Origin of the sequence: Amycolatopsis sp. NPDC048633 (genome assembly GCF_040650695.1) — a bacterium.
Taxonomy (GTDB): domain Bacteria; phylum Actinomycetota; class Actinomycetes; order Mycobacteriales; family Pseudonocardiaceae; genus Amycolatopsis.
The window spans coordinates 1-218,407 of sequence record NZ_JBEZHS010000015.1 but is presented as its reverse complement, the minus strand read 5'-3'; the positions used below and the strand labels follow the sequence as shown (position 1 = coordinate 218,407).

General features: G+C 70.8%; 189 protein-coding genes, 1 tRNA gene and 1 riboswitch. Of the genes, 115 read left to right on the top strand and 75 right to left on the bottom strand.

All coding sequences use genetic code 11. From position 1 onward, the window contains the following. Nucleotides 1-138 precede the first annotated feature (138 nt). The 13 genes from AB0C38_RS26320 (at nucleotide 139) to AB0C38_RS26260 (ending at nucleotide 16,378) form a co-directional block, all read left to right on the top strand. Nucleotides 139-1,092 carry a Ppx/GppA phosphatase family protein gene (locus AB0C38_RS26320; RefSeq protein ID WP_360677949.1) on the top strand — a complete coding sequence of 318 codons (954 nt, stop codon included), beginning with the start codon at nucleotides 139-141 and terminating at the stop codon, nucleotides 1,090-1,092. A 342-nt stretch (nucleotides 1,093-1,434) separates the two neighbouring features. Then, the gene (locus AB0C38_RS26315; RefSeq protein WP_360677947.1) at nucleotides 1,435-3,060 is read left to right on the top strand and encodes an ABC transporter substrate-binding protein; all 1,626 of its coding nucleotides are present in this window, start codon (nucleotides 1,435-1,437) and stop codon (nucleotides 3,058-3,060) included. A 91-nt stretch (nucleotides 3,061-3,151) separates the two neighbouring features. Continuing rightward, a complete protein-coding gene (locus tag AB0C38_RS26310) occupies nucleotides 3,152-4,081 on the top strand; it encodes an ABC transporter permease (RefSeq protein ID WP_360677945.1) in 930 nt (309 codons plus the stop codon). Continuing rightward, nucleotides 4,074-5,027, top strand: coding sequence for an ABC transporter permease (locus AB0C38_RS26305; protein WP_360677943.1), 954 nt, complete (start codon nucleotides 4,074-4,076; stop codon nucleotides 5,025-5,027). Before AB0C38_RS26310 ends, AB0C38_RS26305 begins: the two co-directional genes overlap by 8 nt. Nucleotides 5,028-5,033: 6 nt before the next feature. Then, nucleotides 5,034-6,029: an ABC transporter ATP-binding protein gene (locus AB0C38_RS26300; RefSeq protein WP_360677941.1), complete on the top strand. Its 996-nt coding sequence runs from the start codon at nucleotides 5,034-5,036 to the stop codon at nucleotides 6,027-6,029. Continuing rightward, nucleotides 6,022-7,020, top strand: a complete 999-nt coding sequence (locus AB0C38_RS26295; RefSeq protein ID WP_360677939.1) for a dipeptide ABC transporter ATP-binding protein — start codon at nucleotides 6,022-6,024, stop codon at nucleotides 7,018-7,020. The genes AB0C38_RS26300 and AB0C38_RS26295 overlap by 8 nt, the downstream gene beginning before the upstream one ends. Before the next feature lie 103 nt (nucleotides 7,021-7,123). Next, the gene (locus AB0C38_RS26290; protein ID WP_360677967.1) at nucleotides 7,124-8,815 is read left to right on the top strand and encodes a S8 family serine peptidase; all 1,692 of its coding nucleotides are present in this window, start codon (nucleotides 7,124-7,126) and stop codon (nucleotides 8,813-8,815) included. 154 nt (nucleotides 8,816-8,969) lie between these two features. Next, a complete protein-coding gene (locus tag AB0C38_RS26285; RefSeq protein WP_360677937.1) occupies nucleotides 8,970-9,362 on the top strand; it encodes a hypothetical protein in 393 nt (130 codons plus the stop codon). A gap of 67 nt (nucleotides 9,363-9,429) precedes the next feature. Beyond that, complete coding sequence (locus tag AB0C38_RS26280; RefSeq protein WP_360677935.1) at nucleotides 9,430-10,221, top strand: hypothetical protein; 792 nt, start codon at nucleotides 9,430-9,432, stop codon at nucleotides 10,219-10,221. 61 nt (nucleotides 10,222-10,282) lie between these two features. Continuing rightward, the gene (locus AB0C38_RS26275; RefSeq protein ID WP_360677934.1) at nucleotides 10,283-11,071 is read left to right on the top strand and encodes a hypothetical protein; all 789 of its coding nucleotides are present in this window, start codon (nucleotides 10,283-10,285) and stop codon (nucleotides 11,069-11,071) included. Continuing rightward, on the top strand, nucleotides 11,068-11,850 hold the full coding sequence (locus AB0C38_RS26270; protein WP_360677932.1) for a hypothetical protein: 783 nt from the start codon (nucleotides 11,068-11,070) through the stop codon (nucleotides 11,848-11,850). The genes AB0C38_RS26275 and AB0C38_RS26270 overlap by 4 nt, the downstream gene beginning before the upstream one ends. Nucleotides 11,851-12,036: 186 nt before the next feature. Beyond that, on the top strand, nucleotides 12,037-16,104 hold the full coding sequence (locus tag AB0C38_RS26265) for a polymorphic toxin-type HINT domain-containing protein (RefSeq protein WP_360677930.1): 4,068 nt from the start codon (nucleotides 12,037-12,039) through the stop codon (nucleotides 16,102-16,104). A gap of 13 nt (nucleotides 16,105-16,117) precedes the next feature. After that, the gene (locus AB0C38_RS26260; protein WP_360677928.1) at nucleotides 16,118-16,378 is read left to right on the top strand and encodes a hypothetical protein; all 261 of its coding nucleotides are present in this window, start codon (nucleotides 16,118-16,120) and stop codon (nucleotides 16,376-16,378) included. A gap of 38 nt (nucleotides 16,379-16,416) precedes the next feature. Here the strand turns inward: AB0C38_RS26260 and AB0C38_RS26255 are convergent, their stop codons facing one another. Next, nucleotides 16,417-17,910, bottom strand: a complete 1,494-nt coding sequence (locus AB0C38_RS26255) for a peptidase S10 (RefSeq protein ID WP_360677926.1) — start codon at nucleotides 17,908-17,910, stop codon at nucleotides 16,417-16,419. Between the two features lie 31 nt (nucleotides 17,911-17,941). Here AB0C38_RS26255 and AB0C38_RS26250 point away from each other — a divergent pair, with 31 nt between their 5' ends. From AB0C38_RS26250 to AB0C38_RS26230, 5 genes are all read left to right on the top strand, one after another. After that, nucleotides 17,942-18,601, top strand: a complete 660-nt coding sequence (locus tag AB0C38_RS26250; protein WP_360677924.1) for an endonuclease V — start codon at nucleotides 17,942-17,944, stop codon at nucleotides 18,599-18,601. Further along, entirely contained in the window at nucleotides 18,598-19,281 is a 684-nt protein-coding gene (locus AB0C38_RS26245; RefSeq protein ID WP_360677922.1) for a uracil-DNA glycosylase, read from the top strand. Before AB0C38_RS26250 ends, AB0C38_RS26245 begins: the two co-directional genes overlap by 4 nt. Nucleotides 19,282-19,365: 84 nt before the next feature. Next, nucleotides 19,366-20,700: an NAD(P)/FAD-dependent oxidoreductase gene (locus AB0C38_RS26240; protein WP_284749028.1), complete on the top strand. Its 1,335-nt coding sequence runs from the start codon at nucleotides 19,366-19,368 to the stop codon at nucleotides 20,698-20,700. 242 nt (nucleotides 20,701-20,942) lie between these two features. Beyond that, on the top strand, nucleotides 20,943-22,247 hold the full coding sequence (locus AB0C38_RS26235; RefSeq protein WP_360677919.1) for a ricin-type beta-trefoil lectin domain protein: 1,305 nt from the start codon (nucleotides 20,943-20,945) through the stop codon (nucleotides 22,245-22,247). Nucleotides 22,248-22,271: 24 nt separating this feature from the next. Beyond that, nucleotides 22,272-22,348 (top strand) — tRNA-Leu (locus AB0C38_RS26230). Nucleotides 22,349-22,394: 46 nt separating this feature from the next. Here AB0C38_RS26230 and AB0C38_RS26225 read toward each other — a convergent pair. The 4 genes from AB0C38_RS26225 to AB0C38_RS26210 all read right to left on the bottom strand — a co-directional run bounded on the left by AB0C38_RS26225 (nucleotide 22,395) and on the right by AB0C38_RS26210 (nucleotide 24,196). After that, nucleotides 22,395-22,736 carry a hypothetical protein gene (locus AB0C38_RS26225; RefSeq protein ID WP_360677917.1) on the bottom strand — a complete coding sequence of 114 codons (342 nt, stop codon included), beginning with the start codon at nucleotides 22,734-22,736 and terminating at the stop codon, nucleotides 22,395-22,397. Nucleotides 22,737-22,958: 222 nt separating this feature from the next. Next, on the bottom strand, nucleotides 22,959-23,261 hold the full coding sequence (locus AB0C38_RS26220) for a hypothetical protein (protein WP_360677915.1): 303 nt from the start codon (nucleotides 23,259-23,261) through the stop codon (nucleotides 22,959-22,961). Nucleotides 23,262-23,540: 279 nt separating this feature from the next. After that, nucleotides 23,541-23,675, bottom strand: coding sequence for a helix-turn-helix domain-containing protein (locus AB0C38_RS26215; RefSeq protein ID WP_360677913.1), 135 nt, complete (start codon nucleotides 23,673-23,675; stop codon nucleotides 23,541-23,543). Nucleotides 23,676-24,064: 389 nt separating this feature from the next. Continuing rightward, nucleotides 24,065-24,196 (bottom strand): hypothetical protein, encoded by a 132-nt coding sequence (locus AB0C38_RS26210; RefSeq protein WP_360677911.1) that lies wholly within the window; start codon nucleotides 24,194-24,196, stop codon nucleotides 24,065-24,067. 193 nt (nucleotides 24,197-24,389) lie between these two features. Here AB0C38_RS26210 and AB0C38_RS26205 point away from each other — a divergent pair, with 193 nt between their 5' ends. From AB0C38_RS26205 to AB0C38_RS26190, 4 genes are all read left to right on the top strand, one after another. Continuing rightward, nucleotides 24,390-24,512 carry a hypothetical protein gene (locus AB0C38_RS26205; protein ID WP_360677909.1) on the top strand — a complete coding sequence of 41 codons (123 nt, stop codon included), beginning with the start codon at nucleotides 24,390-24,392 and terminating at the stop codon, nucleotides 24,510-24,512. Between the two features lie 607 nt (nucleotides 24,513-25,119). Next, the gene (locus tag AB0C38_RS26200; protein WP_360677907.1) at nucleotides 25,120-25,404 is read left to right on the top strand and encodes a hypothetical protein; all 285 of its coding nucleotides are present in this window, start codon (nucleotides 25,120-25,122) and stop codon (nucleotides 25,402-25,404) included. A gap of 49 nt (nucleotides 25,405-25,453) precedes the next feature. Continuing rightward, nucleotides 25,454-25,603 carry a hypothetical protein gene (locus AB0C38_RS26195; RefSeq protein ID WP_360677905.1) on the top strand — a complete coding sequence of 50 codons (150 nt, stop codon included), beginning with the start codon at nucleotides 25,454-25,456 and terminating at the stop codon, nucleotides 25,601-25,603. Nucleotides 25,604-25,735: 132 nt separating this feature from the next. Then, nucleotides 25,736-26,899: a DNA cytosine methyltransferase gene (locus tag AB0C38_RS26190; protein ID WP_360677903.1), complete on the top strand. Its 1,164-nt coding sequence runs from the start codon at nucleotides 25,736-25,738 to the stop codon at nucleotides 26,897-26,899. A gap of 792 nt (nucleotides 26,900-27,691) precedes the next feature. Here AB0C38_RS26190 and AB0C38_RS26185 read toward each other — a convergent pair. After that, entirely contained in the window at nucleotides 27,692-28,348 is a 657-nt protein-coding gene (locus AB0C38_RS26185) for a hypothetical protein (protein WP_360677901.1), read from the bottom strand. Between the two features lie 305 nt (nucleotides 28,349-28,653). On the opposite strand from AB0C38_RS26185, the gene AB0C38_RS26180 reads away from it, so the two are divergent. The 6 genes from AB0C38_RS26180 (at nucleotide 28,654) to AB0C38_RS26155 (ending at nucleotide 43,175) form a co-directional block, all read left to right on the top strand. Continuing rightward, nucleotides 28,654-33,315: a DEAD/DEAH box helicase family protein gene (locus AB0C38_RS26180; RefSeq protein WP_360677899.1), complete on the top strand. Its 4,662-nt coding sequence runs from the start codon at nucleotides 28,654-28,656 to the stop codon at nucleotides 33,313-33,315. Next, on the top strand, nucleotides 33,312-34,892 hold the full coding sequence (locus AB0C38_RS26175) for an NERD domain-containing protein (RefSeq protein WP_360677897.1): 1,581 nt from the start codon (nucleotides 33,312-33,314) through the stop codon (nucleotides 34,890-34,892). The genes AB0C38_RS26180 and AB0C38_RS26175 overlap by 4 nt, the downstream gene beginning before the upstream one ends. Further along, nucleotides 34,889-38,041 carry a helicase-related protein gene (locus AB0C38_RS26170; protein WP_360677895.1) on the top strand — a complete coding sequence of 1,051 codons (3,153 nt, stop codon included), beginning with the start codon at nucleotides 34,889-34,891 and terminating at the stop codon, nucleotides 38,039-38,041. Before AB0C38_RS26175 ends, AB0C38_RS26170 begins: the two co-directional genes overlap by 4 nt. Then, nucleotides 38,038-39,855, top strand: coding sequence for a DUF1998 domain-containing protein (locus AB0C38_RS26165; RefSeq protein ID WP_360677893.1), 1,818 nt, complete (start codon nucleotides 38,038-38,040; stop codon nucleotides 39,853-39,855). Before AB0C38_RS26170 ends, AB0C38_RS26165 begins: the two co-directional genes overlap by 4 nt. Nucleotides 39,856-40,510: 655 nt before the next feature. Continuing rightward, nucleotides 40,511-41,698 carry an integrase core domain-containing protein gene (locus AB0C38_RS26160; RefSeq protein WP_360677891.1) on the top strand — a complete coding sequence of 396 codons (1,188 nt, stop codon included), beginning with the start codon at nucleotides 40,511-40,513 and terminating at the stop codon, nucleotides 41,696-41,698. Nucleotides 41,699-41,840: 142 nt separating this feature from the next. Further along, nucleotides 41,841-43,175 carry a tetratricopeptide repeat protein gene (locus AB0C38_RS26155; RefSeq protein WP_360677889.1) on the top strand — a complete coding sequence of 445 codons (1,335 nt, stop codon included), beginning with the start codon at nucleotides 41,841-41,843 and terminating at the stop codon, nucleotides 43,173-43,175. An 11-nt stretch (nucleotides 43,176-43,186) separates the two neighbouring features. On the opposite strand, the gene AB0C38_RS26150 is transcribed toward AB0C38_RS26155, so the two are convergent. After that, nucleotides 43,187-44,401, bottom strand: a complete 1,215-nt coding sequence (locus AB0C38_RS26150) for a cytochrome P450 (protein ID WP_360677887.1) — start codon at nucleotides 44,399-44,401, stop codon at nucleotides 43,187-43,189. A gap of 59 nt (nucleotides 44,402-44,460) precedes the next feature. Here AB0C38_RS26150 and AB0C38_RS26145 point away from each other — a divergent pair, with 59 nt between their 5' ends. From AB0C38_RS26145 to AB0C38_RS26125, 5 genes are all read left to right on the top strand, one after another. Further along, nucleotides 44,461-45,084, top strand: coding sequence for a TetR family transcriptional regulator (locus AB0C38_RS26145; RefSeq protein WP_360677885.1), 624 nt, complete (start codon nucleotides 44,461-44,463; stop codon nucleotides 45,082-45,084). 214 nt (nucleotides 45,085-45,298) lie between these two features. Beyond that, nucleotides 45,299-46,459, top strand: a complete 1,161-nt coding sequence (locus AB0C38_RS26140) for a thioester domain-containing protein (RefSeq protein ID WP_360677883.1) — start codon at nucleotides 45,299-45,301, stop codon at nucleotides 46,457-46,459. Between the two features lie 160 nt (nucleotides 46,460-46,619). Next, nucleotides 46,620-47,501, top strand: coding sequence for an AraC family transcriptional regulator (locus tag AB0C38_RS26135; RefSeq protein WP_360677881.1), 882 nt, complete (start codon nucleotides 46,620-46,622; stop codon nucleotides 47,499-47,501). Nucleotides 47,502-47,578: 77 nt separating this feature from the next. Beyond that, complete coding sequence (locus AB0C38_RS26130; RefSeq protein ID WP_360677879.1) at nucleotides 47,579-48,421, top strand: carbohydrate-binding protein; 843 nt, start codon at nucleotides 47,579-47,581, stop codon at nucleotides 48,419-48,421. 104 nt (nucleotides 48,422-48,525) lie between these two features. Further along, nucleotides 48,526-49,287 carry an alpha/beta fold hydrolase gene (locus AB0C38_RS26125; RefSeq protein WP_360677877.1) on the top strand — a complete coding sequence of 254 codons (762 nt, stop codon included), beginning with the start codon at nucleotides 48,526-48,528 and terminating at the stop codon, nucleotides 49,285-49,287. On the opposite strand, the gene AB0C38_RS26120 is transcribed toward AB0C38_RS26125, so the two are convergent. From AB0C38_RS26120 to AB0C38_RS26110, 3 genes are all read right to left on the bottom strand, one after another. Further along, nucleotides 49,278-50,297: a chitinase gene (locus tag AB0C38_RS26120; protein ID WP_360677965.1), complete on the bottom strand. Its 1,020-nt coding sequence runs from the start codon at nucleotides 50,295-50,297 to the stop codon at nucleotides 49,278-49,280. The genes AB0C38_RS26125 and AB0C38_RS26120 overlap by 10 nt on opposite strands. 352 nt (nucleotides 50,298-50,649) lie before the next feature. Next, complete coding sequence (locus tag AB0C38_RS26115; protein WP_360677875.1) at nucleotides 50,650-51,297, bottom strand: methyltransferase domain-containing protein; 648 nt, start codon at nucleotides 51,295-51,297, stop codon at nucleotides 50,650-50,652. A 45-nt stretch (nucleotides 51,298-51,342) separates the two neighbouring features. Next, nucleotides 51,343-51,519 (bottom strand): zf-HC2 domain-containing protein, encoded by a 177-nt coding sequence (locus AB0C38_RS26110; protein WP_360677873.1) that lies wholly within the window; start codon nucleotides 51,517-51,519, stop codon nucleotides 51,343-51,345. Nucleotides 51,520-51,837: 318 nt separating this feature from the next. Between AB0C38_RS26110 and AB0C38_RS26105 the strand changes: the two genes are divergently transcribed. Continuing rightward, nucleotides 51,838-52,092 carry a hypothetical protein gene (locus tag AB0C38_RS26105; protein WP_360677871.1) on the top strand — a complete coding sequence of 85 codons (255 nt, stop codon included), beginning with the start codon at nucleotides 51,838-51,840 and terminating at the stop codon, nucleotides 52,090-52,092. Here the strand turns inward: AB0C38_RS26105 and AB0C38_RS26100 are convergent. Next, entirely contained in the window at nucleotides 52,070-53,017 is a 948-nt protein-coding gene (locus AB0C38_RS26100; protein ID WP_360677869.1) for an AsnC family transcriptional regulator, read from the bottom strand. The two genes, AB0C38_RS26105 and AB0C38_RS26100, sit on opposite strands and share 23 nt — an antisense overlap. Nucleotides 53,018-53,127: 110 nt before the next feature. Between AB0C38_RS26100 and AB0C38_RS26095 the strand changes: the two genes are divergently transcribed. After that, nucleotides 53,128-54,432: an MFS transporter gene (locus AB0C38_RS26095; RefSeq protein WP_360677867.1), complete on the top strand. Its 1,305-nt coding sequence runs from the start codon at nucleotides 53,128-53,130 to the stop codon at nucleotides 54,430-54,432. On the opposite strand, the gene AB0C38_RS26090 is transcribed toward AB0C38_RS26095, so the two are convergent. Genes AB0C38_RS26090 through AB0C38_RS26080 form a run of 3 tightly spaced genes read right to left on the bottom strand, consistent with a single transcriptional unit; the run spans nucleotide 54,410 to nucleotide 56,920 of the window. After that, a complete protein-coding gene (locus AB0C38_RS26090) occupies nucleotides 54,410-54,817 on the bottom strand; it encodes a hypothetical protein (protein WP_360677865.1) in 408 nt (135 codons plus the stop codon). The two genes, AB0C38_RS26095 and AB0C38_RS26090, sit on opposite strands and share 23 nt — an antisense overlap. Beyond that, entirely contained in the window at nucleotides 54,817-55,686 is an 870-nt protein-coding gene (locus tag AB0C38_RS26085; protein WP_360677863.1) for an oxidoreductase, read from the bottom strand. Before AB0C38_RS26085 ends, AB0C38_RS26090 begins: the two co-directional genes overlap by 1 nt. Nucleotides 55,687-55,732: 46 nt before the next feature. After that, nucleotides 55,733-56,920, bottom strand: a complete 1,188-nt coding sequence (locus AB0C38_RS26080; RefSeq protein ID WP_360677861.1) for a glycoside hydrolase family 3 N-terminal domain-containing protein — start codon at nucleotides 56,918-56,920, stop codon at nucleotides 55,733-55,735. Nucleotides 56,921-57,069: 149 nt separating this feature from the next. Between AB0C38_RS26080 and AB0C38_RS26075 the strand changes: the two genes are divergently transcribed. The 5 genes from AB0C38_RS26075 to AB0C38_RS26055 are packed head-to-tail and all read left to right on the top strand — an operon-like array spanning nucleotide 57,070 to nucleotide 62,002. Further along, a complete protein-coding gene (locus AB0C38_RS26075; RefSeq protein ID WP_360677859.1) occupies nucleotides 57,070-57,648 on the top strand; it encodes a LuxR C-terminal-related transcriptional regulator in 579 nt (192 codons plus the stop codon). A 9-nt stretch (nucleotides 57,649-57,657) separates the two neighbouring features. Further along, on the top strand, nucleotides 57,658-58,914 hold the full coding sequence (locus tag AB0C38_RS26070) for an extracellular solute-binding protein (RefSeq protein WP_360677857.1): 1,257 nt from the start codon (nucleotides 57,658-57,660) through the stop codon (nucleotides 58,912-58,914). Between the two features lie 6 nt (nucleotides 58,915-58,920). Then, complete coding sequence (locus AB0C38_RS26065) at nucleotides 58,921-59,826, top strand: sugar ABC transporter permease (protein WP_360677855.1); 906 nt, start codon at nucleotides 58,921-58,923, stop codon at nucleotides 59,824-59,826. Next, nucleotides 59,823-60,638: a carbohydrate ABC transporter permease gene (locus AB0C38_RS26060; RefSeq protein WP_360677853.1), complete on the top strand. Its 816-nt coding sequence runs from the start codon at nucleotides 59,823-59,825 to the stop codon at nucleotides 60,636-60,638. The genes AB0C38_RS26065 and AB0C38_RS26060 overlap by 4 nt, the downstream gene beginning before the upstream one ends. Continuing rightward, nucleotides 60,635-62,002, top strand: coding sequence for a GH1 family beta-glucosidase (locus AB0C38_RS26055; RefSeq protein WP_360677851.1), 1,368 nt, complete (start codon nucleotides 60,635-60,637; stop codon nucleotides 62,000-62,002). Before AB0C38_RS26060 ends, AB0C38_RS26055 begins: the two co-directional genes overlap by 4 nt. A gap of 179 nt (nucleotides 62,003-62,181) precedes the next feature. Here the strand turns inward: AB0C38_RS26055 and AB0C38_RS26050 are convergent, their stop codons facing one another. After that, a complete protein-coding gene (locus tag AB0C38_RS26050) occupies nucleotides 62,182-65,805 on the bottom strand; it encodes a BTAD domain-containing putative transcriptional regulator (protein ID WP_360677849.1) in 3,624 nt (1,207 codons plus the stop codon). A gap of 322 nt (nucleotides 65,806-66,127) precedes the next feature. After that, on the bottom strand, nucleotides 66,128-69,376 hold the full coding sequence (locus tag AB0C38_RS26045; protein WP_360677847.1) for a BTAD domain-containing putative transcriptional regulator: 3,249 nt from the start codon (nucleotides 69,374-69,376) through the stop codon (nucleotides 66,128-66,130). Nucleotides 69,377-69,555: 179 nt separating this feature from the next. On the opposite strand from AB0C38_RS26045, the gene AB0C38_RS26040 reads away from it, so the two are divergent. The 4 genes from AB0C38_RS26040 (at nucleotide 69,556) to AB0C38_RS26025 (ending at nucleotide 72,104) form a co-directional block, all read left to right on the top strand. Further along, entirely contained in the window at nucleotides 69,556-69,813 is a 258-nt protein-coding gene (locus tag AB0C38_RS26040; RefSeq protein WP_360677845.1) for a WXG100 family type VII secretion target, read from the top strand. Then, nucleotides 69,810-70,064, top strand: a complete 255-nt coding sequence (locus AB0C38_RS26035) for a WXG100 family type VII secretion target (RefSeq protein ID WP_360677843.1) — start codon at nucleotides 69,810-69,812, stop codon at nucleotides 70,062-70,064. The genes AB0C38_RS26040 and AB0C38_RS26035 overlap by 4 nt, the downstream gene beginning before the upstream one ends. Before the next feature lie 63 nt (nucleotides 70,065-70,127). After that, on the top strand, nucleotides 70,128-70,730 hold the full coding sequence (locus tag AB0C38_RS26030) for a response regulator transcription factor (RefSeq protein WP_360677841.1): 603 nt from the start codon (nucleotides 70,128-70,130) through the stop codon (nucleotides 70,728-70,730). Nucleotides 70,731-70,778: 48 nt separating this feature from the next. Beyond that, complete coding sequence (locus AB0C38_RS26025) at nucleotides 70,779-72,104, top strand: amidase family protein (RefSeq protein WP_360677839.1); 1,326 nt, start codon at nucleotides 70,779-70,781, stop codon at nucleotides 72,102-72,104. Nucleotides 72,105-72,426: 322 nt separating this feature from the next. Here AB0C38_RS26025 and AB0C38_RS26020 read toward each other — a convergent pair whose 3' ends face one another. The 4 genes from AB0C38_RS26020 to AB0C38_RS26005 form a co-directional block, all read right to left on the bottom strand. Continuing rightward, the gene (locus tag AB0C38_RS26020; protein WP_360677837.1) at nucleotides 72,427-73,596 is read right to left on the bottom strand and encodes a cell division protein DivIVA; all 1,170 of its coding nucleotides are present in this window, start codon (nucleotides 73,594-73,596) and stop codon (nucleotides 72,427-72,429) included. Nucleotides 73,597-73,712: 116 nt separating this feature from the next. Continuing rightward, complete coding sequence (locus tag AB0C38_RS26015) at nucleotides 73,713-75,707, bottom strand: SDR family oxidoreductase (RefSeq protein ID WP_360677835.1); 1,995 nt, start codon at nucleotides 75,705-75,707, stop codon at nucleotides 73,713-73,715. 100 nt (nucleotides 75,708-75,807) lie between these two features. Beyond that, nucleotides 75,808-76,647 carry a class F sortase gene (locus tag AB0C38_RS26010; RefSeq protein ID WP_360677833.1) on the bottom strand — a complete coding sequence of 280 codons (840 nt, stop codon included), beginning with the start codon at nucleotides 76,645-76,647 and terminating at the stop codon, nucleotides 75,808-75,810. A gap of 5 nt (nucleotides 76,648-76,652) precedes the next feature. Further along, nucleotides 76,653-78,104 carry a hypothetical protein gene (locus AB0C38_RS26005; protein ID WP_360677831.1) on the bottom strand — a complete coding sequence of 484 codons (1,452 nt, stop codon included), beginning with the start codon at nucleotides 78,102-78,104 and terminating at the stop codon, nucleotides 76,653-76,655. A 319-nt stretch (nucleotides 78,105-78,423) separates the two neighbouring features. Between AB0C38_RS26005 and AB0C38_RS26000 the strand changes: the two genes are divergently transcribed. The 4 genes from AB0C38_RS26000 to AB0C38_RS25985 all read left to right on the top strand — a co-directional run bounded on the left by AB0C38_RS26000 (nucleotide 78,424) and on the right by AB0C38_RS25985 (nucleotide 83,204). Further along, nucleotides 78,424-79,257: a Bax inhibitor-1/YccA family protein gene (locus tag AB0C38_RS26000; RefSeq protein ID WP_360677829.1), complete on the top strand. Its 834-nt coding sequence runs from the start codon at nucleotides 78,424-78,426 to the stop codon at nucleotides 79,255-79,257. A gap of 155 nt (nucleotides 79,258-79,412) precedes the next feature. After that, complete coding sequence (locus AB0C38_RS25995) at nucleotides 79,413-80,153, top strand: hypothetical protein (RefSeq protein ID WP_360677827.1); 741 nt, start codon at nucleotides 79,413-79,415, stop codon at nucleotides 80,151-80,153. A 179-nt stretch (nucleotides 80,154-80,332) separates the two neighbouring features. Then, nucleotides 80,333-81,601 carry a YeeE/YedE family protein gene (locus tag AB0C38_RS25990; RefSeq protein WP_360677825.1) on the top strand — a complete coding sequence of 423 codons (1,269 nt, stop codon included), beginning with the start codon at nucleotides 80,333-80,335 and terminating at the stop codon, nucleotides 81,599-81,601. Nucleotides 81,602-81,668: 67 nt separating this feature from the next. Beyond that, the gene (locus tag AB0C38_RS25985) at nucleotides 81,669-83,204 is read left to right on the top strand and encodes a DHA2 family efflux MFS transporter permease subunit (RefSeq protein WP_360677823.1); all 1,536 of its coding nucleotides are present in this window, start codon (nucleotides 81,669-81,671) and stop codon (nucleotides 83,202-83,204) included. 102 nt (nucleotides 83,205-83,306) lie between these two features. On the opposite strand, the gene AB0C38_RS25980 is transcribed toward AB0C38_RS25985, so the two are convergent. The 3 genes from AB0C38_RS25980 to AB0C38_RS25970 all read right to left on the bottom strand — a co-directional run bounded on the left by AB0C38_RS25980 (nucleotide 83,307) and on the right by AB0C38_RS25970 (nucleotide 86,211). Beyond that, nucleotides 83,307-84,527 (bottom strand): acetyl-CoA C-acetyltransferase, encoded by a 1,221-nt coding sequence (locus AB0C38_RS25980; protein ID WP_360677821.1) that lies wholly within the window; start codon nucleotides 84,525-84,527, stop codon nucleotides 83,307-83,309. Nucleotides 84,528-84,635: 108 nt separating this feature from the next. Beyond that, the gene (locus tag AB0C38_RS25975) at nucleotides 84,636-85,604 is read right to left on the bottom strand and encodes an RICIN domain-containing protein (protein WP_360677819.1); all 969 of its coding nucleotides are present in this window, start codon (nucleotides 85,602-85,604) and stop codon (nucleotides 84,636-84,638) included. A gap of 364 nt (nucleotides 85,605-85,968) precedes the next feature. Next, nucleotides 85,969-86,211 (bottom strand): hypothetical protein, encoded by a 243-nt coding sequence (locus AB0C38_RS25970; protein ID WP_360677817.1) that lies wholly within the window; start codon nucleotides 86,209-86,211, stop codon nucleotides 85,969-85,971. Between AB0C38_RS25970 and AB0C38_RS25965 the strand changes: the two genes are divergently transcribed. The 8 genes from AB0C38_RS25965 to AB0C38_RS25930 all read left to right on the top strand — a co-directional run bounded on the left by AB0C38_RS25965 (nucleotide 86,186) and on the right by AB0C38_RS25930 (nucleotide 94,790). Beyond that, the gene (locus AB0C38_RS25965) at nucleotides 86,186-86,686 is read left to right on the top strand and encodes a hypothetical protein (protein ID WP_360677815.1); all 501 of its coding nucleotides are present in this window, start codon (nucleotides 86,186-86,188) and stop codon (nucleotides 86,684-86,686) included. The genes AB0C38_RS25970 and AB0C38_RS25965 overlap by 26 nt on opposite strands. 192 nt (nucleotides 86,687-86,878) lie before the next feature. Continuing rightward, nucleotides 86,879-87,913: a hypothetical protein gene (locus tag AB0C38_RS25960; protein WP_360677813.1), complete on the top strand. Its 1,035-nt coding sequence runs from the start codon at nucleotides 86,879-86,881 to the stop codon at nucleotides 87,911-87,913. A gap of 73 nt (nucleotides 87,914-87,986) precedes the next feature. Next, nucleotides 87,987-88,922: a pentapeptide repeat-containing protein gene (locus AB0C38_RS25955; protein WP_360677811.1), complete on the top strand. Its 936-nt coding sequence runs from the start codon at nucleotides 87,987-87,989 to the stop codon at nucleotides 88,920-88,922. A 343-nt stretch (nucleotides 88,923-89,265) separates the two neighbouring features. Continuing rightward, nucleotides 89,266-90,636, top strand: a complete 1,371-nt coding sequence (locus tag AB0C38_RS25950) for a cystathionine beta-synthase (RefSeq protein ID WP_360677809.1) — start codon at nucleotides 89,266-89,268, stop codon at nucleotides 90,634-90,636. A 128-nt stretch (nucleotides 90,637-90,764) separates the two neighbouring features. After that, the gene (locus tag AB0C38_RS25945; protein ID WP_360677807.1) at nucleotides 90,765-92,309 is read left to right on the top strand and encodes a hypothetical protein; all 1,545 of its coding nucleotides are present in this window, start codon (nucleotides 90,765-90,767) and stop codon (nucleotides 92,307-92,309) included. Nucleotides 92,310-92,720: 411 nt separating this feature from the next. Continuing rightward, a complete protein-coding gene (locus tag AB0C38_RS25940; protein ID WP_360677805.1) occupies nucleotides 92,721-93,119 on the top strand; it encodes a hypothetical protein in 399 nt (132 codons plus the stop codon). Nucleotides 93,120-93,163: 44 nt separating this feature from the next. Beyond that, nucleotides 93,164-93,598 carry a hypothetical protein gene (locus AB0C38_RS25935; RefSeq protein WP_360677803.1) on the top strand — a complete coding sequence of 145 codons (435 nt, stop codon included), beginning with the start codon at nucleotides 93,164-93,166 and terminating at the stop codon, nucleotides 93,596-93,598. Between the two features lie 34 nt (nucleotides 93,599-93,632). Further along, a complete protein-coding gene (locus AB0C38_RS25930) occupies nucleotides 93,633-94,790 on the top strand; it encodes a cystathionine gamma-synthase (RefSeq protein ID WP_360677801.1) in 1,158 nt (385 codons plus the stop codon). A 61-nt stretch (nucleotides 94,791-94,851) separates the two neighbouring features. On the opposite strand, the gene AB0C38_RS25925 is transcribed toward AB0C38_RS25930, so the two are convergent. After that, nucleotides 94,852-95,115 carry a hypothetical protein gene (locus tag AB0C38_RS25925; protein WP_360677799.1) on the bottom strand — a complete coding sequence of 88 codons (264 nt, stop codon included), beginning with the start codon at nucleotides 95,113-95,115 and terminating at the stop codon, nucleotides 94,852-94,854. 96 nt (nucleotides 95,116-95,211) lie between these two features. Between AB0C38_RS25925 and ilvA the strand changes: the two genes are divergently transcribed. Beyond that, nucleotides 95,212-96,414, top strand: a complete 1,203-nt coding sequence (gene ilvA / locus AB0C38_RS25920; protein ID WP_360677797.1) for a threonine ammonia-lyase — start codon at nucleotides 95,212-95,214, stop codon at nucleotides 96,412-96,414. A 58-nt stretch (nucleotides 96,415-96,472) separates the two neighbouring features. Here the strand turns inward: ilvA and AB0C38_RS25915 are convergent, their stop codons facing one another. From AB0C38_RS25915 to hppD, 6 genes are all read right to left on the bottom strand, one after another. Then, nucleotides 96,473-97,306, bottom strand: a complete 834-nt coding sequence (locus tag AB0C38_RS25915; RefSeq protein ID WP_360677795.1) for a ferredoxin — start codon at nucleotides 97,304-97,306, stop codon at nucleotides 96,473-96,475. Next, nucleotides 97,303-98,880, bottom strand: a complete 1,578-nt coding sequence (locus tag AB0C38_RS25910) for a TNT domain-containing protein (protein WP_360677793.1) — start codon at nucleotides 98,878-98,880, stop codon at nucleotides 97,303-97,305. Before AB0C38_RS25910 ends, AB0C38_RS25915 begins: the two co-directional genes overlap by 4 nt. A gap of 36 nt (nucleotides 98,881-98,916) precedes the next feature. Further along, nucleotides 98,917-103,440, bottom strand: coding sequence for a DNA/RNA non-specific endonuclease (locus AB0C38_RS25905; RefSeq protein WP_360677791.1), 4,524 nt, complete (start codon nucleotides 103,438-103,440; stop codon nucleotides 98,917-98,919). After that, a complete protein-coding gene (locus AB0C38_RS25900; protein WP_360677789.1) occupies nucleotides 103,440-103,748 on the bottom strand; it encodes a type VII secretion target in 309 nt (102 codons plus the stop codon). The genes AB0C38_RS25905 and AB0C38_RS25900 overlap by 1 nt, the downstream gene beginning before the upstream one ends. Before the next feature lie 10 nt (nucleotides 103,749-103,758). Then, nucleotides 103,759-104,319, bottom strand: coding sequence for a YbaB/EbfC family nucleoid-associated protein (locus AB0C38_RS25895; RefSeq protein ID WP_360677787.1), 561 nt, complete (start codon nucleotides 104,317-104,319; stop codon nucleotides 103,759-103,761). Between the two features lie 122 nt (nucleotides 104,320-104,441). Next, a complete protein-coding gene (hppD, locus tag AB0C38_RS25890) occupies nucleotides 104,442-105,641 on the bottom strand; it encodes a 4-hydroxyphenylpyruvate dioxygenase (protein WP_360677785.1) in 1,200 nt (399 codons plus the stop codon). A gap of 122 nt (nucleotides 105,642-105,763) precedes the next feature. Between hppD and AB0C38_RS25885 the strand changes: the two genes are divergently transcribed. Then, entirely contained in the window at nucleotides 105,764-106,237 is a 474-nt protein-coding gene (locus tag AB0C38_RS25885) for an Lrp/AsnC family transcriptional regulator (RefSeq protein ID WP_360677783.1), read from the top strand. A gap of 85 nt (nucleotides 106,238-106,322) precedes the next feature. Here AB0C38_RS25885 and AB0C38_RS25880 read toward each other — a convergent pair whose 3' ends face one another. From AB0C38_RS25880 to AB0C38_RS25870, 3 genes are all read right to left on the bottom strand, one after another. Beyond that, nucleotides 106,323-107,135, bottom strand: coding sequence for an MBL fold metallo-hydrolase (locus tag AB0C38_RS25880; RefSeq protein ID WP_360677781.1), 813 nt, complete (start codon nucleotides 107,133-107,135; stop codon nucleotides 106,323-106,325). A gap of 152 nt (nucleotides 107,136-107,287) precedes the next feature. After that, nucleotides 107,288-107,791: a transcription elongation factor GreA gene (greA, locus tag AB0C38_RS25875; protein ID WP_360677779.1), complete on the bottom strand. Its 504-nt coding sequence runs from the start codon at nucleotides 107,789-107,791 to the stop codon at nucleotides 107,288-107,290. A 195-nt stretch (nucleotides 107,792-107,986) separates the two neighbouring features. Further along, nucleotides 107,987-108,430, bottom strand: coding sequence for a DUF4307 domain-containing protein (locus AB0C38_RS25870; protein WP_360677777.1), 444 nt, complete (start codon nucleotides 108,428-108,430; stop codon nucleotides 107,987-107,989). A 136-nt stretch (nucleotides 108,431-108,566) separates the two neighbouring features. Here AB0C38_RS25870 and mca point away from each other — a divergent pair, with 136 nt between their 5' ends. After that, nucleotides 108,567-109,478 carry a mycothiol conjugate amidase Mca gene (gene mca / locus AB0C38_RS25865; protein ID WP_360677775.1) on the top strand — a complete coding sequence of 304 codons (912 nt, stop codon included), beginning with the start codon at nucleotides 108,567-108,569 and terminating at the stop codon, nucleotides 109,476-109,478. Then, on the top strand, nucleotides 109,475-109,816 hold the full coding sequence (locus AB0C38_RS25860; protein WP_360677773.1) for a hypothetical protein: 342 nt from the start codon (nucleotides 109,475-109,477) through the stop codon (nucleotides 109,814-109,816). The genes mca and AB0C38_RS25860 overlap by 4 nt, the downstream gene beginning before the upstream one ends. Nucleotides 109,817-109,820: 4 nt before the next feature. On the opposite strand, the gene AB0C38_RS25855 is transcribed toward AB0C38_RS25860, so the two are convergent. Together AB0C38_RS25855 and AB0C38_RS25850 are read right to left on the bottom strand one after the other, a co-directional pair. Continuing rightward, nucleotides 109,821-112,313: a polynucleotide kinase-phosphatase gene (locus AB0C38_RS25855; RefSeq protein WP_360677771.1), complete on the bottom strand. Its 2,493-nt coding sequence runs from the start codon at nucleotides 112,311-112,313 to the stop codon at nucleotides 109,821-109,823. After that, on the bottom strand, nucleotides 112,310-113,677 hold the full coding sequence (locus tag AB0C38_RS25850; protein WP_360677769.1) for a 3' terminal RNA ribose 2'-O-methyltransferase Hen1: 1,368 nt from the start codon (nucleotides 113,675-113,677) through the stop codon (nucleotides 112,310-112,312). The genes AB0C38_RS25855 and AB0C38_RS25850 overlap by 4 nt, the downstream gene beginning before the upstream one ends. 176 nt (nucleotides 113,678-113,853) lie before the next feature. Between AB0C38_RS25850 and AB0C38_RS25845 the strand changes: the two genes are divergently transcribed. Both AB0C38_RS25845 and AB0C38_RS25840 read left to right on the top strand, forming a co-directional pair. Continuing rightward, a complete protein-coding gene (locus AB0C38_RS25845; RefSeq protein ID WP_360677767.1) occupies nucleotides 113,854-115,821 on the top strand; it encodes a thioredoxin domain-containing protein in 1,968 nt (655 codons plus the stop codon). A gap of 86 nt (nucleotides 115,822-115,907) precedes the next feature. After that, on the top strand, nucleotides 115,908-116,465 hold the full coding sequence (locus tag AB0C38_RS25840; RefSeq protein WP_360677765.1) for a hypothetical protein: 558 nt from the start codon (nucleotides 115,908-115,910) through the stop codon (nucleotides 116,463-116,465). 217 nt (nucleotides 116,466-116,682) lie between these two features. Here the strand turns inward: AB0C38_RS25840 and AB0C38_RS25835 are convergent, their stop codons facing one another. Both AB0C38_RS25835 and AB0C38_RS25830 read right to left on the bottom strand, forming a co-directional pair. Next, complete coding sequence (locus tag AB0C38_RS25835) at nucleotides 116,683-117,126, bottom strand: hypothetical protein (protein ID WP_360677763.1); 444 nt, start codon at nucleotides 117,124-117,126, stop codon at nucleotides 116,683-116,685. Between the two features lie 18 nt (nucleotides 117,127-117,144). Next, on the bottom strand, nucleotides 117,145-118,293 hold the full coding sequence (locus AB0C38_RS25830; RefSeq protein ID WP_360677761.1) for a DUF6745 domain-containing protein: 1,149 nt from the start codon (nucleotides 118,291-118,293) through the stop codon (nucleotides 117,145-117,147). Between the two features lie 213 nt (nucleotides 118,294-118,506). Here AB0C38_RS25830 and AB0C38_RS25825 point away from each other — a divergent pair, with 213 nt between their 5' ends. Further along, nucleotides 118,507-120,396, top strand: a complete 1,890-nt coding sequence (locus tag AB0C38_RS25825) for an acyl-CoA dehydrogenase (RefSeq protein ID WP_360677759.1) — start codon at nucleotides 118,507-118,509, stop codon at nucleotides 120,394-120,396. Between the two features lie 50 nt (nucleotides 120,397-120,446). Here the strand turns inward: AB0C38_RS25825 and AB0C38_RS25820 are convergent, their stop codons facing one another. After that, a complete protein-coding gene (locus tag AB0C38_RS25820) occupies nucleotides 120,447-121,310 on the bottom strand; it encodes a PRC and DUF2382 domain-containing protein (protein WP_360677757.1) in 864 nt (287 codons plus the stop codon). 304 nt (nucleotides 121,311-121,614) lie between these two features. Here AB0C38_RS25820 and AB0C38_RS25815 point away from each other — a divergent pair, with 304 nt between their 5' ends. Next, nucleotides 121,615-122,088, top strand: coding sequence for a carboxymuconolactone decarboxylase family protein (locus tag AB0C38_RS25815; RefSeq protein WP_360677755.1), 474 nt, complete (start codon nucleotides 121,615-121,617; stop codon nucleotides 122,086-122,088). Between the two features lie 158 nt (nucleotides 122,089-122,246). Here the strand turns inward: AB0C38_RS25815 and AB0C38_RS25810 are convergent, their stop codons facing one another. After that, nucleotides 122,247-122,921, bottom strand: coding sequence for a hemolysin III family protein (locus AB0C38_RS25810; protein WP_360677753.1), 675 nt, complete (start codon nucleotides 122,919-122,921; stop codon nucleotides 122,247-122,249). 80 nt (nucleotides 122,922-123,001) lie between these two features. On the opposite strand from AB0C38_RS25810, the gene AB0C38_RS25805 reads away from it, so the two are divergent. Then, nucleotides 123,002-123,778: an isoprenyl transferase gene (locus tag AB0C38_RS25805; protein WP_360677751.1), complete on the top strand. Its 777-nt coding sequence runs from the start codon at nucleotides 123,002-123,004 to the stop codon at nucleotides 123,776-123,778. 49 nt (nucleotides 123,779-123,827) lie between these two features. Here AB0C38_RS25805 and AB0C38_RS25800 read toward each other — a convergent pair whose 3' ends face one another. Further along, nucleotides 123,828-124,076: a hypothetical protein gene (locus AB0C38_RS25800; protein ID WP_360677749.1), complete on the bottom strand. Its 249-nt coding sequence runs from the start codon at nucleotides 124,074-124,076 to the stop codon at nucleotides 123,828-123,830. A 723-nt stretch (nucleotides 124,077-124,799) separates the two neighbouring features. On the opposite strand from AB0C38_RS25800, the gene AB0C38_RS25795 reads away from it, so the two are divergent. Then, complete coding sequence (locus tag AB0C38_RS25795; protein ID WP_360677747.1) at nucleotides 124,800-126,092, top strand: PhoH family protein; 1,293 nt, start codon at nucleotides 124,800-124,802, stop codon at nucleotides 126,090-126,092. Nucleotides 126,093-126,154: 62 nt separating this feature from the next. Here the strand turns inward: AB0C38_RS25795 and AB0C38_RS25790 are convergent, their stop codons facing one another. Next, the gene (locus AB0C38_RS25790) at nucleotides 126,155-127,594 is read right to left on the bottom strand and encodes a GuaB1 family IMP dehydrogenase-related protein (RefSeq protein ID WP_360677745.1); all 1,440 of its coding nucleotides are present in this window, start codon (nucleotides 127,592-127,594) and stop codon (nucleotides 126,155-126,157) included. A 67-nt stretch (nucleotides 127,595-127,661) separates the two neighbouring features. Between AB0C38_RS25790 and AB0C38_RS25785 the strand changes: the two genes are divergently transcribed. Further along, nucleotides 127,662-128,129: a DUF309 domain-containing protein gene (locus AB0C38_RS25785; protein WP_360677743.1), complete on the top strand. Its 468-nt coding sequence runs from the start codon at nucleotides 127,662-127,664 to the stop codon at nucleotides 128,127-128,129. After that, the gene (locus AB0C38_RS25780) at nucleotides 128,123-128,617 is read left to right on the top strand and encodes a hypothetical protein (RefSeq protein ID WP_360677741.1); all 495 of its coding nucleotides are present in this window, start codon (nucleotides 128,123-128,125) and stop codon (nucleotides 128,615-128,617) included. Before AB0C38_RS25785 ends, AB0C38_RS25780 begins: the two co-directional genes overlap by 7 nt. On the opposite strand, the gene AB0C38_RS25775 is transcribed toward AB0C38_RS25780, so the two are convergent. From AB0C38_RS25775 to AB0C38_RS25765, 3 genes are read right to left on the bottom strand one after another with little or no spacing between them, the layout of a single operon-like run. Next, nucleotides 128,614-129,237, bottom strand: coding sequence for an MBL fold metallo-hydrolase (locus tag AB0C38_RS25775; RefSeq protein ID WP_360677739.1), 624 nt, complete (start codon nucleotides 129,235-129,237; stop codon nucleotides 128,614-128,616). The genes AB0C38_RS25780 and AB0C38_RS25775 overlap by 4 nt on opposite strands. Next, nucleotides 129,234-130,931 (bottom strand): tannase/feruloyl esterase family alpha/beta hydrolase, encoded by a 1,698-nt coding sequence (locus AB0C38_RS25770; protein ID WP_360677737.1) that lies wholly within the window; start codon nucleotides 130,929-130,931, stop codon nucleotides 129,234-129,236. The genes AB0C38_RS25775 and AB0C38_RS25770 overlap by 4 nt, the downstream gene beginning before the upstream one ends. 43 nt (nucleotides 130,932-130,974) lie before the next feature. Then, nucleotides 130,975-131,607, bottom strand: a complete 633-nt coding sequence (locus AB0C38_RS25765; protein ID WP_360677735.1) for a Pr6Pr family membrane protein — start codon at nucleotides 131,605-131,607, stop codon at nucleotides 130,975-130,977. Between the two features lie 78 nt (nucleotides 131,608-131,685). Here AB0C38_RS25765 and AB0C38_RS25760 point away from each other — a divergent pair, with 78 nt between their 5' ends. Together AB0C38_RS25760 and AB0C38_RS25755 are read left to right on the top strand one after the other, a co-directional pair. Next, nucleotides 131,686-132,738 (top strand): NBR1-Ig-like domain-containing protein, encoded by a 1,053-nt coding sequence (locus AB0C38_RS25760; protein ID WP_360677733.1) that lies wholly within the window; start codon nucleotides 131,686-131,688, stop codon nucleotides 132,736-132,738. 421 nt (nucleotides 132,739-133,159) lie between these two features. Then, the gene (locus AB0C38_RS25755) at nucleotides 133,160-133,531 is read left to right on the top strand and encodes a hypothetical protein (RefSeq protein ID WP_360677731.1); all 372 of its coding nucleotides are present in this window, start codon (nucleotides 133,160-133,162) and stop codon (nucleotides 133,529-133,531) included. A 42-nt stretch (nucleotides 133,532-133,573) separates the two neighbouring features. Here AB0C38_RS25755 and AB0C38_RS25750 read toward each other — a convergent pair whose 3' ends face one another. From AB0C38_RS25750 to AB0C38_RS25730, 5 genes are all read right to left on the bottom strand, one after another. Beyond that, on the bottom strand, nucleotides 133,574-133,933 hold the full coding sequence (locus tag AB0C38_RS25750) for a hypothetical protein (protein ID WP_360677729.1): 360 nt from the start codon (nucleotides 133,931-133,933) through the stop codon (nucleotides 133,574-133,576). A gap of 118 nt (nucleotides 133,934-134,051) precedes the next feature. Further along, complete coding sequence (locus AB0C38_RS25745) at nucleotides 134,052-135,344, bottom strand: S53 family peptidase (RefSeq protein ID WP_360677728.1); 1,293 nt, start codon at nucleotides 135,342-135,344, stop codon at nucleotides 134,052-134,054. A 292-nt stretch (nucleotides 135,345-135,636) separates the two neighbouring features. Beyond that, the gene (locus tag AB0C38_RS25740; RefSeq protein WP_360677726.1) at nucleotides 135,637-137,169 is read right to left on the bottom strand and encodes an ATP-dependent DNA ligase; all 1,533 of its coding nucleotides are present in this window, start codon (nucleotides 137,167-137,169) and stop codon (nucleotides 135,637-135,639) included. A gap of 40 nt (nucleotides 137,170-137,209) precedes the next feature. Beyond that, nucleotides 137,210-138,895, bottom strand: a complete 1,686-nt coding sequence (locus tag AB0C38_RS25735; protein WP_360677724.1) for a substrate-binding domain-containing protein — start codon at nucleotides 138,893-138,895, stop codon at nucleotides 137,210-137,212. A 51-nt stretch (nucleotides 138,896-138,946) separates the two neighbouring features. Further along, the gene (locus tag AB0C38_RS25730) at nucleotides 138,947-139,810 is read right to left on the bottom strand and encodes a helix-turn-helix transcriptional regulator (RefSeq protein ID WP_360677722.1); all 864 of its coding nucleotides are present in this window, start codon (nucleotides 139,808-139,810) and stop codon (nucleotides 138,947-138,949) included. 99 nt (nucleotides 139,811-139,909) lie between these two features. On the opposite strand from AB0C38_RS25730, the gene AB0C38_RS25725 reads away from it, so the two are divergent. Then, nucleotides 139,910-140,935, top strand: a complete 1,026-nt coding sequence (locus AB0C38_RS25725; RefSeq protein ID WP_360677720.1) for an aldo/keto reductase — start codon at nucleotides 139,910-139,912, stop codon at nucleotides 140,933-140,935. 4 nt (nucleotides 140,936-140,939) lie between these two features. Here AB0C38_RS25725 and AB0C38_RS25720 read toward each other — a convergent pair whose 3' ends face one another. Further along, nucleotides 140,940-142,337, bottom strand: a complete 1,398-nt coding sequence (locus tag AB0C38_RS25720) for a class II fumarate hydratase (protein ID WP_360677718.1) — start codon at nucleotides 142,335-142,337, stop codon at nucleotides 140,940-140,942. A 122-nt stretch (nucleotides 142,338-142,459) separates the two neighbouring features. On the opposite strand from AB0C38_RS25720, the gene AB0C38_RS25715 reads away from it, so the two are divergent. Beyond that, nucleotides 142,460-143,449, top strand: a complete 990-nt coding sequence (locus AB0C38_RS25715) for an NAD(P)/FAD-dependent oxidoreductase (RefSeq protein WP_360677716.1) — start codon at nucleotides 142,460-142,462, stop codon at nucleotides 143,447-143,449. A gap of 1 nt (nucleotide 143,450) precedes the next feature. Here AB0C38_RS25715 and AB0C38_RS25710 read toward each other — a convergent pair whose 3' ends face one another. From AB0C38_RS25710 to AB0C38_RS25685, 6 genes are all read right to left on the bottom strand, one after another. Further along, nucleotides 143,451-144,167 carry a serine protease gene (locus AB0C38_RS25710; protein WP_360677963.1) on the bottom strand — a complete coding sequence of 239 codons (717 nt, stop codon included), beginning with the start codon at nucleotides 144,165-144,167 and terminating at the stop codon, nucleotides 143,451-143,453. A 41-nt stretch (nucleotides 144,168-144,208) separates the two neighbouring features. Then, entirely contained in the window at nucleotides 144,209-145,258 is a 1,050-nt protein-coding gene (glpX, locus tag AB0C38_RS25705) for a class II fructose-bisphosphatase (protein WP_360677714.1), read from the bottom strand. 85 nt (nucleotides 145,259-145,343) lie between these two features. Then, complete coding sequence (locus AB0C38_RS25700) at nucleotides 145,344-145,571, bottom strand: exodeoxyribonuclease VII small subunit (protein WP_257926454.1); 228 nt, start codon at nucleotides 145,569-145,571, stop codon at nucleotides 145,344-145,346. Further along, the gene (locus AB0C38_RS25695; RefSeq protein WP_360677961.1) at nucleotides 145,568-145,936 is read right to left on the bottom strand and encodes a hypothetical protein; all 369 of its coding nucleotides are present in this window, start codon (nucleotides 145,934-145,936) and stop codon (nucleotides 145,568-145,570) included. The genes AB0C38_RS25700 and AB0C38_RS25695 overlap by 4 nt, the downstream gene beginning before the upstream one ends. Nucleotides 145,937-145,968: 32 nt before the next feature. After that, a complete protein-coding gene (xseA, locus tag AB0C38_RS25690) occupies nucleotides 145,969-147,216 on the bottom strand; it encodes an exodeoxyribonuclease VII large subunit (RefSeq protein WP_360677711.1) in 1,248 nt (415 codons plus the stop codon). Beyond that, nucleotides 147,213-147,962 carry a lipid droplet-associated protein gene (locus AB0C38_RS25685; protein ID WP_360677709.1) on the bottom strand — a complete coding sequence of 250 codons (750 nt, stop codon included), beginning with the start codon at nucleotides 147,960-147,962 and terminating at the stop codon, nucleotides 147,213-147,215. The genes xseA and AB0C38_RS25685 overlap by 4 nt, the downstream gene beginning before the upstream one ends. Nucleotides 147,963-148,113: 151 nt before the next feature. On the opposite strand from AB0C38_RS25685, the gene AB0C38_RS25680 reads away from it, so the two are divergent. Next, a complete protein-coding gene (locus AB0C38_RS25680) occupies nucleotides 148,114-149,109 on the top strand; it encodes a 4-hydroxy-3-methylbut-2-enyl diphosphate reductase (protein WP_360677707.1) in 996 nt (331 codons plus the stop codon). 425 nt (nucleotides 149,110-149,534) lie between these two features. Here AB0C38_RS25680 and AB0C38_RS25675 read toward each other — a convergent pair whose 3' ends face one another. After that, nucleotides 149,535-150,455, bottom strand: coding sequence for a DUF6542 domain-containing protein (locus AB0C38_RS25675; RefSeq protein ID WP_360677705.1), 921 nt, complete (start codon nucleotides 150,453-150,455; stop codon nucleotides 149,535-149,537). 402 nt (nucleotides 150,456-150,857) lie between these two features. After that, complete coding sequence (locus AB0C38_RS25670; RefSeq protein WP_360677703.1) at nucleotides 150,858-151,772, bottom strand: DNA recombination protein RmuC; 915 nt, start codon at nucleotides 151,770-151,772, stop codon at nucleotides 150,858-150,860. 199 nt (nucleotides 151,773-151,971) lie between these two features. Here AB0C38_RS25670 and AB0C38_RS25665 point away from each other — a divergent pair, with 199 nt between their 5' ends. The 4 genes from AB0C38_RS25665 (at nucleotide 151,972) to AB0C38_RS25650 (ending at nucleotide 157,152) form a co-directional block, all read left to right on the top strand. Next, on the top strand, nucleotides 151,972-152,763 hold the full coding sequence (locus tag AB0C38_RS25665) for a TIGR03619 family F420-dependent LLM class oxidoreductase (RefSeq protein WP_360677701.1): 792 nt from the start codon (nucleotides 151,972-151,974) through the stop codon (nucleotides 152,761-152,763). 76 nt (nucleotides 152,764-152,839) lie between these two features. Continuing rightward, nucleotides 152,840-153,991, top strand: coding sequence for an exonuclease SbcCD subunit D (locus tag AB0C38_RS25660; RefSeq protein WP_360677699.1), 1,152 nt, complete (start codon nucleotides 152,840-152,842; stop codon nucleotides 153,989-153,991). Next, nucleotides 153,988-156,939, top strand: coding sequence for an SMC family ATPase (locus tag AB0C38_RS25655; protein ID WP_360677696.1), 2,952 nt, complete (start codon nucleotides 153,988-153,990; stop codon nucleotides 156,937-156,939). The genes AB0C38_RS25660 and AB0C38_RS25655 overlap by 4 nt, the downstream gene beginning before the upstream one ends. A gap of 21 nt (nucleotides 156,940-156,960) precedes the next feature. Continuing rightward, a complete protein-coding gene (locus tag AB0C38_RS25650) occupies nucleotides 156,961-157,152 on the top strand; it encodes a DUF1737 domain-containing protein (protein ID WP_360677694.1) in 192 nt (63 codons plus the stop codon). Nucleotides 157,153-157,159: 7 nt separating this feature from the next. On the opposite strand, the gene AB0C38_RS25645 is transcribed toward AB0C38_RS25650, so the two are convergent. Then, nucleotides 157,160-158,566: an AlkA N-terminal domain-containing protein gene (locus AB0C38_RS25645; protein WP_360677692.1), complete on the bottom strand. Its 1,407-nt coding sequence runs from the start codon at nucleotides 158,564-158,566 to the stop codon at nucleotides 157,160-157,162. Between the two features lie 102 nt (nucleotides 158,567-158,668). Between AB0C38_RS25645 and ychF the strand changes: the two genes are divergently transcribed. Then, a complete protein-coding gene (gene ychF, locus AB0C38_RS25640; RefSeq protein ID WP_360677690.1) occupies nucleotides 158,669-159,751 on the top strand; it encodes a redox-regulated ATPase YchF in 1,083 nt (360 codons plus the stop codon). Nucleotides 159,752-159,806: 55 nt separating this feature from the next. Beyond that, nucleotides 159,807-160,217 carry a DUF1330 domain-containing protein gene (locus tag AB0C38_RS25635; protein ID WP_360677688.1) on the top strand — a complete coding sequence of 137 codons (411 nt, stop codon included), beginning with the start codon at nucleotides 159,807-159,809 and terminating at the stop codon, nucleotides 160,215-160,217. Nucleotides 160,218-160,482: 265 nt separating this feature from the next. Here AB0C38_RS25635 and AB0C38_RS25630 read toward each other — a convergent pair whose 3' ends face one another. Beyond that, a complete protein-coding gene (locus AB0C38_RS25630; RefSeq protein WP_360677686.1) occupies nucleotides 160,483-160,767 on the bottom strand; it encodes a 4a-hydroxytetrahydrobiopterin dehydratase in 285 nt (94 codons plus the stop codon). A 32-nt stretch (nucleotides 160,768-160,799) separates the two neighbouring features. Continuing rightward, nucleotides 160,800-160,907, top strand: a riboswitch (TPP riboswitch). 23 nt (nucleotides 160,908-160,930) lie between these two features. Between AB0C38_RS25630 and AB0C38_RS25625 the strand changes: the two genes are divergently transcribed. From AB0C38_RS25625 to AB0C38_RS25615, 3 genes are read left to right on the top strand one after another with little or no spacing between them, the layout of a single operon-like run. Next, complete coding sequence (locus tag AB0C38_RS25625) at nucleotides 160,931-161,983, top strand: thiamine ABC transporter substrate-binding protein (RefSeq protein ID WP_360677684.1); 1,053 nt, start codon at nucleotides 160,931-160,933, stop codon at nucleotides 161,981-161,983. A 44-nt stretch (nucleotides 161,984-162,027) separates the two neighbouring features. After that, the gene (locus AB0C38_RS25620) at nucleotides 162,028-163,590 is read left to right on the top strand and encodes an iron ABC transporter permease (protein ID WP_360677959.1); all 1,563 of its coding nucleotides are present in this window, start codon (nucleotides 162,028-162,030) and stop codon (nucleotides 163,588-163,590) included. Beyond that, entirely contained in the window at nucleotides 163,590-164,603 is a 1,014-nt protein-coding gene (locus AB0C38_RS25615) for an ABC transporter ATP-binding protein (RefSeq protein WP_360677682.1), read from the top strand. The genes AB0C38_RS25620 and AB0C38_RS25615 overlap by 1 nt, the downstream gene beginning before the upstream one ends. Before the next feature lie 43 nt (nucleotides 164,604-164,646). Here AB0C38_RS25615 and AB0C38_RS25610 read toward each other — a convergent pair whose 3' ends face one another. Genes AB0C38_RS25610 through AB0C38_RS25600 form a run of 3 tightly spaced genes read right to left on the bottom strand, consistent with a single transcriptional unit; the run spans nucleotide 164,647 to nucleotide 167,596 of the window. Continuing rightward, the gene (locus tag AB0C38_RS25610) at nucleotides 164,647-165,525 is read right to left on the bottom strand and encodes an ABC transporter permease subunit (RefSeq protein ID WP_360677680.1); all 879 of its coding nucleotides are present in this window, start codon (nucleotides 165,523-165,525) and stop codon (nucleotides 164,647-164,649) included. Next, entirely contained in the window at nucleotides 165,522-166,508 is a 987-nt protein-coding gene (locus AB0C38_RS25605) for an ABC transporter ATP-binding protein (protein WP_360677678.1), read from the bottom strand. The genes AB0C38_RS25610 and AB0C38_RS25605 overlap by 4 nt, the downstream gene beginning before the upstream one ends. After that, nucleotides 166,505-167,596 carry an outer membrane lipoprotein carrier protein LolA gene (locus AB0C38_RS25600; protein WP_360677676.1) on the bottom strand — a complete coding sequence of 364 codons (1,092 nt, stop codon included), beginning with the start codon at nucleotides 167,594-167,596 and terminating at the stop codon, nucleotides 166,505-166,507. Before AB0C38_RS25600 ends, AB0C38_RS25605 begins: the two co-directional genes overlap by 4 nt. Before the next feature lie 147 nt (nucleotides 167,597-167,743). On the opposite strand from AB0C38_RS25600, the gene AB0C38_RS25595 reads away from it, so the two are divergent. The 3 genes from AB0C38_RS25595 to AB0C38_RS25585 all read left to right on the top strand — a co-directional run bounded on the left by AB0C38_RS25595 (nucleotide 167,744) and on the right by AB0C38_RS25585 (nucleotide 170,395). Next, nucleotides 167,744-168,460, top strand: coding sequence for a response regulator transcription factor (locus AB0C38_RS25595; RefSeq protein WP_360677674.1), 717 nt, complete (start codon nucleotides 167,744-167,746; stop codon nucleotides 168,458-168,460). Continuing rightward, nucleotides 168,457-169,776: an ATP-binding protein gene (locus AB0C38_RS25590; RefSeq protein ID WP_360677672.1), complete on the top strand. Its 1,320-nt coding sequence runs from the start codon at nucleotides 168,457-168,459 to the stop codon at nucleotides 169,774-169,776. Before AB0C38_RS25595 ends, AB0C38_RS25590 begins: the two co-directional genes overlap by 4 nt. Before the next feature lie 229 nt (nucleotides 169,777-170,005). Further along, nucleotides 170,006-170,395 carry an NUDIX domain-containing protein gene (locus AB0C38_RS25585; RefSeq protein ID WP_360677670.1) on the top strand — a complete coding sequence of 130 codons (390 nt, stop codon included), beginning with the start codon at nucleotides 170,006-170,008 and terminating at the stop codon, nucleotides 170,393-170,395. Nucleotides 170,396-170,402: 7 nt separating this feature from the next. Here AB0C38_RS25585 and trpS read toward each other — a convergent pair whose 3' ends face one another. Continuing rightward, nucleotides 170,403-171,368 (bottom strand): tryptophan--tRNA ligase, encoded by a 966-nt coding sequence (gene trpS, locus AB0C38_RS25580; RefSeq protein ID WP_360677668.1) that lies wholly within the window; start codon nucleotides 171,366-171,368, stop codon nucleotides 170,403-170,405. A gap of 214 nt (nucleotides 171,369-171,582) precedes the next feature. Here trpS and AB0C38_RS25575 point away from each other — a divergent pair, with 214 nt between their 5' ends. Further along, nucleotides 171,583-171,882: a YciI family protein gene (locus AB0C38_RS25575; RefSeq protein ID WP_360677666.1), complete on the top strand. Its 300-nt coding sequence runs from the start codon at nucleotides 171,583-171,585 to the stop codon at nucleotides 171,880-171,882. A 3-nt stretch (nucleotides 171,883-171,885) separates the two neighbouring features. On the opposite strand, the gene AB0C38_RS25570 is transcribed toward AB0C38_RS25575, so the two are convergent. Then, complete coding sequence (locus AB0C38_RS25570) at nucleotides 171,886-172,035, bottom strand: hypothetical protein (protein WP_360677664.1); 150 nt, start codon at nucleotides 172,033-172,035, stop codon at nucleotides 171,886-171,888. A 191-nt stretch (nucleotides 172,036-172,226) separates the two neighbouring features. Between AB0C38_RS25570 and typA the strand changes: the two genes are divergently transcribed. From typA to AB0C38_RS25540, 6 genes are all read left to right on the top strand, one after another. After that, nucleotides 172,227-174,152, top strand: a complete 1,926-nt coding sequence (typA, locus tag AB0C38_RS25565; RefSeq protein WP_360677662.1) for a translational GTPase TypA — start codon at nucleotides 172,227-172,229, stop codon at nucleotides 174,150-174,152. A 381-nt stretch (nucleotides 174,153-174,533) separates the two neighbouring features. Continuing rightward, nucleotides 174,534-176,270, top strand: a complete 1,737-nt coding sequence (locus AB0C38_RS25560) for an ABC transporter family substrate-binding protein (RefSeq protein WP_360677660.1) — start codon at nucleotides 174,534-174,536, stop codon at nucleotides 176,268-176,270. 285 nt (nucleotides 176,271-176,555) lie between these two features. After that, entirely contained in the window at nucleotides 176,556-178,364 is a 1,809-nt protein-coding gene (locus AB0C38_RS25555; RefSeq protein ID WP_360677658.1) for an ABC transporter family substrate-binding protein, read from the top strand. A gap of 189 nt (nucleotides 178,365-178,553) precedes the next feature. Beyond that, nucleotides 178,554-179,570, top strand: coding sequence for an ABC transporter permease (locus AB0C38_RS25550; RefSeq protein ID WP_360677656.1), 1,017 nt, complete (start codon nucleotides 178,554-178,556; stop codon nucleotides 179,568-179,570). 1 nt (nucleotide 179,571) lies between these two features. Next, nucleotides 179,572-180,492, top strand: coding sequence for an ABC transporter permease (locus AB0C38_RS25545; protein ID WP_360677957.1), 921 nt, complete (start codon nucleotides 179,572-179,574; stop codon nucleotides 180,490-180,492). Nucleotides 180,493-180,572: 80 nt separating this feature from the next. Then, nucleotides 180,573-181,589 (top strand): ABC transporter permease, encoded by a 1,017-nt coding sequence (locus AB0C38_RS25540; RefSeq protein ID WP_360677654.1) that lies wholly within the window; start codon nucleotides 180,573-180,575, stop codon nucleotides 181,587-181,589. A gap of 85 nt (nucleotides 181,590-181,674) precedes the next feature. On the opposite strand, the gene AB0C38_RS25535 is transcribed toward AB0C38_RS25540, so the two are convergent. After that, nucleotides 181,675-183,456, bottom strand: a complete 1,782-nt coding sequence (locus AB0C38_RS25535) for an ABC transporter ATP-binding protein (RefSeq protein ID WP_360677652.1) — start codon at nucleotides 183,454-183,456, stop codon at nucleotides 181,675-181,677. Between the two features lie 113 nt (nucleotides 183,457-183,569). Here AB0C38_RS25535 and mshB point away from each other — a divergent pair, with 113 nt between their 5' ends. Genes mshB through AB0C38_RS25520 form a run of 3 tightly spaced genes read left to right on the top strand, consistent with a single transcriptional unit; the run spans nucleotide 183,570 to nucleotide 185,585 of the window. Further along, nucleotides 183,570-184,412, top strand: coding sequence for an N-acetyl-1-D-myo-inositol-2-amino-2-deoxy-alpha-D-glucopyranoside deacetylase (mshB, locus tag AB0C38_RS25530; RefSeq protein WP_360677650.1), 843 nt, complete (start codon nucleotides 183,570-183,572; stop codon nucleotides 184,410-184,412). Beyond that, nucleotides 184,409-184,801 carry a hypothetical protein gene (locus tag AB0C38_RS25525; RefSeq protein WP_360677648.1) on the top strand — a complete coding sequence of 131 codons (393 nt, stop codon included), beginning with the start codon at nucleotides 184,409-184,411 and terminating at the stop codon, nucleotides 184,799-184,801. Before mshB ends, AB0C38_RS25525 begins: the two co-directional genes overlap by 4 nt. Beyond that, nucleotides 184,794-185,585, top strand: a complete 792-nt coding sequence (locus tag AB0C38_RS25520) for a hypothetical protein (RefSeq protein ID WP_360677646.1) — start codon at nucleotides 184,794-184,796, stop codon at nucleotides 185,583-185,585. The genes AB0C38_RS25525 and AB0C38_RS25520 overlap by 8 nt, the downstream gene beginning before the upstream one ends. Before the next feature lie 270 nt (nucleotides 185,586-185,855). On the opposite strand, the gene AB0C38_RS25515 is transcribed toward AB0C38_RS25520, so the two are convergent. Next, nucleotides 185,856-186,617, bottom strand: a complete 762-nt coding sequence (locus tag AB0C38_RS25515) for a site-2 protease family protein (protein WP_360677955.1) — start codon at nucleotides 186,615-186,617, stop codon at nucleotides 185,856-185,858. A gap of 261 nt (nucleotides 186,618-186,878) precedes the next feature. Here AB0C38_RS25515 and AB0C38_RS25510 point away from each other — a divergent pair, with 261 nt between their 5' ends. Then, nucleotides 186,879-187,166, top strand: coding sequence for a WhiB family transcriptional regulator (locus AB0C38_RS25510; RefSeq protein ID WP_230862597.1), 288 nt, complete (start codon nucleotides 186,879-186,881; stop codon nucleotides 187,164-187,166). A gap of 133 nt (nucleotides 187,167-187,299) precedes the next feature. Beyond that, nucleotides 187,300-190,572: a glycosyltransferase family 2 protein gene (locus AB0C38_RS25505; protein ID WP_360677644.1), complete on the top strand. Its 3,273-nt coding sequence runs from the start codon at nucleotides 187,300-187,302 to the stop codon at nucleotides 190,570-190,572. Nucleotides 190,573-190,669: 97 nt separating this feature from the next. On the opposite strand, the gene AB0C38_RS25500 is transcribed toward AB0C38_RS25505, so the two are convergent. Beyond that, complete coding sequence (locus AB0C38_RS25500; protein WP_360677642.1) at nucleotides 190,670-191,134, bottom strand: metallopeptidase family protein; 465 nt, start codon at nucleotides 191,132-191,134, stop codon at nucleotides 190,670-190,672. A 79-nt stretch (nucleotides 191,135-191,213) separates the two neighbouring features. On the opposite strand from AB0C38_RS25500, the gene AB0C38_RS25495 reads away from it, so the two are divergent. The 6 genes from AB0C38_RS25495 to AB0C38_RS25470 all read left to right on the top strand — a co-directional run bounded on the left by AB0C38_RS25495 (nucleotide 191,214) and on the right by AB0C38_RS25470 (nucleotide 196,337). Continuing rightward, complete coding sequence (locus AB0C38_RS25495; RefSeq protein WP_026468546.1) at nucleotides 191,214-191,567, top strand: DUF3499 domain-containing protein; 354 nt, start codon at nucleotides 191,214-191,216, stop codon at nucleotides 191,565-191,567. An 80-nt stretch (nucleotides 191,568-191,647) separates the two neighbouring features. Beyond that, a complete protein-coding gene (locus AB0C38_RS25490; protein WP_360677640.1) occupies nucleotides 191,648-193,003 on the top strand; it encodes a phosphomannomutase/phosphoglucomutase in 1,356 nt (451 codons plus the stop codon). Nucleotides 193,004-193,091: 88 nt separating this feature from the next. Continuing rightward, the gene (locus tag AB0C38_RS25485) at nucleotides 193,092-193,313 is read left to right on the top strand and encodes a Trm112 family protein (protein ID WP_360677638.1); all 222 of its coding nucleotides are present in this window, start codon (nucleotides 193,092-193,094) and stop codon (nucleotides 193,311-193,313) included. Continuing rightward, nucleotides 193,297-194,391: a hypothetical protein gene (locus AB0C38_RS25480; protein WP_360677636.1), complete on the top strand. Its 1,095-nt coding sequence runs from the start codon at nucleotides 193,297-193,299 to the stop codon at nucleotides 194,389-194,391. The genes AB0C38_RS25485 and AB0C38_RS25480 overlap by 17 nt, the downstream gene beginning before the upstream one ends. A gap of 54 nt (nucleotides 194,392-194,445) precedes the next feature. Further along, nucleotides 194,446-195,675 carry a mannose-6-phosphate isomerase, class I gene (manA, locus tag AB0C38_RS25475; RefSeq protein ID WP_360677953.1) on the top strand — a complete coding sequence of 410 codons (1,230 nt, stop codon included), beginning with the start codon at nucleotides 194,446-194,448 and terminating at the stop codon, nucleotides 195,673-195,675. Nucleotides 195,676-195,785: 110 nt separating this feature from the next. After that, complete coding sequence (locus AB0C38_RS25470) at nucleotides 195,786-196,337, top strand: hypothetical protein (protein WP_360677634.1); 552 nt, start codon at nucleotides 195,786-195,788, stop codon at nucleotides 196,335-196,337. 223 nt (nucleotides 196,338-196,560) lie between these two features. On the opposite strand, the gene AB0C38_RS25465 is transcribed toward AB0C38_RS25470, so the two are convergent. Next, nucleotides 196,561-199,509, bottom strand: a complete 2,949-nt coding sequence (locus tag AB0C38_RS25465) for a BTAD domain-containing putative transcriptional regulator (RefSeq protein ID WP_360677632.1) — start codon at nucleotides 199,507-199,509, stop codon at nucleotides 196,561-196,563. 233 nt (nucleotides 199,510-199,742) lie between these two features. Between AB0C38_RS25465 and AB0C38_RS25460 the strand changes: the two genes are divergently transcribed. The 3 genes from AB0C38_RS25460 to AB0C38_RS25450 all read left to right on the top strand — a co-directional run bounded on the left by AB0C38_RS25460 (nucleotide 199,743) and on the right by AB0C38_RS25450 (nucleotide 203,213). Next, on the top strand, nucleotides 199,743-200,660 hold the full coding sequence (locus AB0C38_RS25460; RefSeq protein ID WP_360677630.1) for a cation diffusion facilitator family transporter: 918 nt from the start codon (nucleotides 199,743-199,745) through the stop codon (nucleotides 200,658-200,660). A gap of 86 nt (nucleotides 200,661-200,746) precedes the next feature. Further along, the gene (locus AB0C38_RS25455; RefSeq protein WP_360677628.1) at nucleotides 200,747-202,273 is read left to right on the top strand and encodes an amino acid permease; all 1,527 of its coding nucleotides are present in this window, start codon (nucleotides 200,747-200,749) and stop codon (nucleotides 202,271-202,273) included. Between the two features lie 265 nt (nucleotides 202,274-202,538). Beyond that, nucleotides 202,539-203,213 carry an LPXTG cell wall anchor domain-containing protein gene (locus AB0C38_RS25450; RefSeq protein ID WP_360677626.1) on the top strand — a complete coding sequence of 225 codons (675 nt, stop codon included), beginning with the start codon at nucleotides 202,539-202,541 and terminating at the stop codon, nucleotides 203,211-203,213. Between the two features lie 48 nt (nucleotides 203,214-203,261). Here the strand turns inward: AB0C38_RS25450 and AB0C38_RS25445 are convergent, their stop codons facing one another. Then, a complete protein-coding gene (locus tag AB0C38_RS25445) occupies nucleotides 203,262-205,520 on the bottom strand; it encodes a hypothetical protein (RefSeq protein WP_360677951.1) in 2,259 nt (752 codons plus the stop codon). Nucleotides 205,521-205,613: 93 nt separating this feature from the next. Between AB0C38_RS25445 and ahcY the strand changes: the two genes are divergently transcribed. From ahcY to AB0C38_RS25425, 4 genes are all read left to right on the top strand, one after another. After that, nucleotides 205,614-207,086 carry an adenosylhomocysteinase gene (gene ahcY, locus AB0C38_RS25440; protein ID WP_360677624.1) on the top strand — a complete coding sequence of 491 codons (1,473 nt, stop codon included), beginning with the start codon at nucleotides 205,614-205,616 and terminating at the stop codon, nucleotides 207,084-207,086. 114 nt (nucleotides 207,087-207,200) lie between these two features. Next, nucleotides 207,201-207,395: a hypothetical protein gene (locus tag AB0C38_RS25435; protein WP_360677622.1), complete on the top strand. Its 195-nt coding sequence runs from the start codon at nucleotides 207,201-207,203 to the stop codon at nucleotides 207,393-207,395. Continuing rightward, complete coding sequence (locus AB0C38_RS25430) at nucleotides 207,392-207,811, top strand: type II toxin-antitoxin system VapC family toxin (protein WP_360677620.1); 420 nt, start codon at nucleotides 207,392-207,394, stop codon at nucleotides 207,809-207,811. Before AB0C38_RS25435 ends, AB0C38_RS25430 begins: the two co-directional genes overlap by 4 nt. Next, nucleotides 207,808-208,149 (top strand): VOC family protein, encoded by a 342-nt coding sequence (locus tag AB0C38_RS25425; RefSeq protein WP_360677618.1) that lies wholly within the window; start codon nucleotides 207,808-207,810, stop codon nucleotides 208,147-208,149. Before AB0C38_RS25430 ends, AB0C38_RS25425 begins: the two co-directional genes overlap by 4 nt. Here AB0C38_RS25425 and AB0C38_RS25420 read toward each other — a convergent pair whose 3' ends face one another. After that, nucleotides 208,150-209,598, bottom strand: a complete 1,449-nt coding sequence (locus AB0C38_RS25420; RefSeq protein ID WP_360677616.1) for an MFS transporter — start codon at nucleotides 209,596-209,598, stop codon at nucleotides 208,150-208,152. A 49-nt stretch (nucleotides 209,599-209,647) separates the two neighbouring features. Here AB0C38_RS25420 and AB0C38_RS25415 point away from each other — a divergent pair, with 49 nt between their 5' ends. Beyond that, nucleotides 209,648-210,253 carry a TetR/AcrR family transcriptional regulator gene (locus AB0C38_RS25415; RefSeq protein ID WP_360677614.1) on the top strand — a complete coding sequence of 202 codons (606 nt, stop codon included), beginning with the start codon at nucleotides 209,648-209,650 and terminating at the stop codon, nucleotides 210,251-210,253. Here AB0C38_RS25415 and AB0C38_RS25410 read toward each other — a convergent pair whose 3' ends face one another. Then, on the bottom strand, nucleotides 210,254-211,252 hold the full coding sequence (locus AB0C38_RS25410; protein WP_360677612.1) for a hypothetical protein: 999 nt from the start codon (nucleotides 211,250-211,252) through the stop codon (nucleotides 210,254-210,256). Between the two features lie 247 nt (nucleotides 211,253-211,499). Here AB0C38_RS25410 and AB0C38_RS25405 point away from each other — a divergent pair, with 247 nt between their 5' ends. From AB0C38_RS25405 to AB0C38_RS25395, 3 genes are all read left to right on the top strand, one after another. Next, nucleotides 211,500-212,078, top strand: coding sequence for a papain-like cysteine protease family protein (locus AB0C38_RS25405; protein ID WP_360677610.1), 579 nt, complete (start codon nucleotides 211,500-211,502; stop codon nucleotides 212,076-212,078). Beyond that, nucleotides 212,075-212,833: a hypothetical protein gene (locus AB0C38_RS25400; protein ID WP_360677608.1), complete on the top strand. Its 759-nt coding sequence runs from the start codon at nucleotides 212,075-212,077 to the stop codon at nucleotides 212,831-212,833. The genes AB0C38_RS25405 and AB0C38_RS25400 overlap by 4 nt, the downstream gene beginning before the upstream one ends. A gap of 64 nt (nucleotides 212,834-212,897) precedes the next feature. Then, on the top strand, nucleotides 212,898-213,551 hold the full coding sequence (locus tag AB0C38_RS25395) for a dTMP kinase (RefSeq protein ID WP_360677606.1): 654 nt from the start codon (nucleotides 212,898-212,900) through the stop codon (nucleotides 213,549-213,551). On the opposite strand, the gene solA is transcribed toward AB0C38_RS25395, so the two are convergent. From solA to AB0C38_RS25380, 3 genes are all read right to left on the bottom strand, one after another. Further along, nucleotides 213,540-214,670: an N-methyl-L-tryptophan oxidase gene (solA, locus tag AB0C38_RS25390; RefSeq protein WP_360677604.1), complete on the bottom strand. Its 1,131-nt coding sequence runs from the start codon at nucleotides 214,668-214,670 to the stop codon at nucleotides 213,540-213,542. The genes AB0C38_RS25395 and solA overlap by 12 nt on opposite strands. Continuing rightward, on the bottom strand, nucleotides 214,667-216,727 hold the full coding sequence (locus tag AB0C38_RS25385) for an FAD-dependent oxidoreductase (RefSeq protein ID WP_360677602.1): 2,061 nt from the start codon (nucleotides 216,725-216,727) through the stop codon (nucleotides 214,667-214,669). The genes solA and AB0C38_RS25385 overlap by 4 nt, the downstream gene beginning before the upstream one ends. Nucleotides 216,728-216,813: 86 nt before the next feature. Further along, the gene (locus AB0C38_RS25380) at nucleotides 216,814-217,263 is read right to left on the bottom strand and encodes a hypothetical protein (RefSeq protein ID WP_360677600.1); all 450 of its coding nucleotides are present in this window, start codon (nucleotides 217,261-217,263) and stop codon (nucleotides 216,814-216,816) included. Between the two features lie 64 nt (nucleotides 217,264-217,327). On the opposite strand from AB0C38_RS25380, the gene AB0C38_RS25375 reads away from it, so the two are divergent. Further along, entirely contained in the window at nucleotides 217,328-218,296 is a 969-nt protein-coding gene (locus tag AB0C38_RS25375) for a WYL domain-containing protein (protein WP_360677598.1), read from the top strand. The last annotated feature ends 111 nt before the right edge of the window (nucleotides 218,297-218,407 follow it).

The following is a 218,407-nucleotide window of genomic DNA, read 5'->3' as shown; positions in this document are numbered from 1 at the left end:
GCCCCCCCCCCGGTGAGCTCGCGCCCGGGGGCGCCCCCTATTACCTCGTGGGGGCGCGGCTCACCCCCGAATGAGTCATTCGCGACCCTCCGCCGGGAGGCGAGCCGGTGCCGCCGATCCGCCGGTTAGGGTGATCGCATGCCTCGTGTTGCCGCGATCGACTGTGGGACCAACTCCATCCGCCTGCTCGTCGCCGAGCTGACGCCGCGTCACGACGGCACGGTCGACCTGCGCGACCTGCACCGCGAGATGCGGATCGTCCGGCTCGGCCAGGGCGTCGACGCCACCGGCGAGCTGGCCCCCGAGGCGCTGGAGCGGACCAAAGCCGCGCTCGCCGACTACACGGTCGCCGCCCGGCGCAAGGGCGTCGAGAAGGTGCGCATGGTCGCCACCTCCGCCACCCGCGACGCGAAGAACCGCGACGACTTCTTCCGCATGACGCGCGAGACCCTCGGCGTCGAGGCCGAGGTGATCACCGGCGACGAGGAGGCCCGGCTCAGCTTCACCGGCGCGGTCGGCGAGCAGGACCCGGACGACGGCCCGTTCGTCGTGGCCGACGTCGGCGGCGGCTCGACCGAGCTCGTCCTGGGCACGTGGGACGGCCGCAAGGCCGAGGTGATCGCGGCGAAGTCGGTCGACATCGGCTGCGTCCGGATCACCGAGCGCGCGCTGAAGAGCGACCCGCCGACCGCCGAAGAGATCGCCGCCGCCCGCGACCTGGCCGGCAAGGTCCTCACCGACGCGTTCGACGTCGTCGACGTCGCCCGCGCTCGCACGTGGATGGGCGTCGCCGGGACGGTGACCACGCTTTCGGCGATCGCGCTCGGGCTGCCGGAGTACGACAGCGACCGCGTCCACCTGTCGAAGCTCGGTCCGGCCGACATCGACCGGCTCGCGACGAAGCTGCTGGCCGAGAGCCACGCCACCCGCGCGGCGAACCCGGTGATCCACCCGGGCCGCGTCGACGTGATCGCCGGCGGCGCCGTGGTGGTCCAGACCCTCGCCGAGCAGCTCGCGGCCCGCGGCGGCCCGACCGAGCTGGTGGTCAGCGAGCACGACATCCTGGACGGGATCGCCCTGTCGCTCGCCTGATCCATCTTGGACGGGCACCGCACCCCGGTCCCGGCGGTGCGCCCGATCGCGCGCGTCCGGTTCTGGCCACCGCGGGCCCTTGACAAGCTCTCCACCGGCCCTTTCGGACATCCGAAAGGGCTTGTGCCGCAACGGGAATCCATCGCCAACCCTCGGTGAGCGGGTGATGACCACGCGTCCGCGCTAGGCCGTCCGGAGTACCCGAATTCCTACCTTGGTTGTGCTCCAACCAGGTGGTCCTGACGGTCGTCACTGATTTGCAACACCGCAGTCCTGTGATCGCCTTCACCGCCCCCGATAGCGTGCGTCTCACCTTTCGGACAGACGGAGATGGAGGGGATCATGCGTCGTTCGCGCAGGTTCTGGGGACCCACGGTGGTGATGACCTCGCTGGCGCTCGTGCTGGCCGCATGCGGCGGCGGTTCGGGCAGCTCCACGGGTGCCGGCGAGACGAACCCTGACGGCGCCGTCAGCGTCTACGGCACCGAGCCGCAGAACGCGCTGGTCCCGACGAACATCAACGACCTCGGCGGCACCAAGGCCATTCAGGTCATGTTCGCGACGCTGGTCGGCTTCAAGGGTGCGGACGCCAAGCCGTTCAACCTGATGGCCGACTCGATCACGACGACCGACTCCAAGGTCTACGACATCAAGATCAAGCAGGGCTGGAAGTTCCACGACGGCACCGAGGTGAAGGCGCACAACTTCATCGACGCCTGGAACTACGGCGCCTACGCCCCGAACGGGCAGCTCAACACCGACTTCTACTCGAACATCCAGGGGTACAAGGACGTCCACCCCGCGGACGAGAACGCCAAGCCGACCACGGACAAGATGTCCGGCCTGGTGCAGAAGGGCGACTACGAGTTCCAGGTCACCCTCGACACGCCGTTCTCGGTGTTCGACATCAAGGTCGGCTACCAGGCGTTCGCGCCGCTGCCCGACGTGTTCTTCAAGGACCCCAAGGGCTTCGAGCAGCACCCGGTCGGCAACGGCCCGATGAAGTTCGTCTCGCGGACGCCGAACCAGGACATCAAGCTCACCCGCAACGACGACTACAAGGGTGACGACAAGGTCCACTTCAAGGACCTCGACATCAAGATCTACTCCAGCCAGGAGACGGCCTACCAGGACCTGCTGAGCGGGCGGCTCGACTTCATGGAGGCGCTGCCGCCGTCGGCCGTCGCGGGCGGCAAGTACAAGGCCGACCTCGGCGACCGCCTGGTCACCGGCCACCTGCTCGGGATCAGCACCATCGCCCTGCCGTACTACGTGCCGGGCTACGACAACCTCGAGCTGCGCAAGGCCATCTCGATGTCGATCGACCGGGCGCAGATCACCAAGACCGTCATGAACGACACGTACGTGCCGGCCGACGGCTACATCTCGCAGGGCATCCCCGGTGCCCGGCCGGGCGTCTGCGAGTTCTGCAAGTTCGACCCGGCGGCGGCCAAGGAGGCCTTCGCGAAGTCCGGCTACAAGGGCAAGCTGACCATCGCGTCCAACGCGGACGGTGGCCGCAAGGAACCGCTGGTCGCGGCGTGCAACAGCATCAAGAACACCCTCGGCGTCGAGTGCGACTTCGTGCCGGCCACCGACTTCGGCCAGTGGCGCAGCATCGTCACCGGGCACAAGCTCACCGGCATGGGCCGGTCGGACTGGTCGGCGGACTACCCGTCCATCGAGGACTTCCTCAACCCGATCTACAAGACCGGCGGCTCCTCGAACGACTCGACGTACTCGAACCCGAAGGTCGACGCGCTCCTCGCCCAGGCGGACGCCACCGCCGACAAGGACGCCGCGGTCAAGCTGTACCAGCAGGCCGAGGACCTGATCGCGAAGGACCTGCCGTCGATCCCGACGTGGGACGAGAAGGGCGTCGCGGCGAAGTCGAAGAACCTGAAGTCCGCGGCGCTGGACTTCCGCCGCATGCCGGACTTCCCGTCCATCGAGGTCCTGAAGAAGTAGTGACGCGCTGATCTGCCGTTACCACCACCACGGCGTCGTGGGCGGGAGCACCTTCCCGCCCACGACGCCCGGCGCGCACTAGGAACCCGTCATGATCCGCTATGTCCTCCGGCGGCTGCTCCAGCTGATCCCGGTGTTCTTCGGCACCACCTTCCTCATCTACGTCCTGGTCTGGGCCGTGCCCGGCGACCCGTTCTCCGGCAAGTGCGGCCAGACCGCCTGCCCGCCGGCCTACATCGCCCAGATGACCGAGAAGTTCCACCTGGACGACAACCTCTTCGTGCAGTACTTCAAGTACCTCGGGAGCCTGTTCACCGGCGACTGGGGCGAGACCTTCAACGGCACCTCGGTCGGCGAGCTGATCGCCACGTCGTACCCGATCACGCTGCGCCTGGCCGTGATCGCGGTGGTCATCGAGGCCCTCATCGGGCTCACCGCCGGCGTGCTGACCGGCCTGCGCGGCAAGGGTTTCCTCGACAACCTCGTGCTGGTCTCGACCACGTTCCTGATCTCGCTGCCGGTGTTCGTCACCGCGATCGTGCTGCAGCTCGCGCTGGGCAGCAACGGCCTCGGCCTGATCGAGGCGAGCGTGTCCGACAACCCCAGCGTCGGCGAGCTCATCGTGCCCGGCATCGCGCTCGGCAGCCTGTCGATGGCCTACGTGGCGCGGCTGGCGAGAACGAGCATCGCCGAAAACCGCCGCGCCGACTACGTGCGCACGGCGATCGCGAAAGGCCAGCCGAACAGCCGCGTCGTCGGCGTCCACCTGCTCCGCAACTCGGTGATCCCGGTGCTCACCTTCCTCGGTACCGACCTGGGCGCACTGATGGGCGGCGCGATCGTCACCGAGGGCGTGTTCAACATCAACGGCCTGGGCGGGCTCATCTTCCGCGGCATCCAGAACCGGGAGAGCGCGACCGTCGTCGGCGTGGTCGTCCTGCTGGTGCTGGTGTACCTGCTGATGAGCCTGATCGTCGACCTGCTCTACGCCGTTCTCGACCCGAGGATCCGCTATGACTGACCCGAACCTGGTGGGTGGCGGCGGGGCCGACGCGGCCGAGCTGTCCCGCGTCGACGACTCCGCGACCAGCCCGCAGAAACCCCGCAGCCTCTGGAGTGACGCGTGGCGCCAGCTGCGGCGCAAGCCCGCGGTCGTCGCCTCCGCCGTGATCATCCTGCTGATCGTCCTGATCGCCGTCGCGCCCGGCCTGTTCAGCTCGCGCGACGCGGGCTTCAGCGACCTGGGGCACGCCAACGAAGGCCCGTCCGCGGAGGCCTGGTTCGGCTACGACAACCAGGGTGCCGACGTGTACGCCCGCACGATCTACGGGACGCGCGCGTCCTTGCTGGTCGGGGTGTTCTCGACGCTGCTGACCGTCCTGTTCGGCTCGCTGGTGGGCATCATCGCCGGCTACTACGGGCGGTTCATCGACAGCCTGCTGTCGCGCTTCGGCGACATCTTCGCCGGCCTGCCGTTCGTGCTCGGCGCGATCGTCATCCTGACGACGTTCAACGCGCCCGGCACCAGCCCCGGCGCGGTCACGATCATCGTCCAGGTCGTCTGCTCCATCGCGGTGCTGAGCTGGCCGGTGGCGATGCGGATCATGCGCTCGGCGACGCTGGTGGCCAAGCAGCTCGACTACGTCAAGGCCGCGCGCGGCCTCGGCGCGAGCACGCCGCGGATCATCTTCCGGCACCTGCTGCCCAACACGATCGCGCCGGTGCTCGTGTACGCCACCATCGCGCTCGGCGCGTTCATCGGCGCCGAGGCGACGCTGGCCTACCTCGGCATCGGCGTGCGCGCGCCGGTGATCTCGTGGGGCGTGATGATCAGCGACTCGCGGGACTACTTCCGCAGTGACCCGCACATGCTGCTGTTCCCCGGTGCCTTCGTCACCCTGACCGTGCTGGCCTTCGTGATGCTGGGTGACGGCATCCGCGACGCGCTCGATCCGAAGTCGAGGTAGATCCCCTTGTCCGACAACGAACTCCTGCTCGAAGTAGAGGATCTGCACGTCGAGTTCCGCACCTCCGACGGCGTCGCCAACGTGCTCAACGGCGTCGGCTATTCGGTGCACGCCGGGGAGACCCTGGCAGTGCTCGGCGAGTCCGGCTCCGGCAAGAGCGTCACGGCGCAGACCGTGATGGGCATCCTCGACATGCCGCCCGGGGTGATCACCGGCGGCGCCGTGCGCTGGCGCGGCGAAGACCTGCTGACGGCGTCCGAGGACCGGCGTCGCGAGGTGCGCGGCAGCGAGATCGCGATGATCTTCCAGGACGCGCTGTCCGCGCTGAACCCGGTGTTCACCGTCGGCTTCCAGATCGAAGAGCAGCTCACCGTGCGGCTCGGGATGTCCAAGAAGGACGCCCGCAAACGCGCGATCGAGCTGCTCGACATCGTGCGCATCCCGGCCGCGGCCCGGCGGATCAAGGACTACCCGCACCAGTTCTCCGGCGGCATGCGCCAGCGCGCGATGATCGCGATGTCCCTCGCGCTGGACCCGGACCTGCTCATCGCCGACGAGCCGACCACCGCCCTCGACGTCACCGTGCAGGCCCAGATCATGGACCTGCTGGCGGAAATCCAGGCGGAACGGAAGATGGGGCTCGTGCTCATCACCCACGACCTGGCGGTGGTGGCCGAAGTCGCCGACCGGATCGCGGTGATGTACGCGGGCCGGATCGTCGAACAGGCCGACGTCGTCGAGCTGTTCCGCGCGCCGGGCCACCCCTACACCGCCGCGCTGATGGACTCCCTGCCCCGGCTCGACCTCAAAGGACAGACGCTGGAAACCATCAAGGGCCTGCCGCCGAGCCTGCTCGACATCCCGCCGGGCTGCGCGTTCCACCCCCGGTGCAAGCGGGCCGAAGCCAAGTGCAGCGTGGACGTCCCGCCACCGCTCGGGATCGGCTTCGGCCGGACCAGCGCGTGCCACTTCGCCGAAGAGGTGGTGAACTCCCGTGCCTGAACCCATTCTCTCGGTCAGTGACCTGAAGAAGTACTTCCCGGTCCGCACCGGCATCCTGTTCAAGCGCACGATCGGCCAGGTCAAGGCGGTCGACGGCGTCTCGTTCGACCTGATGCCCGGCGAGACGCTCGGCGTGGTCGGCGAGTCCGGCTGCGGCAAGTCGACCCTCGCCCAGGTGCTGATGCGGCTGGAGGAGCCGACCGGCGGCAGCGCGAAGTTCGAGGGCCGCGACATCTTTTCCATGCGCGGCACCGAACTGCGGAAACTGCGGCGCGAGATCCAGATCGTGCTGCAGGACCCGTACACCTCGCTGAACCCGCGGATGACCGTCGGCGACATCGTCGGCGAGCCGTTCGAGATCCACTCCGACGTCGCGCCGAAGGGCTCGCGGGCGAAGAAGGTGCAGGAGCTGCTGGAGGTGGTCGGGCTCAACCCCGAGCACCTCAACCGCTACCCGCACCAGTTCTCCGGCGGGCAGCGCCAGCGCATCGGCATCGCGCGGGCGCTCGCGCTGCGGCCCAAGGTGATCATCTGCGACGAGCCGGTGTCCGCGTTGGACGTCTCGATCCAGGCGCAGGTGATGAACCTCCTCGGCGACCTGCAGGGCGAGTTCGGACTGTCCTACGTGTTCATCGCGCACGACCTTTCCGTGGTGCGCCACCTGTCCAACCGGGTCGCGGTGATGTACCTCGGCAAGATCGTGGAGATCGGCACCGACGAGGAGATCTACGAGCGACCGTCCCACCCGTACACCCAGGCGCTGCTGTCCGCGGTGCCGGTGGCGGACCCGGCCGTGCGCGGGCAGCGGCAGATCATCCGGCTCGAAGGCGACGTCCCGAGTCCCCTGGATCCCCCGTCCGGCTGCCGGTTCCGCACCCGGTGCTGGAAGGCGCAGGACATCTGCGCTTCGGAGGTGCCGGAGCTGGTGCCGCGGACGGACGGCCACTTGTCAGCTTGTCACTTCGCGGAGCAGAAGTCGGTTGTTCCGTAACGTACGTTTGGCCGTTGTAACCACAATGTCCGATCTATACGGTGCAGGAACCGCTTTCCCGAGGAGGAGAATCGTGAAGAGACCCAGGCTTCTCGCCGCGGCCATGGCCGTCCCGCTGTTCGGGGCGATCTCGGCCGTCGCGGTCCCGGTCGCGTCGGCGCAGCCCGCGCTGTCCGGCCCGGCCACCGAATTCACCGTGCTCGCCAAGGACACCCAGAGCATCGGCACCGCCCAGCAGGCGATCCGCGCCGCGGGTGGCACGGTGCTGGAGACGAACACCGCCGTCGGTCTCATCAAGGCCAGCGCCCCGGCCACCGGGTTCGGCGAGCGCGTCTCGACGAACCGGGCCGTGTTCGGCGCGGCCAAGGCCCAGGTCATCGGCTCGGTGCCGAAGGACGGCAAGAAGGCCAAGAACAACACCGTCGAAAAGGAAGGCCGCGGCACGGCCAAGGGGAACGCCGCCGCGAAGAAGGCCGCCGGACTGGACCCGCTGGACGACCAGCTCTGGGGCCTCAAGTCCGTCCGTTCGGACCTTTCCCGCACCAAGCAGCCGGGCAGCAAGCAGGTCAAGGTCGGCGTCATCGACACCGGCGTCGACGGCACCCACCCGGACATCGCGCCGAACTTCGACGCGGCCGACTCGCGCAACTTCGTCAAGGACATCCCGTTCGACGTCAACGGCGTCGAGGTCGACGGCCCGTGCGAGTTCCGCGGCTGCGTCGACCCGGCCAACCACGACGACGGCGGGCACGGCACGCACGTCGCCGGCACCATCGCCGCCGCGGCCAACGGCTTCGGCGTCTCCGGTGTCGCGCCGAACGTGACGCTGGTGAACATCCGCGCCGGCCAGGACTCGGGCTACTTCTTCCTGCAGCCGACGGTCGACGCGCTGACCTACGCCGGCGACGCGGGCATCGACGTGGTCAACATGAGCTTCTACACGGACCCGTGGCTGTACAACTGTGCCGCGAACCCGGCCGACTCGGCCGCGGAACAGGCCGAGCAGCGCACGATCATCGAGGCGACCCAGCGCGCGCTGAACTACGCGCACCGCAAGGGCGTCACGATGGTGGTCGCGCTGGGCAACCAGCACACCGACCTCGGTGCGCCGCAGCCCGACACGACCAGCCCGGACTACCCGGCCAACACGACGCACCCGCGTCAGGTCGACAACAACTCCTGCCTGAACCTGCCGGTCGAGGGCAACCACACGATCGGCGTCGGGGCTTTCGGCCCGTCGCAGGCGAAGGCGGACTACTCGAACTACGGCACCGAGCAGATCTCGGTTTCCGCGCCGGGCGGCTACTTCCGCGACGGTTTCGGCACGCCGTGGTTCCGCACGGTCGAGAACGAGATCCTCTCGACGTACCCGAAGAACGTGGGTGTGGCCGAAGGCACCATCGACGCGGCGGGCAACGTGACGCCGGCGGGTGTCGACCTGGGCGTCCAGAAGGCGACGGCGGCCGACGGCCGGGTCGGCTACTACCAGTGGCTGCAGGGCACGTCGATGGCGTCGCCGCACGCGACCGGCGTCTCGGCGCTGATCGTTTCGCAGTACGGCAAGAAGTCGGGTGCCGGCTTCGGCCTGGACCCGGACAAGGTCCAGCGCGTGCTCGAGGGCACGGCGTCGGACATCGCCTGCCCGGTGCCGCGGACGGTGGACTACGTGGACGAAGGCCGCGGGCCGGAGTTCACGGCCACCTGCGAAGGTGGCCCGTCGTTCAACGGCTTCTACGGCAACGGCGCGGTCGACGCCTACGCCGCGGTGACCCGCGGATCGCAGTACCTGAAGTAGGTTTTCCGGAAACGGCCCACCTCCGCCAGCCGGGGGTGGGCCGTTTTCCGATTGTCGGGGGACGGATGGCCCCGGATGGGCTCCGCAAGACCGCGCCGCACGCGCTGAACGGCATCCACGCGCCGATGATGGCCGACGACCTCGCCATGGTGCTGTGGAGTACCGGGACGGCGAGGCCAACGACGAGTTCCTCACGCGGTCCGACTGGCCGATGCGGGCCAGGGTCGTCCGCGAAGTGCTGTCGGAGAGCCAGGAACTGTGGATGCTCAAGCGGTTCTTGTCGATGAGGTTCGAGAAGAGCCCGCCTTCGCCGCACCTCGACCGGCTGCACGAGCGGATCCACGACCTGAGCGTCCACCTGCCGCCGGAGCGGATCGCCGAGAAGAGGGCCGACCGCGAGCAGCCCGGCGAGCCGGAGATCCGGTGGGAGATCGCCGAGGACCGGCACGGGGCGCTGGTGGGCCAGGAGCGGATCGCGCAGGTCGGCGCGATCGGTGTGCTGGAAGCGCTTTCGCTGCCCGAGCGGTACTTCGGGCGGCACAAGTAACTTCGGCGGAGGAGCCAACCTCCCCCGGGCTTTCCGCGTGTACGACGGGACGAGGGGGAGGTTTCGGGTGGACGTGCACGAACCGGCGTTGCCGGTGGATCCGCGGTTGCCGGGCGAGCCGACGGTCGCGGAGGTGGGCGCCGCGCGGATGTGGCTGGGCCGCCGCGGGGTGTCGGTCTGGCTCCCGACCCGTCTGCTGGCCCTGCGCATCGGTTCCCGGGAGTGGGCCACCCGGACGTTGCCGTGGTTCGTGGTCGCCTTCGGCGCGGCGACCGCGGCGAGCTCCGCGTTCCGGCAGGTGCCCGGCCGGCTGGGGGCGGTCTTCGTCGTCGCCGCCGTCCTGCAGGTGGTCCGCTGGCGCGAGGTCCACCGCCGCGAAGACGTCGCCGAGCGCCTGGCGGGCACCGGCGCCCCGCCCGCACTGCGGGAAGCGGCGCGGCAGGTGGGCTGGTGGTACCTGGCCGCCACGACGATCACGTTCGGCGGGGGAGCGGCGTTGTGCGCGACCACGATCGTCGTCGCGCCGTCCTTCGACGCCTTCGCGCAGACGTTCGCGCTGGCCGTCGGGGCCGGAGCCACCGCAGCCGTCCTCGGCCGCATCCTGCGCGCCCCGGTCATCGCCGAGGACCCGACGTCGTACGCCGTTGACGGCCTGCTCCGGGGGCAGGACGCCTACCGCTACGCGCCGCCGGCGTTGTTCGCCATGGTGGCGATGCCCCTGGCCGCGGTCGACTGGCTCTCCCCGGGCCTGCTGGGGTGGTCGGCGTCGGCGTACTTGGCGCTCGCGGGTGGTGCGCACCTGATCGGCTGGCTGGTGGCGCGGCGCCGGAAACTGCCGGCGGGTTTCTACGGCCGGTAAACCCTTTCGGCGCTTCGGGCGTGTAGGTCGGGGGAGGGTCCCGCGTGTCGGAGGTGACCGGATGATCGTGTTGTCGGCGGAAGAGCGGGCCGCGGTCAAATGGCTCGGCGGCCGCGGTGTCCGGGTGGCCGAGCCGGCCACGTCGCTGACCGCGCGGCTCAGCGTCCGCGGCGGGAAGCGGGCGCCCGAGGCCTTCACCGCAGTCTTCCTCGTGAACGCGGTGATCTTCATCGGCATCGCCGGCTACCAGTTCCTGCGGCTCCTGCCCGGAGTGGACCGGAGCAGCGACCTGCCGGACGGCGGGTGGTGGTCCTTGATCGCCGCCTCGGTGCTGCTCACGGCATGGCTCCACCTCCGTGCCGGCGACCGGCGGGCGGCCGTGCAGCTGGGGGACCGGCGCCTGGACCGGCCGCGGCCGCCGTGGCGGGAGGTCGTGAACGGCTGGTACCTGACGACGTTGCTGATCACCTTCGGCGGGGGAGCCGCGCTCGGGATCGCGCTGGCGGCGACGGGCTCGGTCTGGGCGCTGTTCTGGCTCGGCCTGCTCGCGCTGGGCGCCGTCGTGGACGCGGTGATCCTGACCGGCGTGGTCCGGCGGCCTGTGCTCGCCGAGGACGAAGGTTCGCTGGCCGTCGACGCCGTGACGCGGCTGGAAGACGTCCAGCTCGCCATGCCGTCGCTCTTCGCGGTGCCGGTGGTCGCCGACCTCGTGTTCCGGGACGCGCCGGCCTGGCCGTGGCTGACCGGCTACGTGGTGCTCGCGGTGGCCACGCACGTCGTCGTGTGGTTCGCCCAGCGGCGCCGGGTGCCCGCGTTGCCCGCGGACGCCTGCTACGAGGAGGCGGCATGAGCACCACGGCCGAGCAGCGGATGGGGCTGCGCTGGCTGGCGAGCCGCGGTCGACGCGTGGCGACGCCGACGCCGTACATCGACGCGCTGCTGGTCACCCGCAACGCCGTCACGATCCGCAGCGTGCCGTGGTTCCTGCTGTTCGGCGTGCTCGCGCTCGTCGGCGCGGTCGGTCACGTGCGGCTCTTCGGGGCGGCCGTGAGCACGCCCGCGTACTTCGGCTGCTTCGTCGTCCAGCTGACGATCTGGCGGGGCGTCCGGTCCCGGCAACGGCAGCTGGCGAAGCACACGCGCCCGTGGCCCGGCGCGGTGACGAAACCGCTCAGCGGCTGGTTCATCGCGGCCGGCGTGCTGGCCTACGGCGGCGGCGCGGCTCTCGCGCTCTCGATGCTTTCCGCGGCACCGGCCTACGCCGCCGGCTGGCTGACCCTGCTCGGGGTGAGCCTGCTCTGCGGCGGCGGGATCCTGATCAGCTTCGTGCGCGCCCCGGTGCTCGCCGAGGACGAGTCCTCGTTCGCGGTGTACCGCCGGCTGCTGGCGGAGAACCTCCACGGGGCGTCGCCGTCCTTCGCGGCGGTTCCGCCGATCCTGGACGTCGTCACCCACCGGCTGCCGCCGGGGTACGGGCCGCTGCTGGTCGCGTACGCCGGTTTGGTCGTCGTTGCGGAGCTGATCGCCTACGTCCGGGGCCGCCGGCCCCTGCCGCCCGGCCACTACGGCGTCCCGCTCCCGGACCAGTCCACTGTGGACCTCTCGCCCCCGGAAAGCGGTTTGGCCTGATTTCGCCGAATGCTTCCGGAATCGGTGTTTTGCCTGGTGAGAGCGTGATCGTTGCGCCATCCGGTCGTTGACAGCCGAGGCTTCGATCGGGAAATCTTCGACCTGAGGAAAAACGGTCGGGGACCCGGATTCCGTTCGAGGGGGACATTCACCGTGCGCACCGCGCTGAGACGATTTCGTGCTGCCTTGATCACGACGGCGGTCGTCGCCGTGACGGCCGGAGCGGTCGCCGTGCCGGCCGCCGTCGCCGACGACGCCCCGCCCGCTTCGGCACCGTCGGTCCCGCCGACGGACCGGGCGAAGGTCGCGTTCATCTGGAAGTTCGGCGGGCCGGTGAGCCGGGCCGACGCGGCCGTGGCGCTGGCCGGCACCGACGCCGACGTCGCCCGGTTCCTCACCACGCAGCTGGCGCGGGACAGCGGGATCGACCACGACGTCCACGTCAACCAGATCATGGCCGCCGGGGACTCGGCGACGCGGAGCGCGGGGCAGCGGGCCCTGGACGCGGGCACCGACACCGCGCTGACCGACTTCCTGGACACCGGCTGGGAGGCGGCCTACGGCGTCGACCTGCGGGTGCGCGTCAACCAGGTGCTCGCGGCCGGGGGTTCGCAGGTCAAGGCCGCGGCCCAGCGGGCGCTGGACGACGGCAGCACCGACGCGCTGGCGCAGTTCCTGGCGGCCGGCTGGCGCTCGGCGTTCGAGATGGACCAGCGGCTGCGCGTCAACCAGGCCATGTCCGCCGGCGGACCCGAGGTACAGGCGGTCGCCCAGCAGGCGCTCGACGACGGCAGCGTGGACGCCTACACCCGGTTCCTCGGTATCGACCTTCCCGTCGCGCAGGCCCGTGACGCCGAGACGGCCGACATCACGCAGCTCGCCGCCACCGCCTCGAACGCCGCTTCGCAGGCCGCCACCGAAACCCAGGCGGCGAAGGAGGCTTCGGATCGCGCGGTCGCGGAAGCGGCGGCGGCGCAGGCCGCGGCCCAGGCGGCCAAGGACGCCGCGGCCGCCGCCCAGGGACATTCGGAGCAGGCGACCGACGCGGCCGGCCGGGCGGCGTTCGCCGCGCAGCAGGCGGCCGCCACCGCGCGGCAGGCCATCGGGGCCGCCAATGCGGCGTCCGCCGCCGCGAACACCGCCGCCGCGGCGGCTTCCCGGGCCGCCGCGGCCGCGGCGGCCGCCGGGCGGGCCGCGTCCAACGCCTACGACGCCGCCGCGCTGGCGGTCGGGGACAAGAAGAAGGCCGCGGACGCGAAGTTCGCGGCCCAGGTGGCTCGCGACGCGGCCAACGCCGCGTCGACCGCGGCGAACGCCGCCGACTGGGCGCGAACCGCGTCGCAGCAGGCCGGGATCGCCGGCAGCGCCGCCGGAGACGCGGCCAGCCGGTCTGTCGCGGCCGCGAACGCCGCGACCGAGGCGGCCGACAACGCCGCGGCCGCCGGAGCCGACGCGAGCGCGGCCAGGGCCGCCGCGGCGCGAGCGCGGGCCGAGGCGGCGCGCGCCGTCGCCGCGGCGAACGCCAGCCGGTCCTGGGCGAACCAGGCGGCCGACCAGGCCGGTATCGCGGCGGTGGCCGCCCGGGCCGCCGGTACGGACGCGACCAACGCGGCCAACGCCGCCGAAGACGCGGCCGCGCACGCCGGCGAGGCCGCGGACGCCGCTCAGAAGGCGACCGAGCACGCGAACGCCGCGTCGGCCGCGGCGACAGCGGCGGTCAACGCCACCAACCAGGCGACGCAGATCGCCACCGCAGCCCGGCAAGCCGACGCCGACCGGATCGCGCTGGCCGGCCAGCAGGCCGACGACGCCGCCCGCGAAGCCGTCGGGGTCGCGGCCTCGATCCCCGCGAAGCCGCGGTGGGACGCGGACCAGGCAAGCACCTGGGACGCCGAAACGAACCGGATGATCGCCGAGGCGGCCGCCCCGGGCACCGACCGCGGCACCGCCGTCGCCGACGCCCGCAAGGTCGCCATGAAGCTTGGCGAGGGGGCCGGCCCGTGGACGCAGGCCGCCGCGATCGGGGCCCTCGGCCAGCCGGACGACCAGGCCCTCGAGTTCGTCCGCCACGGCCTGGCCGTAGCCGCCGGCCAGGACGACCGGACGATCCTGGACGACCTGGTCACGACCGGGACGAGCGCGTTCAAGACGGCCGGTACCGCGGCCCTCGCCGGGTCCGACGCCGAGGTCCTCGCCTTCCTCCGCGGCCGGGACTACCCCGGGCGCGAGCAGGACGACCGCATCCAGGTGGACCAGGTGATGGCCACCGCCCGCGCCGCTGGGCGGACCACCGTGGTGACCGACGGGCAGCGCGCCCTCGACGCCGGCGGCGACACCCCGCTGCGGCAGTTCCTCGAAGCCGAGCAGTACACGGCGGCGGCCAGCGACGACCGTGTCCGGGCCAACCAGATCCTGGCCGCGGCGACGAGCTCGGGTTCGCGGGAGCTCGCGGCCACGGCGCAGGCCGCGCTCGACGGCCCGGCCCAGCTGCTGCAGCAGTTCCTCTCGGTCGGGCAGTTCACCGCGGCCCGCCGGGACCAGAACACCGCCGCGCACTACGCGGCGATCGACAGCCTGCTGGCGCAAGCGGCCAAGGCCGCGGCCGACGCCACGCACGACGCCGACGACGCGCAGGCGGCGGCCGCGCGGGCCCGGAACGCGGCGCAGGAGGCCGCCGACTACGCGAATCAGGCCGCCACCGCGGCCAGCCAGGCGGCCGGGTACGCCAACCAGGCTCAGGCCGCGGCGGCTCAGGCCGCGAACTCGGCCCAGCAGGCCCAGCACTCCGCGGCGACCGCCGCGCAGGCCGCCGCCTCGGCGGTCGCCTCGGCCGATCGGGCCGGCCGGTCGGCGTTGTCCGCGGAGCACTCCGCCCAGCTCGCCGCCGGCTACGCGCAGCAGGCGAGTTCGTCCGCGCGGATCGCGTTCGACGCCGCCGTCCAGGCGGGCAAGGACGCCGGCGACGCGGCGGAAGCCGCTCGTCAGGCGTGGCAAACCGTGGTGACGAAGGCCAACACGGAGAAGCAGAAGGTCATCGACGACCGCACCACGGCCTGTCAGAACCGGCCGCAGAGCGGCTCGATCATGCTCAGCACGCCGGACTGCATCCTGCTGGTCACGGGCACGGACGCCGACCGTGAACGCATCTTCGGGAAGATGCAGGACGTCTGCCGCCGGCTCAACGAGGGCGACGACGACCTGATCAACCGGTGCCTGGACCCGAACAACATGTGGGACCCGAACTTCAACCCGCTGCCCGACCCGGCCGCGGCGATGGCGGCCCACACGATGATCGGCCCGCCCGGGGAGGGCGCGGCGCTCGAAGGCCTCGAAGAGCTCATCGGGATCGCCGAAGAAGGCGCCGAAGCGCTCTCGGTGGCGGCCGAGGCGAGCAAGCTCGCGGCCGCGGTCAACGAGGCCTCGACGAGCGAACGGCTGCTCGGCGAGGACGCGGGCCTGGCGGAGGACGCCGAGCGGCTGGCGCGGATGGGGCCGTGCGGGCGCAACAGCTTCACCGGTGACACCCCGGTCCTGATGGCCGACGGTTCGGCCAAGCCGATCGCGGATGTCGTGGCCGGCGACCGGATCGCCAACGCCGCGCCCGAAAGCCCGGTCACGCAGCAGCACGCCGTCGACGCGGTGGTCGTGACCGACGACGACACCGAGTTCACCGACGTCACCGTGGCCACGCCTAGTGGCCCGGAGACGATCAAGAGCACCGCCCACCACCCGTTCTGGGACGCCACGACGCGGCGGTGGACCGACGCCGCCCAGGTCCGCCCGGGCGACGAGCTCGACACCACCGGCGGGCAGCACGTCACCGTGCTCGCCAACCGGCCGCACGGGGGGAACGTCCGGACCTACAACCTGACCGTCGACACCCTGCACACGTACTACGTGCTCGCGGGCGCCACGCCGGTGCTGGTCCACAACACGGGTGAGCTCTGCGACATCAACGACTTCCGGGCGGGCGACGAGTTCTACCACCGGATGTCCACCGCGCAGGGCGACGTCGAAATGCTCTCCGGCATCAGCACCGAGGGCACGACGCTTACGCTGTCCGACGTGGCCGTCTACGGCACGGACGGGCTCGAGCGGGGCGCGCTGGACTCCGGGGCGGTCCTGCGGGAGCTGCGGACGGTCATCCAGCCGGCCGCGAAGGCCCAGGGCTTCACCGAGCTCAGGATCACCGGGGTCCGGCGGACCGGGCCCGTCGGCCACCCGGTCGACATAGTCATCGACCTGACGAAGTGACGGAGGCGGGAGCGTGATCGACGCGACGGGGTACGAACGGTTCCTCGCGGAGGCCCGGGCGTCCCTCGCGGCCGGGGCCGGGCTGGACGAGGTGCTGGCCGTGCTCCGGCGCCGCGGGTTTTCCCCGGTGGACAGCATCCGGGCGGTCCGCGCACTGACCGGCGTCTCCCTGGCCGAGGGCAAGGAGATCGTGCACGTCAGCCCGGCGTGGGCGGACACCCGGGAGCGCGCCGACGAACTGCACCGCTCGCTGGAAGAAGGCCTGACCGACTGACGTCGTGGGGCCGGCACGCACGCCGGCCCCACCGGACGTCAGCGGTTCGAGGCCTTCTTGACGAACTTCGCGAGGTCCTTCGCCTGCTGGACCCGGCTCGGCTCGTGGACGTACATCATGTGCCCCGCCGGGTAGTACGCCGTGTCGATGTTGTCGCGCAGCTCTTCCGGGATCTGCAGGTGGGCCAGCACGTGCTCGGCCGCGAAGTAGGCCGTCGCGCCGTCGTAGTGGCCGAACGCCACGTGGACCTGCAGGTGCGGGTTCGCGCGCATCGCCGCGCTCACCGAGTCGGCCACCGACACCGAGCGGCCCTCGAAGTCCGAATAGGACCACGCCTTGAACGTGTCCTCGTGGATGAGCTCGTACGGCAGGTCGTTCTCGTAGCCCAGCTCGGCCCGCACGTAGTGGTTGAACGACGCCGCGTACGCGCCGATGATGCGGGAGATCGACGGGTCGTCGCTCATGTGCTCGCGGCCGCCGTCCGGCTCCCACGTCGTGAACCGGCCGTCCATGCGGCCGACCGTCAGGCCGCGGTCGCGCAGCAGCTCGGTGAAGAACCGCACGTGCTCGATCCGCAGGTTCACCCGGTCCACATAGGACTCGGTGAGCCCGGTCAGCGACGCCAGCGTGGCGACCGCGTCGGCCCGGTCCTGGGTGGACAGCCGCGCGCCGCGCGAGAGCGCCCACGGCAGGTCCTTCGCCGCGAAGTCCTCGGCGTCGGCGAGGACGTCGTCGAGCGGGCGTTCGCCGTGCAGGCCGTGGTAGTGCGCGATCGCCGCGTACGTCGGTACGTACAGCGCGTACGGCAGGTCGTTGCCCTCGGTGAACCGCAGCGTGCCGAGGTCGAGCACCGACGAGATCAGCAGCAGGCCGTTGAGGTAGAGCCCGTGGCGCTCCTGCAGGTGCGCGGCCAGCCCGGCGGCGCGCAGCGTGCCGTACGACTCGCCGGCCAGGAACTTCGGCGAGAGCCAGCGCTGGTGCCGCGAAACCCACAGCCGGATGATCTCGCCGACCGACTCGATGTCGCCCTGGAAGCCGTGGAAGTCCTTGGTCTCGCCGCCTTCGGACGCGCGCGAGTAGCCGGTCGACACCGGGTCGATGAACACGAGGTCGCTGTGCGCCAGCAGCGTCTCGGGGTTGTCGGTCAGCCCGTAGGGCGGCGGCACGAGGTCGTCGACGTCGCCCGAGAGCACGCGGCGCGGGCCCAGCAGGCCCATGTGGAGCCAGATGCTCGACGAGCCGGGGCCGCCGTTGAAGGCGAACGTCACCGGCCGCGAGCCCGGGTCGGCGTCGTCGAGGGTGTAGGAGGTGATGAACACCTCGGCCTTCGCCTTGAGGCCCTCGGACTTGCCGTCCTTCACGATCTCCTTGCGGAGGACGATCCGCCCCGCCTTCGCCGTGTACGAAAGCTTCTTCCGCTTCACGGTGATCGTGTGCTGCGTGGTGACGATGTCATCGGTGGGCTCGGCCGGGATCTCGGTCGTTTCCGGAGCCTTCTTCTCGGGAGCCTCTTCGGGGGTCGTGTCCGCCATGGACCCAACCTAGTTGTGACAGGGTGACGCGGTGCACACCGGGGACTGGCCGACGACGGCCGAAGACGCGCTCGCCGTGCAGGAACGGCTGCGCGGCCGGGTCGAGCTCACCGGCGACCTCCCGGAGCTGCCGCCGACGGTGACCGGTCTCGACGTCGCTTACGACGACGACGGCGACATCGCCGCGGCGGTCGTCACGCTGGAGACCGCCGGGCTGACGGTCGTGGAGGAGCGGACCCACCGCGCGAAGGCCGTCTTCCCGTACGAGCCGGGCCTGTTCGCCTTCCGCGAGCTGCCGCCGCTGCTGGCCGCGCTCGAGCGGCTGGACCGCGAGCCGGACGTCCTGGTCTGTGACGGCCACGGCCTCGCCCACCCGAGGCGCTTCGGCCTCGCGTGCCACCTCGGCGTGCTGACCGGCCTGCCCGCGTTCGGCGTCGGCAAGACGCGGTTCGTCGGCTCGCACGCTCCTCCAGCGTCGGCTCGCGGGTCGTCGGAGCCGCTGGTCGACGCCGGGGAGGAAGTCGGCGCGGTGCTGCGGACCCAGGACGGCGTCAAGCCGGTGTACGTCTCGGCGGGGCACCGGATCGACCTGGCCCACGCCTGCCGGCTGACGCTCGCGCTGAGCCCGCGCTACCGGCTGCCCGAGACGACGCGGCAGGCCGACCGGCTCTCCCGGGCGGCGCTGCGATGAGGTCCCTTTCCCAGCTCGACGCGGCGGTCGCCGGGTGCCGCGCCTGCCCGCGGCTGGTGACCTGGCGCGAAGGTGTCGTGGGCACCAAAGCGGCCTTCCGCGGCGAGGAGTACTGGGCGCGGCCGGTGCCGGGCTTCGGGCCGCCGGACGCGTCGATCGCGGTGGTCGGGCTTGCGCCCTCGGCACACGGCGCGAACCGCACCGGCCGGATGTTCACCGGCGACCCGTCGGGCGACTTCCTCTTCCGGGTGCTGCACGAGGTCGGGCTCGCGTCGCAGCCGACGTCCGAGCGGCTGGGCGACGGCCTGGAGCTTTACCGCACGCGGCTCGTCTCGCCGGTGCGCTGCGCGCCGCCGGACAACAAGCCGACGCCGGCGGAGCGCGACACGTGCCGTCCGTGGCTGGCGGAGGAGCTGACGTTGTTACGTCCGACACTGCGGGCGATCGTCGTGCTCGGCGCGTTCGGGTGGCAGGCGTTACTGCCCGTGCTCGCCGCGGCCGGCTGGCCGGTGCCGCGGCCGCGTCCCGCGTTCGCGCACGGATCGGTGGTGGAATTGGACGACCTGCGCCTTTTCGGCTGTTATCACGTGTCGCCGCGGAATGTCCAGACCCGGCTCGTGACCCACGCCATGGTGGCCGACGTGTTCCAGGCCGCGGCCTCGGTGACGGGGCCGAACTGAATCGTTACGGAAACCGCAGCGACGCTGGTCACAGCGAGATGGGGTCCCCGAGCGAGGCGCCCGGGAAGGTGTCACCATGAGGACATGGCTGCTGCGAAGTCGAAGTCGGAACCGACTCGGATCCTCGTCCTCGGTGGTGGGTACGTCGGGCTCTACACGGCGTACGGCCTCCAGAAGATGCTCCGGGCCAACGAGGCCTCCGTGACCGTCGTTGACCCGCAGCCCCACATGACCTACGCGCCGTTCCTCCCGGAGGCCGCGGCCGGCGCGATCGAGCCCCGCCACGTCGTCGTGCCGCTGCGCCGCGTGCTCAAGCGCTGCCACGTGCTGACCGCGCGCGTCACCAAGATCGAGAACGAGAAGAAGTCCGTCACGGTCGAGGCGGCCGACGGCCACATCGAGCAGCTGGGCTACGACATCCTGGTCGTCGCGCTCGGCGCGGTGGCCCGGATCCTGCCGATCCCGGGCCTGGTCGAGCAGGGCATCGCCTTCAAGACCATCGGCGAGGCGATCTACCTCCGCAACCACATCATGACCAAGCTCGACGAGGCCGCCAGCACGCTGGACCCCGAGCTGCGCAAGCGCCTGCTGACGTTCACCGTCGTCGGCGGCGGGTTCGCCGGCATCGAGGCGCTGGCCGAGCTCGAGGACATGACCCGGTTCGCGGTGGAGAACTACTACCCGAACATCCAGCCGGCCGACGTCCGCTGGGTGCTCGTCGAGGCCGCCGGGCGGATCCTGCCCGAGGTCCGCGAGACGCTCGGCGTGTACACGGTCGAGCAGCTGGAGAAGCGCGGCATCGAGGTGTACCTGTCGACGGCGGCGAAGTCGTTCGAGAACGGTCACGTCGTGCTCTCGGACGGCACGGAGTTCGACACCGACACGCTCATCTGGACGGCCGGCGTGAAGGCCAACCCGGTGCTGGCCAACTCGGACCTGCCGCTCGACAAGCGCGGCCGCCTCGAGGCGACGGCCGCCATGCAGGTCGTCGGCCACCCGGACGTGTGGACCGCGGGCGACAACGCGGCGATCCCGGACCTCTCGCGCACCGAAGAAGACCCGACGGCCACGTGCCCGCCGAACGCGCAGCACGCGGTGCGCCAGGCGACGCTGCTGGCGAAGAACATCATCAAGGTGATCCGCGGCGGCAAGCCGAAGGACTACTTCCACAAGAACCTCGGCGCGGTGGCGAGCCTCGGCCTGCACAAGGGCGTGGCCGACGCGCTGAACCTGAAGATCAAGGGCTTCCCGGCGTGGCTCTTCCACCGCGCGTACCACCTCAAGGCGATGCCGACGTGGAACCGCAAGATCCGCATCCTCTTCGACTGGATCCTCGGTGGGCTGTTCCGGCGTGAGGTCATCTCGCTGGGGCAGATCAACAACCCGAAGGACGAGTTCGCGCGCGTCTCGAAGTCCTGACTTTCCGCTTCCCCGAAGGCCTCCCGCACTCGTGCGGGAGGCCTTTTTGGTGTTTTTCGCCGTTTTGGCAGGGAAAATCCGGCTGTGTGCCGGTGAGCGACATGGTCTGGACAACTGGGCCGGTGAGCGGGTAAACCCTTTCTTCACAACGCGGAATAAGTCCGCTCCGGCTCCTCTCCCCACGGTCCCCCTTGGAGCTCTTCATGTCCTTTTCCCGCTTTTCCCGTACCAGAGCGGCACTCGTGGCCGCGTTGCCCATCGTCGCCGCACTCGCTCTGGCACCGTCCACCGCCGAGGCGGCCACTCCCGCCTTCCCGGCCCACTACGCGGCGCCGTACCTGCAGATCAGCGACGGCGACGCCGGCCAGATGGCCGCCGACATGAACGCCACCGGCACGAAGTTCTTCACGCTGGCGTTCCTGACCCCGCAGTCCGGCTGCACGCCGGTGTGGGAGGCGAACGGCACCGGCGTCGGCTCGTTCAAGTCGCAGATCAGCGCCCTGCAGGCGGCAGGCGGCAACGTCATCCCGTCGTTCGGCGGTGCGGAGGGCGGCGAGCTGGCCCAGACCTGCACGAACACCGCGAGCCTGACGTCGGCGTACGCCAACGTCGTCAACACGTACGGCACCCCGCGCCTGGACTTCGACATCGAGGGTGGCGTCCTGAACGACACGGCGTCGAACCAGCGCCGCAACTCGGCGCTGGCCGCGCTGCAGCAGCAGAACTCCGCGGTCCAGGTCGACTACACGCTGGCGGTCGACCCGACGGGCATTCCGGGCAACGAGCTCGACCTCCTGCGCGACGCGAAGAACAAGGGCGTCAAGGTCAGCGTGGTCAACCTGATGGTGATGGACTTCTACGACGGCCAGCCGGTCCTGGGCGACGCCCTCTCGGCGGCCCGCGCCTCGGCATCCCAGTTGGCGAGCCTGTACGGAATCTCGACCTCGGCGGCGTACGCGATGATGGGCCTGACCCCGATCGCCGGCCGCAACGACGACGGCGCGCAGTTCAGCCAGTCGGACGCCCAGCAGCTGGAGACGTTCGCAGCGTCCAACGGAGTCGCGGAGCTGTCGTTCTGGGAGCTCCAGGACTACGACCGCGCAACGGGCTACGCGTACTCCCGGATCTTCAACGCAATCACGGGCGGCGGCACGACGACCCCGCCGCCTACTTCGGGCGGCACGATCACGGGCTACGGCGGCAAGTGTGTGGACGTGGCGGGCGCTTCCGCCACGAACGGAACTGTGGTCGACCTGTACACGTGCAACGGGACGAACGCGCAGCAGTGGACGTCCACATCGGGCACGTTGCGGGCGCTGGGCAAGTGCTTGGACGTGAACGCGGCAGGCACGGCGAACGGGTCGAAGGTCCAGCTGTACGACTGCAACGGAACGGGCGCCCAGCAGTGGACGGCATCGAGCGGCCAGCTGCTGAACCCGGCGTCGGGCAAGTGCCTGGACGCAACGGGTCCGAGCTCGGCGGACGGAACACCCCTGCAGATCTGGACGTGCACGGGCGCGGCGAACCAGTCGTGGACGTTGCACTAGCGGCCATCACCTAGAGTGTGCGGTGCCCCCGTAGCCCAATCGGCAGAGGCAGTCGACTTAAAATCGACAAAGTGCGGGTTCGAACCCCGTCGGGGGCACCACGCAGACCATCATGTCCCGAACAGCCTGATCTGACTGGCACCCTGGTCATCGAGGCGACGTACGACCTCTCGTCGAAGCGCGGGAGGCGGTGATGGGGTCCTCGTCCAGCGTGAGCAGGTTCGTCACCACGATGATGAGCATGTCGGGCTGAGCTTCCCGGCGCTGGACCGGACCGAGCTCGGCCTGCTCGTGGGCACCAGGCATCTGGCGATGCACGGCGCTCCGGAAGCGGTGCTGCGGTCGGCTCGGCGGCTCCTCCTCGCTGCCAGCATCGCGACGCTTGCTCTGAATGTTGCCGACCCTATTCGTACAGGCCAATAGGGTAAGGCTGGGTTTGATGCGGTTGGACCGCTGCTGCTCATCGGCTGGGTCGAGTAGGTCCAGCATTTGCTGCGAAGTCTGCAGACCGTCGACAGCGCGGACGCACAGCGAGTGAAACGCACTGTCACAGTTTGGCCACGAGCGATCGACCGGTACGACAGTTGCGACAGGCGAACGCGGCAGACCTGACGACGAGCAAGCACTGGCAGACCCCTACGGCACCGACCGCGGCACCCTGGCGCCGACCTGGCCGGACAAGCACGGGTTCCTCGGTGGTTACCAGAAACATCACGGGCGTGACGAGCGTCGGTCACCGCAGCGAAGGTTGCTGCTGTGCTGCTGGGCCCGCAGCTCCTCGGTGGCGACGGCCAGGCCCGCGTTCGCGTCGCGCAGCTGCCGGTTGGCTTCCTGCAGTTCGCGAGCGCGGGAGAACAAGTCCGCCTCCATCTGCTCCACCTGCGCCGCGGCGCGTTCCCGGTCCTGCTCCCGCAGGGTGACCAGCTCGGTGACGTCCTGCACGCGGAGCACGATGAGGGTCACCCGCCCGGCGTCGTCGAGGACCGGGCTGTTGATCGGGCTCCAGTACCGCACGACGAACCGACCGTCGGCTGGCGGATGTCGTAGCGCTGCAGAGCCATCGCGTCCGCCCGGCCCGTTCCACGCCCGTCCGCAGGTTGCCGACGCCGTCGGCGTCCGGGGCGTCGAGGTTGTCCGGGAACACCTCGAACATCGGTTTCCCGGCGACCTCGGCCGGGTCGATCATGGTGGCCCCGCGCGTAGGCTGACGATCGCGAAATCGGCCGTCATCAGCAGGTAGGGCGACGGCAGCTGCTCGAACAGCAGGCGGTAGTCGACCCCCGCGGACCCGGGTCACGGGTCCAGCCGATAGCCGGCGCCGCGCACGGTGACGATACGGGGCCGGTCCACCCCGGCGTCGGTGAGCTTGCGACGCAGCCGGTAGACGTGCTCGACGACCGACGGGTCGTGGCGCTCGCCCACCCCCACCCCCACACCGCGGACAGCAGCTGCGCGGTCGTGAAGACCGGTGTGGCTCGGCGGCGAGGAAGGCCAGCAGCGCGTACTCCAGGGGGTGAGGGCGAGCGGCCGACCGTCGGCGGTGACCTTTGTGGGAGCCGGTATCGATCGCCAGCGTGCCGTACCGGAGCATCGGGTCGGCCTGGGGGACGCCGGCTGCGGCGTAGCACCGCCCGGATCCGAGCGGCCAGCTCCGGGAGGGGGAACGGTTTGACCACATAGTCGTCGGCGCCCAGCTCCGGCCGACGACCCGCTCGCTGCTCCAGGCGGTTAGGATGATCACCGGCAGGTACCGGCCGGCGCGGACCCACGCAACAGGTCCAGCCCGTTGCCGTCGGACAGCCCCAGATCGAGCACCATCAGGTCGGCGTGGTGCTCGCGCAGCGCCGCGGCGGCCGACGCGTGTCGCTCGCCGTCACGACCTGGAAGCCGTCGCGGCGCAGGTAGGCCCCGGCCATCGCGACGAGGTCCGCTTCGTCTTCGACGAGCACCACGACCGGTTTGGCGAGGTCCGTGCCGAGCGGCTCGTAAACCGTTCGTCCATCGGACGCCCATCCGGCGGCGACCCCGCGTCCATGTTCGGAGTACCACTGAGGGCTTTCCGCCGTGGCGAAGGGAGTGGGCTTGCCCGGTCCGCGAGGCGATAACGAGACCCGGTGCGACGAGGCGGCGTACGCGACCGAGATGACCAGACGGGTCCGCCGGCTCCTGGAGGTGTCCGAGCGGCGCATCAGCCGGGTCGAGAAACTGCTTTCCAGGTCGGCGCGCCGCCTCGAGCTCTCGGAGCCGAAGTTGTCGCCCGAGTAGTGACCCCCCCCACACGGCCTCTCGTCTGGCGCGGACCTCCGGTCGGTGATCAGCTGCTTCGGTGAGCTCGACCACGGTGCCCGTGAGGGGTTCTACCGTGACCGAGGTACCTCCGATCTGGGGTTTCGCAAGATCCAGGGCAAATCGTCCACCCCGCTACAATCTCTCCACCGACTGCGCCCCAAGTGGACATCTCCGGGTGGCGGGAGGATCGGTCACCGCAGCGTTCACGTCGTGAACTCGGCTTGCCGGAGCGGAGGTGACAGCCTGCCACGGGACACGATCACCGCGCTGCGGTCGGACCGAGGCCTGGTGCAGGCCCTGCCTGCCGCGACGTCCTACGCGACCGGAGACGATGTCATCGGCGCGCTGCTGCGGATCACCGCCGACGCGCTACCCGCATCCCGCGTATCACTGGACTTGCGCGAGATCGCCGTGGTCCCGGCCAGGCTGGCTGGCGCGCATCTGATCACGTTCCCGCGCACTGGATCCATCCGTGGGTACTACTGCGTCCTGCTGCCTGCGCCCGATGCCACGGCCATGCGCCGGACTTTGGACGCCGCCGATCCTGCGCCACCGTGCCCCGCTTCGACTCTTTCCGGACGCCGTGGCCGTCCCCGCCGACACCGCGCCCGAGCCGGACACCGAATCGCCCCACCGCGAACACGAGCAGGTCGTCGAAGTCACCGGCGTCGAGGCCGCGTGCGAGATGATGAGCGACGCCTACGCGAATATGCGGATCGAGGCTGGCGCCGAGCCCGCCTGGATACGGCTCGCATCAGCGACGCTGGGACCAGTCCAGTTGCAGCGGATCGGGTTCCGGATGGCGTCCAAGTCGAGGTCGAGTCGTTGCTCAGGTACGTCATCGGAGAGGTGCATTCCGACCGGGTGAACGTCGGCACGGCCGGTGAAAACCGCGACTACCGGCCGGTGAGTGGTACATGGCCACGCAGCCCCACCACGACTACACCTCCACCATCACCGATCTCGACGCCACGGCGGTGTTCGACCTCGCCGTCCTCGACCAGGTCGCCCCTGAGCACCGGGGCCCGGTGCGGTTCATCGGCTACACGGCGCAGACAGGCAGTTGACGCTGCCTCGCGTCAGGCTCGTTCGGTTGCTGCAGGTGCGGGCGAGTACGCGTCGGTGTCGCGGCAACCTGCAGACAGCCGGATCCGGGTCAATGTCCCAGACTGTCGGTGGATTCGACTAACCTGCACAGTGTGGGTACGAAACCGTTCACGATGATCGACTTGTTCGCCGGTTGCGGCGGCATGACCTCGGGTTTTATAGCCGCGAAGGACTTCAAGCCGTCGATGTCGGTCGAGTTCGACCTACATGCCGCCGCTACCTATGCGGCCAACTTCGGAGAGTCTCACACCCGCTACGCGGACATCGCGACGATCCCGGACGACCAGATTCCCAGGGCCGATCTGATCATCGGGGGGCCACCCTGCCAAGGGTTCTCCAACCTCGGCTCGCGCAACGTGGACGATCCGCGGAACAAGCTCTGGAAGGAGTACATCCGCTTCGTTCGGCACGCGAAGCCGAGGGTGTTCGTGATCGAGAACGTCGATCGGTTCTTTTCGTCCAGTGAGTTTGCGTTGCTGCAAGCCGAAGCCGCGCCAGGTGGCCTTTTGGAGGACTACGAGTTGTCCTCCGGTTTCCTGCTCGCCGCGGATTTTGGCGTCCCGCAGCGGCGCAAAAGAACCATCGTCATCGCGTCGAGGATCGGGAAGATTCCACTGCCCACACCGACGCACGCCCGCCCAGATACCCTGGGCGACCTGCCCGAATGGCACACCACTCGTGACGTTTTATCCGGTCTACCCGAAAAGCCCGTCACGACAGAGCTGCCAGCGTCGCGGGTCAAATTCTTCGACGAGAACGTGCCAGGCGTCTTCAAGAGCTCCGATCTCCACGTGGGTCGTAAGCCGGTCGAGCGGTCTCTGGAACGCTACCGGTACATTCCGCCGGGTGGTGGTCGTTTCAACCTGCCCGATCATCTGCTGTCGCGGTGCTGGCGGGAGAAGAAGGCCGGCACCACCGACGTCATGGGGCGGATGCAATGGGACATGCCGTCGTTGACGATCCGCACGGAGTTCTTCAAACCGGAAAAAGGCCAGTACCTACACCCCCAATGGGAACAGGACGACAACGGTCACAGTGTCGACCGACCGATCACTCACTGGGAGGCGGCTCGGCTGCAGAGCTTCCCCGACGACTTCCAGTGGTGTGGCACAAAGCTGCAGGTTGCCAAGCAGATCGGCAACGCGGTTCCCCCGATGCTGGCTGAGGCCATCGCGCATCACCTGAAGCCGTATCTGCGTGGAGATTCTCCGCGTACTCGAGAGCCGGTCACGTGCCGGCTTTGCCGAGCGGCCTGACAAGGCTGCCGTACAGAACTTCACGCATGCGATCGGCCGGCCGATCGTCATGTCCCCGCTGAGGGCTTCGTCATCATGGTGGTCTGCGACTGCAGTGGCCGGGAGCGACAACGCGGAAGCCCCCTCTTCCGACCTTCTCGGGATTGGCGATGCCTGTCGTCATCGCGCCTTGCCCGAACCTGCCGAGCGCCGTCGCAGTCAGCACGCCGCTCGGCAGTCGACCGCAAGTCGTGACCGAATCGTGTCTCTTCGGCCGAGGCCGGCCGCCGATGGGCTGCGTGGCTGGTCAGACATGTCGTTCACGTCCGTCGAGGTGGGAACGAGGGGTATTACCCGCGAGTTCTGTTGCTTGCAGTGCGTAATGGATCTTTCCCAGTCGGCGATAACTGATCTAGTCGGCGAGATGCACCGGGAGCGAGTGGCCGACCTCTCGTGGACGGGGGGAGAGCACTGATGAGTACGGGGCTTGAGCGGGTGGATGTCGGCGGTTCGGCCGCGCCGACGCCCGACTCACGGGCCGTGAGGAGGCTCGGCAGCAGCTGGTCGCTCAAGGCCGCCGCTCTGGCCGATGACTCAGCCAAAGACCCAGACACCGCCGTCTGGACCGGGCAAAAGTCGGCAAAACGACAACCGGAATCCCGCTGTCACCTAGCGTGGGATCGCGGGAATATTCACTCGGGCGAACCTCCGAGGATGAGTGCCGGGTGCGCAGGGCACCCGCGCGTGAGCAACTGTGAGTTGATGGACGGGTGGCATTGATAGCGATTCGTCAACAAGCATGCCGCGGGCGAATCATGAGATCAAACGATAGCTCCCGGCCGCAAGTCGGGGATCTTGATCGGCCGAGCGAATGTCCCAACCGCTGGTTCTCAAGTCATCGATCAAGGACGTCCAGTTACTGGTTTTGGCTACGTAGTAGAGATCCTCGTGGTCGAGAGCGTCAGGACTCACGGCCTTCAGCAATGCCAGGATGCGGTCGCTCGCAGTGCCGCCGCTCTTCCGGATGTCCGAGGCAAGCCGCCACCTGTCCGCCAACTTGGCGTCGCGCTCTGCCCGGAGGAGTACGTACTCGTCGGTACGCAGCGTGGGGCGCTGAATCCCGCTCTCGATGGGCCATCCTTCCTCGACCCGCAGCTCGCGGACTCGTCGCGGCCATTCGGCGATCCCAGCGACTCCGGACAACTCCGGCCCGGAAACCACCTGTCCGACGTGCCGTAGTAGGTACCGCAACAAACGTTTCCGAGCGCCGCCCAGCCCGAGGAGGACGCCGACTCTTGCCATGCGCTCACGGTGCAAAGCCATGCTGAGTCCAACGGCGGCGCTCACGTCTTGCCAGTCGTCTTCCGTCACTCTTTCGGCGGTACCGATATTGGCCAGCTGGTCTGCGGCGGCCAACAGGGCGTCTCGCGCGTCGACGATGGCGGCGCGTAGTTCCTTGTCCGAATGCACGGGGGTAGTCTCTCACGCGATGTCTCACGTGCCTGCAGTTCCGAACTTTTCCTTCGCCTGTATGCAGTCGGATAGTGCAGCGGGCTGCTTCGATCGTCGTCGCGATGGCTGGCGCGAGCGGAGTCGGTGGCCGAATCGCGTTTCGAACTGGGGCTTGAGCGCGATGGCGCCTGCATCACGGGCTCTCGGTGGAACCTTCTCGAATCTTGCGCGCTTGTGGTTCCGAGATGGCTGTAGCTGGGCTCGGAGGCCGTCGCGTAGCGTGAGAGGCCAATCGTTGCGGTCGGCGGTGGCTGGAGGTGCCCGTGACCGAGGATAGTGCGTGGCACCATGAGGACCCTGAACTTGTCCGCTGGATCGAGGAACACCGCGTCAATACCCTCAAGGCATACGAAGCCGATAGGCTTTACCTGGGTGAGCATGCGAACCAGGAGGACAGCTACAGGACTGGCGGTTATTCACGACGTCAAATTATCGAACTGGTCCAGAATGCTGCAGATGCGCAATACAAGGACCGACCAGGGCGAATCGAGCTACGCCTCGTCGACGGTTTATTATATTGTGCGAACGAGGGGCGATCGTTCAGTAGGCAGGGCCTTGAGGCCGTCTGTCATGCGTTCCTTAGTGGCAAGCGTGACGATGCTATCGGCCGGTTCGGTCTCGGCTTCAAGTCGGTTCTGGGTATTACCGATAATCCGGCAGTCTTCAGTAGATCGGTCAGCTTTGGCTTCAACGCGGCTCGGGCGGCCGCAGAACTGCGTTATATCGACCCGGCTGCCACGCGATTTCCGATCTTGCGTATGCCCGCTCATCTTGACGTGATGGAGGAGGCTCGCCGCGATGCGGTGTTGGCTGAACTGATCACCTGGGCCACTACCGTCGTCCGTTTACCGTTATCGGCACACATTGACCGAATCGAGAGCGATCTTGAGAATTTCCCTCTCGAGTTCCTCCTCTTTACGCCGAAAGTGTCCACGCTGCGGATCGTGAGAGGACGACCGGACGGCAAATCCGTCGACCGGGAACACCGGTGCACAGTTCTTGCCGCCGGAGTTCGCCGGTTGCAGACTCAGGGGGGCGAATCGGCGGATTGGCGCGTGTGGCAACGATCGCACAGTTCGTCGCCCGAGGCGCTGCAGGAGGTCGGCGATGCAATCCGACGCGAGACGGTCACGGTGACTTGGGCGGCGCCGCTGAACTCGGACCGCACTGTATTGGGCCGGTTCTGGGCGTACTATCCCCTCGGAGAGACCACGTCACTGCGCGGCATCGTGAATGCACCGTGGCAGATCAACGACGACCGCACCAGCCTGCTCCAAGGCAGCTTCAATCGCGAGATACTGGAGACGATCGCAGCTCTCGTGGCCGACGGCCTGCCGCAGCTCAGCAGCTCGACTGACCCTGCACGGCACTTCGACTACTTGCCGGCGCGCGGCCGCGAGGCACCTAATTTCGCCGATCGATTCCTGACCGAACTTGTTCCCCAGTTGGTCGCCGCAGGACCCTGTATTCCAGATCGTCAAGGAGTCCTTCGCCGGGTCGACGAACTATGGTTTCCACACCAAGAACGGATTCGACTTGACCCGGATATGCTTGCTGTCTGGTACTCGGCACCGGGTGGCCTGCCATCGGTCCCCCACATCCAGTGCTTTCGAGGATCCATTCGACAAGCTAAACTGCGGACTCTGATCCGTGCCGACGACGCGCGCGCGGCCACCGTCGAACTGGACGCCCCGGTCTGGCTCGAACGCATCGTCAGTGCTGCGAGCGATGAGCAATGCGCATTCGCTGTCCGAGTGGTCGCATCTACGAAGGATCTCGATACCCGAAACCGGTTCCTGTCTGCGAAGATCCTGCCGGACGAAAATGGGCGCTTGTGGGCGCTCAATGCGACGGGGAACGTATTTCTTCGTGGTGACATCCTGACTGGCCAGGCTCAGATCAGCCTTGTGCGGCAATCTCTTTTGGCTCTTCCGGATATCGAACCTATTCTCCGTGGGTTCGACTTCGACGACGTCGATCCCGGCCATGAGCTGGCCAAGCTCACCAGTGCGGCTATCAGGAAGTGGAGCGGCGTCGAGTGGAGTGAGTTTTGGAGACTTGTCTCTCATGTACAAGAATCAACTGCCGAGAAACACCTGGAAAACTATCTGGCGGAGGGGCGCAGGCTTAAAGTCAAATGCCGGGACGGGTGGTGGCACTTCTCGGACGAGGTCGTCATCGCCGGTACAGTTCGACCTCAAAATTCCGCCATGGTTTTAGATGAATACTTTCATCACGATCTGAGCCTTGCCTTGTTGCAAAGGATTGGCATCGCCGCGCAACCGGTGATCAGTCGTGCCTTGGCGCACGACTCGACCAATCTGGAATACCTGCGGCGTGTTCGCGCGAAGTACTCTTCGACGTTACCGGTGCGTGGACGGCCGCCCGAAAAAGAACTGAATTTCACTGAAAGTAGTCCGGTTGGGCCTCTGCACATTCTCAGAAAGTTTCGTGATTTCGGCGACGTCGATGCATGCACGGGTTGGACTCACGCACTTCTCCAGCTTGATGTTCCCGTGAAGTGGAAGTTCGGACGCGTCAATCGAAGATCGTACCCGCCAATGGAGTTTCTTGCGCCCTCGGTATGGGCGGCGGGAGAATACGGACTGCTCGCCACGTCCTGGGGACCACGCCCGGCGGCGAGCAGTGTGGCTCGAGCACTCGCGGCATATGCGCCGCACTTGCCCGTTGTCGAGTGGGAGGCTGCTGACAAGCTGTCGCTACCTGCTGCCCTGGTGGACATAAGCGCCGAAGTCTGGCGCGAGTTCCTCGATCGAGTTCCGGCAGATGGGAATGCGTGGTCTCTGGGTTTCCTCGTGGCGGAGGCGGCCAGAACGCTGCCTGGCAAGGACGCGCCGGAGTACTTGCCTGCTATCAGTGGGGCTTCGGGCTGCCGGGTACCTCGAGGAGATCTTCTGGTCGCGAGGACCGAGGACGAGCATCGGGTCCTTTCCAAACGGCGTTCTGCGTACATCGCCGTTTCTGACGACGCACTCGCCACGCTGCTGGTCGACAAGTGGGGCTGTACTTTTGCATCCGCACGATTGAAAGTGGAGGTGTTCTCGGAAAATCCGGCCGAGCCCGTTGTCGTCCTCGACCGCTATCGAGGCCTTCGACCGCTGGCGCACGGGGCACTTGACGATGTGGAACTGGTCGAGTGTGGTGATCTCTTCAGGCAGATCACCGGACCGGACGGATCGGACCGGGAGCCGGTAGATGTGCTACGTGACGGCAAGGTCGTCTACCACCGCGCAGACATCGACGACGAAGAGCTGATCGAGCGACTCGCCGCCGAGTTCCACATCGACCTCACCACGAGCTTGATTGCGCGGATCCTTGAGGATTCGCAAAGCGAAGCGGTGCAGAGGTCCATCGCGCTGTGTCGAAGTGAACGTGACCACGCTCGTAAGCTGCTGCACCTGCTCGATGCGGAGAAGATGGAGGCCAGACTCCCTACTGGTTTACTGGACACCGTCCGCAAACTCGAAAACGACAGAGGACCGACGCAGATCGCACGTCTGCTGTTGGACGTGCACGGCTATGACGTGCTGCACGAATTACGCCACGATCTCGAGGCCATGGGCTTCCCGGTACCCGATCGCTGGGCAGGAAGTCCGCCTGCCGTGGGCTTCGTCCGTAGCCTCGGCTTCCCATCCGAGTACGCCGGGGAGCGCGGCTCGCACCTCGAGCCCGACCTGACGGTGCTCGGTCCGCCCCGGCTGGGTGATCTCCATCCGTATCAGCAGGAGTTGGTCGACAAGATTCGGAGCCTCGTCGCCAGCCGGGGCAGAGGGCTGCTTTTTCTGCCTACGGGAGCAGGAAAAACACGAGTGACGGTGCAGGCATTGGCGGCAGCTTTCATCGAAGATGGGCTTGCAGGCCACTTGCTCTGGGTCGCCCAAAGCGAGGAGCTCTGCGAGCAGGCCGTCCAGACGTGGAGCACGATCTGGCGTGATTTCGGCGATGGCCGCGCGATGCGGATCTGCCGTTTATGGGGCCGCAACGAAATAGCCCGGGGAGAGAACGAACTCATGGTTGTCGTGGCCACCGACGCGAAACTTGCCGCGAGCCGAGGCGACCCCGACTACGCTTGGTTGGCAGACCCCACTGCAGTCGTTATCGACGAAGCGCACGAGGCGACCGGTAAAGACTACACTAAACTTCTGGCTTGGCTCGGGCTGGACGTCGGTCATACGGCCAGACCTCTGATCGGGCTGACCGCCACGCCGTTCAAGGGCAATAGCGAGGAGATGACCCGGCGGCTGGCGAGACGGTTCGGTGACACGATGCTCGACGTCCTAGGAGAGGACCCTTACGGCAACCTCCAAGAGTTGAAAGTCCTCTCACGCGTCGAGCACCGTGTCCTTGACGGTGGTGCAGTGGTCCTCGACCCGGAGGAGGCCGAGGCCGCTCAACGCACGCGTCTGCTGCCGTCGAATGTTCTGGAGCGACTCGGTCGTGACGAGGAGAGGACCCTGCGGCTGGTCGAACACATCGCAAGTCTGCCGTCGGATTGGCCGGTCCTGGTGTTCGCTGCCTCGGTCTTGTCGGCCCAGGTCCTGGCAGCGCTCCTGCGAGTGCGAAAGATCCCGGCGGCTTCGATTAGCGGCTCCACTCGCATCCATGAGCGACGGCGAAGCATTGAGCGATTCCGCCGTGGTGAAATCCGGGTGCTCACCAACTGTAACGTCTTGACCCAGGGTTTCGACGTGCCCGCCGTAAGAGCGCTGTATATTGCCCGTCCTACCTTCAGTCCGAACGCTTACATACAGATGGTCGGGCGTGGACTGCGCGGTCCCTCGAACGGCGGTAAGGCCGAGTGTCTCGTGGTGAACGTTGCGGACACCTTCGGCCAGTTCGGTGAGCGCCTGGCGTTCAGGGATTTCGACTATCTATGGCAACGGCAAGGGGGACGAGAAGCATGAAGATGATCCCGGCTCCGGAAGGCTTCGGACGGGTGAACAGCGTTGCGGAACTGCGAGTGGCCCAACTCCTGGCGCAGGCCAATCTCGGCGTACTGACCGCCTGTTTGTACTCGCTGAGATTGCCGGAACACGAGTACAAGCGAATGTCCGAAATGGATTTCGTGATCGTCTGGGATGACACCGTACTGGTCGTCGAGGTGAAGGGCGGCCGCGTCAGCCGCCGAGAGGGTTTGTGGACCTTCACTGATCGCTACGGCAAGACGCACGAGAAGCGCGAAGGTCCTTTCGAGCAGGCGTCCTCCGCTATGTTCGCGCTGGAACGCCGTCTTCTGAACAGACTGCCGCACCTCGATGTGGCCTTCGGCTTCCTCGTATTGACTCCGGACCAGGAACTCGACCCGGACATGGAATGGGCGCCGCAACAACACGGTGGACCACGCACCATGAGTGTCCGTGGTGTCGAACAGGCTCTGCGACGCGCTCGTAACTTCGCACATGAGCGTCTCGGGCACCCGGTACGAGGCGGTGCTCGCTCAGAGCTTCTGTCGGTGTTGCGTCCGGACTTCGACCGGGTGCCGAATTTGGCTGCTCGGGCCGCCGGACTGGAGCGGGAGTACGTTCGGCTGGCCGAACGACAGTACGACTTGCTCCTGGGTGCCGAGAGCAACGATCGGATTGTGTGCACCGGAGGCGCTGGGTCCGGCAAGACTCTGCTTGCAGTGGAGACTGCTCGGCGTGCTGCAGCTTCCGGCCGGAACGTCGTGCTCACGTGTCGGTCCCCGCATTTGGCCGGCGTGTTGCGCGACAGCGTCGTAGGTACCGGCGTTGTATGTGGGGCTTTGTCGGAATTGCGCGGAACGGCACCGGGAGACGTCCTCGTAGTTGATGAGGCTCAGGACCTCATGGACGTGGATGCGGTGTTGCGGCTCGATGTCCTGGTTCAAGGCGGATGGACGGCTGGCAGCTGGCGGGTCTTCTGCGACCCCAACAACCAGGCCAACGTCGATGGCTCGTTCGACAAGCAGACCTTCGACGAACTTGCGGCCGGTGCCGTATCAATCAGCTTGCCTTACAACTGCCGGAATACATCGCCGATCGTGCTGCAGACCCAACTGATCACCGGAGCCGACGTCGGAGTGGCCAGAGCGGGAGCGGGACCCGCCGTCGACTACAAGCGCTATCGTGACGATGACGAAGAGGCTGGTTTGCTCGATGCGCAGCTGACCGAGCTCCGGCAACAGGACGTGGACTTGGCCGATGTCGCCGTAGTGACCCTTCGGGATCGCACGGAAGAGAGCTCCGCGCTACGAACGAAGGCGTTCCGGGCAGGACGGCTCAAGAACGTGGTCGATCCGGGAAAGGGACGGTCAGGAGTTGCCCGTCTCGTCACCACGCCTCAGATTAAGGGGCTCGAGGTAGCCCATGTCTGTATTGTCGACGTCGACGGTATTGCCGACCCAGTCCGAGCGGCACGGCTGTATGTCGCGATGACGCGGCCGAGAATCAGCCTGTGGCTGGCCGTCAGCGAAACAGCTTGGCGGCAGATCGAACAAGGTGGCGAAAGGACGAAGCCATGACAGACCGCGATCCGGTCGGCGTTCGCGAGGATCTGCTCGGCTACTTGCGCGACCAATACCTGGGCCCTGCTTCAGGCGATGAAGAGATCCTCCGCACCAAACCTGAACACACCTACCTCGTCGGTACGCTCTACCCCAAGGGGCCTGCGGCCGAGCAATTGTATGGCGACTCTCTCGGAGAGGACTCCCACGACGAGGAACTCGACGAACCAATCGAGATGGCCAACAGTTGGCATCCGGCCTCGGCAGCCGTCTCCTTCCTGCATAACGGCCCCGAGCTGCGCTGCGAGGTAACTGCCGGCACCTACGAGAAACTGCCTGAGAAGGACCCGACGACTCGGCGCGATCGATGGTCGCGCCGACCGTGGAGCGATGAGGTCGTCCTCAGCGCGGAAGGTAGCCTCGACGACAACACAGTCGACCTTTTCGACGACCGGGCCAGGTTGGTGTGCGTCTGGCGTCGAACCAAGGCGGCCTGGCTGGTCACGGTCGCGCTGGAAAACCTGGCTGAGCACGACGAGGCCGAATCGCCGCCTCCTACCGATCAGTGTCTATTCCAGGTCGGTTTCGTCTGTCACGTGCAGGACGGTCGAATTTTACCTTACCCGAGCAGCACCGACCTGTCTGACGATCCGGAGGACCAAGAACTGCGGCTGATGTATCGGCGGCGACGTATCTACGGGATCGGTCATGGATGCTCCGTCGACTGGCTTGCAGGCTCTGACGGCGAAGTCCGCACAGTGCGCACAGAGATGTTGCCGACCAAGATCGTCCCAGGCGTCGCCCGACCTTCCGACGTGGGCAAAGTGCTCCGCATGTCCTATCTGGCAGACGAGTCGATCGAAACAGAGACTCTTGTCTTTCACCTGAAAGAATTCGTCAGCAGGTACGAGTCTTGGGTTGTAGATCGTGAGCGGGAATCCGAATCCCTGGAGCAGATCCACATGCCTGCCGCTGACCGTATCCTTAGCAGGATGCGGCGGGCAGTCAAGCGGATGTACTCAGGGATCGACCTCTTGCGCGAGGATGCCAAATGTCTTCTGGCCTTCCGTCTCGCCAATGCGGCGATGTGCGAACAGGCGCTCCAATCGCAACACGTGAGGACTCATCCCGGCGAGCTCGGTGCGCCCCTGATGGCCCGAGACTCGACTGTCGACGACCCTACTTGGTACCACTTCCAGCTCGGGTTCCAACTACTGAGTCTTGCTTCGACCGCCGACGGTTCGCACGCTGACCGGGGTGTCGTCGATCTAATCTGGTTCCCTACCGGAGGTGGGAAAACAGAAGCTTACCTCGGACTTGCTGCTTTCGAAATGATCCGCAGGCGGCTTGTGGATGGTATGCGCGGAGGTGGCACGGCGGTGCTCACCCGCTACACACTCCGGCTTTTGACCAGTCAACAGTTCCAGCGCGCGGCGACGCTGATCTGCGCTCTGGAGCAGCTCAGAGGCAAGCGCCCCGAGTTGCAGAGTCTACCGTCTTTCAGTATTGGATTGTGGGTGGGCGGCGACACCACGCCGAACGACTATGGCGAAGCGTTTTCTGCGGTCAAGGAGGTGTTCCTTGCGCAGAAGCCAAAAAATCCATTCCAGTTACAGAACTGTCCATGGTGTGGAACGCTGATCCTGCCCAAGAGTCGACGGCCGAGTCCTGTCGACGGCGGGCCCAATCCGGCATACGGGGTCAGGGCCACCAAGAATCATTTCGAACTTTTCTGTCCGCATCCAGAATGTTTTTTCCATGACATTCTCCCGATAAGCGTGGTCGACGATCAGATCTTCGCGGATCCGCCGACGCTCCTTTTGGCGACCGTGGACAAGCTTGCTCGGCTGCCCTGGGTGAAGGACGCGGGTACGGTGTTCGGAAGAGGTGCCGTACCCTTTGACGCACCCAGCCTCGTGATCCAGGACGAACTGCATCTTCTGTCCGGGCCGTTGGGAACCACAGTCGCACTTTACGAGGCCGCTGTTCACGCCTTGCTGTCCTGGGATGGAAAAACTCCCAAGATTGTCGCGTCCACCGCCACGATTCGAGCGGCGGACCACCAGGTGCGCAGTCTGTACGGCGGCTCGGTCGAACTCTTCCCGCCCAGTGGATTGGACGCGGATAGCAGCTACTTCGCCCGTACTGACAGGAATGGCGCGGGGAGGCTCTACGTCGGTCTGATGCCGCAGGCATTCACGCAGGCCTCAGCAACAATCTTGAGCAGTGTGGCGATTCTCCAAGCGCCCACGGTGTTGGGATTGTCCGGCAAGGCATTGGATGCGTACTGGACGTTGGTCATCTACCACAACAGTCTCCGTGAACTCGGGCGGACGGTAACGCAAATTCGAGACGATGTCGATACCATGCTGCAGGCACGCAGCACAGAAGCGACCGCTGCCCGTAGTTTGCGAGGCGACGGAGTCGTGGAGCTCACGAGCAACGTCCACGCTGATGACCTGCCCGAGATCATCACCCGCCTGGAACAGAGTACAGAACAGCGAGACTTCGTGGATGTCCTGGCGACGACCAACATGCTGTCGGTCGGCATCGACATCGGGAGACTGGGGGTGATGCTGATGAACGGACAGCCGAAGACCACGTCCGAGTACATCCAGGCCACCAGTCGGGTTGGTCGTTCCACCGCGGTCCCCGGCTTGGTCGTCACTCTGCTCCGTGCCACCAAACCGCGGGATCGGTCTCATTATGAGTCGTTCCGGGCCTACCACGAATCCCTCTACCGCTATGTGGAGCCCACGAGCGTTACGCCTTGGTCGTTGGCTTCCCGAGAGCGATCTCTGCGCGCCGCCTTCGTCATGCTCATCCGGCATGGGGTCGGGCTCCGGCGCAACGAACAGGCAGGCGACTTCTCCATTGACGACCCGGTCGTTCGGATGGCATTCGAACGGCTGGCCGAGGCGGCTCGCCGGGCCGATGAGGACGAAGCTGAACCAAGTAGGCGCGAACTGCAACACATTGCCCAGGAGTGGCACGATCGTGCGGCGGCCGTCACCGAGCGGGGAGAGCGGTTGTACTACCAATCCAAGGAACATGCGACCTTGCTGAAGGATTTCGGTGCGCGGGGTGAGGGGTGGCCGGTCGCGCACTCGATGCGGTCGGTCGACCGGCAGGTACGGATTCTGGCTCTCGGTGAGGGGCGTCGATGAGGACCGTTCGGCTGAGTCAGACCGTTTCGCCCTTCGGCGTGGGTGCCATCGTCGATGTGATGGGAGAGTCTCTCATGGGCGTCGACATCAGCGAATGGCAATACGACCGCACTGTGCAGGTGAAATCTAAGCGGCTCGAAGAGCGTCTCGGAGTACAGGAGTTGCGTACGCCGCCGAGTGTGCCGGCGAGACCGTCGATCCACAGTCCCGGAATTCCCTACCAGCGGTTCCCTCGCTGGCTGTTCTGCCAGGGTTGTCGCAGGATGCACCATTATCGGATCCAGCAGGAGACCGGTGATCCGCCCCTGTGCGATCAGTGCAAGAGCAAGCTGGTCCCGATGCGATTCATCGCGGTCTGCGCCACCAAGGGGCATGTCAGAGACGTACCCTGGGACAAATGGGCGCACTCGGCATATGAGTCGGAGGCTCAACGTCGTTGTCAAAAGCATGTGCTCATCTTCGACATGGCAGTGAGGGGAAATGAAGGCCTGTCCGGCCTTGTCGTGCGTTGCCGCACGTGCGGCGCGTTCCGTGATTTGGGGGAGCTTCCAGCCCGAGGAGCGCTGGGGAGGATCGGGGTAGCCTGCTCGGGAGGACAGCCGTGGCAACGCAACATGCCATCGTGTGATCAACCGCTGGAGGTACTGCAACGAGGCGCGACCAACGTCACGTTGCCTGACACGACTACCGCTTTGGATATTCCCGAGCCAGCTGAAGGTATGCGGGATATTGCTGCGGAAGTGCGTCAGCACCGCAATTTCGAAGATGTTCGCAGCGCCCCACATGGGCCCTTGGCGTCGGCCTTGATCCAACTGATCGCGCAGAATCTCGAGATCGATGAGAGTCAAGTTCGGCAAGCATTGGACGGCGATCCCGACGAGGGTTTGCGGGAGACGCGACGTGGTCTACTCAGCGATGAGTGGGACGCCTTTCTTGAGGCTGCCGGATCGGACGACGAACCTGTAGGTACGCCGGAATTTGTGATCAGTGCCACGGAGTTCGTTCGTGCTGGTATCGACAACTCTCCGGTAATCGAACGGTTGGGTGAGTCTGTCGACGCTGTGGTGCTTGCGCACAGGTTGCGTGAAATACGGGTGCTGCACGGGTTCCGTCGCTACTCGCAGGATGCGGATCTCGTCGACGTGCACCTGGGACGACGGGGACGTGGTCGGTGGCTGCCGGCTGTCGAGTCTTTCGGGGAAGGGATATTTCTTTCGCTGAATCAGGACCTTCTGAGTCGGTGGGAGCAACGCGACGAAGTTCGGTCCCGGGTGACGGTACTCGAGTCGCGGCGACGTCGTAGTATCATGGGAGCTAGACTTTTCGAAGCGACTCCTCGATCTGTACTGCTTCACACCTTGGCTCACATTGTGATGCGAAGGCTCGCTTTCTCTTGTGGTTATTCTTCTGCTTCATTGCGAGAACGCATCTACGCTGAGACTGCTCCGCGTTCGGAGGCGGGATTTCTCATATATACTGCTGCCGGTGATTCCGAGGGAACCCTTGGTGGCCTCGTTCGCGAGGGAGAGGCTCCGAGGCTGGCTCGTACCCTGATTGCGGCCATTGAAGAAGCTGCGTGGTGTTCGGCCGACCCGCTCTGTCGAGAGAGCCGCGGACAAGGTTTCAACAGCTTGAACCGTGCAGCTTGTCATGGCTGCTGCCTTGTTGCGGAGACGTCGTGCGAGCGGTCCAATGTTCTGTTAGACAGGGTCCTGCTCGTCGGAGATGACGAGACGCCGGGTTTCTTCGAGGGTGTTCTGGAAAGTATTCGCATCGAGACGGTGGAGCGATCCAGCGATCTTTTGGATGAATGATTCCCGGATAGTTTAAGATCATGTCGCTCATGGCTACGGACTCTTGTTGACCGTCCGTGTATATCGACATAGCCGCGGGACGGCGACCGCCGTGGCAGTCGTCGCCCCGCTTTGCCACAGAGGCCGGATTCGCAGAAGATTTCCCCGTCAGGTTCGGGATCCGGGCCGCCGAATCCTGCACGACAGCGTGGTCAGCTGCCAGGGGCAGGACCGCCACGATCTTGTCGTCGTCGCCGCCCACCGTGCCGCTCGTGTGCATCGCCCGGCTCGTCAGATCGGTGTCATGCACGCCGAAAGTCTCGAAAGGTCGGGGCCACCACCCGACGGTCACGGCGCTTCGCTTAGTGAGCGAAGATCCCGACGTACGGCCGGTCCAAACCGTGATTCTTCTAGCACGTTAGCGGGCTCAGGTACTGCTTTCAGCCGCGCGCGTCGCTTTGCTGAGCGGTGATCATCGCGCCGTCGCCACGGTTCTCGACGTAGCTACACATCTCGAATTTGGCCAGCCGACGTGCCTTGACCTCGCCACCTCGGCGAGGCCAAGGCGTTCGGGTTCAGCACTGCCCCGGGCTGGCTGGGCCGCAGGCGACGCGGCGATCGAAGGAGTTGGCCGCCTTAGAGCGTGTCTTACGTGGTGATCGGTTGCTTGTGAGCGATGATCTTGGCTGTGGTTGATCGGTTGTCGTTGCGGTTGGTGCCTGTGGGGTTCCAGAAATCGGTTCACGCGCCCGACCTGCGGAAACAGACACGTGACGGACAGGGCATGATCGGCAGCCGTGAGGCCGCGTCTGCTCTACCTGATGTTCCTCCGGCTGGTGGTCTGCTGGTGTTGCTCGGGCGCTCGTCGGCGTCCAAAGACGTCGAGTTGCTGGTGCTTCGCCACGAGGTGGCCGTGCTGCGCAGAGGCAACCCGAAACCTCGCCTGGACTGGGCCGATCGGGCGGTGTTCGCGGCGTTGGTCCGCCTGCTGCCCACAGGGCTGCGGCTGCACCGGTTGGTCACCCCGGCCACGGTCCTGCGCTGGCACCGGCGCCTGGTCGCCGCGAAGTGGACCTATCCACACCGAGCCGGCCGTCCGCCTGTCGATGCGGCACTCACCGAGTTGATCGAACGGATGGCCATCGAGAACCACCACTGGGGGTACAAGAGGATTCAGGGTGAGCTGCTCAAGCTTGGACACCGGGTCGGTGCCTCGACGATCCGGCGGATCCTGAAGCGGGCGCGCATACCTCCCGCGCCGGCCCGGCACACCGACACGTCCTGGCGGCAGTTCCTGCGCACGCAGGCCTCGACGATGCTGGCGTGCGACTTCATCCACGTCGACTGCGCGTTCACACTCAAGCGGATCTACGTGTTCTTCGTGCTGGAGGTCGGCAGCCGCTACGCCCACGTCCTCGGCACGACCACCCACCCGGACAGCGGGTGGACCACCCAGCAGATCCGCAACCTCGTGATGGATCTCGGTGATCGAGTCGACGAGTTCAGATTTCTCGTCCGCGATCGGGCTGGCCAGTTCGCGGCGTCGTTCGATGCCGTCCTGGCTGACGTCGGCATCGAGACGGTGAGGATTCCCGCGCGTTGTCCACGGGCGAACTGCTACGCCGAGCGGTTTGTACTCACGGCTAGAACCGAGCTCACCGATCGTGTGTTGATCCTGAGTCAGCGGCATCTGCAGGCTGTGCTCGCCGAGTACGTCCGGCACTACAACGGTCGACGGCCGCACCGTTCCCGCGAGCTTCGCCCACCACGGCCGACCCACCCCGTGGCAGACCTCAACTCTCAGCGGATCAAGCCACAGCGGCTTCTCGGAGGCCTGATCAACGAGTACGAACGGGCCGCGTAAGTCCGCTGGTCAGCGCCGGTGAGCGACTTTTGGAATCCCACACCCCGACCAAGCGCCCGCCGCCATCGGGCGGATCGTGGACCACTGCGGGCGGTTGCCACTGGCACTCCGCATCGCCGCCGCCCGGCTCCGAGGTGATCCGGTGCGGAGCCTCGCCGAGCTCGACAGCGGTCTGGCCGACGAGTCCGCGCGGCTCGTCGGACTCGAAGCCGGCGAAAGGAGCGTCGCCGCCGCGTTCCACCTGGCTCACCGGCGGTTGCCGGCAGAGCACCAGGACCTGTTCGGGGCGCTGGCCCGGTACCCCGGCGCCGACTTCGACCTCGCGGTCGTCGCCGCGTTGGCCGGAACCGACTCCGGTGCGGCGGAACGAGCACTGTGCGACCTGGTGGAAGCGAACTTGGTCGAGGCCGGTGCGCGCGGGCGGTACCGCATCCACGACCTGCTCAAGGCGATCGTCCGCGACACCGCGCCGTCGGACCCGGCCGAGCAGGCATCGCTGGGTCGCCTGCTCGACCTGGTCGTGGCCAGGCTCCTCGCGGTCGACGAGCTCCTCGCCCCGCAGCGTTACCGGCCGCCGATCACGGGACTGGACGCGGTACCGGCGGAATTCGGGTTCACCGGCCAGGACGCCGCCCTGCGGTGGGTCGCCGGCGAAGCCGACACCCTCGACGCGCTGGTCGGCGTGGCCGCGGACCACGGCCTCCACGACCGCTGCTGGCAGCTCGCCTTCCTCCTGCGGACCTTCTACTTCCTCGACAAGCGATGGGACTCGTGGGTCGGCACGCACCACGTGGCGATCGCCGCGGCCAAGGCGAGCGGCAACGCGTGGGCCGAAGCCGTCACCCACAACAACCTCGGGGTCGCGCTGCTCGACCGTGGTGACCGGGAGCAGGCGGCGACGCACTTCCGGTTCGCGCTGGACCTCTTCGGCGACCTCGGCGACGAGCACGGCCTGGCCACCACGCGGGCTCATCTGGCCTGGGTGAGCCACTACCGCGGGCACCACCACACCGCACTCAACGAGCTCACCGCCGCACTGGCTTTCTACCGGCAGCACCGAGCGCAGCGGAACGAAGCCATCACCTTGCGCGGAATCGCGCTCGTGGAAACAGCACTCGGCAGGTGCTCCGACGCGGCGGCTCACGCCGAGACCGCCATCGAGCTCTTCGAAGAGCTCGGCCTCGACCTCGACGCGGCCATGGCCGTCAACGCCCTCGCCTGGGCCCACTACCGGCACGGCCGTGACGTCGAAGCCGCGCAGCGCTATGCGGAAGCCGGCTCGCGTGCCCGCCGGTGTGGCAGCGACTACGAAGCCGCCCGTGCCGCGACCGGCTCGGGCAACGTCCACGCCGCGGCAGGTCGCTTGGCCCAGGCCGAGCTGGAATGGCGTCGCTCAGACGGTCTTCACAGCCGTCTGAGCGGCTCGGACGTCGGCGAAGCGCGGGTACGCGAGGAGTTGAGGAACTCGACGGCCTGAACGGGACGCGGTCACGCCGTCGCGTGCACCGTCACCGGGAACTTCGAGGGGCCGCGCAGGTTGATTCGGCCGTTCCACTCCAACTCCCCGGCGAAGCCCAGCTCAGGGAACCGCTGCACCAGCCTGCTCATCGCCACCTGACCCTCCAGCCGGGCCAACGCCGCCCCGAGACAATGGTGCGGACCCGCTCCGAACGACACCTGGTGGCGCGCCTCCGGACGGTCCAAGCGCAGCGAGGACGCGTCCGGGCCGAAGAACCTCTCGTCGCGGTTCGCCGAACCCAGGCACGCCAGCACGAACGTTCCCGCCGGGATCTCCTTGCCCGCCACCGTGTGCGGGGACGTCGTCACCCGGCGGGTCTGCTGGACCGGGGAGTCGTAGCGCAAGAACTCCTCCACCGCGTTCGGTGCCAGGTCTGGCTGGTCTCGCAGCAACGCAAGCTGCGAAGGGTTCCGCAGCAACGCGTTCACGCCGTTCGCGATCAGGTTGACCGTGGTCTCGTGGCCCGCCACGTACAGCAGCACCACCTGGGCCACCAGCTCGTCGCCGTCCAGGACGTGGCCGTCGTGCTCGGCCGCGATCAAGGCCGTCAGGAGGTCGTCCGCCGGGTTGGCGCGCTTCCAGGCGATCACCTCGCGCGTGATCGACGTCAGCTCCCTGTCCGCCGCCATGATCGCGCGGGCCGTTTCCTCGTCGGCGACTATCTCCAGCGAACGCACCAGGGTTCCGCTCAGCTCGCGGATGCGGGAATGGTCCGTCGGGGGCATCCCCAGCATCTCGGAGATCACCGCGAACGGGAGCGGGAACGCCAGCTCCTCGACCAGGTCCGAGTCGCCCTTCTCGGCCATGCGGTCCAGCGCCGAGTCCACGAGACCCACGATCTTCGGCTCCAGCGCCGCGATCGCGCGGCGGGTGAACACCTTCGTCACCAGGGACCGCAGCCGCGTGTGGTCGGGTGGGTCGCGGTCGAGCATCGACCGGTTGAGCGCGCCCGCGTCCTCGTCCGCGGCGAAGTACTCGAACGGCGACTCCGCCAAGTTCGCGACGTCCACCGACAGCCCGGCCCGCAGCAGCGCCGAGACGTCTTCGTAGCGCGAGACGAACCAGAACCCCAGCGGGTGCTCCTGCACCGGGTCTTCGTCGCGCAGCATCTTGTACTGCTCGTACGGGTTCTCGGAGAAGCCGGGTGCGAACGGGTTGAACAGCAGCTCGTTGACGTCGGTCATCGCAACCCCCAGATGCACTGTGTCGGTGACATACGCAGTGTATGTCCTATGCTTTGCGCATGTCGACTGTCAAGAGCCGGCGGGAGCAGTACTCCGAGGCCACCCGGGCCGCCCTGCTGGCGGCGGCCACCCGCCGGTTCGCCGAGCACGGCTTCGCCGGGACGGCGCTGGAGGACATCGCCGGCGACATCCAGGCCACGCGCGGCGCGATCTACCACCACTTCGCCAGCAAGACGGCGTTGTTCGAGGCGGTCTTCGAGCAGCTCGAGACCGACGCGATGGCGCTGTCCGCGAGCGCGGCGGCGCGGGCGACGGCGCCCTGGCCGGCGGCGTTCGCGGCCCTCGACGTCTTCCTCGACCGCTGCTGCGACCCGGTGTACGGCAAGCTCGTCTGGCGGGAGGCGCCGCTGGCCCTCGGCTGGCTGCGCTGGCAGGCGGCCGAAGAGCAATATGCGTACGGGCTCGTCGAGCAGCTCATCAAGGCCCTGGTGGACGGCGGCGACATCGAAGACCGGTCGCTGGAGACCACCACACGGCTGGTGTTCGGCATGCTCGGCACGGCCGGGATGGCGCTGGCCGAGGCGTCCGATGTGGACAAGCCGCGGCTGAAGGCGGAGTACGCCGCCGTCATCGGGAAGATGGCCGCCGGGTTGCGGCCGGTGGTCGGCCGAGTGGACGCCTGACCGAGCCGGATAAATCGCAACTTGCACCTTTCCAGGTGACCGATTTATGCGGTTTCCTGAATCCATTCGAGTTAATGGGGACACCGCGCGTAGCGCTTGTGAGGTCCGTGTAGGCTCCGGTCTCGCTTGACTGGGTGATCGCTCACCCGAATCAGTGGCCGCCGATCGGGGCGCGCGGCCCTGCCGTCGCGGTTCGGGCTCGGATAGGAGATTTATGCAGGTCAGGTCCACTCTCGTGCGTGGCGGGATCGCGGCTCTCGCCGCGGCCGCCGCCGTCATGATCGGTTCGCCGGCCGCTCTCGCCGACGACGGTGCCGCCCGCGGCAAGGTCGTCGCGGACGAGCACGGCAACGCCAAGGCGACCGTCGGCTACCGGCTCAACCTCGGGCGGGGCGGCGACTACATCGCCGAGCTGTTCGAGATGAAGCTGTCCAACGGCAGCACGCTGAAGCTCTACTGCGTGCAGATCACCGTCGGCCTGCGCACCGACGTCGACATGGTCGAGCGTCCGTGGAGCAAGTACCCGGCCGCGAACTCGCCGTTCGAGAAGAACAACACCAAGATCAACTGGGTGCTGCACAACGGCTACCCGGGCACCGGGCTCGACGCGCTGGGCAAGGCGCTCAAGAAGGCCGGTGTCGAGGTCCACGACGGCGTCTCCGAGCGCGAGGCCATCGCCGCGACGCAGGCCGCCGTGTGGCACTTCAGCGACGGCGTGAACCTGGACGCCACCAAGCCGCTGGCCGAGGAGAACTCCGCCGACGCCAACGCCGACGTCGCCGCGCTGTACGCGTACTTCACCGGTGACCAGAACAAGGGCATCGGCGAGCAGCCGAAGCCGACGCTGAACATCGCCGCGGACAAGACCGAGGGCGCCGCCGGCTCCAAGGTCGGCCCGTACAGCGTCGCCACCAGCGGGGACATCACCTCGCTGACCAGCCAGCTGCCCGAGGGCGTCAAGATCACCGACGCCGACGGCAAGGAGCTGAAGGGCTCGGACGTCAAGGACGGCAGCAAGCTGTTCGTCGACATCCCCGCGGGCACCAAGCCGGGCAAGGGCGCCTTCACCCTCAAGGCCACCGGCGAGCTGGACACCGGCCGCCTGTTCGTCGCCGAGAACTACGCGAAGAAGCCGGCGCAGTCGCTGATCGTCGCCGACTCGGAGAAGACCGAGGTGACCGCGAACGCGGCCGCCAGCTGGACCGAGGCCGGTGCCCCGACCACCGCGCCGAGCACCCCGGCCGGCTCGACCGGCGGGGGCGGCGAGCTGGCCAACACCGGCGTCGACGCCGCGGTTCCGTTCACCGTCGGCGGGCTGCTGCTCGGCGGCGGTGCGCTGATGCTGCTGGTGAACCGGCGTCGCAGCCGCGCGTAAGCAGTAAGCAGTACTCGGGAACGGGGCCGGTCCACAGTGGACCGGCCCCGTTTCCGTGCACCGGAGGACCGACCTTCGGATTGCGATCATCGGGGCAAATACGGCGAACCGCCCATCGATTGGTCTAGACTTTTCGCCCGGACGGCGAAGGGACGAGGCCATGCGCGGTACGACCGTTCCGCCCGGGACGCCCTGCCCGCCACCGCGGGCGGGGGAGCTGCCGATGCACCGGCTGGAGGTGCCGGCCCCGCACGCGCCGCCGTTCGCCGTCGGCACGTTCGACGAGGTCGGGCCGCTCTCGCGCGCGGAGTTCCCGCACCGGCACACCTTCCACGAGCTCGTCCACGTCACCGGCGGCACCGGCGCGCACGTCGTCGACCTGACGCGCCGGCCGCTGCGGCCACCGCACCTCGGGGTCATCGCGGCGGGCCAGGTGCACCAGTGGGCCGGCGTGCGCGGCCTGACCGGCCACGTCGTCGTGTTCACCGACGAGTTCCTCCTCGACCACCCGGCCGACCGCGAGCTGCTGCGGCGGCTGAGCGAGCAGCCGTGGCTGGAGCTGGACGCGCACGCCGACGCGGCCGTCACGCGGCTGATCGCCGACCTCGAAGAGGAGCACCGCCACGGCGAAGAGTCCGTGCTGCGGGCACTCGTGCACGTCCTGGTCGTGCGCGCCGGACGGCTGCTGGGGACACCGCCGCCCGCGCCCGCCGGGGCCGTGGCGGCGGAGTTCGCCCGGCTCGCCGGCCGCCCGGACCTCGGGCTGTGGTCGGTGTCCGCGCACGCCGAGCGCATCGGCGTCACGCCGGGGCACCTCACCGAGGCCGTGAAGGCCGCGACCGGCCGCACCGCCGCGCAGCTGCTGCGCGAGGCGCGGACCCGGGAGGCCCAGCGGTTCCTGCTCCGGACGGACCTCACCGTGCGCCAGGTCGCGACCCGCGTCGGGTTCGCCGACCCGGCCTACTTCTGCCGGTTCTTCCGCCGCGAAACCGGGCTGAGCCCCGGCGACTTCCGCCGCGGCGAGGAGAAGCACCACGACTGACCGGGCCAGTCCATCGTCGCCCACCTGGTGCGCTGCCTACGTTCGAGGGGATTCCCGACGCCCCACGAGGAGCAGGCATGGACGAAGACAGCAAGCTCAGCCGCAAGACGGTGCTGCGCGCCGCGCTGGCCGCGGGTGTCGCCGCGCCGGTCGCCCTGATCGGCGGGCCGGCGCTCGCCCGCACGACCGTCGCCGTCGGCCAGGTCCCGGAGCTGACGCCGGCGTGCCACGACGACGACGACGATCCGACGCCGGCCCAGACCGAAGGCCCCTACTTCAAGCCGAACTCGCCGGAGCGGACCGACCTGGTCACCCCCGGCACCCAGGGCACGCGCCTGACGGTGACCGGCTACGTCTTCGGGCTCGCCTGCCTGCCGGTGAACCGCGCGCTGCTGGACTTCTGGCAGGCGGACGTCAACGGTGCGTACGACAACACCGGCTACACCTTCCGCGGCCACCAGTACACCGACGCCCAGGGCGCGTTCCGGCTCTCGACGATCGTGCCCGGCCTCTACCCCGGCCGCACCCGCCACATCCACGTCAAGGTCCAGGCGCCCGGCCGGCCGATCCTGACCACGCAGCTCTACTTCCCGAACGAGCCGCGGAACAACACCGACACGATCTTCGACGCGCGGCTGCTGATGACCGTGCGGGACAACGGCTCCGCGAAGGAAGCCGCGTTCGACTTCGTGCTGAACGTCCCGCAGAGCCCGACGTCGACCCCGCCGACCTCCACCCGGCCGACCACCACCCCGCCGACCACCACGCCGCCCGGGGGCACCACCTGGGCGGCGGGCACCGGTTACGCGGCGGGTGCGCGGGTCACCTACGGCGGCCAGGGCTACATCTGCCTGCAGGGGCACACCGCGCAGCCGGGCTGGGAGCCCCCGGCCGTCCCCGCGCTGTGGCGGGCCGGGTGACGCCCTGAGGAGGGAGGGGACGGGCGGGTCCGGGCGCCGGGCCCGCCCGGTTTCCGCACGATAGGCGTCGACCCGGCCGGCGCCGGCCTGGGAGATTCGCGGGCATGACCGATTCCGCTGTGTGGCTCCGGCGCTTCCACCCGGCGACGCCCGGCGCGCCGCGGCTCGTGTGCTTCCCGCACGCCGGCGGGGCGGCGAGCTACTTCCACCCGCTCTCGGCCGCGCTGGCCCCCGCGGTCGACGTGCTGGCCGTGCAGTACCCCGGCCGGCAGGACCGGTACGCCGAACCGCTGGTGGACGACCTGTCCGTGCTGGCCGACCGACTGGCGGACGTGCTCGCCGCCGAGGTCGGCGGGCCGGTGGCGTTCTTCGGGCACAGCATGGGCGCCAGCCTGGCCTTCGAGGTCGCGCGGCGGCTCGGAGCCGGGCTGCTCGGCTTGTTCGTGTCCGCGCGCCGCGCACCGTCGGCGCCCCGCGCGGTGCGGGTCCACGAGCGAGGGGACGACGAGCTGCTCGCCGACGTCCGACGGCTGGGCGGCACCGACGCGCGGGTGCTGGCGCACCCCCAGCTCGTCCGCATGGTGCTCCCGCTGCTGCGCAACGACTACAAGGCCGCGGAGACCTACCGCTACCAGCCGGGCCCCGACGTCGGCTGCCCGATCTTCGCGCTGGTCGGCGACCGCGACCCGAAGGTCACCGAGGCGGCGGCGCGCCGGTGGGCGGCGCACACGTCCGGCGGCTTCGAGCTGAAGTCGTTCCCGGGCGGGCACTTCTACCTGAACGACCACCACGTGGCGGTGAGCCGCCTGCTCGGCGAGCGGCTCACCCGGTGGACGGGTGAGCCGCTCGCGTCAGATCAGCAGTAGAGGTTGGCGCCGGGGTCGACGCCGAGGATGGACGTGATCTGGCGGTACTTGTCGACGCGGCTCTGGACTTGCGCCGGGTTGCCGCCGTTGCACTCGATCGAGCCGTTGATGCTGCGGATGGTCTCGCCGAAGCCGCGGCCGTTGACGATCGCGTTGTGCGGGGTCATCGTGCCGGGGCCGCTCTGGGTGTTCCAGTACCAGAGGCCGGTCTTCCAGGCGACGGCCGCGTTCTGCTCGACCTGCCAGGGGTTGCCGAGCAGGTCGATGCCGAGGGCGTCACCCGCGGCCTTGTAGTTGAAGTTCCAGCTGAGCTGGATCGGGCCGCGGCCGTAGTACGCGGCTTGGCCGGCGGGGCAGCCGTAGGGCTGGCCGTAGTCGCAGTAGTGCGGGTAGTTGGCCGTGTTCTGTTCGACGATGTAGACGAGCCCGCCGGTTTCGTGGTTGACGTTCGCGAGGAACGCCGCGGCTTCCTGCTTCTTGACCGTGTCGCTGCCGGTGTTGGCGAAGCCGGGGTAGGCCGACAGGGCCGCGGTCAGGCCGCTGTAGGTGTAGAAGCTGTTGCGGCCCGGGAAGATCTGGTTGAACTGGCCTTCGCTGACGACGAACGAGCCCGGGTTGCCGGGGTTCGTGCCGCCGCCGCAGTCGTAGGGCTCCCAGTACCAGGTGCTGATGATGGGGTCGTAGCCCGGGTTGGCGTTCTTGGCGCGGTAGTAGCTGCCGTTGGTGTACTTGACGACCGCGCCGACGTCGTACCACTGGCCGGCGACCCAGTTGGGGGCGTTGCAGGTGGTCCCGCCGCCTCCGCCGTCACAGCTGTAGGGCTCCCAGTACCAGGTGCTGATGATGGGGTCGTAGCCCGGGTTGGCGTTCTTGGCGCGGTAGTAGCTGCCATTGGTGTACTTGACGACCGCGCCCACGTCGTACCACTGGCCCGCGACCCAGTTGGGCCCGCTGCAGGCGGCGGCCGCGGCCTGCGGGGCCTGACCGGTGGCGGCGGGCACGCCGAGCACGAGTGCGGCGGCGGCGGCGAATGCTGACAGGACCGCGACAAGACGTCTTCTCAAGACTGGCTCACTCCTTCGGCCACGACAGAGTCCGGACGCGGGGGCGTCCGGTGTCGGAGGGGGTGCTCGACCGGCCGGAACGAGGGTGACACCGGTCACTAGAGCAGATTGGTCTAGTCCAGTCAAGGAAGCGGGGGAAGCGGGCAAGGGGTGTGCGCGAACGACTCCCGCGGTGAACCGCCGGGGAGCGGGTTCGGTTGCGGGGTCGCGGGATTCAGGTCGCGTGAGGCGGCCGGCGCCCGGGCCGCCGAAACCCCGGCCCCGGCCGCCGCGCCCGCGCGAACGTTCGGCGCCCGGGTCAGCCGGCCGTCGACTCTCCGGCCGGCTTCCGCGCCAGCACCCGCCCGTGGGGCACCGGAGCCGCGGGGTCGCGCAGCACCTGTGCCAGAACTTCGAACCCGGCGCCGGTCACCAGCTCGCCCACCCGCTCCACCGGCAGCCGGTAGGCGTCCAGCGAGAGCCCGTCGTGGCCGTGCCAGTCGGTCAGGTGCTGCCGCTCGTCGCCGACCTGGAACGCCAGCTGCAGGTGGCCGCCCGGGCGCAGCACCCGGAACAGTTCCGCGCACACCTCCGGCAGCCGGGCCGGCGGCGTGTGGATGATCGAGTACCACGCCACCGCGCCCGCGAGACCGCCGTCCGGCAGGTCCAGCCCGAGCAGCGACCCCTCGGAAAACCGCAGCTCCGGGTGGTCGCGGCGGGCGACGGCGAGCATCTCCGGCGTCAGGTCGATGCCCGTGACGTCGAGCCCCGCCGAGGCCAGGTACGCCGTCACGCGGCCGGTGCCGCAGCCGAGGTCGGCGACCGGGCCCTCCCCGCGGACGAGGTCGGCGAACGCCGTGAGCAGCGCGCGGTCCTGGACGTCCTCGGCGATGGGGTGCGAGAACCGGGCGTAGGTCTCGGCGACGATCGAGTAGGTGTGGCGGGTCGTGGTCAGGAAGTCGGTCACGGCGCGCACGCTACCGGCGGGCACCGACAGTTTCCGCGAACCGTCCTAAGTGGACTTGGCGCGGCCGAGGTGGTCGAGCATCGAGCGGACGGACTCGAACTCCCGGGCCTCCTGGCGGCAGTCCGAACACGCGGCGAGGTGCCGCTCCACCCGTGCCGCCTCGGCGGCGTCGAGCAACCCCAGGCTGTACGCCCCGAGGTCGGTCCGGTCGTACCGGGCCATGGATCGCGTCTCCGTTTCCGCGTCCCGCACGGGAACGCCCGCACTACCGGACGTCTCCAGAGTCCTGACGCGGACGCGCCACCGGCACTGTTCTGCCGTTTTCCACCCGATCGGCCGACAACTTGGGGCGGCGAACAGCCCATGTGAGTGAACCGGGACCGTCACGGTACTCACCGGTCCGGACACGCAAAGCTTTTCTGGCACGAATTTCCCCGATTCGGCGTCATGGGTCGCAGGTGGGCTCGTCCGACCTGCGTCGGACCCGGATTTTCCGGCTCCGACCTGGGCGAAGGCGATCCGAAGCGAGGAGCGGAAGCGATGACCGTACGGAGCCGGCGGGCGCACGACGTCGTCGAAGAAGTCGGGGTTTGGCTGGCGGGGGAGTTCGTGGGGCGGCTCCCCGCCGCGGAGATCGACCGCGTCGTCAAGGTGACGCGGCTCGACCTCGAGAACAGCATCGCGCCGGAGGAGCTCGGGGAGATGCTCCACCGGCTGGGCCGGGCCCGGCTGCAGCGGATCCTGCAGCTCTCGCCGGCCGCGCAGGTCCGGATCAGCGGGAGGCGGCCGCTTTGATCGTCCGGAGGACCGGCGCCGTCTCCAGGGCGCGGATGGCGTCGAGCGCCCCCAGCCGGTGGGTCAGGTAGTGGTGCAGCGCCGCCGCGTCCGGGCAGAGCGCGTGCGCGACCAGGTTGGCCGGCCCGGTCGTCGCCGCGACGAGCGCCAGCTCCGGGTGGGTGGCCAGCTGCCGGGCCACGTCGTCGAGGTGGGCCGGGGCGACCGACATCCAGAGCAGCGCGTGCGTCGTCGCGCCCAGCGGGGTCGTGTCGACCTCCAGGTCGAAGAACACCGTGCCGCCGGCCTGGAGGTCGGCCAGCCGGCGCGCGACGGTCGCCGCGGACCAGCCGGTGGCCGCCGCCAGCTCGGCCAGGCTCGCCCGGCCGTCGCGCTGCAAGGCGGCCATCAGCGCGGCGTCGTCGCCGGTCAGCGGCTTGCCGTCGCCGGAGAAAACCGGCGTCAACGCGGCGACTTGCGCGGCGTCGAGGAACTGGGCCCGGCCCAGCCACGCCGTCGGGCCGCCGAAGTAGCGGTGCAACAGCTGGTGCGCCGACACCGCCGTGACGCTCGTGGTGCGCGGGATGTCCCGCAGCAGCAGCGAATGGTCGCTCGCGGCCGGCGTGTAGACGTTCACGCAGATCTCCGTGCCGCCGGACATGAGCTTGATCCACGCGGTGTCGGCGCGCCGCGCCAGCGCGTACGCGAGGTCCTGTGCGGTGTACGGCGTCGCGGTCAGCCGGACCATCCACTCGGCCTGGCCCGCGCGTTGCGGATCCGGCAGGCCGACGACGCGAAGCGACGCTTCGGCGCGTAGCCGGCGATAGCGCCGCGCCACCGTCTGCGTCGAGACGCCGAGGACATCCCCGATCTTCGTGAACGGCGCCCGGCCGTCGAGGTGCAACGCGTGGATCAGCGCGCGATCGACGTCGTCCAAGGCGGTCATATCCCTCATCAAAGCTCGGATCGTGGAAGAAATCCACCAAGCAATCGTGATAGGTGGAACTCGGAGCCAGTCCCGAGTCAAGGTCGGTGCCGACCGAAAGGGGGCACCTCTTGCCGACCACGACCCGTTACCGCCACCGCTGGGCCGCACTCGCCGTGCTGCTCACCGCCGAAGCGATGAACCTGCTGGACGCGACGATCGTCCAGGTCGCGGGCCCGGTGATCCACGCCGGCCTGCCCGGCCCGGCCGCCGACATCCCGTGGTTCAGCGCGGCCTACACCCTGCCGTTCGCGGCCTTCCTGATCACCGGCGGCCGGCTCGGTGACATCCTCGGCCGGGCGAGGGTGTTCAAGATCGGCGTCACGGCCTTCGTGCTCGCGTCGCTGGTCTGCGCGGCCGCGCCGGACGCCGGCCTGCTGATCGGGGCTCGTGCGGTCCAGGGCGCGGCGTCGGCGCTGATCATCCCGCAGACGATCGGCCTCATCCGTGCGCTCTTCGACGGCGACGAGCTCGCGAAGGCGCTCGGCAGCATCGGCCCGGTGATGGGCCTGTCCGCGGTGACCGGGCCGCTGCTCGGCGGTCTGCTGACGCAGGCCCTGTCGTGGCGGGCGGTGTTCCTGGTGAACGTCCCGCTCGGCCTCGTGGTCCTGCTTGCCGCGCGGTTCCTGCGCGAAGACAAAGCGGCCACGCGCCCGAAGCTCGACCTCGTGGGCACCGTGCTCGTCGTCGCCGGCGCCGGACTGCTCGTCTACCCGCTGATCAGCCCGGCGGGAACGTCCTGGCCGCTGCTCGCGGCCGGTGCCGCGCTGCTCGTCGTGTTCGGGTTCCAGCAGCGCCGCACGGCCGCGCCGCTGGTCGAGCCGAGCCTGTTCGCCCACCGCGGGTTCCCGGCCGCGCTCGCCGGGTCGCTGCTGTACTTCGCGGTGATGACCGGGCTGATGCTCCTCGTCCCGATGCGGCTGCAGCTCGGCGAGGGCGTCGACGTCCGCACCGCGAGCCTGACGCTGCTGCCGCTCTCGGCCGGGCTGGCGGTGTCATCGTGGTTCGCCGGGTCCTGGCTGGTGCCCAAGTTCGGCGCGCGCGTGATGTTCGCCGGACTGGCCCTGCTGCTGGCCGGGATCCTCGGCGTCGCCGGCGGGGTGACCCCGGCGCTGGCGTTGTGCGGCCTCGGGATGGGGATGTTCACGGTCCCGTTCTTCACCGCCGCCCTGCACCGCGTCCGGCCCCACGAGACGGGCTCGGCCGCCGGGCTGCTCAACGCCGTGCAGCAGCTCGGCGGCACCCTGGGCGTCGCTCTCCTCGGCGGGCTCTACCTGAGCACCGGGACGGCGACCACGGCGTTCGGCGTCGCCGCCGGGCTGACCGTGGCCGCCGCCGTCGCGGTCATCCCGCTCAGTAGTCGTCGCGCCCGGTGAACTGCTGCTCCAGCAGCTCGGCCGCGCCCGCCACGAGCTCGAGGGGGTCGATGAACTCGTTGATGTCGAGGTTGATCAGCGGCAGCGAGTGGCGCAGCACGAGGTGGTCGCCCATCACCGCGAGCCCGCCCACCACGGTCGAGTCGCCGACCTCGGTCAGCACCTCGAGGAGGTCGACCTCCTCGTGGCGGGCGAACGGCGTCGCGATCTGGACCCAGTCCTCGCGCTGGTCGAGGACCTCGCGCGCGATCACCATGATCTGGGCCCGCTGCTCCGTGTCGGGGTCGTCGCCGAAGATCAGCCGGATGCGGATCTCGTCGGGGTCGTCGCGCACGACCCGGTATTCCTGCCTGATGTAAGCGACCAGATCGCCCCAGTTCGCCATCAGGCGGCCCCGATCCGGTCGAGGTCGGCCAGGACGTCGGCCGGCAGTTCGAGCGAAGCCGCGGCGAGGTTCTCGCGCAGGTGATCGAGCGACGACGTGCCGGGGATGAGCAGCATCGACGGCGACCGCTGCAGCAGCCACGCGAGCGCGACCTGCATCGGCGTCGCGCCGACCCGGGCGGCGCAGTCGTCGAGGCTGCCCGACTGCAACGGGCTGAAGCCGCCGAGCGGGAAGTACGGCACGAAGGCGATGCCCTCGGCGGCGCACTGGTCGACGAGGTCGTCGTTTTCGCGGTGCGCCAGGTTGTACTGGTTCTGCACGCAGACGACGGGCGCGATCGCCTTGGCCTCGTCGAGCTGCTCCGCGGTGACATGGCTGACGCCGAGGTGCTTGATCAGGCCCTGCTGCCGCAGCTCGGCGAGCACGCCGAAGGGTTCGGCGAGCGACATCGGCACGGGGTAGTCGCCGGCGTCGTTGCTCAGCCGCAGGTTGACGACGTCGAGCGCGTCGACGCCGAGGTTCCGCAGGTTGTCGTGCACGGCCTGGGTCAGCTCGCCGGCGGACAACGCGGGCGGCCAGGCCTTGTCGGGCGTCCGGCGCGCGCCGACCTTCGTCACGATCGTCAGCGACTCCGGGTACGGGTGGAGGGCTTCCTCGAGCACCGCGTTCACGGTGTGCGGCCCGTAGTAGTCGCTGGTGTCGATGTGGGTGACGCCGCTTTCGACGGCTTCGCGCAGCACGGCGACCGCGGTGTCGTGGTCCCGCGGCGGTCCCCAGACACCGGGGCCGGCCAGCTGCATGGCCCCGTACCCCATCCGGGTCACGGGGACTTCCCCGCCGAGGCTGAAAGTGCCGCCCAGGTTTGCCATTCCGCTCCTCAGGTAGGTGCTGGTGCGCGACGAAGTCTAGGCAGGCTCAGCCGCAGACGCCCTTCGCGCGCAGCACCCGCGTCACCGACTCCTGCACCCGCGTCTTCGGCAGCTCCCCTGACTGCACGGCCTGCACCAGCCGGTTCAGCACCGTGTCCACGCGGCCGCCGGACGACCACAACGCCTCGTCCGCCCCGGCCTGCAGCGCCTTCAGCACGGCGTCCGGCAGCGAGTACTGCGCCGTGATCGCCTTCATCGCGCCGAGGTCGTCGGTCAGGACCAGGCCGGTGAACCCGAATTCGGTCCGCAGCAGCTGGTACGCGGCCGGCGAGATCGACGCGGGAACGCCGCCGGTCAGGTCGGGCACGTCGAGGTGGCCGACCATCACCGCGACCGGGCCGTAGTCCGCGAGGTTCCGGTAGGGCACCAGGTCCAGCGTCCGCAGCTGCGCGAGTGGCGGCGTCACGACCGTGCCCTTGTGCGAGTCGCCCGAGCCGTGGCCGTGGCCCGGGAAGTGTTTCAGCACCGGCTGGACACCGCCGTCGCGCAGGCCCGCCGCGAACGCCGCGGCGTACGTCTTCACGCGGTTCGGGTCGGGGCTGAAGGACCGGTCGCCGATGACGTCGTCGTCCGGGGCGTCCGTGACGTCGGTGTCCGGCGCGAAGTCGACCGTCACGCCGCGGGCGCGCAGCTGGCGGCCGCGGTCGGCGGCCAGCGCGCGGACCTGGGCGGGGGACTTCGTCGCGGCCATCTCGCGGGCCGAGGGAACCTCGCCGTCGAGATCGTCGATGCGCTGGACGCGGCCGCCCTCTTCGTCGACCGACACCGCCACCGGCAGCTTGGCCGCGGCCTGGACGGCGTCCAGCGAACGATCTTTCAACAACGCTGTTGCGTTACCGCCGATGAAGATGCCGCCGACCTGGTTGTCCCGCACCAGGGACACCGCGGCGCCCGGGTTGTCGCCGGACACCCCCACGACGACCAGCTGCGCGACCTGGCTGCGGACGTCGAGGCCGTTGACCAGCGACGCGCAGTCGCCGGGCCGCGTCAGGCTCGACGTCGGAGGCGGAGAAGAAGCCGGGGCGGCCGCCGTACGGGATGAAGGTGCGGGAGGAGCCGGCGACCGCGGGATCGCCAGCCCGGACACAGTGTCCGATTGACAGCCCGTGACCAGCGAACTCACGACAGCGATGCAGAGCGCCACCCCCAAGGCGGCCGGACGTCGGTGGTTCATCGGTCCCTTCACTCGTCGGTGTGCCCCACGACGGTAGTCGACGGCCCGCTTCACGATGTGAAGAAGGCCTGCACGACGGTTAGAGAAATCGTGAAGGCGACCTCAGCAGACTGGCACCACCAGAACACGGACAGTGGGGAGGGGCCTCGATGGACCAGGTGCGAGTGGCAGCGTGGGCGTCTGACCCGATCGCGCTCACCGGGCTGATCAACCACCTGAAGTCGCGGCCGGAGCTGCTGGTCGTGCCGCGCGCCCGCCGCGGCGAGGCGGCCGTGCTCGTGTTCGCCGTCGGGCAGGTCGACCGCGAGGTGATCACCGCGCTGCGGACCGCCTCCGCCGAGTCGCCCGCCGCGATCGTGCTGGTCGCCGGGCACGTCGACCCCGGGCACCTGAGCCTGCTCGCCGACTGCCACGTCTCCGCGGTGCTGCCGCGGACCGCGCTCGACCGGCTGACCGACAGCGTGCTGGCCGCCGCGCGGGGGCGGGCGACGTCGCTGCGCGACCAGGTCGAGGCGCTGGCCCACGAGGGCACCGCGGCGGCGCTCACGCCGCGCGAGGTGGATGTGCTTCGCCTGATGGCCGAAGGCTGGGACACTGCCGAGATCGCGGGCAAGCTCTGTTACTCGGAGCGGACCGTGAAGAACGTCATCTACGCCATGACCAACCGGCTCAACCTGCGCAACCGGCCGCACGCGGTCGCCTACGCCGTGCGGGCCGGTGTGATCTGAGGAAGCCCGTTGCGCACGATCGTCCGCCGGACCGCCGTCGCGGTCGCCGCGTTGATCCCGCTCGCCGCCTGCAGCCCCGTTGACTCCGGCGGCCCGACGAAGCTCACCATCGCCACCTTCGGCGAATTCGGCTACGCGCCGCTGATCGCCGAGTACCAGAAGCTGCACCCGGAGATCACGGTGCAGAACCGCGTCGCCGACTTCGACACCCACCACAAGGGCCTCGCGACGCAGCTCGCCACCGGCCACGGTGCCGCCGACGTCGTCGCGATCGAAGAGCAGTACATCCCGCAGTACCGGAAGGCGAAGGACAAGTTCGTCGACCTGGCCGGCTACGGCGCGCGGGACCTCGAAAAGCAGTGGGCGCCCTGGAAGTGGGCGCAGGGCACGGACGGCGCGTTCGTGCTCGGCCTCGGCACCGACATGGGCAGCCTCGCGCTCTGCTACCGGCGGGACCTGTTCCAGGCCGCGGGGCTGCCGACCGACCGCGACGAGGTCGCGAAGCTGATGCCGGACTGGGACGCCTACGCCGCCACCGCCGAGCGGTTCACCGAGAAGACGCCGGACGTGAAGTTCGCCGACTCCGCCGGGACCGTCTACACGGCGATGCTCAACCAGTCGCCCGAGAACTACTTCTCGGCCGAGGACGACTCGTTCATCGGCGATCGCAACCCCAGCGTCCACGGTGCCTTCTACCTCTCCGGTGGCATCGCGGCGAAGGGGCAGACCGCGGCGGCGACGACGTTCACGCAGGCCTGGAACGTCGCGATCAAGCAAGGCTCCTTCGCGACCGTCGCCTGCCCGGCGTGGATGCTCAGCCAGATCAAGGAAGCCGGCGGCGACTCGGGCAAGGGCAAGTGGGACGTCACGACCGTGCCCGGCAAGAGCGGCAACCAGGGCGGCTCGTTCCTGACCGTGCCGAAGCAGAGCGCGCACCCGAAGGAGGCGTACGAGCTCGCGCGCTGGCTGACCGCGCCGGAGCAGCAGAAGAAGCTCTTCCTCTCCGACGGCATCCTGCCCAGCGAACCTTCGGTCTACGCGGACCCGCAGGTCGTCGCGCACACCGACCCGTACTTCGGGGACGCGCCGATCGGGCGGATCTTCGCCGCGTCGGCCGACCAGTTGCGGCCCAACTACCGCGGCCTGCGCGACGCCGACGTCCGGCCCGAGTTCGGCCGTGCCCTCGGGCGGATCGAGGACAAGACCGACGGTGTCGACCAGGCCTGGACGGAAGCCGTCCAGCAGGCGCAAGCCGCCCTGAAGTAGCCCCGCGTGCAGCACCGGCTCGCCCGTTTCGACCGCAAGGCCACGCCGCTGCTGTTCGTCGCGCCCTTTTTCGGGCTGTTCGTCGTCTTCGGCGCCTTCCCGCTGCTCTACACGGCGTGGGTGTCGCTGCACGACTGGAACCTGCTGGAGGGCGACCAGGGCTACCTCGGCCTGGCGAACTACGGCGAGCTGCTCGCGGACCCGAACTTCTACAACGCGCTCCTCAACACGGTCGGCATCTTCGTGCTCGCCGCGGTCCCGGAGTTCCTGCTGGCGCTGGGCATCGCGGCGCTGCTCGACCGGCCGCTGCGGGGCGCGACCTGGTGGCGCACCGGGATCCTGCTGCCGAACGTCGTGTCCGTTGTCGCGATCGGGCTGGTGTTCGGGCAGCTGTTCAGCCGCGACTACGGCGTCGTCAACGAAGTCCTCGGCTGGTTCGGCGTCGCGCCGGTCAACTGGCAGGCGACGAGCTGGACGTCGCACCTCGCGGTGGCGTCGATGGTCCTCTGGCGCTGGACCGGCTACAACGCGCTGATCTACCTGGCCGCGATGCAGGCCGTCCCCGGTGATCTCTACGAGGCCGCCGCGCTGGACGGCGCCTCGCGCTGGCGGACGTTCTGGTCGATCACCGTGCCCGGCATCCGGCCCGCGCTGGCCTTCACCGCGATCGCCGGCACGGTCAACGGGCTGCAGCTGTTCGCCGAGCCGCAGCTGTTCGACGCCGGCGGGTCGGGCGGGACCGGCGGCAACGACCGCCAGTTCCAGACGCTCGTGATGTACCTGTACGAGAAGGGCTTCACGCATTTCGACGCCGGTTACGCGGCCGCGCTGACGTGGGTGATGTTCGTGATCTGCGCGCTGTTCGCGCTGCTCAACTACCGGCTGGTGCGCCGGTTCGTGAGGTCGGCGTGAGGCGCCCCGGCGGCTGGGTCTACGCGGTGCTGATCGGGGTGCTCGGCGCGTCGATCTTCCCGCTGTACTGGTCGTTCGTCGTGTCCACGCGCGACAACGCGGCGATCGGCGAGACGTCACCGCTGCTGCTGCCGGGTGGGCACCTCGTCGAGAACGTGCGGCGCGTCTTCGACACCGTCGACTTCTGGCTGGCGCTGGGCAACTCGCTGATCGTCGCGGGCACGGTCATGGTGTCCAACGTCGTGCTGGCCAGCCTGGCCGGGTTCGCGTTCGCGCGGCTGCGGTTCCGCGGCCGCAACACGCTGTTCCTGCTGGTCGTCGGGTCGGCGATGGTGCCGGCGCAGCTCGGCGTCATCCCGCTCTACCTGGTGGTCGGCGAACTCGGCTGGTACGGGCGGCTCGAAGCGGTGATCGTGCCGGGGCTGCTCAGCGCGTTCAGCGTGTTCTGGATGCGCCAGGCGTGCGAGAACGCGATCAGCGCCGAGCTCGTCGACGCGGCGACCGTCGACGGCTGCTCGGTCCTGCGCACCTACTGGCACGTGGCGGTGCCCGCGTTGCGCCCGGCGGCCGCGGTGCTCGCGATGCTGACGTTCATGGCCGCGTGGAACGACTACTTCTGGCCGCTGGTGGTACTCGACCCGAACGAAACGCCGACCGTGCAGGTCGCCCTGTCCCAGCTGGCCAGCGGCTACTACACCGACTACGCGCTCATGCTGACCGGCGCGACCGTGGGCGTGCTGCCCGTGATCGCGCTGTTCCTGCTGCTGGGGCGCCACATCGTCCGGGGGATCCTGAAAGGGGCGCCAGTATGACCTTCCCGGTGGGTTTCCTGTGGGGTGCGGCCACCGCGTCCTACCAAGTCGAGGGTGGGATCGCCGAGGGCGGCCGCGGACCGTCCATCTGGGACACTTTCGCGGCTCGCCAGGGTGCCGTCCTCGGCGGCGCGTCCGGCGAGGACGCCTGCGACCACTACCACCGGTACCCCGAGGACATCGGGCTGCTGGCGGATCTGGGGCTGGGCGCGTACCGGTTTTCGGTGGCGTGGCCGCGGGTGATGCCGGACGGCCGCACCCCGTCGTCCGCCGGGCTCGCCTTCTACGACCGGCTGGTGGACGAGCTGCTGCGCCGCGACGTCGTGCCGGTGCTGACGCTGTACCACTGGGACCTGCCGCAGGCCCTGGAAGACGCGGGCGGCTGGCCCGCGCGCGACACGGCGTACCGGTTCGCCGAGTACGCCGCGGTGGTCCACGATGCGCTGGGTGACCGCGTCAACCAGTGGACGACGGTCAACGAGCCGTTCTGCGCGGCGTTCCTGGGGTACGGAAGCGGGGTGCATGCGCCGGGCGTCCAGGACTACGACACAGCGCTGGTCGCGGCGCACCACCTGCTGCTGGGGCACGGGCTGGCGACGCGAGCGCTGACCGGGCAGGCGCGGCCGGGGCACGAGTTCTCGCTGGCGCTGAACTTCGCCCCGGCGCTGGCGGACGGCACCTCGCCGGCGCACGTCGAGGCGGCCCGGAAGTTCGACGGGATCCACAACCGGTTCTTCCTGGACCCGGTGCTGGGTCGCGGCTACCCGGCGGACGTGCTTTCCGATGTGGCTCATCACGGAGGCCGGTTCGCGGCGTCGATTCGCGACGGCGACACGGACACCATCGCGGCGGCGATCGACTGGCTGGGCGTCAACTACTACGCGCCGGCGCGGGTGACGCCGTCCGCGGATCCGCTGGTCCACGGCAACTGCCCGCTGCCGGGGTTGCGGGGGCTGGACGTGCTGCCGGCTCCGCCGCCGCTGACGGCGTTCGGCTGGGAGCAGGCGCCTGCTGTTTTGACCGACCTGCTGGGGTGGATCTCCGCGCGGTCGGGCGGGCTGCCGCTGGTGGTGGCAGAGAACGGCGCGTCCTTTGTGGACAAGGTGACGTCCGGCCGGGTGCACGACGCGGCCCGGGTGAACTACTTCCTGGAGCACGTCCGCGCGGTGCACGACGCGATCCGCCTCGGCGCTGACGTGCGTGGGTACTTCGCGTGGTCGCTGCTGGACAACTTCGAGTGGGCGATGGGGTACTCACAACGCTTCGGCCTGGTGCACGTCGACTTCGACACGCAGGTCCGGACGGTCAAGGACTCGGGCCGCTTCCTGGGCCGGATCGTCAAGGCCAACGCACTGACCGAGTAGCCGTGTCGACCCCCGGATCACGCGTGTCGACCTCCTGATCACGCGTGCCGACCCTTCCGTCACGTGAGCACCGCGGCCGGACGCCGGGCTTGCGTGGCTGGAAGGTCGACACGCGTGATTGAAGGGTCGACACGCGTGATTGAAGGGTCGACTCGCGTGATTGGAGGGTCGACACGGCGTCAGGGGCGGCGGCGGAAGGCGTCGGCGACTCCCGAGCGTGACGGGGTTTCCAGCTTGCCCAGCAACCGCGTCACGTGGGCCTGGACCGTCCGCCGCGGCAGGGACAGCTCCGCCGCGATGTCCGGGTTCGAGCGGCCCTCCGCGACCAGGCTCGCGATCCGGGCCTCGATCGGCGTCAACGACTCCCAGCCGTGGCCCGGCCGGACCGGCGAGAACAACGCCCCGCGGCGAACTCCCAGCCGGCGCAAGCGCGTCTCCGCCCGGCGCAGGTCCCAGCGCGCCCCCAGTGCCGTGTACAGCTCCGCCGCCTCCTCGAACGCCGCGTGCGCCGCGTCCAGGTGGCCTCCGCTGGCCAGCAGGACCGCCGCGTCTTCGAGGACGGCCGCCAGTTCCGGCCGGCGGCCGACCGCGCGGAAGTGCTCCGCCGTCGCGAGCACCGGTGCCGGGTCGTCCTCGATCAGGCCCCGGCACCACGACACCGCCGCGTGCGCCCGCGCCGGACGTCGCTCCTTCGCCGCCTCTTCCTCACAGACCTCCAACGCCCGGCGGGCGCGGACGACGTCGTCCTGCTCCATCGCCAGCCGCACGAACGCCGGGAGCCACTGGTGGCGCAGCATCATCTGCGCGTACGTCGGGTTCAGGATCGGCTCGAGCACGGCCATCGCGCGGGCCCGGTCGCCACGCTGCTCGGCCGCGAGGGCGTCCGCGACCAGCAGGAAGTCGAAGCTCTCCCGCTCGGCGCCGGTCGCCGGGGCGTACTCCTCCGCCGCGTCGAGGTGGGCCGCCGCCTGCGCGCGGTCGTCGCGGCGGCCCGCGATCAGCGCCGCGACGCCGTGCAGCAGCAGCGCCGCCGGGCCGGGCTCGCGCAGGCCGTAGAACGTGATCGCCGGGCCGTCCTCGGTGACCGTGTCCAGCTCGACCAGCGCCTCGTCCCAGCGGCCTTCCCAGTACCGGTGCACCGCGACGGACACCTGCAGCCCCACCGGCATCGAGTGCCGCACCGCGACGTCGCCGGCCGCGCGCAACGCCGCGTCCGCCTCGGCGAGCCGGTCGAGGTTCTGGAGCGTGAACACGCGGTTGTCGAGCAGGTCGAGGTGCAGGTCGGCCAGCTCGTGCTCGTCGCCGGCGGCCTCGATCGCCGCGTCGATGTGCGTGAGCGCGGAGTCGTGCTCGCGGCGCACGGAATCGACCAGCCACAACGACTGCAGCGCGTGCGCCGTCAGGTACCGGTCACCGCCGGCGAACGACTTGGTTTCGTACGCGGCCTTCTCCGCCGTGTCCAAATCGGACAGATCGCCGCGGCGGAAGTTCGCCAGCAGCTGCCGGTGCTTGACCCGCCAGAGCTCCGGCACGGCCGGGTCGTCGGCCGACGCGGCGAGGATCGCGACCGCGCCCTCGGTGTCGCCCCGGCGGTGCCGCAGCGCCGCGAGGACGTGCCGCATCTCCTCCGCGGCGTCCGGGTCGGTGGTCACGTCGAGAGCTTGCTGTGCCAGGGACTCCGGGTTGCGTTCCAGCCGGAAGAGCACCTTGACCAGGGCCACGAGCAGCACTTCGCGCCGCGGGCCGGCGCCCGCGGCCAGCGCCCGTTCCAGCAGCTCGACGGCGATCAGCGGCGCCCGGTTGGACACGGCCGCGTGGTGCGCGGCGAGCCAGTCCAGCACCCATTCGTCCACAGTGGCCGGTGCGGCGACCAGCTGCTCGGCGACGCGCTTGACCGGCGCGCCGATCCCCGCGAGCGCTTCCGCGGCCTGCCGGTGCAGCGCCGCCCGCGTCCCGGCCAGCAGCCGGTCGTAGAGCGCCTGGCGCAGCAGGGGATGCCGGAACGCGAGCTGCGTCCCGGTGTCGATGAGGACGTTCGCGGCGACGGCCTCTTCCAGCGGCTCCAGCAGGTCCGACGGCCGGGTGCCGAGCACCGCGGCGATGTCCCCGACGGCGAACTCCATGCCCAGCAACGCGCCCCAGCGCAGCACCTCCTGCGTCCGGGCGGGCAGGAAGTCGAGCCGCCGGTCGACCGCGGCGACCAGCGAGCGCGGCGCTTCGAACTCCGCCGGGTCGTCGACGTCGGCCTCGCCGCCGCTCACCTCGACCGCGCCGGCGCGCAGCAGGACGTCGACCATTTCCTTGACGTACAACGGGTTCCCGGCGCCACGAGCGGCCAGCTCGCGCAACCCGGGCCCGGGTACGGCCCCGATCTGGTCCTCGATCAGCCGTCCGACGTCTTCGCCGGTCAACGGCCCGAGGTCGAGCACGACACCGTCGCGAGCCTGGACGCCGCGGCGCAGCTGGGCGAGCTCGGCGCGGTCCGGCGCCGGCCGGGTCGCGGCCACCAGCAACAGCGGCAGCTGCCGGGTCGCCGCGCAGAGGCGGTGCCAGACCAGCACGGACGCCTCGTCGGCCCACTGCAGGTCGTCGACCACCAGCACCTGCGGCGAGCGCGCGCACAGCTCGTCGACCAGGGCCAGGAGGCGGTCGACGGCGCCGAGCACCGGGTCGGCCGGCCCCAGACCGCGTCGCACCGGGCCCTCGCCGGCGAGCTCCTTGGCCACTTTCGCGCGCCGCGGGTCGGCCGAATGCGCGTCGATCGCCAGGCACTCCAGCATCACCTGCAGCGGGAACCGGGTGCTCAGCTCGTCGGCCGCGGCCCAGAGCCGCTGGAACCCCGGGCCGTCCGGCAGGGTGCTGGTGAGCAGCTCGGACTTGCCGATCCCGGCTTCGCCCTCGATCCACACGGCCCGGCCGCGCCCGGCCCGGACGTCGGCGACGAGCTCGGCGAGCCGGGTCGTCTCGGCTTCCCGGCCGAAGAGCCGGTGCCCGGTGACCTCGACCGGGGCCGCGGGCGCGTCGAGACCCGGGTCCTGGGCGAGGATCTGCTGGTGGAGGCGCTGCAGCGCGGGGCCGGGCTCGACGCCGAGCTCGCTGATCAGGGTGGCGCGGGCGTCGCGGAAGACGTCGAGGGCGTCGGCGTGCCGGCCACTGCGGTAGAGGGCGAGCATGAGCGACTCGCGCAGCGACTCCCGCAGCGGGTGCTCGCCGGCCAGCACCGCCAGCTCCGGCGCGAGGTCGAGGTGCCCGCCGAGGGCCAGCAACGCCTGGGCGCGCCGGTCGAGGGTGTTCAGCCGCAGCTCGGCGAGGTATTCGCGGTGCCGCTCGGCGAACCCGCCGGGGACGCCGGAGAGCGCTTCCCCCTGCCAGAGCGCGAGGGCGGCGTCGAGCTCGGTGACGGCCGCCCGGGGATCGCCGCGGTCGAGGTGCTGTTGCGCGCGTTCGCGGTGCCGGTCGAAGACGGCGGCGTCGAGCGCGTCCTCGTCGAGCAGCAGTGAGTACCCGGCGGGGTCCGACACGAGGACGCTGGCGGCCGACCAGCGCGACCGGTCGGGTTCGAGCGCCCGCCGCAGGCCCGAGACGTAGGTGTGGACGCTGCCCTCGACGCTCGCGGGCGCGGAGTCGCCCCAGACGCCGGCGATCAGCTCGGCCCGGGGGACCGCGCGGCCGGCGTTGACCGCGAGCACGGCGAAGATCGCGCGCTGACGGGCGGGGCCGAGGCCGATTTCGGCCGCCCCGCGCCAGGCCCGCAGGGGGCCCAGCACGCCCACTCGCAGACCGGTGTCCGCTTCCCCTCGCATGTCGCTGCCCGTTCCCTCGGGGGACGAACCCGCCGGGGGCGGGCCCCCAGGACCCCGGCGGACATCTTTCGGTGCCGACTACTCCGGCGAGCTTACCGACGTGGCAAGCCCCGATCGGTTGCGCCGCGGCCGGACCGACCCGACTTCGGTAGGGGCCGGCGCGCCGACCGGTATCGATCATCCGACCGGTATGTCCCGGCGCCGGACGTCATGAAAGGGTCGTTCACCGCGTCGGAGGCCCTGAACGAGTCGTTCATGACGTCGGCGGGCGGGCAGGTGGTCCCGCGGGAGGGGCGGCCGAGCCGAGCCGGGACAGCGGCCCTCACTCGCCGGCGACCGCCCGGGACCGTACCGAGCCCGCGCGCCGGATCCCGAACGGCTGTACCCGGGCCTCCGCGCGCCGCACGTCCCACACCGCGCCCATCCCCGTGTACGCCGTCAGGGCCACCCGGAACGCCGTCCGCGCGTCGTCGAGCCGGCCCGACTCCGCCAGCAGGATCGCCGCGTCCTCGGTCGCCTTGGCCCGCTTCAGCAACCGGCCCGCCGCCCGGTAGTGGGACACCGCCGTCAGCACCGGTTCCGGATCCCCGGTGACGAGCCCGCGGCAGTGGGCGGCCGCCGCCGCGTGGGCCGGTGGGACGTCGCCCTCCGGGGTCAGCAGGCGCGCCGCCCGGCGGGCGAGGCCGGGCTCACCGAGCCACAAGCTGAGCCGCACCAGGTCGGGCAGCCACTGGTGGCGGGCCGCCGGCGGGTAGTTCTCCTCCAGCAGCGGCAGCAACGCCGTCAGCGCCGCCTCGGGCCGGCCGTCCTGCTCGGCCAGCAGGGCGCGCGCCGCGAGCAGGAAGTCGCCGCCGTCGGGCTCGAGCCCCGGCGGCCACTGCTGCCGGCCCGCCGCGTCGAGGTGCGTCGCGGCCAGGGCCGGGTCGCCGCGGTGCCCGGCGATCAGCGCGCCCACGCCGTGCACCAGCAACGCCGACCCGGGGCTGCGCAGGACGTACGACGCCGTTTCCGCGCCGTCGCGGATCACCGCGTCCAGCTCGGCCAGCGCTTTGGGCCACCGGCCCAGCCAGTAGTAGTGCACCGCGCCGGCCAGGTGCATCTCGCCCGGCACCGCGCGCGTCGCGGCGATCCGCCGGGCGGCTTCGAGGGGTTCGGTGGCCTCGTCGAGGCTGTCGAGGGTCGGCACGGACAGCGCCGCGTCGTCCAGCGGGTGCAGCCCGGCCGGCGCGAGGGCCGTCTCGTCGCCGAGCCGCTCCAGCGTGGCCAGCAGCGACTCGTGCCGCCCGCGCCACATCTCCGGGACGTCGGCGTCGTCGAGCGTCCGCTTCAGCTCGGCCGTCGCCTCGGCGAAGTCGCCGCGCCGGTAGTAGACGTAGGCCAGGATCCAGCGCATCTCGGCCGCGCGCCTGCTGTCGGACGTCCGCGCGACGACCGAGCGCGCCTCCGCCTCGGGTTCGCGGCCGAGCCAGAACAGCAGCCGCGCGAGCGTCGCGGTCAGCGTCTCCCGCGCGTCCGGCGGCAGCGTCCCCTGCGTGACGGCGTGGCGCAGCAGGTCGACGGCGACCCGCGGGGTCTCGGTGGCGACCGCGCCGATGTTGTCCAGCAGCCACGTCGTCACCCACGGGTCGACCTGCGCGGGCGCGGCGGCGAGCTGCTCGGCGACGCGGTCGGCGGGGGCGCGCGCGGCGGCGAACGCCTCGGCCAGCTGCCGGTGCAGCGCCACCCGCATCGCCGCGGGCGTCTTTTCGTAGAGCACGCGGCGCAGCAACGAATGCCGGAACGCCAGCCGGTCACCCGACTCGACGAGCACCCCGGACGTGATCGCCTCGTCGACCGCGCCGACCAACGCCGTCGGCGGCCGTTCGGTGGCGACGGCGATGTCCGACAGCGAGAACTCGCGGCCCAGCAGCGCGGCCCAGCGCAGCGTGTCGCGGGTGCCGCTGGAGAGGAAGCTCAGGTACAGCGTGATCCGCGACCCCAGCGGGGCCGGGATGGTCCGGAACGAGTTGCCGTCCAGGTGCGCGTGGACGCCGTCGAGCACGATCATCGACTGCGCCAGCAGCGTTTCGACGATATCCCTGACGTAGCGCGGGTTTCCGGACCCGTCGGACACCAGCGCCCGCAGCCCCGGCCCGGGTGGCGCGCCCACCAGCTCGGTGGCCAGCTCGTGCGTCTCGGCTTCGGCCAGCGGCGGCAGCGCGACCACGGTGGTGACATCGTTGTCGAGTTCGGCCCGCAGGTCGTCGAGCGCGGCCGGTCGCGGCACCGGCCGGCACGCGCCGACCAGCAGGAGCGGCAGCTCCCGCGTCTCCCGGCTCAGGTACCGCCAGACGCGCAACGTGGTGTCGTCGGCCCAGTGCAGGTCGTCGACCGCGAGCACCAGCGGCGCCTCCGCGCACAGCTCGCGGACCAGCCCGAGCAGGCCGTCGACCGGGTCTTCGCCGGACGGCTCGGCGAGCCGTCCGGCCAGGTGCGCGCGGCGCTCGTCAGTGGCCCGCGGGTGCACGCCCAGCGCGTCCAGCAGCGGCCGCAGGGCGAACCGCTGGTCCAGCGCGTCCGCCGCGGCGAAAGCCGGTTTGAAGTCCTGGGCCATGGCGAGCAGCTCGGCCAGCAGCGCCGTCCGGCCGCTGCCCGGTTCGCCTTCGAGCCACAGCGAACGCCCGGTGCCCGCACCGAGGTCGGCGACGGCTTCGCGCAGCCGGGCCAGCTCGGCCTCCCGGCCGACGAAGACATCCGCGCGCTCCGGCATCGACGTGACGGGCGACCGTGGCACGTGCACGGGCGGCGGCGGTTTCGGCGCCGGCTTCTCCCGCAGCTCGTCGTGCAGCCGCCGCAGCGCGGGGCCCGGCTCGGTGCCCGAGGCCTCGACGAGCCGGTCGCGGACGTCGGCGTAGACCGCGATCGCCTCGGTCCGCCGGTCGGAGCGGACCAGCGCGCGCATGAGCAGGCCGCGCAGCGTCTCGCGGAAGGGGTGCTCGCGGGTCAGCGCGGTCAGCTCGGCGATGAGTTCGGCGTGCCCGCCCGATTCGAGGACGATTTCGGCGCGACGCTCGATCGTCGCCAGCCGCACCTCGGCCAGCCGCACGCGCTGGGCGGCGGCGAACGGCCCGGGCAGCCCCGACAGCGGGACGCCGTGCCAGAGGTCGAGGGCTTCGTCGAGGACTTCGCGCGCGGCGCGCGGGTCGCCGGCCGACTGCTTGCGCTGGGCCAGTTCCCGCAGGGTTTCGAACCGGTGGACGTCGATCGCGCCGGCGTCCAGGCGGAGCGAGTAGCCGGACCCGATCGACGCGAGCAGCTGCGGGCCCTCGCCCTTGGCACGCCCGGGCTCGAGCGCGCGCCGCAGGCCGGAGACGTAGGTGTAGATGGAGCCTTGGGCGCTCTGCGGCGGCGCCTCGCCCCAGACGGCGTCGATCAGCTCCTCGCGCGAAACCGTGCGGTCGGGGTTCATCGCCAGTACGGCGAGGACCGTCCGCCGGTGCGCGGAGCCGAGGTCGAGCTCCGTGTCGCCCTGCCACGCTTTGACCGGGCCCAGCAGCTGGAGTCTCGGCGCGGAGCCGTCCGCAGCCGACATCGGTCTCCCTTCGTGCGCTGACGAACCGTCACGCGCCGGATGCCTGACGTGAGCATACGCGGCCGCCGTGAACCGGCAGGCAAGGATGGCGGACATTCGGGCAACGGCGGACGGGCGGGGTTCCGCCGGCCCGCGGGGTGCGCGACGCTCGGGTCGCCGAGACCTCGAAGGAGCCCGAAATGGCCACATCCGAGCCGACGGAGGACATGAAACAGGCCGCCGTCCGCTTCACGTATGCCATCGAGGCGGCGGGCGCGCACCTTCGCGACGTCAACAGCGAGATGGCGATGGTCCAGGCGTCCTGGCGGGGCGAGGCGTCGGTGCGGTTCGGCCAGGCGATGAACGACTGGGAGCAGGAGTTCGACGTGATCCTCTCGCGGCTGGCCCGGCTCCTCGAGCTGACCGGCGGCGGCGTGCCACGGCAGCGGCGGTCATGACGCGCGGCGAGCTCGACTTCGGTTTCGCCGACCTGGTGCTGGACCGGATGGGGGCGATCACCGGCGAGCTGGACGGCCTGCTCGCCGAGCTGGAGTCCACTGTGGAGCCGGAGCTGGCCGGCTGGACCGGCGAGGCGCGGGAGGAGTACCTGCGCGCGAAGCGCGAGTGGGGACGGGCGGCCGAGCGGATGCCGGCGTGCCTGGAGCGGGCGCGGGAGGCGTTCGGCGAGCTGGCCCGCGGCGTCCGGTGACTTCTTCACGCGCGTGAAGACGGAATAGGGAAGGCGTGAAGACCGGCCGTCCACACTGCTGCCATGAAGCCCGTCGAAGTGACCGTCCTCGCCTCGGACCCGATCACGCACGCCGGCGCGGTGAGCCTCCTGGAGTCCCATCCCGACGTCCAGGTCACCGACCTCCTGCCCGACGTGCTGCTGGTGATGGAAGAGCACGTCACCGAGGCGGTGCTGGGCGAGGTCCGCGCGGCGAAGGCGTCGCACGTCGTGCTGGTGGTCGAGCACTTCCGCGAGAGCGACCTGATGTCGGTGCTGGAGAGCGGCGTCGTGGCGATCTTGCCGCGCCGCGAGACGGGCGGCGCCGAGCTGGTGACGGCGGTGCTCGCGGCGGGCGACGGCACGGCGAACCTGCCGCCGCGGCTGCAGGGGGCGCTGCTTTCGCAGGTCCAGCGGATGCGCAAGGACGTCCTGGAGCCGAACGGGCTGACGCTGTCCGGGCTCGCCGCCCGTGAGTGCGACGTGCTGCGGCTGGTCGCCGAGGGGTTCGGGACCGAGGAGATCGCCGCGAAGCTGTGCTACTCGGAGCGGACGGTGAAGAACGTCCTCTACGGCCTGATGACCCGCTGCGGCCTCAACAACCGCGCCCACGCCGTCGCTTACGCGCTGCGGGCCGGCGCGATCTGAGACGTTTTCTTTGCCACTGTCACCTTTTCGTGGGCTAGGGTCGCGATCATGGTGTCGACCGCAGTGGAGATCGCGGCTTCCGTCCGGGCCGGGGACCTCGATCCGGTACAGGTGACGAAGGAAGCCCTCGACCGGATCGCCGCGGCGGACGGCGTCGTCGGCGCGTTCCGCCGGGTGCGGGCCGAGGAGGCGCTCGCGGAGGCCGCCGCGGTGGGTGCGCGGGCCGACCTCGCGTCGCTGCCGCTGGCCGGAGTGCCCGTCGCGGTAAAGGACGTCACGGAGATCGCGGGCGAGTACGCGTCGCACGGTTCGCAGGCGGGGCCGTCCTCGCTCGCCGGGGAAGACGGCGTGATCGCGGCGCGGCTGCGGGCGGCCGGCGCGGTGCTCGTGGGGCTGACGCGGGTGCCGGAGCTGTGCGTCTGGCCGATGAGCGACACCCCGGACGGCATCGCCCGCAACCCCTGGGACCCGACGTACGCGTCGGGCGGTTCGTCCGGCGGCAGCGCGGCGGCGGTCGCGGCCGGACTGGTTCCCTTGGCGCACGGCACCGATGGCATGGGCTCGGTCCGGCTGCCGGCGGCGATGTGCGGGCTGGTCGGCCTGAAGCCGGGCGCGGACGTGCTCGCCGAAGGCGGCTGGTTCGGCATGTCGGTGCACGGCCCGCTGGCCACGACGGTGGCCGACGCGGCGCTGCTGGTGTCAGTGCTGGCTTCGGATCCTGCTTTGGGCGTTGTTTCGCCGCCGCCGGTTTCGCGCATCGGGATGTCGACGACGGTGCCGCTGCTGCACACCCCGGTGCCCCGCGAGCTGGTCGCGGCGGTTTCGCAGGCGGCGGGGCTGCTGGCGTCGGCCGGTCACCCGATTTCCCCGGCGGCCCCGCGCTACCCGGCGACGATGGTCCTGGGCATGACGGCCCGCTGGTGCGCGGGCCCGGCCGAGCAGGCCCGCGATTTCGACTTCGGGCGGTTCCAGCGCCGGACGCGCACGCACGTGCGAGTGGGCCGGTTCATCCAGCGGGCGGGCCTGATCCGGTCGCGTACGCGTGACCGGTGGGTCTCGCGGGCCTCGGAGTTCTTCGAGTCCCACGACGTCTTGATGACGCCGACGCTGTCGCACTGGCCGGTGAAGGCGGGCCGCTGGCACGAGCGCCGGTGGCTGACGAACGTCCTGCCGTCGACGCGCCTGGCGGGCTTCACGGGCCAGTGGAACCTGGCGGGCTACCCGGCGATCACGGTCCCGGTGGGCCGGTCGGTCAGATCGGGCCTGCCGACGTCGGTGCAGCTGATCGCGCGGCCGGGAGGGGAGTCGCTGCTGCTGGGCCTGGCGGCCCAGCTGGAGTCGGCGAACCCCTGGCCCCGCACGGCCCGAGGCTGACCCTAAGCGCCCCAAGGCCACATTGGTTGCGTTGAACGCACCCAAGGCGGCCTTCGGTGCGTTGAACGCACCGAAGGCCACATTGGGGCGCTCTGGGGGTGCCCGGGGCGGCAGCGGGGCTGGCCGGATGGCATGAACGGGTCGTTCGTGTCGTCGGACGCGGTGAACGAGTCGTTCATGGCGTCGCTGCCCGCTGTGGACAACTCGCGCGGAGGCTCCGGAACTGTCGGTGCCCGCCGGTGGCGTGGAAAACGGGGGCTGCTCAGCCCCGGAACGCGCTGAAGGCCGCCCCGATCACTCGGGACGGCCTTCAGCGGAGTGCTCAGGAACCCGGCTTGCTCGCCGCCGGCGACAGCGGCTTCGCGCCGTTGCCGTTGCCGTTCCCGTTGGCCGGCTTGGTCGCCGGGCCGTTCGGCTTCGCGGGCGCGTTCCCCGGCTTCGCCACCGGCTTGGGCGCGGGCCCGGCGGCCTTCACCGCGGGCTTCGCCGAAGCCGGGATCGACGGCTGGACCACCGGGACGACCGGGGCCGACGGCGTCGTCGCGGACTCGGGCGAGTCGCCGCCCACCAGCTTGGACGCCTGAGGGATCACCGCTTCCTCCGGCAGCGTCGCCAGCTGCGTCTCGCTGCGGTTGAGGATGTCCTCCGCCGCCGCCAGGCTCTTGCGGGCCTGCTCGCGGATCTCCGCCAGCCGCTCGACCTTGCGGTTCGCCGCCGTCGTGCGCTGGGCGGCCTGGGTCGTCGCCTCGTCGAGACGGCGCCGGGCCTCCGCCGTGGCTTCGTCGAGCCGCCGCTTGGCCTCCGCCGTCGCCTCCGCGAGCCGGCGCTCGGCCTGGTTCTTGCTCGCCGTGCGCTGGTCGGCGACGTGCTTCTCCAGCGCCGCCTTCTGGGCCGCCAGGGACGACTCGAACTCGCGCTCGAGCTTCCGCCGCTTCCGCTCGGCCTCGTTGTCCAGCAGCTCGCGCCGCTGGCCCGCTTCGACGGTCAGCCGCTGCACCTCGGCGCGCGTCTCGGAAAGCGCGTTCTCGTGCTCCGAGTGCAGCAGGTCGGCCTGCTTGTCCAGTTCCGCGACGAGCTTCGTGTACCGCTCGCGCAGCTTCGTCGACGCCTCGGTCGAACCCGCCCACGTCTTCTCCGCGGCGGCCTCGGCGCGCTTGATGATCTCGTCCGCGCGGGCCTGCGCGAGCGTGACCGTCCGCTGCATCCGCTCGTCGAGGTCCTCGAGCCGCTCCGGCGGTTTCTTCAGCTCCTCGATGCGCGCTTCCAGCGAAGCCATCTGCGACCGGATCGACTCGGCCTCGCGGGTCGCGGCGACGGCCTGCGAGGCCGCGGCGTCGCGTTCGCTCATCACGCGGCGCAGCTGGGCCTCGACGTGGTCGAGGTATTGCCGGACTTCGTTGCGGTCGAAGCCGTGCCAGGCCTGCGTGTATTCACGACGAAGGGGAAGGAGGCCGTTGAGGGCGGTTGCGGCGGGGTCGCGCTCAGGAACCATGCGCCCGACCGTACCCGGGCACCGTCCGCTTACGCCGGTCGGCTTAACAAATCACCAACACGTGTCGCGACCCTGGCGGCGCGTCGCCGGAATGGCGGCACCCGGAAAACGCAGAGTCACCAGTGGAACCCGCGCGAAAGCCGGGCCAGCGCCATCGCCGCACGTGAGAGGTGTTTCTCACCACGCCCGATCTTCAGTTCGCCCGAACCGCCCGCCGCGGTCGAATCCGGGAAGATCCGGAAACCCTGGTACGCGACGGCGTCGGTGAGGCCCGGCGTGAGCGTGTAGGCCAGCCCGATCGCCTGCCCGGCCGGGGTGCCGATGTGCTTCGGCCGCTCGAGGAGCGCCTTCAGCACCATGTCCGCGGCCTGCTCCGGCGACTTCGTCGGGAACGCGTCGTAGATCTTCGTCGGGCGGATCATCGGCGTGCGCACGAGCGGCATGTGAATGGTGGTGAACGTGATCCCGTCGCCGTGCGTCTCGGTCGCCGCGATCCGCGAGAAGTAGTCCAGCGCCGCCTTCGACGCCGCGTACGCCGAGAAGCGCGGCGCGATTCCCTGGACGCCGATCGAGGACACGTTCACGATGTGCCCGAACTTCCGCTCCGACATGTGCGGCAGCACCGCGAGGATCAGCCGGACCGCGCCGAAGTAGTTGATCGCCATCGCGCGCTCGTAGTCGTGCATCCGGTCGTAGGACAGCTTGATCGACCGGCGGATCGACCGGCCGGCGTTGTTGACCAGCATGTCGATCCGGCCGTGCTCGGCCAGCATCGCGTCGACGGCCTTGTGCACCGAGTCCTCGTCGGTGAGGTCGGCCGGGTACACCGACGCCGTGCCGCCGGCGGCGACGATCTCGTCGCGGACCTCTTCGAGCTCGTGCTGGCGGCGCGCGACGAGCAGCGGGACACCGCCGGCCGCCGCGACCTTCAGCGCCGTCGCGCGGCCGATGCCCGACGACGCCCCGGTGATGATCACGCGGCGGCCGTCCAGCTCGCCGCGCGGGCCGTGCTTGCGCGCGCGGAACGGGTCGAGGTGCTCGCGCCAGTAGCGCCAGAGCGTCGGCGCGTAGTCCTCCAGCCGCGGCGCTTCCACGTTGCCGGCCAGCGCCTTGCGCGTCTCGGCCGAGGAGAACACCGACGGGAACGCCATCGTGTCCAGCAGCACCGGCGGGATGCCGAACCGCTCCAGCACGGCGTCGCGGGCGATGGTGACGCCGGGGATGTGCTCGGTCAGCTTGACCAGCCCGACGATCCGCTTGGAGAGGCCTTCGCCGAACTGCGCGGTGATCGTCGGCGCGCCCGCGGCCTTCGCGAAGGCGTTGTACACCGAGACGACCGGCTGCGGCTCGGGGTTGACCAGGTGGAAGGCGTGCCCGTCGAGCCCGGGCTTGACCACCAGCTCCAGCAGCGCCTTGGCGACGTAGTCGACCGGCACGATGTTGGTGTCGCCGAGGTCGGGGCCGACGATCGGCAGCACGTCCGGCAGCCCGGCGAGCCTGCTGATCGCGGGGAAGAGGTAGTACGGGCCGTCGACCTTGTCCATCTCGCCGGTCTCGGAGTGCCCGACGACGACGGCCGGCCGGTACACCCGCCACGGCACCTCGTCCTGCTCGCGGACGATCTTCTCGGCCTCGAACTTCGTTCGGTGGTACGGCGTGACCAGCCGCTGCCCGGCGTCGAACATCTCCTCGGTGAAGACGCCTTCGTGGTCACCCGCGACGGCGACGGAAGACACGTGGTGCAGGCAGCCGGCGCGCAGGTCGGCGGCAAGGCCGACGACGGCGCGCGTGCCGTCCACATTGGCCTTGATGCTGGCTTCGTCGTCGGCGGTGAGGTCGTAGAGGGCGGCCAGGTGCACGACGTGGTCGACGTGCCCGCGCAGCTCTTCGCGGTCCGCTTCGGACACGCCGAGCAGCGGCTCGCCGAGGTCGCCGGTGACCAGCGTGACGCGGTCGGAGTGCGGCCACTGGTCGACCAGCGCGGCGAGCTTCGCCTTGCTCGACGCGCGGACCACCAGCGCGACGCGGTCGTCGTCGGGGCGGGAGAGCAGCAGCCGGGTGAACTGGCGCCCGATCAGTCCGGTCGCCCCGGTCACCAAGAACGTCGCCATCGTCTCCACACCTCTCGCCCGCATCCCTGACCCTGGGCATTCTGCTGCATCCGGCCGTCAGTGACCACCTCGCGGCGACGTGATGTTACCCACGAGTAACTTAGGCGGGGTCGGCGATGACGACGCGGTTCTCCTCGTAGCCGTCCGAGCCGCCGACCCAGCGGCCCCCGCACGTCACCAGCACGACGCGGTGCGGGCCGGACTGGCCGAACAGGTCGTCGGCCCGCGCGGGCAGATCGTCCTTGTGCACCGTGACCAGCTGGGAGATCCGGTAGCGCCAGGTCTGGCCCGCACTGTCCACAATGGTCACGACGGCGCCGATCTTCGCGCTCCAGAGCTCGGCGAACGGCCCGGTGGCGCCCCGCCAGTTCACGTGCCCGGCGAAGACGCTCGCCCCGCCGGCGGCGTCGAGCCCGGCGCCCCACCAGGTCGCCTGGCCGAGGTCGGCGGGGATCGGCAGCTCGCCGCCGGGGCCGAGGTCCTTGCGCACGAGCGCGGCCGTGCCGCCGGCGGGCAGCCGGACGGTGCCCGGTCGCTGAGGCGGCGGGGCGGGCGGAGGTGCGGCCGAGGACGGCGTCTGCGCGGCCGGAGCGACGGGTGCCGTGGTCGCCGGCGGCGGTGGCGCCGGGGTGCGCGAGCCGGCGGCCGGGGCGGCGGCGCCCGCGGCGGGCAGCGCGGTACCGGCCACGACGGCGACGGGCGGCGAGGTGACCACGGTGCCGCCGAACTGCACCGCGAGCACCGTCGCCGCGCCGAGTGCGAAACCGGCGATCAGCCGGTACCGGCCGGCCTTCGACGCGGTTCGGTTCCGGCGGCCGCCACGCCGCCAGGGGTCGGCGGTCTGCCAGTCCGTGGCGGGTGGCCAGTCGTCGGTTCGCCGGTCGCCGCGCTGCCATTCGTCGACGAACCAGCTGTCGTCCTGCCAGTCGTTTCCTGCCATCCGGGCTACCTGCGCGAAGCCCGCCGCGCGGCGAAGCCGACCAGCCCGGCGCCCAGCAGCACCAGCAGGCCGAGCCCGGCCAGGCCCGGCGCCGAGTAGCTCGTTTCGACCGCGCCCCGCGCCTGCGCCACCGGCGCGTCGCCGGCCGGGATCGCGCGCGGCACCTCGTTCGGCTTGTTGACCACGGACAGCGTGAGCGTCTCGCCCGGCTTCACCGTGCCGCACGCCGACGGCGGGTTCTTCGGGTCGTACGCGTTCGTGTAGCCCGGCGGCGGCCCGGCCTCCACGACGCAGATCTCCTGCGGCGCGCGGAGGTTCTCGACCGTCACGCCGCCGGTCGCGCCGTCGGTGGTGACCACCGCGGGCTTCCCGTCGGCGCCGGTGAGCGGCTTGCCGTCCTGGCCGAGCGCGGGCGACGTCTTGTCCTTGCCGGTGATCCGCAGGACCGCGCCGCCGACGCCCTTGCCCGTGTTCGCGTCGGTCTTCGTCACCTTCACCTGACCCGGCTTGGTGAGCGCGACGACGCCCTGCGCCGTCAGCTCCTTCTCGCCGCCGGTGGAGACGACGCGCTGCTTCGCGGTGTCGACCGGCGCCCGCACGTACGGCCGGTCGGCCGGCGCGGACAGCGACGCCACGAGCTTGGGCTGGTCGCCGGTCGGGGTCAGCTTCACCCGCACGGTGCCGTCCGCGTCCGTCTTCAGCGTGACGTCCTTCGCGGCGGCCTGCGGGCTCGCGTTCCCCGCGGTTTCCGCGGCCTTATCGTCGCCGAGGGTCGCGGCGGTCGCCGTCAGCTTCACCGGGACGTCGGAGACGCCTTTGCCCTTGGCGTTCTGCACGGTGACCGTCCACTCGGCGGGCTCGCCGAGGTGCTGGTCGCCGTCCGGTGTGGTCACCGACGCCGTCCACGGGCCGCGGTTGGTCTCGGCCTCCGTCTTCAGCTTGTCCACGGCGGCCCGGGCACCCGCCGGCAGGCCCGCCAGGTGGAACGGCGCGTCGTAGGCGATCTTCGCGGCCGGCAGCGACGCGTCGAGGTCGGCGGGCGTGCGCGGCGCCGAGGTCCAGGAGTGCAGCAGGTGCGCGAGCGCCGCGGCCTCATCCGGCTTCTTCGTGTCGCCGTAGCGCAGCAGCAGGTAGGAGATGTTCGCGGCCTGGTCGGCCGGGAGCTTGGTGCCCCACTTCGTGAGCAGTTCGTCGCCGGGTTCGTAGACCTCGTCGGTGTCCGGCGCCTTCAGCTGGAAGCTCACGCAGAAGACCTGCTGCCCGCCGACGACGTAGGACCCCAGCCAGTTCCGGCTGCCGGTGCCCGCCTGGCCCGGCTCGACCACGTGGCCGACGCCTTCCTGGGTCGCGGCGGCGGCCACGGGGGCGACGATCGTGGAAAGCGCGCCGAGCAGGGCCGCGGCGACCAGGCCGGTGAGCGCGCGGCGACCCGCGCGCGGGCGTGTTGACCACCTCATGGTGTGTAGGCTCCTTCGTCGGACGTGCGGACACGACGATGCGTCTCCGCAGGTCACACGATTGATCAACTCCCCGACGCGCGTTCGGTGAACGACCGGGCACGCCAAGTGAGCGTCGCGCCGAGGGGGCCGGACTGTCTACCGCTCTTCGGGTGGCGGTCGCCGAACGGTCGTGATCCCGGTCGCATACCGTGTCTGCCGTGGCCACGGGCTTGCCGTCGAGTAAAGTCGTCTTTACTCGACGGGAACCGCACGTACCCGGCGGTCGTTGAACCCGATGCAGCGTCGATCCACGAAGCAGCAGATCCAGGAGGATCAGGTGCGTTCCAGTAGCAACCCGGCGTTCCGCAACCTGCCCCGCGGCGGAACCCAGACTCACGGGCAGTACGGCCCCCCGGCGGGCTTCAACCAGACCCAGGGCGGCGTGCCCGGATACGGCCCCGGGCAGGTCACCTCCGGCGATGACGACCGGCCGATGACCGTCGACGACGTCGTCATCAAGACCGGCATGAGCCTCGGCGTCGCGCTGCTCGTCGGGATCGTGACCGCGATCTGGGCCCAGAACCAGCTGGCCGAGACCGGCCGGCTCTCCGGTGCCCTGATCGGCGCGATGATCGGCGGCCTGATCGTCGGGCTCGTCATCTCGCTGGTGATCATCTTCCGCCAGAAGCCGAGCGGCCCGCTGACGCTGGTCTACTCGGCCGCCGAAGGTGTCTTCCTCGGCGCGCTGAGCGGCGTGTTCGAGGTGATCTACCCGGGCATCGCGCTGCAGGCGATCATCGGCACCGTCGGTGTCTTCGTCGGCATGCTGGTGGTCTACAAGACCGGCGCGGTCAAGGTGACGCCGAAGCTGACCAAGTGGATCATCGGGGCCGTCGTCGGCGTCGCGATCCTGATGCTGTTCAACCTGATCAGCTCGTTCGCCTTCGGGTTCAACCCGCTGCGCGACGGCAGCCCGCTCGCCATCGCCTTCAGCATCCTGTGCATCGGTATCGCGGCCTTCAGCTTCCTGCTCGACTTCGACCAGGCCGACCGGATGATCCGCGAGGGCATGCCGTCGAAGTGGGCCTGGTACACCGCGTTCGGCCTGATGACGACCCTCGTCTGGCTGTACCTGGAGATCCTGCGGCTGCTGTCCTACCTTCGAGATTGACCTGGCTCACCGTTTCGCAGTGAAGGCGCTCCGTAACCAACGGGGCGCCTTTTCTGTGGGTAATTCGTGCATATAGGGACCCCGCTGCGGGCCGTGCTCACCCTGCGTGTTGGATGACCCGGTCAGTCTTCAATTTCACATGTGTGAGGTTCACAGTGAGCGTTCCCCCTCCGGCCCCCGGGGGCCAGCAGCCGGTGGGTCAGCCCGATCCCTACGGGCCGCCTCCGGGCGGCCAGCAGCAGTACGGCCAGCCGGGCCAGTACGGCCAGCCGGGCACTCCGCCGCAGGGCCAGCCCGGTCAGTTCGGCCCGCCGCCGGGCCAGTACCCGCCGCCGCCCGGCCAGCCCGGCTTCCCGCCGCCGCCGGCGGCGCCGAAGAAGTCGAAGGCTGCCCGGTTCATCCTGCTGGGCATCGGCCTCATCGTGGTCATCGGCGTCGTGGTCGCCGGGATCGTCGCGTTCTCGAATTCGCCTGCCAGCTCCAACGCCGGTGACTGCCTGACGATCACCGAGTTCACCCAGGGCGGCGAGGACCCGGCGAAGGCCGACTGCAACGACCCGAAGGCCAACGTCAAGATCGCCAAGAAGCTGGAGAGCGCGAGCGACCAGTGCCCCGGCGGTTCCGACGCCGGCTACGACACCTACTCGGTGAGCGGCCGCAGCTCGTACAAGCTGTGCCTGATGATCAACGCGAAGCAGGGCGACTGCCTGACGAACTTCACCTCGAAGACGCAGGGCTACATCAAGGTCCCGTGCACCGACCCGACGAAGGACGCCGAGCTCGTGAAGGTCGTCGCGGGCCAGGCGAGCGAGAGCGTGTGCGAGGGCACGGACGCCACCCGCGTCGCGATCTACCCGGAGCCGGCGACGACGATGTGCGTCAAGACGAACGAATAGCCGTCAGCTCTTCGAAGGCCTTCTCGCGAGTTTCGCGAGGAGGCCTTCGGCGCGTTCAGGGGCATCCGGATTGCTCCGTTCGTCCCACCGCCGTTCGTCCCACACTGTGCGACGAGCTGCGCCTGAGCGATCATCGGACCTAACGTGGGTCGTCCTTCCCGCCCGAGCCTGGAGTACTGGTGGCGACGACCGAATCCCCTGCCGGTGAACAGAAGTTCCTCGACTTCCCCACCTCCTGCGCCGCGCCCGCCCCGCGGCCGGAGGAGCCCGTCCGCGTGGTCCCGCTGGCCGTCGCGGGCGTCCTTGCGGTCGGCCTGACCTGGTATGTGTGGGCGAGCCAGGGCGCCAAGTTCGGCGTCCTGCTGCTGCTCGGCCTGGGCCTTGGGCTCGCGCTGTTCCACTCGCGGTTCGGCTTCACGTCGGCGTGGCGGCAGCTGATCGCCGTCGGCAACGGCCAGGGCCTGCGCGCCCACACGCTCCTGCTCGGCACCGCCGCGACGCTGATCGCGCTGATCGCGGGCACCGGCGCCGGGCTCTTCGGCAGCAAGCCGGCGCCGACGGCCAGCCCGCTCGGGCTCGCCCTCTTCGTCGGCGCGACGCTCTTCGCGATCGGCATGCAGCTCGGCGGCGCGTGCGCGTCCGGCACGCTGTTCGCGGTCGGGTCTGGTCAGTCGACGATCGTCCTGACCCTGGGCGGGTTCATCACCGGTTCCGTGCTCTACACCTGGGCGTACCCGGCGCTGAGCGGCTGGCCCGAGCTGAAGGGCGTGCTGCTGGCCGACCACGTCGGCTGGTTCGGTTCGTGGGCGATCACGATCGCCGTGCTCGCCGGGATCGTCCTGGTCACCCGCGCGGTGCAGCGCCGCCGCACGCCGCCGCCGGTGGACGTCGTGCCGACCGCGCACGGGCTCGCGCGGATCTTCCGCGGCTCGTGGCCGATCCTCGCCGGCGCGGTCGTGCTGGGCGTGCTGGCCGGCGCGGTGTTCCTGGTCTCCGGCGGGATCTGGGGCGTCACGAGCGCGTTCTCGTTGTGGGGAGCCAAGATCCTGCAGGTGTTCGGGCTGCACCCGGAGTCGTGGGAGTTCTGGCAGCAGAAGTCGAACGCGACGTCGCTGGCCAACCCGATCTGGAAGGACAAGAACAGCCTCACCGACATCGGGATCATGATCGGCGCGGCGGTGGCCGCCGCGGCCGCGGGCGCGTGGAAGATCCACAGCTCGATCCCGTGGCGCACGGCGGTCGCGGCGATCCTCGGCGGGATCATGATGGGCGTCGGTGCGCGGATGGCGGGCGGCTGCAACATCGGCGCGTACCTCGGCGGCATCTCGACCGGCAGCCTGCACGGCTGGCTGTGGGGCGTGTTCGCGCTCGGCGGCACGTGGATCGGGCTGAAGCTGCGGCCGCTGTTCGGGCTCTCGAACCCGGTGCCGACGGACAGCATCTGCTGAGGAGCGTTTTGTCGGGGTCCCCCGGTACTCTCGCGGACGAATCCACGAACTGGGGGACTTCTTCCTTATGACTACGCAAAGAACCGGTGCGGCGCCGAACGGTGACGCGCTCGACGCCGGTGTCCTGAAGGTGGCCTCCGTGGTCGTCCTCGGCGCCATCATGGCGATCCTGGACACCACGGTCGTCAACGTCGCGCTGCAGAAGCTGACCATCGAGTTCTCGACGTCGTTCGACGTCATCCAGTGGGTCGCCACGGGCTACCTGCTGGCGCTGGCCACTGTGATCCCGGTCACCGGCTGGGCGTCCGACCGGTTCGGCACCAAGCGGCTCTACATGGTCGCGATCGTGCTGTTCCTGGCCGGCTCGATGCTCGCGGGCGCGGCCTGGAACATCGAAACGCTGATCATCTTCCGCGTCCTGCAGGGCTTCGGCGGCGGCATGCTGATGCCGTGCGGCATGACGATCCTGACCCGCGCGGCCGGCCCGCAGCGGATCGGGCGCGTGATGGCGGTGCTGGGCGTGCCGATGCTGCTCGGCCCGATCGGCGGCCCGATCCTCGGCGGCTGGCTGGTCGACGCGGTGAGCTGGCGCTGGATCTTCTTCATCAACGTGCCGATCGGCATCATCACGCTGCTGCTGTCGTGGCGGCTGCTGCCGAAGGACGAGCCGGAAGCGGCTTCACGCTTCGACTTCGTGGGCATGCTGATGGTGTCGCCGGGGCTGGCGGCGCTGATCTTCGGCGTCTCGAAGATCCCGTCCGCGGGCGGGTTCGGCGCCGTCGAGGTGTGGCTGCCGGTGCTGGCCGGGGTGGTGCTCCTGGTCGCTTTCGTGGTGCGCGCGCTTCGCGTGTCCAATCCGCTGGTCGACCTGCGGTTGTTCAAGAACCGGTCGTTCACGGTGGCGATGGTGACGATGTCGCTGTTCTTCGTCGCGTTCCTCGGCGGGATGATGCTGCTGCCGACGTACTTCCTGCTGGTGCGCGGCGAATCCACGCTGCACGCCGGGCTGCTGCTGGCCCCGCAGGGCTTCGGCGCGATGATCATGATGCCGATCACCGGCAGGCTGGCCGACAAGGTGGGCGCGCGCAAGATCGTGCTGCCGGGCATGGTGCTGCTGGTGGGCGCGATGGCGGTGCTGACGCAGGTCACGGCGACGACGTCGTACTGGACGCTGCTGTCGGCGCTGTTCGTGATGGGCCTCGGCATGGGCTGCACGATGATGCCGATCACGACGTCGGCCCTGCAGACGCTCCAGCCGAAGGACATGGCCCGCGCGTCGACGGCGACGAACATCGTCCAGCAGACCGCGGGCGCGATCGGCTCGGCGGTGATGGCGACGATCCTGGCGGCCCTGCTGGCGGGCAAGTTCGGCGTCCCGACGGCCCAGGGCCAGCTGGCGGCGACGGCGGCGATCCTGAACCCGGCGTCGCACGCCGCCGCGACGGGCTTGGCGGCGGACGCCTTCTCGACGACGTTCGTGTGGTCGCTGGTCCTGGTGGTGCTGTGCGTGATCCCGGCGTTGTTCCTGCCGAAGTCCCGCCCGGCAGTCCCGGCGGCTTCAGCGGACGGCGACGAGATCACCCCACCGGTGATGGTCCACTAGCCCGAAGCGCCCCAATGTGGCCTTCGGTGCGTTGAACGCACCGAAGGCCGCCTTGGGTGCGTTCAACGCAACCAAGGCCGCATTGGGGCGCAGGGGCCGGGGTCAGGAAAGGCGCTCCAGGATCATCGCCATGCCCTGGCCGCCGCCCACGCACATCGTCTCCAGGCCGAACTGCTTGTCGTGGTGCTGCAGCGAGTTGATCAGCGTCGACGTGATCCGCGCTCCCGTCATGCCGAACGGGTGGCCCACCGCGATCGCGCCGCCGTTGACGTTCAGGCGGTCCAGGTCGATGCCCAGGTCGCGGTACGACGGAATCACCTGTGCCGCGAACGCCTCGTTGATCTCGACCAGGTCGATGTCGCCGATCGAGAGCCCCGCGCGGGACAGCGCCTGCTTGGACGCCTCCACCGGCCCGTAGCCCATGATCTCCGGCGAAAGCCCCGTCACGCCCGTCGAGACGATCCGTGCCAGCGGCGTCAGGCCCAGCTCCCGCGCCTTCACGTCCGACATGACGACGACCGCCGCCGCGCCGTCGTTGAGCGCGCAGCAGTTGCCCGCCGTGACCCGGCCGTCCGGGCGGAAGACCGGCTTGAGCCCGGAGACGCCCTCGATGGTCACGCCCGCCCGGGGGCCGTCGTCCTTCGAGACGACCGTGCCGTCCGGGAGGGTCACCGGGGTGATGTCCTTGGCCCAGAAGCCGTCCGCGATGGCCTTCTCGGCCAGGTTCTGCGAGCGGACGCCGAACTCGTCCATGTCCTCGCGCGTGACGCCCTTCTGCCGCGCCAGGTTCTCCGCGGTCTGGCCCATCGCGATGTAGACGTCGGGGACATCCCCCGAGGAACGCGGGTCGGTCCAGGTGTCGGTGCCGGACTCGGCGGTCGCCGCGGTCCGCTTCTCGGCGTCGGCGAACAGCGGGTTGTGCGTGTCCGGCCAGGAGTCCGAGCTGCCCTTGGCGAACCGCGAGACGGTCTCGACGCCGGCCGAGATGAAGACGTCGCCCTCGCCGGCCTTGATCGCGTGCATGGCCATCCGGGTGGTCTGCAGGCTGGACGAGCAGTAGCGCGTGATGGTGCAGCCGGGCAGGTGGTCGTAACCGAGCTCGACGGCGACCGCGCGGCCCATGTTGAACCCGGACTCGCCGCCCGGCAGGCCGCAGCCCAGCATCAGGTCGTCGATGTCGGCGGGGTCGAGCTGCGGCACCTTGGCCAGTGCCGCCTGGATCATCTGCACGGTCAGGTCGTCGGGCCGCATGCTGACCAGCGAGCCCTTCCCGGCGCGGCCGATCGGCGAGCGAGCGGTGGAGACGATGACGGCTTCAGGCATGACGTGACACATCCTCGTATCGCGAGCTAAGCGGTTGCTCACATACTGCCGCGTACACCGCCCAGGAGAAAGTCGAAGGCGGTGTGAGGTTCCCCGGAGACCGGCCGGCTAGCGCTCGGTGCCGGGAGCCGGTGCGGCGTCGATCAGGAACACCTGGTGCCCGCCGCCGTCGCAGGGGTCCTGGATGAGCTGCACCCCGGGCTCGGTGCTGCCCTGGAACACGCCGATGCACCACTTCGCCCCGGCGACCGACCGCATCCGGTAGCCGGTGGCGACCGGCTCGAAGGTGAAGAGCTGGTCGGGCCGGCCGTCGGCGCAGTCGTCACCGGCCAGGAGCACCTCGATGGTCGTGCCGCCGTCGTCGACGGTGACACATCCGTCGCCCTTGTCGGGGTGGCGCAGGACGAGCCGGTACGCACCTTCGGACGGTTCCGCGGTGATCGGCGGGAACGCCTTGTCGCAGGGTTGCTGCCCCACGACGTCCCGCGCCTGCCGCACGAACCGCTCCGGGCCCTCGCCGAGGCAGAACCCGGTGTGGGCGAGCCGCACCCGCAGCTGCCCGGCGGGCACCGGCGACGAAGACCGGATCGTCGCGGACACCGGCGCCGGGGCCGGCGGGGTGACCACCGGGGTGGACCCGGGCGCGGCCGCGGGGTCGTCCCCGCCGCGGTCGAACACGATCAGGCCCCCGATCACGAGCGCGACGACGACGGCGGCCGCGGCGGCCACCGGCACCACCGGACGGCGCTTGGCGCGCGGCTCGGCGGGTGGCGGCGGTTCCGGTTCGGCTCGTTCTTCCCGCGCGGCGAGCGCCGCGCGGGCGGCGGACCAGCGCTCCACCGAAGGCTCGTCGCCGCCGCAGGCCCGGACGAACGCCGCGAGCAGGTCGGCCCTGGGCAGGGTGTCCCGGCTCAGCGCGCCGCTGATCGTCGAGCTGGGCAGGGACGCGCCCGCCCGGGCCGCGCGGCGTTCGAGCGTGCGGTAGCTCAGGTCCGTGACGACGCGCAGCCGCCGCATGGCGGCGACGAATGCGGCGGGATCGGTGGCCTCGGCCGGGTCGGGCCAGTCGCCGGGCACGTGACCCCCTCCCCCAGGTGAGTGACTTCCGGCGGAGTGTAGCGCCGTCCGGGAGCGTCCGGAACCGTCCGGAAACCTTGTCCGAGCTGGGCGCGGACAGGTTTGTTCGGCGACGAAGCCGAGCAAACGAGGAGGGACATCACCGATGCCGAAACGCCGGTTCCGCCCGGTCCGCAGTCGCCGCCGACCCGGCCCGTGGGTGTGGGCGGGGTTCGCCGCGAGCGCCACGCTGGGTGCGCTGACCGCCACGCTGGTCGCCGGGAGTGACGATCAGCCGAACCCGGCCGCGACGACCCAGCAGGCCGCCGGTCAGCTGTCCGACGAAGTCCGCCGGATGATCACGAGGTTACCTCGACGAGGAGGGCTACCGGCCCGATTCGTTCCCGGAGGAAGCCGACGCCGCGGAGCCGGACGTGGCGGATCCGGAGCTGCCCGCGGAACCACCGGTCCCGGTCGAGCCGCCGGCGCCCGTCGAGCCGCCGCCCGCCGCGCCGGTCGTGGCCGCCGTCCCGCGGACGGCGCCCGCCGCGAAGGCGGCCCGTCCGGGTGCCGGACCGTGGCCGATCGACGTGGTGCCGGACGTGCTGCCGCGCGTCGAGATCGCCATCGAGCCGGCGCCCCTCGACCTGCCGTCGGTGGTGCGTCCGGCGCCCGTCGAGGCGGCGGACGTGCCCGTTGCGCTCCTCCGGACCCTGGACGAGCCAGCGCCCGAATCGGCTCAGGCCGAGGCTGCGCCCGAATCGGACCCGGTCGAGCTGCGGTGGCGGCCGGATGCCCGGGAGCCCGAGCCGGTGGCCTACCCGGAGCCCGCATCGGCGCCGGCCGAGCCGGTCGTACTCGGTGCGCCGGAGCCCGTCGAACCAGCCGAGCCGTCCGAGCCAGTTGTCATGGCCACTCCGGTGCCGTCGGCCGAGCTTCGCGTGGATCACGCTGCGAAGTCCGTCGAGTCCGCGAAGCGCGGCAAGCCGGAGCGCGAGCCTGAGCCGGATGACCGCGGTTCGCGTCATGCCGGAGGCGACGAAGTCGGTGAACAGGTGATCAGCGACGCGGAGGTCGTGATTCTGCCGGCCGGCGAGCGATGAACAACCGTCGCTGAAGCCGGCGGGGCCACTGGGGGTCGGGCGCCCCTTCGCGGATTCGCGGAGGGGCGCCCGCATCAAGCGCCGGGCAGGACAGCTCGTCCCGGTTCACCGCCCGCACCACGCGGGCCAGACGAGGAGGAAACGACATTGAGGCTCAGTGCGCTCGACAGAGGGTCGTCCCGGGTGGGACGCATGGCTGTCCGGCTCCCGGCTGTCGCGGTGGCGACCACGCTGGCGTTCGGTGGGCTGGCGGCCGCCCTGCCGGCGTTCGCCGAGGCGACGCCGGCCCACGCCACGGTCAAGCCGCCGAATAAGGCGGACAGCGCAACGAAGACGGGCAAGAACTGCGACAACGCGAGGCAGTGCGACCACAAGGACGCACAGACGAACAAGAAGGCGCAGACCAACAAGAAGGCGCAGCAGCAGGCGGTCAAGAACTGCGGTGGCACTGTGAGCGCGTGCGACCACAAGGCCGCCAAACCGAAGACCACCCACCCGCAGACCAGGAAGCAGAAGCAGGCGTACCAGGCGTGTGGTGGGGTGCGGGCCTGTGACCACCACGCCGATCAAGCCAAGGCGAAGAAGCAGAAGCAGGCGTACCAGAACTGCGGTGGCACCGTCCGGGCCTGTGAGCACAAGGACGCACAGGCCAAGACCAAGAAGCAGAAGCAGGCGCTCGAGAAGTGCGGCGGCACGATCCGGGCCTGCGACCACAAAGCGGCCGAAACCAAGAAGCCCTACGAGGTCGCGGCGGACGTCTTCGAGGACATCGGCAAGGCCGCCGACGCCGCCAAGGCGGCTGCCGAAAGCGCCGAGGCCCTCCGCGAGAAGCAGGGGCGCGACACGAAGAACCGGACGCGTAGCGGCAACCCCGCCGTCCGGGAACCGGCCAAGGTGGCGGTGGCGAAGGGCAAGCCGACCCCGCGAGGCTTCCTCGTCTGGTACGGCGGAAACAAGTACCTCAAGGCGGGCAACCGGTTCATGGGGCCGCTCGGCTACGTCGTCAACGGCGCCGTCGATGTCGCGAACGGCATGCCGGTCGGGAAAGCGGTGCACAAGCAGGGCTTCATCGCCTCGTACGAGTTCGGCGGCGGGCTGGCGGGCGCGGGCGCGGGGACAGTCTGCGGACCGCTCCTCGAGGTCTGTTCCCCGGTCGGTGCGCTCATCGGCAAGGGCGTCGCCGGGATGGCGGCGGAAGACGCCTGGGACCGTTCGAACCACCGCTGAACCGGGTGCGGGCCACCTCGGGATCGCGCCGTTCCCGAGGTGGCCCGCCCCGCGGGCTGGCAGGATCACCCGGGTGGGGACCGAGACGCGGGTGCTGCGGACGAGGACGATCCTGTTGTGGGGAGCCGGGCTCCTGGTCGTCGCCGGCGTCGCGTCCGCCTTGCTGCTGACGCTCCTGGGCGGTGGCCGCCCGGAGGACTCCGCCCGGCTGGAGGCCCTGAAGACCGCCGCCAACATCGTGGTCGGGACCGGGGGCGCCGCCGCCCTGCTGCTCGCCGCCCGGCGGCAGCGGTCGGCCGAGCTGGACCTCGTGCAGAAGGACCACGATGCCACCGAACGCCGGATCACCGAGATCTACGGCAAGGCCGCCGACCAGCTCGGCAGTGACAAGGCGCCGGTCCGGCTCGCCGGTCTCTACTCCCTCGAGCGGCTCGCCGGCGGTTACCGGGAGCACCGGCAGACGATCGTCAACGTCCTCTGCGCCTACCTGCGGATGCCCTTCGGCGACGACGAAGAAGAGCTGCAGGTCCGCAAGACCGCTCAGCGCATCCTGCTGCTGCACCTGCGCCCGGGAGCCGCGGAACAACCGAACGACGGCTTCTGGCCGGACGTCGACCTCGACTTCTCCGGGGCGAAGCTCGTCGGGCTTACCCTCACGCACTGTTCGATCCGGTCGATCACCTGCTACGGCACCACGTTTCGCGAACTCGCATCGTTTCGCGGCACCGAATTCCGTACCAAAGCCGACTTCAACAAGGCGAAGTTCGAGGGCCGCGTCGATTTCCGGGGAACCGTTTTCGGTGGCGAGCGCGACTCCTTCAACGGCGCCGTTTTCGCAGGTCCGGCCGATTTCGGGACGAAATCCGCCGCCCGGCTCGCCGGAGCGCAGGCGAAGCCGGGGTCTCCCCGGACCTGGCCGACGGGCTGGGAAGAATCCCCGGCCGCCGGGAAGTCGGACTGGTCACAATTGGCTCAGAAGGATGTTTCGCGGCAACCGCCGGGCGGATAGGATCGTCCGACAAAGGAAAGGTCGCCATTCCTGACGTGGGAGGTGAACTGGCGATGACAATCGGACGGGTCGCCTACTGGGCGTCCCTGACTCTTCGGATGGGGTGCCGCACCCAGGTCGGCGCCGGGTGGAACCTCCGGGACGGGATGACGGCTCAGCGTGCAGCGGCCCTCGGGCCGGTACCGGTGTAGACGAGCAGCTTGGTGGCTGCCAGCGGTCTCCGCCGGGCGGCCCGACCTCGCGCTCGCGGCCCGTGATCACCGACGCGCACCAGGAGGCCCCCCGGGAGCCGGCCCGGCCACGATTGGACAACGCCACCGGTCGGCCGTTTAGGCTGGCGCTCGTGGAGTACGCAGAGCACATCGCAGACCTCGTGGGCAACACCCCGCTGGTCAAGCTGAACTCGTTGACCAAGGGGCTCAAGCCGCTCGTGCTGGCCAAGGTCGAGTACCTGAACCCGGGTGGCTCGGTCAAGGACCGGATCGCGTTGCGCATGATCGAGGCGGCCGAACGCTCGGGCGAGCTGCGCCCCGGCGGCACGATCGTGGAGCCGACGTCCGGCAACACCGGCGTCGGGCTGGCCATGGTCGCGCAGCGCAAGGGCTACCAGTGCGTGTTCGTCTGCCCGGACAAGGTCAGCGAGGACAAGCGCAACGTGCTGAAGGCGTACGGCGCCCGCGTCGTGGTGTGCCCGACCGCGGTCGCGCCCGAGCACCCGGACTCCTACTACAACGTCTCCGACCGCCTGGTCCGCGAGATCGAGGGCGCTTGGAAGCCCAACCAGTACGCCAACGCGCAGAACCCCGAGAGCCACTACCTCTCGACCGGCCCCGAGCTGTGGAAGCAGACGGACGGGAAGATCACCCACTTCGTCGCGGGCGTCGGCACCGGCGGCACCATCTCCGGCACCGGCAAGTACCTCAAGGAGGTCAGCGACGGCGCCGTGCAGGTGGTCGGCGCCGACCCGGAGGGCTCGGTCTACTCCGGCGGCAGCGGGCGCCCGTACCTGGTCGAGGGCGTCGGCGAGGACTTCTGGCCGGACACCTACGACCGGAACATCGCCGACGAGATCATCCCGGTCTCCGACGCCGACTCGTTCCAGGTCACCCGGCGGCTCGCGCTCGAGGAGGGCCTGCTGGTCGGCGGCTCCTGCGGGATGGCCGTCGCCGCCGCGCTGAAGCTCGCCGAGCGGCTCACCGAGGACGACGTCGTGGTCGTGCTGCTGCCCGACGGCGGCCGCGGCTACCTGACGAAGGTGTTCAACGACACCTGGATGTCCTCCTACGGCTTCCTGCCGCCCGACTCCTCGGGCGCGACGGTCGCCGACGTGCTCACGAAGAAGAGCGGCTCGCTGCCGTCCCTCGTGCACTCGCACCCGAACGAGACGGTCGCCGAGGCGATCGCGATCCTGGCCGAGTTCGACGTCAGCCAGATGCCCGTGGTCAGCGCGGAGCCGCCGGTGATGGCGGCCGAGGTCGTCGGCGCGGTCAACGAGCGCGACCTGCTGGACGCGCTGTTCACCGGCAAGGCGCAGCTGGCCGACCGGCTCGAACGGCACATGTCGCCGCCGCTGCCGACGATCGGCGGCAGCGAGCAGGTGGGTGCCGCGATGACGGCGCTCGAGGGCGCCGACGGTGCCCTCGTGCTGGTCGACGGCAAGCCGGCCGGGGTCGTCACCCGGCACGACCTCCTGGGCTTCCTGGCCGGTCGCTGAGCGGGAGCTGTGAAAAGAGTAGATCGGAGCACCGGGCCGGGGCGTTACGAGCGCCTTGCCGGGTGATCCGATAGCGTGAGCGCAAATAGAACACTTTCGCGTCCTCGTCAAGGGGGTTCAAGACCCACATGAGTGCACCGCAGCCACCGAACCAGCCGTGGGGTGGCGGCCAGCCACCTCAGGGCCCGCCGAGTGGCCCCCAGCCGCAGCAGGACAACCCGTTCGGCAGCCCGGAACCGACCCAGGTCGTGCAACCCGCCCAGCCACAGGGCGGTTCCCCGTTCGGGGAGACGCCCGAACCGACGCAGGTCGTCCAGCCGTTCCACCCGGGTGACGGCGGGGCGGGCGCGACCCAGGCGATGCCGCCGGTCGACGCGAACGCGACGCAGATGGTGAACCCGGCCGGCGGCGGCGACGCCCCGGTCGCGGACTCCACGCAGCTGGTCCCGCCGGGCTCCCAGCCGCCGGCGATCCCGTACACCCCGCCGCCGAGCGCGGCCGACAACCCGGCCGCGGCGTTCGGCCAGCAGGGCGGCTACGGCCAGCAGCCGGGTGGTTTCGGCCAGCCGGGGCAGCCCGGTCAGCCGGGCGGGTTCGGGCAGCAGCCGGGTGGCTTCGGTCAGCCGGGGCAGCCCGGTCAGCCGCCGCAGGGCTTCGGCGGTCCCGGGTTCGGCGGCCCCCCGCAGCCCGGCTTCGGTGGTCAGCCGCCGCAGTTCGGCGGCCCGTCGGCCGGGGGCAACGGCCTGTTCGGCTACATCGCCGGCGGCGTCGTCGCGCTGCTGGGCCTGGTCGCCCTGATCATCGCGTTCAACTACATGGGCGACGCGAGCGACTATTCGAAGATCTTCGACCTCGCCCCGGACCAGGCGGCGATCGACAAGGTGCTCGACCAGGCCGGGATCATCGGCCCGGGCCTGGTCTGGTTCTACGTGGTCATGATCCTGCTGGGCGCGCTGATCTCGCTCGCCGGCGGCGTCGGGCTGGCGCTCGCGGGCAAGCTGGGCGGCCTCAAGAAGTTCGTCCCGATCGCGATCGTCGCGGGTGGTGCGCTGCTCACGGTCTTCGCGCTCCTGCTCAAGATCGGGATGACGCCGAACGCCGAGACGCTCGCACAGGCGTCGGCGTCCGAGAAGGACACCTTCGGCCTCGGGCTCCCGCCGCTGATCCTCGGCGTGCTCATCCTCATCGTGGGCGTGCTCGGGCTCATCCCGGCGACGCAGCAGTTCGTCGGCCTCGGTGGCGGCGGTGCCGCGCCGGGTGGGCCGCAGGGCTTCGGCGGACCTCCGCAGGGTGGTTTCGGCGGCCCGCAGCAGCCGGGCGGCTTCGGCCAGCCGGGTCAGCCCGGTCAGCCGGGCGGGTTCGGTCAGCAGCCGGGTGGCTACGGCCAGCCGGGTCAGCCGCCGCAGGGTTACGGCCCGCCTCCGGGCTACGGCCAGCCGGGCGGGCCCAACCCGTCCAGTGGCGGGTTCCCGCAGCCGTCGAGCGGGGGCTTCCCGCAGCCGGGGCAGCCGCCGCAGCCGGGTGGCTACGGCCAGCCGGGTCAGCCGCCGCAGGGCTACCCGCAGCAGCCGGGCCAGCCGCCGCAGGGCTGGGGCCAGCCCCCGGGTCAGCAGGGCCCGCCGAGCGGCGGGTACGGCCAGCCCGGTCAGCCGCCGCAGCAACAGCAGTGGTGAACTAGTACACCTTCCGTGCCCCGGAGCCATTCGGCTCCGGGGCACGCTGCATTCACGGGCGAATACGCAATTGTCCGAAAAGGACAATTACCGGATAACGCGGGTCATCCGGATCGCGTGACAGCATTTCTGCCGCTACCGCAGGAAAATGATCTTGGGTTCCGCCGTCCGGCCGAATTCTGTTCTCTTTCGGAGTCACTTCCCCCTTTCGGGACTAGGGTGAACGTCGTAGTCCTGTGCTCTGTCGATGGGGGAGTTGTGACCGGTCCACGTGGATACCCGGTGCCACATTCACATTCGCATTCGTATTCATCGACTCGGCCTTCCGGAGTAACGGCGATCCTCGCCAGCCTGCTCGGACTCACGGCTGCGGTCGCCGCGGGATATGTGCCGGTCCGGATCTTCCTCGACATGCCCGCCGAATTCAGCCTCGGTGCCCTGCCGGGCTGGGTGCTCGTGGACCTCGCCGCCTACCTCGGTGCCGGGCTCGTGCTCCTGCTGGGCGCGCTGGCGACGCTGTTCCGCGCGACGGCGGGCGCGATCCTGCTCGGCCTGGGTGCCCTGCTGGCCATCGGCGCGCTGCTGACGGAGCCGCTGTCAGTGGGCGTCCCGCTGGCCCGGTTCGCGGACGCGATGTTCACCCACGGCGGGTTCGCGATGGTGGACCGGGTGGGCCTCGCGGGCTTGGCGGTGCTGGTGCTGATCCTGGCGTTCCTGCCGCCGACCTTCCGCTACCTGCGCTACCGCACGCCGACGCTGCCGATGTGGACGGGCCAGGAGGCCTACCCGTCTTCGTCGCGGAGCTGGTGACCCACGCCGGTCACCGGCGGTAACCGACCGTATCCTCGGCAGCCGTGACCCGAACCGAAGGCCGGACGGCGCTCGCCGCCGCGGTGCTCGCCCTGCTCGGCGGGCTGCTCTACCTGACCGGGCTCGTCCTGGACGTCGTCGCGCTCGTCCGGTTCCCGGCCGACGCCGGTCGCGTGGTCCTCCACGCCGCCGTCGACGCCGTCCTCGCTTCGACGCTGCTGCCGGGCGGCGTCCTGCTGCTGCGCCGGCAGCCGGCCGGCCGGATCGGCTGCATCGCCGGAAGCTCGGCAGCGCTGCTCGCGACGCTGACGTCGGCGGCCCTCGCGGCCGCCGGTCTCACCTTCGGCGGTCCCGGTGACCTGGCGATGGGCGGGCTGACCGCGCTGGCCCTGGTGGCGCCGCCGGCGGCCGGCACGCTGCTGCTCGCGGTGTCCGCGCCCACGGCCCGGTGGTGCGGTATTGAGATCCGTCCCACCTGACGGGAATGCCGGGGCCTCGCCGTACGCTTACCCCATGGTGGACGACTACTCCGTACTGGGATTCGAGACTCGCGCGATCCACGCCGGTCAGAAGCCCGACCCCCGCACCGGCGCGGTGATCGTGCCGATCTACCAGACCTCCACCTACGCGCAGGACGGCGTCGGCGGGACCCGCGAGGGCGACTACGAGTACTCGCGCACCGCGAACCCGACCCGCTCGGCGCTGGAAGAGGCGCTGGCCTCGCTGGAAGGCGGCCGGCACGCGCTGGCCTACGCGTCCGGCATGGCGGCGTCCGACGTGGTGCTGCGCAGTACTCTCCGCCCCGGTGACCACCTCGTGCTCGGCAACGACGCGTACGGCGGCACGTTCCGCCTGATCGACAAGGTGCTCAGCCTGTGGGGCGTCGAGCACACCGTCGCCGACCTCGCGAACCTCGACGAGGTGCGCGCCGCGATCCGGCCCGAGACCAAGCTGATCTGGTGCGAGTCGCCGACCAACCCGATGCTCGGCATCGCCGACATCGCCGCGCTGGCCGGTGTCGCGCACGACGCCGGCGCCCGCCTGGTGGTCGACAACACCTTCGCGACGCCCTACCTGCAGAACCCGCTCTCGCTGGGCGCGGACATCGTGCTGCACTCGACGACGAAGTACCTCGGCGGCCACTCCGACGTCGTCGGCGGCGCGGTGATCACGAACGAGGACGAGCTGCGCGAGCAGCTGTTCTACATGCGCAACGCCGCGGGCGCGGTGCCCGGCCCGTTCGACGCGTGGCTGACGCTGCGCGGCATCAAGACGCTGGCCCTGCGCATGGAGCGGCACAGCGACAACGCCGAGCTGGTCGTGCAGGCGCTGGTCAAGCACCCCAAGGTCGCGAAGGTCTACTACCCGGGCCTGCCGGAGCACCCCGGCCACGAGACGGCGGCGAAGCAGATGCGCCGCTTCGGCGGGATGGTTTCCTTCAGCCACGCGGACGGCGAGCAGGCGGCGCTGGACGTGGCGTCCCGCACGAAGCTGTTCATCCTGGCCGAGTCCCTCGGCGGCATCGAGTCGCTGATCGAACACCCGGGCAAGATGACCCACGCCAGCACGGCGGGCTCGACGCTCCAGGTCCCGTCGGACCTGCTGCGCCTGTCGGTCGGCATCGAGGACGGCCGCGACCTGGTCGCGGACCTGCTGACCGCCCTGGGCTGACTCCACTGGACTACGAAAACGGCGCCGGAGCTGATCCGGCGCCGTTTTCGTAGTGCGAAGATCAGGGGTTGTAGTTGCCGTGCACGACGCCACCCGACTTCGGGGTGCCCGTCGCCGGCAGGTTCGCGCCGTCCACGCAGCCGCCGACCAGCTCCACGTGGCTGTCGTGGCGGATGTACTGGGCCGGGGAACCGCACGAGGCGTTGTCGACCGTGAAGTACGCGGCTCCGGTCAGCGCCGCGGCCGAGGCCAGCCCGATCACGAGCGGGACCAGCCCGGCGGACCGGGTGGCGCGAGCCCGGTGAGCGTCGTTCCCCCGTGCCATGTGTTGCTCCCTGTTTACCGCGTGTTGACACGCCCAGGGTACCCGGCTCCCGGTCCTCGCAACCTGTGGAGTTCCTGAGTGGCATCATCTCCGGCCATGGAACTCGTGACCATCGAGCGGATCCAGGCCGCCCGGGAACTCCTACGCGGAGTCACCCGGGTGACGCCGATGGAGCACGCGCGCGACCTGCGCAAGCTCCACGGCGGTCCGGTGCACCTGAAGTGCGAAAACCTGCAGCGCACGGGGTCGTTCAAGATCCGCGGCGCCTACACCCGCATCCACGGCCTCAGCGTCGCCGAACGCGAACGCGGCGTCGTCGCGGCCAGTGCCGGCAACCACGCGCAGGGCGTCGCGCTCGCGTCGTCGCTGCTGGGCGCCAAGTCCACCGTCTTCATGCCGCTGCGGGCGCCGCTGCCGAAGCTGGCCGCGACGCGCGGTTACGGCGCCGACGTCCACCTCCACGGCGCGCTGCTGGAGGAGACCCTCGCCGCGGCGATCGAGTTCGGCGAGCGGACCGGGGCGGTGTTCATCCACCCCTTCGACCACGCGGACGTCATCGCCGGCCAGGGCACCGTCGGCCTCGAGATCCTCGAGCAGGTGCCGGGCGTGAAGACGATCCTGGTCGCCACCGGTGGCGGCGGGCTGGTCGGCGGGGTCGCGTCGGCGGTGAAGGCGGTGCGCCCGGACGTCCGCGTCGTCGGCGTCCAGGCCGAGGACGCGGCGGCGTACCCGCCGTCGCTGGCCAAGGGCGCGCCGGTCCGGCTGAGCTCGACCTCGACGATGGCCGACGGGATCGCGGTCGGCGAGCCGGGCCTGGTCAGCTTCGCGCACGTCGCGTCGCTGGTGGACGACGTCGTGACGGTCTCCGAGGAGTCCCTCTCCCGCGCGGTGCTGCTCTGCCTGGAACGCCGCAAGCTGGTGGTGGAGCCGGCCGGCGCGGCGACGGTCGCGGCGCTCCTGCAGCACCCCGGCATCTTCGAGCCGCCGGTGGTGGCGATCCTCTCGGGCGGCAACGTCGACCCGGTGCTGCTCCTGCAGATCATCCAGCACGGCATGACGGCGGGCGGCCGCTACCTGCGCCTCCACCTGCGGGTCCCGGACCGCCCGGGGTCGCTGGTGGGCGTGCTGTCCCGGGTGAGCGAGATGGGCGCGAACGTGCTCGACGTCGAGCACTCCCGGATTTCCGGCAGCCTCGACCTCGGTGAGGCCGACGTCGTCCTGGCGCTCGAGACCCGCGGTCCCGAGCACTGCAAGGACCTCGAGATCGCGTTGACGGACGCGGGTTACACGGTCGTCTGACTCGGCTTTCGGGGGTTCCGGGTGGCGGAGCCCCCGGCCCGGGGCGAAGCCCCGGATGTCACAGCCGTTCTCCGGTGATCGCCGCGAGCGCGAGGTCCTTCGCCGGTTCGGGGACCTCCGACGGCGCGGTGAAGCGGCGGGCCCGGATGTGGGCGACCAGGTCCGGGTCCGGCGGCACCCCGTGCTCACGCAGGTAGTACGCCACCGCGCCGGGCCAGGCCCAGGCGCCGTCGGTGCGGAAGTTCATCGGCACCGCGTCGGTGCGGTCCGGCGCGAACGCGTCGGGGCCGTTGCTGCGCGAGGCCAGGATGACCGGCGCCGCGTCGAGGTACGCCAGCACCCGCTCGGCCTCGGCCGGGACGAGCTGCGGCCGCCGGACGACCGGGCGGCCCGAGGCGTCGAGGCCGTCGTGGATCCGCGGCGTGCGGACCTCTCCTTCGGCGACCGGCGGGGGCTGCCCGGCCCGCTCACGCAGCCACGGCGGGACGTGCTGGTCGGCCCGAGGGAAGGCCCGTAGCTCGTCCTGGAAGCCGATCGGCGGCGGGGTGCGCCGCCACTGCGGCTCCCGGTCGGCGACGAAGTCCGCGCTGACGCCCTGGACGGCGTCGACGAGCACCACCGCGCTCAACCAGGTCCCGAGGCCCGGCCGGTACATGCCCGCGCGGAGCGTGCCCAGCAGCTGGAGCAGTTCGGGCGGTGGCTGCAGCACGCGGGGCGCGCCGTCGTGCCCGGTGACGACCACCTCGGCCTCGATGTGCCTGCCGACCGCCCGGTACTCGGTCCGGACCTGCCGCCACGTGCCCGGCGGCGCCATCGACGCCAGTCGCTGGCCGATCTGCGCCACGAGCTGCTGCTGCTGGTCCGGCCCCAGCGGTCCTGGCGGCGTGCTCATCGGCCCTGGTCCGGGCCGGGCGGCCGGGTGGTCGCCTGCGGGAGCTCCTCGATGGCGCCGTCGGCCAGCAGATCGGCCACGGACCGTTCGAGCACGTAGGCGGTCCCGCCGCCGGGCTGGTCGTACCAGGCGATGACGGTGCCGGTCAGCGCCCGCACCGGCCGCCGCAGCCGGTAGACGTGGAACGCCCAGTCCCGGATCTCCGCGGGTTCCGACCGGTTCTCCCACTCGGTCCGCGCCGCGTACAGCGTGTTGCCCGCCGGTTCGCCGTAGCGGTCCATCTCGGTGCCCGGCGGCAGCGTCACCAGCCGCTTTCCGCCGTACATCTGCAGCCCGACATCGCCGCCGACCGGCTGGATCGGCCACTCCGCCGTGGCGCGCTTGGCGTCCGGCGGGAGCTCGTCGCGGAAGGCGGCGCGGTTCAGGTACAGGTGCCCGGTGAAGTAGCGGACGGCCGCCACCGCCGTCGGGAAGGTGACGAGCTCACGCCGGTCGTCGCCCTGGGCCCAGAACACCGCCCAGCCGTCGCCTTCGGGCACCAGGCACCAGGCGCCGTCGGCGACCTCGCCGATGCGGTAGCGGGCCGGGGCGATCTCGAGCTCGGCGGCGGCGTCTTCGGCCGCGCGCAGGGCGTCCTTGGCCGCGGCCTCGGGGTCCGCCGAGCCGGCGAGCGTCGCCGCGCCCGCGGTGCCGACCGCCTCGGCCAGCCACTCCGGCAGCGACTCCCCGGTCCGGGGGAACCGCGCGAGCTCACGCGGGAACTCGCCGGCCGGGCGCGGCTGGTCCCAGGCGGGTTCGTCGTCCCACGTGTAGGTGTACTCGGCGCTCGAGTTGAGCGCGATGTGCGCGACGACCTGGAACCACGTCCCGCGACCTTCGCGGTACATCCCGGCGCGCAACGCGGCGAGGAGCTCGCCGACCTCGGCCGGCGGCTCCCAGGGGTACAACCCGCCGTCGGTGACGCGGCGGACCATCACCGGCAGCTCGACGTGGTCGCCGATCGCGCGGTAGGTCAGCATTACCTGCGACCAGTCCGGCGGCACGGACATCGCGACGATGTTCCCGATCTGCTGCCAGTACCAGTTCTGGCCCTCGGGGTCGAGCGGCGGGTCCGAGACCTCGACCGGCACGTCCTCGGGCACGGGCCGGCCGGCCTCGGCGAGCCGCTCACGCAGCCACGGCCGGATGTTCTGCGGCTCCCGCGGGTAGGCGTCGAGGTCGCGCACCCAGCCCGCCGGGTCGATGGCGGGCGACCAGCGCGGGTCCCAGTCGAGGTTGTACAGCGTCTGGATGCGCCCCGGCGCGTCGAGCAGGTACCGCATCGAGAACCAGGTGCCGTCGTCCGGCTGGTGGAACGCGTCCCGCATGCGGCGGAGCGCGGGCGCGACCCGGTCCGGCACGGCGATCGCGGGCCGGCTGCCGTCCTCCATCAGCACCGTCAGGACGAAGTCCTCGACGTCGACGTTGAGGCGGCTCACCAGGTCGATCCGCCGCCATCCCGGGGGCACGACGTCGACGAGGGCGTTGCCCACTTCGTGCGACTGCTCCCGCCACTGCGAGGCGTCACGAGGCATGAGCGCGGGTCCTTTCTGGTGCCGCGGCCGGGCGCATCAGGACGCCCCCGGAGCGGCCGGCGTGTTGGGGAAACTGCGCATGTGGACGATCGGTCCGCCGTCCGGGCCCACTTCGACCCACCGTACTTGGATCGTGTGCGGCACATGATCTCCGGCGTTCCGCAGGGGGAACACGTCGATGCTGTCGATCTTGCCGCCCGCCTTGAGGTGGTTGGCCAGGTCGGTCTCGAACGCGTACCAGTGGTCGGGTCCGGCCTGGGTCGGCCAGCCCTGGTTCTGCGGCCGCCACTGGGACATCATGTTCAGCAGCTCGCCCGGCCCGCGGAACTGGTTGCCCGCGATGTGCCCGCCGTCGTAGACCCCGCCCGGGCCCTGCTGCCCCGACACGCCCTGCGCGGTGCCGTCGCGACGCAGGAACTCCTCGTCGTCGGCCAGCTTCGGGGTGTCCGAGCGGCCGTGCACCGTGTCGGGCCTGCCGTTGACGTCGGCGCCGGTCTCGTAGGTGAACCGGCCGTTGTCGACGTCGTAGACCATGTTCGGGCCGGGGTTGTTCATGTCCGGGTTGTGCGGCCGGAAGGTTTCGGCCACCGCGACCCGGCCGTGCTCGTCGGTCCAGTACACCGACCGCGGCTGGTCGACGGTGGCTTCCCCCACCTTGTACTCGCCGTGCACGACGTACTTGGAGTTCGGCTCCAGCTTCGGGGACCCGTCCGGGTTCTTCGGCTGCGAGTCGAGGAACGACCGGTTGTTCGGCAGGTCGTGGACGTCGTGCTGCTGCGCGCCGCGGAACCGCTCCGGGTTCGGGACGTCCTCCGGCACCTCCGCGTTCGGGTCGAGCCGCTGCCGCAGGTGGACTTCCGCATCCGGCGGGACGAGCCGCGGGTTGTCGATGCCCCGCAGGTCCGGGTTCGTCCGCGCGATCCGGCCGGACTCGACCTCCGCCCAGCGGACGTGGCCGTCGGCGTCGGTGTAGAACGTGCCGCGCGGGACGCCCTTCTTGTCGACGACCTCGTACCGGGTGTGCGGCTCGTAGGGCCCGCCCTGCGCGAACGACTGCCGCACGCCGGGCGAGTGCGGGTCGTTCGGGCCGATCCGGACCGGGTCGCCCTCGAAGTCCGGGCGGTGGAACTGCACCGACGGGTGCGGCACGCCGTCGGCGTCGGTGTGGAACGTCTGGTGCTGCCCGTCGATGTCCACCCGGTAGGTGGTGTCCGGGTGCGGGTGGGTGACGTCGGGGTTCGGGTGGTACGCCGGGTTCGGGGCGCCGTCGGCCAGCCGCGGCGGCACGTTCGGGTGCGACGTGTCGATGTGCGTGACCCGGCCCGAGCCGTCGGTGTGGTAGGTGCCGCGGGGCGTCCCGTCGGCGTCGGCGACCTGGTACGAGCGGTGGGGATCCAGCCGCTGGTCGCCCGGGAACCGCTCGCCGGGGTGCGGTGGCCGGGGCGCGTCCGCGTGCGTGCTGCCCGGCCCGACCGGCACGTGCTCCCCGCCGGTCGGCGTGAAGTCCCTGGCCTGCTGCGGGTTCGCCCGGTGCTCGGCCTGCCGCTGCGGGTCGGTGAGGTCGTGTTCCTGTTGCCGCGAAAGGGGATTGCGGTCGGCGGGGACGTCCGGGTCGGTGCCGGGCGGTGGGGATTGGCGCTGCCGCGGGTTGTCCGCGTCCGCGTCGGACCCGGCGGCGTCGCGCTGCCGGGGGTTGTCGTCGTCACCGCGGTGGCGCGCGCTGTCGGCGTCGACGTCGTGCGGGTCGTGGTGCCGGGTGTCCGGCGCGAACCCGTCGTCGCCGGCCGCGTGCGTCGTGCCGTCGGGGTGGTGGGTGTTCCATTCGCCGTCCGGTGGGATGCGCGGGCGCATCTTGCCGTCCGGGCCGATTTCGTAGTCGGAGGAGAAGACGCGGCCGTGCGAGTCGGTCCACGCCGGCTTCGTCGGGGCCATGACCTCGGTGTCGAGCTCACGCGAAAGCCGGTGCGCGAAGTCGTTCGAGCTCGCGTCGCAGCCGATCAGGCGGACCGGGCGGCCGTCGTAGTCGGCGTTGCGGCGCAGGACGTCCGCGAACTCCTCCGGCGTGTACAGGCGGTCGCCGATGCGGGCGTGGCCGTCCGGCGTGACGTGCACGTCGACGGTGTAGCGGCCGTCCGGGTCGGGCTGCACGCGGTGCGGCAGGTCGCCCATGTCGGGGTCGCCGGCGTGGTACGAGCTGCCCGCCGGCGTGCTTTCCGAGTGCCGCGCGTTGACCTCGTCCGGGGTCAGCGGCTCGGAGTCGCCGTGGTGCGGGGCGTCGCCGTCCGGGTCGTGGTGGCCGGGGCCGTTGTCGTGGGGAGCGTTCTCGTGGGGGCCGTGGCCGGGGGTGCCGCCGTCGGGGCCGGGTGCCCGGGTGCCCGGCGCGTGGCCGCCGGGGCGGGTGTCGGGGGCGTGCGTGCCGGGGCCGTAGCCGCGGGGCGCCGGCGCGGGCGCGTCCGGTGTGCGTGGCCGGCCCGAGGGCAGGTCGCCGCCGGTGCGCGGACGGCCGGGCGTGTCGACGTGCGGGGTGTGCGCGCCCGGGCTGCCCGGGCTGCCCGGGGTGCCGGTCCAGCCGGGGCCACTGCCGGTGCGCGGGGAGCCACCGCCGAGGCCGCCGCCGCCGGGTGCGCCGCCGGGCGGCATCCCGCCACCGCCGCCCATCGGCGCGCCACCCTGCGGCGGGACACCGGCGGCGGCGCCGTCCCCACCGCGCGGCGACGGGACCGTGCCCGGCTCGCCGGTGCGCGGGGTGGCCGGCGCGGTGCCGCTGGCGGAGGTGGTGCCGTCGGCCCGTGGCGGTGCGGCGCTGCTCGGGGAGTCGGTGCCGGCGTACGAGCCGGGCGCGTCCGACCGCGCGGCGGGCGAGGAACCGGAGTGCGTGGGGGACGGGCTGCTGTCTCCGCCGCGCGACGGAGAGCTGTCGCCTGCGTGGGACGGCGTGTTGTCGGTGCCGCGGGTCGGCGACGGGCTGCTGTCGCCTGTATGCGAGGGCGCGTTGTCGGCGCCGCGAGTGGGTGAAGGGCTGGTGTCGCCTGCGTGGGAGGGCGTGCTGTCGGCGCCGCGCGTTGGCGAGGGGCTGCTGTCGCCTGCGTGGGAGGGCGTGCTGTCGGCGCCGCGCGTTGGCGAGGGGCTGCTGTCGCCTGCGTGCGAGGGCGTGCTGTCAGCGCCGCGCGTCGGTGACGGGCTGGTGTCTCCGGCATGTGAAGGCGTGCTGTCGGCGCCGCGGGTGGGTGAAGGGCTGCTGTCCCCGGCGTGCGAAGGCGTGTTGTCGCCCGCACGGGTGGGCGACGGGCTCGAATCGCTTGCGTGGGAAGGAGATCGCGTCGGCGAAGGGCTGCTGTCGCCCGCGTGCGACGGGCTCGAGTCCCCGGCGTGGGAAGGCGAACCGTCGCCCGAGCGCGCCGTCGACTGGCTGCTGTCCGGCGAGCTGTCCCCGTCGCCCGCGTGCGATGGGGAGCTGTCGCCGTCCGGTGAACCGGATCCGTCCCCGCTCGAACTCCGGCGGGAGGCCGCATCCGGCGACGAGTCGGTGTTCATCGGGTCGGAGCTCGGCGAATCCCCGTCCGCGTGGCCGGGATCGCCCGAGTCGGTCGACGAAGTCTCGCCGCTGTGCGAACTGTCGCCGTCCGGGGAACCGTCCCCGCCGGAAGAACCCTCCCCGTCGCCGCCATGAGCGCGCGCGTGGACGCCGCCACCTTCCCCCTTGGGGATCTTGTGGACGAAGCCGCCTTCCTTGACCTTCAGCCCGTCGAGCCCGCTGACCTTGCCCAGCACCTTGCCGAAGACCTTGGCGATCTTCTCGAAGATGTCGACCAGCTTCGACAGCAGCGGCGAGACCTTGCGGATCGTGTCGGTGAGCTTCTTGAGCAGCTCCCCGATCTTCTTGCCCCACTTGGCGATCGCGGCCGACGCCTGCGCCACCACGACCGGGGTGCCGAAGCCGAGGGAGAAGACCTCCTCCATCACCCAGGCGATCAGCTTGCCGACCAGGTCCGCGATCAGCTGGCGCACGGTCTCGCGCACGAACGAGACGACCTGGCCCATGATCATCGTGACCGTGCTGATCGCGCCGGCCACCGTCGCCGCGCCGGACAACGCGTCGCTGTGCTCGGCGGCGAACTTGCGGTAGGCGTCGGCGCCTTCACCGGTCCAGCCGGTGGTGCCGTTCTTGACCGCGTTGTCGAAGTCGGTCTTGCGCTCGCCCAGCGCCTTCGAGACGTTGCCCCACGTGTCGGCGTAGGACTGGATCACCGGCGGGTTGCCCGCGACGGAGTCGAGCATGTCCTTCAGCGGCTGGATGTGCTCCATCAGGAACGACGCCACCGACGACATCAGGTAGCCGAACGGGTCGATCGCGGCACCCGCGATCTCGCCGGCCAGGCTGAGCACGCCCAGCCCGCCGGAAACCCAGTCGCCGTCCTTGATCCCGTTGAACGCGTCCATCGACGACTCGGCGATGCCGATGCCGCCGGCGTAGCCGTAGTCACCGTTGCCCGCGGTGAACGCGCCCGGCCCGTCCGGGTCGGTCTTGGCGTCGGCGACGAGCGGGTTCCCCTCCGGCATCACGCACCGCCCGCGGACTTGTTCAGGTCGTCGGCCACCCCGGCCTCGTACTTGTGGTAGGCCGCCGCGGCCTCGCGGACCTTGCCGGAGACGGCGGTCATCGCCTGCACGGCGTCCTTGAGCGCGTCGATCCCGTACTGCTCGACCGGGTCGAGCAGCATCCGGAACGGCTGGCAAAGGATGCCGTACGCGTCGGTCGGCATGCTGACCTGGTTCGCCGCGTCGACGGCCTGCTGCAGCCCGTCCCCGATGGCGTCGAGCTGGTGGGCGTGCGCCGTCAGGTCGGTGCTGAGTTCCACATCCGTCATCGGTTCCCCCTCAGGAAAGAATCGGTCCGCCGAAGTCGTCGTCATCGTCGTTGTCGGCCGCACGCCGGCGCCGCGGCGGTGGCGGCTGCTGCGGAGGCGCGGGCGGCGGCGGAGTGCGCGGCGGCTGTTGCTGCTCTTCGTTGTCCTCCGGCAGGAACCGGCGGACGCGGTCGGGCTCCGGGAACGCGGGCTCGGGCTCGGGCGGCGGTTCCGGGAAGGTGCTCTGGGCCTCGCGCACGATCTCCACCGCGGCCTGGTCGCCGGTGCCGGTGGTCTCGGTCATCGCCTGCTGCAGCAGCTCCGGGATCCGGGCCTGCGCGCGCTGCACCAGCTGCATCACCTGCGCCGACACCTCGGCCATCCGCTTGCCGGCCGCCGTCTCGGCGATGACGAGGTTCTTCAGCAGGCCGCGCGAATCGACGGTCACCTGCACTGAACCGTCCTTCGACCGCTCGGTGACCGACTGGCCCTGCATGCGATCGGCCAGCGCCTGGTACCGGGCGGCGTTCTCCTCGAGCCGCTTGGTCCAGTTGTCGATCATCGCGTCGCTGGCGTCGATGCTGTCCGGCATCCCGGCCCCTTCTCTCTGCTTCACTCCACTGACGGATCCGAGCCACCCGCGGTTCCCAGAACACGCCAAAGGCCACCATAGGGGACCCGGAGGTCTCCCACGGTGGCCTTCGCCGAGATGTGTTACAGGTTGCCGCGGCGCTCCTGCTCGCGCTCGATCGCCTCGAACAGGGCCTTGAAGTTGCCCTTGCCGAAGCCCAGCGAACCGTGGCGCTCGATCAGCTCGTAGAAGACGGTCGGGCGGTCGCCGATCGGCTTCGTGAAGATCTGCAGCAGGTAGCCGTCCTCGTCGCGGTCGACCAGGATGCTGTGCTCCTTGAGCGTCTCGATCGACACCCGGACGTTGCCGATCCGGGCGCGCAGCTCCGGGTCCTCGTAGTACGACGCCGGGGTGTCCAGGAACTCGACGCCGGCGGCGCGCATCGCGGTGACCGTGGCGATGATGTCGTTGGTGGCCAGCGCGATGTGCTGGCAGCCCGCGCCGCCGTAGAACTCGAGGTACTCGTCGATCTGCGACTTCTTCTTCGCCACGGCGGGCTCGTTCAGCGGGAACTTCACCCGGTGGTTGCCGTTCGAGACGACCTTGCTCATCAGCGCCGAGTACTCGGTCGCGATGTCGTCGCCGACGAACTCCGCCATGTTCACGAAGCCCATGACGCGGTGGTACCAGTCGACCCAGTAGTCCATCTTGCCGAGCTCGACGTTGCCGACGCAGTGGTCGACGGCCTGGAACAGCCGCTTCGGCGCGCCTTCCGGCCGCTTGATCGTGCTCTGGCGCGGCTCGTAGCCGGGCAGGTAGACACCGGTGTAGCGCGACCGGTCGACCAGCGAGTGGCGGGTCTCGCCGTAGGTCGCGATCGCGGCGACGCGCACGGTGCCGTGCTCGTCGGAGACGTCGTGCGGCTCCTCGAGGACGGTCGCGCCCTGCGCGCGGGCGTGCTCGATGCACTTGTCGACGTCGGTGGTCTCGAGCGCCAGGTCGATGACGCCGTCGCCGTGCTTGCGGTGGTGGTCGAGCAATGCCGAGTCGGGCTGCACGCCCCCGGTGATGACGAAGCGGGCCGAGCCGGACTTGAGCACGTACGACTTGCGGTCGAAGTTGCCGGTCTCGGGGCCGGAGTAGGCGACGAGCTGCATCCCGAACGCGATCTGGTAGTACCAGGCGGTCTGGGTGGCGTTGCCGGCGATGAACACCACCGCGTCCATGGCCTTGACCGGGAACGGGTCGGTCGAGGCGTCGTGGTCGACGAGCCCGACGAGCTGACGCAGCTGGTCATAGCTGACGTCGTCGAGAGCGCCCTGAGGTTCGGCAGTCTGGGTCATACTCCGAAGGATCCGCCTCGTGAGGCAAGATGCGCAATGGACTCAGATTTCGCTAAACAATATGCTCAGCGACTGCCGGACATCGGCTGTCATCGTGGACAACTTGTGCAGGGAAGAGAGCAATGTCGGAGAACCTCGACGCATTGGACGCACGGCTCCTGTTGCTGCTGACGGACTCCCCGCGGCTGGGGGTGCTGGAGAGCGCGCGCCGGCTGGGGGTCGCGCGCGGGACGGTCCAGGCGCGGCTGGACCGCCTGACCGAGCGGGGAATTCTCGGCGGTTTCCCGCCGGAGCTCGACCTGGCGGCGATGGGCTACGGCCTGACGGCGTTCGCGGTGCTGGAGATCGCCCAGGGCCGCCGGGCGGAGGTGGCGGCGGCGCTGTCCTCGATCGACGAGGTGTGCGAAGTCCACGCGACGACCGGCGTGGGCGACCTGTTCGTGCGGATGGTGGCGAGGGGGAACGACGACCTGCAGCGGGTGATCGACGAGGTGGTGGGGGTGCCTGACGTGCTGCGGACGTCGACGTCGATCGCTTTGTCGACCCCGGTGCCGCCGCGGGTCCGCCCCCTGCTGGAACGGACCGCGCGGGGCTGAGGGCCCGGCCGGTGGAAACGTCATGAAAGGGTCGTTCACCGCGTCCGGCGACATGAAAGAGTCGTTCATGACGTCCGGGGCGGGCTCAGGCTTCGTCGGCCACGTGGGCCAGGTACCGCTTCGCCGACCGCTGCACCACCTCGAAGCCGTCGGTCCGCACGATCGCGTCCCACCAGGCTCCGTAGATCGCCTCGAACCGGTACCCCGCCAGCAGTTCCGCCGCGCGCCGGACGATGTGCGGGCGCTCCGGGACCAGGTTCGGGTAGCTGTACATGAAGCCCACGTGCGTGCGGTCGGGGATCACCTGGACGATGTCGCCGGACAGCAGGGCGCCGCGGCCCTCCTCGCCGTCCGGCCAGTGCAGGACCGTGCCGCCGGTGAAGTGCACGCCGAGGTTGATCAGGCGCAGGTCGTCCGCGACGTCCAGGGTGGCGCCGGACCACAGCTTCACCGCCGGGTCGGGCCGGCCGATCCACTGCTGGTCGCCTTCGTGCAGGTAGATCGGCACGTCGAACGCGTGCGCCCACTCGACCATCGTCGTGTAGTAGTGCGGGTGGCTGATCGCGATGCCGGTGATCCCGCCGAGGTCGCGGACCTGCTGGACCAGGGCGTCGTCGAGGTACGCGGCGCAGTCCCACAGGAAGTTGCCGGAGCGCGCCCGCACCAGCAGTGCGCGTTCACCGATCGCGAAGCCGGGGTTCGAGCCGACGCCGACGATGCCGGGACCCTGTTCCTCGATCCGCGGCGTGTACGTGCCGCTCTCGCGCAGAGACGCGAGGTTCGTCCAGCGCTGCCCGGACTGCGGGACGTACTGGCGTTCGTCCTCGCAGACCGGGCAGTCGTCACGGACCGTGGCGTACTGCATGCCGCACGCCTGGCAGATGGGTTCGGTGCTCACGAGGCTGTCCTCCCAGAATGTGGATCCTGGGAGGACACGCTAGCCGCGTCTACTGTGCCGATGGGTGACCAATCCGACCACAGCCACGGCCGCATGACTTCGTGGCAACGGTTGCGTGCCGCGGGGAGGGCGGCCTGCTTTGGCCGGATCGGTCACTTCGTTTCGGCGTACGGAACGGCCTTGACGAGCGTGACCTTCTGCAGCTTGCCGTTGGGCAGCTCGTACTCGCGCGACTCGCCTTCCTTGGCGCCGAGCAGGGCCTTGCCCAGCGGCGACTCGGGGGAGTACACGTCGAGGCCGCCCTCGGCGCCTTCCTCTCGGGTGGCGAGCAGGAACTTCTCGTCCTCGTCGTCGCCTTCGTACCGGACGGTGAGGACCTTGCCGGGGCCGGCGGTGCCGTCGTTGGCCGGCGCCTCGCCGACCTTGGCCCCTCGCAGCAGCTCCTGCAGGTGCCGGATGCGCGCCTCGGCCTGGCCCTGTTCTTCACGGGCGGCGTGGTAGCCGCCGTTCTCCTTGAGGTCGCCTTCTTCGCGGCTGTCGTTGATGCGCGCGGCGATGACCGGACGATTCTCGATCATTTCGTCGAGCTCGTGCTTGAGCCGGTCGTAGGCATCCTGGGTCAGCCAGGTCACCTTGGTGTCGCTCACGGTCACCATCTCCTCGTCGGGCCTGCCAGGCTTGCGTGTTCAAGCCGGCCCACACGGGCGTAGGTGCCCGCGTGGCTGAGATAAAGGAAAAACACGGCCCGTCGCGGGCCGTGCTGAAGGGTCAGACTATCACGGCGCGACAGGTCAACGCCCGTTATTTCCGCACGCCGTGGGCGTTGGGCGCGCGGTTCACCCCGTTGGCCGCTATGGGGTTGACAGGTACCGTGGTATGTCGTACGAGCAGCCGTACACGTCCGCCGTCACCGGTGCCCCGATGCTCTTGATCGTCGTGGTCATCCTGCTGTACTTCGCGCCGGCGGGGATCAGGAGCTCTTTGCGGCCGCTCTCGGCGCCGGTCTTGTCGCGGACGCGCACGATGCACACGCCCGGCCTGCTGTTGTCGTCCCGCGTCACGTTGATGGTGATTTCCATCGCGTTGCCCGGTTTGCCGCTGAACGCGACGCGCTCGGCGTCGATCGGCGCGGACCCGAGGTTGACGTACGCGACCCACGCGATCACGCCGCTGACCAGCAGGGCGATGGCGAGGAACAGCCAGCGCCGCCAGCGGCGGGGAGCCTGGGCGCGCCCGGTGCCGTACCGGCCTTCGGGCAGCACGGCCACTGCCGTTTCCGCCGGTCCGCCTGCCAACCCGGGGCCTCCTGCTCGTTCTTGTCGTACCCGTGGGGACAATGGTGGGGCGGGTACGGCTTCGAGTATCCGCCCGCTGGGTGGGCGGCCCGCACGTGGGTCGCGGAATACGGGTAGAGAAGGAGTCGTTCGCAGCATGGTGGACCAGCTGACGAAGACCGCCAAGCCGCGCCTGCGGATGATGGCCGTGCACGCACATCCGGACGACGAGTCGAGCAAGGGCGCCGCCACGATGGCGCGCTACGCCGCCGAAGGTTACGAGGTGCTGGTCGTCACGTGCACCGGTGGCGAGGCGGGCAGCATCCTCAACCCGGCCATGGACCGGCCCGAGGTGCTGGCGAACATGACCGAGGTCCGCCGCGAGGAGATGGCCCGCGCGGCCAAGATCCTCGGGGTGAGCCAGCGCTGGCTGGGCTTCGTGGACTCCGGCCTGCCGGAGGGCGACCCGCTGCCGCCGGTGCCCGAGGGCTCGTTCGCGGTCGTGCCGCTCGAGGAGTCGACCGAGGCGCTGGTGCGCGTGATCCGGGAGTTCCGCCCGCACGTCATCACGACGTACGACGAGAACGGCGGCTACCCGCACCCCGACCACATCCGCACGCACGAGGTGTCGATGGCGGCGTGGGACGCGGCGCCGGACCCGGACCGGTTCCCCGAGGCGGGCGAGCCGTGGCAGCCGTTGAAGCTGTACTACATGCACGGCTTCTCGAAGGCCCGGATGGTGGCCTTCGACGCGGCGCTGAAAGAGGCCGGGATGGAGTCGCCGTACACCGAGTGGCTGGAGAAGTGGGACCCCGACCGCGCGGATGTGATGGAGCGGGTGACGACCCGCGTCGAGTGCGGTGAATACTTCGAGGCGCGGGACGAGGCGCTGAAGGCGCACGCGACGCAGATCGACCCGAACAGCCGCTGGTTCTTCGTCCCGTTGGAGATCCAGCGCCAGACTTGGCCGACCGAGGAGTACGAGCTGGTCAAGTCGCAGGTCGACAGCACGTTGCCGGAGGACGACCTGTTCGCCGGCATCGGCATCGAGGAGAAGGTGAACACATGAGTCTGACGCTGCCGGCCGGCGTGGCGCTTCCGGTGACCGCGTCGGTCCTCGTCCTGACGCAGCAGCCGGGTGACGGCGACAACGGCGGGCAGGGGGAGGACTTCGGCAAGTCGTCCCCGGTCGGCTTCCTGGTGCTGATCCTGTTCCTCATCGCGGTGGCCTTCCTGGTCCGCTCGATGACGAAGCACCTGAAGCGCGTCCCGGCCAGCTTCGACGACCCGCCCGCCGAGGAGCAGGCCGAATCGCCGGAGCAGGCCGAGCCGGAGAAGAAGGCCGGCGCCGAGACGGCCGAGAAGCCCGCTTCTTCGGACTCCTCGGCCGCGACGAAGGCCGACTAGCTGCTCAAAGCCGCGGGTCCACCGGGTCGGACTCCAGGGCGAGCACCGCGAACACGCACTCGTGGACCCGCCACAGCGGCTCACCCCGCGCGACGCGCTCCAGGGCCTCCAGCCCCAGCGCGTACTCGCGCAGCGCCAGCGTGCGCTTCCGGTTCAACCCCCGCTTGCGCAGCCGCTCGAGGTTGGCCGGCAGCGTGTAGTCCGGTCCGTAGATGATCCGCAGGTACTCGCGCCCGCGGACCTTCACGCCCGGCTGGACCAGCCCGCGCGCGCCGCGGGTCAGGTTCGCCGACGGCTTGACGACCATGCCTTCGCCGCCTGCGCCGGTCAGCTCCTCCCACCACGCGACGCCGCGGGCGACCGACTCCTCGTCGAGGAGATCGACCGCCAGGGTCCGGGTGCGCTGGAACCGTGGCCCGGCCAGCCGGCCGAGCATCGACAGGTGCCACTCGTGCGGCCGGTCGTGGTAGCTCGCCCCTTCCGACGCCAGCAGCTGGAACGGCGCCAGCTTGACCCCTTCCAGACCCGAAGTGGGCCAGCAGTACTGCCGGTACGCCGCCCGGTACGACTCCACTGTGGACTCTCGGGTTGCCGTACGCTCCAGCAGGTCCGTGACGTCGATGCCGCGCGCGGACGCCGTCGTCAGCGCCGAGACCGCCGCCGGCAGCACCGCCTGGGCCGCCGCGCCGACCGACGCGTACTGGTCCGCGATCAGCGGACCCGCCTTCGCGCTCCACGGCAGCAGCTCGGCGTCGAACAGCAGCCAGCCGCTGTTCAGCCCGTCGAACAGCTCGGCCGCCGCCGCCCGGACGTCGGCCAGCAGCTCGAGGTTCTGCTCCGCCGAGAAGAACGGCCGTCCGGTGCGCGTGTAAACCGCTCCGCCGCCGCGGATCCCGAAGCGCCGGTATGCGACGTCGTCGTCCTGGCACACCAGCACCACGGCCCGCGAGCCCATGTGCTTCTCCTCGCACAGCACCGACTCCACGCCCGCCGCGCGGTACTCGGCGAACGCCTCCTCCGGGTGCTCCAGGTAGCCCTCGCGCGAAGACGTCGAGCAAGGCGCCATGGTCGGCGGCAGGTAGGCCAGCCACCGCGGGTCGACCGCGAACCGGCTCATCACCTCCAGCGCCGCCGCCGACTGCTCCGCCGAGACGCCGACGCGGCCGTGGTGCGCCGTCTGCACGATCCGCTTCCCGGTGACGTCGGCCAGCTCCAGCACCGCCGGCTCGCGCCCGCCGAGCGGCCGCGACGCGTCGAGCGGCTTGGTCGGCTCGTACCAGACGCGGTGCGCCTTCACGGAGACGACTTCCCGCTCCGGGTAGCGCAGCGCGGTCAGCTTCCCGCCGAAGACGACCCCGGTGTCGAGGCACATCGTGTTGTTGACCCACTCCGGCTCCAGCGTCGGCGTGTGCCCGTAGAGGACCATCGCGGACCCGCGGTAGTCACGCGCCCACGGCAGCCGCACCGGCAGGCCGTACTCGTCGGTCTCGCCGGTCGTGTCGCCGTAGAGCGCCATGCTCCGCACCCGCCCGGAGGCGCGCCCGTGGTACCGCTCGGGCAGCCCGGCGTGCGCGACGACGAGGTGGCCGCCGTCGAGGACGTAGTGCGCGATCAGGCCGTCGCAGAACTCGTGCGCCGCCCGGCGGAACTCTTCGCTCTCGGCGGCGAGCTGCGCCAGCGACTCCGCGAGCCCGTGCGCGCCGTTGACCTTCCGGCCGTGCAGCGCGCGCACCAGCTTCTGCTCGTGGTTGCCGCACACGACCAGCGCGTCGCCGGACCCGGCCATTCCCATCACGCGCCGCAGCACGCCCGGGGTGTCCGGGCCGCGGTCGACGAGGTCGCCGACGAACACCGCGATCCGCCCGTCCGGGTGGACGCCGTCGACGTACCCCAGCTCGGTCAGCAGCTGCTCGAGCTCGCCCGCGCAGCCGTGGACGTCGCCGATCACGTCGAACGGCCCGGTCAGCGCGCGCTTGTCGTTGCGCAGCGGCTCGACGGCGATCTCGGCCTCGGCCACCTCGGCCTCGGACCGCAGCACGTGCACCCGCCGGAAACCCTCGCGCTCCAACGACTTCAGCGACCGCTGCAGCTCGCCGCGCTGCCGCCGGACGACGTGGTCGCCGAAGTCGCGCTCAGGGCGCGAAGCGTTGCGCGCCACGCAGACGCCCAGCGGCAGGTCGAGCACGATCGCCGTCGGCAGCACGTCGTGCTCCTTCGCGAGCTTCACCAGGCTCGCCCGCGAAGCGCGCTGCACGTTCGTCGCGTCGATGACGGTCATGCGCCCGGCCGCGAGCCGCTTGCCCGCGACGTAGTGCAGCGCGTCGAAGGCGTCGGCGGACGCGGACTGGTCGTTCTCGTCGTCGGCGACGAGCCCGCGGAAGAAGTCGCTGGAGAGCACCTGCGTCGGCGCGAAGTGCGTGCGCGCGAACGTCGACTTGCCGGAGCCGGAAGCGCCGACGAGCACGACGAGCGACATGTCGGGAACGGTCAGCTTCACGCGGCCACCTCCTTCTCACTCGTGAAGACCGCCAGCTGGGTCGGCGGTCCTGAAGTCTGGTCCTCCGGTCCCACCGGCAGGTAACGAACGCCGTAGCGATTTCGGGCCGCGACGCCGTCCGCCCACGCGCGGAACTGCGCCCGTGTCCATTCGAACCGGTGATCGGCGTGGCGGAAATGCCCCATCGGCAGGAATTCGAACAGCCGGTTGTACTCCGCGTTCGGCGTCGTGACGAGCACCGTGCGCGGCGCCGCGACCCCGAACACGGCGTGTTCAAGAGCCGGCAGGCGCTCCTCGTCGACGTGCTCGACGACCTCCATGAGCACGGCGGCGTCGTACCCGGCCAGCGCCGGGTCGGCGTAGGTGAGCGCGGACTGCCGCAGCGTGACGCGGGTGTTGTCCTTCAGCCGCTTCTCCGCGACGTCGAGCGCGCTCGCGGAGACGTCGACGCCGACGATCTCGGTGAACGACCGGTCCTTATCGAGGACGCGCAGCAGGGCGCCGTTCCCGCAGCCGAGGTCGAGCACGCGCCGCGCGCCCGCGGCCCGCAACGCGGCGAGCACGCTGCCGTGGCGCTGCGACGCGAGGCTCTCCGGCTTGTCCGGCAGCTCGGTGACGAGCGCCTCGGCCTCCGCCGGGACGTCGTCCGCCTCGGCCAGCCGCGAAAGCGCGTAGTGCACGACCGGGCGGCGCCGCTCGAGGTAGCGGTTCGTGATGAGCGTCCGCTCCGGGTGCCCGGCGAGCCAGCCGTCGCCGGCGCGCAGCAGCTTGTCGGCCTCGTCCTGCCCGACCCAGTAGTGCTTGCCGCCGTCGAGCGCGGGCAGCAGGACGTAGAGGTGACGCAGCGCGTCGGTGACCCGGTGCGTGCCGGCGAGCGTCAAGTCGACATAGCGGCTCTCGCCCCACTGCGGAAACTGCGGGTCGAGTGGGATCGGCGCGGTCGAAACGCGCCAGCCGAGCGGCTCGAACACCTTGTGCACCACCTCGGCACCGCCGCGCGCGGACAGCGACGGCACGCGGATCTCCAGCTCGAAGAGTTCGTCGACGAGCTCCGGACGCGCGGCGCAGCGACCCGCGAGCGCCGTCGTGAACGCCGCCCGCAGCGCGACCGCGAGGTACGAGCCGCCGGCGTAGGGCCGGTCGTTGACGTACTGCGTCAACGAAGTCCCGCCACCGCGCACAAGCCCGATCGGGTCGATTTCGACGAACAGCGCGACGGTGCAGCGATCTTCCGACGCTTCCGGGTAGAAGACGTGTGCCGTGCCCGCGGACAACGTGACCGACTGCGCCTTCTCCGGGTGCTTGTGCAGGAGAAAACCCAAGTCGGTAGCGGGGTTCCGGGTCGTCGTGATCGTCAGCAGCACGGGCCCAGTGTGAACGACAACCAGGTCCGGCGCGTCCGGTTTTCGGGAAGGGCGGACAGTCGATGACCCTTCGGGCCCCGGGAGCAGCTCCGGCTCGGCACGCCGTACTCCCGGGCAGCACAGGTCCGGGAGTACGGCGGGAACCTGCTCGTGACCCCCGACCTACGCTGGGAGGTATGAACCGTCTCGCCGATGCGACCAGCCCGTACCTGCTCCAGCACGCGGACAACCCGGTCGAGTGGTGGCAGTGGGGGGCGGAGGCGCTCGCCGAGGCGAAGCGGCGGAACGTGCCCATCCTGCTTTCCGTGGGCTACGCGGCGTGTCACTGGTGTCACGTCATGGCGCACGAGTCGTTCGAAGACACCGAGACCGCGGCGGTGATGAACGCGAACTTCGTCAACATCAAGGTCGACCGCGAGGAGCGGCCCGACATCGACGCCGTGTACATGGCCGCCACGCAGGCGATGACCGGGCAGGGCGGCTGGCCGATGACGTGCTTCCTGACCCCGGACGGCGAGCCGTTCCACTGCGGCACCTACTACCCGCCGTCGCCGCGGCCGGGCATGCCGTCGTTCCGGCAGCTGCTCGCCGCCGTCGCCGAGGCGTGGCAGGAGCGGCCGGCCGAGCTGCTGGACGGCGCCAAGCAGATCGTCGCGCACCTCGCCGAGCAGACCGGCCCGCTGCAGGAGGCCGTGGTGGACGAGGCCGTGCTCGCCGGCGCGGTCGAGAAACTGCGGCAGGAGGCGGACCCGGTCAACGGCGGGTTCGGCCGCGCGCCGAAGTTCCCGCCGTCGATGGTGCTGGAGTTCCTGCTGCGCCACCACGAGCGCACCGGGTCCGAGGCCGCTCTGTCGCTTGTGGACCAGACGGCCGAGGCGATGGCCCGCGGCGGGCTGTACGACCAGCTCGCGGGCGGCTTCGCGCGCTACTCCGTGGACGCCGGGTGGGTGGTGCCGCACTTCGAGAAGATGTTGTACGACAACGCGTTGCTCCTGCGGTTCTATGCGCACCTGTGGCGTCGTACCGGCTCGGCGACGGCGTTGCGCGTCGCTTCCGGGACCGCCGAGTTCCTTTTCGAATATCTGCGGACAGCCGAGGGTGGCTTCGCGTCTTCGCTGGACGCGGACACCGACGGCGTCGAAGGCTTGACGTACGTGTGGACGCCGTCGCAGCTGCGTGAGGTCGTCGGTGACGATTCCGCGGCTTCGCTGTTCGGTGTCACCGAGGAGGGGACGTTCGAGGAGGGCGCGTCGACGTTGCGGCTGTTCGGCGACCTGCCGGAGTCGACTCGCGTCAAGTTGCTGGAGGCGCGCGCGAAGCGGCCGCAGCCGGGCCGGGACGACAAGGTGATCGCGTCCTGGAACGGCCTGGCGATCACGGCGCTGGCCGAGGCCGGCGTCGCGCTGGATCGTCCACAGTGGATCGAATGGGCGGCTTCCGCGGCCGATCTGCTGCTTCGGGTGCACGTCGTCGACGGCCGGTTGCGGCGCAGCTCGCGCGACGGCGTCGTCGGGGAGTCCGCCGGGGTGTTGGAGGACTACGCCTGCGTCGCCGACGGGTTCCTGGCCCTGCACCAGGCGACCGGTGCCGCGAAGTGGCTCACCGAGGCGACGCGGCTGCTCGACCTGGCGTTGGCGCACTTCGCGTCCCCGGAGGTCCCGGGCGCGTACTTCGACACCGCCGACGACGCCGAGACGCTGGTCCAGCGTCCGGCCGACCCCGGCGACAACGCGAGCCCCGCCGGGGCGTCGGCGCTGGCCGGGGCGCTGCTGACGGCGTCCGCGCTGGCTGGGCATTCCGATTCTTCGCGGTACCGCGAAGCAGCCGAGCAGGCGCTGCGACGCGTCGGGGTGCTGGCCGCGCGGGTGCCGCGGTTCGCCGGGCACTGGCTGTCGGTCGCGGAGGCGCTGCAGGCCGGCCCGGTGCAGGTCGCGGTGGTCGGCGCGGACCCGGCGTTGCGCCTGGCCGCGGCGCGGGGCGTGCACGGCGGCGGCATCGTGCTGGCCGGCGAGCCGGACGCGCCGGGCGTCCCGCTGCTGGCGGAGCGTCCGCTGGTGGACGGGTCGCCGGCGGCTTACGTCTGCCGCGGGTACGTCTGCGACCGGCCGGTGACGACGTCCGAGGCGTTGTCCGCCCAGCTCTGATCGCCCTGGGTGAACGCGGTGCTCTTCCGGGTGTATTCGGCGTAGCGTCAGCAGCGTTGTAATCATGTAATCGCGGAGGTGGAGTCATGGGACGAGGCTGGAAGGGCAGCGGGGGCTGGCAGCAGGCCGAAGTGCCCTCGGCGGGCGACGCGGCGGCTTGGTTCGGCGGGCGTCTGCCCGACGGGTGGTTCACCGGCGCACCGGAGATCACGGTTGACCGCGAGGAGATCATCGTGGTGGGCGAGCTGCCGGCGCTCACGGAGGAGTACGCCGACGACGCGGCCCGAGCGGCGGCGGAGGAGGGCCGGATCAGCCGCCACCGCGAGGAGACGCGCGACGAGCGCATCGAGATCGCGCGCCAGGCCGAGCACCGCTACCAGCGCAAGGTGGCGTGGGGCGCGCGCCTCGGTGGGACGAAGGCGCTGTTCACGACGCATTCGGCCCCGGTGATGACCCGGCTGCGCCAGCCGGAGCGCTTGATCCTCGACACCCTGGTCGACGCCGGCGTGGCACGGTCGAGGTCGGACGCGCTGGCGTGGGCGGTGCGCCTGGTGGGCGAGCACGCGGACAGCTGGCTGGGCGAGCTGCGCGAAGCGATGACCAAGGTCGACGACCTGCGTTCCCAGGGCCCCGACCTGGCCTGAACGTCATGAACGACTCTTTCATGGCCTCTGACGCCCTGAAAGAGTCGTTCATGCCATCCGGGCGGCGACGGGCAGGCCCACCCGCCCGCGCGGTCGCGGGGATGCCGGGGCGGTCGGCAGCCCGAGCGGCTGCTGGGCCGCAAGCCCAACCGCCGAGTCGCGAACCCGCCCGACCGAGCCGTGGGGTGCCGCCCCCTCGGCGGCACCCCACGACCCCTCAGTCGGCGATCAACACCGGCCCACCCTGGTAAAAGCTCGTCCCGGCCTTCCGGAAGCCACTCGCCTCCCGCTGCCGCCGCACGAGCCACCTCCCCGGCGCGATGCCCGTCGCTCCGTGCTCCGGGTGCACCAGGTACACCGGCGCCGCATTGTCGATCGCCGCGACCGCCAGCCCCTCGGGGTCGCTCACCCACGTCGTCAGCTCGCACGAGCCGACCAGCGTGTGCGGGTTGGTGCCGTCGCCGCCCCGGACGAGTTCGGCGCCTTCCGCGGGCAGGGCGTGCCAGCCACCCTGAGCGCGCACGGCGGTGGCCATCTCCACCGGCACCACCATCAGGTCGCCCTGGGCCTGGAGGCCGTCGATCACCGGGACGTCGACCTGCCGGTCGAGGTGGGCGAGCACGTCGAGCCCGGTCCGGTCGAGCAGTTCAGCCAAATACATGGGATCACCTCAAGGAGTTCAGGTCCGGCGCCGCAGCTGCGCGTACTGGGCTCCGGTGAGCCCGTATGTCCAGCCGGCGGCGTCGAGGGGATGGTCGATTTCGGCGGGCACGCGCAACCCGTACTGCCGGCGCGTGCCGTCGCGCTCGACGGAGCCGTTGACCACCAGCAGCAGCCGGGTCGTCGAGCCGTCGTAGAGCCGGAGTTCGCACCCGGGGTTGCCGGGATCGCCGGCGCGGTCGAGGAGCTCGAGCCCCGCCTCTTCCACGAACGCCGTCCAGCCGAGGTGCTCGATCGCGCACCGGCGCACCTCGACGTTGCGCTCCGCCATGATCAGGTCGGCCGTCGGCGCGTCGATCACCCAGGACGGCACCCGCGTCCCGTGCCACGCGTGCACGGTCCAGCCGTCGGGGAACGCCATCGCGGGGCCGGTCTCGTGGTGCAGCCGGACCAGGCCGTACGGGTCGTCGCCTCGTTCGGTGCGCACGACGAGCGGCCGTTCGGCGATGACGCAGACACCTTCCCGCGGCCACCACCAGCCGCACGACCGCGCGAGCGCGGCCCACAGATCCAGTTCGAGACCGTCGGCGGGGTCGAACCGCACGCCGTCCGCCCGCCGGTGGAGGTCGTACAGCGCGACCCAATGGGCTTCGTGCTGGCCGCCCCAGTGCAGCCCGGCGCCCGTCGTGAGCTCACCGCGCACGGCACCGCTGACGTAGTCCCGGATCGACCGCCGCAGTGCGGGCCCCAGCCCGTTGTTCAGCAACGCCCGCAAGGAAACCCCGGCCGGATCCGGCGGTGGCCGGTTCACCGGCCGGGCCCGGTCGCGCCAGGCGCCGATCCGCCGGTCGAGCCGCTCGCGCAGGGACGTCACCAGCGTCGCCACACGTGCTTCGACCGGCAGTTTCCCGCCCAGGGAAAGCGCTTGCGTGGGTGACATCAGCGCGACCGCGGCGGCCGGGGAAGCCACCCACGAAAACGTCGGCGGCGCGGCGCCGGCCAGCTCGTAAAGGCGGGTGATGGCCGCTTCCGCGGCCGGCCGGTCAGCCGGCTCGGTGCTCAGCGCCTGGCTCAGCCAGGAGTCGCGGATTTCGAGGGCCCGTGACCAGGGTTCGAGGTTCCCGTCCGGGTGAAAGACACGGCGGTCGTGCCGCCGGGAGGCGCTCAACGCGCGAGGGCGCGCACGCCCTTTCGAATCGACATGGACCGATCATGACAGCCGTTTCGCCGATCGCGCAAGCCCGGATCCGTGGACAACGCCCAGCTCACGAACGTGACGGTCGACGGCGAGCCGATCTGAACCTGCGGGATCGGCGCGGCTGCGGCAGGCTTACTACCAACGAGTAGGGAGCCTGCCGTCAGGCCTTTTCCGGAGGTAGCCGTGGACATCCCCGAAGTGCCGTCGAAGGTGGAGCCGGACGCGCTGACCACCGTCCTCGACGGACGCTGGGCCGAGCTGCGCCGCGGGGTGCGCGCGCAGATGAGCGACTCCGAGTTCCGCGACCCGGTGGACCTGGACATCGAGGCACACCGCGCCCAGGTGCTCGACCAGCTGCGGGCGCTCGCCGAGACCGACCGGCCCGACCTGGGTTTCGACCCCGCGTACGGCGGCGGTGGCGACGTCGGCGGCTCGGTGACGTCCTTCGAGATGCTCGGCTTCGGCGACCTGTCGCTGATGGTCAAGGCCGGTGTCCAATGGGGACTGTTCGGCGGCGCCGTCCAGCTGCTCGGCACCGAGCGGCACCACGCGGCGCACCTGCGCGCGATCATGGACCTCGACCTGCTCGGCTGCTTCGCGATGACCGAGCACGGCCACGGCTCCGACGTCCAGCACCTGCGCACCACGGCGACCTTTGTGGACGGCGGGTTCGTCATCCACACGCCGGACGCCATGGCGCAGAAGGAATACATCGGCAACGCGGCCCGTGACGGCCGGATGGCGGTGGTGTTCGCCCAGCTCGTCACCGGCGGCGAATCCCGTGGTGTGCACGCCTTCATGGTGCCGATCCGGGACGCCGATGGCGCGCCGATGCCGGGAGTGTCCATCGAGGACTGCGGCCCCAAAGCGGGCCTGAACGGCGTCGACAACGGACGGTTGAACTTCGACAACGTCCGGATCCCGCGCGAGGCCCTGCTGAACCGCTTCGGCGACGTCGACTCCGACGGCTCTTACTCGAGCCCGATCGAGAGCGACAGCCGCCGGTTCTTCACGATGCTGGGCACGCTGATCCGCGGCCGGGTGAGCGTCGGCGGAAGCGCGGGGAGCGCGACGAAGCGCGCGCTGGCCCTGGCGATCCGCTACGGCGAGCAGCGCCGCCAGTTCATGACGCCGGACGGCGACGAGGTCGTGATCCTCGACTACCTCGGGCACCAGCGGAAGCTGTTGCCGGCGCTGGCGAAGACGTACGCGCTGTCCTTCGCGCAGGAGGGGTTGGTGTCGAAGCTGCACGACATCGACTCGTCGGCGCCCGAGGAGGAGCAGCGCGAGCTGGAGTCGCGCGCGGCCGGGTTGAAGGCGCTCACGACGTGGCACGCGACGGCGACGATCCAGGCGGCGCGCGAGGCGTGCGGCGGCTCGGGCTACCTGGCGGAGAACATCTTGCCGGGCCTGAAGGCCGACACCGACGTCTTCACGACGTTCGAAGGCGACAACACGGTGCTGCTGCAGCTGGTCGCAAAGGGGCTGCTGACCAGCTACAAGCACGACTTCGAGGACCTTTCGCCGCTGGCCACGGCCCGGTTCTTCACCGACCAGGTGGTCAACACGATCCTGGAGCGGACGTCGGTGCGGAAGGCGCTCGAGTCGCTGACCGAGGGGTCCGACGCGGACGTCTTCTTCCGCCGCGAGTGGCAGCTGAAGCTGTTCGAAGACCGCGAGGAGCACGTCGTCGAGGGGGTGGCGAAACGCCTGCGCAAGGCGGCGTCGGACCCGTTCGGGGTGTTCAACTCGGCCCAGGACCACGTGCTGCGCGCGGGCCGCGTGCACGTGGAGCGCCTGGTGCTGGAGGCGTTCGCGGCGGCCATCGAGCGCTGCGAGGACCCGGACGCCCGCACGCTGCTCGACCGCGTCTGCGATCTGTACGCGCTGTCGGCGATCGAAGAGGACCTGGCCTGGTTCCTGGGTCACGGCCGCCTGACGGCGTCGCGCGGAAAGGCCGTCACCGCGGCGGTGAACGGCCTGTGCGCCCAGCTGCGCCCCCACGCGCGGGCGCTGGTCGACGCGTTCGCCATCCCGGAGCAGTTCCTGGCGGCGCCGATGCTGCGGGCATGACGGAGGGGGTGGCCGGTGTCGGGAACCGGCCACCCCCTCCGCAGCTCTTCTTACTTGCGGTGCTTGCCGTTGTCGTCGGTGACCTCGAACTGCTCCTTGCGGACCTTGCCGGAGACGGTCTGCTCGTCGGTGACCGTCTCGGTCCGCAGGCGCACCCGCTCGACCGGCACCGTTTCCTTGCTCACCACGGGCTTCTCGGCGTGGAGGACGATGTCCTTCTCGGCCTCGCCGATCTCGGCGCCGCCGGCCTGACCGTCCTTGATCGGCTCCCGCTCGATGCGCACTTCCTCGTGCCGCACCGGGACGGTGACCTGCTGCTCCTCGGTGACGACGTACTTGCGCAGCCGCACGTGGCCGGTCTCGACCTGCTCGGTGCCGACGTTCAGCCGTTCCTCGGACCGCGTCATGCTGTCCTTGTCGGACTTCCCGCGGTTCCCGGCGTCCATTCCGGACTGACCGCGGCCCTTGGCGTCCATTTCGGACTTGCCGCGCCCGGCGGCCATCCCGTCCCGGCCCCGGCCGGTGCCGCCCATGGCCGGGTCCCGGCCCTGCGTCCGGTCACCCGTGCGGCCGTCCATCCGGCCGTCCGGCGAGGTCCGCGGCATCGGCAGGCCATAGTGCTGGTAGAGCTGGGCGCTTTCCTCGGGGGAGAGGTGCCCGTCGGCGTCGATGCGCGGCGCGTCGGAGACGGCGTCCTTGTCGACGCGGACGTGCACGCCGTCCTTGTCGGTGTGCGCGCCGGAGAGCGGGACGAAGCTCTCCTTGGTGCCGAACAGACCGGTCTTGACGGTGATCCACTCCGGCTGGTGCGTCGCGTCGGCGAGGTAGACATTGCCGACCTTCCCGAGCTTGTTGCCGGCCGGGTCGACCACGGCACTGTCGATGAGCTCCTGGGGCTGCATGGTCTTGGCCATCGCTGTGCTGCTCCTTCCACGCGTTGGGTCTGTTGAGAGCCACGGTCGGCCGTGCTGTTGATCACGGCAACCGTCGTGGTGTACGCGTGGGTGACCCCGGAAAGTGGTGGTTTGAAGCGCGGCCCGCTGGCGATGCCTGCCGAGTTCCCGCAGGTCGCGAAGGGTGTGTTCGCCGTGAGCAGCAGGGTGGGGGATGGCGCGAAGGTGTGTAGCTGATTTCGCTGTGACCGGCGCCACGTCCCGGGCTGTCACAACGCCGCGGCGCACGTCGTCATGGCTGTGTAAACGACGAAGGGAAACGGTCATGGAAGCGCGCTTCAACATGTTCGAGAACGAGGTCACGAGCAAGTTCTTCAAGCGCCTGATCGCGGCGTCGCGCCCGATCGAGGAGTCGTCCCTCCCGAAGGCGACGCAGGAGCTGGTGAAGATCCGTGCGAGCCAGATCAACGGCTGCGGAATGTGCCTCGACATGCACACGAAGGACGCGGCGGCGGCGGGCGAGACGGCGGTCCGCCTGGCGATGGTGGCGGCGTGGCGCGAAGCGGTGGTGTTCACGGAGGCGGAGCGCGCGGCATTGGCGTTGACGGAGGAGGGGACCCGCCTGGCGGACACCCACATCGGCGTGACGGACGAGACGTGGGCCCAGGTCCGCAAGCACTACGACGACGAGCAGATCGGGGCGCTGGTCTGCCTGGTGGCGGAGATCAACACGTGGAACCGCCTGAACGTCATCGCCCGCAACCCGGCGGGCGAGTACCAGCCGGGCATGTTCGGCTGAGGTGGCGGTTCGCTGGGGACTTCCAGGGGAGGTCCCCAGCGCCCGCAGGCCGACGGGGCGGCCGACAACACACCCCACCCTGCATCCCGATATGAAGCCCGGCCGTAGTCACAATCGGGCTTCGGGATGGAGGGCTTGAAAACCGAGCAAAACCCCAGCTAGGCGTACATGGCCAGCCAGATCGCGATGTAGTGCGAAATAGCCGCAAGCACGGTGCAAGCGTGGAAGAACTCGTGGTACCCAAAGGTATCCGGCCAGTGGTTGGGCCACTTGAACCCGTAAAAAGCCGCCCCCAGCGTATAAAACAGCCCACCCACGCAAAGCAGCACCAAGGCCGCGACACCGGCGTGCGACAGGAGCTCGGGGAACACGAACACCGCGACCCACCCGAGTGCGATGTAGATCGGCACTCCGAGCCACCGCGGCGCGTGCGGCCACAGCATCTTCAGCGCCACACCGGCGATAGCGCCGCCCCAGACGATCGACAGGATCACGTAGCCCGTCGGCTTGGACATCGCCAGCAGGGTGAACGGGGTGTACGTGCCCGCGATGAACAAGAAGATCATCGAGTGGTCCGCGCGCTTCATCCACTTGTACGCGCGGGGGCTCCAGAAGCGGCGGTGGTACAGCGCGCTCACGCCGAACAGCCCCAGCACCGTCAGGCCGTACACCGACGTCGCCAGGGCCGCGACCGCGGACACTGTGGACGCCGCCAGGCTGATCAGCGCCGCCGCTGCCGCGACCGCGCCGAAGAATGTCCAGAAGTGGATGTGGCCCCTCAGCCGCGGGCGGAGGTCCACAACGGGCTCGGGTGGTTCCGTCGTCACGCTCACCGTTCCAGGCTACGGGACCGTAGGTTCCCGGGCAGCGGTCGAGTCACGCGCCTCACACCGGGTGCGTACTCTTCCTGGACGTGAGTGTTCGCTCGTTCTTGTCCGACGTCGTGTACAGCGCCTACGGCCGGCGCCTCATCCAGCAGGCCGCAGGCCGGCATCCCCGGCACATCGCCATCATGCTCGACGGCAACCGCCGTTGGGCCCGTGAAGCGGGCTTCGCGGACGTTTCGGACGGCCACCGCGCCGGGGCGAAGAAGATCGCGGACTTCCTGAGCTGGTGCCATGAGGCCGAGGTCGAGGTCGTCACCATGTGGCTGCTCTCGACCGACAACCTCAACCGCGACCCGGACGAGCTCACGCCCCTGCTGAAGATCATCACCGGGGTCACCGACGAGCTCTCCGCGCCCGGCAAGACCTGGCAGCTGCGGATCGTCGGCGCGCTCGACCTGCTACCCACCGACGTCGCGAAGCGACTCAGCGAAGCCGCCGCGCGCACCGAGGGGCGGACCGGGATGGAGGTCAACGTCGCGGTCGGTTACGGCGGGCGCCAGGAAATCGCCGATGCAGTCCGCAAGTTGCTGCTCCAGCACGCCGACGAAGGCCGGACGATTCACGAGCTCGCGAAGATCCTGGACGTCGACCACATCTCCGAGCACCTCTACACCTCGGGGCAGCCGGATCCGGACCTCATCATCCGCACCTCCGGCGAACAACGGCTTTCCGGATTCCTGCTCTGGCAGTCCGCGCATTCGGAATTCTGGTTCACCGAAGCGTACTGGCCGGCATTTCGCCGGGTCGACTTCTTGCGCGCCATTCGCGACTACGCCTGGCGGCACCGCCGATTCGGTTCCTGACATGCCGAAGGGCCCCGGAGCGAGCTCCGGGGCCCTTCGCGCGCCACACTCAGTGGTGGTGGTGCTCCAGCGAGTGCAGCACCAGCGCCGGCGAGGTCAGCACGCCGGTGTAGGCGCCGGCGACCAGGGAGGCCGCACCGTAGCCCAGGGCGCCGCCGCCCTCGATGAACGTGGCGTAGGCGTCGCCGAACGTCGGGTCCGGGGTGCCGCCGTGGTCGCCCGTCGCGGCGAACGCGGTGCTGCCGACCATCATGAGGCCCGCAGCGGTGGCGGCGACGAAACCAGCCTTCTTCAGCACTTGGCACACTCCTAGGTAGAACTGTTGGGGTCCGGGCGCCGGATGAACCGGCGGTGTGTCCCGCAGTGAGAAAATTACCCGCCTATAGGGCGTCTCGTACGGCTTGTACGCCCATTGTGTGAGCCTGATGCAGGCGCTTTCACTCGGACCGGTTCTCTATTGCTGGCGCAAAATGCGCGGTGCAACCAACCGTGGTAGAAGCCGTTCAATCGATCTTGTGAATACAACGGGTCAGCGAATTTCCCAAGATCATTCCGACGAGTGTGCATCGAACGGGACAGGGGTCACCCACAGTGACTGTCACCAGCTGTCGATGTCGGACGACCGACAGTGAGGTGACGATCTGGCGAATCACCGGGTTGGCTCCCTGCGCGATCCGGCATTCGTAGGTACCTTCCGAGGTGAGGGCACGCGATCAGTGCGGGTCCTCGCGGGAGGCCCTGGTCGTGACGGTGATCGAGGGGGCGGCGCAGCCGCCCACGAGACGCACGAGGGGGCCGGCACCCGGCCCTCGTGGCCGCGTCGCCTGACAGCTCGTCAGGCGGAGTGGTCCAGCCAGGGAGGTGCCCGGCCCAGCGAGTGCGGGCGTGAGGTGCACACGCCCTCGAGGGAGATGCCGTCGTGACTGCGCAGCGTTTGCCCCGTAAGGCCTCTGGCCGTTCTTCGACCGGTGCCGTTCCTGGCCCGGAGAAAGCCTCGACCTCGCCCGAATCCCAGCAGCACATGTACGTGCTCGACACGTCGGTCCTCCTTTCGGACCCGTGGGCGGTGACCCGGTTCGCCGAACACGCCGTCGTGCTTCCGCTGGTCGTCATCAGTGAACTGGAGGCGAAGCGCCACCACCCGGAGCTCGGCTGGTTCGCCCGGGAGTCCCTGCGCATGCTCGACGACCTGCGCCGGCAGTACGGCAGGCTCGACGCGCCGCTCCCCATCGGGGACCACGGCGGCACGCTGCAGGTGGAGCTGAACCACTCGGACCCGACGGTGCTCCCGATCGGGTTCCGGACCGACTCCAACGACCACCGGATCCTCGCCTGTGCGCTGAACCTGGCGGCGGAGTACGAGTCGGTCACGCTGGTGACGAAGGACATCCCGCTGCGGGTCAAGGCCGGGGCCGTCGGTCTCGAGGCGGACGAGTACCGCGCGCAGGAAGTGACCCCGTCGGGCTGGACGGGCATGGCGGACGTGGACGTCGAGCAGGACGTGCTGGACACGCTGTTCGGCGGCGGCACCGTCGACCCGGTCGAGTACGGCATGGACGAGCTCGCCGAGCTGCCCTGCCACACCGGGCTGCGGCTGCTCGCGGGCAGCTCCAGCGCGCTGGGGCGGATCACCGCGGACAAGCGCATCCGGCTGGTCCGCGGCGACCGCGAGGCGTTCGGCCTGCACGGCCGCAGCGCCGAGCAGCGCGTCGCGCTCGACCTGCTGCTCGACTCCGACGTCGGCATCGTCTCCCTCGGCGGCCGCGCCGGTACCGGCAAGTCGGCGCTCGCGCTGTGCGCCGGGCTGGAAGCCGTGATGGAACGCCGCCAGCACCGCAAGGTCGTGGTGTTCCGGCCGGTCTACGCGGTCGGCGGCCAGGACCTCGGGTACCTGCCCGGGTCCGAGAGCGAGAAGATGCAGCCGTGGGCGCAGGCGGTGTTCGACACGCTCGGCGCGCTGGTCAGCCAGGACGTCCTCGACGAGGTCTTCGACCGCGGCATGCTCGAGGTGCTCCCGCTGACGCACATCCGCGGCCGCTCGCTGCACGACACGTTCGTCATCGTCGACGAGGCGCAGTCACTGGAACGCAACGTCCTGCTCACGGTGCTCTCGCGGCTCGGCACGGCGTCCCGCGTCGTCCTCACGCACGACGTCGCCCAGCGCGACAACCTGCGCGTCGGCCGGCACGACGGCGTCTCGGCGGTGATCGAGAAGCTGAAGGGCCACCCGCTCTTCGCGCACGTGACCCTGACCCGCTCGGAGCGCTCGCCGATCGCCGCCCTGGTGACGGAGATGCTGGAGGACCACGGCTGAGCTTGAAGTCCGTGAAGGCCTCCTTACCGGCTCTAAAGGCCGGTAAGGAGGCCTTCACGGCTTTACCAGCCCGAGGGGAGGGGGCGGCCCTCCGCGAAGCCGGCCGCCGACTGGACGCCCAGCAGCGCGCGCTCGTGGAACTCTTCGAGGGTGCGCGCGCCCGCGTACGTGCACGACGAGCGGACGCCGGAGCCGATCGAGTCCAGCAGGTCCTCGACGCCCGGCCGGGCCGGGTCGAGCGACATCCGCGACGCCGAGATGCCCTCCTCGAACAGCGCCTTGCGCGCGCGGTCGAAGACGTTGTCCGTGCGCGTCCGTGCGCCGACAGCGCGCTTCGACGCCATGCCGAACGACTCCTTGTAGGGCCGGCCCTGCTCGTCGAACCGCAGGTCGCCGGGGGATTCGTAGGTGCCGGCGAACCACGAGCCGACCATCGCCGCGGATGCGCCCGCGGCCAGCGCCAGCGCGACGTCGCGCGGGTGGCGGACGCCGCCGTCGGCCCACACGTGCTTGCCCAGCTCGCGCGCCGCGGCCGCGCAGTCGGCGACCGCGGAGAACTGCGGGCGGCCCACGCCGGTCATCATCCGGGTCGTGCACATCGCGCCCGGCCCGACGCCGACCTTGACGACGTCCGCGCCGGCCTGGATCAGGTCGCGCGTGCCCTCGGCGGTGACGACGTTCCCGGCGACCACCGGGACCTGCGGCGACACCGACCGGACGGCCTTCAGCGCGGCGATCATCTTCTCCTGGTGCCCGTGCGCGGTGTCGACGACCAGCACGTCGACGCCCGAGGCGAGTACGGCTTCGGCCTTCGCCGCGACGTCGCCGTTGACGCCGACCGCGGCGGCGACGCGCAGCTTGCCGTCGCCGTCGACGGCCGGGGTGTAGATGTCCGCGCGCAGCGCGCCGACGGCGGTCAGCACGCCGGCGAGGCGGCCATCGGCGTCCAGGCCGAGTGCCAGCTGAGCGCCGGCGCTGTGGAGGCGTTCGAAGACCTCGCGCGCCGGCGTGGCCAGCGGGACCGCGACGGTCGGGGGCTGCGCGACGTCGGCGAGACGCGCGAAGCGGTCGACGCCCGCGCAGGCCGCTTCGTCGACGATGCCGACCGGGCGGCCTTCGCCGTCGACGACCACGACAGCGCCGTGCGCGCGTTTGTGGACCAGGTTGAGGGCGTCGGCCACGGCATCGCCGCCGGTCAGCACCAGCGGCGTGTCCCACACGGTGTGACGGCTCTTGACCCACCCGACGATCTCGGAGACGGCGGTGCTGTCCACATCTTGCGGGAGCACCACCAGCCCTCCGCGGCGGGCGACGGTCTCGGCCATCCGGCGGCCGGCGACCGCGGTCATGTTGGCGACGACGATCGGGATGGTCGCGCCGGTGCCGTCCGCGGTGGAGAGGTCGACGTCGAAACGGGACTCCACGTCCGAACGGTTCGGCAGCAGGAACACGTCGTCGTAGGTCAGGTCGTGAGCGGGCCGGTGGCCGTCGAGGAAACGCACGAGTCCCCAGGCTACGTGGCCCGGCGCGAGACGGCGAACGCGGCCGGGCCCGTGGCAGGATCGGGGCATGAGCCGCCGCGACCGCGACACCGAGGGCCGGGCCCGCAACGCGCGACCGCGCGACGGCCTCGGCCGGCCCCTGCCCTACGGCGCGGACGGCATCGAGCGCCAGCCGGAAGGCATCGCGAGGACGCCGGCGCAAACGCTTGCGGAGGCCCAGCACCTCCTCGACGACGGCAAACCGTTCCACGCGCACGAGGTCTTCGAGGACGCGTGGAAGACGGCTGACGGGAGTGATCGGGAGCTGTGGCGCGGGCTCGCCCAGCTGGCGGTGGGGCTGACGCACGCGTTACGCGGCAACGCGGTCGGCGCGGCGTCGTTGCTGGAGCGCGGCGCAGCGAACATCGAGTCGTTCCGGAGCGAGCCGCCGCACGGCATCGACGTGGCGGGGTTGCAGGCGTGGGCGCTCACGCTGGCCGAAGAAGCGAAGCAGCGCGTACGGGTGTCTCCGAGCGCGCCGCGGCTGACGTGCTGACCGCGGTCGGTGCCGCGGTCATCGCCGCGGTGGCATCGCTGATCGGCGTCACCTTGGGCGCCCTCCTCGAGCCGTGGAAGCTCAATGCGGCGAGACGCGCGAAGCTGCGGCAGGACCGTGCCGACCGCTGCGGCCGGTTCATCGAGGCCGCGGCACGCGCGCGACAGCACCTGGTCAGCCTCAACGTCACCCACCGCCAAGGGGAACGCCGCGAACCCGCCGCGCTGGCGGCGTACGAAGGCGAGTACTACACGGCGCGCGCGGAAATGCGCTCGTTGCTCGGGCTCCTGGTCATGAGCGGGCCGGACGAGCTGGTCGGCGCGGCCGAGAACGTGCGGCAGAAGGACATGGACCTGCACCACGTGCGGCACGAGCCGGACGAGAGCGGTGAGCCCGACGGGTTGCCGCCGGCCGTGCGGAAGGCCGTGACCGCGCTGGACCGGGCGATCGAGGAGTTCGCCCTCGTCGCCCGGAAGCACACGTCCTAAGCCTCGTCCCAGCCGCTCGAAGCGGTCTTCTCGGCGCCAAGCGTCGTGCCCTCGCCGTGGCCCGTGTGCACCTTGGTCGCGTCCGGGAGCGTGAACAGCTTCTCGCGGATGGACTTCACGATCGTCGGGTAGTCCGAATAGGACCGTCCGGTCGCACCCGGGCCGCCGTGGAACAGCGTGTCGCCGGTGAACAGCACGCCCAGGTCTTCCGCGTACAGGCACACCGCGCCCGGTGCGTGCCCCGGCGTGTGGATGACGCGCAGCTCCGTGCCCGCGATCGTGATCGTCCGGCCGTCCGCCAGCTCGGCGTCCGGCGCGCGGTCCGGGTGCGTCTGGTCCCAGAGCACCCGGTCGTCCGGGTGCAGCAGGATCGGCGCGCCGGTGGCCTCGGCGAGCTCCGGGGCCGCGTTGACGTGGTCGTTGTGCGCGTGGGTGCAGACGATCGCCGCCAGCTTCCGCTCGCCGACGACGTTCTCGATCGCCTTCGCGTCGTGGGCCGCGTCGATCACGATCACTTCCGTGTCGTCGCCCACGATCCACACGTTGTTGTCGACGTCCCAGCTGCCCCCGTCGAGCTGGAAGGTGCCGGACGTCACCAGGTTCTGCACGATCGCCGTCATGTGCCCGACCCTAACGCGGTCAGCCAGGTCTTCGCGGGCCGGCAGACGAGTTCGCCGCCGACGACCCGGCACCACGTCTGGTAGTCGCTGCTGTAGAGGCGCTCGCCGACCCAGTGGTAGCCGGGCCCGGGCTCGGTACGCGGCGTGAACGGGACGAAGTTGGCCGCGTCGTCGACGCTGCCGGTGCCGTCGTAGCGGGCGACCGTCGGGTACGGGTAGGCGGGACGGCTGCGCGTCGCGTTCGACGCGACCACCTTCCCGGGCTGCTTGCCGCTCTCGGCCCAGGCCATCACCGGCGTCAGGACGTCGAAGGTGTTCGGCCCGTCGCCGCCGCCGCAGTGCGCGACGCCGGGGAACAGGTACAGCCGGGCGAAGCTGTCGACGCGGGTCGCGGCGCGCAGGGCGTCCCAGTAGGCGAGCGTCGACTGCGGCGAGATGTGCTGGTCGTTCCAGCCGTGCCAGAGCAGCAGCTTCCCGCCGCCGCGCTGGAACCGCGTCAGGTCGGGGTCCATCGCCGCCAGGTAGCTCGACGACTGGACGGTCTTCCAGAACGACGCCACGGTGAACTTCAGGTCCGACAACCGGAAGTCCGGGTTCTGCGCGCCGGGGAACGCGAGGTAGCGCAGGTAGGACAGGGCGAAGTTCGCGCTGGCGGACGGCCCGGTCGGCGTCGCCGGGACGAACAGCGACCACTCGAGCTCCGAACCCCATTCGTGCGCGATCGCCGGCTCCAGGCGGCGGCCCTGCGCGTCGACGGCGCCGTCGTGCAGCTTGCGGACGACGGTGGCCTCGGCCGGGCTGAGGCAGGTCGCCGGGGCCTGGCCGGTCGCGCAGACCAGCGCGGCGGGGTCGAAGTGGCACCGCCTGGGGTCGTCGAGCTGGCCGTCCCGCAGGCCGTCGAGCGCGTCGCAGGCGTTGAGCACGGCGGTGTGGACGAGCGGGAGCTTGCCGGCGAGCAGGGTGGCGTGGCCGTCGGCGTCGAGGTTGGCGACGACGTTCCAGGCGTGGTGGAAGGTGTTCTGCACGGCCATGTCGTTGGCGGGCGCGCCGGCGGCGATGCCGTCGAAGTCGTCCGGGTAGCGCTGGGCCTCCATGAGGGCTTCGCGGCCGCCGTCGGAGCAGCCGGTGAAGTAGGAGTACGCCGGGCCGCGGCCGTAGAACCGGCTGATGAGCGCCTTGGCGACCTGGGACGTCACGTGCACGCCGCGGTAGGCGAAGTCGATCTGCGCCTGAGGGTTGTCCAGCGCCCACGAGCCGTCGTTCTGGCCCTGGTGGCCCATGTCGGTCGTGGCGCCGGCGAGCGAGCCGTCGACGACGAGCGGGCACGTCGAGGCCTGGCCGTAGTCGATGCGGGCGCTGCCGCACAGCCCGCCGCAGCCGGTTTGGACGTAGCGCTGGGTCCAGCCGTCGATCGGCAGGCGCACGACGACGGTGTTCGCGGGCGCGACCGTGCCCTTCACTTCGCAGTAGGGCTTCGGGGTCCCGGTGGTCACGACGGTCGCGGACTGGATGGTGACCTTCGCGTCGGTGACGCCGGTCAGGTCGAGCTGCGGGACGTCTCCGCAGGTCATCACGGGGTGGATCGCCGGCAGATCCCTCAGCCCGTCCGAGGTCACCGGACGCGCGTCGGCGACGGCCGGCGTGGCCGTGAGGAGGAGAACGATGGCGATGAGACAGCGCTTGAGGCCCGGCATTGCACATCTCCTCGGCACGGAGGGAAGTAGCCGGGTCGGGACGCTACGGTGTTGTCGCCGAGATTGTCAACGATTTCTTCGACAGTCGGCGGTCGAGGAGGAGCGCGCCGATGGCCAGCACGGTGAAGAAAACGCCGATGACGACGCAGTTGATCGTCACGCGGCCGTAGCCGAGCGCGGCGGCGTCGAGGAACGGGTACGGGTAGAAGCCGGTGATCGCGCCGCGCGGCAGCGTGAAGGCGAGCCAGGCCAGGGGGTAGAGCAGCGACCACCAGACCGTGCGCCAGGTCAGGGCGCCGCGCGGGCCGGCGACGAGCCAGCCGAGCACGAACAGGATCGGGGTGACCCGGTGCAGCATGGTGTCCGAGAACAGCGAAAGCCCGTGCAGCTCGTACAAGCCGGCGAGGGCGACCTGGTAGACGATGCCGGTCACGATGATGCCGACCAGCGCGTCGAGCCAGAGCACGGCGAAGAACTTGCCGCGGTGGCGGCCGAGCGCGACCAGGACCGAGGTCGCGGCGACGAGCAGGTTCGAGTCGATGGTGAAGAAGCAGAGCAGGTTCGCGACCCGGCCGCCGGGATCGTTCGCGGTGGCGACCACCTGGGAGACGGGGCCGGTCAGCGCGACCACGGCGGTGACCGCGAACCAGGCGCGGGTGAGCTTTTCGCTGCGCATCCCCGGAGGATAGTTCCACTGTGGACCACTCGATCGAGTCGAGCCGGTCACCCGGTGCGCGTCCTATTCTCGGCGGAGATGGACGTCGAACGCACGCCGGGGCGGCGCGGGCGGATCGCGCTCGGCCCCGCGGAGGAAACCGGACCGGTCGCGGGGTTCGCGCGCCGGCTGTGGGAGCTGAAGCGCGCGGCGGGCGACCCGTCGTACGACCGGATGCGCGACGAGTTCGGTGCGCTGGCCTCGAAGTCGGCCTTGTCGGCGGCGGCCCGGGGCCGGCACCTGCCGAGCTGGGAGACGACGTGGGAGTTCGTGCGGGTACTGGCGGTCGGGGTGCTGGGCCAGGACGAGACGTCGGCCCGGCTGGAGTGGCGCGGGTGCTGGGAGAAGGCGCGCGAGCCGGAGCCTGAGGTGCGGGAGACCGGTCGACGCCGCTGGGCGCTGGTCCCGGGGGCTGGGGCTGAACGGCGTCGGCGAGCGGTCTTGCCGGAGGCTGAGTCGCAGGGCGCTGGGCGACGCCGCTGGGCGCTCGTCCCTGGAGCTGGGACTGAAGGGCGCCGGCGAGCGCACTCGCCTGAGCCTGGATCGCGGGAGGCCGGGCCGGAGTCGTCCCAGCCTCGCTCGGCGCGCGAATCTTCCCTCTCCCGCGAGCCCGAACCTCCGCCCCCGCGTCGCCGGTGGGCGGCCTATGGGCTCGCCACGGCCGTCGCCGTTGCGCTCGTCGTCGCGGTTGTCCTCCTCTTCGGTGGCGCTTTCTCGGCCGAACCCGCGGCGACCGGCCCCGGCGATGTGTCCGAGTTCGTCGCCGACGTGACCGTTCCCGACGGCGCCGCCGTCTCCGCCGGGAGCCGGTTCGTGAAGACGTGGGAGCTGCGGAACGCCGGATCGGTCGGATGGATCGGGCGGTACATCGTCCGCTCGGGCTCGTTCGGCAGTCCCGACCAGTGCCGCACGCCCGACCGCGTGCCGGTGCCCTACACCGCGCCCGGCGACCACGTGCGGATCTCCGTCGACGTGCAGGCGCCGCCGGTCGCCGGGCACTGCCAGGTCTACTGGAAGATGGCCGACTCCGAAGGGCACCTGCTGCTGCCGGACGCCCGCGCGGTCTTCTTCTCCGTCCGGATCGCCGCCTGAATTTGGCTTTCGCGGCCCGCTGGCCATTGCGCTGACCTGCGAAGACGATCTTCGTTTGGCTTTCGCTCCGGGGTGGCCGATGGCGGCCTTCCCCTGTCGCGCCGATGGTCCCTAACGCTCGTCGCGAGCCTGCTGCCGGCCGGCGCGGCGTCGGCCTCGACTCCGGCGGCGGGGGTCGTCGCGAGTGATCCGATCATCACGTGCGAGTCCGGGTACCACGGCTGGATGCGCCGGGCCGGCAAGGACGCCATCTGCCTGTGGCCGGGCGAGCGCACCTGGGACATCCGCGTCTTCGAATGCGCGGGTGACCTGACGCTCTACTTCAAGAACGGCAAGCACGCCTACTGCGGCGGCTCGATGAAGTTCGGCATCGACATCGCCGAAACGTCCACTGTGGTCAAGACGAAGGTGGGAACCGCTGATGCGCAAGCTGATCGTTCCGATGGTCGCGCTGGCCGCGACGCTGCTGGTGGCGCCGTCCGCGTCCGCCGCGACGAAGGTCTGTGCCGGCGGGCCGCTGATGGGCGGGGCGACGAAGGTCGTCGAGGTGGGCGCCGGGCAGAAGATCGACATCACCGTGCACAACCACGACTACCGCGGCCTGCTCGTCCAGATCGTCGAAGACGTCTTCGACAAGGGCCTGTGGAGCGGCGCGATCGCGCCGGGCAAGGAGCACACCGTGTCGCACGGCGTGCTCGGCGACCCGCCCGTCCACCACAAGATCCGCTTCGACGTGACGTCCAACCTGTCCGACAACTACACGTACGCGATCAAGTCCGACCGCTGCTACTGAAGCCGGACGCGCCCCGGTGTGGAGCACCGGGGCGCTCGGTCTTCAGGCCGTGGTGAGGGCGTCCCGGAGGGTGGTGAACGCCTCGTACTCGGCCTTCTGCTCGACCGGCAGCTGGTAACTGGCGGCGAGGAGCTTCGGCACGGAGGGGAGGATGCCGAGCTTGAAGCTCTGTCCCTCCGTCGTCTTGATCACGAACCGGCCTTGCAGATCACGCTTCTTGACCGACGCCCGGTTCGCGTCCGTGATCGTCAGCGGAGTGCCCGCCGTGACCGTGCCGCTCTTTTCCTCGAGCGGCACGATCACGAGGTCGGTCTGCCCCGGCCGGAAACCCACCGCGAAATTGCTGACGGTGGTGGTGCGGAAAACGATGAAGTTCTTTTGCTTGATTTCCGCGGCGTACACCTTGGTGTAGCTCGTCCCGTCGGCGACGGACGCCTTCGCGATCTGTGGGGAAAATTGCTGACACCGGCGCGAATCTCCGCGTCGAATAAACCGAATGTGACCTATTCCGGTGAAATGGTCAGCGCAGTGCCTTCACCAGTGCGGGGACGAAGACCGACGCGTCGACCGTGCCCCAGCCGCTGGCGACGTCGAAGCCCTTCGCCGCGGTGAACCCCGTGACGCCGTCCTGGCTGTTGTCGCCTTCGGTGACGTCGACGATGCCCGCCTTCGTGCCGGCCGGGCCGAGCTTCGTGTACAGCGCCGGGTTGATTTGGCCGAGCTTGCCGTGCTTGGCCTGCACCGCGAGCGCGAGCACGCCGGCGAACAGCGGCGCGGACTGCGACGTCCCGAAGACGCCTTCCATGCTGATGTCCGGGAACGAGCGCATCTTGCTACCGGTGACCTTCTTGACGCCGTCCTGCCAGTTCGGCCGCGCGTACGTCTTGGAGAGCCCGGCGCCTTCGGAGAAGCCGTTGTCGGCGACGTTCACGACGTCGTCCGCCTTGGTGCGCTCGCCGTTCGCGTCGAGGTGCAGCTGGGTGCCGCCGAGCGTCGTGACGCGCGGGTCGGACGCCGGCCAGCTCGCGACGCGGTACGGGTAGTTGCCCGGGCCGTAGAGGTAGCCGCCGGTCGGGCCGTCGTCGCCGGAGGAGGCGACCATCGTGATCCCGGCCTTGCTCGCGCGGTCGAGCGCCGGGTCGAGCGTCTTGATCGAGTCGAACGACGGGAAGTTCTCTTCGGTGGTGCCAAAGCTCATCGAGATGACGTCGGCGAGCTTGTGCTCGGTCATGTAGTCGACCGCGTGCATCATCTCGGGCAGGCCGGTGAAGCCCTGCGTCTCCGCGACGGGGGTGGCCGCGACGATGATCTTCGCGTTCGGCGCCATGGCGTGCATCATCGTGACGTCGAGGTCGGTCTCGCCGCCCCAGCCCTGGCAGGTCGCGGTGTCGGCGCCGGGGTCGGTGCAGGCCGGGACGGGCCCGGACGGCTGGATGACCTCGACGTTCGCCGGCGGCAGGCCGTGGTTCTTCGAGTACGTGTCGAGGACCTGCTTGACCTGGTCGTCGCCGAAGGACACCAGCGTCGCGACGGTGCTGCCCGCGCCGGTGATGCCGGCGTTCCACAGCTTCGTCGCGTTGTACGCGGTGCTCTCCTTCGGCAGCGACGCCATCGCCGCTTCCAGCTTGGCGACGCGCTTCTGCACGGTGTCGGCGCCGACGAAGGACTGCGCTGCCGTCGAGAAGTGGTGCTTCGACGGCTGGTGCCCGGCGTTCGGCGTGCTCGGCACGGGCGAGGCGCCGGCGGGCGCCGCGAACGCGGTCACGAGCAAGGTGGTGCTCGCGAGCAAGCCGGACACAGCGCGCAATCTCATGCTTTCTCCCTGGCCGAAGGAAACTCCATCAGCCACTCTGCTCACGACGGGGAGAAGGCAACATCGACTTTCGTCTTTCCTTTTAGGAGGAAAACACCGCCGACGCGCGAGATGTCGCGATCGAGACTTTCGTAGTCGGCTCCTTTCGGGGGCGGTTCGGGGCATCACCTGTGATTGGGCGAGCATCACGCGTGATTGAAGGGGCATCACACGTGATTGGAGGGTCGACTCGCGTGCCTGGAGGGTCGGGTTGCGTGTCTGGAGGGTCGGTTTGCGTGCCTGGAGGGTCGGGTCAGGGTTCCTCCGAGCGGTCGCCGTGGAGGAGGCCGCGGACCGTGTCGATCGTGTCCGCGTCCCCGGCTTCCTTGTCCGGGCGGTAGCGGACCACCCGGGCGAAGCGGAGTGCGAGGCCGCCGGGGTAGCGCGTCGAAACCTGGGCGCTGTCCAGCTCGATCTCCACCACGACCTCCGGGCGGACGTACACCGTCCAGTCGTCGCGGTGGGTCTCGATCTCCTGGAACGTCCTGGTCTGCCAGGCGAGGATCTCGTCGGTCATGCCCTTGAACGTCTTGCCCACCATGATCGGCGGGCCGCCGTCCGGGTCGCGGGCGCCCAGGTGCAGGTTCGACAGCGTGCCCGTGCGCCGGCCGTGGCCCCATTCCGCCGCGAGCACCACCAGGTCGATCGTGTGCACCGGCTTGACCTTGAGCCACGCGCGCCCGCGCCGCCCGGCCGCGTACGGCGACGCCAGATCCTTGACCATCACCCCTTCGTGCCCGGCCTCCATCGCCGCCTCCAGCACCTCGGCGGCGCGCGAAACGCCCACCTCGCCGGGGATCACGTGCGCCCCGGCGACCTTGCGCAGCGCCGCGTTGCGCTCGGACAGCGGCGCGTCCAGCAGGTCGACGCCGTCGAGGTGCAGGCAGTCGAAGAAGTACGGCCGCAGCAGCAGCGCCTTCACCTGCTCGTCGCGGGTGCTGCCGAACCGGCTCATCGTGTCCTGGAACGGCCGGGGCCGCCCGGCGTCGGTCAGCGCCAAGGTCTCGCCGTCCAGCACCACCGACTCGCACGGCAGCGCCCGCACCAGCTCGACCAGCTCCTGCACGCTGCCGGTGATCTCGCGCAGCGTCCGCGTCCAGACGTGCACTTCGTCGCCCTGCCGGTGCACCTGGATCCGCGCACCGTCCATCTTGTACTCGACGATCGCCTCGGCGTGCTCGGCCACGGCCTCGTCGAGCGACTCCGCCGGCGACGCCAGCATCGGCCGGATCGGCGTGCCCAGTGTCAGCCGGAACTCCGCCAGCGCCGCCTGCCCGCCGGTCAGCGCCGCGACGCCGGTGACGCCGAGCTTCCCGGACAGCATGAACGCGCGCCGCACGTCGACGGCCGGGACGTCGGCCGCCGCCGCGACCGCGTCGACCATCACGCCTTCCAGCGCGCCCTGCCGCAGCTCGCCGGTGACGAGCCTGAACAGGAACTGCTGTTCGCCCTCGGTCAGCCGCTCGAACAGCGCACGCAGGACCTCTTGCCGCCGGGTCGACGACCCGGTGCCCGCCGCCACCCCGGCCGCCTCGGTCAGCGCGGAATCCACTTCGAGCACCGTCACGACCGGATCGGGAGCGGACCCGGCGCCCAGCCCGGCCAGGGTGCGCCAGCCCGCACCCAGCCTGTCCTGCGCCGTCTGCCCGGTCAGGTACGCGATCACCACGGGCAGCTCCGCGACCTCGGCCGCGCGCAGCAGCGTGGCCAGGAGGGCGATCTTCGCCTTCCTGGACCTCGTCGCCGCCAGGTCGGCGGACGCCCGGACTATCTCGCTGAGCAACACTCGGACATCATGACCCGGACCACCGACAATTTCTTGTCGGTCAGATGTCCGCCCTGGTGCAGACGGGGTCGAGCAGCCCGTCCTTGGCCACGCACGGCACAAAACCGGCGTCCTGCAGCTCGGCTCGCGCGGTCGGGCTCGCCAGGTAGTCCAGGAACCGCTTCAGCACGCTCCCGTTCGCCGGCACGCCCTTGGTGTAGAGGTACTCGACGGTCCAGAAGCGGTACCCGGCGTCGACGGTCGTGACGTCGGGGTAGTGGCCGTCGAGCTGCACGACCGTCACCTGCTGATCGCGGGCGGCCGCTGTTTTGGCCGCCGGGACGTCGGCGTACCCGATCGCGCCCGGCACCGCGCCGACCTCGGTGAGCACCTCGGCGGTCGTGCCGCGTTCGCAGCGCGTGGTCGCCGCGGCCGGGTCACGCTCGGGCTTGCGGCACGAGTCCGACGTCAGCCGGTCCTCCGCGCCGCCGAGGACCTTCTGCTCGAACGTCTTGCGCGTGCCCGACTCCTGCCCGCGCCCGACGATCCCGATCGGCACCGACGTGCCCGGCCGCAGCTGGTCCCAGTTCCGCACGCGGCCGCTGAAGATGTCCTTGACCTGCTGAGTCGTCAGCCGGTCGACGCCGGCGGCGCGGTTGACGACCAGGCTGTACACGACCACCGCGACCGCCTTGGCCTCCAGATCGGGGCCCGCTTCGCCGGACCGGCCGTCCGAGAGCACGGCCAGCTCGTCCTTGCCCGCCGCGTCGACCGGGGCGAGCGCGCGGACGCCGGTGACGCTGCCGGTCGCGCGGGTCGTGATGGCCGCGCCGTCGCACTGGCCGTGGTACTCCGCGGCGATGCTGCCGATGATGGGCACGAACGCGCTCGACCCCTCGACCGACAGCTTCCCGCTGGCGCACAGCGCACTGTCGACGCCCGGGCGCGACCACGACACGATCAGCGTGGCCAGCAGGGCGCCGGTCAGCAGCACCCCGACCGCCGTCGTGATGACCGGCCAGCCGAACCGGCGCTGCTTGCGGTCGTCCTTGATCCGCCCGGCCGCGAGCCGGGCGTGGTGGTCGATCTCCTTGCTGATCTCGCCGTCGTGCCCGCCGGACTCCCGCAGCACGACGACGAGCTTGAACTTCTCCTTGCGCTTCAACGAAAGCCGCGCGAACCGCACGCCGTGCCACTCGGGTGCCTCCGGCGGCGGGGGCTCGGCCGCGGCCAGCCCGGCCAGCCGTTTCGGCAGCAGCGCGCGCACCCGGGACAGCTTCACGCCTTCGACCGGCCGTTGCGGCGTCTCCCGCGTGAAGAACTCGAGACCGTCCCGGACGTGCTGGCGCAAGCCGTCGTCGGTGGCGTCGGAAACCCGCGCGTCCCAGACGATCCGGCTGCCGAAGGTGAACGACAGCGGGATCTCGAAATCGCCCGGCGCGATGTCGAACCCGCCGGTGTTGTGGATCCGGATCACGACGACGCTCATCCGGTTCAGCAGCCGGGCGGTCCGCGCCAGCTCCGGATCCGCCTGCGCGGAGCCGTTCTCACCGTCGTGGAGGTCGATCGGCGACAGCCCGATCTTGGAGTTGTAGAGCACCCGGAAAGTCAGCCGGCGCCGCCGGATGAAGTAGCGGTCGATGAACGGCGCGGCGATCGCAACCAGCGCGGCGAGCCCGAGGACGAGGCTGCCCGAGTCCGAGCTGAGGATCTCGGCGAGGGACTGCATCGTCGCGCCGACGCCCACCGTGCCGCTCCTCTACCCCTGACTCCCCAGGTGAAGCAGCCTAAGCAGCGCTCACCCGGCGTGGGGTTGCGACGACCGAGTGTTCACCGGTCGTTCATCGGACGCGATCCAGCTGGCCAGCAGGCCGAGCGCGCGTTCGGTCTCCGACCCCGGCTCGGCGTGGTAGACCACCATGCCCTGGTCGGGGTCCTGGGGCAGGCGCAGCGTCTCGTAGCGCAGCCGCAGCTCACCGACGACGGGGTTGCGCAGCACCTTCCAGCCCTGGGCCTTCTCCTGCACCGCGTGCTCGGCCCACAGCTTCCGGAACCGCTCGCTCGCCAGCGACAGCTCGCCGATGAGCTGGGCGAACCGCGGGTCGCCCGGATGCCGTCCGCTCTCCGCGCGCAGGTTCGCGACGAGCTCGCGGCACACCGCGTCGTACTCCGGGTGCAGCTGCTTCGCCCGCTCGTCGAGGAAGATCAGCTTCGGCATGTTGCGTTCGTCCAGGTCGGCGAAGGCGAACGCGACCGCGCCGCCGAGCGCGTTCCACGCCAGCACGTCCAGGTACCGGCCGAAGACGAACGCCGGCGCCTGGATGGCGTCGAGCAGCTGCTGCAGCTCGGGCCGGACCTGCTGCGGCGCGCGCTCGCCACGGCGCTTCGGCGCGGCGAGGTTGCGCAGGTAGGCCTCCTCGCCGGAGTTGAGCCGCAGCGCGCGGGCCAGTGCGTCGAGAACAGCGTCCGAGACGTTCTTCGCGCGGCCCTGCTCCAGCCGCGTGTAGTAGTCGACGCTGATGCCGGACAGCTGCGCCAGCTCTTCGCGGCGCAGGCCCTTGACCCGCCGCTGCGTGATCCCGGGTGGCAGGCCCAGGTCGGCGGGGTCCAGTGCGGCGCGGCGCGCCTTCAGGAAGGCGCCCAGCTCGGCTGCGTCACTCATGCCTCCAGTATCCCCGCTTCGCGGCTCCCCGCCTGGTACTGCCAGACCCAGGTTGACCGTGACCTGGTCCGATCCGGCCGCCGCTCGCAAGGTAGGGGCATGCAACGACGAATTTTGGGCGGTACCGGGATTTCGGTCAGCGAGTACGCGTTCGGCGCGATGATGCTGGGCAAGTGGGGCAACCCCGATCACGAAGCGGGCGTCCGGATGCTGCACACCGCGCTCGACGCGGGCGTCAACTTCTGGGACACCGCGGACATGTACAGCGACGGCGAAAACGAGCAGATCGTCGGGAAGGCCTTGAAGGGCCGCCGCGACGAGGTCGTGCTGGCCACCAAGGGCTTCTTCCCGATGGGTGCGGACCCCAACCAGGGCGGGCTGTCGCGGCGCTGGCTCACCCGCGCGCTCGACGACAGCCTCCGGCGGCTCGACACCGACTACGTCGACCTCTACCAGGTCCACCGGCCGGACCCGACGACCGACATCGAAGAGACGCTCTCAGTGCTGACGGACTTCGTGCGGGCGGGGAAGGTGCGCGCGATCGGGTCGTCGGACTTCCCGGCCGAGCAGATCGTGGAAGCCCAGTGGGTGGCGGAAAAGCGCGGCCTGGCGCGGTTCCGCGCCGAGCAGCCGCCGTACTCGATCTTCAACCGGGCGATCGAGGCCGCGGTGCTGCCGACCGCGCAGAAGTACGGCATGGGCGTGCTGACGTGGAGCCCGCTGGCCAGCGGCTGGCTGTCCGGCAAGTACCTGAAACCGTCCGATGTGGACCTTTCCGAAGGCCGCCGGACGTTGCAGGCGCACAAGTTCGACCCGGCGCTGCCGGAGAACGCCGTCAAGTTCGAGGCCATCGCGCAGCTGAAGAAGATCGCCGACGACCTGGGCCGGCCCCTCACGCACCTGGCGACGGCGTTCGTCCGGGCGCACCCGGGCGTGACGTCGGCGATCATCGGCCCGCGCACGCCCGCCCAGCTCGACGACCTGCTGGCCGGCGCCGACCTGGTGCTGGACGACGAGGTGCTCGACCGGATCGACGAGATCGTCCCGCCGGGCACCGACCTGAACTCGGCCGAGAAGGACTACACCCCGCCGGCGCTGGCGGACAGCCGCCTGCGCCGGCGGTAGCGGGTCACTTGCCGCCGCGGGCCATCCGGAGGACGTCGAGCGCTTCGTCGAGCTGCTCTTCGGTGAGCTTGCCGTCCTTCACCAGGCCGCGTTCGATGACGACCTCGCGGATCGTCTTCAGCTCCTTCAACGCCTGCTTCGCCACCGCGGCGGCCTCTTCGTAGCCGATGTACTTGTTCAGCGGCGTCACGATCGACGGCGAACCCTCGGCGTAGGTGCGGGTGCGCTCGGTGTTCACGGTGATGCCCGCGAAGACCTTGTCCGCCAGCAGCCGTGACACCGCGGCGAGCAGGCGCGCCGACTCGAGGACGTTCCGCGCGATCACCGGCAGGTTGACGTTCAGCTGGAAGTTGCCCGCGGCACCGGCGAAGGCCACGGCCGCGTCGTTGCCGATCACTTGCGCGACGACCTGCAGCGTCGCCTCCGGGATGACCGGGTTGACCTTGCCCGGCATGATCGACGAGCCCGGCTGCAGGTCCGGCAACGCGAGTTCGGCCAGGCCGGTGCGCGGGCCGGAGCCCAGCCAGCGCAGGTCGTTGGCGATCTTGTTGAGGGACACGGCGAGGGTGCGCAGGTGCCCGGACGTCTCGACGACGCTGTCCTGCGTCGCCTGCGCCTCGAAGTGGTCGCGGGCCTCGGTCAGCGGCAGGCCGGTCACGGTGGCGAGCTCGGTCGCGACGGCGGTGCCGAAGCCGTCGGGCGCGTTGAGGCCCGACCCGACGGCGGTGCCGCCGATCGGCAGCTCGCCGAGGCGCGGCAGGCCCGACTTCAGCCGTTCGATGCCGAACCGGACCTGCGACGCCCACGCGCCGGCCTCCTGGCCGAGGGTGATCGGCACGGCGTCCATCAGGTGCGTGCGGCCGGACTTCACGACGTCCTTCCACTCCGCGGCACGCGTCTCGATGGCGCCGGCGAGGTACTCGAGCGCCGGGATGACGTCCTTGAGGACGGCTTCGGTCGCGGCGACGTGGATGGTCGTCGGGAAGGTGTCGTTCGACGACTGTGACGCGTTGACGTGGTCGTTCGGGTGCACGTCCCGGCCGAGGGCTTTGCTCGCCAGGGTCGCGATGACCTCGTTGGCGTTCATGTTCGACGACGTCCCCGAGCCGGTCTGGAAGACGTCGATCGGGAAGTGCGCGTCATAGGCACCTTCGGCGACCTCGTCGGCGGCCTTGGCGATCGCGTTCGCGACGTCGGCGTCGAGGACGCCCAGCTTGAGGTTGACGCGCGCGGCGGCGGCCTTGAGCAGGCCGAGCGCGCGGATCTGGGCACGCTCCAGGCCCCGGCCGGAGATGGGGAAGTTCTCGACGGCCCGCTGGGTCTGCGCCCGGTAGAGCGCGTCGGCCGGCACGCGGACCTCGCCCATCGTGTCGTGTTCGATCCGGTATTCCTGGTCAGCCATGACACCGATTCTGGACCTCTTCCGGCGTGTCCGCGTGGTGGCGTCGACCACCTTCGGCGGACCGCGACGCTAGGATCGGCTGTGTTCTCGATCACCGCCATCCACCACTGGCTGGAGCGAGCATGACTGAAGCTTCTGGGGACTCCTACGACCTCGTGATCATCGGCGCGGGTCCGACTGGCCTCTTCGCCGCCTACTACGCCGGGTTTCGCGGGCTGTCGATGGCCATCGTCGACTCGCTGCCCGAGCCCGGCGGCCAGGTGACAGCGATGTACCCCGAGAAGATGATCTACGACGTCGGCGGGTTCGCCGAGGTCCGCGGCCGCGACCTCGTCGACGGCCTGGTGAAGCAGGCCGCGCCGTGGAAGCCGAAGTACCTGCTGGGGCGCAAGGCCGAGAAGCTCGAGACCGTGGGCGACAAGGTCGAGCTGACCCTCGACGGCGGCGAGACCCTCCGGGCCGGCGCCGTCCTCGTCACCGCGGGCATCGGTGAGTTCACGCCGCGTCCGCTGCCCGCCGGCGACGGCTGGCTCGGCCGCGGCATGGTCCACTTCGTCCCGTCGTTCCAGGCGCATGCGGGGCAGCACGTCGTGATCGTCGGCGGCGGCGACTCGGCGTTCGACTGGGTGCTCGCGCTGCACCCGATCGCGGAGAGCGTGACGCTCGTGCACCGCCGCGCCAAGTTCCGCGCGGCCGAGTCCATCGTGCGGCAGGCTCGTGAGCTCGGTGTCCGGATCATCACCGACGCCGAGGTCACGCGGTTCGTCGAAACACCCGACGGCGTGCTCGAAGCCGTCGACCTCTCGGTCAAGGGTGCCGGGGACGAGCGGCTGCCGGCCCACGCCGTCGTCGCGGCGCTCGGGTTCACCGCCGACCTCGGGCCGATCGAGAGCTGGGGCCTGGAGATCGACCACCGCGCCATCGCGGTCGACTCGACGATGGCGACCGCGCGCGAACGCGTCTACGCCGCCGGTGACGTCGCCGCGTACCCGGGGAAGGTCAAGCTGATCGCGACCGGCTTCGGCGAGGCCGCGACGGCCGTCAACAACATCGCCGTCGCCCTCGACCCGGACGCGCACCTGTTCCCGGGCCACTCCAGCAACGCCGAGTAGGTCAGGCCTTCGTCTTTTCCGCGATCCACGGCGCGTAGGCGACGACGGACGTGTAGATCGACGGCGCCGAGGCGCACACCGGGTCGTTGTTGCCCGGCCGGCTGGTGACGCCGACGAGCAGCCAGTGGTCGCCGTCGCGGACGACCTCGGGGCCGCCGGAGTCGCCGAAGCACGCGCCGGCCTTGCCGCCGGGGTTCTCCGTGCACAGCTCGGCCGTGCCGTCGAACACCGACGTGCACTTCGCGCCCTCGACGATGTGCGTGTCGAGCTGCTGCAGCGTCGTGGGGATCTGGCCGCAGTTCACCTTCGGGCAGGTCTGGCCCCAGCCGAGGATCCGCGTGGCCGTGCCCGGCGCCGCGGTCGTCGCGAGCGCGATCGGCGCGGCTTTGGCGGGGGTCGCCAGCCGCAGCAGCGCGATGTCGCCCGCCGGGCTCTGCGTGTTGAACGCCGGGTTCACGACGATGTCCGCGACCTGGACGACTTCGCCGCCCTGACCCACATCAGCCGTCCCTGCCCGCACGGAGATCGCGGGCGGGGTCTTGTCGAACGCGCAGTGCGCGGCCGTCACGACCCAGGTCGGGGCGATCAGCGCGCCGGCGCAGAAGAGCTTGCCGGTGGAAGAGTGCAGCGACACCGCGAACGGGTACGGCTGGTCCGCGTTGCCGCCCCCGACGATGGCGGGGTCGGCCGACGCGGTGGCGGGGACCGAGGCGAACATCAGGACCAGCAGGGCCAGCAGTCGCCTGGGCACGGAACTCCTTACGGCAGCGGGGGAACGACGTCGTCGTCGGGCGCGTCCAGGTGGCCGTCGAAGTTGACCGAGGAGTACGCCCGCAGCTTGGTGAGCCGGTGGTAGCCGTCGATCATTCTGACGGTCCCGGACTTGGACCGCATCACGATGGACTGCGTCGTCGCGCCGCCCTCGCGGTAGTGGACGCCGCGCAGCAGGTCGCCGTCGGTGACGCCGGTGGCGCAGAAGAAGACGTTGTCGCCGCGCACGAGGTCGTCGTTCAGGAGTACGCGGTCGAGGTCGTGACCGGCGGCGATGGCCTTCTCGCGCTCGGCGTCGTCCTTCGGCCAGAGCCGGCCCTGCAGCTCGCCGCCGAGGCACTTCATCGCGCAGGCGGCGATGATGCCCTCCGGGGTCCCGCCGATGCCGACCAGCATGTCGACGCCGGTGGTCGGGCGGGCCGCGGCGATCGCGCCCGCGACGTCGCCGTCGGAGATGAACCGGATCCGCGCGCCGGCGTCGCGGACCTCCTTGATGAGCTGCTCGTGCCGCGGGCGGTCCAGGATGCACACGGTGACGTCGCCGACGCTGCTGTTCTTCGCCTTGGCGACGCGCCGGATGTTCTCCGCGATCGGCGCGCCGAGCTCCACCTTGCCCGCCGCCTCCGGCCCGACGGCCAGCTTCTCCATGTAGAACACCGCGGACGGGTCGAACATCGCGCCGCGCTCGGCGACCGCCAGCACCGCGAGGGCGTTCGGCATGCCCTTGGCCATCAGCGTGGTGCCGTCGACCGGGTCGACCGCGACGTCGCAGTCGGGCCCGTCGCCGTTGCCGACCTCTTCGCCGTTGAACAGCATGGGCGCTTCGTCCTTCTCGCCCTCGCCGATCACCACGACCCCGCGCATCGACACCGTCGACACGAGCTGGCGCATCGCGTCGACGGCCGCGCCGTCCCCGCCGATCTTGTCGCCGCGGCCGACCCAGCGGCCGGCCGCCATCGCGGCGGCCTCGGTCACCCGGACCAGTTCCATCGCGAGGTTGCGGTCGGGCGCTTCACGACGGCTTTCGGCGGTGGACATCTGAGCCTCCCGGATCGTGGAACTGGCGGGTCAACAGTCTGTCAGATCCCTGTCCGGTTTCCCGATGCCGAAGGCATGGCAAACGTCACTGACCGTTGCCGGTTTCGTCCTCCACAGACGCCAGAGCAGCCTCGATGCGCTCGCGCGCGCCTTCGAGATGGCGCTCACAGACCTTCGCGAGCTTCTCGCCCTTCTCCCACAGCGCGAGCGACTGCTCGAGGGACAGGCCACCGGCTTCGAGCTCGCGGACGACCTCTACGAGCCGGTCGCGGGCCTGCTCGTAGCCGAGTTCCTCGCTGGCTGCTTCGCTCACGCTGGGCGTTCTCCGACCTTCCGGGATGGGGTGCTGGCGCACACTACCGCGCTCGCCATCGCGTGGTCGTACCCGACGAACGCCAGCGCGAACTCCTGTCCGTCACCCTCCGCAATCGCCTCTTCGAGGTTCTCCTGCGCGCCCGCCACCCGCTTCCGGTGCCCGGCACCCTCGGCGAACCACCAGCGCGAGCCGACCTGCGTCGACGTCGCCTCGGACAGCCTCCGCAGCTGCGGACCCAGCTCGCGGCGGGCCGCGCCGCCGCAGCCCGCGAGCAGCGCCGTCCAGCATTCGGCGGCCGCGCGGTCGGTGCGCATCGCCTGGTCCAGCAGCGGCCACGAGCCCGAGCGCCGGGCCGCGTCCATGGTGAGGGGGAGGAACGTCGCCGCCTTCAGCGTCACCCCAGTTCTCCTTCCGCCACCGCGCCGATCGCGCCATCGCCCACCCGCACGCGCAGCTGGGCACCGGCCTCGACTTCGGAGACGGAGCGGAGTACCTGGAGGTTGCCTTCGGCGTCGAGGAACTGCACGACCGCGTAACCACGGGCCAGCGTCGCGGCCGGGCCGAGCGCGGTGAGCCGGGCCCGTGAGCTCGCGAGCTCGGCCTGGTCCTTGGCGAGCAGCGTCAGCATGGCGCGGCGCGCGCGTTCGCGGTGGACGTCGACGTCGTCCTGGCGCCGCTGGACCGGGCCGAGCGGGTCGGCCAGCGACGGACGGCTGCGCAGCTGCGTCAGCAGACGCGCCTGGGTGTCGACCCAGCCGTGGAGGGCGCGGCGCCCGCGGTCGCGCATCTGGCGGACCCGTTCGGTCTCCTCGCGGTGGTCCGGCACGATCCGCTTGCTGGCGTCGGTCGGGGTCGAGCAGCGCAGGTCGGCGACGTAGTCGAGCAGCGGGGTGTCGGGCTCGTGCCCGATCGCGCTCACCACCGGCGTGCCGGCGGCCGAGACGGCGCGGCAGAGCGCCTCGTCGGAGAACGGCAGCAGGTCTTCGACGCTGCCGCCGCCGCGGGCGATGACGATGACGTCGATCTCGGGGTCGGCGTCGAGGATGCGCAGCGCGCGCATGACCTGCGGCACGGCCTGCGAGCCCTGCACGGCGGTGTTGATGACCTTGAACCGGACGTGCGGCCACCGGGTCTGGGCGTTGACCAGGACGTCCCGCTCGGCCGCCGACGCGCGGCCGGTGATCAGCCCGACGCCCTGGGGCAGGAAGGGGATCGGCCGCTTGCGCTGCGCCGAGAAGAGGCCTTCGGCGGTCAGCAGCTTCTTCAGGCGTTCGATCCGGGCCAGCAGCTCACCGATGCCGACGGCGCGGATCTGGTCGGCGCGCAGGCTGATCGTGCCGCGGCCGAAGAAGAACGACGGCTTCGCGTGCACCACCACGCTGGCGCCCTCGCGCAGCGGCGGCTCCATCTCGCGGATCAGCCAGTTCGGGCAGGTCACCGACATCGAGACGTCCGCCGACGGGTCGCGCAGCGTCAGGAACGCGGTCTGCGTGTTCGGCCGAGAGTTGACCTGCGTGACCTGGCCTTCGACCCAGACGCTGCCGAGCCGGTGGATCCAGTCGCCGATCTTGCGCGCGACCGTGCGGACCGGCCACGGGTTTTCGGCGGTGCTCGTGGGGGCCGGGGCGGACTCGGTGCTCACTGGCCTTCCGTGCTGTCTTCCCCGGCTTGTTCGGCCTTGCGCGCGTTGGCGATCCGGCGCGACAACATCCCGGTGAACGACGAGCGGTCGGCGTTCGCGCGCTCGTACTCGAGGATGGTCTCGAGCTGGGGGATCGAGAGCTGACGCAGGCGGGCCCGCAGCTGCGGGAGGGTGAGCTGGTCGTAGCCGGTCAGCCCGGCGGGACCGGCGTACCCGGCGGCGCTGGTCCGGGGGGTGTCGGCCTTGACCTTCTTGTCGACCTTGGGCGTGCCGGGCTTGGGGGTGCGGGGCGCCTCGTCGGGCTTCTCGCTGTCGTCGGCGTCACTGTCGTTCTCGCCGTCGGCGTGGTCCTCGGCGAGCGCGCGTTCCTCTTCGGCCCACGGATCGCCCAGCTCCGCTTCGAGTTCGGCTGCTGACGGAATGTGACCGTTGATTTCCGAGCGCGGCTCCGGCACGTCGGCGACCGGCGCGAGGTTCGGCCGCGTGGGCGGGACGCGGGGCTCGACGTCCTCGTCGAAGGTCGCCCAGCTGGGCGCGTCCTCGACGGGGCGCAGGGTCGACAGGGCGTTGTCGCCTTTGATCGCCAGCTCGGTGACGTGCTGCTGCACCCGCATGGAGGCCTGCAGGACCTGGCTGACGACGGTCACCGGGAGCCCGGCGAGCTGCCGGGGAAGCTCACGAACCCGCTCGGCGGTGCTGACGGCGAGGCCCGCGGCGACCCGGAGGGGGAGCGGGAATGGCTTCATACGTCTAGCCTGCCGCATATCCGCCATCCTGCCCAACCGAACGAGTGGGTTCGGGCGCGTTGCGTGACCCCGGGCACAGCACGATAGGGGGACGAAGCTCACCCGAAAGGGACTTCGAGTTCCTCTCGGGACTGCCCGTACCCTGGGTGCCATGAGTTCAGCGAGTCCCGGAATCGAGCCCGCGGGTACCCCGACGATCACCGGCACCGCTTCCGGCAAGCGGGTGCTGCTCGCCAAACCCCGTGGCTACTGCGCCGGCGTCGACCGCGCGGTGATCGCCGTCGAGAAGGCCCTCGAGGTCTACGGCGCCCCGGTGTACGTCCGCAAGGAGATCGTGCACAACCGGCACGTGGTCGACACGCTGCGCGAGCGTGGCGCGATCTTCGTCGACGAGACGTCCGAGGTGCCCGAGGGCGCGCTGGTGGTGTTCTCCGCCCACGGCGTCTCGCCGATGGTGCACGCGGAGGCGGCCGACCGGAACCTGCGCACGATCGACGCGACCTGCCCCCTGGTGACGAAGGTGCACAAGGAGGTCAACCGGTTCGCCAAGGACGACTACGACATCCTGCTGATCGGCCACGAGGGCCACGAAGAGGTCGAGGGCACGGCCGGCGAGGCGCCGGACAAGGTTCAGCTGGTCGACAAGGCGGAGGACGTCGACAAGGTCGAGGTGCGCGACCCGTCGAAGGTGATCTGGCTGTCCCAGACGACGCTGTCGGTCGACGAGACGATGGAGCGCGTCGACCAGCTCCGCGAGCGCTTCCCGGGCTTGGCGGACCCCCCGAGCGACGACATCTGCTACGCGACGACCAATCGCCAGGTCGCGGTCAAGGCGATGGCGGCGGAGTGCGACCTGGTCCTGGTGGTCGGGTCGACGAACTCGTCCAACTCGAAGCGCCTGGTCGAGGTGGCCCTCAAGGCCGGCGCCCGGGCGTCGTACCTGGTCGACTTCGCGCACGAGGTCGACGAGGCGTGGCTTTCCGGCGTGACGACGGTGGGGGTCACCTCGGGAGCGTCGGTGCCGGACGAGCTGGTGATGGAGCTGCTCGCTTGGCTGGCCGAGCGGGGTTACGGCGACGTCGACGAGGTCACCACGGCGAACGAGAAGATCACCTTCGCGCCGCCGAAGGAGCTGCGGAAGGTCTGAGTTTCGGTGGTCGGTTCGGCGGCGGGTCGCGGGTGCGGCTCGCCGCCGAACTGCGTTGCGGGGTTGAGTTGCGGGGTTGAGTGGGCGCCGGCTGCCCTGCGCGGCTGCGGTCGTTGTGGGCCGCGTTGAGTAGTTCCTCGCATCGCGGAGTCCGGTGCCTTTGACGCCCCACCCGCTGGTCGCGCGGTGGACTCACCGCCGCTCGCGCACGTCGGGTGCCGCCGCCCGCATGGATGGTGCCTTCGGGTCCGCGCTCGGCGCCGCCGCCCGTCTGGATGGTGCCTCCGGGCTCGCGCTCGGTGCCTTCGGGATGCGGCCTCCGGGCCCGCGCTCGGTGCCGCCCCGTCCGTCCGCACGGCGACTTCGGGCCCGCGTATGCGAAAAGCGGTCACCCTCCGCAGAAGGTGACCGCCTTTCGCTGGTCGTCAGCGCTCTTCGTCGTCCCAGGGACGGTTCCGGCGCGGTGGGGCTCCTCGCCCGCCCGGCGGGCGGCGGGGCGGCGGTGTGTCACGGCCGTCTTCGGCCGGCGGGCGCGGGCGGCGGCGGGGCGCGTCGCCGCGGGGCTCCCGGCGCCGGGGGTCGCCTTCCTCCGGACGGGGGCGCCGGTTCGCCGGCGGCGGCTTGCGGGTGCCACGGGTATCGGGGTCGCGCTCGGCGGGCGCACCCGCGCGGGGGGCACGGCGGTCGCCTTCCGCAGGCGGGCGCGGTCGACGAGGCGGCTCGCCTTCACGGCCACGGCGGGCACCCTGCGGCAACGGCGTCTGACCGGTCCGCGAGCCCGGCGGCCGCGGCCGCCCACCCGCCGACGTCGCCGCGGCACGGGGCTTCTCGTCGTCTTCGTCCGCGCGCCGCTTGTCGGACTTGCCGCCCTTGCCCTTTTTTGGGGCGTCCGGGTCGCGCTCGCGGAAGATCCGGACGAACCCGATCAGCAGCGTCACGCCGGTGGTGATCGCCATCATCGGGAACGCGTTGATCAGCGGGGTGCCGATGTTCAGCGCCTTGGACAACATGTCGTCGCCCTGCGACCCCGAGGTCAGCAGGATCACGCTGGGCACGGTTATCGCCAGCACGAGCGGCGGCATCACCATCGGTCCGAAGAGGCCACGGCGCCTTACCGCGCACACCGCGAACACGGCACCCACGACGTAACAGACCGTGAAGATGACGGGAATGCTGGCCTGGCTCGGCTTGCCGACGAGGGCGCCCACGACCGCCAGGCCGAGGCCGACCAGGACCGCCGCCCACCACGGCAGCCCGCGCCTCGAACCGACGACTGGACGCTCGTCCCACGGCACGGGGACGTCGTCGGCATCTGGATCGCTCTGGCGATCGCGAATCGCGGTCACAGCACAACACCGTATCTCGTGGTTGTGAAGATCTTGCCAGCACCGCCGCCGACGTGGGTGTACCGCCACCCGGCGGCGTGACCCGAGTGGCCCCGCCGGGTGCTGCTGTGGTGTGGTCCAGTCCTCTGGAAGCGCTGCCGGTTCGTCTCCTGTCCATCGCGAGGATGCGCGGTTTGTCGCAGGTGGGAGGCTTGCGCGGCGTCGTCCTGCGGGGTCCGGCGGGCCGGTCGCCTCCGGCGAAGAAGAGCGCGGGATCCGGCCGGCTGCCGGTTCGGCACGCACCGACCGCCGCTGTCCGGACGCTGCCGCGAGCACTCGCGCCCGGCGCGACCTCACCGCAGCGGGCCTCGCCGCTCGACCAGCCCACGCCTCGCCAGTCCTAGCCGACTCGACTCGACCCGCTCAGCTGGCCGCCAGTTCGTCCCCCTTCCGCACCTGCGGAACCGCCGACGGGCTGCCCGCCGCGTCCGTCAGCGGTGCCACGGTCGCCCGGAACGTCTCCAGAGCCTCCAGCTCCCGCCGTCGCGCCGACAGGAACCGCTGGAGGTGCGTGCTCGACAGGTTCAGCGCGTCCACCGCGCCGCCCGCCGCCCGGTGCGCGGCCGCCGCCCCGGCTCGCACCTGCTCGACGTCGGCCTCCAGCGTCCGGTCGCTCGCCGCGAACAACGCCGCCGAGGCCAGCACCCCGAACCCGGTCGGCCCGCACAGGAACACCCGCCGGTCGATGAGCCAGCGCAGCAGCTCCGGGTCGGTGTCCAGCGCCGCGACCACGGCGGCGTCGGACGGGACGAACATGATCGTTCCGTAGATCGCGTCGGCCCAGCGCTGGTAGCCCTTGCCCGCCAGCTCGGCCGCCCGGGAGCGGACCTGCCGGACGTGCGCGCGCAGCGCGTCCATCCGCTCGTCCGGGTCGTCGGTCTCCACCGCCTCGGCCCAGATCGCCATGCTCGCCTTCGCGTCCACCGGCACCGTGCGGTCGCCGCCCACCCGCAGCACCATGTCCGGTTTCGCCGAGCCGCCGCCCCCCACGTCCGTCTGCAGGGTGAAGTGCAGGTTCTCGCGCAGCCCGAGCGCTCGCGCCGTCTCCAGCAGCACCTGCTCGCCCAGTTCGCCGCGGCCGCTGATCGAGGCGAACGCGACCTCGTAGCGGCGCAGCGCCAGCTGCTGCTGATCCGACTTCGCCCGCTCGGCCGCCACCAGCCGGGCCGCCGCGTCCGCCCGGCGCATCCCGTCGTTGTAGAGCCGCCACAGCACCGCGACGGCGAACAGCAGCAGGACCGCGAGCACGATCGCCGCGGTGGTCAGCACCGTCGCCACTTCCGCCTCCTCCCTCCGGGCCGCCTGGTTCGGACCGCGCAGACATCATGGCGGACCCCACCGACAAAAACCGGAGCCGAACCGTCGCTCTGGGTAGCTGACCTGCGAACAAAAGAAATTCTCGCGGGGCGTGTCCGATCCGGGCGCGGTGCTCCGACCACCGGGCAGGGGGTCCCCCGAAGAGAGAACGGAGCACGCCATGACGTTCCCACTCGTCGGCGTCGGCCAGCGGTTCGGCTTCCACAGCGTCGCCACCCACGACCGGCTCCTGGTGCCCGCGACGCCCGGCTGGCGCAACGACGCCGGCCTGCCCGAGCACGCGGCCTTCGACGCCTTGGAGACGCTGACCTGGGTCGCGGCCGTGACCGACCACGTCAGCCTCGTCACCGGCGTGGTCGACGCGCTGTTCCAGCCGCCCGTGCTGCTGGCCCGGCGGCTGGCGACGCTCGACCGGCTCTCCGGCGGCCGCGTGACCGCCGGGCTGGGCCAGGGCTGGCTGCCGGAGGAGTTCGCGGTCAGCGGGGTGCCGCCGTCGCGCCGGGGCCGCGGCTTCGAGGAGTACCTGGCGGTCCTGCGCGCCTGCTGGGCGCCGGGCCCGGTCGAGCACGACGGCCCGCGCTACCCGGTCGCGCGGGCGCTCGTCGGGCCGAAGCCCGGGCGGCCCCTGCCGATCCTGCTCGGCGCCGTCGCGCCCGAAGCCGTCGAACGCGCCGCGCGGATCGCCGACGGCCTGATCATCGCCTTCCTCTCTTGGGAGAGCACGGAAGAACAGCTGCGGATCTACCGCGCCGCGGGCGGCGACGGCCGGATCGTGCTGTGCGCGGGGCCGCCGGGGACGGCGTTCCTCGAGCCGACGATCGTCAAGGACCTGGGCCGGGCGGCGGATCTCGGCGTCACCGAGGTGATCTGGGACCTCACCGTCGCGGGCTTGGACGTGGACGACCAGCTGGCGGCCTTCGAGGACCTCGCCTTCGAACTGGGCACCTGCTAGTGTTCGTACACACGTTCGAGTGAGCTAGCGGCGAGTCTCCGCGGTTTCGTCGGGGGTGGGTCGTACCTTGGCCCTCGTGAGATTCCTGCACACCTCCGACTGGCACATCGGCCGCACGTTCCACGGCGCCGATCTGCTCGCGGAACAGGAAGCGGTGCTCGGGCACCTCGCCGGCCTCGTGGCCGGCGAGGCGATCGACGTCGTCCTGGTGGCGGGCGACATCTACGACCGCGCGGTGCCGTCGGCCGAGGCCGTGCGGGTGGCCACCGCCGCGGTCGCGCGGATCCGCGCCGCCGGCGCGCAACTGGTCGTCACACCGGGAAACCACGATTCCGCGCCGCGGCTCGGCGCCTTCGCGGAGTTCGCCGCGGCGGGCGGGCTGCACCTGCGCACCACCGTCGCCGGGCTGGCCGAGCCGGTGCTCCTGGACGACGCCCACGGCCCGGTCGCCGTCTACGGAATCCCTTACCTGGAACCGGAACCGGCGCGGCACGCGCTGGGCGTGCCGGACGCGCGCGGCCACACCGGCGTGCTCACCGAGGCCATGCGGCGGATCCGCGCGGACCTCGAAACCCGTCCGGGCGTCCGGTCGGTCGTGCTCGCGCACGCGTTCGTCACCGGCGGCGAACCCACCGAGTCCGAGCGCACGATCGCGGTCGGCGGTGTCGAGCAGGTGCCCGGCTCGGTCTTCGACGGCGTCGACTACGTCGCGCTCGGCCACCTCCACGGCCCGCAGACCCTCGCCGAGCATCTGCGGTATTCCGGCAGCCCGCTGGCATACTCGTTTTCCGAGGCGCGGCAACGCAAATCGGTCTGGCTGGCCGACCTGGACGCGAGCGGGCTCGCCGAGGTCCGCCGGCACGAGCTGCCGGTGCCGAGGGCGCTGGCCACCCTCCGCGGTCAGCTCGAAGACCTGCTCGCGGACCCGGCGCACGAGGTGTTCCTCGAGCACTTCCTGTCGGTCACGGTCACCGACCCGGTCCGCCCGGTGGACGCGATGCGGCGGCTGCGCGGGCGGTTTCCCCATGCGGTGCACCTGGAATGGGAACCCGAGGGCGGGTACAGCGGCGCCCCGCTGCGGTACTCCGACGCGGTGCGCGGCCGGTCGGACATCGAGATCTCGCGCAGCTTCCTCGACGACTGCCGCGGCGCCCCGCCGACCGGGAGCGAAGAGCAGCTCCTGTTCAAGGCCCTGGAAGCGGCCGACCGGAGGGCCCTCGCGAAATGAGGCTGCACAGGCTGGAGGTCGAAGCCTTCGGGCCGTACTGCGCACGCGAGGTGGTCGACTTCGACGTGCTCGGCGCCGACGGTCTCTTCCTCCTGCACGGCGAAACCGGCGCGGGCAAGACCACGCTGCTCGACGCGATCGCGTTCGCGCTGTTCGGCGTGGTGCCCGGTGCCCGCAACGAGGCCAAGCGGCTGCGCTGCGACCTGGCCGAGCGCGACCAGGTCACCGAGGTCGCGCTGGAGCTCACCGTGCAGGGCCACCGGCTGAAGATCGTGCGCAACCCGGAGTACCAGCGGCCGAAGCGGCGCGGCGAGGGCACGACCACCCAGCAGGCGCGGGTGTCGCTGAGCTGGGTCGGCACCGCGCCGGGCGGGCTGGCGCCGGAGGGCCTGATCCGGATCGAGGAGGTCGCGCGCACCGTCGAGCGGCTGCTCGGGATGACCGCGGCCCAGTTCTTCCAGGTGGTGCTGCTGCCGCAGGGCGAGTTCGCCCGGTTCCTGCGGTCGGACACCGCCGAGCGCGAGAAGCTCCTCGAAAAGCTGTTCGGCACCGAGCGCTTCGCCGACGTCGAACGCTGGTTCGCCGACCTTCGGGCCGAGCGGGGCCGCGATCTGGAGCAGCAGCAAGGGAAAGTGCGCGAACTGCTGGCGAGGTACGCGCAGGAGGCGCAGCAGGACCCGCCCGAGACGGACGTGGCGGAGTGGGTCGGCGCCGTGCTCGCGGCGTCCGCCGAACGCGCCGGGCAGGTCACGGCCGAGGAGGAGCGGACGCGGTCGGCCGCGCACCGGGCCGATGTCCACCTGCAGGAGGAACGGGCCGACGCGGAGAAGATCCGCCGGGTCCGCACCGCGCACCTGCGGCTCGTCGAGATCACCGAGCAGGCGCCGCAACGCGCCGAGTGGGCCCAGGAGGTCGCGGCCGCGCGGCGGGCCGCCGGGGTCGCGGTGGAGGCCGACCTGCTGGACCGGCGCGCGGCGGAACTGACCGAAGCCGAGCTGGCGGAGAAGGCGCGCGGCGCGCGGCTGCGGGAGTTCGGCACCCGGGCGGCCGGCGACCTCAAAGCGCGGGCGGCCACCGCGCGGGAAGAAGCCGGCGCGGTCGCGGAGCTCGTCGCCGAGGCCGAGGTGCAGCAGCTTGACGTCATGCGGCGGGACGACCGGAAGCTGGCCGCCGTCACGGCCGGGCAGCAGGTCGAAGAGCTGACCACCGAGCTGGCCGCCATCCCCGGCCAGCTGGCCAAGCTGCGGGCGGATGCCGTCAAGGCGGCCGAGTCCGAGGCGAAGCTCGACGGCGTGCGCGCCGGGGTGGACGAGCTGAGGGCCTTCGCGCGCGACGCGGCCGACCTGCCCGAGGCGCGAGCGAAGGCCGAGCGAGGCGAGGCGAAACTGCGCGAGGTCGTCGACGCGCACCAGGCGGCCCGGCAGCACCGGCTCGACCTGCGGGAGCGGCGGCTCGACGGGATGGCGGCCGAGCTGGCCGCCGCGCTGCCGGCCGGCGCGCCGTGCCCGGTCTGCGGGTCGGCCGAGCACCCCGCGCCGGCGAACCGGGACGTCGAACTCGTCGACCCCGCCGAGGAACGCGCCGCCGAGGAAGCCGAACAGGCCGCCGACGCGATTCGACAGCGGGTCGTCGTTGCACTTGAGGAGGCGAAAGCGCGGCTGGCGGGCCTACTGGAACGGCTGGGCGAGCGCACGGCCGAGTCCATCACCGCGGAGCTGGCCGAAGCCCGCGCGGTGGTCGCTTCGCTGACCCAGCAGGCGGCCGGGAAGGCGAAGCTCGGCGAGCAGGTCGTCCTCCTGGAACGCGACCTCGAGCTGCGGACCGAACGCCGCCGCCGGGCCGAACAGGCGGCGACCGAGGCCACGACCGACGTCCGGGCTCTGGAAGAACGGCTGGCCGAGCGCGAACGCCGGCTCGTCGCCGGGCGCGGCGAGTTCGCGGACGTCGGTGCCCGGCGGGAGCACCTGGTCGGGCTGGCCGAGGCTCTCGAAGGGGTCGCCGAGGCCCGGACAGCCGTCGCGGGCGCCCGCGAGCGCGTCGCGCAGCAGCGGGCGCTGGTCGAGACGGCGGTCGAGGCGAAGGGGTTCACGTCGCTGAAGAAGGCGCGGGCCGCGATGCTGCCGGACGAGCAGATCGAGAAGCTGGAGCAGGGCATCGCCGAGGCCGAGGCTGCCGCGGCGGGGGCACGGGCGCTGCTGTCCGAGCCGGACCTGTTCGGGATCTCGCCGGACGACGTCGCGGACGTCGGCCACGCGGCCGACGCGGCCCAGCTGGCGCGGGCGCGGGCGGACTCGGCGTACGCGGCGCTGCGGGTGGCGACCGCTCAGCACGAGGAGCTGACGCGGCTGGCCGGCCTACTGCGCAAGGCTCTCGCCGGCCTCGCCCCGGCCGAAGCGGCGTACGCCGAGCTACGCGCGCTCGCGGACGTCGTCAACGGACGGGGCCAGAACAGCCGGAAGATGTCGCTGCGTTCGTACGTGCTCGCGGCGCGGCTCGAAGAGGTGGCGGTCGCCGCCACCCACCGGCTGCGCACGATGAGCCAGGGGCGGTACTCGTTCGTGCACTCGGACGCGGCCGGGGCGCGCGGCACCCGCGGCGGCCTCGGCATCGACGTCCTGGACGACTACTCGGGCACCATCCGCCCGGCGAAGACCCTGTCCGGGGGCGAGTCGTTCCTCGCGTCGCTGGCTCTCGCGCTGGGGCTGGCCGACGTCGTCGCCGGGGAGACCGGCGGCGCGCTGCTGGACACGCTGTTCGTCGACGAGGGGTTCGGCACCCTGGACGCCGAAACCCTCGACGTCGTGATGAACATCCTCGACGAGCTGCGCGCGGGCGGGCGGGTGGTCGGCCTGGTGTCCCACGTCGAGGAGCTGCGGCAGCGCATCCCCACGCGGCTGCGGGTCCGGAAGTCCCGCACGGGCTCCACAGTGGAGGTGCGCGCCGGTTGAGGTTTCGGACAAGATGAAGTCATGACCGACCAGCCGCCGAACGGCCTGCCCCGCTACCGCATCCTCACCGGCCCGGACGACGCGAAGTTCTGCCACCGGATCAGCGAGGCGCTCGACCTCGGCTACCAACTGCACGGCTCGCCGGCCGCGACGTTCGACGGTGCCCAGGTGATCGTCGCGCAGGCGCTGCTGTGGCACGGCGAGCAGGGCTGACGCGGCGTCAGCCGGCCCGCCGCAGGTACATCCCGGCGTAGGAGCACCACGGAGTCCACGCCCGCGCCAGCTTCGGCAGCGACTCCGGGGTGATGCCCAGCGCCGCGGCGCCCTGGCGGACCGCCGTCTCGTCGGTCAGCAGGACGTCCGGGGCGCCGAGGACGCGCATCAGGACGTAGTCCGCGGTGGCGGCGTCGATTCCGGGCCATGCCAGCAGCTCGGCGCGCAGCTCGGCGGCGTCGCGGCCGACGTGCACGTCCAGCCGCCCTTCGGCCAGGGCGGCCGCGACGCCGGTGACGTGTTCGGGGACCTGCGCGGTCGCGATCCGAGCGGCGGACGGGAACAGCCTGGTCACGCCCCAGTCGCCCGGGATCTCCTCGCCGAGTGGTGCGACGTCCGCGGCGCGGTCGCCGAGCAGGGCCCGGAGTAGCAGCTCGGCACCGTCGACGGTGCCCGGGACCCGGATCCCCGGCACGGCCGCCACGACCGGCGCCAGCGCCGGGTCGGCGCCGAGGACCCGGGTGACCGCCGCCGGGTCGGCGTCGAGGTCGAGCAGCCGGCGCACCCGGCTGACGGCGCTGCCGAGGTCGCGCAGGTCGGCGAGCAGCAGCTCGCAGCGCACGTGGTCCGGTTGCGGCGTCAGCCGGACGACGCCGGTGCCGTGCGCGAGCCGCAATGTCCGCGCGTAGGAGGCAGTAGTCACCTCCTCGACGCCCGGGACAGCGTGAGCGGCGAAGAAGCGAAGCAACCCGACAGCGTCGAAAGGCGGCCTGAACGGCAACCGCAGGCTGAGGCGCGTTCCCCCGACGTCGCCCTGACGTCCACGTCGCGAAGCGGCGAAGGCGCGAAGCTGCGACGGCGTCGTCGCGAACACCTCGCGGATCGTCTCGTTGAACTGCCGGACGCTGGAGAAGCCCGCCGCGAACGCGACGTCCGTGAGCGGCAGTCCCGACATCTCGATGAGCAGCCGGGCCGAGTGCGCGCGGTGCGCCCGGGCCAGCGCGAGCGGGCCAGCGCCCAGCTCGGCGGTCAGCACGCGGCCGAGCTGGCGTTCCGAGTAGCCGAGCCGGCGCGCGAGGCCGGGGACGCCTTCGCGCTCCACGGTCCCGTCGGAGATCAGGCGCATCGCCCGTGCGGCGAGGTCGGCGCGCAGGTTCCAGTCCGGCGAACCCGGCACGGCGTCGGGCAGGCAGCGGCGGCAGGCGCGGAAGCCGTTGGCCTGCGCGGCCGCCGACGTCGGGAAGAAGCGGACGTTCTTCACCTTCGGTGTCGACGCCGGGCAGGACGGCCGGCAGTAGATGCCGGTGGTGCGCACCGCCATGATGAACTGGCCGTCGAAGCGCGGGTCGCGGGCGGTGACCACGCGGTAGCAGCGCTCGGCGTCCCGCCAGAGTGCGAGCGTTTCGGTGACCATGGATCCGAGCATGCCAGCAGGTCAGCGCCGCCGCTGGCGGAAATCCGACGCTGCGTTGGGGGTGTGGGCCGCGGTCGGGCGAGCCACGTAGACTGCGGGGTCGTGAGCCTCACCCTCGGTATCGTCGGCCTGCCCAACGTCGGCAAGTCCACCCTGTTCAACGCGCTGACCCGCAACGACGTGCTCGCCGCGAACTACCCGTTCGCGACGATCGAGCCGAACGTCGGCGTGGTGCCGCTGCCGGACCCGCGGCTGGACAAGCTGGCCGAGCTGCACAAGTCGGAGAAGATCGTCCCGGCGGTGGTGTCCTTCGTGGACATCGCGGGCATCGTGAAGGGCGCCTCCGAGGGTGCCGGGCTGGGTAACAAGTTCCTCGCGAACATCCGTGAGGCCAACGCGATCTGCCAGGTCATCCGCGTGTTCGACGACCCGGACGTGATCCACGTCGACGGCAAGATCGACCCGCTGAGCGACATCGAGACGATCAACACCGAGCTGATCCTGGCGGACCTGCAGACCCTCGAGAAGGCCGTCTGGCGCCTGGAGAAGGAAGCGCGGACCAAGAAGGAAGCGAAGCCTGCGCTCGAGGCCGCGCAGAAGGCGAAGGAGATCCTCGACAGCGGCCGCACGCTCTTCTCCGCGCAGAAGGACGTCGACCTCGAACTGCTTCGCGAGCACAGCCTCCTGACGTCGAAGCCGTTCCTCTACGTCTTCAACGCCGACGAAGGCGTCCTCACCGACGAAGCCCGCCGCGAGGAGCTGACCAAGCTGGTCGCCCCCGCGGACGCGGTGTTCCTCGACGCGAAGGTCGAGCAGGAGCTGCTGGAACTGGACGACGAGGAGTCGGTGCGCGAGCTGCTCGAGTCGGTCGGCCAGCCGGAGCCGGGCCTGTACTCCCTGGCCCGCGCGGGTTTCCACACGCTCGGCCTGCAGACGTACCTGACGGCGGGCCCGAAGGAGTCCCGCGCCTGGACGATCCCCCAGGGCGCGACGGCCCCCCAGGCGGCGGGCGTGATCCACACGGACTTCGAGCGCGGCTTCATCAAGGCGGAGATCGTCTCGTACGACGACCTGATGACGGCAGGCTCGATGGCGGCGGCCCGCGCGGCGGGCAAGGTCCGCATGGAAGGCAAGGACTACACCATGGCCGACGGCGACGTGGTGGAGTTCCGCTTCAACGTCTGAGCCGGGTAGCAGCGGCACCACGCTCGGCGCGAGTGGCTCTGCCACGCTCGGAACCATGAGTGCCTACGTCATTTCCGAGGTCGAGATCCTCGACGAAACCCAAGCCCAGCGCTACCGCGAACTCGCCCAGGCCTCGATCGAAGCCTACCGAGGCCGCTACCTCGCGAGAGGCGCGACGCCTATCGCGCTCGAAGGGGACTCCGATCGGAAAGTGATCATCGTCGAGTTCCCGGACCGGACGACCGCCGAACGCTGGTACGCCTCCGATGAGTACGCCGCCGCACTGGAGATCAGGGCGACGGCGCTCGATCGGCGGCTGGTGCTCGTCGAGGGGGGCGGCTCAGCCGAGGAGGCCCATCAACGCGATGGCGATCAGCACCACGGCGGGGGCGAGGGTGTTGATCCAGGCACGCTGGGCGGGGGTGAGGGCGGTGGCGGTGGAGGTGCTGTTCATGGCATTTCCTAGGGCCGAAATCCGATGCTTCCGCCCTGCTCAGCGCGCTGATCATGGTCTTCGTTAGCGGCTGTGACCGAACTCACCGCCAGCGCTCAGCCGTCCGAGTGACGGCGGGAGCGGACCGTGAACCAGAGCACACCTCCGGCCGCTGCCACCATCGATGCGAATGCTGCCGTGCCGACCACGATCGCCTGCGTCATAACCGTCTCTCCTAGCAATGTCGTTTACCGAGAGACGTCGAACCGGCCGGAAAGTGCACTCAGCGTAACCAGAGTCACAAAGAAGAAAGCACCGCGTCGATCTCGGCCGCCAGGGAGAAGTCCTTGGCCGTCAAGCCGCCCGCCGAATGCGTCGAGAGCCGGAACGTCAGCGTGCGCCAGCGGATGTCGATGTCCGGGTGGTGATCGGCCGCCTCGGCGAGCACCGCCACCCGGTCGACCACCTCGATCGCCTGGGGGAAGCTCGCCAGCTCCACCTCGCGGGAGATCACCGCGCCGGACCGGGTCCAGCCGGTTCCCAGTCGTCCGTCAGCCTCGGAGTCGCTCAAGATTTCCGTCATGGCTCCATCGTCCTGCGTCCTGGACTACGCTGCACGGTTGCCACGGGAGTCCGGTTCGGCCGGGCTGAGAGGCGGGGTCACCCGCGACCGTTCGCACCTGACCGGATCATGCCGGCGAAGGGAGGGCTTTCCCTCCTCGTCCGGTGAAGTGCAGGAGGGGTAGATGAAACGCAGGGCTGTGCGCGCCGCGACGGCCATCGCCGTCGTCAGCGCCGTCGCCGCGGGGTGCTCGCTGTCGGACGGTGACGGTGGCCCGCAGCAGACGCCCACCGTCACCCTCGTGACGCACGACTCCTTCCTGGCGCCGCAGGAGGTGCTCGACGCCTTCCAGAAGCAGTCGGGCATCAAGGTCTCCGTGCTCAAGCAGGGCGACGCCGGTTCGCTGACCAACAAGCTCGTGCTGACGAAGGCCAACCCGATCGGCGACGTCGCGTACGGCGTCGACTCGACCTTCGCGTCGCGCGCGCTCAAGGAAGGCGTCTTCGAGCCCTACACCAGCCCGGAGGCCGACCGCGGGCCGCAGCGCTACGCCGTCGACCCCGAGCACCGGCTCTCCGCGGTCGACGTCGGTGATGTCTGCGTCAACGTCGACACGAACTACTTCACGGCGAAGGGCATCCCGGCACCGGCGTCGTACGAAGACCTCGCCGACCCGAAGTACAAGGACCTGCTGGTCGCCGAGGACCCGGCGACGGCGTCGCCCGGGCTGGCGTTCCTCCTCGGCACCGTCGCGAAGTACGGCGAGGCCGGCTGGAAGGACTACTGGACGAAGCTGAAGGCCAACGGGCTCAAGGTGGTCAGCGGCTGGGAAGAGGCCTACACCAAGGACTTCTCCGGTTCCTCCGGCAAGGGGCCGCGGCCGATCGTCGTCTCGTACGCCTCTTCGCCGGCCGCGGAGGTCGGTGACGACGGCAAGCCGCGGACCAAGGCGCTGCTCGACACCTGCTACCGGCAGGTCGAGTACGCCGGCGTGCTGGCGAACGGCAAGCAGGCCGAGAACGCGCGCAAGGTCGTCGACTTCCTGCTCTCGCAGCAGTTCCAGGCGACGGTGGCGGCCAACATGTACGTCTACCCGGCGCGCCAGGGCGTCGACCTGCCGACGGGCTGGGCGCAGGTCGCGCCGCTGCCGCAGAAGCCGCAGGCGCTGACGGCGGACCAGGTCCAGGCCGGACGCGAGAAGTGGATCGGCGAATGGCGCACGCTCGTGCAGTCGTAGCCCCACCGCGGACCGCCCGCGGACTCGGCCTGGCGCTGCTCGGGCTGGCCCCGATCGGGTTCCTGGTGGTGTTCTTCGCCTGGCCGGTGCTGGCGATCATCGGCCGCGGGTTCGCCGCGGGCGGGCTCGACACCGTCCTCGGCGACGCGCGGACCTGGCAGCTGGCCGGGTTCACCGTGGCGAGCGCGGCCGCGTCGACGCTGGTCGCGGTGCTGGCCGGGCTGCCGGTGGCGTTCCTGCTGTCCCGGGTGAAGCTGCCCGGGGTCGGCCTCGCGCGGACCCTGGTGCTCGTGCCGTTCGTGCTGCCGACCGTCGTCGTCGGCCTGGCTTTCCGCGCCCTCTGGCCGGACGGCGGCGTGCTGCCGATCGTGCTGGCCAACGCGTTCTTCAACGTCGCCGTCGTCGCGCGGACCGTCGCCGGGCTGTGGGCGCGGCTCGATTCGCGGACGACCGACGCCGCCCGCGCGCTGGGCGCGTCGCCGTGGCGGGCGTTCCGCTCGGTGACGCTGCCGGCGCTGGCGCCCGCGATCGCGTCCGCCGCGGCCGTCGTGTTCCTGTTCTGCGCCACCAGCTTCGGCGTCGTGCTGATCCTCGGCGGCGCGAAGTACCGGACGCTGGAGACCGAGATCTACCTGCGGACCGTCGACCTCCTCGATCTCTCGGGCGCGGCGGCACTTTCGCTGATCCAGTTCGCGGCCGTGGTCGCCGCGCTCGTCCTCGGCGGGCTGGCGCGGCGGCGCAAGGACGGCGCCCGGATCGGTGCCGCGAATCCCCGGCGTCCCCGCGGCGGCGAGTGGTCCGTGGTCGGCGCCGCGGGCGTCGTGCTGGCGCTTCTGCTGACGCCGATCGTCGCGCTGCTCGTCGAATCGGTGTCCACTTCGGGCGGCTGGAGTTTCGCCGGTTATCGAGCGTTAACCAGTACCGGTGAGAAAGGTGCGCTGCAGGTGTCCGGCTGGGACGCCGCGCTCAACTCGCTGAAGGTCGCCGTCGACGCGACGCTGCTCGCGATGGTCGTCGGCGTGCTCGCGTCCGTCGTGCTCGTGGCGTTGCGTCGGTCGCCTGCGAAAGCCGCGCGTGGGCTCGGCGAGACCATGGACGCCGTGCTGATGCTGCCGCTCGGGGTGTCCGCAGTGACCGTCGGGTTCGGCTACCTGGTGACGCTCGACGCGCTGCCCGGCGACCTCCGGACGTCGCCCTACCTGGTGCCGCTGGCCCAGGCGCTGGTGATCATCCCGCTGATCGTGCGGATGGTGCTGCCGGTGCTGCGCTCGGTCGACGTCCGGCTGCGGCAAGCCGCGTCGACGCTTGGGGCGAGCCCGCTGCGGGTGTGGCGGGAGATCGACCTGCCGCTGACGCTGCGCCCGCTGGTCGCGGCCGCCGGGTTCGGGTTCGTCGTGGCGCTCGGCGAGTTCGGCGCGACGAGCTTCCTGGCGCGGCCGACGTCGCCGACGCTGCCGGTCGCGATCGCGTCGCTGATGGGACGTCCGGGGGAGCTGAACAACCAGATGGCGTACGCCGCGTGCGCGCTGCTGATGCTCGTGACGGTGCTGGCGGTCGCGCTGATCGACCGGCTCGGGGCCGCGCGCGGCCGGGTGGGAGAGTTCTGATGGCGCTGTCGGTGCGGGACCTGACCGTCCACTACGGATCGTTCGCGGCGGTGCGCGACGCGCGGCTCGACATCGCCGACGGCGAGGTGCTGGCGTTGCTCGGCCCGTCGGGGTCGGGGAAGTCGACGCTGCTGCGCGCGATCACCGGCCTCGAGCCGTCGGCGCGCGGCGCGGTGAGCTGGGACGGCGACGACCTCGGCGCGGTGCCGGTGCACCGGCGCGGCTTCGGGCTGGTGTTCCAGGACGGCCAGCTGTTCGGCCACCGCGACGTCGCCGCGAACATCGCGTTCGGCCTGCGGATGCACGGCGTACCCCGTGAGCAGTGGGCCCCGCGCGTCGCCGAGCTGCTGGAGCTGGTGGGCCTCGCCGGCTTCGAACGACGGCGCGTGACCGAGCTGTCCGGTGGGCAGGCCCAGCGGGTGGCGCTGGCCCGGGCGCTCGCGCCGAAGCCGCGGCTGCTGCTGCTCGACGAGCCACTGTCCGGCCTGGACGCCGGGTTGCGCGAGCAGCTGGCCATCGACCTGGCGGACCTGTTGCGGCGCAGCAAGATCACGGCGTTGCTGGTGACGCACGACCAGGAGGAGGCGTTCACCCTGGCCGACCGGGTCGCGGTGCTCGACGCCGGTGAGGTCCGCCAAGAGGGGGCGGTCCGGCGCGTGTGGCGCAACCCGGCGGACGACGACGTGGCCCGATTCCTCGGCGTGACGACGTTCACGGACGGCGTCGCGGCAGGCGGGGTGGTGCACACGCCGCTGGGTGACGTCGCGCTCCCGGACGTTGGCGACGGCCCGGTGCGGCTGGGGTTGCGGCCGCACGCGTTGCGGGTGGCGGACGAAGGCGCGCCGGGTGAGGTGGTCGCCGCGGTGCACCGACGCGAGCACGTCCGGCTCGTGGTGAAGCTCAAGGAGTCCACTGTGGACGCGGTCGCCCCGGCGGCGTCGGACCTGCGGGCCGGGGACGCGGTGCACCTCACGCTCGACCCTGACGGTATTGCGGTGCTCGGCCGGTCGTGAGTGAGAAACAGGGTTAGAACACTGTTTCTCACTCACGACATCTTTAGCCGTCGCGGGTGGACAGTCGTGCGTAGGCCAGCGAGAGCCCGATCACGATGTAGCAAGCCGCCCGCAAAGCGCCCTCGCCGAGCATCTGCGCGCCCATCGGGTCCTGCAGCACCTCCGCTGGGGCCACCGACCAGTTCTGCGTCAGCAGGAACGGGTGCAGCCAGTCCAGGGACGTCAGGAACCCGAGGATGGTGAACACGATGTCGGCCGCCAGTACCGACGCCACCACCAGCATCGGGTGCTCGGTCCAGCTGGAGATCGCCAGCGCCACCGCGCCGACCGCCCACAGCTGGAGCACCACCCAGCCCGCCATCAGCAGGATCCGGGCCAGCGCGCCGCCCAGGGACAACGTCGTGCCGGACAGCGTGAACAGCGAGTCCGTGCCGTTGATGACCAGCCCGGTCACCACGCCGGTGACGCACATCGCCAGCACCGAGACCACCGACACCGTCGCGACGCCGAACGCCTTCACCGCCAGCAGCCGGCCGCGGCCGACCGGGGCGATCAGCCAGCCGCGCAGCGTGCCGTGGGCCGTCTCGCCGGCGATCGCGTCGGCGCCCGCCATGGCCGAGGCCAGCGGCAGGAGCAGGGCCAGCGACATCACGACCGCCGCGATCGGGAGCACGAACGCGTTGTTGACCGCCGAGGCCAGCAGCGCGCCGCCGCCGTCGTCCGGGCCGCCGCCACCGGACGGGTTGTCGTCGACCAGCGTCAGGCCGATGCCGATGATCACCGGGATCAGCGCCAGGAGCCCGAGCACCGCCAACGTCCGCGGCCGCCGGAAGATCCAGCGCAGCTCCGCGGCCAGCAAGCGGGTCAGCGGCACCGTGTCGTGGCCCGTGCGGGCCGCCGGTGCTTCCAGGACGGCCGTCATCCCGATCCCTCCACAGTGGACTCCGTCAGCCGGGCGAACAGGTCTTCCAGCCCGGTGCGGGCCCGTGTCGCCTCGTGGACCGCGACCCCCGCGCCCACCAGGACCTGCAGCACCCGCGGCGCTTCCGCCGCCGTGAGGTCGGCCCGGACGCCGTCCGGCGTGAGCCGGGCGCCGATCCGGTTCTCCCGCAGCACCTCCAGCGCCTGTTCCGCGTCCGGCGTGCGGACCAGCAGGGCCGCGTTCCCGGACTCGAGCAGCTCGGTCAGCTCGCCTTGCGCGACGACGTTGCCGGCCTGCAGCACGGCGACGTGCGTGCACGTCGCCTCCACCTCGGCCAGCAGGTGCGACGACACGAGCACGGTGACCCCGGCGGCGTGCAGCTCGGCGACGATCCTGCGGATCTCCCTGGTACCCGCAGGATCGAGGCCGTTGGTCGGCTCGTCGAGCACGACCATCTTCCGCGGCACGAGCAACGCCGAAGCGAGCCCGAGCCGCTGCTTCATGCCGAGCGAATAGCCCTTGTACCGCCGGCGCGCGGCGACGGTCAGCCCGACGCGCTCGAGCGCCGAGTCCACCGCCGTCGGAATCCCGGACGACGCCAGCCGCGGTTCGGCGGCGGCGAAGCGCAGCAGGTTGTCGCGCCCGGACAGGAACGGGTGGAAGCCCGGCCCCTCGACCAGCGCGCCGACGTCCGGCAGCGCGTGCGCGGCGGCGTCCGGCATCTTGCGGCCGAGCAGCTCGACCTCGCCCTCGGTCGGCCGGACCAGGCCGAGCAGCATCCGGATGGTGGTCGTCTTGCCCGAGCCGTTCGGCCCGAGCATCCCGACGACCGCGCCCTCCGGGATGTCGAGGTCGACGTGGTCCACGGCGACGGTGCTGCCGTAGACCTTGCGCAGCCCCCGGGTGCGCGCGGCCAGGGGAACCGCCGGGGCGGACGTCTCCGAAGAGACGTCCGCCCCGGACTCCACAGTGGTGCTGGTCACTTCTGGCCCAGCGCCTCGTAGAGGACCTGCTCCGGCACCGCACCGGCGGCGAACCGGCCGTCGTCGGTCAGCACCGCGGTGCCCACCTTCGTGGTGACGAGGTAGCCGCTGCCCCAGGTGCCGTTGACCTTCTTGGCGAACCGCTCGAGCAGCGCCTTCGGGTCGGCGTTGTTGCCCTTGCGCTCACCGGAGGCCTTCGGCGCGGCGTTCAGCGCGTCCGCCGGGACCTTGCCCGTGACGACGGTGTCCCAGCCATCGCCGACGACCTTGACGTCGTCCTTCGCCTGCTCGGCGAGGGCCTTGTCCTTCGGGTCCACGGTCGGCGTCTTCTCCTGCACCTTGGCGCCCTTCGGCGGGGTGAAGGTGAAGAGGTCGGCAGGCTGCTGGGTGAACTGGATCTCGCTGAACGCGACCTCGAGCGCCGGCGTCGACGTGCCGTTGCTGAGCACCGACACCCGCAGCGGCATCCGCGTCTGCGAGTCGACCGCGACGCGGATCTCGCGCAGCAGCGTCCGCTCGCTCGGCTTCGGCGTCAGGACCAGCTCGTAGGCCGGGCGGTCGGCGACGGTCGCGGTGCCGTCGACCGACACCGTGCTGCTCTCGCGGACCTTCGCCAGCAGTTCGGTGGTCGTCGCGACCGGGTCGGGCGTCTTCTCGCTGCCCGCGCCCTTCTGCTTGGCCACGTCCGCCGGGATGGTCACCTTGGTCGCTGTGTTGGTCTTGGAGCTGTAGTCCCAGACGGTCGTGCCGTCGTGGACCACGGTCTCCTGGCTGGCGCCCTGCGTGGCGGCCAGGCGGCTCTTGCCCGCGCCGTCGCTGAAGATGTGCGCCGAGTCGATGTTGAGCGCCGACGCCCCCGGCAGCGCGTTCCCCACCGACGGCAGCCCCAGGTCGTTGCTGACCTTGACCGTGCCGTCGAACGCGCCCGGCTTCGCCTTCACGACCGACTGGACCAGGTCCTCGGCGCTCACCTGCGGCAGCGCCGGCTTGTCGTCGGCGCTGGCCGGCATCGCGATGAACGCGAGCCCGCCCGCACCGAGCGCGGTGCCGACGACCGCGGCGGTGATGCCCTTCGTCTTCGGTTTCATGCGTCTCTCCCTGTGGTGTCCCGGGCTCGAGTGTGCCCGGCTCCCTGGCCACGACGCTTCCCTCTCGAGGCTGAGATACCCCTGAAGGTTCTCCCTCTCCGGCTGAGATCGTGCTGAGAGATCCCACGGGACCTGCGCAAACGCGCCATGATGAACTTCGTGAAACCTCGGGTGCTGGTGGTCGACGACGAACCGGGCGTGCGCAAGGCACTGCAACGCGGGCTGCGTGCGGAGGGGATGGACGTGGTCACCGCCGCGGACGGCCCCACCGGGCTGCAGCTGGCGAGCACCGGCTCGTTCGACGTCGTGCTGCTCGACATCATGCTGCCGGGCCTGTCCGGCTACCGCGTGCTGGAGCGGCTGCGCAAGGACGGCGTCATGACGCCGGTGCTGCTCGTCTCGGCCAAGGACGGCGAGGTCGACCAGGCCGACGGCCTCGACCTCGGCGCCGACGGCTACCTCGTCAAGCCGTTCTCCTTCGTGGTGCTGGTCGCGCAGGTCCGCGCGACCCTGCGCCGCGCCGGGCCGGAGGCCGGCCGGGGGACGCTGCGGCTCGGCGCGCTGGCGGTCGACCGCGGGCTGCGGCAGGTGCACTGGAACGGCGAGGAGGTCGGCCTGAGCCCGCGCGAGTTCGCGCTGCTCGAGGTGCTCGTCGGCCGGGCCGGCACGGTCGTCACGAAGGACGAGCTGCTGCGCGCGGTCTGGGGCGAGGAGCAGGCCGTGACGCGCAACCTCGTCGAGGTGTACGTCGGGTACGTGCGGCGCAAGCTCGACGCCGTCGGCGCCGGCGCGTTGCTGCGAACCGTGCGCGGGCACGGCTACCTGGCCTCCGACGCGCAGCTCGACGAGGTCATCACCCCGTGATCTCGTGGTGGCGGGGCCGGTCCCTGCAGGTCCGGATCACCGTGCTGGCCGCGACGATCACCCTGGGCTGCCTGCTCGGGCTGGCCGCGCTGGCGGCGGCGAAGCTGTCGCCGCTGCTCATCGACTCGGTCGACCGCGAGCTGACGGGCGCGCTCGGCCCGGCCGGCGCCGAGGTGAGCGCCGGGCGGCCGCTGTCGGGTGCGGCGCCGGTGACGCTGCGGGTGCTGGACATCGCGGGTGCGCCTGTGGACGGCGGTACCCCGACCGGCCTTACGTTGTACGACGTCTCGACGCTCAAGGCGGGGCAGCCGGTGCAGCGCGACGGCGCGCGGTACCTCGGGACGGTCGTCAGCGCGCCGGACGGGGCGCAACGGCTGGTCGTGGCCGGCGCCGGCCTGGTCGGGTTCTCCGCCGCGGTGCACTACGGCGGGGTGTGGCTGGTGGTCGTCGCGTCGGTCGGGGCGCTGGTGGCGGGGCTGGCGACGTGGCTGGTGGTGCGGCTGTCGCTGCGGCCGGTGGCGCGCATGCGGGGCTCGGTGCGCGCGCTGCCGCCGGGGGCGCGGCTGGCGCTGCCGGACTCGCACGACGAGCTGCGCGCGCTGGCGGAGGAGTTCAACGCGCTGCTGGAGCGGCAGGAGCAGGCCAGCGACCGGCTCCGGCGCTTCACCGGCGACGCGGCGCACGAGCTGCGGTCGCCGGTCGCGTCGATCCGGGTGCAGGCCGAGGTGGCCGTGACGAACCCGGATCCGGAGCTGTCGCAGGAGACGCTGTCGGACATCTTGACGGAGGCCGAGCGGCTTTCGTCGCTGCTGGACGGCCTGCTGTCGCTGGCCCGCTCGGACGCGGGGGAGGTGCCGCCCGCGTCGCCGGTCGAGCTGGTCAGCGAGGTGCGCGCGGCCGTCGCGCGGCTCCCGGCGGGGTCGCCGGAGACACGGGTGAGCAACGCGGTCGCGCAGGCCTGGGCGTCGTCCGCGCACGCCGAGGTGGAGCTGGTGCTGGACAACCTGCTGCGCAACGCGTGTCGCTACGCGCGCGGCGAGATCGTGGTGTCGGTGCTGGCGTCGCGCTCGTCGGTCCGGGTAGTGGTCGACGACGACGGCCCGGGCATCGCGCCGGAGCACCGCGAGAAGGTGTTCGACCGGTTCTACCGGATCGCGGACGACCGGGCGCGGTCGTCGGGCGGGACGGGCCTGGGGCTCGCGATGGTGGCGGAGACGGTGCGCCGGCGCGGCGGCCGGGTCCAGGTGGGCGAGTCCCCGGACGGCGGCGCGCGGTTCGTGGTCGTCTGGCGCGCGGCCGAGGGCGGCGAGATGTGACCGGAGGGTCGGCTCGCGTGCTTGGAGGGTCGGTTCGCGTGTCTGGAGGGTCGGCTCGCGTGCCTAGACGGTCGGCTCGCGTGCTTGGAGGGTCGGCTCGCGTGCCTGGAGGGTCGGCTCGCGTACTTGGAGGGTCGGTTCGTGTGTCTGGAGGGTCGGCACGCGTGATTGGCGGGTCGACACGGCGGGGCCGCGGGAGGCCCGCGGCTTCCGGGTAGATTCCGGGGCTGTGAACGGTGTGATCGTGGGTGCCGCCCTGGTGCGGGACGGCAAGCTGCTCGCCCAGCAGCGGGCCTGGCCGCCCGGGCACGCGGGGCAGTGGGAGCTGCCCGGCGGCCGGGTCGAGGAAGGCGAGTCCGAAGCCTTCGCCCTGGCGCGCGAGTGCAGCGAGGAGCTCGACGTCGTCATCGAGGTCGGGCGGCGCGTCGGGGAAGACGTCCCGCTGCCCGGCGAGAAGGTCCTTCGCATCTACGCCGCGAAGCTCGTTTCGCCGGGCGAAGAGCCGCGCGCGGTGGAGCACCTGGCCGTCCGGTGGCTCGGGCCCGACGACCTCGGCGACGTCGACTGGCTGCCCGCCGACCGCCTGCTGCTCCCCGCCTTCCGCGCGCTGCTCTCCTAACCCCGGTTCAACAGGCGCCGATCATCCGCAACGCCGCGTCGACCCGGTGCGAGCCGCGCTCCCGGGCGCGTTCCGCACCCGCTTTGCGGACCCGGTCCAGCTCCGCGACGTCCTCGAGCAGCGTTAACGCTCGTTCACGCAGCGGACGCAGCTCCTCGATCACGGCGTCGGCGACGGCGTCCTTCACCGCTCCGTACGACGAGAACTCGTCGGCCAGGTCGGCCGGCGAGCCGCCCCGGCAGGCGGCCAGGATCTCCAGCAGGTTCGCCATCCCCGGGCGGGTGTCCGGGGCGTGCACCGGCACCGTCCCGCCGTCGGTGACCGCGCGGCGGACCTTGCGGCGGATCTGGTCGGGCTCGTCGAGCACGAACACCACGCCCACCGCGTCCCGCGCCGACTTCGACATCTTGCGCGTCGGGTCGGCGAGGTCCTTGACGCGCGCTCCCGCCGGCGGGAGCACCGCCCGGGGGATGGTGAACACCTCGCCGTAGGTGCCGTTGAACCGCTTCGCCAGCGTCCGCGTCAGTTCGACGTGCTGGCGCTGGTCTTCGCCGACCGGCACCTCGTCCGCACCCTGCAGCAGGATGTCCGCGGCCATCAGCGCCGGGTAGGTCAGCAGCGACAGCCGCACCCCGGCCTGGCCCTTGGACTTCTCCTTGAACTGGATCATCCGCGCGGCCTCGCCGTAGTTGCAGGTGCACTCCAGGACCCAGGTCAGCGCGCCCAGCTCGCGGGCCAGGTCGGACTGGACGAACACCCGCTCGGGGTCGATCCCGGCGGCGATCAGCACGGCGAGCTGCTCGCTCGCCAAGGATCGGAGTTTCGCCGGGTTGTGCGGGGTCGTCATGCCGTGCAGGTCGGCGACGAAGTACAGGTCGTCCGCGCCGCCCTCACGAGCCCAGCGGCGCACCGCACCGAGGTAGTTGCCGAGGTGGACGTGCCCGGAGGGCGTGATGCCGGACAGCTTGCTCATGGGTCTTCCTTCCGAGGTGGGACCACCCCGGAGAAGGCACGAAAAAGGCCGCCCGTCCGGGGCGGCCGCTGAGGTTCAGCGCAGGATCAGTGGGCCGCCGAGGGCGGCCACCAGCTGGAGGTCTGCGCGTGCATGGGCCGAGCATAGCCGAGAACCGTCACCACTCGGTATCGCCCGGGCGCGGGAGCGGGCCGGCGGAGTTACGGTCGTAACCATGTATGTCGTCCTGCTGAACTACACGGCCCCCATCGAGGAGATCGACTACGCGCTCCCGGACCACGTCGAATGGCTGAACAAGCAGTACGAACACGGCCACTTCCTGGCGTCCGGGCGGCGGAACCCGCGCATCGGCGGCGTCATCATCACGCGCCCGATGAACCGCGGGAAGCTGGACGCGATCCTGGCGTCCGACCCGTTCTCGGTGAAGCACCTCGCGAAGTACGAGGTCATCGAGTTCTCGCCGACCAAGACCGCCCCGGAGCTGCGGTTGCTCAACGAAGCGGTGCCGCACTGAGAGCTAGGCGGCGAGGTCCTGCTTGGCCTTCTTGAGGGCCAGCACCGGGCACTTCTTGCAGCGCGGCTTCGACCGGCAGCACTTCTTCTTGACCTTGCCGGCCTTCATCAGCTTGCGCACGACCTTTCGCGGATCGGCCGGCTTCTTGCCCACGCGCACGCTCCTCGGATCGGCGACTTCACCGGGTTTCCACGTTAGGTCAGCCTAACCGTCATGGGGGCGTGGGGCCGCTCACAATGGGGTGGCAGGTATCCTGGGTGAGGTCCGCGTGTGACCAAAGCCGGTCACGGGATGCCTGATGGGCTTACGCGGCCATCCAACCCTTGAAGTTCAGGAGTTCTCGCGTGCCCGCAGCCAGCGCTACCGTCGAAACCGGCCGGCCGACCGGTAAGACCCGGCCCGACCTGCGCAACGTCGCGATCGTCGCCCACGTCGACCACGGCAAGACGACCCTCGTCGACGCGATGCTGCGCCAGTCCGGCGCCTTCGCCGAGCGCGCCGAGCTCGTGGACCGGGTGATGGACTCGGGCGAGCTCGAGCGCGAAAAGGGCATCACGATCCTCGCGAAGAACACCTCGATCCACCGCCAGACGCCCGAGGGCTCCGTGACGATCAACGTCATCGACACCCCCGGCCACGCCGACTTCGGCGGCGAGGTCGAGCGCGGCCTGGCCATGGTCGACGGCGTCGTCCTGCTGGTCGACGCCAGTGAGGGCCCGCTCCCGCAGACCCGCTTCGTGCTGCGCAAGACCCTCGAGGCCCGCCTCCCGGTGATCCTGCTGGTCAACAAGACCGACCGGCCGGACGCCCGGATCTCCGAGGTCGTCGAGGAGACCCACGACCTGCTGCTCGAGCTGGCCAGCGACATCGAGGACGCCGACCACGACGCGATCCTCGACCTCCCGGTCGTCTACGCCTCCGCGCGCGCCGGCAAGGCGAGCCTGGAGCAGCCCGCCGACGGCGAGATCCCCGAGAGCGAGAGCCTCGACCCGCTGTTCGACACGCTGCTCCGGCACGTGCCGCCGCCCGCCGCCGACCTCGACGCGCCGCTGCAGGCGCTGGTCACCAACCTCGACGCGTCGAACTTCCTCGGCCGCATCGCGCTGATCCGCATCCACGCCGGCAAGCTCCGCAAGGGCCAGACCGTGGCCTGGATGCGCGAAGACGGCACGGTGCAGAACGTCCGCATCTCCGAGCTGCTGGTCACCGAGGCGCTCACCCGCGTCCCGGCGACCGAGGCCAGCGCGGGCGAGCTCGTCGCCATCGCCGGCATCCCGGAGATCACGATCGGCGACACCCTCGCCGACTCCGAGAACCCGGTGGCGCTGCCCCGGATCACCGTCGACGAGCCCGCGATCTCGATGACCATCGGTGTGAACACCTCGCCGCTGGCCGGGCGCAACGGCGGCGACAAGGTCACCGCGCGGCTGGTCAAGGCCCGCCTCGACCAGGAGCTGATCGGCAACGTCTCGATCCGCGTGCTGCCGACCGAGCGCCCCGACACCTGGGAGGTCCAGGGCCGTGGCGAGCTGGCGCTGGCGATCCTCGTCGAGCAGATGCGCCGCGAGGGCTTCGAGCTGACCGTCGGCAAGCCGCAGGTCGTCACCCGGATCATCGACGGCAAGGTGCACGAGCCGTTCGAGCGCCTGTCGATCGACTCGCCGGAGGAGCACCTCGGCTCGATCACCCAGCTGCTCGCCTCGCGCAAGGGCCGCATGGAGCACATGGGCGGGCACGGCTCCGGCCGGCTCAAGCTCGACTACGTCCTCCCGGCGCGCGGCCTGATCGGCTTCCGCACCGACTTCCTCACCGAGACCCGCGGCACCGGCATCGCGAACCACGTGTTCGAGGGCTACTTCCCGTGGGCGGGCGAGATCCGCACCCGGCACAGCGGCTCCCTGGTCGCCGACCGCACCGGCCCGGTCACCGCGTACGCGATGATCCAGCTGGCCGACCGCGGCACCTTCTTCGTCGAGCCGGGCGCCGACGTGTACGCGGGCATGGTCGTGGGCGAGAACCCGCGCTTCGAGGACCTCGACATCAACATCACCAAGGAGAAGAAGCTGACCAACATGCGTCAGTCCTCCGCCGACGTGATGGAGACGCTGGCCCGCCCGCGCAAGATGGGCCTGGAAGAGGCGCTGGAGTTCTGCTCGGTCGACGAGTGCGTCGAGGTCGCGCCGGAGGTCGTCCGGGTCCGCAAGGTCACCCTGGACGTCAACACCCGCGCGAAGGAGCGTTCGCGCGCGAAGAGCCGCGACAACGGCTGATCCCGAATACCGCGTAAAAGCCTCCCGGCGTATCACGCCGGGAGGTTTTTGCATTGCCTGATCGTCACCCTGGGTGGATAATCGACCGACACGACGTCACGAATTCCGCCGTTCTTCTCCTTATATCTTTATAGGGGCATTCGAGGATTCGAAGCCTGGTGTTCACCACCGGGTGGAACCCGTCCCGTGTCCCGGGCGTGTTCGTTCCGCCGTTCCGGAACGGTCCGGGAACCCGGACGGTGTTCCGCGCGTCCTTTTCCATAGCGCCACCAAGGGGCGCGGGGCTCGGCCGATCCGGGTACGGGAATCCCGGTTCCGGCGGCGGACGCGGTCGTGGGAGCATGGCTGACCCGATCGGGGAGAATCTGGGAGGAACGGGGCGTGCGGGTGAATCGCAAGGCGGTGCCGGTGCTGGCGCTCGCGGCCGTGCTGGTCACCGCCTGCTCGAACACCCCGCCGCCACCGGTGGTGTCGTCGTCGGTCCCGCCCGCGTCGAGCACCGGGAAGACGCCGTCGCAGATCGTCGTCGGGGTCGACGACGTGCTCGGCGGCTACAACCCGCACAACCTGGCCGACTCCTCGCAGGTGACCTCCGCGCTCTCGCAGCTGCTGCTGCCCTCGGTGTTCCGCCAGAAGGACGACGGCAGCACCCAGCTGGACAAGAACCTCATGAAGTCCGCGCAGGTGATCTCGCAGCAGCCGTTCGTCGTCGCCTACGAGATCCGGCCGGACGCGTCCTGGTCCGACGGCGCGCCCATCGCCGCCGAGGACTTCGACTACCTGCGCACCCAGATGCGCGACCAGCCCGGCGTGATCGGCCCGGCCGGCTACCGGCAGATCACCGACCTGCAGTCCCGCGAAGGCGGCAAGCGCGTCGAGGTCACCTTCGCCAAGCCCTATCCCGGCTGGCAGACGCTGTTCTCGGACCTGCTGCCCGCCCACCTGCTCAAGGACGCGCCCGACGGGTGGCGCGGCGCGCTCGCGTCGAACTTCCCGGCCATCGCCGGCCCGTTCTCGATCAAGAGCCTGGACACCGCCCGCGGCGAAGTGATCCTCGAGCGCAACGAGCGCTACTGGGAGAAGCCCGCGGCGATCGACCGGATCGTGCTGCGCCGTTCGGACCAGAACACGCTGCTGGCCGCGTTGCGCAGCGGCAACGACCAGTTCGCCCTCGCCCGGACCACCGGCGACGAGCTCAAGCTGCTCGGCGAGCTCGGCCCGGCCGTGCAGCTGCACACCGTGGCCCGGCCGCTGGTGGCCGACGTGCTGCTGCGGCCGGTCAGCGCCACGCTGCAGGACGCCCAGGTGCGCGCCGGTATCGCCGCGCTGATCGACCGGCCGAAGCTGATCACCGAGGGCGTCAACGGCGGCCCGTCGGCGCAGCTGCACGCCGACGCGCAGGTGAAGGCGCCGTCGGTGGCGGGGTACGCGGCGACCATCCCGCCCGGCCCGCCCACCGCGCCCGACGTCGCCAAGGCCGAGCAGTCGCTGAAGGCGGCCGGCTACACCAAGACCGCGGGCACCTGGCGCAAGAACGGCAAGGCGCTCTCGCTGGTGATCGCCTCGCCCGGCACCCAGGAGCCGTACGCGACGATCGCCAAGGAGCTCGCCAGCCAGCTCACCGCCCAGGGCATCGAGGTCAACGCGATCACGCCGCAGCCGCGCGACCTGTTCAGCGGCCTGCTCGCGATGCCGGTCTCCGGCGGGGTCCAGCAGCCGACCGGCGACTCGGCGGGCAGCGTCGGGGTCGACATCGCGGTCGTCCCGCAGGCGGCCGGCGGCGACACGGCGTCGGTGCTCGCGTCGACCTTCGGCTGCCGCCCCGAGCAGACCGCCACCGGGGCGGACCCGGCGAAACCCGTCGTTCCGGGCAATTCGGCGGGGTTCTGCGACCCGGCGCTGCAGCCCTCGATCGACGCCGCGCTGTCCGGGGCGACACCGATCGCCGAGGCCCTGACCACCCTGGAGCCTGAACTTTGGCGCCAGAACGTGGTGCTTCCGCTGTTCCAATCGGCTGACACCCTGGCGATCGGTTCGGGCATCTCGGGCGTCACGCCTGGTCCACCGATGGTGGGTCCTTTCGGGTCCGCCGTGAACTGGACTCGCGGCCCGAAGTAATCGCTCGGCTACGCATTCAGTACTACCGGGTGATCTTCGCGCACGCCTTCGAGTGGGACTACTTGAATCCGTGAGGTAACCGTCGTATTTCCAGATGTCGGCTGGAAGTCACCCTTTGGTCACGATCGACCCTGAACTGGTGACTGTCGGTGCTTTTCCTTTCTAGCGTGCACCCGCAGTGCGCCAGTTGAGTGTCGCTTGGCGTGTCGTAGGCTCCGGCACCAAACCGGAGCGGTGTGGGTCCTTGTCACAATTCAAGGACTCAGTGCTAGGAGGGCACACTTCATGAGGAGAACCAAAGCAGTCTCCGCCTTGTCGCTCGTCGCAGGCGCCTCGCTGCTGCTGAGCGCCTGCAGCGGTGGCGACGCGGGCTCGGGCAGCACCGACCAGAACGGATCGTCGTCCGACGTCAAGTCGATGGCGGTCGGCAAGGCCGAGCAGGGTGACTCGTTCAAGCTCGCGGACGTCAAGGGCTGGGACGGCACGGTCACGGTCGGGATCGACGACGGGTACTCGGGGTACAACAACAACACTCCGGACACCAACAGCTCGTACAACACCTACATCTTGACCACGGTCCTCGAAGACTCGTTCGTCCTCGACGGCAACAACAAGGTGCTGCTCAACAAGGACATGTTCGACTCGGTCGACGTGACCTCCAAGGACCCGCAGGTCGTCACCTACAAGATCCGGCCCAACCTGAAGTGGTCGGACAACGAGGCCTTCGACTGCAAGGACCTGTACCTGAACTGGCTGGCCCAGAGCGGCCAGGCGAAGGGCTCGGACGGCAAGAACCCGTTCAACGCCGCTTCGACCACCGGCTACGACAAGATCAAGACGGCCACCTGCAAGGACAACCTGACCTTCGAGACGGACTACAGCGAGCCGTACCTCGACTACAAGGGCCTGTTCAGCGGCGTCTCGATCCTGCCCGCGCACATCCTCGAGAAGCAGACCGGCATTCCGGACATCACGAAGCTGGCGCCGACCGGTGACCCGGCCCTGATCTCCAAGGCCGGCGACTTCTGGACGAACAAGTGGAAGGGCTTCGACAAGGCGCTCATGCCGGCCTCCGGCCCGTACATGATCGACGCGTTCGACGCCAACCAGAAGTCCGTCACGCTCGTGAAGAACCCGAACTGGGCGGGCGGCAAGGGCGGCCCGGCCAAGATCGTGGTCCGCGCCATGGAAGACACCAAGGCCATGGCGACGGCGCTGCAGAACGGTGAGATCGACGTCGCGGCGTCGACCCAGCCGGACGCCACGGCGGCGGCCACGATGAAGGGCCTCGCGCCGCAGGGCGTGACCTACGGTTCGGCCGCACAGCTGACCTACGAGCACCTTGACCTGCAGTTCAACCGCATGTTCAAGGACGACGCGCTCCGCAAGGCGTTCTTCGAGTCGGTCGACCGCAAGGCGATCACCGACAAGCTGCTCAAGGAAGTCCAGGCCGACGCGGCTCCGCTGAACTCGGTCGTGTTCTTCCAGGGTGAAGAGGGCTACACCGACCTCTACGGCAGCAAGGCCGGCCTGGGCGCCGACGCCGCGGCCAAGACCCTGACCGACGCCGGTTGGGTCAAGGGTGGCGACGGCATCTTCGCCAAGGGTGGCCAGCGGGCTTCGTTCAAGATCACGCACAACCAGAACGCCCGCCGCAGCCAGACCGTCGAGATCATCATCTCGCAGGCCAAGGCGGCCGGTATCGAGGTCAAGGACGAGACCGACGCCAACTTCCTCAAGGGTGGCCGCGTCTCGACCGGTGACTACGACATCGCGCTGTTCGGCTGGTCCGCGGCGCCGTTCAAGTCGCAGTCGCGCTCGATCTACGTCTGCCCGAACGACGGCGGTGACCAGAACTACCAGAACCTCTGCGACCCGAAGATCGACGAGCCGTTCACCGCTGCGGTGAAGGCGACCGACGAGACCGTCAAGACGCAGAGCTACCAGGCCGCCGACAAGGCGATCGCGGACAAGTACGCGACCCTGCCGCTGTTCCAGACGCCGAGCATGTGGGCGTTCAAGGGCATCGACCGCGTGTACATGCAGTCCTACAACGGTGTCCTGTGGAACGCCGGCGAGTGGGAGAAGAAGTAGCAGGGTTGATCCTGCCTCTTCTTTCCCCTCGTTCCAGATGACCTGGGAGGTACCGGGGCCCGGCCACGAGCCGGGCCCCGGTACCCACCGGAAGTAGCTGTTGACCGTAGGGTTACCCCCACTACGGTAGACAACCGGGTAGCGGTCCAGCGCACTTCTGACGACCAGGCCCGGATGAGGAGCAGTTCGTTGAACCTGGTGATCTACATCCTTCGCCGTCTGGCGATATCGATTCCCGTCCTCCTGGTCGGGACCTTTTTGTCGTTCGTGATGGTCGCCGCCACCGGAGACCCGCTCGGCGAAATCCGGAACAACCCGCAGATGAGCAAGGAAGCCATCGACGCGCTGTCCCACAAGCTGGGGCTGGACCAGGGTGTCGTGCCGCGCTACTTCAGCTGGCTCGGGGACTTCCTGTCGGGTGACTGGGGCACGTCCATCGCGCAGGGCAACGCGCTCCAGCCGGTCGCGCCCAAGGTGATAGCGGCCTTCGGCGTCACGTTCAAGCTGGTCGTCGGGGCCGAGATCCTCGCGCTGATCATCGGCATCATCGTCGGCGTGCTCGCCGCGGTGAAGCAGTACTCGATCGTCGACTACCTCGCCACGACGCTGGCCTTCCTGCTCTTCTCGATGCCGATCTTCTGCATCGCGATCGTGCTGAAGAACTACGCGATCGAGATCAACGGCTGGGTGCGGGACCTCGGGCTGCAGGACGTGCTCGGCAATCCATGGCTACGCACCACCAGCCCGGAACAGCTGAAAACGGACGGCGTCGGGGACTTCATAACGAGCACGATCGGTGCCTACCTGCTGCCGACGCTGTCGATCATGGCGATCAGCTTCGCCGCGTACAGCCGGTTCCAGCGGGCCTCGATGCTCGAGGTGATGAACTCCGACTACGTGCGCACCGCGCGAGCCAAGGGCCTCGCGAACGGCCGGGTCATCTTCCGGCACGCGTTCCGCAACGCCCTGATCCCCGTGACCACGCTGTTCTCGGTGAACTTCGGGTCGGTCCTCGCCGGCGCGATCATCACCGAAACGGTGTTCAACTGGCACGGTATGGGCACATTGCTGGTGGAAGCCGTCAACAAGAACGACACTCAGGTGATGATGGGCTGGCTCGTGGTCATCGCCACCAGCGTGATCGTCGCCAACCTGATCGCCGACCTGGTGTACGGCATCCTGGACCCGAGGATTCGCGTTGGCTGACTTGAACTCCCTTCTCGCGAGCGAGACCGCGACCAAGGACGGCACCCTCCCGCCGGAAGCCCTGCCCGAGCCCCGGAGCCAGGGCAAGCTGGTGCTCCGGAAGTTCCTGCACCACAAGCTGGCCATGGCGTCGACCGCGGTGCTGGTGCTGATCATCCTGCTCAGCATCCTGCTGCCGCTCTTCTGGAAGCACAGCTACGAGGACAGCTCGTTCGCCTCGTTCGCCAAGCCGAGCGGCGAATTCCCGCTGGGCACGACGCAGGTCGGCAAGGACATGGTGTCGCAGATCCTGCGCGGCACCCAGTTCTCGCTGCTGATCGCGCTCACGGTGTCGATCCTGTCGACCGTGGTCGGCGTCGTCCTCGGCGCGCTGGCGGGCTACCTGCGCCGGTTCACCGACTCGGCGGTCTCGCGGGTGACGGACCTGTTCCTGATCATCCCGCAGATCGCCGCGGCGGCGATCCTGGCCAAGGTGTTCGGCAGCGGCTCGTGGTACATCGTCGCGCTGGTGCTGGCGTCGTTCGGCTGGATGCAGATCGCCCGGATCACCCGCGCCGAAGCGATGTCGCTGTCCCAGCGCGAGTTCGTCGACGCGGCTCGCGCTTCGGGTGCCGGCACGTTCCGGATCATCTTCAAGCACCTGGTGCCGAACATGGTCGGCAGCATCACGGTCAACGCGACCCTCGCGGTCGCGCAGGCCGTGCTGGCGGAAGCCGCGCTGTCGTTCATCGGCCTCGGTGTCCAGCTGCCGGACACCTCGCTCGGCCGCGTCATCCTGGAGAACTACGCCCAGCTGCAGACGCGGCCGGCGCTGTTCTTCGGGCCGTTCATCGTGCTCGTGCTGATTTCACTGACGATCAACTTCATCGGTGACGGTCTTCGCGACGCCTTCGACCCGCGACAGCGGAGAATGAAGGCCTGAACGCGCGACGCGGGGGTGACCGGTTCCGGTCGCCCCCGCGTCCGTTTTCGCGCGGAGATCGCCGGACCTGGGGGTTTCGGATGAATCTCGTGCTCTACGTGCTCCGCCGGCTGGCCATCTCGGTGCCGGTCCTGCTGATCGGCACGTTCCTCTGCTTCGTCATGGTGGCCAACACCGGCGACCCGCTCGGTGAGATCCGGAGCAAACCCGGGACCAACCTCCAGGCCATCGCCGACCTCGAGCACAAGCTGGGCCTGGACCAGAGCGTCTTCGCGCGGTACTTCACCTGGCTCGGCCACTTCCTCAGCGGCGACTGGGGCATCTCCATCGCGCAGGGCAACGCGCTCCAGCCGGTGGCGCCGAAGGTGATGGCGGCCTTCAAGGTGACGCTCGAGCTGGTGCTGGCGGCGTCGGTGCTGGCCCTGTTCTTCGGCGTGCTGGTCGGGGTCCTCGCGGCGGTCAAGCAGTACTCGCTCTGGGACTACCTCGCGACGACGCTGGCGTTCCTGATGTTCTCGATGCCGATTTTCTGCATCGCCATCGTCCTCAAGGGCTACGCGATCCGCCTCAACGGCTGGGTTCGGCAGCTGGGCCTGGCCGACGTCCTCGGCGACCCGTGGCTGCGCACGACGAGCCCGGAGAGCCTCTCGGCGACCGGCGTCGGCGACGCGCTCGCGAAGTACGTCGGCGCGTTCCTGCTGCCGACGCTGTCCATCATGGCCATCACGTTCGCCGCGTACAGCCGTTTCCAGCGGGCGTCGATGCTGGAGGTCCTGAGCGCCGACTACGTCCGCACGGCGCGCGCCAAGGGCGTCTCGAACAGCCGCGTGATCTGGCGGCACGCGTTCCGGAACGCGCTGATCCCGGTGATGACGCTGTTCTCGGTCAACTTCGGCGCCACGGTGACCGGCGCGATCATCACGGAGACGGTCTTCAACTGGCACGGCATGGGCACGCTGCTGGTGGAGGCGGTCAACAAGAACGACCCCCAGGTGCTGATGGGCTGGCTGGTGCTGATCGCGGTGAGCGTCGTGGTGGCGAACCTGGTGGCCGACCTGCTGTACGGGATCCTCGACCCCCGCATCCGGGTGGGCTGAAAGCGCCACATTGGGGCGCATGGGCCCCGGGAACGACGAAGGCCCCACCCGGCAGTCCGGGTGGGGCCTTTCGTCCGAAGAGAACTCAGTCGGCCACGGGGGCCAGCTTGCCGGCCTCCCAGGCCGCGCGGCGCTCGGCCTGCAGCACCGGGTCCGCGACCGGCGCCGCCGACAGCAGCCGCCGCGTGTAGTCCTGCTGCGGCGAGTGCAGCACCTGGTCGCGCGTGCCGATCTCGACCAGCTTGCCGTGCTGCATCACCGCGACGCGGTCGGCGAGCAGGTCGACCACCGCGAGGTCGTGGCTGATGAACAGGCAGGCGAACTGCAGCGACTGCTGCAGGTCGAGGAACAGGTCCAGCACGCGGGCCTGCACCGACACGTCCAGCGCCGACGTCGGCTCGTCCGCGATGAGCAGCGCCGGGTCGAGCGACAGCGCCCGGGCGATCGCCACGCGCTGGCGCTGGCCGCCCGAGAGCTCGTGCGGGTAGCGGTTCATGTAGTGCCCGCCCAGCTCGACCTTGTCGAGCAGCGAACGCACGCGGGCCGACAGCTCCTTGCCGGCCAGCACCTTGTGCAGCACCATCGGCTCGGCGATCGACTCGCCGATCGACATCTTCGGGTCCAGAGTGGACGCCGGGTCCTGGAACACGATCGAGAAGTACCGGCGAAGCGGGCGAAGCTCCTTCGCCGACATCTTCGTGATGTCCTTGCCCGCGATCGCGATGGTGCCCTGGGTGGCCTGGAGCAGGCCGACGGCGCAGCGGCCGACGGTCGTCTTGCCGGAGCCGGACTCGCCCACCAGGCCGACGATCTCGCCCTTGGCGATGGTTATCGAGACGTCGTCGACCGCGCGGTTCTTGTTCTGACCGCGGCGGCCCGGGTACTCGAGCACCAGGTTCTTGATCTCGAGGGCCGGCGCGGCCTCCTCGATCACGGCCTCCAGCTCGGCGTCGGCCAGCCGGATCTCCTCGGCGATCTTGGCCGCCTCGGTGCTGTCGGAGGCGATCCCGGCGTCGTCGAGCAGGCGGCGCCCCTCCGGGCGCTGGCCGAGCACCGGCACCGCGGCCAGCAGCCGCCGGGTGTAGTCCTCCTTCGGCGACGCGAACAGCTCGCGCGACGGGGCCTCTTCGACGATCTCGCCCTGGTACATCACGATGACGCGGTCAGCCATGTCGGCGACGACGCCCATGTCGTGGGTGATCAGCACGATCGCCGTGTCGAGGGTGTCGCGCAGCTTGCGCAGCAGGCCGAGGATCTCCGCCTGCACGGTGACGTCGAGCGCGGTGGTCGGCTCGTCGGCGATGATGACCTTCGGGTCGCACGAGATCGCCATGGCGATGACGACGCGCTGGCGCAGCCCGCCCGAGAGCTGGTGCGGGTACTGCTTGAACCGCAGCTCCGGGTTCGGGATGCCGACCATGTCGAGCAGCTCGATCGCGCGCTTGTCCGCGGCGGCCTTGGAGATGTCCAGGTGCGAGCGCAGGGCCTCGCGCAGCTGCCAGCCGACCGTGTAGACCGGGTTCAGCGCCGTCATCGGCTCCTGGAAGATCATCGCGACCTGGTTGCCGCGGATCTTCTGCATGTCCTTTTCTTTGAGATCCGCCAGGTTGCGCTCGCCGAGGCGCAGCTCGCCGGCGATCCGGCTGGTCTTGGGCAGCAGGCCCAGCACCGACATCGACGTGACGGACTTGCCGGACCCGGACTCCCCGACCACGGCGACGATCTCGCCGGGCTGCACGTCGAAACCGATGCCCTTGACGGCGTCGACGACGCCGTCCTCGGTCTGGAACGACACGCTGAGGTCCGAGATCGACAGGACGGATCCGGACACGCCGGCGACGTCCGCCGAAGTTGCTTCAGTGCTCACCAAGATGCCCTTCGTGGGGGTACAGACGATCGCGACGCGGCGGTCGCGACTCGCGCGAGGATAACCGAGGGTGTCCCCGACGAAGGTCGGAGCACGGGAATTACGCTCAACCCGTGATCTCCCCGGTACCGCGCAGGCTGCTGCTCGTCCACGCTCATCCCGACGACGAGAGCATCACCACCGGCGCCACGATCGCACGATACGCCGCCGAAGGCGCCGAAGTGACCGTCGTGACCTGCACGCTCGGCGAGGAGGGCGAGATCATGGCCGGCCTGCCCGAGCTGGCGGGGCTGGGCGCCTGGGCAGCCGACCAGCTGGGTGGCTACCGCGCCGCGGAGCTGAAGGCCGCGTGCGCCGCGCTGGGGGTGTCACGACATCGTTATCTGGGCGGGATCGGCCGGTGGCGCGATTCGGGCATGGCGGGCACGCCGTCGGCGTCGCACCCCCGGGCGTTCACCGCGGGGAGCGCCGGCGAGCAGGCCGCGCAGCTGGCGGAGATCCTCGACGAGGTGCGGCCCCAGGTCGTCGTCACCTACGACGCCTTCGGCGGCTACGGCCACCCCGACCACATCCGCGCCCACGAGATCACGATGGCGGCGGCCCCGCGGGCGGAGTCGGTGGTGCGGGTGTTCCACACGGTCACGTCGAGTGACGCGGTGCGCACCGGGCTGGCCGCGCTCCGGGCCGCCGAACCCGAGTACCGCGTCCCGCCCGACGACGAGCTGCCGGTGACGCCGGACGAGGAGATCACGACGACGCTCGACGTCGCCGCGTACGTCCCGGCGAAGCTGGCCGCCCTGCGCGCGCACGCGACGCAGCTGGCCGTGGGCGGCGGCGACGTCCCGTACTTCGCGCTGACGAACGAGGTCGCCCAGCCGATTCCGGCGCACGACTCCTTCGTCCTGGCCCACGGCCCGGCCGAGGGTGCCGCGGACGACCTGTTCGGCGGGCTGTGACGGTGCCGGAGCCCCTGACCTGGGAGCAGCGGCTGTTCCTGCTGCTGCTCGCCGTGGACACAGTGCTGCTGGCCGTGGTGGAGCTGTTCTTCCTGCCGCTGCGGATCGGGGTCGTGCCGCTGCCGCTGACGGTCCTCGTCGGCGCCGTCACCACGCCGTGGCTGGTGTCGACGACGGCGAAGCTGGTGCGGCCCGCTCTTTCGTGGGTACCCCTCGCGGTATGGGTGCTCGTCGTCTTCGGGGTGGGCATGCTGGGCCCGGGCGGTGACCTCGTGCTGATCCAGGACTGGCGGGCGCTGCTCCTGCTCGGCGCCAGCGCGCTGCCCGGCGCGATGGTGCTCGGCGGTGGGCTGGGCCGTGCGGCGGGAAGGAAACCGGGACGTGGCTGAGGCGATTTCCGACCGGCAGGTCGTGGCGGTGCTGCGGCCGTTCGTGCGGGCGTGCGGGCCGATGCTCGACGCGCTGCGCGAGTCCGACCCGTTCGGCCTGCAGGCGCGGGCCGAGCGGGCCGACGCCGACGACCTCGCCGAGGTCGAGTCCGGGCTCAAGGCGAAGCTGGTCCACGGGCTGACGTCGGTGAAGGTACCCGGCACGGCCGCGTGGGCGCGGATGACGGGCTACGACCGGTCGAGCTGGTGGATGAACCGCGTCGGCCGGTTCACGGCGCTGCTGACGTCGATCCCGGGCCTGGGCGGCGCGCTGGCCGACCGGCTGCCGGTGCAGGACACGCTGGGGGCGGCGTCGCAGGGGCTGCTGCTGTGCGCGATCGCGGGCGAGTACGGCGTGACGGACGTCGGCACGCGGGTCCAGCTGATCGCGTGGGTGCTGTTCGAGCGCGAGATCGACGCCGACCTCGCGGCGGGCAAGCACCCGGAGCACGACGAAGCCGCGGAGGCGGACGAAGCGGCGAGGCTGACCGAAGAGCTGACGGCGTCGGAGAAGAAGCACGGCAAGGCGACGGTGAAGGCGGCGGCCGGCACGCTGTGGCGACTCGGGCGCGGGCTCCTCGGGATCACGGAAGAGCTGGAAAAGCGGCCGCGCGGGAACCTCCTGCACCGGGCGATCGGCATGCTGCCGATCGTGGGCGCGGCGGGAGACTACTTCGGCGAGCGGTCGGGGTTGCGCGAGGTCTGGAAGCGGGCGCACGTCTGGCTGACCGAGCGCCGTACGTGAGCTTCCCGCGACGCGAGCCGTAACAACGCCCCGCCCGGCGCACCGGCGCCGAGGTGAGTCGCTCGGCCGGTGCGCTCGGCCGGAGTTCGGTGTCGCGAATGAGTCATTCGGGACCTCTGGCGCCCCGAATGAGTCATTCGCGGCGTACGGATCGCGGGCAAGCGGGTGGTGCCGGATCGACCGCGTGGCGATCTCCGCGAGTGGCGCGCCTCAAGCTCGGCCGAGTGCCGTTGCCCGGTCACCCATCGGCGGGTGGCCGGACGGGCAGGCTCAGTTCCAGAACTGGAAGACGCTGAACCCGATCTGGGCGCCGTCCACATAGCCGCCGAGGGCACCGAAGATCGCGTACGAGCCTTCCCGCAGGGCCGTGTTCGCCGGGCGGAAGAACCACAGGACCGCGAACAGGATGATCGGCGCCCACGGGCGGACCTTCGCGCCGAGTTCGCGGGCTCGCGGCGGGAGGTACGGCTCGATCGCGCCCCAGCCGTCGAGGCCCGGGATCGGGAGGATGTTCAAGATGAACGTCACGATCTGCAGCAGCGCCAGGTAGGACATCGCGATCACCAGGCCGCCCGCCATCGGGACGAGCGCGACCACCAGGGCCAGTGCCGCGCCGACCGCGAGGTTGCTCAGCGGCCCGGCCAGCGACACCCACGACGACGTCCCGCGGCTGCGCAGGGCGCCGCGGTTGATCCAGACCGCGCCGCCCGGAAGCGGGATGCCGCCGATGATCAGGAAGATCAGCGGCAGGATGATCGAGAGGACCGGATCGGTGTACTTCCGCACGTCGAGGGTGAGGTAACCCTTGTGGGCGACGCTGTAGTCACCGCCGCGGTAGGCGACCATCGCGTGGCCGAACTCGTGCAGCGACAGCGACGCCACCCAACCGGCGGCGACGAAGATCACGACGCCGGCGATGAGCAGGGGGTCGCGGTCGCGGACGAAAACGGTGTTGATGTCACCGAACGCGGCCATCGCGCCGCCGGCGACGGTGAGCGCGAGGATGCCGAGGAAGACCGGGCTGGGGCGCACTGCTGACTTCTGCACGCTTCCAGTCTTCCGTATGCCCGGTGTGAAGTTACCGGCGTGTCCCCTTGCGCGATCGGGCCCGAACGTCCCCCGAACTCGCTACTCCGCTTGACCTGACCGCACTACACGGGTGTAATCACAGTGATGTCATTCGTTGTCGAGGGGACAGCGAGTGTCGTTTCACCACCGCCAGCCTGGGGAGTGCTAGGGAGCGAGGAGGCGGACGTGCGGTTGGAAGCCGATGGTAAGGAATGGGGGCACGTCATGGGTTGGGGCGAGATCCCGGAGCAGGCTCTGGGAGATCTCACCGAGCTCATCGATGCCACCGAGGAAGAGCAGGATTGGCAAGAACGCGCTCTGTGCGCGCAGACGGACCCGGAGGCGTTCTTCCCCGAGAAGGGCGGTTCCACCCGTGAAGCCAAGCGGATCTGCCTGGGCTGCGAGGTCAAGGACGAGTGCCTTGAGTACGCGCTGGCCAAGGACGAACGCTTCGGCATCTGGGGCGGTCTGTCCGAGCGGGAGCGCCGGAAGCTGAAGAAACGCGCTGTTTGAGGGGGAACCACCGGTGATGCCACGCATCACCGGTGATTCCACGTGGTGAACACTCGGCGTGGGTTCACCACCGGGTGACGGACCGGGGTCGTAGGGTGGCCGCACCGATCCGCCGCCTGATCTGGAGCAGTCGTTGCCCCGCACCGCCGCGCCGCCCGTCCTGCGCACCGCGCCCGTTCTGGCCATTGTGGTCTGTCACAACGGCGAGAACTGGCTGCCGCTGGCGCTTTCTTCGTTGCGCCGCAGCACTCTCCGGCCCCGGCACGTGCTGGCCGTGGACACCGGTTCCACCGACGCGACCGCCCGGCTGCTCGCCGAGGCGGCCGCCGATCCCGGCCCGGACTCCGCGCCCGTGCTCTCCGGCGTCATCACACTGTCGAGTGAAACCGGCTTCGCTGCCGCCGTCGCCGAAGCCGTCGAGCACGCCACCGAACGCTGGGGCGACCCCGGTTCGTGGCTGTGGCTGCTGCACGACGACTGCGCGCCCGAGCCCGACTGCCTCGACGAACTGCTGCGCGTCGCCACCAAAACCCCGTCGGCGACCGTGCTCGGCTCGCTGGGGCTCGACTGGACCGACCCGCGGCTGATCGTCGAAGCGGGCCTGTCCACCGACGCGTCCGGGCACCGCCAGCAGATCGCCGCGCTCGGCGAAGAGCCGGCCGAGGTGCTCGCCGTGCCCAGCGCGGGCTCGCTCGTGCGCCGCGACGCCTGGGACGAGCTCGGCGGCTTCGACCCCGCTTTCCCGTTGCTGCGCGAGGATCTCGACTTCGGCTGGCGCGCGAACGCCGCCGGCGGACTCGTCCTCTCCGTGCCGACCGCGCGGGTGCGGCACGCCCGCGCCGTCACCACCGGGCAGCGCCCGGCGGACGCGGTCGCCGCCCCGCTCGCGGCCGCGAACCGCGCTCACGGGCTGCGGGTGTTCCTCGTGAACTGCTCGCCGTTTTCCTTCTGGCTGGGGATGATCCGGCTCCCGCTGCTCTCCGTCCTGCGCGCGCTGGCGTTCGTCCTGCTGCGCCGCACCGGGGAAGCGCGGGCCGAGTTCGCCGCCGCGACGTACCTCCTGAGTGGACGCGGCGGATTGCGCGCCGCACGGGCCCGCCGACGGCGGAATCCGCGGCCTGGCACGGTTCGCGGGCTCTTCACCGGACGCGTGACGCGCTTGCGCAACGCCGTCCGCGCCGGCGTCGTGGGGCTGGTCCGCCGCGGCGTCGAGGAAGACTTCGCGCTCGGCCGCGTGCCCGAAACCGTCGAAACCGAGTCGGCGTGGGTGACGCCCGAAGCGCTCGACGCGCGCGAGACGCGTCCGGTCGGGCCGGACGCGCTGCCCGCGGGCGCTCTGCGCGGGCTCAGCTCGCGCGGGTCCGGGCTGCGCCGGCCGGGCACGCTCGTCGCCGTCGCGCTGCCGGAAACCGCGGCGCCCGAACCGGTGTCCGCGGCCGAAGACACCGTCGTGGCGGAGCCCGAGCCGGAGCTCGTCTTCGTCGAGGTGAACCGCCGTCGCGTGCTCGCGGCGACGATCTTCGCGCCGCCGGTGGTGCTGCTCGTCGTGATGACCGCGCTGGGGCTGGTCGTCAACCGCGCCCGGCTCGGCCTCGACCTCTTCGGCGGCAAGCTGCTGCCGGTCGGCGGGCTGGGGGAGATCTGGTCGTCGTACCTGACGCCGTGGCACGCGGTCGCCGGCGGCACCGGCGCTCCCGCGTCGGCGACGCTGCCGGTGCTCGGCACGCTCGGCGCGGTGTTCGCCCCGATCGGCGGCCCGGCCGCGCTGGTGGCGATCCTGCTCCTCGGCGACATCCCGCTGGCCGCGCTGAGCGCGTACGCGGCGACGCGACGGCTTCGCGTGCGCCGGTGGGTCCGCGCGGTCATCGCCGCGACCTACGCGCTGCTGCCCGCCGCGACCGCCGGGGTGGCGCAGGGCCGGCTCGACGTCGTCGTGGTGCACCTCGTGCTGCCGCTCGTGGCCGCGGGCATCGCCGGGCTGCTGGTCCGGGCGGACACGCGCTGGCTGCACGTGTCGGCGCTGTCGGCGTTCGGGGTGGCGCTGCTCGGCGCGTTCTCCCCGCTCGCGCACGGGCTCGCGCTGGCCGGGCTGCTGATCGGGTTCGTCGTGCTGCCCGCGCCGACCGGGCTGGCGCGGCGGATCGCGTCGGTCGGGATCGTGGTGCTGCTGCCGCTGGCGTTGCTGCTGCCGTGGCCGACGGTGCTGCTGCGGCACCCGGAACTGCTGGTGCAGGGGCTCGGCGGCGCGGCTTCGGTGGTGTCCGGCACCGATCTGGCCGGCCTCGACCCGGGCGGGCCGGGCGCGTGGCCGATCGGCGTCGCGGTGATCGCGGCGGCCCTGATCGCGATCGTCGTCCGCCCGACGAAGCTCGCGGCGGGCGGGCTCGCGCTGGCCGCACTGGGCGCGGGCGGGCTGGTCCTGGTGCGGCTGGTGACGGCGACGCCGATTCAGGGTGGATCACCCGCGCACGGTTACGCGGGCGTGCCGCTGCTGGTCGTCGGCGCCGGGCTGCTGTGGGTCGTGCTCGGCTCGTGGCAGCGCGGCGGCTCGGCCGGGGTGCCGTCGCCGTGGCTGCCGAAGGTGTTCGCGGTCGCCGGGGTCGTGGTGTTCCTCGCGCTGGCGGCCGGTGCGGTGGTCGTCGGCGGTCAGGGTCCGCTTCGCGCCGGCGAGCGGCCCTCCCTCGCACCCGAGGTTTCGGCGGAGGTGTCCGCGTCCGGCCGGTCGGTGCTGGACCTCGCCCCGGACGCGACCCGCCAGCTCGACGGCCGGCTGCCCCACTACGGCGACGACGAACTCGCCCCGACGCCCGGCACCCCGGCCCGGCTGGCGGCGTGGCGCCGCGACCTCGGCCAGGGCGACGCGGCGGCGGTCCAGCGCACGTTCGCCGCCGCGGCCGCCGCCGGGGTGCAGGTCGTGGTGCTGCCGGCGGGGGTCGACCCGCGGGCGTACGTGCCGCTGGCGAAGGACCTGGTCTCGGTGGCCGCGCCGACGTCCGACGGGCGCGGCACGCTGCGCCTGCTGCCGCCGGCCGGCCAGGTGATCTTGATCTCGCCGGAGCAGGCGAAGGCGGCGGTGACGGGCGGCGGCGCGCCCGGGAACGCGCCGGGCGTGGCCCCGGTCCAGGCGGGCCTGCCGGACGTGCGCGTCCGGGTTTCGGACGGCCCGACCGGGCGGCTGCTGGTGCTTGCGGCCGAACAGGAAGCGGGCTGGAAGGCGACGGTGGGCGGCAAGAGCGTGCCGATCGTGCCGGCCTGGGGGCACCAGGTGGCGGTGTCGGTGCCGCCGACGTCGTCCGAAGTGACGGTGGAGTTCCCGGGGACCGAACGGAACCTGCTGCTGCTGGCCCAGCTGGCGGCGGTGCTGTTCACACTGCTGACGGCGGTCCCGGCCCGGCGCCGCCGCTAGTTCCCCAGCGCCCCAATGTGGCCTTCGGTGCGTTCAACGCACCCAAGGCGGCCTTCGGTGCGTTGGACGCAACCAAGGCCACATTGGGGCGCTCGGGTCACTCGCCTTCGATGACGTCCGGTTCCACGCCCAGGTAGCCGGCCACCTGCTCCACCAGCACGTCGTGCACCAGGTCGGCCAGCTCGGACGGATCCTTCGCCCGCGCCTCCAGCGGCCGCCGGTACAGCACGATCCGCGCCCGCGTCGGCAGCCCGGTGCGGTCCACGCCCGCCGGTACCAGCCGCGACAGCGGCACCGCGCCGTCGTGCAGCACGCCGTCGGACGGGGCCTTGCCGTTCTCGCGGACCTCGGGCACGTCGTCCACCGCCACGTCGAGCTTCGTCAGCTCGTGGCGCCACCGGGCCTCGATCGGTTCGAGCGCGTCGAGCACCAGCGCGTCGAACCGCTCCGCGCGGCTCGCGGCGGCGGGCAGGGTCGCCGGGTACAGCGTCCCGCGCAGGCCCCGGCCGTGCCGGTCCCGTCGCGAGCGCCGCCGCTGTCGGTAATCACGAGCCGTCGCCACCCCGGAAGTCTATGCGGTCGGCACGTCCCAGCGCGTGTCGCTCCTCCTAGCTTGCGGCGACGCGCTATCGTTTCGGATCGTGCGGAGCGTACGGAAGTGTTCGCGTACCGGCTGTCTCGAGCCGGCAGTGGCCACGCTGACGTATGCCTACAGCGACTCCACCGCCGTCGTCGGCCCCCTGGCCACCGCCTCCGAGCCGCACTCGTACGACCTCTGCGAAGCCCACGCGCTGCGGCTGACCGTCCCCAAGGGCTGGGAAGTCGTCCGGCACGAAGGCGCCTTCGCTGCTCCGGACCCGTCGGCCGACGAGCTGACGGCGCTGGCCGAGGCCGTGCGCGAGGCCGGCCGCCCCGGCAAACCGGCCCCCGCGCCCGAGCCGGAAGGCCCCTCCGGGCGCCGCGGCCACCTGCGTGTCCTCCCCGGTCGCGCCTGAGCGCGTAACCCGCCACCACCGCCGGTAGGCTTTCCGCGCGGCGCAGCGCGCGCCGGGACGACTATTCGCGGGGAGACGGCGTGCCAGACCTTTCGGGCATCGTGAAGGCCTACGACATTCGCGGCGTGGTCGGCGAGCAGCTCGACGCGGACCTCGTCCGCGACTTCGGTGCCGCGTTCGCCCTGCTCATCAAGCCCGAGGCCCCCGCGGTGGTGATCGGCCACGACATGCGCGACTCGTCGCCGGGGCTGGCGGCGGCCTTCGCCGAGGGCGTCACCTCGCAGGGGCTCGACGTCGTGAGCATCGGGCTGGCCAGCACCGACCAGCTCTACTTCGCCTCGGGTTCGCTGAACCTGCCGGGCGCGATGTTCACCGCCAGCCACAACCCGGCCAAGTACAACGGCATCAAGATGTGCCGCGCCGGCGCCTCCCCGGTCGGCCAGGACACCGGGCTCGCCGAGATCCGCGACACCGTCGAGCAGGGCGTGCCCGGCTTCGAAGGCCAGCGGGGCACCACGAGCGAGCGGGACGTCCTCGCCGACTACGCCGCCTACCTGCGCAACCTCGTCGACCTGTCCGGAAACCGCCCGCTGAAGATCGTCGTCGACGCCGGCAACGGCATGGGCGGGCACACCGTCCCGACCGTCTTCGACGGCCTGCCGATCGACGTCGTCCCGATGTACTTCGAGCTCGACGGCAGCTTCCCGAACCACGAGGCCAACCCGCTGGACCCGGCGAACATCGTCGACCTGCAGGCGAAGGTGCGCGAGGTCGGCGCGGACGCGGGCGTGGCCTTCGACGGCGACGCCGACCGCTGCTTCATCGTCGACGAGCGCGGCGAGCCGGTTTCGCCGAGCGCGATCACCGCGCTGGTCGCCGTGCGCGAGCTGGCCAAGGACCCTGGTGGCACGGTCATCCACAACCTGATCACGTCCAAAGGCGTGCCGGAGATCGTCGCCGAGCACGGCGGCAAGCCGGTCCGCACCCGCGTCGGGCACTCGTTCATCAAGGCCGAGATGGCCCGCACCGGCGCCATCTTCGGCGGCGAGCACTCGGCGCACTACTACTTCCGCGACTTCTGGCGCGCCGACACCGGCATGCTGGCGGCGCTGCACGTCCTCGCCGCCCTCGGCGAGCAGAACGGCCCGCTGTCCGAGCTGACCAGCGCGTACTCGCGCTACGCGGCCTCGGGCGAGATCAACTCGACCGTCGATGACCAGGTCGCGAAGATGATGGCCGTCAAGGACGCCTTCGGCACCCGCTCCGGCGTCGAGCTCGACGAGCTGGACGGCCTGACCGTGCAGCTGCCGGGCGGTGCCTGGTTCAACCTGCGCCCGTCGAACACCGAACCGCTGCTCCGGCTGAACGTCGAGGCCGCGAACGCCGAGGCCGTGCAGGGGCTGGTGGACGAAGTACTCGCGATCATCCGCAGCTGACCCGCCCCCGGTGGAGGGCGGGCTTCCGGGGCCAACTGTGTCCGGAAGGTGCCCTTCACCACACCCCATCGCGTGGTATGGAGGAACCATGGCCATCACGCTCGACGCCCAGCTCCTCGAGATCCTGGCGTGCCCGTCGCCCGATCACGCCCCGTTGCGCCCCGGGGCACCGGACGACCCCGAGGCCGACGCACTGACGTGCACCGAGTGCGGCCGGGTGTACCCGGTCCGTGACGGGATCCCGGTGCTGCTCCTCGACGAGGCCCAGACTCCTGGCGACAGCGGAAAATCCGATGCCGACAGTGCTTGACGACTCGCTGCTCGACGACCCCTCGCGGCTGGCCGAGGCCGACAGCTCGGGGCTGCTCCGGGCGGCCGCGATGGCCGGCGCCCAGGTGCGGGCGGCCGCCGAGCTCGCCGCCGACATGGAGCTGGCCGAGCGGCTCGACGTGGGCCGCCCGCGCGCCGTCGTCCTCATCGACCGGCCGGGGGTGAGCCGGACGCTCACGCGGCTGCTCGTCGCGCTGCTCGCGCCGACGTGCCCGGTGCCGGTCGTGATCGCCGAAGTCGTGCCGAGCTGGATCGGCGCGCTCGACGTCGTGTTCGCGCACACCGACGACCCCGGCGACCGCGAACTCGCCGCGTCGCTGGAACGTGCCGCGCGCTTCGGCGCGTCCGTGGTGCTCTCCGCACCGGCCGAGGGGCCGGTCGCGGCCGCGGTGGCGGGCAAGGGCCTGCTGCTGGCGCCGCGCATCCCGGTGCCGCCCGAGCTGGCGTTCCCGCGCGGCCTGGCCGCGGGGCTGCTCACCGCGAACGCGCTGGGCCTGCTGGTCGCCGACGTCGAGGTGCTGGCCGACCAGCTCGACCTGGAGGCCGAGAAGGACTACCTGGCCCGGGACTCGTTCGCGAACCCGGCCAAGGCGCTCGCCCTGCGGGTCGCGGACCGCGTGCCGCTGCTGTGGGGGCTGGACCCGGTCGCGGTCGCCGTCGGCGAGCACGCTGCGCACGCGTTCGCCGCCCATGCGGCTACTGTGTGCGACGTCGAAGACTTTCGGCAGGCTTTGGCGCGCCCCGCATTGCGGCGGGCGGCGCAATCGGGTGGCGCGGAGCGTGACATCTTCGCCGATCCGGACGATCCATCAGGTGACATCCCCACCCGGGTGCTCCTTCTCTCGGTGCGGACCGGTCCGGCGACGGACGCGGCCCGCTTCCAAGCGGAGGATCTGCTGCCGGGTGCGGACGTCATCGCCCCGGCCGAGGAGATCGAGGCCGACGAAATCGTGCGGGCCGCGGTGCTGGCGCTGCGGTTCGAACTGGCGGCGGTCTATCTCGGGCTGGCGGCGGGCAGTATCGGCGGCGCGGGCCGCTTCGCCCCCGCGACGGCGTGAGACCCGCCGAGCACCGGCCCGGGCCGGCGCCGAAGGAGTGGAGTTGAGGTGACAGTGGAGCTGCTGCGCAACGCGGTGCGGCCCTACGCCTGGGGATCGCGGACGGCGATCCCCGAGCTGCTGGGCCGTCCGATCCCCGCGCCGCACCCCGAGGCCGAGCTGTGGATGGGTGCCCACCCAGGCGACCCGTCGCACGTCATCGGCCCCGACGGGACCGAGCGGAGCCTGCTCGAGCTGGTCGACGCCGACCCGGTGCGCCAGCTCGGCGAGCGGTGCGCGAAGCGGTGGGGCGGGCGGCTGCCGTTCCTGCTGAAGATCCTCGCCGCGGAGGAGCCGCTGTCGATGCAGGCGCACCCGTCGGCGGCGCAGGCCGCGGAGGGGCACGCCCGCGAGGAGAAGCTGGGCATCCCGCGGGACGCGTCGAACCGCAACTACCCGGACCCGACCGCGAAGCCGGAGCTGGTCTGCGCGCTGACGGAGTTCCACGCGCTGGCCGGGTTCCGCGAGCCGGACCGCACGGTGAAGCTGCTGAAGGCGATCGAGACCCCGGGGCTGGCGAAGTACACCGGGCTGCTCGAGGCGCAGCCGGAACCGGCGGGGCTGCGCGCGCTGTTCACGACGTGGATCACGCTGCCGCAGGCGTCGCTCGACGCGCTGCTGCCGGAGGTGCTGGACTCGTGCGTCCGGCACGTCCAGGAGCACGGCGAGTTCGCGGTCGAGTGCCGGACGATCCTGGAGCTGGGCGAAACGCACCCGCGGGACGCGGGCGTGCTGGCGGCGCTGCTGCTCAACCGCCTGACGCTGCGCGCGGGCGAGGCCATCTACCTGCCGGCCGGCAACCTGCACCTGTACCTGCACGGCACGGCCGTGGAGATCCTGGCGAACTCGGACAACATCCTGCGGTGCGGCCTGACGCCGAAGCACGTGGACGTCCCGGAGCTGCTGCGCGTGGTCGACTTCGCGTGCGGCGAGATGCCGGTCCAGTGCGGCGACGGCGGCGAGCGTCTCGCGGTGTACCGCACGGACGCCCCGGAGTTCGAGCTGTCGCGCGTCGAGTGGGCTTCTGGTGAGGACGACGAGATCGCGGTCGACAGCGTGGGCCCGCAGATCCTGCTGTGCACGGCCGGCGACCTGCTGGTGACGGCCGACGACGGCGAGAAGGTCGAGCTGCGCCGGGGTCAGTCGGTGTGGTTGCCGGCGGCGGACCCGCCGGTTCGCGTGCGCCCGCTCGACGGTGCCCGGGCCCAGCTGTTCCGGGCGACCGCGGGAACCTGCGAGGACTGACTTTCCGGGCCCGCGGTTCTGTGTGCGTTCCGTGTGGTGCTCTTCTCCACTATCGCTCGTAAGGGTGGTTCTTACGCCCCGTCGTGTCGATTTTCGAGGAGAACGAGCTTGTGACTTCCTATCCCGATGCCGCTACCGGGCTTCCCCAGCGTGCCCCGGTCGCGGCGCCGTCCCGGCCTGGCGCGCTCCTGGCGCTGGTGGGGGTGGCCGTGGTGTCGGCGCTGGCCGCGATCGTCGACGGGGTCCTGTACTTCGTCGGCGGCCGCGACATGGCGCTGGACGTCGCGGCGGAGACGATCGCGGCGATCACCGGCGCTTCGGCGGACTCGGTGAAGGCCGACGGTGGCGCGCTGCTGGAGGCGGCCCTGGACGAGGTGCAGAGCACGCTCCAGGTGCGCGGAGCGATGGCCATCTTCTTCGGCGCGGTGCTGCTGCTGTGGGGGCTGCTGGCCCTGCGCGGCGCGGTCTGGGTGCGCGTGCTGCTGACGCTGGCGGCGCTGGCGAACGCGAGCGTTGCCCTGCGCCTGGCGACGGACATCGAGGGCGGCACCGCCGCGATCCGCGGGGTGGCGTGGCTGACCGTGGTGACCGGCCTGGCGGTCGTGGCGCTGACGTGGCTGCCGGCGATCAACCGGTACGCGCAGGCTCGCAAGGGCCGGTAGCTCCCTGGGGGTGACGCCGGTCGGTTCGGTTGCGAGCGCCCGGCGTCCGTGGGCTGGGGTGGTGTCGCGAGGGGGCGGCACCACCCCCGTTTCGTCGACAGGGGGATCCGCGGAGGCGGGGGACCAACCGAGCCGGGGGGCGTCGGTTGGCGGGTGGGGTCGTGGGGCGAGGCGACCTGGTCAGCGGCGCAGGGGCGGCTGGTTCGGTGAGTGCGAGGGGTGCTCACCGGAGGGACCGGCCCGCTGGTTGTCCGGCCGGCTCCGTCAGCGCGAGCAATGCACGCCGCAAGGCGGCCGCGCTCGCGTCGCGGGGGTCGGCCAACCCCGCCGCTTCGGCCGCTGCCTCCGCGGCCCCTTCCTCGTCGCCCACCGCTTCGCATGCTCGGCTCAATACGAGCCACGTCAGGCCTGTTGCCGGTTTGCCGCCCATCTCGCGGAACTCGTCGAGGCACGCCCTCAGCACCGGGATCGCCTGGGACGCTCGACCCTCACCGATCCAGCTCGCCGCGATCGCGCGGGTGCAGGACAGCTCGCGGGGGCGCTCGTCCAGGTCGCGGGCGAGGTCGCGGGCCTCCTCGAACGCCGCCGTCGCGCGGGCTCGCGCGCCCGTCGCCGCCGAGATCGCGCCCAGTGTGCGCAACGACTTCGCCAACGCCGAGCGAGCCATCGTGCCGCGGAGCAGCTCCACCGACTCCGCGATCGCCGTCACCGCCTCCCCGCTGTCGCCCGTCAGCAGCGATGACCAGGCGAACCCGTGCAGCGCCGTGCCGATCCGGCGCGGGTCACCGCCGGCGCGGGCCGAGGCCAGTGCGAGCAGGTCGACCTCCCGGGCCTCCGCCACCCGGCCCAGCCGCAGCAGTGCCGCCGATTCCGCCTCCCGGACCAGGAGCGCCTCCGACTGGCCATCCATAGTGGACAGTCCGCGCGCGGTGTGCAGCGCCTCTTCGGCGCGGCCCAGCCCGATCAGGCAGTGCGCCAGGTTCGCCGAAACCCACGCGTGCGTGCGGTGGTCGCCGTGGGCTTCGAGCTCCTTCGCGCATTCGCGGTACGCCGACGCGGCCTCCTCGTACTGCCCGCGCGCGTGCCGCAGCAGCGCCAGGTTCGCCTCGGCGATCGCGGCCGCCGGGCGGTCGTCCGTCGCCGCCAGGACTGTTTCGTACGCCGCGCGCATGTCCGCGTAGTGCCCGTGCAGGTACAGGTACACGCTCAGCTTGTCCAGCAGCAGCAGCGCTTCCCGCGCGCCCAGCGTCCCGATGAGCCGCACGAGGTTCGCGCGCTCGGCCGCGAACCACTCGTCCGGACGCTCCAGCAGCCGCTCCACCAGGAAACCCGGCAGCGGCTGCGGGAACGGCTCGTGGGCCACCGCCGGCATCGGCACCGTGCGCGGCAGGCGGGCCGCGGCCGCGTCGGCCAGCGCGAGGGTCGCCGCCAGCACCGTCGCCGCGCCGCCCTCCTCCGCCGGCCCTTCCGCCGCGTACAGCCGGACGAGGTCGTGCATCCGGTAGCGGCCCTCGCCGGTCGGATCCGGTTCGCGCGCCTCCAGCAGGCTCGCTTCGACGAGCTCTTCGACGGCCTCGTCGGCGTCCGGCTCCCCGATGAGCGTCGTGACCGCCCACGCCGGCAGGTCGACGAGCCGGCACCGCCCGAGCAGCCGGAACGCGCGCCGCGTCGGCGGCCGGAGACCTTCGTGGCTCAGCGCGATGCTGCTCCGGACGGCCAGGTCGCTCACGGTCAGCTCGTCGAGGCGGCGGACCTCGTCCTCCAGCCGGTCGGCCAGCTCGCCGAGCCGCAGGTGCGGGCGGATGGCCAGCCGGCTGCCCGCGATGCGCAGGGCCAGCGGCAGCCGCGCGCACGCCGCGATGATCCGGCCGGCGTCGGCGCGCTCCCGGACCACCCGCGCCCCGGCGAGCCGGTTCAGCAGCTCGGCGGCTTCGGCGTCGGACAGCGGACCGAGGGCCAGCCGGTGCGCGCCGGCCAGCCCGCTGAGGCGCTGCCGGCTCGTCACGAGCACCGCGCAGCCCGGCGTGCCCGGCAGCAGGGCGCGCACGTGCTCGGGGTCGCCGGCGTCGTCGAGCACCACCAGCACCCGCCGGTCGGTCAGCCGGCCGCGGAACACCGCCGCGCGGGCGCGGACGTCGTCCGGCACCGCCGGGCCGGGCACGCCGAGCGCGCGCAGCAGGTCGGCCAGCACCTCGCCGATGTCGCGCCCGCCCAGCGGGACGTACAGCTGGCCGTCCGGGAAGCGCGCCCGCAGCCGGTGCGCCGCGCGCACGGCCAGGGTGCTCTTGCCCGCGCCCGGCTCGCCGCTGAGCACGGCGAGCGGGACACCGGCGCCACTGCCCAGCTCGGCGGTCAGCTCGGCGAGCTCGGTGTCGCGGCCGGTGAAGTCCGCGATGTCCGGCGGCAGCTGGCACACCGGCCAGACCGGCGGCGGCATGCGCGGCACCGGGTCTTCACCGCGCAGGACGGCGGCGTGCACCCGGCGCACCTCGGCGCCCGGTTCGACGCCGAGCTCGTCGATCAAGGTGGTCCGCAGCCGCCGGTAGATCTCCAGCGAGTCGCCCTGCCGCCCGGCCCGGTGCAGCGCGATCATCAGCTGCGCGGCCAGCCGTTCCCGCAGCGGGTGCTCGGTGATCATGGCCTGCAGCTCGCCGGTCAGCTCCCCGTGGCGGCCGGCGGTGAGCTCGGCGTCGACGCAGTCCTCGAACACGGCGAGCCGTTCGGACTCCAGCCGCGCGACGTCGGCGTCGAGCCGCGGGACGTGCTGCCCGGCCAGCACCGGCCCCCGCCACTGCGCGAGCGCCCGCCGGTAGTGCCCCGCCGCGGCGACGGCGTCCCCGGCCCGCTGCCCGTCGGCGACGGCCGACCGGAAGACGAGCAGGTCGAGCTCGCGCGGCTCGACGCACAGCCGGTAGCCGAGCGGCCCGTGCTCGACGCGCAGGCCGCCGATCCGCTCGCGCAGCCGCGAGAGGTAGGTGTGCAGGTTCGAGGCGTAGGACTTCGGCGGCCGCTCCGGCCACAGCGCTTCGACCAGCACGTCGACGTGGACGTGCTGGTTGGCGTTGAGCAGCAGCACGGCCAGCAGGGTGCGCTGCCGATCGCCGCGCAACGCGACCCAGTGCCCCGGCGGCCCCTCGATGGCGAGCGGCCCGAGCACGCCGAAGTGAGCCATGTCCACCTTCCCCAGTGCCGAAGCGGTCACCGTAGCGAAGGGGCCCGACAGAAACCGGCCGTTCACCGGAGGCGGAATTCTCGCCAGGTGTTCGCCCGCCGCACCCGTCGATCCACTTCGGCGACGGTGACGTCGCCGCCACCGCCTGAGCGAATCCCCGGCCGGTGGCGACCGGGCGGGACCGCCCCTATTACGCTCCACCCGGACATTCGGGACCAACCAGGGGAGCGGTCGTGTCAGCTGGAGGCGGAACCAAGGCGATCATCGCCGCGCTCGGGGCGAACGCCGGGATCGCGGCCGCGAAGTTCGTCGGCTTCCTGGTCACCGGGTCGTCGTCGATGCTGGCCGAGTCCGTGCACTCGCTGGCCGACACCACGAACCAGGGCCTGCTGCTGCTCGGCCAGAAGACGTCGAAGCGCGCGGCCGACAAGGAGCACCCCTTCGGCTACGGCCGTGACCGGTACTTCTACTCCTTCATCGTCGCGCTGATGCTCTTCAGCCTCGGCTCGGCCTTCGCGATCTACGAAGGCGTCCACAAGGTCGGCCACGCGGAGCCGCTGGAGTCGCCGATCGTCGCCGTGATCATCCTGGTCGTCGCGGTCGGCCTCGAGAGCTACAGCTTCTACACCGCCATCGGCGAGTCCAAGAAGATCAAGGGCGACGCGACCTGGTGGGGCTTCATCCGCCAGGCCAAGGAGCCCGAGCTCCCCGTCGTCCTGCTGGAGGACGCCGGCGCGCTGATCGGGCTCGTCCTCGCGTTGCTGGGCGTCGGGCTTTCGGTCATCACCGGCAACCCCGTCTGGGACGGCGTCGGCACCCTCGCGATCGGCGCGCTGCTAGGGGTCATCGCGATCATCCTGATCGTCGAGATGAAGAGCCTGCTCATCGGCGAAGGCGTCACCGAGGCCGTCCTCGCGACGATCGTCGACGAGCTCGCCGCGGGCAAGGTCGAGCGGGTCATCCACATCCGCACCCAGTACATGGGCCCGGACGAGCTGCTCGTCGCGGCGAAGCTGGCGATGGTGCCCGGCCTCGACACCGCCGAGCTGGCCATGGCCATCGACGACGCGGAGGCCCGCGTCCGCGCCAAGGTGCCCGTCGCGAAGCTGATCTACCTCGAGCCGGACCTCGACCGCAGCCTCGCGAAGTAGGTCCGGGCGTTCGGCGAGCCGTCACGCGTCTGACCCGATAGGGTGACCTACTGCGATACATGCAGGCCAGCCGCAGGAGGTCAACGGTGCCCGGAACGGGATTGTGGCGCACTAAATCCATCGAGCAGTCCATTTCGGACACCGACGAGCCGGACACCAAGCTCCGGCGGAACCTGAGCGCGTGGGACCTCACGGTGTTCGGGGTCGCGGTCGTCATCGGTGCCGGCATCTTCACACTCACCGCCCGCGCGGCCGGTGACTACGCCGGCCCGTCGGTCTCGCTCGCGTTCGTGTTCGCCGCGATCGCGTGCGCGCTGGCGGCGCTCTGCTACGCCGAGTTCGCCTCGACCGTGCCGGTGGCGGGGAGCGCGTACACGTTCTCCTACGCCACGTTCGGCGAGTTCATGGCGTGGATCATCGGCTGGGACCTGATCCTCGAACTGGCCGTCGGCGCCGCCGCCGTGTCCAAGGGCTGGTCGGTGTACCTGGAGACGGTGCTGGGCTACCTGTTCGGCAAGGGCGCCAAGACGACGTTCGACATCGGCAGCGTCACGGTCGACTGGGGCGCGCTGGTCGTCGTGGCGATCCTGACGACGCTGCTGGCCGTCGGCACCAAGTTGTCCTCGCGGGTCTCGATGGTGATCACCGGCATCAAGGTCGCCGTGGTGCTGTTCGTGATCATCCTCGGCATCTTCTACATCAAGGGCGCCAACTACTCGCCGTACGTCCCGCCGGGCTCGACCGGCGGCTCCGGCGAGACCGGTGTCGACCAGTCGCTCTTCTCGCTGATCGCGGGCGGCGCGAGCAGCTCGTACGGCGTCTTCGGCCTGCTGGCCGGCGCCTCGCTGGTGTTCTTCGCGTTCATCGGCTTCGACATCGTGGCGACCACCGCCGAGGAGACGAAGAACCCGCAGAAGGCCGTGCCGCGCGGCATCTTCGGCTCGCTGATCATCGTCACCGTGCTCTACGTCGCGGTCTCGCTCGTGGTCGTCGGAATGACGTCCTACAAGGACCTGGCCACCGACGCCGGCGACGGCAGCCACAAGACGCTCGCCACGGCGTTCTCCGCGAACGGCGTCGACTGGGCGGCCAACATCATCTCCTTCGGCGCGCTGGCCGGCCTGACCACCGTCGTCATGGTGCTGATGCTCGGCCAGGTCCGGATCATCTACGCGATGTCCCGCGACGGCCTGATGCCGCGCGGCCTGGCCAAGACCGGCGAGCACGGCACGCCCAAGCGCGCCACGATCATCGTCGGCGGCTTGGTCGCCCTCGCGGCGACGTTCTTCCCGGCCGACAAGCTCGAAGAGATGGTCAACGTCGGCACGCTCTTCGCGTTCGTGCTGGTCTCGGCGGGCGTCCTGGTGCTGCGCAAGACGCGGCCCGACCTGCCCCGCGCGTTCAAGGTGCCGCTGGTGCCGCTGATCCCGATCCTGGCGATCCTCGCGTGCCTGTGGCTGATGCTGAACCTGACGGTGCTGACCTGGCTGCGGTTCATCGTGTGGATGGTGATCGGCGTGGTCCTCTACTTCGCCTACAGCCGGCGGCACTCGCTGCTCGGCAAGCGGCAGGCCGACGGTACCGACGAGCCCGTCAAGGCCCCGGAGTCCTGACCGGCGTCACCCACCCGATCGTGAAGCCCCGCCGACCCGCGTTCGCGCAGGTCGGCGGGGCTTTTTCGCGCCACTTCACATCGGGCGATCTTGCTTTTCGTGCCTAAGAGGGGACCCCGTGTAGCGGGTCGAGTGACGTGCGATACCTTTCGATCCTTCGCGTGCCACTGACGGGTGAATTACAGAAGCGTGATTCACACGCTCGGTGGCTTCGCGACCCCAGATTTCGCAAGTGCTCTCTCCCCGCCGGTATCAGGAGTTCTGAATGCGCAGACGTACCTTCCGCGGCGCCGTCGCCGTCACGGCGCTGACCACCGCAGCCCTCATCGGCACCGCCGGTTCCGCGCTGGCTTGCTACAGCGACGACGACCGGTCGAACCCGGTCCCGGACCGCAGCCACTCGGCGTGCGCGCCCAAGCAGGACAAGATCACCCAGGACGACGTCGACTTCACCGGTGGTGTGGGCCAGAAGACCCTCACGATCAAGGGCGTCCACGAAGGCGTGACCGTGACCCGCATCGTGGTCATCGGCGGCGACGACGGCTTCAACGAGTACATCCCCGGGAAGAAGAAGCTCTCGGCGACGGCTCCGTGGAAGGACCTGCAGGCGACGCTGACCTTCGGGCACAAGCAGCCGAACATCGACAAGTGGTTCCTCTGCGGCACGAAGACCTCGAAGCCGACCGAGACCAAGACGCCCCCGACGACCAAGCCGACCGAGACGTCGAAGCCCAGCGCCCCGGCGTCGTCCGAGACCGTGCAGCCGACCAGCACGACCGCTCCGGCCGTCGTCCCGGCGGGTAACGAGTCGGGCACCGGCGGCGGCCTGGCCAACACCGGTTTCGACAACATGTGGCTGGTCTGGATCGCGGCCCTGCTGATCCTCGGCGGTGGCGGCCTGCTCGCGCTGCTGAAGTTCCGCCGCAAGGCTTCCGAGTGAAGCTGAGCTAGTTCGCGGTCGAAGGCCCCTCGCTCCGGCGAGGGGCCTTCACTGTTTCGAGGGGAAGTCCCCGAAGAGCGATCCTTGCTCGCCCCAGGTCGGCTTGCCGAGACCGGCGGCCATCGCGACGGCGTGGTCCCACTCCGCGTCGACCACGTAGTCCTGGTGCTTGAGCACCCCCGGCGCCCAGCGGTGCCGCCCGGTCGGGCCGCGCAGCGGGTCCGGCAGCCAGTGGTCGCCGCCGAGGATGAGGACGCCGTTCTCGTCGGCCTTCGCCTTCAGCGGCCCGGAGCCGCCTTCGGCCTGGTAGCCGACGCCGTAGAGCCACCGGCCGGAGACTTCGTGCCGCCAGGTCGTCACGCCGCCGCCGAAGATGTCGGTGCCGCGGCACAGGGCGCGCCAGCGGCCGTCCAGGTCGGCGAAGAGCCGTTCGAGCGATTCCTGCGGGAGCAACGCCGGGAAGGCACGCTGGTAGCCCCATTGCAACGGGGAGCCGGCGGTGAGCACGCCGACGCGTTCGAGGTCGGCTTCCGGCAGCTCGGCCGCCAGCCGGGCCGCGGCCATGACCGTGAGCAGGCTGCCGAGGTTGTAGCCCGACAGCACGACCCGCGTCCCCGGCTCGGTGAGGTGCTCGCGCGCCCGCGCGGCCAGTTCCGGGACGACCTTCAGCGCGTAGCACGGCGGCACGGTCGGGTGCGCCGCCCGCGGCCAGAAGCAGACGAGGTCGGCCAGCGCCCCGAGGTGCCGGCTGCGCTGCGGGGTCCGCGCGGCCGTGTAGACGACGCGCAGCAGGCCCGCGGCGAGTGCGCCGAGCGCGACCACGCCGATCGCGGACAGCGGCCCGAACCAGCCCGGGACCAGCCCGAACCCGAACCGCAGCACCAAGAGCGCGGCGCCGCCCGCGGACATCGCCGAAGCCACCGCGAGGGCCAGGTGGTGCAGGTGCCGCCGCTCCCACGCCGACCGCGCCCACGCCGCCGCGGCCTGGGCCTCCTGCCGCTCGTCGTGCTCCATCAGCTCGACGATCTCCGGGACGCCGCGGCGCAGCCGGCGCAGCGGGACGGCGACCGCGAAGCCCAGAACGGCGAGCACCGCGGCCAACGCCAGCCCGGCGCCCCACAGGACCGTGACCAGCAGGTACGTGTCGGGCACGTGCAGGACCTCCGCGCCGGAAAGCCGCCGGAGCGCTTCGGCGAGACCGGCGCCGAACCCGCCGCCGAGCAGCCCGGCCAGCGCGAGCACCGGCGCGGCCGCCCAGCCGCCCAGCCACGGCCGCAGCCGCCGCGGCTTGTGCACCCAGCCGGGCCGGGCCAGCAGCGCGGCCGGGACCAGGAACAGCGCGAACAGCACCGTGACGACGACGAGGGCCGCGCCGAGCCCTTCGACGACGCCGTTGGTCCCCGGCAGCGGACCCGGGCCGGGCCGCACCCGCACCGCGGCCACGACCACCAGCAGGCTTGCCAGCGCGATCACGCCGGGGCGGGCGAACCGGCCGGTGTCGACGCCGATCGCGGCCGCGACGACCGTCGCGAGGACCAGCGCCAGCGTGACGATCCAGACCACCAGGTCGAAGCCGTCGCCCGGCACCCGGAACGGCCCGCCGAGCAGCAGCAGTGCGACCGAGACCAGCGCCGCGACGGTGTGCAGGCAGCGCAGCGCGGGGGTGTCCGGGTCGGCTCGCATCCGCAGCGGGCCCCCGGTGAGGTCGCCGTCGGCGTGCACCGCCCACGTCGCCGACGAGATCCGGTGCAGCACGAAGATCACGGCCAGCAGGGGCACGACGCCGACCGCGATCCGCGCCGGCACCGAGCGGAGGACGTCGGGAACCACGGGCAGGCACCCGGACCCGGGCGCGAGGCACTGCGTGGCGAACAGGTCGAGCGCGATCGCCGCGAGCTGGCCCATCAGCAGCATGGTCAGCAGCAGGGCGCCGACGCGCAGCAGGCCGCGGCACACCGCGCCGAGCACGCGCGGCAGCCGGCGGTCCGGCGGTGCCGGCGGCAGCATCCAGAACGCGACGTTGGCCAGGGAGAACGGGAACAGCAGTGCCCAGGTCGCCTTGGCGGCGCCGCCGGAGGTCATGCCGTGCCAGAGGTAGCCTTCGAGGGTCCGCGGGATCGACCGGCCCAACGCCGGCAGCACGGGCCCGGGCGCCGGCCGCCGCAGCCGGTCCGCCGGGCGGATCACGCGACCCAGCCCGTCGCCGGCGACGTCGACGGTGGAGACCGCGTCGAGCAGGGTCTCGCCGCTGGTGCCCACCAGCCCCGCGACGCGGATTTCTACGACGCGGGTGTCCGAGCCGGGCATGGGCACGGTGAAGGCCTCCTACGCGATCCTAGGGAAGGTCGAGCGGACAACGGTAGTGTTCGGAAGTCATCGAGTCTTGGAGGAATCGCCACTATGACCCCCGAAAGCGTTGCCAAGCGGCACCAGACCCGCAACGGCATCGAGTTCGCCGTCGCCGACCTCGAGGCGGCCGAATTCGGCCGCAAGGAGATCCGCCTCGCCGAGCACGAGATGCCGGGACTGATGGCGCTGCGGCGCGAATACGCGGAGGTCTTCCCGCTGCGCGGCGCGCGGGTCTCCGGCTCGCTGCACATGACCGTGCAGACCGCCGTCCTGATCGAGACGCTGGTCGCGCTGGGTGCCGAGGTGCGCTGGGCGTCCTGCAACATCTTCTCGACGCAGGACCACGCGGCCGCCGCGGTCGTCCTCGGCCCGCACGGCACGGCCGAGGAGCCCAAGGGCGTCCCGGTCTTCGCGTGGAAGGGCGAGTCGCTCGAGGAGTACTGGTGGTGCACCGAGCGGATGCTCACCTGGGACGGCGAGGGTCCCAACATGATCCTCGACGACGGCGGTGACGCCACCATGCTGGTCCACAAGGGCACCGAGTTCGAGAAGTCGGGCGTCGTGCCGACCCCGGACGAGAACACCTCGGACGAGTTCCGCGTGTTCCTCGAGCTGCTGCGCGACTCGGTCGCGGCCGACACCGGCAAGTGGACGAAGATCGGCGAGGGCATCCGCGGCGTCACCGAGGAGACCACCACCGGCGTGCTGCGGCTGTACCAGCTGGCCGCGGCCGGTGAGCTGCTGTTCCCGGCGATCAACGTCAACGACGCGGTGACGAAGTCGAAGTTCGACAACCGCTACGGCATCCGCCACTCCCTGATCGACGGCATCAACCGCGGCACCGACGTGCTGATCGGCGGCAAGGTCGCGGTCGTCTGCGGCTACGGCGACGTCGGCAAGGGCGCGGCGGAGTCCCTGCGCGGCCAGGGTGCCCGCGTGATCGTCACCGAGATCGACCCGATCTGCGCGCTGCAGGCGGCGATGGACGGCTACCAGGTCCGCACGCTGAAGAACGCGCTGCCCGAGGCCGACCTCGTCATCACGACGACCGGCAACAAGGACGTCGTGCTGGTCGAGGACATGGCGAAGATGAAGCACCAGGCGATCCTGGGCAACATCGGCCACTTCGACAACGAGCTCGACATGGCGGGCCTGCAGCGCTACCCGGGCATCCGCCGCATCACCATCAAGCCCCAGGTCGACGAGTGGATCTTCCCGAACGGCAACACGATCATCGTGCTGTCCGAGGGCCGGCTCCTCAACCTGGGCAACGCGACCGGCCACCCGTCGTTCGTGATGTCGAACAGCTTCTCCAACCAGGTGATCGCGCAGGTCGAGCTGTTCACCAAGCACGAGGAGTACGACAAGGAGGTCTTCCGCCTCCCGAAGAAGCTGGACGAGAAGGTGGCGAAGATCCACCTGGACGCTCTCGGCGGCGAGCTGACCAAGCTCACCAAGGAGCAGGCCGAGTACATCGACGTGGACGTCGAGGGCCCGTTCAAGCCGGAGCACTACCGGTACTGAGGTAACTGGGTTTTCGCAGGTCAGGGCCGCCCCGAAAGTGTTCGGGGCGGCCCTTCTGTTTCGCGTCGTGAACAGAGATATTTGAAGGCGGGAACCGAATCCGAGGGGTGGAGCATGAACGACGTGGTCGCCGACGCCCTGCGGGGCGTGGTCGCGCAGACCGAGAGCCCGTTGGAACGGCGGAGCCGCCTGGTCGCCGAAGGAAAGTTGATCACTTTCGTGCCCGAAGGTGACGCGCTTGGACACGACGAACTGGAAGAACTCTCGCGCGGCTGGGGATCGATCGGCTGGACCAGGGGCGAACGATGACTGCCTTCTACGCTGACCCGACAGCCTTGCTCACGGCCTATCTCGCCGACGAACCCGGCCACGCCGAGCTGCGAGAGCTGCTCATCGATGGCGGACACTTGGTGCTGACGAGCGAACTCACCCGGCTGGAACTGGCCAATGCGATCGCCGGCGGCAAGCCCGGTGTGACCGGGGTCCTTCACCGGTTCGAGGAGGATTCGCGGACTGTGCTGGGAATCGTTCCGCTGAAACCGCAGGTCCTCGCCGCGGCTCGGTCGACGGTGATCGAGAGTCCGGTGACTGCTCTCGGTGCGATCCACCTCGCGGTGGCCCTACACTCCACGGCCGAGCTGACCGGCGGCGAGCCGGTCACCTTCGTCACCCGCGACGAGCGTCAGGCCGACGCCGCGAAGGCCAACGGATTCGAGGTGCTGTGACTGTCGAACTCTTCGCCGGGATCGCCGTCCGCGACTTCAAGAGTGCCCTCACCTGGTACGAGAAGCTGTTCGGATCCCCGCCGACGTTCGTCGTGCACGAGACCGAAGTGCTGTGGGAGGTCACTCCGCACGGCTCGGTCTACGTCGTGCTGCGGCCCGAACGGGCCGGGCTCGCCATGCACACGCTGTTCGTCGAGGACTTGGACGAGCGCGTCGCCGGGATCTCCGCGCGCGGCATCGAGCCCGCGGATCGGGAGGCCTACGACAACGGCGTCCGCAAGATCATCTACCGCGACCCCGAGGGCAACGAGCTCGGCATCGGCGGCGGGCCGGCGTAGTCAGCGTCGCGAGCGGACGATTCCCCAGCCGACGAGCGCCGCGGCCACGATCGTGAGGGTCAGGCCCGCGATCGTGACGGCCTCCCGGAACTGCGCGGTCTGCTGCGCGCTCCAGTGCGTCGTCGCGATGTCGCCCGTGAACAGTGCGGCGAGGATCGTGCCGGTGGCGGCGATGCCGGCGCCGGAGGTGACCTCGGTGGCGGTGTCGGTGAGCGCCGCGCCGATCGTGGTCCGGTTCTCCGGCAGGCCGCGCAGGACGTTGACGCCCGCGACGACGCCGACCACGCGCATCCCGGCGGCCACGAGCACCAGCGCGATCGCCACCCACAGGTAGCCGAACCGGCTCAGCAGGCCGTAGAACGCGAGCCCGGCCACGACCGCCGCCGCGCTGATCCAGGCCGCCCGCTCGAGGCCGGCGCGGCGCACGAAGGGACCGACGAACGCGCCGCCCGCGACCAGCACGACGACCTGCGGCAGCATCCCGGCGGCGGCCAGCGCGGGCGGCCACCCCCAGTCGAGCTGCAGCTGCAGCGTCACCAGGTAACCGAGACCGGCGGTCGCCAGCCCGGCGGCGGCCTTGAACGCCAGGCCGCTCGACACCAGCGGGTGCGCGACCAGCTTGAGGTCGAGCAGCGGGTAGCGGGCCGAGCGCTCGCGGACGACGAACAGGACCGCCGTCACGACGGCCGCGGCGGTGGCCGCCCACGGCGCCCAGGTGCCGGCACCCTCGTTCACGAACAGCGTCGGGGCGACGAGCGCGAACACGACGGTCGCCGTGCCCAGCATCGCGCCGGCGACGTCCACCGGGTCGCGGTGGAGGCCGGCCGGGTCGTCCGCGGCGATGCCGGACCGCACGCCGGCGAGGGCGAGCGCGGCGACCGGCACGTTCACCAGCAGCAGGACCTGCCACGGCGCGATCGCGAGCACGAAGCCGCCGGCGGTCGGGCCGATCGCGAGCCCGACCAGGCCCACGGTCGAGATGAGGGTGGTGGCGCGGACGCGCAGGCCGTCGTCGTCGAACAGCCGGAAGGCCAGCGCCATCGAGCCCGGGGTCGTCATCGCGGCCGCGACCCCCATCGCCACCCGGACGGCGATCAGCTGCTCCGCAGTGGAGACGAACGCCGTCGCGAGGCTCGCGAGGCCGAGCAGGACCAAGCCGGCGAGCATGACCCGGCGCCGGCCGAACCGGTCGGCCACGGCGCCGAAGGCGAGCATCAGCCCGCCGAACACCACCGCGTAGGCGCCGGTGACCCACTGCAGCGTGGTCGTCGAGGCGTGCAGCTCGCGGCCGATCGTGGGCAGCGCGACGTTGAGGATCGAGTTGTCGAGCATCTCGAAGAGGAACACCGCGGACAGCCCGGTCAGGGCGATCCACGCTTCGCGCAAGGATCGGGGTGACCGGCCCGCGGCGGGCTCGGTGAGAATGCCGGTGGTCTGTTCGGAGGGCATGCCACTAAGTTAACTGACTAAGTTTAGTGACACAAGGGAGTGTGATCCGATGCCCAGGACCGGCGAGCGCGGCGGGCCGCATACGCGGGCGAAGATCTCGCAGGTCGCCACCCGGTTGTTCCTCGATCGCGGGTTCGACGCGGTCACGGTCGCCGAGGTCGCGAAGGAGGCCGGCGTCTCGAGCGTGACGGTCTTCAAGCACTTCCCGCGCAAGGAGGACCTCCTCCTGGACCGCCAGGTCGACGCGGCCGACGTCCTGCGCTCGGCGGTGCGCGACCGCGCTCCGGGCGTCGACGTCGTGGCGTCCCTGCGCGAGGCGACCCTCCGGCTGCTCGACGAGCGGCACGGGCTGTCCGGCGTCGCCGACGGGGCGATCCCCTTCTTCCGGACGGTCGCGGCGTCGCCCGCCCTGATCGCGCGGGTGCGGGAGATCGGTTCGGACCTGCAGCGGCTCCTCGCCGACGAACTCGCGAACGACCGGAACTTCGACGGCGACGGGCCGTTGCTCGCGGCGTTCTTCATCGCCGGTTACGCCACGGTGCTGGTGCAGACCGCGAACTGGCTCGTCGAGCGAGGTGACCCGGACGAGGTGGCGGCCGACCACCGCGAACGCCTGGAACGCCTGTTCAACGCCCTGCGAGACGGCGTGGTGTGATCAGTTCCACTCGACGGCGACGCCGGCCAGCCCCGGCCCGGCGTCGTTGAAGAACGCGCTGCTCACCCCGCCCATGTCGCACGCCAGCTCCTCCGCCACGACCGGCAGGGCGTCGTCGCGCGCCCGGACCTGACGCGTGCAGCGGGCCGGCAGCGCGTTGCGGTCGAAGCGCAGCTGGACCAGGTAGCTCGCGCACCGGTCGCGCAGCATCCGGTAGTACCCCGGCGACGCCGAGCCCGAGTCGTCGCGGACCTCGAAGCAGAACACGTGGATGTCGCCCTCGGCGAGCTTGCGGTCGAAGAGCAGCTCCGTCGCCATCGTGTCGGCGTCCGGGTTGCGGCGCATCCGCCCGACGCGGCAGCCCTCGTCGGTGATCAGCTCGACGTCGTCGATCCGGCAGCCCGGATCGCCGTTGTACACCGTGAGGTAGCGGTCCGGGCCGTGCCGGCGCGCCCGCGTCACCAGCCGGGTGCGCAGGCTGACCTGGCGGTGCTCGGCGTCGAACGTGATCGTGTCGTGCACCGACAGCAGCTCGAGGTCGGCGTTGTAGTGGTTCGACGACGGGTACGCGCCGAGCTCGGCGAGCAGGTCCTCGACGATCGACCCCATGTCACCGGAACGCAGGTCGTGGAACGACGCCGCGGGCTGGTGGCCGCGGCGGACCAGTCGCGGCCCGATCAGCACCACCAGGGCGTCCGCGGGCAGCTGGAGGACCGATTCCAGGGCCCGGACCGCCGGGAGCGCCTTGGGCACCTCGGGCTGGCGCAGCCCGCGTTGCCAGTAACTCAGCGTCGACTGTCCGATTTGGACCCCGCGCAGCGCGAGATGCGCGCGCAGCCGGGCGAGCGAGAGGCCGCGGTAGGCGATCGCCAGTCTCAAGGCATGGTGGAACTCGCCGGTGCGAAGCGCCTCAGTCAGCTCTTTCGGCAGTTCGGCGACCGATGCCCGGGTCGCGCGGGCGCCATCGATGATCAGTGGGAGGTTCCCGTCTTGTGCCACCGCTCGTCCCTTCACCCGACCAGTGTGTGCGCTGGGCGTGAACACCGCGGAACGTTCACGGTAGCAGCGTAAAGTAGGAGTGCCGACCCCCGTTCAGGGTGGTTGGCCTCGTTATGGTGACTGTTCCGCGTTCCGGCAACGACCCGGAACGGTCCGTTCATCCAGATGGCGTTCTTGCTCCTTGTGACCGCGTTGTTCACCGTTGTGACCACCGCTGGTTCGCCCACGTTCGAGCAGGAGGCCGTCCGTGCTGGTGAAGTCGAGCAGGGTCCACGCCGTACTGGCTGTGAGCCTGATGATGTGCCTGGTCGCGCCGGCTGCGTCCCAAGCAGCCGCGCCCGGCGTGCCTTCGACCTACCGGAACCAGATCGTGCTGCAGCTCCAGCAGAAGAACCAGTGGTGCTGGGCGGGCTCGGGCACCACCATCGCGGCCTTCCACGGCACCGCCGTCAGCCAGACGCGGTTCTGCCAGCTCGCGCACGGCGAGTCCGGTCAGGACTGCGCGAACCTCCCCGGCACCCTCGCCGACCCGCAGCGGGCCTTCGCGAAGCTCGGATACGCCTCGCCGGGCCGCTACCTCGACCGCCGCATCTCCTACGCCGACGTCCGGACGCAGACGGCGGCGAACCGGCCGGTCGAGACCCGGGTCGGGTACCGCTCGGGGGGCGGCCACACCCACGTCCTCTACGGCTACGACACCCGTGGCGGCTGGCTGTACTGGGGCGATCCCGGCCCGGCCAAGCGCTACAACTGGTCGACCTACGGCTACTACACGCGCAACTCGTCGTTCACCTGGACGCACACGCTCACCGGGATCGCCCGATGAGCAGGCGGGCTCTCGTCCTCGCCGTGCTGACCGGCGCGGCGCTGCTGATGACGGCACCGGTGTCAGGCGCGGCCCAGGCCGCCGGCATCAGCAGCGCCGACGCCGTGGCCGCGCACGCCGCGGCGGCGGACCTCCAGGACGTCCTGGTCCGGTTCTTCGCCCAGGCACCGGACGCGAAGGGGCCGGTGACGGTCCAGGTCGCGCCGGAGACCTATCCGGTCTACGAGCTGTCGCCGGACTTCGTCGTGGGCAAGCCGGGGGCGGCACCGGGCGACTTCGTCTACTTCGCGGTGCCCGCCCGGGCCTCCGACGGCCGGACCGCGACGCTCTGGTCGGTCCGTGGCGACGACGGCGGGTGGCAGGTCGGCAACATCGCCTCGGGCGACGTCGAGACGGCGTTCGCCCGCGCCTTGCCCGCGGGTGCCCAGCTGCTGCACGAACCGCAGGTCGACGCCTGGTACGCGGTCCACGACGGCCGCGTCACGTCGCTGTCGGAGAACAAGCCCGCGGTCGCCGTCGCCGACTACCAGCGGACGGTTTCGGCGCGGTACGCGGACAAGCTCCCCGGCTCGGACTACGCCCGCGAGGGTGAGGCGGGCGGCTACGACGCGACGTCCCAGGTGATGCCCCGCGGCGACGGTGGCCCGGCGCCGACCGGCCACGACACCGGCTGGGTGCCGCTGCTGATCCTCGTCGGCGTGCTGGCCGTCAGCGGCGCCGGCTACGTGCTGCACCTGAGGCGGATCTCCGCCTGAAGACGAACCGGCGGGCTCGGCGTCGATCCCCTTCCACCGAGCCCGCCGGTCCACCACCGTTACTGTGACCCCCGTGGGTCGACTGGTGGTCATCGAAGGGCTCGACGGCGCGGGCAAGCGCACGCTCGCCGACGGGCTGACGGACGCGCTGAGCGCGCAGGGCGCGAGCGTCGCGAAGCTGGCGTTCCCGCGCTACGGCGAGAGCGTGCACGCCGACCTCGTCAAGGAGGCGCTGCACCGCGGGCACGGCGACCTCGCCGACTCGGTGTACGGCATGGCCGTGCTCTACGCGCTCGACCGCAGCGGCGCCGCGGACGACATCCGCGCACTGCGGGACGCGCACGACGTCGTCCTGCTCGACCGCTATGTCGCGTCCAACGCCGCGTACGCGGCCGCGCGCCTGCGGCAGGACGCGGCCGGCGAAGTCGTGAAGTGGGTGTGGGAGCTGGAGGTCGCGCGGTTCGGCCTGCCCCGCCCCGACGCGCACCTGCTGCTGCGGGTCGCGCCCGCGGTGGCGGCCGAACGCGCCGAGCGGCGCGCGGAGGCCGAAACCGACCGCGAGCGCGACGCCTTCGAGACCGACGACGGCCTCCAGCGGCGCTGCGCGGCGGTGTACGACGAGCTGGCGGCGTCGGGCTGGCTGGCGCCGTGGCACGTCCTGGACGGCGTCGCGGGCGTCGACCTCGAAGGGCTCGCGAAGACGCTGCTAGGGGAGTAACCGGGCGGGGTCGAACTTCGCGATCGGGTGGGCCGTCGAGCCGTCGATCACCAGGTCCGCGACGATCTCGCCGATCACCGGGGCGAACTTGAAGCCGTGGCCGGAGAACCCGCACGCGAGCACCACCCGCTCCTCGTCCGGGTGCGGTGCCACGACGAAGCTCTCGTCGGCGGTGTCGGTGTACATGCACGTCGCCGCGCGCAGGAACGCTCCCGGCAACGTCGGGAGGTGCCGTTTGACGACGGTGGAGATCTCGTGGACCTCTTCGGCGGACACCGTCCGGTCGATGCCGTCCGGGGTGCACGCGCGGCCACCTGTGTGGAACGCGACCTTCACGCCGTCCGCGGGCGCGTTGTGCGCCGGGAAGCCGTAGAACGTGTAGCCGTCGCCTTCCCAGAGGTACACCGGGTGCTGCCGGAACGGGGCGATCCCGCCCGTCGGCGCGAACCAGTACTGCACCTGCCGCCGGACCGTGAACTCGACGCCGAAGCCGCGCAGCAGCTCGCCGGCCCACGCGCCCGGGCACAGGACGAGCCGGTCGGCCGTGTAGTAGCTGTGCGACGTCCCGACGCGCACCCCGCCGGACATCGTGCTCCAGGTGAACACCTTCTCCTCGTGGTGCAGTTCGGCGCCGCACCGCGCGGCGAGCTGCAGGTGCGCGGCGACGCTGCCCTCGGGCGACACCAGACCGGCGCCCGGCTCGTACAGCGCGACCTCGCCCGCCGAAGGCGCCAAAGTCGGGAACCGGCGGCGGATCTCGCCGGCGTCCAGCAGTTCGTGCGGGATGTCGAAGGCACGAGCCGAAGCCGCGCTGCCGGTGATCGTGCGCGAGCCCGCCGTGCCGACCATGATCCCGCCGCAGCGGGTGAACAGCCGCCGTCCGCTGTCGTGCTCGAGGCCCTCCCACAGCTCGTGGGCGCGCAGCAGCAGCGGGACGTACTCGGGGCCTTCGAGGTACGCCTGGCGCGTGATCCGCGAACCGCCGTGGCTCGACCCGCGGTTGTGCACGGGTGCGAACTGGTCGATGCCGAGCACCCGCTGTCCGCGCTGTGCCAGCCGGTACGCCGCGGCGCTGCCCATCCCACCGAGGCCGAGCACGATCACGTCGTAGTGCGTCATGCGACCCTCCCCGGCACGCGCTCGCCGAAGTACGCGATCTCGACCGGTGTGCCGGGTGCGCTGTACTCCACCGGGAGCCAGGCGTGCGCGATGGCGTGGCCCACGGTGTAGCCGTACCCGCCGCTGGTGACGTACCCGGCCGCGCGGCCTTCGGCGTACACGGGTTCCTTGCCCTGCAAGACGATTCCGGTCGTCAGGCGGACGAGCCGGCGGCTCACGGTCTCCGCGGACCGGCCCGCCAGCGCGTCGCGACCGAGGAAGTAGCCCTTGTTCAGTTGGACGGCGTCCCCGAGTCCGGCCTCGTAGGGATCGTGCTCGGTGGTGAAGTCGACGCCGGGGGTGCGCCCGCCGGCCTCCAGGCGCAGGCTCGTGAAGGCTTGGTGACCCGCGACGACGACACCGCGGTCCCGCAGGGTGTCCCACAGCCGGCGGCCGAAATCCGCCGTGGTGTGCAGTTCCCAGCCAAGTTCGCCCACAGTGGACAGTCGCAACGCGACGACCGGCACGTCGCCGACGCAGGTCTCCTCAGTGGAGCAGTCCGTTGTGGACAGTTCCGGTAGGACGGTGTCGGCCAGCGGTCCCCACAGGCCGACGCAGCAGGTGCCTGGGGTGGTGTCGTGGATCTGCACGGTGCCGTCGCCGGGGAGGTGGCGTCGCAGCCAGTCGAAGTCCAGGCGCCCGCCGGTGCCGACGTGGAACCGCTCGGTGCCGAGCCGGGCCACGGTCAGGCAGCCGCGCAGGCCGCCGTCTTCCCCGAGCAGCAGCGTTTCCGTCACGGTGCCCGGCGCCTTCGCGAGGTCGCCGGTCGTCATGGCCTGCAGGAACGGCAGCGCGCCCGGGCCGGTGACCGCGAGGCGCGGCGCCGGCGTCAGGTCGAACATCGCGACGCGCTCGCGGGCCACCAGCGCCTCCGCGCGAGCCTCGGCCGAGTACCGCTCCGGCCGCGCCCAGCCGTCCACCGAACCGAAGTGCGCGCCCAGCGCGGCCTGCCGCTCGTGGAACGGGCTGGTCCGCACCGGCTCCGCGGTGAACCGGGACGACCGCGTGAACCGGGCGAGGTCGCAGCCGTGCAGGGCGAGCGACGGCTGCCCGTCGACGAGCCAGCGCGCCAGCTCGCGCGCGACCCCCGCGGAGTGCTCGGCCCGGACGGCTTCGGCCACCCAGAAACCGTCGAGCTCGGGATGCTCGCCGAGCAGCGGCTGTCCGTCCGGCGTGCCGGCGAGCGCCACCGTCGTGGTGGTTTCGAAGCCGGCGTAGCGCAGTGCCGGCACCAGCTCGGCTGCCACGGCCACGCCGACGCCGAGCCGGTCGACGTGCTCGCGGACGTACATCCCGGTGTCGAGGTGGCGCAGCACGGGCTTGCCCGCCTGCACGTGTTCGTCGTTGTCGCCGGCCAGCTGCGGCACCGGTGCCGTGATCCGGTACTCGTGGGTCAGCGGCACCCGGGGCACGGTCAGACCGGCGAGCTCTCCCGCGTCGGCACACGACACGACGACGTCGGCGCGGAACCGCGCGGCCGCGGTGGCGACGCCGGTGACGCGGCCACCGGCCCGCTCGACCGCCACCACCTCCTCGGTGGCGAACCGCGCGCCCCGGGCTTTCGCGCGCCGGGCCTGGGCTTCGGCCGCACGCCGCGCGTGCAGCAGGCCGTCGCCGGGCACGTGGAGCCCGCCCAGCACCCGGGTTCCGTCGAGCAGCGGGTGCAGGTCGGTGCACTCGTGGGGCGTGCGCAGGTAAGCGCGCACGCCCCACGACGTCGCCCAGCCGTGCCGCCGCTTCAGCTCCTCGAACCGCGCGGGTTCCGTCGCGACTTCGAGGCTGCCCACCGGGTTGAAGCACCACTGACCGTCGAGGCCGCCGTATTTCGCGACGGTGTACTTCGCGAACTCCGTCAGCGTGCGGTCGGCGTGCGTGCGGAACACGAGCCCCGGGTGGCCGTCCGGCTCGCCGCCGCCCAGGACGGTGACGTCGGTCCAGCCGCGCTCGGTGAGCTCGTCGGCCAGCGCGCAGCCGAGCAGGCCGGCGCCGATGACGGCCACCCGGGGCCGTGCTGCCATCTGTCCCTCCGGGCGACGAAGTTGCGTCTTCGGCAACAACGTGCGTGATGCGAGACGCGGTGTCAAGCGCCCGAAAAGGTGCCCGCTCAGGCGCGCGTGAACTCCATGACCCAGTTGGACTCCCAGGTCCGCCCGCCGTCGGCGGAGAACTCCTGCTCCCACCGGGCGGTGGTGTCCGTGATGTCCGACCAGATGTAGTGCGCCCGGATGGGTTTCCCGTCGTGGGTGTCGTCGCCGTAGAAGTCGCCGCGGCCGTCGGTGAACGTGCCGGCGACCGGCGGCTGGAGCACCCCGGTGCGGTCGTTGGCCCAGTAGATCGACCACTCCTTCCGTTCGACGTCGAACAGGCGCAGCGTGAAGCCGCGGAACCCGCGGGCGGGGAAGCGGATCTCCTCGGTGTTGCCGCCGCCGTCGAACAGCGGCGTGCAGGTGGTGGTGCCGGGGAAGACGTCCCAGTCGTCGCTCCCGGCGAAGAGGGTCGTGAGCCGGCGGCTGACGACGGTCCAGGAGCCGTGGAAGAAGGCGAAATCGGTCATGGCGGTGAGCTTGGGGCGCCACCACTGACATCTTCTGTCAGTGGTGGCTGGCAGACTTCGCCGGGTGCGCGCGAGCCGGTTGGTGTCCCTGCTGCTGTTGCTGCAGAACCGCGGCCGGATGAGCGCCGCGAAACTGGCCGCGGAGCTCGGCGTGACCCCGCGGACCGTGTACCGCGACGTCGAGGCGCTGGCGGCCGCGGGCGTCCCGATCTACGCCGAGACCGGGCCCGACGGCGGCTACCAGCTGATGGACGGCTACCGCACCCGGCTGACCGGGCTGACCGCCGGCGAGGCCGGGTCGCTGTTCCTCACCGGCCTGCCGCAGCCGGCCGCGGAGCTGGGCCTGGGCGCCCAGGTGGCCGCGGCCGAGCTGAAGCTGATGGCCGCGCTGCCGACGCCGTACCGAGATGCTTCGGTGCGGATCCGGCAACGCTTCCACCTCGACGCGCCCGGCTGGTACCGCGAGGCCGACCCGGTGCCGCAGCTGCTCGCGGCCGCGGAAGCGCTGTGGCAGGACCAGGTCGTCGAAGTGTCCTACCGCCGCTGGTCGCCGACGCCCGGCGTGGTGACGCGGCGGCTGCACCCGCTCGGCCTCGTCCTCAAGGCCGGCGTCTGGTACCTCGTCGCCGGGCCGCGGGTGCGCACCTACCGCGTCGGCAACATCGAACAGCTGCGGACGCTCGACGAGCACTTCACCCGTCCCGACGGCTTCGACCTGGCGGAGTTCTGGCGCGAGCACGTCGAAAGCTACGAAGAGAGCGAAGCCGGCGAGACGGCCGTCGTGCGGCTGTCCCCGGCCGGGATCGCGGCCCTGCCCGACATCCTCGGCCCGCGAGCGGCCCGGCTCGCGCGGCGCACGCTCGAACCCGCGGATGCCGAGGGCTGGCAGCGCGTCACGATTCCCATGGAGAGCGTGCCCCACGCGGCGGCGGGCGTGCTCCGGCTCGGCGCGGACGCGCAGGTGCTGGCGCCCGCGGAACTGGTGGCGCACCTGGAAAGCACGATCCGCGCGCTGGCGCGGCTGTATCCCTAGTCCCGGCTGTGCTAGTTGTGATGTCCGGGGAGGTTGGTCAGTCGGGTGACCGGCGGCTTGCCGCCGGTTGAGCTGTGGGGTCGGTGGTGATTGTAGAAGTGCAGCCACCCC

What these genes read in the sequence shown, in the direction of transcription:
- AB0C38_RS26320 (WP_360677949.1), top strand. Translation starts at nt 139, where the DNA reads ATGCCTCGTGTTGCCGCGATCGACTGTGGGACCAACTCCATCCGCCTG.
- AB0C38_RS26315 (WP_360677947.1), top strand. Translation starts at nt 1,435, where the DNA reads ATGCGTCGTTCGCGCAGGTTCTGGGGACCCACGGTGGTGATGACCTCG.
- AB0C38_RS26310 (WP_360677945.1), top strand. Translation starts at nt 3,152, where the DNA reads ATGATCCGCTATGTCCTCCGGCGGCTGCTCCAGCTGATCCCGGTGTTC.
- AB0C38_RS26305 (WP_360677943.1), top strand. Translation starts at nt 4,074, where the DNA reads ATGACTGACCCGAACCTGGTGGGTGGCGGCGGGGCCGACGCGGCCGAG.
- AB0C38_RS26290 (WP_360677967.1), top strand. Translation starts at nt 7,124, where the DNA reads ATGGCCGTCCCGCTGTTCGGGGCGATCTCGGCCGTCGCGGTCCCGGTC.
- AB0C38_RS26275 (WP_360677934.1), top strand. Translation starts at nt 10,283, where the DNA reads ATGATCGTGTTGTCGGCGGAAGAGCGGGCCGCGGTCAAATGGCTCGGC.
- AB0C38_RS26270 (WP_360677932.1), top strand. Translation starts at nt 11,068, where the DNA reads ATGAGCACCACGGCCGAGCAGCGGATGGGGCTGCGCTGGCTGGCGAGC.
- AB0C38_RS26255 (WP_360677926.1), bottom strand. Translation starts at nt 17,910, where the DNA reads ATGGCGGACACGACCCCCGAAGAGGCTCCCGAGAAGAAGGCTCCGGAA.
- AB0C38_RS26245 (WP_360677922.1), top strand. Translation starts at nt 18,598, where the DNA reads ATGAGGTCCCTTTCCCAGCTCGACGCGGCGGTCGCCGGGTGCCGCGCC.
- AB0C38_RS26240 (WP_284749028.1), top strand. Translation starts at nt 19,366, where the DNA reads ATGGCTGCTGCGAAGTCGAAGTCGGAACCGACTCGGATCCTCGTCCTC.
- AB0C38_RS26225 (WP_360677917.1), bottom strand. Translation starts at nt 22,736, where the DNA reads ATGCTGGACCTACTCGACCCAGCCGATGAGCAGCAGCGGTCCAACCGC.
- AB0C38_RS26205 (WP_360677909.1), top strand. Translation starts at nt 24,390, where the DNA reads ATGACCAGACGGGTCCGCCGGCTCCTGGAGGTGTCCGAGCGGCGCATC.
- AB0C38_RS26195 (WP_360677905.1), top strand. Translation starts at nt 25,454, where the DNA reads ATGGCCACGCAGCCCCACCACGACTACACCTCCACCATCACCGATCTC.
- AB0C38_RS26175 (WP_360677897.1), top strand. Translation starts at nt 33,312, where the DNA reads ATGAAGATGATCCCGGCTCCGGAAGGCTTCGGACGGGTGAACAGCGTT.
- AB0C38_RS26170 (WP_360677895.1), top strand. Translation starts at nt 34,889, where the DNA reads ATGACAGACCGCGATCCGGTCGGCGTTCGCGAGGATCTGCTCGGCTAC.
- AB0C38_RS26165 (WP_360677893.1), top strand. Translation starts at nt 38,038, where the DNA reads ATGAGGACCGTTCGGCTGAGTCAGACCGTTTCGCCCTTCGGCGTGGGT.
- AB0C38_RS26160 (WP_360677891.1), top strand. Translation starts at nt 40,511, where the DNA reads ATGATCTTGGCTGTGGTTGATCGGTTGTCGTTGCGGTTGGTGCCTGTG.
- AB0C38_RS26150 (WP_360677887.1), bottom strand. Translation starts at nt 44,401, where the DNA reads ATGACCGACGTCAACGAGCTGCTGTTCAACCCGTTCGCACCCGGCTTC.
- AB0C38_RS26145 (WP_360677885.1), top strand. Translation starts at nt 44,461, where the DNA reads ATGTCGACTGTCAAGAGCCGGCGGGAGCAGTACTCCGAGGCCACCCGG.
- AB0C38_RS26140 (WP_360677883.1), top strand. Translation starts at nt 45,299, where the DNA reads ATGCAGGTCAGGTCCACTCTCGTGCGTGGCGGGATCGCGGCTCTCGCC.
- AB0C38_RS26135 (WP_360677881.1), top strand. Translation starts at nt 46,620, where the DNA reads ATGCGCGGTACGACCGTTCCGCCCGGGACGCCCTGCCCGCCACCGCGG.
- AB0C38_RS26130 (WP_360677879.1), top strand. Translation starts at nt 47,579, where the DNA reads ATGGACGAAGACAGCAAGCTCAGCCGCAAGACGGTGCTGCGCGCCGCG.
- AB0C38_RS26125 (WP_360677877.1), top strand. Translation starts at nt 48,526, where the DNA reads ATGACCGATTCCGCTGTGTGGCTCCGGCGCTTCCACCCGGCGACGCCC.
- AB0C38_RS26110 (WP_360677873.1), bottom strand. Translation starts at nt 51,519, where the DNA reads ATGGCCCGGTACGACCGGACCGACCTCGGGGCGTACAGCCTGGGGTTG.
- AB0C38_RS26105 (WP_360677871.1), top strand. Translation starts at nt 51,838, where the DNA reads ATGACCGTACGGAGCCGGCGGGCGCACGACGTCGTCGAAGAAGTCGGG.
- AB0C38_RS26100 (WP_360677869.1), bottom strand. Translation starts at nt 53,017, where the DNA reads ATGACCGCCTTGGACGACGTCGATCGCGCGCTGATCCACGCGTTGCAC.
- AB0C38_RS26090 (WP_360677865.1), bottom strand. Translation starts at nt 54,817, where the DNA reads ATGGCGAACTGGGGCGATCTGGTCGCTTACATCAGGCAGGAATACCGG.
- AB0C38_RS26085 (WP_360677863.1), bottom strand. Translation starts at nt 55,686, where the DNA reads ATGGCAAACCTGGGCGGCACTTTCAGCCTCGGCGGGGAAGTCCCCGTG.
- AB0C38_RS26080 (WP_360677861.1), bottom strand. Translation starts at nt 56,920, where the DNA reads ATGAACCACCGACGTCCGGCCGCCTTGGGGGTGGCGCTCTGCATCGCT.
- AB0C38_RS26075 (WP_360677859.1), top strand. Translation starts at nt 57,070, where the DNA reads ATGGACCAGGTGCGAGTGGCAGCGTGGGCGTCTGACCCGATCGCGCTC.
- AB0C38_RS26055 (WP_360677851.1), top strand. Translation starts at nt 60,635, where the DNA reads ATGACCTTCCCGGTGGGTTTCCTGTGGGGTGCGGCCACCGCGTCCTAC.
- AB0C38_RS26050 (WP_360677849.1), bottom strand. Translation starts at nt 65,805, where the DNA reads ATGCGAGGGGAAGCGGACACCGGTCTGCGAGTGGGCGTGCTGGGCCCC.
- AB0C38_RS26045 (WP_360677847.1), bottom strand. Translation starts at nt 69,376, where the DNA reads ATGTCGGCTGCGGACGGCTCCGCGCCGAGACTCCAGCTGCTGGGCCCG.
- AB0C38_RS26040 (WP_360677845.1), top strand. Translation starts at nt 69,556, where the DNA reads ATGGCCACATCCGAGCCGACGGAGGACATGAAACAGGCCGCCGTCCGC.
- AB0C38_RS26035 (WP_360677843.1), top strand. Translation starts at nt 69,810, where the DNA reads ATGACGCGCGGCGAGCTCGACTTCGGTTTCGCCGACCTGGTGCTGGAC.
- AB0C38_RS26030 (WP_360677841.1), top strand. Translation starts at nt 70,128, where the DNA reads ATGAAGCCCGTCGAAGTGACCGTCCTCGCCTCGGACCCGATCACGCAC.
- AB0C38_RS26025 (WP_360677839.1), top strand. Translation starts at nt 70,779, where the DNA reads ATGGTGTCGACCGCAGTGGAGATCGCGGCTTCCGTCCGGGCCGGGGAC.
- AB0C38_RS26020 (WP_360677837.1), bottom strand. Translation starts at nt 73,596, where the DNA reads ATGGTTCCTGAGCGCGACCCCGCCGCAACCGCCCTCAACGGCCTCCTT.
- AB0C38_RS26015 (WP_360677835.1), bottom strand. Translation starts at nt 75,707, where the DNA reads ATGGCGACGTTCTTGGTGACCGGGGCGACCGGACTGATCGGGCGCCAG.
- AB0C38_RS26010 (WP_360677833.1), bottom strand. Translation starts at nt 76,647, where the DNA reads ATGGCAGGAAACGACTGGCAGGACGACAGCTGGTTCGTCGACGAATGG.
- AB0C38_RS26005 (WP_360677831.1), bottom strand. Translation starts at nt 78,104, where the DNA reads ATGAGGTGGTCAACACGCCCGCGCGCGGGTCGCCGCGCGCTCACCGGC.
- AB0C38_RS25985 (WP_360677823.1), top strand. Translation starts at nt 81,669, where the DNA reads ATGACTACGCAAAGAACCGGTGCGGCGCCGAACGGTGACGCGCTCGAC.
- AB0C38_RS25980 (WP_360677821.1), bottom strand. Translation starts at nt 84,527, where the DNA reads ATGCCTGAAGCCGTCATCGTCTCCACCGCTCGCTCGCCGATCGGCCGC.
- AB0C38_RS25970 (WP_360677817.1), bottom strand. Translation starts at nt 86,211, where the DNA reads ATGGCGATCTCGACGCGCGGCAGCACGTCCGGCACCACGTCGATCGGC.
- AB0C38_RS25960 (WP_360677813.1), top strand. Translation starts at nt 86,879, where the DNA reads ATGGCTGTCCGGCTCCCGGCTGTCGCGGTGGCGACCACGCTGGCGTTC.
- AB0C38_RS25945 (WP_360677807.1), top strand. Translation starts at nt 90,765, where the DNA reads ATGAGTGCACCGCAGCCACCGAACCAGCCGTGGGGTGGCGGCCAGCCA.
- AB0C38_RS25940 (WP_360677805.1), top strand. Translation starts at nt 92,721, where the DNA reads ATGCCCGCCGAATTCAGCCTCGGTGCCCTGCCGGGCTGGGTGCTCGTG.
- AB0C38_RS25930 (WP_360677801.1), top strand. Translation starts at nt 93,633, where the DNA reads ATGGTGGACGACTACTCCGTACTGGGATTCGAGACTCGCGCGATCCAC.
- AB0C38_RS25925 (WP_360677799.1), bottom strand. Translation starts at nt 95,115, where the DNA reads ATGGCACGGGGGAACGACGCTCACCGGGCTCGCGCCACCCGGTCCGCC.
- ilvA (WP_360677797.1), top strand. Translation starts at nt 95,212, where the DNA reads ATGGAACTCGTGACCATCGAGCGGATCCAGGCCGCCCGGGAACTCCTA.
- AB0C38_RS25915 (WP_360677795.1), bottom strand. Translation starts at nt 97,306, where the DNA reads ATGAGCACGCCGCCAGGACCGCTGGGGCCGGACCAGCAGCAGCAGCTC.
- AB0C38_RS25910 (WP_360677793.1), bottom strand. Translation starts at nt 98,880, where the DNA reads ATGCCTCGTGACGCCTCGCAGTGGCGGGAGCAGTCGCACGAAGTGGGC.
- AB0C38_RS25905 (WP_360677791.1), bottom strand. Translation starts at nt 103,440, where the DNA reads ATGCCGGAGGGGAACCCGCTCGTCGCCGACGCCAAGACCGACCCGGAC.
- AB0C38_RS25900 (WP_360677789.1), bottom strand. Translation starts at nt 103,748, where the DNA reads ATGACGGATGTGGAACTCAGCACCGACCTGACGGCGCACGCCCACCAG.
- AB0C38_RS25895 (WP_360677787.1), bottom strand. Translation starts at nt 104,319, where the DNA reads ATGCCGGACAGCATCGACGCCAGCGACGCGATGATCGACAACTGGACC.
- hppD (WP_360677785.1), bottom strand. Translation starts at nt 105,641, where the DNA reads ATGACCCAGACTGCCGAACCTCAGGGCGCTCTCGACGACGTCAGCTAT.
- AB0C38_RS25885 (WP_360677783.1), top strand. Translation starts at nt 105,764, where the DNA reads ATGTCGGAGAACCTCGACGCATTGGACGCACGGCTCCTGTTGCTGCTG.
- greA (WP_360677779.1), bottom strand. Translation starts at nt 107,791, where the DNA reads ATGGTGACCGTGAGCGACACCAAGGTGACCTGGCTGACCCAGGATGCC.
- mca (WP_360677775.1), top strand. Translation starts at nt 108,567, where the DNA reads ATGGTGGACCAGCTGACGAAGACCGCCAAGCCGCGCCTGCGGATGATG.
- AB0C38_RS25860 (WP_360677773.1), top strand. Translation starts at nt 109,475, where the DNA reads ATGAGTCTGACGCTGCCGGCCGGCGTGGCGCTTCCGGTGACCGCGTCG.
- AB0C38_RS25845 (WP_360677767.1), top strand. Translation starts at nt 113,854, where the DNA reads ATGAACCGTCTCGCCGATGCGACCAGCCCGTACCTGCTCCAGCACGCG.
- AB0C38_RS25840 (WP_360677765.1), top strand. Translation starts at nt 115,908, where the DNA reads ATGGGACGAGGCTGGAAGGGCAGCGGGGGCTGGCAGCAGGCCGAAGTG.
- AB0C38_RS25835 (WP_360677763.1), bottom strand. Translation starts at nt 117,126, where the DNA reads ATGTATTTGGCTGAACTGCTCGACCGGACCGGGCTCGACGTGCTCGCC.
- AB0C38_RS25820 (WP_360677757.1), bottom strand. Translation starts at nt 121,310, where the DNA reads ATGGCCAAGACCATGCAGCCCCAGGAGCTCATCGACAGTGCCGTGGTC.
- AB0C38_RS25815 (WP_360677755.1), top strand. Translation starts at nt 121,615, where the DNA reads ATGGAAGCGCGCTTCAACATGTTCGAGAACGAGGTCACGAGCAAGTTC.
- AB0C38_RS25795 (WP_360677747.1), top strand. Translation starts at nt 124,800, where the DNA reads ATGTACGTGCTCGACACGTCGGTCCTCCTTTCGGACCCGTGGGCGGTG.
- AB0C38_RS25785 (WP_360677743.1), top strand. Translation starts at nt 127,662, where the DNA reads ATGAGCCGCCGCGACCGCGACACCGAGGGCCGGGCCCGCAACGCGCGA.
- AB0C38_RS25775 (WP_360677739.1), bottom strand. Translation starts at nt 129,237, where the DNA reads ATGACGGCGATCGTGCAGAACCTGGTGACGTCCGGCACCTTCCAGCTC.
- AB0C38_RS25770 (WP_360677737.1), bottom strand. Translation starts at nt 130,931, where the DNA reads ATGCCGGGCCTCAAGCGCTGTCTCATCGCCATCGTTCTCCTCCTCACG.
- AB0C38_RS25765 (WP_360677735.1), bottom strand. Translation starts at nt 131,607, where the DNA reads ATGCGCAGCGAAAAGCTCACCCGCGCCTGGTTCGCGGTCACCGCCGTG.
- AB0C38_RS25760 (WP_360677733.1), top strand. Translation starts at nt 131,686, where the DNA reads ATGGACGTCGAACGCACGCCGGGGCGGCGCGGGCGGATCGCGCTCGGC.
- AB0C38_RS25755 (WP_360677731.1), top strand. Translation starts at nt 133,160, where the DNA reads ATGCGCAAGCTGATCGTTCCGATGGTCGCGCTGGCCGCGACGCTGCTG.
- AB0C38_RS25745 (WP_360677728.1), bottom strand. Translation starts at nt 135,344, where the DNA reads ATGAGATTGCGCGCTGTGTCCGGCTTGCTCGCGAGCACCACCTTGCTC.
- AB0C38_RS25730 (WP_360677722.1), bottom strand. Translation starts at nt 139,810, where the DNA reads ATGAGTGACGCAGCCGAGCTGGGCGCCTTCCTGAAGGCGCGCCGCGCC.
- AB0C38_RS25725 (WP_360677720.1), top strand. Translation starts at nt 139,910, where the DNA reads ATGCAACGACGAATTTTGGGCGGTACCGGGATTTCGGTCAGCGAGTAC.
- AB0C38_RS25720 (WP_360677718.1), bottom strand. Translation starts at nt 142,337, where the DNA reads ATGGCTGACCAGGAATACCGGATCGAACACGACACGATGGGCGAGGTC.
- AB0C38_RS25715 (WP_360677716.1), top strand. Translation starts at nt 142,460, where the DNA reads ATGACTGAAGCTTCTGGGGACTCCTACGACCTCGTGATCATCGGCGCG.
- AB0C38_RS25710 (WP_360677963.1), bottom strand. Translation starts at nt 144,167, where the DNA reads ATGTTCGCCTCGGTCCCCGCCACCGCGTCGGCCGACCCCGCCATCGTC.
- glpX (WP_360677714.1), bottom strand. Translation starts at nt 145,258, where the DNA reads ATGTCCACCGCCGAAAGCCGTCGTGAAGCGCCCGACCGCAACCTCGCG.
- AB0C38_RS25695 (WP_360677961.1), bottom strand. Translation starts at nt 145,936, where the DNA reads ATGGACGCGGCCCGGCGCTCGGGCTCGTGGCCGCTGCTGGACCAGGCG.
- AB0C38_RS25685 (WP_360677709.1), bottom strand. Translation starts at nt 147,962, where the DNA reads ATGAAGCCATTCCCGCTCCCCCTCCGGGTCGCCGCGGGCCTCGCCGTC.
- AB0C38_RS25680 (WP_360677707.1), top strand. Translation starts at nt 148,114, where the DNA reads ATGAGTTCAGCGAGTCCCGGAATCGAGCCCGCGGGTACCCCGACGATC.
- AB0C38_RS25665 (WP_360677701.1), top strand. Translation starts at nt 151,972, where the DNA reads ATGACGTTCCCACTCGTCGGCGTCGGCCAGCGGTTCGGCTTCCACAGC.
- AB0C38_RS25655 (WP_360677696.1), top strand. Translation starts at nt 153,988, where the DNA reads ATGAGGCTGCACAGGCTGGAGGTCGAAGCCTTCGGGCCGTACTGCGCA.
- AB0C38_RS25650 (WP_360677694.1), top strand. Translation starts at nt 156,961, where the DNA reads ATGACCGACCAGCCGCCGAACGGCCTGCCCCGCTACCGCATCCTCACC.
- AB0C38_RS25645 (WP_360677692.1), bottom strand. Translation starts at nt 158,566, where the DNA reads ATGGTCACCGAAACGCTCGCACTCTGGCGGGACGCCGAGCGCTGCTAC.
- AB0C38_RS25635 (WP_360677688.1), top strand. Translation starts at nt 159,807, where the DNA reads ATGAGTGCCTACGTCATTTCCGAGGTCGAGATCCTCGACGAAACCCAA.
- AB0C38_RS25630 (WP_360677686.1), bottom strand. Translation starts at nt 160,767, where the DNA reads ATGACGGAAATCTTGAGCGACTCCGAGGCTGACGGACGACTGGGAACC.
- AB0C38_RS25625 (WP_360677684.1), top strand. Translation starts at nt 160,931, where the DNA reads ATGAAACGCAGGGCTGTGCGCGCCGCGACGGCCATCGCCGTCGTCAGC.
- AB0C38_RS25615 (WP_360677682.1), top strand. Translation starts at nt 163,590, where the DNA reads ATGGCGCTGTCGGTGCGGGACCTGACCGTCCACTACGGATCGTTCGCG.
- AB0C38_RS25610 (WP_360677680.1), bottom strand. Translation starts at nt 165,525, where the DNA reads ATGACGGCCGTCCTGGAAGCACCGGCGGCCCGCACGGGCCACGACACG.
- AB0C38_RS25600 (WP_360677676.1), bottom strand. Translation starts at nt 167,596, where the DNA reads ATGAAACCGAAGACGAAGGGCATCACCGCCGCGGTCGTCGGCACCGCG.
- AB0C38_RS25595 (WP_360677674.1), top strand. Translation starts at nt 167,744, where the DNA reads ATGATGAACTTCGTGAAACCTCGGGTGCTGGTGGTCGACGACGAACCG.
- trpS (WP_360677668.1), bottom strand. Translation starts at nt 171,368, where the DNA reads ATGAGCAAGCTGTCCGGCATCACGCCCTCCGGGCACGTCCACCTCGGC.
- AB0C38_RS25575 (WP_360677666.1), top strand. Translation starts at nt 171,583, where the DNA reads ATGTATGTCGTCCTGCTGAACTACACGGCCCCCATCGAGGAGATCGAC.
- AB0C38_RS25555 (WP_360677658.1), top strand. Translation starts at nt 176,556, where the DNA reads ATGAGGAGAACCAAAGCAGTCTCCGCCTTGTCGCTCGTCGCAGGCGCC.
- AB0C38_RS25540 (WP_360677654.1), top strand. Translation starts at nt 180,573, where the DNA reads ATGAATCTCGTGCTCTACGTGCTCCGCCGGCTGGCCATCTCGGTGCCG.
- AB0C38_RS25510 (WP_230862597.1), top strand. Translation starts at nt 186,879, where the DNA reads ATGGGTTGGGGCGAGATCCCGGAGCAGGCTCTGGGAGATCTCACCGAG.
- AB0C38_RS25485 (WP_360677638.1), top strand. Translation starts at nt 193,092, where the DNA reads ATGGCCATCACGCTCGACGCCCAGCTCCTCGAGATCCTGGCGTGCCCG.
- AB0C38_RS25480 (WP_360677636.1), top strand. Translation starts at nt 193,297, where the DNA reads ATGCCGACAGTGCTTGACGACTCGCTGCTCGACGACCCCTCGCGGCTG.
- AB0C38_RS25465 (WP_360677632.1), bottom strand. Translation starts at nt 199,509, where the DNA reads ATGGCTCACTTCGGCGTGCTCGGGCCGCTCGCCATCGAGGGGCCGCCG.
- AB0C38_RS25450 (WP_360677626.1), top strand. Translation starts at nt 202,539, where the DNA reads ATGCGCAGACGTACCTTCCGCGGCGCCGTCGCCGTCACGGCGCTGACC.
- AB0C38_RS25445 (WP_360677951.1), bottom strand. Translation starts at nt 205,520, where the DNA reads ATGCCCGGCTCGGACACCCGCGTCGTAGAAATCCGCGTCGCGGGGCTG.
- ahcY (WP_360677624.1), top strand. Translation starts at nt 205,614, where the DNA reads ATGACCCCCGAAAGCGTTGCCAAGCGGCACCAGACCCGCAACGGCATC.
- AB0C38_RS25435 (WP_360677622.1), top strand. Translation starts at nt 207,201, where the DNA reads ATGAACGACGTGGTCGCCGACGCCCTGCGGGGCGTGGTCGCGCAGACC.
- AB0C38_RS25430 (WP_360677620.1), top strand. Translation starts at nt 207,392, where the DNA reads ATGACTGCCTTCTACGCTGACCCGACAGCCTTGCTCACGGCCTATCTC.
- AB0C38_RS25420 (WP_360677616.1), bottom strand. Translation starts at nt 209,598, where the DNA reads ATGCCCTCCGAACAGACCACCGGCATTCTCACCGAGCCCGCCGCGGGC.
- AB0C38_RS25415 (WP_360677614.1), top strand. Translation starts at nt 209,648, where the DNA reads ATGCCCAGGACCGGCGAGCGCGGCGGGCCGCATACGCGGGCGAAGATC.
- AB0C38_RS25400 (WP_360677608.1), top strand. Translation starts at nt 212,075, where the DNA reads ATGAGCAGGCGGGCTCTCGTCCTCGCCGTGCTGACCGGCGCGGCGCTG.
- solA (WP_360677604.1), bottom strand. Translation starts at nt 214,670, where the DNA reads ATGACGCACTACGACGTGATCGTGCTCGGCCTCGGTGGGATGGGCAGC.
- AB0C38_RS25385 (WP_360677602.1), bottom strand. Translation starts at nt 216,727, where the DNA reads ATGGCAGCACGGCCCCGGGTGGCCGTCATCGGCGCCGGCCTGCTCGGC.
- AB0C38_RS25380 (WP_360677600.1), bottom strand. Translation starts at nt 217,263, where the DNA reads ATGACCGATTTCGCCTTCTTCCACGGCTCCTGGACCGTCGTCAGCCGC.